The sequence below is a fragment of the Halobellus litoreus genome (genome assembly GCF_024464595.1).
In the GTDB taxonomy this organism is placed as follows: domain Archaea; phylum Halobacteriota; class Halobacteria; order Halobacteriales; family Haloferacaceae; genus Haloquadratum; species Haloquadratum litoreum.
This window is the reverse complement of the sequence record NZ_JANHAW010000001.1, coordinates 225,525-447,385: the sequence shown is the minus strand read 5'-3', so window position 1 is coordinate 447,385 and position 221,861 is coordinate 225,525. Positions and strand designations below refer to the sequence as shown.

Here is a 221,861-nt window from a genome sequence, read left to right as displayed (position 1 = left end):
GGCACCTGCAGGTGCGGCTGCATCGACGTCGCGAGCGACTCGACGAGCATCGACTTCGCCGACGCCAGCCCGGGGAGGTCGAGGTCGGTCCGCCCCCCGTTGGCCTCCCGGATCCGCGAGCCGAGTGCGACGTACCTGGGAACGGGGCGCATATTGGTCGCGAGGAAGACGCCGTCAGTCTCCTCGCCGCGTTCGAGATACCGCACCGTCCCCTCCGAGGGCGGCACGGTCCACATCGCGTCGAGGACGAAGCGCCGATCCGACTCCGCGAGCGTTCGCTGGACCGTCGAGTGGGTCGCGTCGAGTTCGCCGAGTTGCCGGCGAAGCCCGGCGTCACAGACCACGTCGGGGGCGGTGTGGAGTTCGGCGTTGTGGACGCCGAGTTCGCGGCTACAGCCGTCGATGTCGAAGAGGTGGTCTGGCGCGGCCGCGAGGCTCCCGTCCTCGTCGACGACGTAGCCCTCCAGTTCGAGACCGACCGCGAAGTCCGGCGCGTCGAACAGTCCGGCGGCGACGTCCCCCCGCAGTGATTCCGCCTCGCGCTCGACGCGTCGCTCGAACGCCGCACGTCGCTCGGGGTCGAGTGCCGCGCGAACCGCGTCGATCGTCTCGGTCATTGAGGGACTATCGCGGCCGACGGCTACTGATACTGTCGACTCGGCCCGGGGAATTCACCCCTTACCCGTCTCTCCGATCGTGCTCTTCCCCGCTCGTCGTCCGCAGGATGAGCGGGCCGATCGAGAGCGTGCGCTTCGCGACCGTTCCGATCCGCAGGACGAACGACAGGAGGATGGCGAAGGGGGCCAGCGTGACCGCCGTCGCCAGCGCGACGATCCAGACGTAGTGCGCCACGCCGAGCGTCGTCGCCGAAAACGCGGGGAGCACCCCGTGGAAGAGCAGCACGTTCGTCGCGACGAGGAGCGCCGGAACGGCGCTGTACAGCATCGCCCGCGAGAGGTCGACGAGTTCCCACTGGAAGTACAGCGTCTTGACGTGCTCCCGGGCGGGGCCGAACAGCGTCAGTACGGCCACCACGTCGTCGAGCGCCTCCGACACCCCTCGGACCTCGCTCCCGTCTGGGCTCGCGGACTCCCCAGCGCCCTCCTGCTCCGATGGCGGCGCGCTCTCGCCGAGGGACGCCCGCAGTCCGCGGGCCTCGTAGATCTTCCACGAGTAGTTGAAGTTCAGCGCCGCCGACAGCACGTCGAAGGTGCCGAACTCCTCGCCCGAGAGTTCCGATTCGATCGAGGACGCGTGCCGCCGGAGTTCCGCCGCGTACTCCGTTACGCGCCCGGCGTCGTCGCCCTCCATCGCTTCTGCGGCGTCCGAGAGCGCTCGCGCCCGGTCCTCCGCCGCGCCGATCAGTTCGCGGAGGAACGCCGCCGGGGTCGCCGGTGCGACGTCCATCCCGAGTTCGTCTTCGACGTCCCGGCGGAACGACATCGCGCCCTCCATCCGCTCGCGCTGATCGCCGAGCGGGCCGAGCTCTTGGGAGAGCACCAGCGAGTTGATCGAGACGACGAGCGTGACGCCCGTGATCGTCGCCGTCACGAGCGCCTGAAACAGCGTCTCGACCGGGTCGCCGACCTCGACGACGACGCGCGACGGGAGGATCGATGCGACGGCGACGGACCCGGCGACGAAGGCCGCGAGGACGACGGCGGCGACGACCCACCGGTTCGCCTCCAGCAGCATCCAGAGCTTCAGCCGGCTCTCTTCGGCCCGTCTGCGCATCGTGTCGCTCGGATCGTCGCTCCCCGACGCGTTCTCTTCGCTCATATGTCCATCCGGAATTGCCGCACCTGCAACCCGATTCGACGCGGCGACGCTCTGCCGGAGCGTCTTGCGGCCTCTGATGGCGATTTCCCGGTTCCAGCGCCACTCGGAGAGCCGTCACGGGCGAACGACGCCAACGAATCGCCTCAGTTCTCGTCGTCTTTCAGCTCTTCCAGTTCGGCTTCGACCTCGGCGTCGGAAACGTCGACGTCGGCGGCGGACTCGTCTTCGACGTCGGCCGTCGATGCCGACTCCGTCTCGGCGGACTCCTCGGCACCGCCGCCCATCTCGGCCTTCAGCGTCTCCAGTTCGGAGTCGACCTCGGCGCTCGTCCGGCCCGATTCGAGTTCGCGGTCGATGCTGTCCTTGTCGGACATCGCGTCCTCGAACGCGCCGGTGTCGACGAGCTCGTCCATCGCCTCCGAGCGGGCCTCCATCTCGTCGGTGCGCTCCTCCGCGCGCTCGATGGCGCGGGAGACGTCGTTCATCTCGTCGCCGACGCCCGTCATCGCCTCGGAGACGCGCGAGGAGGCCTCGGCGGCCTCGTAGCGCGCCTTCATCGTCTCCTTCTTCGTCCGGAACTCCTCGATCCGGTTCTGGAGTTCGTTCTTCTTCTCGACGAGGTTCTCCTGCGTCGACTGGAGCTCGGCGATCTGTCCCTCCAGCTCCTCGATCTGGTTCATCTTCGCCTGCTTCTTCTCTAAGGCCTGCCGAGCGAGGTCGTCTCGGTCCTGTCGCACGGCCTCTCTGGCCTGGTCGTTGTGCTTCTCGACGTTCTCTTCGAGCCGTCGCTTCTGGATCTCCAGGCGCTTCTTCTGGGTCGTCAGATCGGCGATGCCCTGTTTGACGTCCTGGAGTTCGTCGCGCATCTGCTCGTAGGAGTAATCGAGCGTCTCCGTCGGGTCCTCCGCGCGGTTGAGGAGGGCGTTGAGCTTCGAGCGGACGACGTAGGACGCGCGTGAGAGGATTCCCATACGTCCCACGTTGGGCACGGCGGAGTTAAAACCTCACGTCCCCAACCGACCGAAACCGAATGCCAGAGACGATCCTGCTGCCGGGCGGCCGCGACGCTCGCGGGACACTCGACGTCGCCGCCGAGAACCCGGAACGTCCAGCCGATGCGGCGGGTTCAAACACGGCCTGCGTAGTCGCCTGTCCGCCGCACCCGCGGCACGGCGGCCACCGCGGCGATCAGCGGCTCCGAGCGGTGAGCGAGGAACTGCGCGAGAGGGGAATCGACTGTCTCCGCTTCGACTACGGCCCGTGGGACGGCGGCCGGGGAGAGCGAACGGACGTGCTGAACGCCGTCGCGTGGGCGCGCGATCGGTACGAGAAGGTCGGACTCTTCGGGTTCAGTTTCGGCGGCGCGCTCGCGCTCTCGGCGGCAGCGCACGGTGCGCACGTCGCCGGCGTCGCCGCCCTCGCTCCCCCGGCGTCTCTCGGCTCGGATCGCTCGGATCCCGACGCGCCGGACGCGTCGGGAATCGGCGGGGTCGACGCCGTCGCCGATCTGGAATCGATACCCGCCGAAATTCCGGGGCAGGTCCTCTACGGCACCCGCGACGACGTCGCAGACGTCGGCCCTGTCGTCGCGGCCGCCGAAGCGTGCGGCTTCGAGGTCGTCGAGATCTCGGCGGACCACTTCTTCATCGGGCAGGGCGGGAAAGTCGCGACTGCGGTCGCGGACTTCCTGGCTCCGCTCCTCGCCGAACGGTCGCGATAGCGCCCCGTCTCATACGGATTACGCTCGTCTCTTCCCGCCGAGCGCCGTCAGCGGGGGTGGCGCTCGGCGGTAAACAGTGGGAGTAATCAGTATCAGGCCGACGCTTCGCTGTACCCGGCAGCCAGGGAGACGGCGACGGCGACGACTCCGGCGGCGACGGCGAAGGTCCAGAAGCCCGCCCAAGCGGCCGCACCGAGGCTCGTCGTCGCCGCGTACGTCACCGCGACAGCGGCGAGGCCGCCGCCCACGGGGACGAGAAACGGGAGGTCCGTCCACTGACCGCCCGCGTTGACGTACTCGACGGCGTACCCCCAGAGGTTGCCGACGGTGAAGCGGAGGACGACTACGGCGAAGAGGCCGGAGACGACGGCCGTGACCGCCGCGAACGCCGTCAGGGAGGCGAATTCGTCGAATCCGACGGTACGCCGGATCGAACCGCCCGCTCCGAGCAGGAAGGCGGCGACGTCGAGGAGGTACCACGGGCGGAACCGGTCGCGGGTCGCGGATTGGAGGGACATACTCTGTGGTTCGCCGGACGCGTACAAGAATGTCCGGTGCCGAGGCGACTTTCACTCGGGAGATCAGCACCGTCGTGGTGGGAAATTGCATTCTTTGAGAGCTTTGTAAATATCTAACCCAGAATTTGGTCAACTCCGCTGCATCGAGGTCGTCAGAGTGGGCAGACACTGATGTTAATTATCCGTCAGACGGTCGCTATGGCAAGACACGAGACAGGTCCTCGATCACGGACTGCAGTCGCGTCGGTCTCGGTATTTCGCTACTCACGGGTCGGGACTCGAGACTCTTGGATCCACTTTGCGATTCGGGGCATCTATGCGGCTCGCCAGAGAGGGACGTCCACCGGGACGATCCAGCGGTCGGCGCTCTCGTCGGCGATTCCGCGTGAAAGGTCGAGAAACTCTGGAATCCGAGTGCACGGTGCCCGGTGGTGGGTGTTCCTAATTTTATTACTATTGAACAAAAAGGAGGTCATCACTGTGACTGAGGGCGACAAGAAGCCACCGGCGAAGCAAGATGGGACCGACGTTGACCTCCAAGGACTTGTCGGGGTCGAACCACCGTTCGAGATCCGATTCAGCGACGTCGCAGGGTTGGAAGAGCGAAAACGTCGGCTTCGAGAGTCCGTGATCGATCCGGCGGTCACCGACCGTCACGAAACGGTCGGTGCCAGCGGCGTCCTGATACACGGGCCGTCCGGCGTCGGCAAGACGCATCTCGCCCGGGCACTCATCGGTGAACTGGACTTCGATCAGATTCAGGTTACGCCGACGGATTTGCCGCTCGAATCGCCCGACGAAACGGCACAGATCCTCGCTGATCTGGTACAATTCGTTCGATCTTCTGCACCCTGCGTCCTGTTTCTCGACGAGTTCGATGCAATCGCACCGACTGATAACGAAGACGAGTACGGACGCCCAAGCCAGGTCGGGGCGGCTCTCAAATCGACGCTGGACGCAATCGATGCCGCCGAAGAGAACGCTCTCGTTGTGGCAACGGCGACGCACTTGAGTGACGTCGAACGTACTGTCCGTCGGTCAGGGCGGATTGACATCGTGATGGGGTTAGACAGCCCGGACGAGACGCGTCGCCGGCAACTCCTCACTGAGGAGATTCACTCGGTCACAGACCACCTCGACGTACTCGACGCTGTCGCGCCCGATGTCGATTACGAGCGCTGTGTCGATCTCACGAGTGGGTTTGTGACCGCCGAGATCGTCGCTGCGGTGGAACGCGCTGTCCAAATCTCGATCGCTGACGCGCAATCGGACCGAGCCAGGATCGACCAGACTGCACTCCGGACGGCATTCGAGGAGATCGGGGAGCGCAAAGGTCGTCGTGAGAGTAGCGTGAGAGGGACCTCGACAGGGGGCGAGGATAGCGACTCGTTGACATCACTGACCGACAGCGACACTCATGGAGACGATCCCGAGGTGTCACCGGGTGCCGCCCGTTCGAGTGGCCAAAACGAGGACCCAATGGACGCGCAGAAGGCCACGGACACAGAATCCACCGACATCGAAGGACACATCCCGCATCTCGTGGGAACTCCCTCGGTTCCTGAGGTCTCGTACGACGACGTCGGAGGGCTCGATACGGCAAAACGCCGCCTGCGGGAGGCTGTCGTCTGGCCGAAAAAATACCCAACCCAATTCGAGGCCCTCGACATCGACCCGCCTACGGGAGTGCTCCTCCACGGACCGCCAGGCACCGGGAAAACGATGCTCGCCAAGGCAGTGGCGAACGAGAGCGACCACAGCTTCCTGTCGGTCAAAGGCCCGGAAATATTCGACAAGCACTTCGGTGAATCCGAACGATCGGTGCGCGACCTCTTCGTAAATGCCCGAGCGGTCGCCCCCGCGCTGATCTTCTTCGACGAGTTCGATAGTATCGCTGCGAAACGGGGTGGGTACAGTGCCGGGAGCGACATCACAGACAGCATCGTCAATCAACTGCTGGCGGAACTCGACGGAATGGAACCGCTCGGGGACGTCATCGTCATCGCGGCGACGAACCGGGTCGATATGCTCGATCCAGCCGTGCGGCGCCCCGGCCGATTTAGCATCGAAATCGAGGTTTCAACGCCCGACAAACAGGCCCGGAGAGAGATTTTTCAAACCCACCTCCAAGATCGACGGTTGGCCGACGACGTGGCCCCTGAGTGGTTGGCACGCGTAACTGACGACCGCTACTCCGGTGCGGATATCGCTGCGGTGTGCGACGAAGCTGCGATGACTGCACTCAGAGCCGCCATCGGGGAGGGCCGTGGGACCGAGAACCAACCTGCAGACACCGAGGCACGGACGGACGAGACACCGACGATAACGCGCAGCGATTTCCAGCACGCACTCACCCGGATTGAACCCGCTCGTCGTACCCGCTCGTCTGCCGATCCGTCGTTGCGGTCGTACCGGTGAGAACAGGACACCGCGACGCGAGGGGCGATGCTGCCGAGTAGCTGTTTGACGTCAAGGTCCAAATCGTCCAGGCGTTCGGTGCGGAGCGGAGGTGGTGCTCCAGGAATCGAACCGCGAGGCGAACCGGGCGGAACCGAAGGTTCCGCTGGAAGCCGGCGCGTAGCGCCGGCGGCGAATGCGAGCCTCGCGGGAAGTTTTTTCCACCAGGTTTTTGTCGGGGGGTTCAAGGCGGCGAAGCCGCCGAGGACCCCCGAATAAAACGGTGGATGCTTAATTATACCCTCGCCACCGGTGCCCGCACTCGGTGCACTTGAAGAAGCGCGTCGGCGGTTCGTCGGCTGACCCCGTCTGCTTGATGGTGTACCAGGCCTCTCGATTCCCGCACTCGTCGCAGACGACGTCGGTCGCCGTCGGCTTGCCCTCGAAGTTGGCGTCCTCGGTCGTCTCGATCACGTCGTCGTCGGTCTGTTCCTCGGTGGAGACGAACTGCGCCGCCAGGTCCGCGTCCTGTTCGGCCCGCGCGCCGCAGTCGTCGTTCGTGCAGACCATCGTTCCGTCGCGGGAGACCATCATCGACCCGCAGTCGTCGCAAAATTGCATTGCGTCCCGCTTCGCTCCCCGGACACAAGTGTCTCACTCATCGACCATCGGACACTCGCGGACGCGGAAGTGCTCGCTGTCGACGACTTCGACGATTTCGGTGCCGTCGTGGGTGCACTGCAATTCGGGCGGATCGCCCAGATGCGGGCACTTCTGACAGTAGGACTCCTTCGAGACGACGTGTTCCCGCGGTTCCGGCGAGGTACGTGCAGTCCCTGTCGTCTCCGGTTCGTCGACCGGGTCGGCTCCGACGCTCAGTTCGGGTTCCTGATCGGCATCCTCTCCCAGCGACTCCCAAAGGGTCTCCTCGTCGATCTCCGAGACCGACATCTCCTCGAACGGGTCCGCGTCGCCGGCCGAGACTTCACCGTCGTCCGCGGACACCTCGTCACCCGCCTCGGAAGCCCGCTCCCGACGGCTGTCAGACACCCGCTGGGCCAGTTCCGAAAGCGGGGAGTCCCCATCGCGGTCCGCCGACGGCCGATCGGACGGTTCCGCGTCCTCGGTTCTCTCGGATTGCTCCGTGCCGTCGCTCACTTCTGGCTCACCTCCTCGTCGAACCGGATGTCGCGATCGGACGCGGATTCACCGTCTGTGGCGTCCGCTTCCGACCCGGGTTCCCCACCGCGGGAATCGTTCTCGTTCCCGCCCGACGAGCCAGCCGACGAATCGTGAGTTCGATCGGCGTCGGACGCAGACCGGGTTTCGGTACCGAAGGGGTCCCCGTTCCCGACAGCGCTCCCGCCTCCGGGTCGGCGGTCGTGCGAGGGTTCGCTGTCGTCTACGCCGGGAGAAGCGGTATCGCCGCTGGTCTCGGCCGACTCCAGCGCCGGCCGGTCGCCGACCGTCAGCCGATTCGTGTCGAAGAACCGCCGCTTCGGATCGAGACCGTCGAACGACGAGTCGCAGTGCGGGCAGCGCGGTTCGTCGAGCAGGCCAAGGCGAACGGTCTCGCCGCAGGACTCGCAGGCGGCCGTGGCGACGCCGTGGCGGTTCGCCTCCCGACGCAGATCGGCGGCCGCCTCGCGTCGGTCTGCCGCCTGTTCGAGCGCCGACAGGCGAGATCTGAGCGTGAGCACCGCCGACCCGAGGCGGTCGAGCTTCGAGCCGTGCTCGTCGCTCGTCTCCGCGAGGTATTCGAGGATCTCCTCGTAGTTCTCGAAGCCGGCCGACAGCCGGCGCTCGATCTCCGGGTGGTCGTGCTCGGCCGGCGCTTTGGCGTCCGTCTCGCGTTTGACCTGGATGACGCGCTCTCTGACGTCCGTGATCTTCTCGTCGAGGTCGGCCTCCAGGGCCGCGACGCGGTCGGCGATTTCGTCGAGTTCGCGCTCGATCGCCTCGGTCTCCGAACCGGTCGCTCCGTCGGCCTCGACCGCGGATTCACCGTCGCCTGCGGGATCGATTCGGTCGTGCCGGCCATCGCTCTCGTCGAGTTCGCGGTGTGCTGCGAGCAGCCGTCGAACGACATCCTCGCGCGTGAGGTCGCCCGCAGCGGCTCTGGCTTCCACCCACGACTCGAGCTCGTCCGGTAGGCCGTCGACGCGCTCGGTCCCCATCTACGATACGTTCATCGTAGCGTACATAAATTAATACCGGCGTCGAGGCGGTTCGCGGGGTGCCGACGCGATCAGCGTGAACAGCGGCGCTCGCCTGCTTCAACCGCGATGCCGCGAGGCCCTCACAGCCGCGTTACTCCAGGTACTCCTCTTCGCGCTCGTCGTCGTCGGGGCCACCCGAGTCGGATCGTCGGTTCACGTCGACCTGGTAGTGCTGGAGGATGTCGCGGCCCAGGAGCAGCGGATAGTCCATGTGCGAGCGGTCCTCGACGCTCGCGGTGACGGTATGCTGCGTGCCGCCGATCCCGATGACGAGGTCGACGACCGGCCGGGCCTTTCCGGACTTCACCGAGCCAGAGCGAACGCGCGTCATGCTCTTGATCGGGCCGGCGCCGATCTCGGCGGCCAGCGAGGTATCGATGCTCGTCCGGGTCGCGCCGGTGTCTGACTTTGCCTTCGCCTGCGTCGACCCGCTGGTCCCCGAGACCACGACCTCCTCGATGTAGCCGATCGTCGGCCGATCCCCCACCGGCCCCGAGTTCACGCGGGGCATCCCCGCCGGCCGGGAGTCGTCGAGCGTCGCCGACAGCTCCTCGACGCGCTCGTCGTCGACCTCGCCGCCGCTCTGCTCGATCGCGAGCTTGGCGATGTACGGCGCGGGGCTGCGGCCGGTCGCCTTGTGCAGGCCTCTGAACCCGGCGGTCGGGTTGACTTCGAGGACGAACCAGCCGTCGTCGCCCTCGATGAGGTCGACGCCGACGTAGTCCAGTCCCATCACTTCCGCCGCGTACAGCGCGGTCTCCCTGGCCTCTTTCGGCATATTCTCCGTCGCGTCGACGACGTCGCCGCCGAGCGCGACGTTGGTCCGCCACTCGCCCTCGGGCGCGTAGCGGTACATCGCGCCGATGACTTCCCCGTCGACGACGTACACGCGGAGGTCGCGGTGTTCGTTCTCGTCGCGGTCGATGAGGTCCTGGAGGAACGCCTGCCGGCTCCCGACTTTCGGGTTCACCGGTTCGGTGAGGTCCACTTTCCACGTCCCGCCGCCGTGGGTGCCGATCGCGGACTTGTAGACGCCGACCTCGCCGAAGCGATCGCGGCCCTTGTTCAGCCGCTCGTTCGAGAGCGCGAGCAGCGCGTCGGGCACCTTGATGTTCCAGTTCGCGAGGGTCGCCGCCGTGGCGAACTTGTGGATCGCGGTGAGGACCGACGCGGGCTCGTTCAGCATCGGTCGGATCCGCTCGAACGTCGTCGCCAGGCCCAGGAGTTCCGCCGGCTCTTCGGTGTTCGAGAGCAGCAGTCGGTTCGCGACGATGTCTACCTCGGGTTCGATCGCGACGTCGCCGTCCTCGACGCTGATCGCGGTGTTCTCGCGCCGTAACCAGATTCCCTCGTGACCGAGGTCGTCGACCGCGTTCAGGATCGCCTTCGTCTCCTTGCTGTTGTGTAGTGAAAGGACGCCAACCCGCACCGGATCTCCGTCAGTAGACATACAGCGATGTACTCGCCCACGCGAAGAAAGAGGTGCCGATTCACGGGCTTCTCGAACGGTGTAAACGAATCCCACTGGGTCGAACGCCGCCCCCGGCCGCGTCGGGCGGCCGGGTTGCGAGCGTTTATCCCGCCGGGTGTCCGATGGCGGGTATGAGCACCGACGGGACCTTCACGTACAACGGTGGGAAGGTCGACCCCGGAGAGCGGCAGAACCTCCGGTACGGTATCAGCGAGACGTATCTCGGCGATCCGGTCCGGATTCCGGTCACCATCATCAACGGCGAGCGGTCGGGGCCGACGGTGTTCCTCTCGGCGGCGGCGCACGGCGACGAACTCAACGGCATCGAGGTCGTCCGCGAGGTCGCCTTCGAGTGGGACCTCTCGAACCTCGCCGGGACGCTCGTCTGTCTTCCGGTGATGAACGTGCCCGGGTTCCTGGCCCAGCAGCGGTACCTCCCGATATACGACCGCGACCTGAACCGCTCGTTCCCCGGTCGGGAGGACTCGACGAGCGCAAAGCGGATGGCCGCTCGCATCTTCGACAACTTCGTCGCCCCGTGCGACTTCGGCCTCGACTTCCACACCTCGACGCGCGGCCGGACGAATATGCTCCACGTCCGCGCGGATATGTCCGACGAGGCGGTCGAACGACTGGCCCGAGCCTTCGGCTCCAACGTCATCATCGACAGCGAGGGCAGCGACGGCATCCTCCGGACGGAGGCCACGCGTGTCGGCATCCCGACGGTGACCGTCGAGATGGGCGAAGCACACCGCTTCCAGCGCGGCCTCATCGACGACGCGCTCGACGGCGTCGAGAGCGTCTTCGCGGAGTACGAACTGCTGGACACGTCGGCCGTCCGCTGGCCCGGGTGGCGAACCGTCATCGACGACGCGAACGAGAAGACGTGGATCCGGGCCGACGCCGGCGGCATCGTCGATATGCACCACGAACGCGGCTCGCTCGTCCGGGAGGGCGAGCGGATCTGCACGCTCACGAACCCGTTCAAGGACGACAACGTCGCGGTCCAGGCTCCCTTCACGGGCCTGCTCGTCGGCGTCCTCGAGAACCCGGTCGTCTACCCCGGCAATCCCCTGTGTCACCTCGTCGAACTCGAACCCGACGTCCGTCGGGTCGTCGAGCGCGAACAGACGGCCGCCATCGAACCGAAGACCGAGTAGTGAGCGTCGCAGTCGGGCGACGCTAGCGCGGACCGCAGGGACCGTCGGACTAAAACTCGGAGGCACCTTCTCGGGACCCACCTGACGCCGACCTGGTGAGATACGGAGGCGAACGTGTAGCAGTGAGATACGAAAGACGGACGCCTGGTAGTGATATACGGGAGGCGAACGTCTAGGTCCGTACGATGGAGGGTACGATACGGGAGGCGCGACCGGCGGACGTCCCGATCCTCGAGGTCGTCCGTCGACAGGCTCTGGAGCGCGATCTCGCGGGGGAGTACGATCGGTCCGAGTTCGCCGGGCTGATCGCACGGTCCGACGCACCGCTTTCGGCGTGGATCGACGCCCCCGACTCGGAGTACCTCGTCTCCCTCGTCGAGACCGACGTGACGGTCGTCTGTTACGGGGTGTACGACCGGAGCGACGCGGCGGTTCGCGGACTCTACACGGCACCCGAGTATCGGCGGCTCGGGTGTGCGAGCGCGCTGCTCGATCGGTTCGAATCGACCGCTCGCGGTGACGGCGTCGCGACGATCGAAGCGACCGTCCCGCGGCCCGCCGCGGATTTCTTCGTCTCCCGCGGGTTCGAGACGCGCGGGTCCCGGGAGTGGCGGGGTCTCTCCGGCGTGAAACTGAGCAAACGCATCGAGTAGTCGCTTCGTCGAGAGGCGGCCGCCCTACGGGTCGACGAGCGGCGGATTGTCCGTTCGGATGCTGGGCGGCAGCCTCGAGTCGCCGGTGAGGTACGTGTCGATCGATCGGGCGACGTCGCGTCCCTCGCCGATCGCCCACACGACGAGCGAGGCGCCGACGTTGGCGTCGCCGGCGGCGAAGACGCCGTCGACGGCGGTCATCATCCGGTCGTCCGTACGAAGGGTCCCGTCGTCGGCGAGTTCGAGTCCGAGGTCTCCGAAGGGGGTGACTTCCGGACCCTCGAACCCGACGGCGACGAGCGCGAGGTCCGCGGGGATTTCGAGAGCCGGATCCACGACGTGCTTGTCGATTCGGTTCCCCGCCTCGTCGTGCTCCCAGACGACGCGCTCGGCGTCGAGTCGGTCGACCCGGCCGTCGCCGTCGTCGTCGACGAAGGCGGTGGTGTCGACGCCGAACTCCTCGGTCGCCCCCTCCTCCTGGGCGTACGTCTTCTCGTAGGTCTTCGGCTGTTCGGGCCAGGGGTTGTCCAGCGGGCGGTCCGCGGGGGGTTTCGCGTTGATCCCGATCTGCACGACCTGCTCGGCGCCCTGCCGGTGTGCCGTCGCGACGCAGTCGGCGCCCGTGTCCCCGCCGCCGAGGACGACGACGTTCTTCCCCGCCGCGTCGATCGTCTCACCGGCGACCGACTTCCCCGTCGCGCGGCGGTTCGCCTGCTTCAGATACGGCATCGCGTCGTGAACGCCGCCGAGGTTCCGCCCCTCGACGCCGGGGTCGCGGTGTCGCTGCGCGCCGACGGCGAGACAGGCGGCATCGAATTCGAGCAACCGCTCCGCGGGCACGTCTTCGCCGACCTCGGCGTTCGTTTCGAAGGCGATTCCCTCCGCGTCGAGCTGCTCGACGCGTCGGTCGACCCGCGCCTTCGCGAATTTGAACTCGGGGATGCCGTACGTCATCAGGCCGCCGATCTCGTCGTCGCGCTCGAAGACGGTGACGTGGTGGCCCACACGGTTGAGTTGCTGGGCGGCGGCGAGCCCGGCCGGACCGGACCCCACGATGGCGACCTCGAAGCCGGTGCGCGTCTCGGGCGGGTCGGGTTCGATGAACCCCTCCTCCCACCCCACGTCGGCGATCGCGCGCTCGATCGACTTGATCGCCACCGGGTCGTCGTTGTACGCGAGCACGCAGGCGTCCTCGCAGGGGGCGGGGCAGGTGTAGCCGGTGAACTCCGGGAAGTTGTTGGTGGCGTGAAGCCGTTCGAGCGCTCGCTCCCACTCCTCGCGGTGAACGAGGTCGTTCCAGTCGGGGACGACGTTTCCGATCGGACACCCTCCCATACAGGTGGCGACGCCACAGTCCATACAGCGCTCGCCCTGTGCTGTGAGTGTCTCGGGGTCCCACTCCGGCGACCAGATCTCGTCGTCGTCGTCGCGCCGCTCGTCGGGGTCGCGCTTGCCGATGTCGTCGCGGTCGTGACGCCGGTAGCCGCCCGGGTGCCGCTCGGTCATCAGTCGTCACCCCGCGCCGGCTTCCGCTCTTCGTACACCGGTTCCGGCACGTCCGCCCGTGGATCGCGCCCCTCGGCCAACTGCTCCTCGACGGCCCTCGCGAAGGCGTCGGGCATCACTTTCACGAACGCGTCGACGGCGTCGTCCCAGTCGTCGAGGAGTTCCCTCGCTCGTGCGGAGTCCGTGTAGTGATAGTGGTTCTCGAGGAGGCCTCTGACCATCCGCCTGTCGCGCTCGTCGAGGGATTCGAGGTGAACCATATCGGTGTTGACGCGGCGCTCGAAGTCGCCCGACTCGTCGAGGACGTACGCCTCGCCGCCGGACATCCCCGCCCCGAAGTTCTTTCCGGTGCTCCCGAGGACGACCGCGACGCCCCCGGTCATATACTCGCAGCCGTGATCCCCGACCCCCTCGACGACCGTCTTCGCCCCGGAGTTGCGCACCGCGAAGCGCTCGCCGGCCCGGCCGTTGACGTAGGCTTCGCCGTCGGTCGCGCCGTAGAGCGCGACGTTCCCGACGATGACGTTCTCGTCGGCGTCGTAGCCGGCGTCGGGCGGCGTCTCGACGACGAGTTTGCCGCCGGAGAGCCCCTTCCCGCAGTAGTCGTTGACGTCGCCGGTCAGTTCCATCGTGACGCCGGCGGTGAGAAAGGCCGCGAAGCTCTGCCCGGCCGACCCTTCAAGATCGATCGTGATCGTATCGTCGGGGAGCCCCTCCGCGCCGTATCGCTCGGTGATCTCGTTCGAGAGCAGCGTGCCGAACGTCCGGTCCTCGTTCGTGATCGACGTCTCGATCCGCACCGACTCGCGGTTCCTGATCGCGGGGGCGGCCGCCTCGATGAGTTCGTGGTCCCGCTTCCCGTCGAGGTCGTGGTTCTGCTCTCTCGTCTTCCGTCGGTCGTCCGCCGCATCGGGGAACTGGAGCACTGCTTCGAGGTCGACGTCCTTGGCGCGGGGGTGATCGATCGACTGCTGTTCGAGCAGGTCGACGCGTCCGATCATCTCCTCGATCGACCGGACCCCGAGCTCGGCCATAATTTCGCGCACCTCGCGGGCGACGTGGGTCAGGTAGTTCATCACGTACTCCGGCTTCCCGGGGTACTTCTCCCGGAGGTCTGGGTCCTGCGTGGCGACGCCGACCGAACACGTGTTGCAGTGGCACTTCCGGAGCATGATGCACCCGCAGGTGACAAGCGGCGCCGTGCCGAATCCGTAGGCTTCCGCCCCGAGAAGCGCGGCGACGGCGACGTCGCGACCGGTCTTCAGCCCCCCGTCGACCCGCACCCGGATCCGCGAGCGGAGCCCGTTGTTCAGGAGGACCTGGTTCGTCTCGGCGACGCCGAGTTCCCACGGGAGCCCCGCGGACTTGATCGAGGTCTTCGGCGACGCGCCCGTCCCGCCGGATGCCCCGCTGATCAGCACGGCGTCGGCCTTGGCCTTCGCGACGCCGGCGGAGATGACGCCGATGCCCGCCTCGGACACGAGTTTGACGTGGACGTCCGCGTCGGGGTTCGAGCACTTGAGGTCGTGGACGAGCTGCGCGAGGTCCTCGATGGAGTAGATGTCGTGGTGGGGCGGCGGCGAGATGAGCGGGACGCCCGGCGTCGTGTTCCGGGTCTCCGCGATCTTCCCGGCGACCTTCTCGCCGGGGAGGTGCCCGCCCTCGCCGGGTTTCGAGCCCTGCGCCATCTTGATGCCGAGGTGGTCGGCGTTGGCGAGGTACTCGGCCGTGACGCCGAAGCGCCCGGAGGCCACCTGCTTGTTCGCGCACTCCCGCTCGGTGCCGAAGCGCTCGGCCGGTTCGCCGCCCTCGCCGGAGCAGGCCACCCCGCCGAGCCGGTTCATCGCCACGGCGAGCGTCTCGTGAGCCTCCTTCGAGAGCGAGCCGAACGACATCGACGCGGTGAAGAAGCGCTCGACGACGTCGGAGACGGGTTCGACCTCCTCCAGCGGCACCGACTCCCGTGCGTCCGTATCGAAGTTGAGGAGCCCCCGGAGCGTCTGCAGTTGCTCGTGCTGCTCGTTGATCATCGCCGCGAACTTCCGATAGGCGTCGTAGTCGTCCTGCTGGGCCGCGAACTGGAGTTTGCCGATCGTGTTGGGGTTCCACTGGTGGAACTCGCCGTCCCGTCGCCAGTAGAGTTCGCCGCCCCGATCGAGGCCGGCGTTCCCCGCGACGGTCGCGTCGAACCCGAGGTCGTGCCGTTCGAGCAGGTCACGCTCTATCTCCGCGACGCCGACGCCCTCGGTCCTGGCGACGGTCCCCTCGAAGTACTCTTCGACGAAGTCCGAGTCGAGCCCGACCGCCTCGAATATCTGGGCCCCCTTGTAGGATTCGAGCGTCGAGATGCCGATCTTCGACATCACCTTCTGGATGCCGTCCTCGACGGCGTGACGGTAGGCGGCGAGCGCGTCGTCGACGTCGGCGTCGATCGATCCCTCGCGAACGAGCGACTCGATGCTCGCGTAGGCGAGATACGGGACGACCGCGTCCGCCCCGTACCCGACGAGCGTGCAGAAGTGATGGACCGCGCAGGGCTGGCCGGTCTCGACGACGAGGCCGGCGCGGTGGCGGATCCCCTCGCGAACGAGGTGGTGGTGGACGCCGCCGACCGCCAGCAACGACGGGACAGGAACCCGATCCGGCCCCGTCCGTCGGTCCGAGAGCACGAGCACCTCTGCGCCGTCCGCGATCGCGTCGGCGGCCGCCTCGCGAACGTCCTCGACGGCCGATTCCAGATCGGTCTCCTTCCTGTCGTAGGTGAGGTCGACCGTCGCGGACCGGATCCCGTTGCGGTCGACGGTCCGGATTTTGCCCCCCTGTTCGCGGGTGAGCACCGGCGTCTCCAACGCCAGTTGCCGGCAGTGCTCGGGGGTCTCGTCGAGCAGGTTCCGCTGGCGGCCGACGTGGTGCTCGAGCGACGTGACCACCTCCTCGCGGATGTAGTCGATCGGCGGGTTCGACACCTGTGCGAACAGCTGTTTGAAGTAGGTGAAGAGCGTCTTGTTCCGGCTCGACAGGACCGACAGCGGCGTGTCGTTGCCCATCGCGCCGACCGGGTCTTTCCCCTCTTCGGCCATCGGCTCCACGAGCCGTTCGAGGTGTTCGAGCGTGTACCCGAAGGTCCGCTGGTACGGGAGCAGGTCCTCCTCGGGGCCATCGTAGACTGGCGGGTCGGCGTCGTCCACCTCGCCGAGTTCGACCCGGTTGGCGTCGAGCCACTCGCCGTACCGGTCGTCGGTCAGGTCGTCGAACAGCGCCTCGTCGGAGACGATACCGCGCTCGGGGTCGGCGTAGAACATCTGTCCCGGTTTGAGCCGGTCCTTCTCGACGATATGTGCCGGATCCGTGTCCAGGACGCCGGTCTCGCTGGCCATCACGAGCCTGTCGTCCGCGGTGACGTGGTACCGGCAGGGCCGCAGCCCGTTCCGGTCGAGCACGGCGGCGACGCCCGTCCCGTCGGTACAGACGACGAGCGCCGGGCCGTCCCACGGTTCGTTGATCGTCGAGTGGTAACGGTACCACGCCTCCCGTTCCGACGGGAGCCGGTCGTTCCGCTCCCACGCTTCGGGAATGAGCATCCGGAGCGCGTGGGTCATCTCGCGCCCGCCCTCGGTGAGCAGTTCGAGGACGTTGTCGACGACGGCGGTGTCGCTCTGGTCCGCGTGCGTCACGGGCGTGAGCGTCTCGAGGTCCGACTCGGTCAACGTCCGCTCGATCGTCGACCCGTCGGGGCCTCCGGCCTCGCCCGGCGGCGCGAGCGTCGCCTCCCGGGCACGCATCCAGTTGAGATTCCCGCGGAGCGTGTTGAACTCGCCGTTGTGGACGATGTTCCGGAACGGGTGAGCGAGTTCCCAGGAGCCCAGCGTGTTCGTCGAGAACCGAGCGTGGACGAAGACGAGACTCGACCGGACTCGCTCGTCGCCGAGGTCCGGGTAGTACGTTCGGAGCTGCGCGTTCGTCAACAGCCCCTTGTACACGACTGTTCGTCGATCGAGCGAACAGACGTAGAATCGGTCGGCACCCCGGGGAGCGCGGTCGTCGACGGCGGTTTCGATGGCCCGGCGGAGCACGTAGGTCGACGAATCCAAGTCCGTCGGCGTGGGGTCTCGGTCGTCCGACGGCGCGACGAAGAACTGCACGACCGCCGGCTCGGTCTCCCGGGCCGAGGCGCCGAGATCGGACTCGTCCGTCGGTACGTCGCGCCACGCGAGGACCTCGAACCCCTCGTCGGCCGCCACGTCCGCGACGACGTCGCGGACCTCCGCACGCGCTCGCTCGTCTCTCGGGAAGAACGCCTGGCCGACGGCGTACCCGTCGAATCCCGGCAGATCGTCGACCGTCGCGTCGAAGAAGGCGTGCGGCTTCTGCAGAAGCATTCCGGCACCGTCGCCCGTTTGCTCCTCCGCGCCGCGTGCGCCCCGGTGGTCCAGATTCGTCAACAGCTCGAACCCGTCCTCGACGAGTTCGTGCGTCCGGTCACCGTCCAGGTTCATCAGGACGCCGACGCCACAGTTCGATCGGTGGTCGGTGGGGGCGACTCTCCGACGCTGACGCTTTCCCCCGGTCACCGTCGGGTCCTCCGTCCGTCGGTTGGGCTCCAAAACGGCAAACGACGATACGGATTAGCTTTCGTACGTCGACTCACGGCGGTTTTCACCGTTGGTTGTGGTGAAATCCCGCTCAAAGGTGCTAAATGTTAGCATTTAACGGGATAGTTGACACGTAGTCGGGCTGCGAGCGTCGCTCTCGGACGGCCGCCAGCGCAGACGGGCGGGAGGACGCCGGTCTCGTGCAGTCAGCCAGTCCGCCACGCCTCGGCATCGCGTGACGAAGCGGGGCCCTCTGCCAGAATCGGTCGGCCGGCGTCGCCGACCGTCCGGGAGAGGCGTGCTCCCCGGTCCAGTGCCGAAACCGGTCACTGAAAATACCTTTCGCTGGCATAACGACGCACGCGACGGACTGGGAAGCGAGCGAGCCTCCAGCGCGTGCAGTTCGTCCGAAAGAGCAATTCGACGCCGTCGGACGCTCGGAACCGCCGGCCGCACGGACCGTACACGTAAGTTCTATAGTGGGTCCGGCCTGAATCTCACAGGAGTATGAGTCAGTCTTACAATCGGGGCCTCATCGAGGACTTCGGCCGCTGGCGGGAGTTCTCAGCCGGGATGTGGGCCTGGGTGTTCCACAAGTTTACCGGATGGGTGCTCGTGGGGTATCTCTTCACCCACATCGCCGTCCTCTCGACGGCACTGCAGAGCCCGGACGCGTACACGACGACGATCCAGTCCCTGGAGAGTCTGCTGATCGTGCGCATCCTCGAGGTCGGGTTGCTATCGGTGGCGGTCTTCCACATTCTCAACGGCCTTCGGCTGCTGTTCGTGGACCTCGGCGTCGGACTCGAAGCACAGGACAAGAGCTTCTACGCGTCGCTGCTGCTGACGGGAGCCATCGCCGTCGCGAGCGTCCCGACGTTCCTCGCGGGGGTGTTCGGCTGATGGCCGAGCGCTACTCTTCCTTCGAGGCCGGCGGCCGCCGTTGGCTCTGGCAGCGCATCACGGCCGCGTTCTTGGTGGTCGTGCTCGCGTTCCACTTCTTCCTCCTGCACTTCGTGAACCACGCCGACGAAGTCACTTTCGCGATGTCGCAGGCGCGGATGGAGGAGCTAACGTACTTCTCGCTGATGATCCTCTTTCTGCTGACCGCGACGTTCCACGGCGTCAACGGCGTCTACAACGCCCTCATCAACCAGGGCCTCACCGGGACGCGGAAGACGGCCGTGAAACTGGTCCTCGTCGTCGCCAGCGCCGTCGTGATCGTCCAGGGCGTCAGAACCGCACTCGCGTGGGCCGGAGGCGTCCCACTCTGAGCACTTCCCCACACCAATGAGCACGCAACTGCCAGACCAGACCGAGGATGAATCGTCCGCCGGCGAGGCCGAACCGACGTCCGCCGCCCAAGAGCGCCGGATGGCGAAGAAACGCGAGCGCGCCGCGGAGCGAGACGAACAGCGACAGGCCGAGGAGGCCGAAGCGGCCCTCGCCGACGAGGAGACGTACCACCTGAAGGTGTTCCGGTACGACCCCGAGATCGAGGGGAAAAAGGAGCCACGCTTCGACGACTTCCACGTCCCCTACCACAAGGGGATGACCGTCCTCGACGCCCTGATGTACGCCCGCGACACGTACGATTCGAGCCTCACCTTCCGACACTCCTGCCGGCAGGCGGTCTGCGGCTCGGACGCGATGTTCGTCAACGGGAGCCAGCGGCTCTGCTGTAAGACGCAGCTATCGGACCTCGATGAACCGGTCCGCATCGAGCCGCTCCCCCACGCCGAGGTCGTCAAGGACCTGGTCGTGGATATGGAGCACTTCTACGACCAGATGGAGGCCGTCGAGCCGTACTTCCAGACCAACGACTTACCCGACGGCGAACTCGAAGAACAACGTCAGTCCAGGGAGAACCGCGAGAAGGTGAAGATGTCGACGCGCTGTATCTGGTGCGGCGCGTGTATGTCCTCCTGTAACATCGCCGCGGGCGACAACGAATATCTCGGTCCGGCGGCCATCAACAAGGCGTACCGCTTCACGATGGACGAGCGCGAGGGCGAGGACATGAAACAACAGCGCCTCGAGATCCTCGAACAGGAACACGGCGTCTGGCGGTGTCAGACGCAGTTCTCCTGTACGGACGTCTGTCCGAAGGACATCCCGCTCACGGAGCACATCCAGGAACTGAAGCGCGAGGCGGTCAAGAACAATCTCAAGTTTTGGTAACTCGAAGACACACTATGCACGAACACGACGTCATCGTGGTGGGCGCGGGAGGCGCGGGCCTCCGCGCGGCCATCGCGGCGCAAGAAGAGGGGGCCGACGTGGCCATCGTCTCGAAACTCCACCCGGTGCGGAGCCACACGGGGGCGGCAGAGGGCGGCATCAACGCCGCGCTCCGGGAGGGCGACTCCTGGCAGGACCACGCCTACGACACGATGAAGGGGTCGGACTACCTCGGCGACGCCCCGGCCATCGAGACGCTCGCGCAGGATAGCCCCGAGGAGGTCATTCAGCTCGAACACTGGGGGATGGCCTTCTCCAGGGAGGACGACGGCCGCGTCAGCCAGCGACCGTTCGGCGGGCTCTCGTTCCCGCGGACGACCTACGCGGGCGCGGAAACGGGGCACCAACTCCTGCACACGATGTACGAACAGCTCGTCAAGCGCGGCATCCAGGTCTACGACGAGTGGTACGTCCTCGACCTCGCCGTCAGCGACGAGGAAACGCCCGAAGAGCGGAGTTGTCACGGCGTCGTCGGCTACGACGTCCAATCCGGGAACATCGAGGGCTTCCACGCGCGAGACGGCGTCATCCTCGCGACCGGCGGCCCCGGCCAGGTGTACGACCACACGACCAACGCGGTGGCCAACACCGGCGACGGCGTCGCGATGGCCTACCGCGCCGGCGTCCCGATCGAGGACATGGAATTCATCCAGTTCCACCCGACGACGCTCCCCTCGACGGGCGTGCTGATCACCGAAGGCGTCCGCGGCGAGGGCGGGATCCTCTACAACAGCGAGGGCGAGCGATTCATGTTCGAGTACGGCTACGCGAACAACGACGGCGAACTCGCCTCTCGCGACGTCGTCTCCCGCGCGGAGTTGACGGAAGTCAACGAGGGTCGCGGCATCGAGGACGAGTACGTTCACCTCGATATGCGGCACCTCGGCGAGGAGCGGATCGTGGACCGACTGGAGAACATCATCCACCTCTCGGAGGACTTCGAGGGCGTCGACCCGCTCGAAGAGCCGATGCCGGTCAAGCCCGGCCAACACTACGCGATGGGCGGGGTCGAGACCGACGAGAACGGCGAGACCTGTATCTCGGGGCTCTACGCCGCCGGCGAGTGCGCCTGCGCCTCGGTCCACGGCTCGAACCGCCTCGGCGGCAACGCGCTGCCGGAACTCATCGTCTTCGGCGCTCGGGCGGGCCACCACGCCGCCGGCCGCGACATCGGCGAGGCCCAGATACCGACCGGGAAGCGCGGCGAGTGGGAGGCCGGCGACGTCGAGACGCCGGTGGCACCCGGCGCCGTCGAACCGAGCGTCGAGGCCGACCCCTCCGGGGGAGACGCTGTTGCCGACGGCGGCCCCGACCTCGATCCGGCGGGACTCGTCGAGCGCGCGACCGAACGTGCGACCGAACGCGTCGAAGCGCTGCTGGACAACGAGGACGGCCGCAACCACGCGGAGATCCGCGCCGAGGTCCAGGAGTCGATGACGGAGAACGTCAACGTCTTCCGCGAGACGGAGGGCCTCGAACAGGCGCTCCGGGACATCCGCGAGGCGCGCGAGGCCTACGAGGAAGTCGGCGTCGCCGACCAGTCGCGGACGTTCAACACCGACTTACAGCAGACCATCGAGACGCGGAACGTCATCGACCTCGCGGAGGCGATCACGCTCGGCGCGCTCGCCCGCGAGGAGTTCCGCGGCGCGCACTGGCGCAAGGAGCACCAGGAGCGCGACGACGAGAACTGGCTGAAGCACACGCTGCTGTCGTGGAACGACGGCTCGCCGGAACTGTGGTACAAGCCGGTGCTGCTCGAAGGCGAGAACAAGCGATACGAGCCGAAGATCCGGAGCTACTGAGCTCTGCCGGCGGCGCGGTCCCGCACTCGTTCGTTCGAGCAACCGACGCGTGCTTCGCGGCTCAGAAGCGTCGAGACGGCGGACGAGATGCCCGCGAGCGCGGCGTCCCGGCACGGGAACGGCCGCGTGTCCACTCGTCTACCGTTTGGTAGAAACGCACCGTTACTTGGCGGCGAACCGATCGGACTCGGTGAGTATCGTCGGAGCCAACACGCCGACGCCGACGAGGATCGCCCACGAGACCCACGTTTCGACGCTTCCCAACGAGAGGTACCAGAGGAGCGTTGCGACGACGACGAAGGGGAGGGTGATCTTCGTTCCAGTGGAGACCATACGTCCGCTTCGTCGAGATATGTCAATAAATGCGTTGCTCGGACCTCGAGTGCGAGGGGAGGGATGTTGAACCACGGTCGCAGCGAGGCTGCTCCCTGATTCAAATCCCACGTTTCCATCGAGTCATCGCTGTCGCTCGGACTTCGAGTGCGAGGGGAGGGATGTTGAACCGAAGCCAGACGTGCTCACTCACTGCGTTTGCTGCGCGCGACTGGCAGGGTTCAAATCCTCTGTTCCGCAGGTAGCGCTCGCTGTCGCTCGCGCAATCAAGTGCGAGGGGAGGGATTTGAACCACGGTCGCAGCGAGGCTGCTCCCTGATTCAAATCCCTCGTGACGATCCAACCGCTCGCTTCGCTCGCGGATTTGGATGCGAGGGGAGGGATTTGAACCCACGGACTCCTACGAGAGCGGATCTTGAGTCCGCCGCCTTTTCCAAACTCAGCCACCCTCGCGCAGTCGGGGGTTCGATTTCGCGGAGGTTTAACCCTCCGGTTTTTCGCCACCCTACGCGAACCGCTCGCGGAGCCGTGACGGAACTTCGAGCGCGACGGCGGCGGCGATGGCGGGTGCGAGAACCGCGAGCAGGACGAGCGCGACGCCGCCGCCGACGATCAAAAGCGCGAGGACCCCGAGCAGTAGCACCGGCGCGGCGACGACCACCGCACCGCGTGCGACGACGCCCGCGACGCCGGAGGCGTAGTCTGCGATCGCACCGGGGACCTCACGGAGAGTCGCGTCCTCAGACATACGCGTGTCGACGCGGTCCGAACGCAAAGAACTGTCCCATCGACGCCGGATCTCCAGTCAGCCCGCCCGCCTCACCACTCGATCGGCTCGTGATCGCGCCAGAACCGCCCCGCGGGCGAGTCGGGGCGGAACCGACAGAGCCACGTCGGCGTCTCCGCGCCCTCCTCGACGGGCCGATCAGCGTTTTCGCCGCCCATCTCGGTGCGGACCCAGCCGGGGGACACCGAGTTCGCGAGCAGCCCCTCCTCGCCGTACTCGCCGTGGAGGTACGCCGTGAGGCCGTTGAGTCCGGTCTTCGAGACGCGGTAGGCCGGGGAGCCGCCGGACTGTCCCTCGGCGAGCGCGCCCATCCCCGAGGAGACGTTGACGATGCGGCCGCCCTCCGTCTGCAGCAGCAGCGGGACCGTGTGCTTGCAGACGAGCATCGGGCCGCGGAGGTTCGTCGAGAGCGTGCGATCGATCGTCTCGACCGACTCCGAGACGATGTCGCTGTCGAACTCCGCGATCCCGGCGTTGTTGACGACGATGTCGAGCCGACCCGCAGCCTGAAAGATCTCGTCGGCCGCATCGGAGATCTCGCCCTCCTGCGTCACGTCGACGAGGAGGTGTTCCCACTCGTCGGGAACGTCGTGCGTGATCGACCGCGTGGCCGCGAAGACCGTCGCCCCGAGGTCCGAGAGGTTCTCGGCGATCTGTCGCCCGAGTCCACGGTTGGCTCCGGTGACGAGCGCGACCTGTCCGTCGAGGGAGTCGTACAGCTCCGGCTGCGTTGAGTCCTCGGTCATCACGTCGGGAAACGCGACCCGTGTAAAAGGGGATTCCGTCTCGATCGCGACGCGCTCGACGCCGCGAACGTCGTGCCGACGCTCGTGTCGGGTTCCTCGATACCGACGCGTCGGATCCGCGGTCCTGACGAGTCGGAGCCGCGGCGTTCCGGACCGGTCAGTCCTCGAAGTCCCGCCGCATCGCGATCTCGAACCACGGGCACAGCCGGAGCTGCCGGTACCACTCGGGGTGCTCGTGGAGGTGTTCGTAGTCGGCCCACAGCAGTCCCGCGATCTCCTCCTCGTCGGGGTCCAGCGACGTGTCCTCAAGGGTCACCTTCAGCACCGAACAGACCTCCCACTCCAGGCCGGCGTTCTCGTAGTAGCGCTTGTACTCGAACTTGTCCGTCACCCGGAGGTCGCCGTACTGGTCGGGCGTGATGCCCAGTTCCTCCTCTAAGCGCTGCGCGGTCGCGTCGAGCTGCGACTGTCCGTCGACGGGGTGGGACGCGACCGTCCCGTCCCAGTGGGTGTCCCAGAGCCGCTTGTTCGGCGCGCGCTGTCCGAGCAGGATGTGGCCCTCGCCGTCGAAGACGAGACAGGTGAACGCGCGGTGGCGGACGCCGTCGCCGGTGTGGGCGTCGAGTCGGTTCGCCAGCCCCGTCCGGTTGTCGTCGGAGTCGACGGCGATCACGTCCTGGAGGGCGTTCTCGTGGACGTCGGCGTCGTCGCTCGCGGCCGTCCCGCCGGCCGGCGCGGCGTCGTCGCGCTGATCTGCACTCATACTCACCCACTCGGAGAGGGAGAACAAGGAGTCTTCGATGCGCCGTCGTGATCCCGACGGCCTCCGAGGTTCCCACCGGTTCTACGCGCGCTCTCGGTCTCCCGGGTCCTCACCCTCGGGGCTCTCCTCCCGCTCGAACCACTCGTCGACTGCTCGGCGAACGCGGCGCCGGATCCGTCTGTCGGTGCTCGGCCGGCCGAGGCTCACGGCGTCGGCCCCATAGGCCAGGTACTCGCGGACGCTCTCGCGCCCCCGCACTCCGTTGTTGGCGACGACGAACAGCGACGGGGCGGCCGCGGCGACGTCGTCGACGGCGGACTCAGAGTCCATCGCGTCGACGTGGATCGCGTCCCCGCCGGCGGCTTCGATCGCCGCCGCGGTCGCCCCGAGATCGACGCCGGCGACCTCCGCGCGGACTTTCACGCTCACGTCGGCCCCCGCGTCGCTCGCGGCGGCGACGCACTCGCGGAGACGGCCGGTGTCTCGCAGGAGGGACTCCCCGCAGCCGACCTCGCACATCTCCGACTGTCGACAGTGGGCGTTGATCTCGACGATCGCATTCCGGTCGGCACAGGCCGCTGCGACGTCGGAGACCGGACCGAGCGTCGCGCTCCGGACGTTGACGCCCGGGCGGATCGGCGCCGCCGAAAGCGCGTCGAGTTCGCGTTCGACGAACGCGATCGGATCGGCCGGGAGAAACTCCGTGCGGTCGCGGTCGACCATCGCGCGGGCGGCCGCTCTGGTCGCGTCGTCGAGGGCGACGCCGCCGAGGAACGCCGCGCCCGCGTCGTCGCTCCCGGCGCGGGCCCAGTCGGCGTCCGCCTCGCCGCTGAGGCTCGCGAGCGCGACCCGGGGTTCGAACATCAGTCTGTCCCCCAGCGGGTCCGTCTCACGCGACCGCCACAAGCGTGCGATCCGTGCCTCACGCGACCGCCACAAGCGCGCGTTCTGCGCCTCACGTCACCGCCTCCAACGCTGTCTCGGCCGCGCGGGCGACGCGCTCGGCGTCGTCGGGGCCTTCGATCGCCGTGTCGGTCCGCACGACCGGCCGGTCCAGGTCCGTCCCGTCGGCGTCGTCGAGGACGAACGCGTCGGCGAAGGGGTACGCCGCGGCGACACCCGCCGTCGAGGGGTCGCGACCGACGCCAGCCATCAGTTCCGCGGCGGGTCCGGAGAACACCTCGCGCTCGACGAATGGCGAGACGGCGACGACCGGCGTCGACGCCAGCGCGTCGGCGAACGCCTCCATCGCGAGCATCGGCCCGAGGCTCGTGACAGGGTTCGACGGACCGACGACGACGGGGGAATCGAGCGCGTCGAGCACCGCCGGCGTCGGATTCGCCGTCTCCGCGCCTCGGAACTCGACGTCCAGCACCTCGGGCGCGGCCCGCCGGTGGACCCAGTACTCCTGGAAGTGCATCGGCCCCTCCGGCGTGTGAACGATCGTCGCCACCGGGTCGTCGCTCATCGGCAGCAACTCCACGTCGAGGTCGAACGCGTCGGCGAGCGTCCGAGTGACTTCGGTCAGCGTGCGTCCCTCGTCGAGCAGCGAGGTCCGAGTGACGTGGACCGCTCGGTCCCGGTCGCCGATCTCCATAAACTCCGCGACGCCCGAGAACCGTCGCCAGCGCGCGATGTCGCGGCCGGCGGTCTGCGCGTCGTCGGCGAGATAGCGCGGCCCCGGATCGAGGCCGGCCGCGTCGGCTAACTGATGCAGTTCCTCGTGCGTTGCGGTCGTGTCGCCGTCGATCCCCCACCACGTCTCGGTGTCGAGGATGCCGCCCCCGTGGAACAGCACCGTGTCGAGGTCCGGGCAGACGAGGTGGCCGCCGAGTTCGACGTCGTCGCCGGTGTTCGCGACGACCGTCGTCTCCGCGGGGTCGAACACCCGGTCCGCGCCGTCGAGGAGTTTCGGGGTGCCCGTCCCGCCGGCGAGAAACGTGACCATACCCGGCGTTGGGCGGGCGGCGCTTTCAACGTTCGCTCGCGCGGACGCCCCACGGGAGCGGTTCTGTCCGCGGCACCGGATCGGTCGGTGACACGACGCGGCTCCGTCGAGGTCGCCGCGAGCCCTCGGTTGTCGCCGGAACGACGGCAGAGGGTTTTTGCTCGATCCAGTCCTCGTCTCGCTGTGAACCTCCCGCTTGCGACCCCGTTCCGCGAGACGCCCCGGATGCGGATCACGCGTCGGGGAACCGACGGCGACGACCTGCTCGTGCTTCTCGGGTGGGGGAACAAACCTACTCACGAACACGTCGCGTGGCTGCTCACGCGACTCCTCGACGCCGGGTACCGCGTCCACGCGGTCACGCTCCCGACCAACGGCTGGAACTTCGAGCAGCAGTACGTCGCGCCGCTCGACGAGTACGTGGCCGATCACGACATCGACCTCGCGTTGAGCCACAGCACCGGCGGCCTCCTCGCGGAATTCCTCGCCGATCGGCACGCCATTCGGAACGTCTTCTGCAGCCCCTGGTGGGGCGTTCGGACCGACGGGATCGTCGACCGGGCGATCCTCGCGGCCTTCGAGCGGCTGCCGACCGCGAAGCGGCTCTATACCCCGGATCTCGGCGTCGAGGCGGTCGGGGATCTGAAATCGCCCGCGGAGGCGGCCGCCGGCCCCGAGGGCCTCTCGCCGGCGTTCCTCGCGACGATTCGCGACGCCCAAGCGCGGCTCGGTGCCTTCGACGACGGCGACGTCGTGTTCTACACGCCCGCCGACCGGGTGGTCGATCCCGCGGCCATCGAGCGGCGAGCGCCGCCCGAGAACCGGCGCTCGTACGACGGCGGACACGAGTTCTTCGCCTCGTCGGGACGAGACGCCGTCCTCGACGACGTGCTCGCGGCGCTCGATACGGGACCGGGGGCCGTCTGACGGTCGTCCGTCGTCCCGCCCGTCGTCGGTCGTGGGCCGATTCGACGCGCGGAACCCCTGACCTGCGCTTCGATATAAATCCTACTACCTGACAACTGTTCACACGGACAAATCGCACGACAGCGGCGACCCCACATTCCACCCCGACTGCCAACGTCTAGTAACCTTTAACCGATTTAGACCAGTAGATGAGGCCAAGATGGCGAGCAACAAGATCCTCGGTATCGACCTCGGTACCACGAACAGCGCGTTCGCGGTGATGGAAGGGGGCGACCCGGAGATCATCGTCAACTCCGAGGGCGACCGAACGACGCCCTCCGTGGTGGCGTTCACCGACGACGAGGAGCGACTCGTGGGCAAGCCCGCGAAGAACCAGGCGATCCAGAACCCCGACAACACGATCGGTTCGATCAAGCGGCATATGGGGGAGGAGGACTACAGCGTCGAGATCGACGACGAGGAGTACACGCCCGAGCAGATCTCGGCGATGATCCTCCAGAAGATCAAGCGCGACGCCGAGGAGTACCTCGGTGACGAGGTCGAGAAGGCGGTCATCACCGTCCCCGCGTACTTCAACGACCGCCAGCGCCAGGCGACGAAGGACGCCGGCGAGATCGCCGGCTTCGAGGTCGAGCGCATCGTCAACGAGCCGACGGCGGCGTCGATGGCGTACGGCCTCGACGACGACTCCGACCAGACGATCCTCGTCTACGACCTCGGCGGCGGCACGTTCGACGTGAGCGTGCTGGACCTCGGCGGCGGCGTCTACGAGGTCGTCGCCACGAACGGTGACAACGACCTCGGCGGCGACGACTGGGACGAGGCCATCATCGACTGGCTGGCCGAGCAGTTCAAGAACGACCACAACATCGACCTCCGCGAGGACCGGCAGGCGCTCCAGCGGCTGAAAGACGCCGCCGAGGAGGCGAAGATCGAACTCAGCAGCAGAAAAGAGACGACGATCAACCTTCCCTTCATCACGGCGACCGACACCGGTCCGGTCCACCTCGAAGAGACGCTCTCCCGGGCGAAGTTCGAGTCGCTCACCGAGGATCTGATCGAGCGCACCGTCGGCCCGACCGAGCAGGCGCTCTCTGATGCCGGCTACGACAGGGACGACATCGACGAGGTCATCCTCGTCGGCGGCTCCACCCGGATGCCGCAGGTCCACGAGAAGGTCGAGGAGATGCTCGGGACCGAGCCGAAGAAGAACGTCAACCCCGACGAGGCCGTCGCGCTCGGCGCGGCGATCCAGGGCGGCGTCCTCGGCGGTGAGGTCGACGACATCGTCCTGCTCGACGTGACGCCTCTGAGCCTCGGGATCGAAGTCAAGGGCGGCCTGTTCGAGCGCCTCATCGACAAGAACACGACCATTCCGACCGAAGAGTCGAAGATCTTCACGACCGCCGCGGACAACCAGACCTCTGTGAACGTCCGCGTCTTCCAGGGCGAACGCGAGATCGCCGAGGAGAACGAACTGCTCGGCGAGTTCCAACTGACCGGCATCCCGCCGGCACCGGCCGGAACGCCGCAGATCGAGGTCTCGTTCAACATCGACGAGAACGGCATCGTGAACGTCGAGGCCGAGGACAAGGGCTCAGGAAATGCAGAATCGATCACGATCGAGGGCGGCGCCGGCCTCTCCGACGAGGAGATCGATCGGATGCAGGAGGAGGCCGAAGCGCACGCCGAAGAGGACAAACAGCGCCGCGAGCGCATCGAGGCCCGCAACGAGGCCGAGAGCACGATCCAGCGCGCCGAGACGCTCCTCGAAGAGAACGAGGAGGAGGTCGACGACGACCTCCGGGCCTCGATCGAGGAGAAGATCGAGGACGTTGAGGAGACTCTCGAAGACGACGACGCCACGAAGGAGGACTACGAGGACGTCACCGAGGCGCTCACGACCGAGCTGCAGGAGATCGGGAAACAGATGTACGAGGCCCAGCAGGCCGCCGGCGGTGCGGGCGGCGCGGGCGCGGCGGGTGCCGGTCCCGGCGGTGCGGCCGGCCCCGGCGGCGCAGGTCCCGGCGGAATGGGCGATATGGGCGGTGCCGCCTCCGACGGCGACGAGTACGTCGACGCCGACTTCGAGGACGTCGACGAGGACGACGAGGAGTCGTCCTCCTGAGACGGTCGGCAACAATCGATTTCTGAAGACGGCGGTGAGGGTTCTATTTTGAGCTCGACGACAGCAAGGACGACGAGGAGCAGCGACGCGTCGACCGGCTGGAGAGCCGCCGACGTTCTTTGCCGAAACCGGCAGACGGCGCGGAGTTACTTTTATGTATTCCATCTATTATTTTCGGAGTGGAATATGACGAAGGCACTCAAGTCATCGGGCTTTCTCGGATTGGCCGTGATGATGGCCGTCGGGTTGCATCAGTTCACGATCGTCGCGGGCGGAGATCCGGTCCCGCCGTGGATGATCGGCGGCCACGCACACCTGGGCGTCCTCTCGATCCTCGCTATCGTAATGGGCTTCGCCGTCCCCGCGCTCGGCGTCACGGGGAACCTCAGAACCGCTGTCACCGCCCTGTTCGTCGCCGGTCAGTGGGGCATTCCCGGAATCGTCTGGCTCGGCGAGGGGTTCGGCCTGCTGTTCCTGATGCCGACGGGGTTCCTCTGGGGTATCGCGCTGATCGTCTCGATGCTGATTATGCTGTACGCGACCCTCACCGGCGACGTCGAGGCCGGCGGTAGCGGTCCCGCCGCGATGGCACCGAGCGACGACTGACCGGAGAGGGCGGGCGGCGGCTGGGCCGGGCGGCGTGTGACGGCCACTCACCGGCTCGACCCCCCGTCAACGACGCGCGTCTGACATTTCAAAAACACTTTTTGCGACCGTGTCCGATCGGGGCGTATGCCAATCAGCGAAGACGAGTGGCAGTCCGGAAAGCAGTGGAACGACGTCGAGCGTGCAGTGGCGGAATTCCTCGACGCCGTCGAACCCCGCGCCTACGCCGTTCCTGAGTTGTACGACCTCCTCGTGGACGGCGGCACGGTCGTCCCACCGGAAACGGATACGTGGTGCGACGAAGAGGACGAGAGGGAGGACGTCGACGTCGCGCCGATGGACGTCACCGAGCGACAGGTCCGCGCGGCCGTGACCGACCTGCGCGACGCCGAGTACCTCGAATCGAAGCGGATCCAGACCGACGAGGGCGTCGTCACGCATTATCGGTTGGGCGATCACGCCTTCTTCTGACGCGCGCCCCGATGGACGAACGTACACACGTCCGTGCATAATACGCACGACTAACGGCACCGAAGGTAGCATATGGACGGGTTTTTAGCCCCCGGATTCCGTACCTTCGCGTATGCCTGACGGGCGGGACCCATCGACCCCCACACCCGGACGTGAGACGACGAACGCGGAGTCATCGACCGCCGAACCGCCGAGCCTCACTCCAGCGGCGGGGGCGCCGCCGGGCGCGGACCGCTCCGGGCCGACCGAGAAGTGTGGTGTCGTCGGCGTCGCGCTCGACGACCGCGCCGCGTCGCGCCCGTTGTACTACTCGCTGTACGCGCTCCAGCACCGCGGCCAGGAATCCGCGGGAATCGTCACCCACGACGGCTTCCAGCAACACAGCCACGTCGAGATGGGCCTCGTCGGCGACGCGTTCGACGAGTCCGACCTCGATTCCCTGGCGGGTCAGACCGGGATCGGTCACGTCCGCTATCCCACCTCGGGCGGCGTCAACGCCTCCTGCGCCCAACCCTTCTCCGTCTCGTTCAAGTCGGGATCGCTCGGCCTCTCGCACAACGGCAACCTCGTCAACGCCGACGAGATCCGAGCCGAACTGGCGAACCTCGGCCACGCCTTCACCTCCGACGGCGACACGGAGGTCATCGCCCACGACCTCGCCCGGAACCTGCTCGAAGCCGACCTCGTCCGCGCCGTCAAGCGGACGATGGACCGCATCCACGGCTCTTACGCGCTGACGATCATGCACGACGAGACCGTGCTCGCGGTTCGGGACCCGGAGGGGAATCGACCGCTCTGCATCGGCGAACTGGAAGACGGCTACGTCGTCGCCTCCGAGTCCGCCGCGATCGATACCCTCGACGGCGAACTCGTCCGCGACGTTCGGCCGGGCGAACTCGTCGTCCTCGAACCCGACGGCTCCGGATTCGACTCCTATCAACTCGTCGAGCGCGAGGACACCGCGCACTGCTTCTTCGAGCACGTCTACTTCGCCCGCCCCGACTCCGTCATCGACGACACGCTCGTCTACCAGGCGCGACGAAACCTCGGCCGGAAACTCTGGGCGGAGTCGGGCATCGAGACCGACGTCGTGATGCCCGTCCCCGACTCCGGACGCGCGTTCGCCTCCGGCTACGCCGAGGCGGCCAACGAGACGACGGCGACGGGCGAGGAACGCCCCGCAGACGAGGAGGCCGTCGAGTTCGCCGAGGGCCTGATGAAGAACCGCTACGTCGGCCGGACGTTCATTATGCCGACCCAGGACGAGCGCGAGCGCGCGGTTCGGCTGAAGCTCAATCCGATCAAGAGCACCATCGAGGGGAAGTCGGTCACCATCATCGACGACAGCATCGTCCGGGGGACGACCTCCCGGCAACTCGTCTCGCTGTTGAAAGACGCCGGCGCGGAGGAGGTCCACGTCCGGATCGGCGCGCCGCCGATCGTCGCGCCGTGTTACATGGGGATCGACATGGCCTCCCGCGAAGAACTCATCGCCGCGGACCGGTCGATAGAGGAGATCCGCGAGGAGATCCACGCGGACAGTCTCGGCTACCTCTCTATCGACGCCATCGCCGACGTGCTCGGCGAGTCTCGCCTCGATCTCTGTCTCGGCTGCGTGACCGGCGAGTACCCCTACGACATCGACGGCGAGGACACCGACCGCGACGTACAGCGCCCGGTCATCGGCGACGGCGCGACCGCCAGCGCTGACGACTGATCGTCGACTCTCGGCCCCCGAGGACCGCGTTCACAGACAGAACAAGAACGGGTTGACCAGCGCGACCCGATCGCCCTCGGTCAGTTTCGTGTCGAACCCCGCCAGGTTCTCGTTGAACCGACCGTTGACGAGGATCCGGGCGTACGCCCGGGTCTGCTCGCCGTCCGGGTTCTTTCGGAGGTCGCCCGGGACGTCGTCGGCGTCGATCGGCGCCCACCCGCGGGTCGTCGACTCCGCTTCCGTCTCGGCGATCACGAGGTCGCGGACGTCGTACTCGGCGAAGAAGGCCTCGGCGAACTCCCTGAGCGTGTCGCCCTCGAACGTGAACGAGAGTTCCGGCGTCCCGAGCGCGTCGCGGACGTGCCCCGTCGCGCGGACTTCGACGGTCGTCTGTGTCGTCTCCAGGGCGGACTGCGACTGAGCCATACGGGAACTACGTCGCCCGCGAACAAATCCCTGTGTCCGAATATGTTCGTATCGGGACGTAGTGGCGGCCGATCAGTCCGCGGGGATCAGTACACGACGTACAGCAGCAGGTAGACCACGTCCCCGAGGGCGAAGGAGACGAACCACAGCGCGGCGGCGACCCGCCCGACGCGTCGGTGCGGCGTCTCGTACAGCTCCGCGACCGGACGCGTGAGCGCCAGCAGCAGCACGTAGTATAAGAGCGGGATGCAGACGATCGCGAGGAAGACGTGAATCGCGAGTGTGGGCAGATAGACGAACTGGTAGACGGCGTCGGGGCCGGGGAACGCCGCGGTCCCCTCCAGAGAGATGCGGTAGAGATAGAGGACGAGGAAGGCGACGAACAGCGAGAGGGTCGTGAGCATCATCGCCCGGTGGCGGCGGACGTCGTCCCGACGGATGTACCGGACGCCGAGGGCGATCGTCACGAGGGCCGCCGTGCTCAACACGGCGTTGACGTGAGGGATCGCGTCGAGGAAGGAATCGGGGGCGGCTGGGAGCAGCGACGCGGGGACGACGCCGCCGACGGCCGCGAACACGGCCGCGAGCGAGGCGACGGAGAGCACCGCTGTGAGTTCGGGGACGCGTTCTCGCGCGCGCAGTTCCATACGCGAATGGCCGGACGGAGCGGTAAAAACGGTGCCGACTGCGGATCGGCTCCGCCACCGAAAGGAAACTCATTTAAATTACCCCGGACAACCCCATATTGCGCGACAAGACACAGCGAGCGTGGGTAGCCAAGCCAGGCCAACGGCGCAGCGTTGAGGGCGCTGTCCCATAGGGGTCCGCCGGTTCAAATCCGGTCCCACGCATCGCACGGCGATTCGTCGCCACTCGATGCAGGTGCTCATCCCTTCGGGGACGCAGCACCCACGCACAATCCTTCCGACGCTATCTCCGCGAGCGGCGGCGCTGGCCGTCCCGCGAGTGCCGCCGCCGCTTGGGATACGTTTTAAACCGTCGAGTCGGTACTGAACGCTATGACCAAGTACTCCACCGGCAGCGGCGGGGGCGGTGGCGACGGCGACAGCTGTGAACTCTGCGGTCGCTCGACCGGTAACCTCCGCCGAGCGAACGTCGCGGGCGCGGAACTGCTCGTGTGCGCGGACTGTGCACCGCACGACGACTCCCAGAAGCGAAGCGCCGGCTCCTCTGATTCGGGGTCCGACGGCCACGAGGGGGAGACGCCGCGACGGAAACGAGCGGCCCAGCAACAGGCGCGGATGTACGACCAGACCAGGGGCGACGCCTCCCACTGGGAGGAGGGGACCGACTACGAGGAGGATCGACTACCGTATCTCGTGACCGGGTACGGTGAGCGGGCGGAGTCAGCCCGCCAGGAGGCGGGACTGACGGTCGAGGAGTTGGCGGCGGAACTGGACGTTGCAGAGGCCGACGTCGACGCGGTCGAACAGGGACGGGCGACGCGCGCCGGCGTCGGCGGCTCCGTCGTCCGCGCGCTCGAAGAACGCCTCGACGTCGAACTGGTCGACGAGTAGGACCTCGACCCGGTCGACCCGGAACTGCAACCATTTTTGTCTCCGACGGCCACAGCGGAACGTATGCAGACACGCGCCCCCGCGGAACCGGAAGTCCGGGAGTTCTCGGCCGAGGTCGTCGGTATCGACGATCGGACGGTGACGCTCGACGAAACGTACTTCTACGCCGAGAGCGGCGGTCAGCCGGCCGACCGCGGAACGCTCGGCGACGCGCGCGTCGTCGACGTGCAGACGGGCGAAGAGGGTGTTCGACACGTCCTCGCGTCGGCCCCTGATTTCGACGTCGGCGACACGGTGACCGGCGTCGTCGACGACGACTTCCGAACGTACTGTATGCGTGCGCATACGGCGAGCCACGTGCTCTACGGAGCGGGACGGCGGCTCCTCGACGACCTCGGCTACGGCGGGTTTGACATCTCCGACGAGAAGGTCCGGGTCGACTTCACCACCTCGACGGACATCGACGACGAGACCCTCGTGGAACTGGAGCGGCTGACGAACCGCACGGTGTGGGATTCACGGGACGTCTCCTGGGAGGAGGTTCCGACCGAGGAAGCGACCGCTCGCGAGGACGTCGCGTTCAACACCAAGACCGAAGAGGGCGTGATGAACGACGCCGACACGGTTCGGATCGTCGACATCGAGGGGTGGGACGTCGCCGCCTGCGGCGGCACGCACGTCTCGAACACCCGCGAGATCGGTCCGGTCACGGTCCTCGACCGCTCGAATCCCGGTGAGGGTCTGACGCGCGTCGAGTTCGCTGTCGGCCCGACGGGAATCGATCGGGGAGCCGAACGTCACCGAGCGCTGCGCGAGACGGCGGCCGCGCTGGAGACGAACGTCGACGACCTCGCGGAGACGGCCGCGACGATCCGGAGCGAACGCGACGACCTCGCCGAACGCGTCCGCGAGCTCGAACGCGCCGCCGTCTCGGACGCCATCGGCGGCTTCGAGACGGTCACCAAAGACGGCACGCCGTGGCGGATCGGCGTTCTCGACGGCGTCGACCCGAACGACGCCGGCGAGGCGGCGAAAGACGCCGCCGGCGGTTCGGAGGTCGTCGCCGCCGTGGGCGGCGAGGAACGACCGTACCTCGTCGTCGCTGCGGGGGCTGACAGCGACGTCCACGCCGGTTCGGTGGTCGACGCCGTCACCGACACCTACGGCGGCGGCGGCGGCGGCGGCCCGCCGTTCGCGCAGGGCGGCGGTCTGGATGCCGATCCCGAGGACGTCCTCGATGCCGTGCGCGAGTGGGAATCCGAGGGGTGAAGCTGCCCGCCGAGGAGCGAACGCAAATACTGATGATCGGCTGCGCTATCCGAAGCGCCTTTTCGCGTCGGGAGCGTAGGCACTTCGATGACCGATCGGCCGCCCTTCGAGACGACGCCGCTCGACGAGTTCGACACCGTCGTCTGGGACTTAGACGGGACACTCGTTCGACTCCTCGTCGACTGGGACGTCGTGACCGGAGACGTCGCGACCGTCTTCGAGACGGCAGGCGTCGACGCCGGCGGGATCGACCTCTGGGAGATGCTCGATCTCGCGGACGAGTCGGGCCTGCGCGACGACGTCGAGGCCGTCATCGGCGACTACGAACGGACCGGCGCGGAGCGCTCGGAGCGACTCCCGCACGCGGAGTTCGTCGGTCGGTTCGACGCCGAGGGCGTCTGCTCGCTGAACGCCGAACACGCCTGTCGGATCGCGCTCGACGTCCACGACCTCGCGTCCCACGTCGACGCCGTGGTCGGCCGCGACACCGTCGCGACCAGAAAGCCGGACCCCGCGCCGCTCCTCGAAACGCTCAACCGACTGGGTGCGGATCCGGACGACGCCGTGTTCGTCGGCGACTCGGTTCGAGACGCGGAGGCCGCTCGGCGGGCCGGCGTCGCCTTCCGCTACGTCGAGGCCGAGGAAGCGATCGACGACCGTCCGACTGAGTAGGGGCGAACAGGCGGTACGGGACCGGTCACGAGACGCTGTACTGCACACTCCCAGTATGTCCCGCGGCTGTCGTCAACGCACGGCGTCGGTGGCCCCCCGATCCGATATGAACTCTCGGCGGAGTTTTGTCACGCTGTCGGCCAGTTTTTGTTCGGCCCCAGTCAGACGACTGGCGCGGGCGTTAAGTCGCTTCGAGCCTCACTAGAAACGATGAGTTACCCGGTCAGGTACTACTGTCCGCACTGTGGGGCCGTCGTCGAACTCGAACGCGAGGGGTACCTCTCGGATAAGTCGGTCACGCCGTATCCGCTCGTCGGCTGGGAGTACGCCGAGCCCGACGAGGACTACGAATCGGCCGACGGCGTCCGTCTCGTCTGCGGCGAGGATATCGCTGGCGACAGCGACGGCGACGCGGTCAACTGGACCGGAGAGCGCAGCGACGCCGACGACGTCGTCGATCCGAGCCGCGAGTCGCCCTGCGGCCAGGAGCTGTATCTGTCGTTCGTCAGATTCGTCGACGGCGAGGAAGTCGAACCGGAGCCGGAACGGACGCACACGACGATCGCAGGCGGCGGGCCGTCCGGCCCCCGCGGGACGGACGGGCCGCGGGGGCCCTCGGGACCGAGCGGCTTCAGCCGGTGACGTCCGAGAGAACGACCGGGACGCTTACGGGAGGTCGACGTCGATGCCCGCGACGTCGCCGGCGGACTTGACCGTGTTCCACAGGAGCATCGCCCGGGTCATCGGCCCGACGCCGCCCGGGACGGGCGTGATCGCGCTCGCTTTCTCCTTCGCACTGTCGTAGTCGACGTCGCCGACGAGTTCGGACCCCTCGTCGGTCTCGACGCGGTTGATGCCGACGTCGATCACGACGGTCCCCTCCGAGATCATCTCGCCGGTGATCATCTCGGGGACGCCCGCGGCGGCGATGACGATGTCGGCCGCGCGCGTCTTCTCCGCGAGGTCTTCCGTCCGGGAGTGACAGACCGTAGTCGTCGCGTTGCCGCCCTCGTCCTTCTGGATGAGGAGGTTCGCCATCGGCTTGCCCACGATGTTCGACCGGCCGACGACGACGGCCTCTGCGCCCTCGGTCTCGACGTCGGCGGCGGCGAGGAGCTTCTGAACGCCGTGCGGCGTACACGGTTTGTACCGAGCGTTCCCGGCGACGAGACGGCCGACGTTTTCGGGGTGGAAGCCGTCGACGTCCTTCGCGGGGTCGATGCTGCGCAGGACCTCGCGCTCGTCGACGTGGTCCGGGAGCGGCATCTGCACGAGGATGCCGTGGACCTCGGGGTCGGCGTTCAGCTCGTCGATGGTGTCGAACAGTTCCTCGGCAGGCGTGTCGGGATCGAGTTCGATGTCGCGGGTGGCGATGCCGACCTCTTCGCAGTCTTTGTGTTTCATCGAGACGTACGTCTCGCTGGCGGGGTCGTCGTTCATCAGCACGGTCGCGAGACACGGCGTCGTCCCCGCGTCGGTCAGCGATTCGATACTGTCGAGGAGCCCGTTCCGGATGTCTTCGGCGACGGCGTTGCCGTCGATGATCTCGGTCATACTACGAAGGGTGTGGGTGGCACACTTCAAATGTGCGGGTTTCCCGTGCGTCCTCCGTTCGCGGGTCGTCGGGCCCGGCGGGAGACGGCGTCAGCCGTTACTCGTACAGCGGGTGCTCGTCAGTCAGTTCGTCGACGCGCGCCGCGACATCCTCGATGACGGCCTCGTCGTCGTAGTCGTCGACGATTCTCGTGATCAGGTCTGCGACCTCCCGGCAGGTCGTCTCGGTGAACCCGCGCGTGGTGATCGCGGGCGTGCCCAGCCTGATCCCGCTGGGATCGAACGCCGAGCGGGTCTCGCCCGGAACGGTGTTCGCGTTCATCACGATCCCCGCCGCGTCGAGCGCCGCTTCGACGTCTTTGCCCGTCGTCTCCGGATGCGAGGGCCGGAGATCGACTAGCACGAGGTGGTTGTCGGTCCCGCCCGATACCAGGCTCAGCCCGTTCTCCTGGAGCTGATCGGCCAGCGCTTGGGCGTTCGCGACGGTCTGTTCGGCGTAGGCGTCGAACTCCGCGGAGAGGGCCTCGCCGAAGCCGACGGCCTTGCCCGCGATGTTGTGCATCAACGGGCCGCCCTGCGCGCCGGGGAAGACCGCCTTGTCGATCGCGCCGGCGTACTCCTCGTCGCACATAATGATCCCGCCGCGTCCCGCCCGGATCGTCTTGTGCGTCGAGCCCGTCACGAAGTCCGCCACGCCGACCGGCGAGGAGTGCACGCCGGCGGCGACGAGGCCCGTGATGTGGGCGATGTCCGCCAGGTGGTACGCGTCGACGGCGTCGGCGGTCTCCTGAATGCGCTCCCACTCGACCTCGCGGGGGTATGCGGAGTACCCCGAGACGATGATGTCCGGATCGAACTCGTGAGCGATGTCGGCGAGGCCCTCGTAGTCGACGTAGCCGGTGTCGGCGTCGACCTCGTACTGCTCGACCTCGTAGGTCTGGCCCGCGAAGTTCGCGGGGTGGCCGTGGCTCAGGTGCCCCCCGTGGGTCAGATCCAGCGAGAGGATTTTGTCGCCGGGATCGAGCATCGCGAGATACACGCCCATATTCGCCTGCGAGCCCGAGTGGGGTTGGACGTTCACGTGCTCGGCCCCCCACAGCTCTTTCGCCCGTTCGATGGCCAACTCCTCGACCTCGTCGGCGTACTCACAGCCCGCGTAGTACCGCTCGCCCGGGTAGCCCTCAGCGTACTTGTTCGTCAGCGCGCTTCCCTGCGCTTCGAGGACCGCCTCGCTCGCGTGGTTCTCGCTCGCGATCATCGCCAGCGTGTTCTGCTGCCGCGCTACCTCGCCGGAGAGAGCGTCTGCGACGGCGGGATCGACGTCGCGGACGTGGCTGTCGTCCATACGTGATACGGCGCTCGTCGTCCAATAAGTGTGTCCACTTTCGATCCGACGGGTCGATGCGCTCCCGGAGCGGTCAACGCCACTGGCGAGGGTGCCCCTGCGAGACGCTCATTCGAGGATGTCCCGTGCGACGGCCGCGAGTTGGTCCACGTCCGCTTCGACCAGTCGGTCGTCGCCGAGTCGCAGTCGGAGTCGCGGACGACCGACGTCGATCGGTACTTTTTCGGTCTCGATCAGACCGATGTCTTCCAGTTCGGTCTTCGTCCGCGAGAACGTCGCTTTGCTGGCCACGCCGACGTCCTCCCCCCACTTCGAGATATCGTACAGAAGCACGTCGTGCTTCGCGGCGACGAGCAGGCTGACGGTCACCTCGTCCAGGGTCGTCTCCTTTCCGTCGGCGTCCCGGAGCGATTCGAGGACCGCATCGAAATCGGCTCGAACGTCTGCGCCGAACTCGGATTCGAGCGAGTCGCGAACCGCCGATATAGACGGCGTTCGGAGGGCGAACGGTTCGGACGCCTCGAAGGAGTCGGTGTACGTTTCGTTCGCGCTCCGGACGAACGCCGCGTCGTCGGTGGTCAGGCCGGCGACGTGGTCGCCCGCGGCGACGACGGCGACGACCGACGATTCGGTCACGAGAAGCGTGTTCTCGAATCGGTCGTCGGTCACGCGGAGGTCGAGCACGCCGTCGTCGACGAGGGCGGCCGCGTTACTCGCGACGAGAAAGTCGCTCAGGACGTCCTTCAGGAGCGATTCCTCACTGAGGATCCGGACACGGGGAGATCCGTCGGCGTCGGCGCCGAAGTCGATGAACGCCTCGACGACGTCTCGGCTCGGAGCGATCACGTAGACAGTGTCCGAAACGGGCTGGAGGGCCGAAGCGACGACGTCCTCGACGGTGGTGCCGAGCACGTTCGAACTGGAGGACATACGTTGAATAATTCCCAGGTAGATATTTAATTTTAACGCAGTGTGCGCTGTATATACTTCCGCGGTGTCCCGAGCGACGACCCCGTGGACAGTCGGAGACCCGCCGATTTTTCTCCCTCAGGGCCGACCTGGGACCTGTGACATACGAGATCGAACTCGTCGGAAGCGGTCCGGCGGCGACAGCCGCGACCGCCGCCTTCGACGACGTCGACGCGAGCGTCGTTTCGGACGCCGAGGACCCGGCGTTGGTACTCGCCGTCGTGCCGGCCGGGAGCGAAGCCACGGCCGGTCTCGACCGGTACGAACGAGTGGTGACCGTCGAAATCGGCGGCGTCGGCGGCCACGTCGTCGACGCGCTCGACGCCGCCGTCTCCGTGTTCGGCCCGACCGGTGCCGACTTCGCCGACCTCCGCGCGCGGGTCGCGGCGACGACCGAGTCGGACGGGTCGCCGACGGGAGACCGGAGCGCCGTCAGACTGGCCGGCGCGATCGCCGGCCGGCGCGCGGTCGCGCTGCTCGCGGGGGACGACACTGTCGCCGGGACCGTCGTCGACGTCGTCGGAGCCGGCGTGGCCGGGGAGCACCGGGTCCTCCCGGTTCCCGACCCGGACTCGCGGGATCGGGCGGTGCGGTGGGACCACCGGGAAGTCGCCGTCGACGACTCGCTGGCACGCGCGGAGCGAGCGCTCGACGAGCGCACGGGAATCGTCGCGCAGGTCGGCGAACGCGAGTCGTTCCCGATCCCCTACTACCTCGCCCAGACGGCCGACACCACCGGGTTCAGCGACGTTCGCGCCGCCGAGTTCGCCGCCGGCGTCGACCCCGACTGGGATATCGCCTTTATGAAGGCGCTCGGCGAGGCGCTCGAACGGTACTGCGCCGGCGTCTACCGCCGCTCGGAGTTCACCGTCGCACCGGCTCAAACGCGGTCCTCGCCGGTCGCACCGACGCGGTTCGTCCGTCCGGACGGGTGGGAGGCGGCCGACGCGGAGACGCCGATCCCGTGGGTCGACGGTGTCGACCTCCGAACGGAGGCGGCGGTGTCGCTGCCGGCGGAGTTCGTCCACTACCCGCCGCCGAGAGAGCGGCACAAGCCGGCGATCACGACGGGGCTTGGGCTCGGCAACTCCGGGACGGAGGCGCTGCTCTCGGGGCTCTACGAGGTCGTCGAGCGCGACGCGACGATGCTCGCGTGGTACTCCTCGTTCGAACCGCTGGAACTCGCGGTCTCCGATCCGACCTACGAGGAACTCCGAAAGCGGGCGCGCGCCGAGGACCTGTCGGTAACGGCGCTCTTAGTCACGCAGGACGTCGACGTTCCCGTGGTCGCCGCGGCGGTCCATCGCGAGGGCGAGTGGCCGCGGTTCGCCGTCGGCTCCGGCGCGTCGCTCGATCCGTTCGACGCCGCACGCTCGGCACTCGCGGAGGCGCTGCAGAACTGGATGGAGTTGCGGTCGATGGGCAGCGAGCAGGCCGCCGCCGAGGACGGCGCGATCGGCGAGTACGCGGACTTCCCAGAGGTCGCGCGCGAGTTCGTCGACGCCGACGCCAGCGTGCCGGCCGAGAGCGTCGGCCCCGCGGACGTGCCGACGGGAGCGGCCGAACTCGACGCGGCGATCGATCGGGTCGCCGAGGCCGGCCTCGACGCCTACGCCGCGCGGACGACGACCGCGGACGTCGCTTCGCTCGGGTTCGAGGCCGTTCGCGTGCTGGTTCCCGACGCGCAACCGCTGTTCCAGGGGGACCCGTTCTTCGGGGAGCGAGCGCGGACGGTGCCCGCGGAGTTGGGCTTCGAGGCGGATCTCGACCGGGCGTACCATCCGTTCCCGTGAGAGGGGCATAGTTGGTTCGCGACGGCGAGTGGCTGACAGCCGGCACGAATCGGCCCACGCGGCGGCGTGCCGGACTCCCGCGAGTCGCCGCGTGATCGTTCTCAGGTGATGCGGGTGCTGGCCGCGTTCTGGTACAAAAAGTCTCGGCGATACCGACTTACACGCCGAACGTCGCCCGAAGCATATCGCGCGTCCCGGGCCCGAGTCCGACGGCGAGCACGGCGACGAGGAGCAGCATCGTGTACCGGGGGCTCTCCTCGAAGATCTCCTCTTCGAACACCCAGAGCACGAACGTCGCCGCGAGGAGTTTCACGACGAGGAACGGCCAGGTGTCGCCCGTGACTGCCAGGATCGACGGCGGGAGCACAGAGCCGGTGACGTTGACGACGAACTCGTTGACGGGGTGTTTCGGGATCAGGTTCCGACCGGCGCCGAGCGCGGGCATCCAGTCGAGTCCGACGACGTTGGCGACTCCGTCGACCGCGTGTCCCCAGAGGATGACGAAGCCGATCCACCGAGTGCCTTCGTTCACGGTCGGTGCGAACCGCTCGATCAGCACCCACGAGATCCCCGCAGCCAGCGTGGAGCCGAGGAGAACGACGCCGAGGACCTGCGGGTAGAACTCGACGCCCTCGGCCCCGGTGAGCACGAGCCAGAAGAGATACGCGAGGGTAGCGAACAGCACCGCCCATCCGATCCCGAACAGCAGCCGATCGTACCGCTCGACGATCCCCGCGCGTGCAGCCCAGACGGCGGCGACGACGGCGACGAGGGTCATAGCGAAGACGGTGAAGTAGATGATCGGGCTGATGAACAGGGTGTTGAGGGGGTAACTGATGAGCGCCTCCGCGGCGGGCACGGCGTCGTTCGCGTCCTCGACGACGCGGAGCGCGCCGCCGAAGAACACGAACGGCACGAGCGCGTAGAAGAACTTCCTGTCCGTGCCCAGATCGAGCCGTCGCAGCAGGAACACGACGCCGATGAGCGCGACGAGCAGCGTGACCATATAGCCGACTTCCGAGACGAGCGTGTACCCCGGGTAGGCGACGGGTTCGGCGGCGTTCGCACACGCCCCCGAATCGTAGATGTACTGCACCGTGCTCCCCGGGCGGACCGCACAGACCGCCGAGTTCGCGTCGGCCTGGACGGGGCCCCAGAAGTAGTGCCAGATGAATCCGTCGTAAACGGTCTCCGGGAAGAGCAGCGCTCCGGCGACGAGTGCGACGAGCGCGCCCGCGACCCCGCCGGCCCAGAGCCGCTCCGGCGCGACGCCGACCCGTTCGGCGACTGTTGACATAGCCGAAAGACCGAGACCAGCCCTGTTGAGGATTCCGGTCTCGGGCGCGAGCGCCGCCCGGGTGTGAACCGACGAGCCGTCCGTGCGGGTCGACCGAAATTCAGATCGGAAGCGCCGGCGCTTCCAAGTCAGTCGCGAGGATGACCATCGTCTGCGACCGCGAGAACCCCTCGATCCGGGATATCTCGTCGAACATCAACTCCCGGAGCCCGTCGGTGTCCTCGGCGTAGAGCCGAAGGACGACGTCCCACTCGCCCGTCGTGAGGTGGATCTCCTGGACGCCGTCGATCTCCCGGAGGCGTTCGAGGGCGTCAGTCTCGCGTCCCTGCTCGATCCGGAGACCGACGAGCGCGGACGTGCCGAGCCCGACAGCCCGCGGATCGATCTTCGCGTGGTACCCCTCGATGACGCCGGCGTCTTCCATCCGACCGACCCGGTCGTGGACGGTCGCGCTGGACATGTCGATCTCTCGCGCGATCTCGCTGAACGGCGTCCGCGCGTCGGACTGAAGGATCCGAAGAATCGTCCGGTCCGTCTCGTCGAGTTCCATATCGCTACGTAACGGGCCAACACCTTGCGGTTTGTGCCACCTGTCAGTTCACTCACTCCCCGTCGATGTCGCGAGCGGCCGCCAGCACGGCGTCGTGGACGCGGCCGTTCGACGCGACGAGGCCGACGGAGTCGTGTCGCCAGCGGTCACCCGCGAGGTCGGTGACGGTTCCGCCCGCGGCGCGGATCATCGCGACGCCGGCCACGGTGTCCCAGGGGTACGCGCGGAGGTTCGTCACGACGCCGTCGAGCGATCCGTCGGCGACGGCTGCGAGTTCGGCCTGGGCGCATCCCGCCCGTCGGAGGTCGCCGAATCGGTCCGCGATCGCCTGGCAGGCTCGCCCGTACTCGTCTCTCTCGTCGAAATTCCACCACATCGTCGGCGTGACGACGCACGCTTCGGGATCCGATCTCGTCGAGACGGTCACGCGCTCGCCGTCGCGGTATGTCGTCTCGCCGTCGGTCCAGTACACGTCGCCGAGTGCGGGGAGATTCGTCGCCGCGGCGAGCGGTTCGCCGTCCCGGACCGCGGCGACTGACGTCCCCCACACGCGGGTCCCGCGGACGTAGTTGTTCGTCCCGTCGATCGGATCGATCACCCACGCTGGACCGGCGTCGGGGACGTCCTTCAGCTCCTCGTCCTCCTCGCCGACGACGGCGTCGTCCGGATACCGTTCCCGGATGACGTCGACGACGGCGGTCTGGGCGTCGCGGTCGGCCTGCGTCACGACGTCTGTCTTGCCGTTCTTATGTTCGACGTCGATGTCCGTCCGAAATCGATCGGCGGCGACCGCCGCACCCGCTTCGGCGGCCCGTCGGGCGAGAGCCACTCGGTCTTCGTCCATACGAGAGCCCCGATCCGACGGTCCCTAAACTCCGGGGATCCCGAACGCGCGGATGCCGAGGCCGAACACCGAGTTCACGAGCAGGAGGATGACGAGCGCCGAGAGCCACGCGCCCACGCCGATGATCGCGGCCTTCGTCCACCCGCCGGGGTAGCGCCAGTTGATGACGCCGACCCAGACGACCAGCGCGACGAGCGGCCCGATGAGGGGCACCCACGAGGTGAGCGCCCACCCGACCGCGCCGAGGAACGCGGTCACGACCGCGTGGCCGTAGTCGTCGACGTCGACGACGAATCTGGCACTGAGATAGATGGCGAGTCCGCCGACCAACAGCGCGACGACGAACGAGACGACCGATCCGAGGAATGCGACCACCATACGTCTCCTATCGCCGTCCGGTCGTATAGCTGCTGTGACGACCGCCGAATCCGGGCCGAATGCGGGCCGAACGCAGGTTCACTGAAGTGGTCGAGATGTACGAACGGGGCGTCGCGGGCGACGCGTCCGATAGAATTAACTCAATTTCGAGTCGGAGTACCTTTTAGTATTCGTACCGCGTTTATGTCAGTATGCGCCCGTCCGACGCGGCTCGACAACTCCAGTATGCGGTCGCCTCACAGACAGACACGTACGACTACGAGATCAGCTACTGGGAGGCTCACGCCTACGAAGACGTCTTCGCCGACGTCTCGGAGCGCGGCGACCTTTCGGACGTGATGAGCGTGGTCGACGAACTCGGGACGCGCTTCGTCGACGGCACCCGCCCGTCGCCTGCAGAGGCCCGAGAGATCGCCGACGGCGTCCTCACCGCCGGTGGCCGTCCGCTCACCGACGGCGGCGACGAGAACTGATCGCTGTCTCCTGGGGCGACCGCGGGCCCTTCTATCGCACAATTCTTCCGATTCGGAGTGGCTACGCCGGCCGGAGATGTTCGCAGTCGCCGGCGTGGACGACGCGCTCGTCGTCGCCGTCGGTCCGGACGACGAGACTGCCCGGAAACCGCACGTCGACGGCCTCGCCCTCGACGACGCCCCCGGGCGTGTCGACCCGCACGCGACGCCCGAGCGTCGCGGCGTGTTCGCGCCACGCGTCGAGTATCTCCCCGACCTCGGCGTCCCTCCTCGTGAGACGGTGGAACGCTTCGAGGACGCCCTGCAGGAACGCGCGGCGGTCGACGTCTCCGACTTCCGCGCGGAGACTCGTCGCGTCCGGCGGGAGCGCGTCGGCGTCGATGTTCGCGTTTATTCCGGGGCCGACGACGAGCCAGGAGACGCGGTCGGCCTCGCCCTCCATCTCGGTCAGGATGCCGCAGAGCTTCCGCTCCTCGCCCGCCTCGTCCGCGACGAGCACGTCGTTCGGCCACTTGATCCGCGCGTCGACGCCGACGTCTCGGCTCGCGCGGGCGACGGCGACAGCGGCGGCGAGCGTGTACAGCGGGACGTCCGCGGGTGGCCTGGACGGCCGAAGGAGCAGGCTCACCCAGATCCCGCCCGACGGCGCGGTCCACTCCCTGGCCAGGCGGCCGCGACCCCCGGTCTGTTCGTCGGCGACGACGGCGACGTTCTCGGCGCCGTCGGCGGCGAGCTCGCGGGCGCGGTCGTTCGTGCTCGGGATCCGCTCGTGGTACTCGACGTCGTACGGCGCGTCGAGGCCGAACTCGATCGCCGCCGCGCCGTACTCGGGCACGGAGACGACGCGGTAGCCGGCGTCGCCGCTCTCGACCTCGAATCCCGCCTCGCGGAGCGCTTCGACCTGCTTCCAGACCGCCGCCCGCGACACGCCGAGTCGCTCGGCGAGTTCCGGTCCCGGAACGGGGCCGTCCGCGAGCGCAGCCAGCAGTTCGCGTCGCGTCTCGTTCATCATCCTCGCCTCACATTCATTCGAGAACCACGAGCACGTCGTCCATATCGACGCTGTCGCCTTCCTCGATGAGGACCTGCGTGACGGTGCCGCCCCGTTCTGTGACGACGTCGTTCTCCATCTTCATCGCTTCGAGCACGCAGACGACGTCGCCGGCGGCGACCTCCTCGCCCTCCCCGACGTCGACCGAGAGGATCGTTCCCTGCATCTCCGCGGTGACCTGCTCGCCCTCGCCCTCGACGACGACTTCGCCGTCGTCGCCGCCGGCCGCTTCCTCCGGTCGCGAACGGCTCGGACCGCCGTCCCTTCCGGCGGCCGTCCCGCCGTTTCCGAGGGCGTCGATGTCGGGCACCGGCGGCGCGCCCCGCTCTTCGAGGTTGACCTCGAAGCGCTTGCCGTTCACCTCGACGGTGAACTCCCGCTCGGTCACCTCGGCATCCGCACCGCTCTCGTCGCCCCCCTCGCCATCGTCCTTCGCCGGCGACGCGTCGGCCGCGCCCCACTTCTCGACCGCGCGGTCGATCCGCGTCCGGTCGAGTTCCTCGTCGAGGTACTTCGTGGTGTGTTCGCCCGCGCGGAACGCCTCGTCGGTCAGCATCAGCCGGTGGAAGGGGACGATGGTGGAGAGCCCCTCGATCTCGAATTCCGAGAGCGCTCGCTCCGAGCGGGCGAGACACTCCCTTCTGTCCCCGGCGGCGACGATCAGTTTCGCGATCATCGAGTCGTAGTCGCCGCCGATCTCGTCGCCCTGCCGGACGGCGTCGTCGATGCGGACTCCGATCCCGCCCGGCGGGTCGTAGGTCTCGAGCGTCCCCGTCGCGGGCGCGAACTCGTCGGCCGCGTTCTCGGCGTTGATGCGGTACTCGATCGCGTGGCCGTCGATCTCGATGTCCTCCTGTGCGAAGTCCAGTTCGTCGCCGGCGGCGACTCGGAGTTGCCACTTCACGACGTCGATGCCGGTGACCTCCTCGGTGACGGTGTGTTCGACCTGGATCCGGGTGTTGACCTCCATAAAGTAGAACTCGCCGTCCTCTACTAGAAATTCGACCGTCCCGGCGTTGGTGTAGTCGGCCTCGCGGACGCCGCGGCGGGCCGCCTCGCCGATCCGCTCGCGGAGGTCGGCGTCGAGCGCGGGCGAGGGCGCCTCCTCGATGACCTTCTGGTGGCGACGCTGCAAGGAGCAGTCGCGCTCGCCCAGATGCCGGACGTTCCCGTGTTCGTCCGCCAAGATCTGCACCTCGACGTGCCGCGGCGCTTCGAGGTACTTCTCGACGTACACCGAGGCGTTGTCGAAGTACGCCTTGCCCTCGCGCTGGGCGGTCTCCAACTGCGATTCGACCTCGTCCTCGGACCGGACGACCTTCAGGCCGCGACCGCCGCCGCCGCCCTCGGCCTTGATCGCGACCGGGTACCCGTACTCGGCGGCGATCTGTTTCACCTCGTCGGCCGACTCGACCGGTTCGGTGGTCCCCGGAACCACCGGTACGTCGGCCTCCTGCATCAGCGCGCGGGCCTTGGTCTTCTCGCCGAGGCGCTCCATCGCGTCCGCGGAGGGGCCGACCCACGTGAGTTCGCTCATCTCGACCTTCCGGGCGAACTCCGCGTTCTCCGCCAGGAAGCCGTAGCCCGGGTGGACGGCGTCCGCGCCGGCCTTCCTTCCCGCCTCGATGACGGCCTCGTGATCGAGGTACGAGTCGGCCGCGCGCGCGGGACCGACGTTGTACGCCTCGTCGGCGAACCGGACGTGCCCGGCGTTTTTGTCGGCGTCGCTGTAGATCGCGACCGTTCGGACGCCTAGGTCGCGGCACGCCCGCATCACCCGGAGGGCGATCTCTCCGCGGTTGGCGACGAGAACCTTGTTGAACATTTGCCGATACGTTCTGAAACGCGCCACCTCTATCTGTCGGTTCTGCACGAAGGTGTGTTCGACGATCGTCGATTCACCGAACGGTCCCGCCGGCGACACAACTGACCGTTCGTCCGTCGGGGAGTTCGTTCCGCAAATGAATTTGAACGTTCGTGAAATACGTCGCGAATCCAAACCGCCTTATGTGTGTGTCACCCACGCTCACAGTAATGTCAGTACGTGTCGGCATCCTCGGCGCAACGGGCGCAGTGGGACAGCGATTCATCCAACTCCTCGAAGACCATCCGACCTTCGAACTCGCGGCGCTCACCGCCTCGGAGTCGAGCGCGGGCGAGTCCTACCGGGAGGCGGCGAAGTGGCGCGTCAACACCCCGATTCCGGACGACGTCGCCGAAATGACGGTCAGTGCGACGTCGCCGTCGGCCGTCCCCGACGACGTCGATCTGCTCTTCTCGTCGCTCCCCTCGGGCGTCGCGGCCGAGGTCGAACCCGACTTCCTGGAGGCGGGCTACGTCGTCTCCTCGAACTCCTCGAACGACCGGATGGCCCCGGACGTGCCGCTGACGATCCCGGAGATCAACCCCGGCCACCTCGATCTGATCGAGATCCAGCGCGAGGAGCGCGGCTGGGACGGCGCGCTGGTGAAGAACCCGAACTGCTCGACGATCACGATGGTCCCGACGCTCGCGGCGCTGGACCAGTTCGGCCTCGAAGCCGTCCAGGTCTCGACGCTGCAGGCCGTCTCGGGCGCGGGCTACTCCGGCGTCACCTCGATGGAGATCATCGACAACGCGATTCCGCACATCAACGGCGAGGACGACAAGATGGAGACCGAGTCGCGGAAGCTTCTCGGCGCGTTCGACGGCGCGGAACTCGAACTCCACGGGATGGACGTCTCCGCTTCCTGCAACCGGATTCCGACGCTGGACGGCCACCTCGAGAACGTCTTCGCCGAGACGGCCGAGGACGTCTCGGTCGAGGAGGCGGCCGCCGCGATGCGGGAGCACCCGAGCGCGGACCTCCACTCCTCGCCCGAACAACTCATCCACGTCTTCGAGGACTTCGACCGCCCGCAGCCCCGACTCGACCGCGAGCGCGGCGACGGGATGCAGATCTCCGCCGGCGGCCTCCAGGAGACCACGAACGGCGTCCAGTACAACTGCCTCGCCCACAACACGATCCGCGGTGCGGCCGGCGCGTCGCTGCTCAACGGCGAACTGCTCGTCGAAGAGGGCTGGGTCTAGGAACCCACCTTTTTTCCAGCGGTGGGTTTCCTCGCTCACTGCGTTCGCTGCGGGAACCCACCGCGCAAAAACCTGGAGGGAAAAAGCCGCGAGGCGAGCCGGGCGGGACTACCCCTCGGACGCGACAGCCGCTTGCGACGACCGTGAGCGCCTCACGTTGGTCACGCTACCCGGAGATGTTCCGTTTTCTGGATTAGGCTCTTCTTCGACGCGCTCGCCGGTCCGCGACGGCGGCAGCACCGGGACCCGAACATCTGACCCAGTATCTTTTCGTCAGTGGCGACCGAATCCCGCTAGTGCAATGACATCCTCACTGGCGATCGGCGACGAGGCACCGACGTTCACTGCGACGTACAAGGGCAGCGACCACGAGTCGTTCGACCTCGCCGACCACCTCGGCGACGGTCCCGTCGTGCTCGCGTTCTTCCCCGGTGCGTTCACTCCCCCGTGTTCCAACGAGATGGTGGCGCTGCAGGAGCACCACGACGACTTCGCGGCCGCGGGCGCGACGCTGCTCGGCGTGAGCGCCGACTCGGCGTTCTCGCTCGGTGCGTTCGCCGACGAGTACGACTTGGAGTTCGACCTCGTGAGCGATATGGACGGCGACACCATCGAGGCGTACGGCCTCACGATGGACATCCCCGATCTGGGACTGTACGGCATCGCCAACCGCGCCGTGTTCGTCCTCGACGACGAGGGGATCGTCGCCTACAGTTGGGTCGCCGACGACCCGACGAACGAACCCGATTACGAGGAACTGCTCGCCGAGGTGCGGAAGCTCTGAGCGGCCTCCCGGTCCGCGAGACGACTACAGCTCGAGTTCGGAGGCCGATTCCGCGTCGAATCTGACGCCCCCGGCTCGCCCGCCAGCAGCCTTCCGGCGCGGCCTCGAACTCTTGGACGTGCTCAGTCTGGTAGGGCTCGGACGCCTCGACGTCCTCGTACTACTCGAGGAACCTGCTCGTGTTCTCGTCTCGGACGTCCGTCGCCGCCTGATAGTCGATCGCTCCCGCCTCCTGGTTCGACTGTTCGAGGAGGTCTTCCCCAAGGTCCAGCGCTTCGGAACGCTTCTCGGGGGTGATCGGAAAAGACGCCTGCCGCACGGTCACCGTCCGGGAAGCACCAAGCAAGAGCGAAAAGACCTGGCTAACGTCCGCGGAGGGCCGCTACTCCTTCGCGCCGGGGTTCGTCACCGCGCCGTTCGCGGCCGACCCGAAGTCGGTGCCGTACTTGGCGAGCACGCCGGACGTGTATGCCGGCTCACGCGGCTCCCAGTTCTCCCGCCGCGCTTCGAGCTCCGCGTCGTCGAGGTCGACGGAGAGCTCGCGCTCGGGAATGTCGACGGTGATCTCGTCGCCGTCTTCCACGAGCCCGATCGCGCCGCCGACCGCTGCCTCGGGTGCGACGTGGCCGACCATCGGACCGCGGGTCGCTCCGGAGAAGCGGCCGTCGGTCAGGAGCGCGACGTCGTCCTCGTGGCCCTGTCCGACGACCGCGGCCGTGACGCCGAGCATCTCGCGCATACCCGGGCCGCCCTGCGGCCCCTCGTTCCTGATCACGATGACGTCGCCGGACTCGATGTGACCCTCCTGGACGTACCGCATCGCCTCTTCTTCGCTCTCGAAGACCCGCGCGGGGCCCTGGTGGTGGAACTTGTCGTCGCCCGTCACCTTCAGCACCGCGCCGTCGGGCGCGAGGTTCCCCGTGAGGATCTTGATCGCGCCCTCCTCCTGGTAGGGGTCGTCGACGGTGTAAATGAAGTCGCCGGTGATCTCGTCGTCGCCCGGCAGGTCCAGTTCGTCGAGTTCCTCTTCGATGGTGCGTCCGGTGACGGTCATCGCGTCGCCGTGGAACAGCCCCGCGTCGAGGAGCCGGCGGATCACGATCGGGACGCCGCCCTCCTCGTGGAGGTCGTTCATCGTCTTCGTGCCGCCGGGCTGCAGGTTCGCGATCTTCGGCGTCTTCCTGGAAATCTCGTCGAACTCCTCGATCGAGAGGTCGATCCCCGCCTCGGCGGCGAGCGCGAGCAGGTGGAGCACGGCGTTGGTCGACCCCCCGATCGCGACCTGCAGGGCGATAGCGTTCTCGAAGGACTCCTTCGAGAGGATGTCCGAGGGCCGGATGTCGTTCTCGACGGCGTTGAGGACGGCCTCGCCGGACCGCCGCGCGACGTCGTAGCGCTCGGGGTCCTCGGCGGGCGGATCGGCGGTGCCGAGCGGGGCCATACCGAGCGCTTCGGAGATTGAGGCCATCGTGTTGGCGGTGAACATCCCGCCGCAGGAGCCGGCGCCGGGGCAGGCGTGCCGTTCGAGGTCGTCGAGTTCGTCGGCACTCATCTTGCCCTCCGCGTAGGTGCCGACCCCCTCGAAGACGTTTTGGACGGTCACGTCGCGACCCTCGTGTTGGCCCGGCATAATCGAGCCCCCGTAGAGGAACACGGAGGGGAGGTCCGTCCGGATCGAGGCCATCATCATTCCCGGGAGGTTCTTGTCGCAGCCGGCGACGGTGACGAGCGCGTCCATCCGCTCGCCGAAGGCGACGAGTTCGACGGAGTCGGCGATGACCTCTCGGGAGATCAGCGACGCTTTCATCCCCTCGGTGCCCATCGAGATGGCGTCGGAGATGGTGATCGTCCCGAACTCGATCGGCATCCCCCCGGCCTCCTCGACGCCCTCGATGGCCGCGTCGGCGACGTCGTCGAGGTGGACGTTGCACGGGGTGATGTCGGCGGCGGGGTTCGCGACGCCGACCATCGGCGACCCGAGGTCCTCGTCGTCGAACCCCATCGCGCGGAACATCGCGCGGTGGGGCGCTTTGTCCGGCCCCTCCGTGACGTCCGTGCTGGGGAGGTCCGGGTCCTTGCCGGTCGAGAACGGCTCCTCGTCCGCGCCGTCCTCGCGTTCGGGTGGTTCCTGCTTGCTCATACTCCAACGGTGGTCGCAGCGGCATTAAAAGGCCACGCATACCCGCCTCTCGTCCCGGAGTCGACCCCGACGAGGGTTTACGTACGAAACCGGGGCCAGATGGGTCGTGATCTGAACGTCACTCCGCGTCGAGTCGCGGATGCTCGACACGCCGGCGCGGAGATTGGGGCTACCGCCTCATACTGATTACTCTCACTTTTGCCCCCGAGCGTCACCCCCGCTGACGGCGCTCGGCGGGAAGAGACGAGAGTAATCAGTATCAGCGGGTGTCGACTGTTCGCCAACGAGACGCTTCGGAGCCGTCGCCCTCGCAGCCGCCGTCGACCAGCCACGACGAAGACTTCGCTCGCGACGCCTCACTCCTCCGGCCGCCTCGCCAGGCCGGCGAGGTGCGGGGCTTCCGGAACGATCAGCTCCTCGCTCCCGAGCCGGGCCGCGTTCTCGCTGCCGGGGAGACAGAACACGGGCACCCCCTGGACGACGCCCGCCGTCGCCCGCGTGCCGACCACGCGCGTCCCGATCTCGTCCTCGGAGTAGCGGCGGAACAGCTCGCCGAACCCCGGGAGTTCCTTCTCGAAGAGGGCGCTGACCGCCTCGATAGTGACGTCGTCCGGCGTGACGCCCGTTCCGCCCGTGGTGACGACCGCGTCCACGTCGTCGCGGTCGACGAGCCGATCGACCGTCGACTGGAGCGTGTCGAAGTCGTCTTCGACGACGTCTCTGACGGACACGTCGTGGTCGGCGGATTCGAACGCCGCCGCGATGGCGTCGCCCGCGGGGTCCTCCTCGAGCGTCCGCGACGTGGATACGGTGACGACGGCGGCGCTGAGTGCACTGACGTCGTGCGCGTGGTGGTCGTCGTGACCGTGCGGACCGCTATCGCCGTGACCTCCCGTCTCGTCGTGGTCGTGTCCCGTCGTGTCGTCGTGTTCGCGTGTCCCGTCGTGGTGGTGCTCGTCGCTCATACCAGGCGCTTGTCGCTCCGTCGGCAAAGGTGTCCGCCATTTCGTGCGATGGGTGACACGGTGTCACACAGAAGATCGGAACGGCGACCGAGGACGACCCTCGACGGTCGAGTGAGAACGGAACGGAGGAGAGACCGCCGCAGTCAGTTGTCGCCGGTCTTCGACTGCCACTCGTAGTCGCGGCGCTTGGCCGACTTGCCGAAGCCGCACGAGGAGCAGACCTTCTTTTTCACGTGGTAGGACTTCTCGCCGCAGCGGCGACACTTCACGTGCGTCGTCTTGTTCTTCTTTCCTTGACTGGGGGTTCCTGCGCCCGTCATGTTTGTATCGTCACGACGTTATCGCCGCGTATAATCGTTGTGTCTTCGACCGCTGTGACCTCCAGTTCGCCGACTGCGACGTCCTCGACGTCCATCGGAGGCTCAAGGACGGCGTTCATATGTTGGTCGTAGCCCGCGAGGGTGCCGTAGTATGCGGTGCCGTCCTTCAACGTGACCGTGACGACGTCTTCGAGTGCGGCTTCGAGAACGTCGAGGGGTCGTCCGCTCATACCCCAAGCGCCGCCCGTTTCGGTATTAAATGTGCCGGACATACCGCGTCACCAGACCCGCCGGCGCGTGTCGGTTCCACAGTTTCGGTCGGACCCCGACGGTGGCTCGCGGATATCGGACCGGCGACGGGATCGCCGACCGCAGCGCAGACCCGGATAGTTTTTAGTCCCCGGTCGTGAACCGTCCAGTACCAGAACTCCCGCGGGCAAGTGCTCCGAACCGATCGGAGCACGCGGGACCGACGACCGACGCGCTGTAAGACGCCGGGGCCGATCGGTCCCGAGACGCGTCGCTCTCCGACAGGGCGGCCGTCCTCCACGGCGGGACGTTTGAGTGAGCACCCTCGCCACGACAGACGGGCGACACCAGCCCCTACCAGTGGCTTTCGATGCTCGGATCCAACAATGGAAATCGAAATTGCGACAATCGGCGGATACGAAGAGGTCGGTCGACAGATGACGGCCGTTCGCGCGGGCGACGACGTCGTCATCTTCGACATGGGCCTGAACCTCAGTCAGGTCCTCATCCACGACAACGTGGAGACCGAAAAGATGCACAGTCTCGACTTGATCGATATGGGCGCGATCCCGGACGACCGGGTGATGTCCGACCTCGAGGGCGACGTGCAGGCCATCGTGCCGACGCACGGTCACCTCGACCACATCGGCGCGATCTCGAAGCTCGCACACCGGTACGACGCGCCGGTCGTCTCCGCGCCGTTCACGGTCGAGTTGGCGAAACAGCAGGTCGAGGACGAGACCAAGTTCAGCGGGAGCTTCGACAACGACTTCGTGAAGATGGAGGCCGGCGAGACGATGTCGATCGGCGACTCCGGCAACGTCGAACTCGAATTCGTCCACGTCACCCACTCGATCATCGACGCGATCAACCCGGTGCTGCACACGCCCGAGGGCGCGATCGTCTACGGCCTCGACAAGCGGATGGACCACTCGCCGGTGCTCGAAGACCCGATCGATATGGAGCGCTTCCGCGAGATCGGTCGCGAGGGCAACGGCGTCCTCTGTTACATCGAGGACTGTACGAACGCGGGCCGGAAGGGCCGAACGCCCTCGGAATCGCACGCGCGAAACCACCTCGAAGACACCATCCGCTCGGTCGAGGATTACGACGGCGGGATCGTCGCCACGACCTTCTCCTCGCACGTCTCACGCGTCTCCTCGATCGTCGAGTTCGCGAAGGACATCGGCCGTCAACCCGTCCTGCTGGGCCGCTCGATGGAGAAGTACTCCGGCACCGCGGAGCGACTCGGCTTCGTCGACTTCCCCGACGACGTCGGGATGTACGGTCACCGCAAGTCCGTCGACCGCACGTTCAAGCGGATTATGAAGGAAGGAAAGGAGAACTTCCTCCCCGTCGTCACGGGCCACCAGGGCGAGCCGCGCGCGATGCTCACCCGGATGGGTCGCGGCGAGACCCCCTACGAGATCGAGGACGGCGACAAGGTCATCTTCAGCGCCCGGGTCATCCCGGAGCCCACGAACGAGGGCCAGCGCTACCAGTCAGAGCGGCTCCTGAAGATGCAGGGCGCGCGCATCTACGACGAGGTCCACGTCTCGGGCCACCTGCGCGAGGAGGGCCACTACCAGATGCTGGACGCGCTCCAACCGCAGCACGTCATCCCCGCCCACCAGAACCTCAAGGGCTTCTCGCCGTACGTCGATCTCGCGGAGTCACAGGGCTACGCGCTCGGCCGGGACCTGCACGTCACGCGGAACGGGAATATGATCCAGCTGGTGGAGTGAGATGAGTTCGGACGCGGCGGAGAAGCGGGTGCTCGAAGCCATCGCGGAGCGGCGCGAGCTCGTCAACGAGGCGCTCGACGACGACGTCCCGATGAAGTCGCCCGAGCGGCTCTACGAGGCGACCCGCTACCTGCTGAAGGCCGGCGGCAAGCGGCTCCGTCCGACCGTCGCGCTCCTGACCGCGGAGGCGCTGGCGGACGTCGAACCCCTGTCGGTCGACTACCACGCGTTCCCGGCGCTCGACGGCTCCGAGATCGACGTGATGTCGGCCGCGACGAGCATCGAGGTCATCCAGTCGTTCACGCTGATCCACGACGACATCATGGACGACGACGACCTCCGTCGCGGCGTCCCCGCCGTCCACAAGGAGTACGACACCGAGACCGCGATCCTCGCGGGCGACACCCTGTACGCGAAGGCCTTCGAGCTGCTCTCGGAGACGGGAGCGGACCCCGCGAACGGACTGGAGGCCATCAGACGACTCGCGACGACGTGCACCCAGATCTGCGAGGGACAGGCCCTCGACATCGAGTTCGAAGGGCGCACCGAGGTGCTCCCAGACGAGTACCTCGACATGATCGAACTGAAGACCGCGGTCCTCTACGGGACCGCGGCGGCGACGGCGGCGACCCTGATGGACGCCGACCAGGAGACCGTCGAGGCGCTCTACCGCTACGGGATCGACTCCGGGCGCGCCTTCCAGATCCAGGACGACGTGCTTGATCTGACGGTCCCCTCGGAGAAACTGGGGAAACAGCGCGGCTCGGACCTCGTCGAGAACAAGGAGACGCTCATCACGCTGCACGCGCGTCAGCAGGGCGTCGATGTCAACTCTCTCGTCGGGACCGACGACGTCGACTCCGTCTCCGAGGCGGAGATCGAGTCCGCGGTCGCCGAGCTCGACGCCGTCGGCTCGATTGAGTACGCCGAGGCGAAGGCCGAGGAGCTCACCGCGAACGCGAAGCGCCACCTCGAAGTCCTCCCGGACAACGACGCCCGCGCGCTGCTGGGCGACATCGCGGACTACCTGATCACGCGCGGCTATTAGGACAGTGCGACGGTCCGCCGCGGCCGTCGGATCGCCTCGCGCACCCCTAATCCGACCCCCTTTTTACCGGGGAGGACGCACCGACGCGTAATGGACGACGACTTACGTGAGCGCGTCGAGCGCGAGGCCGAGAAGCACGCGCTGCTCAACGCGGTCAAGTACGAGAGCGACGCCGACGTCGGGGCCGTGATGGGGCCGCTGATGGGCGAGAACCCGGACTTCCGGCCGCACGGAGACGAGATCCCGGGCGTCGTCGGCGGCGTGGTCGCCCGCGTCAACGACCTCTCGACCGAGGAGAAACGCGACCGACTGGCGGACCTCGCGCCGGCGGAGCTCGCCGAGATCGAGGCCGAGGACGAGGAAGACGAGCACGACCTCCCAGATCTCCCCCACGTGGACGACTACGACGAGGTTCGTATGCGCGCCGCGCCGAACCCGAACGGGCCGTGGCACATCGGTCACGCGCGGATGCCCGCGGTCATCGGCACGTACAAGGAGCGCTACGACGGGTCGTTCGTGGTCCGCTTCGACGACACCGACCCCGAGACGAAGCGGCCGGATCTGGCGGCCTACGACGCGATCTTAGCGGACATCGACTACCTCGGCTTCGAACCGGACGAGGTCATCGTCGCCTCGGACCGTCTGGAGACGTACTACGAGCACGCCCGCGAGCTGATCGACGCCGGCGGCGCGTACACCTGCTCGTGCTCGGGCGAGACGTTCTCGGATCTGAAGAACAGCGGCGAGGCGTGTCCGCACCGCGAGAAGGACGCCGAGACCGTCCGCGAGGAGTTCGAGGCGATGGTCGACGGCGCCTACGACTCCGGAGAGATGGTCCTCCGCGTTCGGACGGACATCGAGCACAAGAACCCCGCGCTCCGCGACTGGGTGGCGTTCCGGATGATCGACACGCCTCACCCGCGCGAGGAGGCTTCGGAGTATCGATGCTGGCCGATGCTCGACTTCCAGTCGGGCGTCGACGACCACCTCACGGGCGTTACGCACATCATCCGCGGGATCGACCTGCAGGACTCCGCGAAGCGCCAGCGGTTCGTCTACGACTACTTCGACTGGGAGTACCCCGAGGTGATCCACTGGGGGCACGTCCAGGTCGACGCCTACGACGTGAAGCTCTCGACGTCGACGCTGAAGGAGAAGATCGACGCGGGCGAACTCGACGGCTGGGACGACCCCCGCGCGCCCACTCTCAAGAGCCTCCGACGTCGCGGCATCCGCGGCGAGGCGGTCGTCGACGCGCTGATCGGCCTCGGCACGTCGACCTCGAACGTCGACCTCTCGATGAGTTCGATCTACGCGGCGAACCGCGAACTCGTCGACGACGACGCCGAGCGCTACTTCCTCGTCCGCGACGGCGAGCGCTTCGACGTCGAGGGCGGCCCGGACGCCGGCCATCCGCCGCTACATCCCGACCACGAGGAGCGCGGCGAGCGGACGATCCCCGCCGCCGACGGCGTGCTCCTCGAACCCGACGACGTCCCCGCACCGGGCGAGCGCGTCTGGCTGAAGGGGTACGCGTGCGTCCGGCGGGAGGCGAGCGGGGACGCGGAGGCGGCCGGCGACGGAACGGGTGCCGACGGAGGGTCCCTCGTCGCGACCGACGACGGCATCGAGGTCGTCCGCGACGGCGACGTCGACGTCGTTCACTGGGTGCCCGCCGCGGACAACGTCGACGTGCGGATGCGGACGCCCGACGGCGACGTGGGCGGCGTCGCCGAACCCGACTTCGGGGCGACGAGCGTCGACGACGTGATCCAGTTCGAGCGGATCGGCTTCGCGCGCGTCGACGACCACGGCGCGGCGGAGTCGGTGACCTACTGGACGCATCCCTGACGGGTGCGACCCGACGCCGGCGTCGCGGTCGCGGCTGACGCATTCGATTCTGTCCCCGTCCGATCGCGGAAGCCCGCGTCCGGCGCACCCCGCTCGTCGTCGCGCGAGTCCAGGTGTCCGGCCTACTGAGAGTCGAACCCGTTGACGGGGGTTTCGCTCGTTCAAATCCGGTTCAATCCACGCTAACTCCGATAAAACGGCGCTGAAACCGGGGCGAACCCGGGTTCAACGAGTTACCGCTTTAGGTGCGTTCGACCGCGTGCTCCGGGTGGAGATCGACGATGAACCGAACGACGCTACTCGCCGTCGCGCTCGCTGCGCTCCTCGCAGCGACGGGTGCGGCGGCCGCGACACCGGGAAGCACAGCCACGGCAGACGACGGCGGCGCGGCGGCCGCCGCGGACGCGTCCGAGCGCGCCGGATCCGGCGCAGCGGGACAGGCCGGCCCGCCGGACGAACTGCCGAGCGCGGTCCCAGACTTCGTGTCTGAGATCCACGGCCTCGTCGACGGGTTCCTCGACGGCTCCCTCGACTCGCTCGGGCACGCGGTGAGCGACGTGGCCGGGAACGGCGACGAGAGAACCGACGCCGGCACGAGCGGCGACGAGGGGGACGAAGCCGCCGGAAGCGACGACGAAGCGGATGAAGGCGACGAGAGGAGCGACGGCTGACGTGACGGCGAGTTCCCCCGCCGACACCAGTAGGCCTATGCGGCTCCCGTCCGCAGCAACGACCACACAAGCGCTGTCCCACGCCGGAGGCAGCCGTATCGAACACGTCCACGGATGAACGGAACACCGCTCGTCGTCCTGGCGCTTCTCGTCGCGGTCGTGGCAGGAGCCGTCGTCATCGGCGGGGACGCCCTGCCCGGCGGCGGCGAAGCCAATTCGGAGCCGTTCCCGACCGCGACGTCGGCGCCGGGAGCGGCGACGCAGACCGCCCAGGACGGCGACGCCGCGCAGGCGACTGCCGACGCGACACCGACGGCGACGCCGACGCCGCCCTTCGGGTTCGTCATCGAGAACGTCGAGGAGTGCGGCACCACCTGTCGGAACGTCACTTCGACGCTGACGAACCAACAGGACTCGACCGCCGAGGGCGTCACCGTCTACAGCCGAATCTTCGCCGGACAGGGGACCGACGGCGAGGAGGTCTGGCGCGGCGAGGAGCCCGTCGGCACCCTCGGCCCCGGCGAGTCGTACACGACGACTCGACAGGTCGAACTGTCGTTCCAGGAGGGGCTGGCAGTGCAGAACGAGGACGGCTGGATCACGATCCAGACGACCGTCGAGACCGAGGGGGGGACGGTCACGTTCACCGAGCAGCGGCAGGTGCTCTAACCCGACGAGACCGGATCCACCGCGCCCGCGGAGCCCACGATCCGGAACGTCCTTACCCGCCCGCGCCGAACCGCGCGGTATGACGCTGCAAGTTCGGGAAATCTCCGAGCTCTCGCCCGAGGAACGGGCGGCCTTCTTCGATCGCGACGCCGGAATCCAGGACGTCCGCGCCGACGTCGAGAAGATCGTCGACCGGGTTCGGACCGAGGGCGACGTCGCGGTCCGCGAGTTCTGCCGCGAGTTCGACGGCGTCGAGGTCGGGAACCTCGACGTGACCGACGCCGCCGAGCGCGCCTCCGACGAGATTGACGACGACGTGCGCGAGGCGATCGAGACGGCCGCGGCGAACGTCCGCGAGTTCCACGAGCGGCAGGTCCCGGACGACTGGCGGGACTCGTTCGGGGTCGGCGGCGCTGCGAACGACGACGGCGGCTCCGGCCTGCGAGAACTCGGGCGTCGCTTCCGACCGCTCGAACGCGTCGGCGTCTACGCGCCCGGCGGGACCGCCGCGTACCCCTCCAGCGTATTGATGGGCGTCGTCCCCGCCAAGGTCGCCGGCGTCGAGCACGTCGCGCTCGCGACGCCGCCCGCCGAGGAACTGAACCCGGTCACGCTCGCTGCCGCGCACGTCGCGGGGGCCGACGCGGTCTACAGTGTCGGCGGCGCGCAGGCGATCGGCGCGCTGGCGTACGGGACCGAGACCGTCAATGCCGTCCAGAAGGTGGTCGGTCCCGGCAACAAGTGGGTCACGGCGGCGAAGGCGGCCGTCCGGGGCGACGTCGACATCGACTTCCTGGCCGGCCCCTCCGAGGTTCTGGTGCTCGCGGACGCGACTGCCGACCCCGAGTTGATCGCCGCGGACCTGGTCGCTCAGGCCGAGCACGACCCGAACTCCTCGGTCGTGGCCGTCACCGACGACGACGACCTCGCGAGCGACGTCGCCGCCGCCGTCGAGACACAGGCGAGCAACCGGGAACGGGAAGGCGTCATCAGCGACGCGCTCGAAAACGACGCCTCCGGCGTCCTCCACGCGCGGTCGATGTCGGAGGCGGTCCTGTTCGCCGAGGAGTACGCCGCCGAACACCTCTCGATCCAGTCCGACGACGACGAGGCGCTGCTCGACCGGATCACCAACGCCGGTAGCGTCTTTCTCGGCCCGTACACGCCCGTCGCGGCCGGCGACTACGCCTCCGGGACGAACCACGTCCTCCCGACGTCCGGCGGCGCGAAGCGGTACGGCGGGCTCTCGGTGGACACGTTCCTGCGGTCGACGACCGTCCAGCGTCTCGACCGCGACGGCCTCGGCGCGCTCTCGGAGACCATCACGACGCTCGCGGCGGCGGAGGGGTTAGAGGCCCACGCCGAGAGCGTCCGCGCGCGGTTCGACTCGGCGAGCGCGACGAGTTCGAACTCGGCGGGCGAGACCGAATCGGACGACAGCGACGACGACGCGTGATACCCGTATGACCGACCGAGTGCGACGCCCCCCGACGTTCGCCGACGCCTGCGAGGCCGTCCTCTCTGCCCCGACGGCGGCGCACTCCGAGCACACGACGCTCGCCCCGATCCGCCTGCGCTCGATTCCGGACGGCTGGGTCGAGCGACGGGAGCGGCTCGTCACCGGGCGACTGCCGGCGGACGTCGATCGGGTACTCGAACTCGGCAGCGGCGTCGGCGCGCTCCTCCGACCGCTGGGTGAGCGGTACGAGGCGGTCGGCGTCGACGAGCGCCTCGCGCATCTCCGGTTTTCACAGGCCCGCGGCGCGACCGCCGTCCGCGGAGCGCCGACTCGACCCCCCGTTCGATCCGTCTTCGATGCGGTCTACGCCGTCGAAGAGGCGGTCGGGCGAGCGTCCGCCGTCGATCTCTGCGTGGCGGCCGCTCGCTCGCTCCGTCCCGGCGGAATCGCCGTCGTCGCCGCCCCGACCGATCCGGCCGCCGTGGCCGAACCCGGCATCCAGACCTACCGCGGATCGCGCTACCGCCTCGAACGGGCGGTCGACGTCGCGGGCGAGGAACTCGTCGTCGACTACCGAGTGACCGACCAACAGACGGGAGAGACCGCGGTGGTGACGGACCGTCGAACCGTCGAGACGACGACGGCCGACGGCCTCACGGGCGCGCTCCGGACGGCCGGTTTCGAGGCGGTGCTGGTCTCCGGCGAGAGCGACCTGCCCGGTGTCGTCGTCGGTCGCGGGGTGCGGCCGGTCGAGACGGGCGTTCCGACGGCCGAGTTGGACGGGTGAGGCGGGGCTGATCGGGGCGACCAATCGGGGCGCTACCGCTTCTATTCCGTGCGCCCCTCTCGGTCAGCCGGGTGCCCCGAGATTCGATCGACCCGAAATTTCAAGCGATTCGTGAGCCGATTGATACTATGGTCGAGGACTTCCCGTCGAGACTCCGCGGTCGCGAACCGGTCGCCGGCTGTTGGCTCTCGATCGGACATCCGGCGAGCGCCGAACTCCTCGCCGGAGTCGGATTCGACTTCGCCGTCCTCGATGGCGAACACACGGAGATGACACTCGGGGCGCTGGCGACGGTGCTCCGGGCCGTCGAGGCCGCGGGCACCGACACCGTCCCGATCGTTCGAGTGGCGTCGAACGACCCCATCGAAGTGAAGCGGGTGCTCGATCTGGGTCCCGCGGGCGTGATGGTGCCGGCCGTCGAGACCGCCGCGGAGGCCGAACGGGCCGTCGACGCCTGTACCTACCGCCCCCACGGACGGCGCGGCGTGGCGGGGTACCGCGCCGCCGACTACGGGGCGAACCTCCAGTCGTACGTCGAGTCCGCGAGCGAGGAGATCCTCACGATCGTCCAAGTGGAGTCCGCGGCGGGTGTGGAGAACGTCGCGGACATCGCCGCCGTCGACGGCGTCGACGCCCTGTTTATCGGGCCCGCGGACCTCTCGGCGTCCCTGGGCGCGTTCGGCGAGTACGACAGCGAACCGGTGCGGAGCGCCGTCGATCGGATCGTGAGCGCGGCCGACGCCGAGAACCGTCCGGTCGGGACGCTCGCGACGAGTAGAGACGAGGTCGCCGCGCGGGACGAGTGGGGCGTCGACTTCCTGGCGATGGGGCCCGATCTGGCGTTCCTCGCCGAGAGCGCGAGCGGCTACCTGACCGAGTACCGCGACCGACACGAGTGAACCGCGGGCGGTCGGGTCGTCGCCTCCGAGAGTCCGTCACTCCTCGCGGATGGTCAGGACCGGCACCGACGAGAGTCTGACGACCCGCTCGGTCGTGCTCCCGAGGAGGTAGCGGTCGATGCCGCGGCGACCGTGCGTTCCCATCACGATCACGTCGGCGTCGACCAGGTCGGCGTAGTCCAGAATCGTCTCGACGGGACCGCCGGTCTCGATGGCGTCGACGACGTCTACGCTGGGATCGAGCCGTTCGGTCGCCTCTTCGAGGATTCGCTCGCCCTCGCCTTCGAGCGCGTCGACGACTTCGCCGCCGAGCGTCGTGACGCTGTCGCGGTTGCTGTCGGCGACGTACAGGAGGTGGACCGTGGCGTCGTGCGCCCGAGCGAGCGACACCGCGTGATCCAGGGCCGCGTCGGCCTGCTCGCTGCCGTCGGTCGGAACGAGTATCGTCTCGTACATAGGGGTCGGTTCTGGGGGCGGAGGGATATATCCCGCGACGCGTCTGTCTCGATCATCGAGAGGCCGGGTAGTCGACGACGACTGACAGCCCTCGGCGTTGTCCGTCGGCGAACGTAACCGGTTCCCGTAACCCCGTGCGTCAGGATTAACACCTTGCGAACGTTATCTCTGCGCATATGAGTACCGAGACCGCAGACGGAGGCGGCGACGGCGACACCGCCGTGACCGTCACGCAGGACGCCGCGGCGGAGGCGATTCGGCTCATCGAGTCGGAGGGACTCGACACCGACGAGGCCGGGCTTCGGCTGTTCGTCCAGCAGGGCGGCTGTGCGGGGCTCTCCTACGGAATGCGATTCGACAACGAGCCCGAACCCGACGACGCGATCGTCGAACAGCACGGGCTCCGCGTCTTCGTCGACCCGGCGAGCCAGAACTACGTCGGCGGGTCGACGCTCCGCTACGAGGGCGGTCTCCAGGGGGCGGGATTCCACGTGGAGAACCCCAACGTCGTCAGCGAGTGCGGCTGCGGCGAGTCGTTCCGAACGTGAACTCTTTGTCGGTGAGCCGCGACGTCCCCGTATGGCCGTAGAACTCGACGCCATCGAGACGCCCGACGGCGAGACCGTGTACGTCGACCGATCGGACGCCGAACGCGGCGCGAAGGGACCGTTCTTCGTCGTGTACGCCACCCCCGACGCGACGGACCGATGGGGATTCTTCTGCGCGAACTGCGAGTCGACCGACAACGCGATGGACACGATGGGGCGCATCGAGTGCAACGTCTGCGGCAACATCCGGAAGCCCGACGAGTGGGACGCGGCCCACGAGTGATCGCCCCGCCGTCGGACCGGAGCGTCGAACGCGCTACTCGTTCGTCCGCCGTATCAACTGGAGGCTGACCGCTTCGGACGCAGCAGCCCCCGTCGGAGGTGCCACTTTCGGGGGAGGCACGTCTTTATTCGAGTCCGTGGTACGCTGAGATATGATGGGCCGAGCAGACGGGGGGACCCCCGACGCACTTGCCCCGGACGATGCGTTCACGCTGGTCGGTAACGAGACGAGAATCGGTATCCTCCGCGCACTGTGGGCGGTTTACGATCCCTACGCGGCCGACAACGCCGTCCCGTTCTCCGAACTCGTCGACCGGGTCGGGGCCGAAGACACGGGGAATTTCAACTATCACCTGGGAAAGTTGACGGGGCATTTCGTTCGTCGGACTGACACCGGCTACGAGTTGACCGCTCCCGGATTCAAGATCGTCCGGGCGATTATCGCCGGCGGGGTCACCAGGGATCCGGTAGTGGAGTCGACCCCCGTGGGTGCCACCTGTGATCGGTGCGGGAGTACGGTGGAGATAACCTACGAAGACGGCACGGTATGGGCGCGGTGCAGCACGTGTGACGGATACTGGCCACAGCGGGGTGGCGAGATCTTCGGGTTCAGCCTTCCCCCGGAGGGTCTTCGCGATCGTTCCCCCGAGGAGATTTTCGACGCCACCATCGGCTACTCCATCCGCCGGTTCGAAACGATGATCGACGGGATTTGTCCCGAGTGTGGTGGCTCCGTCGACACGTCGCTCGCAGTCTGCGAAGATCACGACGACGACGGAATCTGTGAGGCCTGCGGATCGCGGTTCCTGGGCATCCTCACGTGCGTTTGCGTTTCCTGCAAGTTCGCCTGGCGGTGTCCCAGTTACGCGTGGGTGAGCAACCATCCGGCGCTCGTCTCCTTCTACTACCGTCACGGTGTCGAACACGTTCCCAGCACCTGGGCCGCGATCAAACGGGGCTTGGGGTGGCGAGAGGAGCGCATCTCGACGGACTCACCTTCCCTCCGACTGACTGTCGAACAGGACGGAGAGCGGCTCCGCTTCGTGATCGATCACGTCGGAGCGGTCACCGAGGTTGACGCGTAACTGTCTCATCGACTACCAACGTGCCAACCGGTCACTCGGCGTGAACGGTACTCCGACCGTGAGTCACACGAAAATTAATACTATACATCTTACAGTAATTGATTGCTGATTACGGTTATGCCGCCGCGCGGCGGACCATCTAGCGTGATGGCAGACGACTACCACTCGGCTGCGGCCAACGGATCGCACGCCCCGCTCGTAACGCGCGTGGCGGGCTCGCTCGCGAGGACTACCGGTGGCGACTCCGAAACGCAGTTCGCCTCGAACGTCCGTCACTCCACCGCCGTCGGTGGTCACGAGACCGCGCCCAGTGGGCCTGTACAGGACCGTCAGGAGTCCCGACTGGGAGAGGGATCCCGATGACCCTGGCGACGATTCCCCGGTACGGCCGATCAAGGGTCGACGTGATGGGTGACCACGCGGTGGTGGTCGGCGCGAGTATAGCCGGGTTGTTGACCGCGCGCGTCCTGGCCGATGCGTTTGCGACCGTCACGGTCATCGATCGCGACCGGATGCCCACGGATCCCGTCGCACGCCCGGGCGTGCCCCAGTCGCTCCATCCGCACGCCCTGCTGGAAGCCGGACGCGCGACCATCGAGGACCTCCTTCCGGGGTGTGCGGAGGACGTGATTTCGGCCGGGGGTGTGCTCACCGATTTCGCGAGCGACGTTCGGTTCTACACCGGGGGCGGGGTCCTCGCGCCGGGGCCGACCCGGCTCGAGACCGTGTCGGTCAGTCGGCCGGTCTTCGAACACGTCGTTCGGCAACGCGTGTCCGACATCGACACCGTCGACATCCGGTCGAACTGCCACTGCGCCGACTATCTGCTCGACAGTTCGGGAACGACCGTCGAAGGCGTCCGAATCCGACAGGACGGGGATAGTCGGGAACTCCGCGCCGACGTCGTCGTGGACGCCACCGGCCGTGCGAGCAGGACTCCAGCGTGGCTCGAGGATCACGGCTATCCGTCGCCGATGGTCGACGAAGTGAAAATCGATATGGCTTACAGCACCACCTTCGTCCAGCGACCGCCAGACGACCGTCGGACCTATCTCGTTCCCCCGTCTTCCCCTCGAACCCGCGGTGGGATGGCCGCGCCCGTCGACGGCGACCGCTGGATCGTGAATCTGCAGGGCGTCCACGGCGAGCAGCCCCCGACCGACCGCGACGAGTTCGTCGAGTACGCGGCGAGCCTCCCGGTGCCGGAACTGAAACAGATTCTCGAAGATCACCCGTGGGCGGCCACCGAGATCGAGTACTACCCGTTCCCCACCAACCGACGGCACCACTACGAGCGTCTCGATCGGTTCCCCGGCGGACTGCTCGTCGTCGGGGACGCGATCGCGAGTTTCAATCCGGTGTACGCGCAGGGGATGTCGGTGGCGGCACTCGAAGCCCTGATGCTCCATCACAGTCTCGCAGACGGTCGCGAAGACCTCGCGTCCCGGTTTTTCGAGCGCACGGCGCCGACCGTCGACGCCGCCTGGAATCTGGCGGTCGGGGCCGATTTCGAGTTCGCCCAGACGGAAGGACCGAAACCTCGCGGCACGGCCTTCTTCAACTGGTATCTGAATCGATTACTCCGCGGTGCACGCGTCGACGGCGTCTTGACGGACGCCTTCGTTCGAGTTCTGATGATGGAACGACCTCCCAGCACGCTGTTGCGGCCGGCCATCCTTCGACGAGTGCTTACCCCTCGGTGGCGTCTCGATCGGTCGGAATCCCCCCGGCTGAACCGCCAGCAGGAGCAGGCCTCCTCGGTGAGCACACGCTGAATGCGGGCGTCTCGGTGCGGTCTGTTCACCGGCAGATTCGCCTCTCGACGCCGTTTTCACTCGATAACTACGCGAGGAACTGCCCGGAGCCGACGCCCGGATCCGACCGTCGAAATCGCGTTCGCGCCCGATCCCACCGTATGGTAACTGGTGGCAAGATTTATGCTACAGGCTGGCGAAGGATTAGGTACATGCCCCCTGTCAGCATGCCTCTCTCGGAGGACGCCCGGACGATTTTCAGTCGGCTGGGCTACAGCATCTCGGGCGACGGATCGGACTTCGTCGCCGAGCGAAAGTGGCGCACGGTCCGCGTCACGGCGCTTTCGGACGGCGAAGATCTGAACGGACGCCGCGCGCTCGCGGACGGTGGCGAGCCGTCGGACACGTATCGATTCCGATGCTTCGTCGCACCCAAATCTGAGACAGGGGACGTACAGAACCGACTCGCGAGTGTCGATCCCGCCTACGAGTGGGCCGTGATCGGCGTCGGCGACGACGGGGAGTACGACGTCCACCTGCCGGACGCCAGCTAAGCGAGAGACGTCGTCTCAAGCGGTCTGGCGACCCGCAGTCACCTGCGTTCGTCGGCAGCAGCCGCGCCGTCCCCGAGGCCCCGGTGGCCCGTCCTGTGACACTCGACGCCGAGCCGCCAGTCCGTCCCGCGGATCTGCGGCGAACGAACCGTTTTGTACCGGGAGCCGCCTACCGAAGGGTATGTCGCACACCGGCCTATCGAACGTCGTCGAGAGCCGCCGGCTCAACGCCGCCCTGGCCGCGACGATCCTCCTCTTTCTGGCGGTCGCGGCGGTCGCCCAGGTGTTCTCAGGCGACCTCGAGTGGGCGGGGTTCACGCTCGCAGTCCTCGCTGTGGCGCTCGTCCCGCCGATCGCCCGGCGGCGCGCCACTGCGATGCTTCCCTGGGAGGTCGTCCTCCTCGCGGCGTTGCCGATCGTGTTGCGGGCGCTCGTCGCCGGCGAGACAGTCGCCGGAATGACGTTCTCGGGACGCATCGTGACCTACGTCGCCGTCGCCGCCGTCGCGCTCCTGATCGCGGTCGAACTCGACGTGTTCACGTCGGTGAAGATGAGCCACCGCTTCGCGGTCGTCTTCGTCGTCGTGACGACGATGGCCGCCGCCGGCATCTGGGCGGTCGTCCGGTGGCTCTCGGACGTCCTCCTCGGCACGCGCTTCCTCTACGACGGCCGCCCGGAGCACGTCATCGAGGAGGCGCTGATGTGGGACTTCGTCGCGGCGACGATCGCCGGCGTCTTCGCGGGCGTCCTCTTCGAGTACTACTTCCGCCGCCGCGCGCGACTCGCCCGTCGGATCCCCGACAGCGAGCCGGCCGGATACCCGGACGTCGAATCGGGTCCCGAACGGGCTTCGGCGGACACCGAGGTGAGCGACCGATGAGGATCCGCGACTTCCTCCACATCTCCGAGCGCCGACAGCGCCAGGCCGCCCGCGGGATGCAGTTGTTCCTGGCTTCGATGCTGCTTGCGGGACTGCTCCTCCGTCACGCCGGCGTGATCGTCAACGCCTCGATCGGGCTCTTCGTGACGTTCCTCCCCGGGATCCTCGAACGCGACGCCGGCATCCCGATGGACGCGGGGCTGACGCTCTGGATCTCCGCGGCGGTGTTCCTGCACGCGGTCGGCACGATCACGATCCCGGGGATCGGCAAACCGTACGCCAACGTCTGGTGGTGGGACCACCTGACCCACGCGCTCTCGGCCAGCCTCGTCGCCGGCGTGGGGTACGCGACGACCCGCGCGGTCGACATCCACTCCGATTCGGTGTCGCTGCCGCCGCGCTTCCAGTTCGTCTTCATTCTGCTGTTCGTGCTGGCGTTCGGCGTCCTCTGGGAGGTGATCGAGTTCGGGATCGGCCTCGCCGCGGAGTACACCGGGAGCCCGGGCGTCCTCACGCAGTACGGTCTCGGGGACTCGATGCTCGACCTCGTCTTCGACACCGTCGGCGCCATAATCGTCGCCATCTACGGCAGCAGTCAACTCGGCGAGGTGGTCGACGCGCTCACGCAGCGACTGGACGAGTCGCGTCCGTGACTGCAGCTCCGGCCCGGGAGCTCCCCCTCCCTGGCCCCGAGACTTATCGTCCTCCGTACTGTATCACCGCCCGACGATGGTGTTCAAAAAGGTAACCCTGATCGGTCGGAGTGGAGCGAGTTTCGACGAAGCGGTCGACGACGCGATCAACCGAGCGGAGGAGACGCTCGACAACGTCCACTGGATCGAGGTGGACGAACTCGGCGTCGAAGTCGCGTCGGTCGAAGACCGGGAGTACCAGGCGGAAGTCACGGTCGCCTTCCAACTCCGAGACGGCGAGTAGGCCGGCCGTCCGACGCCGGCGACGATCGGTCGTCTCACGCGCCTCCCGTCGGTCTCTTAGGCGTGTGAGACGGACCGAGCACGACACCGACGACTTCATTTTTATCGCTCTACCAGAGAGCGTGAATGCCGCGTCTCCTCCACTACTCCGACGTCGAAAACGTCTACGACGATCCGGTTCGGGTCGGTCGCCTCGCGGGGGCGCTCCGGTCGCGAAACGGTGACGACGCCCTCGTCTGCGGAACGGGTGACAACACCTCGCCGGGCGTCCTCGCCCTGATCGAACGCGGTCGGCAGGCGCTCGATCTCTTCCGTGCGGTCGACGCGGACGTCGAGACGTTCGGCAACCACGACTTCGACTTCGGACCCGAAGCGACGCGGTCGATCGTCGCCGCCGCCCCCCAGACGTGGGTGTCGGCGAACGTCCACGAGTCCGGCGGGGAGCGCTTCGCCGCGCCCGACGTGGTCCCGCACGCGGTCAGGGAGGTCGGCGGCGTCCGGATCGGTCTCTTCGGCGTCACCGATCCGGCGACGCCGTCGTTGAATCCGATGGCCGGCGAACTCCGCTTTTCGGACCCCTACGACGCCGCCGAAGCAGCCGTCGACGAACTTCGGACAGCAGGAGTCGACCGCGTCGTCGCGCTCTCACACCTCGGCGGCGGCGACGACGAACTCGCACGGCGCGTCGACGTCGACGTTATCCTCGGCGGTCACGTCCACGCCGAACGCCGCGAGCGGGTGGCGGACACGCTCCTGCTCCGCCCCGGCGCGAACGGCCACGCGATCTTCGAGGTGACCTTCGAGACGGACGGCCCGATCGACGTCGAGCGCCACGAGACCGCCGACGCACCGGTCGCCGACGACGTCGTGTCCGCGCTCCGGGGACGCGTCGACGCCGCTGGCCTCGACGAGACGGTCGCCCGCGTCGACCGGCCGCTCGACAGGAGCGACGCCACCGTGTTCGGCGGCGAGTGCCGGATCGGCAACCTCGTCGCCGACGCGTACCGCTGGTCGCTCGACGCCGACGTGGGGCTGCAGAACAGCGGCGGGATCCGCGACGGACCGCCGCTCTCCGGCGCGGTGTCCGTCGCCGACCTGGTGAGCGTCATCCCTTTCGAGGAGCGCGTCGTCCGGGCGGAACTCACCGGCGCGGAACTGCAACGCGTGTTCCGCGAGTCCGCGGCCGCCGTCGTCGACTTCGGCGAACCGGGATGGTGGCACGGGCACTTCTCGGGCGCGGAGATCCGGTGGGACGACGGGGCGGCGGAATTGCTCGACGCCCGGGTCGGCGGCGACCCCGTCGACCCGGACCGGCGATACACCGTCGCGACCTCCGCGTACGTCCTCCACAGCGACCACGAGTTCCCGACGCTCCAGGAGCGGCACAGGTGCGGGGAAGGCGACATCCAGTTCGAGGTGCTGGCCGAGTACGCGCGGGAGTTCGGGATCGACGCCGCGGTCGAGGGGCGGATCCGACGCGTGTCGGGGGCGGAGACGAGCACCTCGGCGTCGTCGGAGTGACTGTGGCGGCTACCGAGACGGGGACCGTGACGGTCAGGGCCTCTCGGCGTTCGCCGCAGAGTCGCGTCCGGATCGACGGGGCAAGTGGAAACGTTCAGGAACCGTCGCGTCTTCCGTTCCGATAATGACTCGCGTCGTGGTCCCCGTTCGGTACCCGCTGTCGAAGCACTCCCGGGCGACGCTCGCGGAGGCCGTCCGGATCGCGGAGGAACGCGAAGCCGAGTTGACCGTGCTTCACGTCGACCTCTACCAGGAGAGCCGCGACGTGACGCGAGCGGAACTGAAGCGGGCCGTCGAGTCCGAGTTCGGCCCGCTGGAGCGGACGCGCTACGTCGTCCGCAGCGGGTTCCTCGTCGAGGAGACGATCCTAGAGGAGGTCGCCGCGGACGCCGCCGACGTCGTCGTCCTCGGCTCGAAGCAGGCCAGTCGCTGGCGGACGATGCTGCGCCGCTTCCTCGACGACCCCGACATCGAGACGTACCTCCGGGAGAAACTGGACTGCACGGTCGTCACCGCTCGCGCCGAGGAGTGAGCGTCACTCTTCGCCGGGACTCCGTGTCTGGGCTCCGACTTCCTCGCTCTCGATGTCGTCATTGCTAGAGTCTCCCCGGTCGCTCTCGCCGTCGGAACCGGATGACCCGGTACCCATATCCACACCATCGCGGTCCTCGAACGCGGTCTGTCTGGACCCGTCGTCGACTGTCGGACCTCGGCCCGCCCGGCGTCCCACGGTCGCATCGAGCGTGCCGCTGGTCTCGTCGAAGACCAGGTGCCGGTGCGGGTAGGCGAACTCGATGTCGGCGTCGGACCCCCCGAACGCGTCCCAGATTCGACCACGGACCCGCGACTCGATGGAGGGGATCTTGTAGGGCATTTTCGCCCAGTACCGGAGCGTGAGTGCGACGCCGTCGTCGCCGAAGTCGGACTTCAACACCGTCGGCCGGGCGGGGTATCGCGCGCTGCCGATGCGGATGTCCGGCCCGCCCTCGATCACCGCGTCGTCCGCGGCGGCCGCGCGGCACATCGACCGCCGGGCCGCGTCGATGTCCGACTCGTAGGTGACGACCACGTCGAGACTGAGTCGCACGCGCTCGTCCTCCGCGGAGTAGTTCGTCACGAGGTGCTCGCGGATCTCGGAGTTCGGAATGACGAGGAACGTGTTGTCGAGGGTGAACATCTTGGTGTACCGAATCGTGATGTCGTCGACGAACCCGCGTCGCCCGTCGTCCAACTCGATCATATCCCCGATCTCGAAGGGCTGGTCGGCGAGCAGAAACAGGCCGTTGATCGTGCTCCCGACGATCGGTGCGAGCACGATACCGAGGACGGCCGAGAAGACCGTCACCGAGAGGACGATGTCGCCGAACTCGAGGCCGAGCACGCTGGCGGCGATGCCGAGCGTGACGAGGACGACGCCGAGTCGCACGAGTCGGAGCGCCATCTGTGCGACGCTCTGCCGTTGGAACCGCCGCGCGACGGGCCGGCCGACGAGTCGGACGACGTACCGCGAGACGAGGATCCCGACCGCGACGATCAGGGCGGCGAGCACCCACCGCCAGCCCGGGAACAGGAGCCACTCGGGGAGCGCGGCGGCGAGCGTTCGCCCGCCGTCGGGGACGGGCGTCGGCGTGGGCGTGGGTGTCGTCGCCGACTGCATATCTCCGTCCACGAGAGGGCCAGATAAAAAGCGTTCCTCCCCGGCGGTGCGGACCCGGAAACACCGGTCCGTTAACTGTTCAGTTAGGAAACAATAAGGTCACAGTCGACGAATAGGGGGCCAATGAGCGCGTCAGGATCCCAGTCCACTCCCGACTTCACGATCACGCACGAGACCGAGCCGAGCGAAACGCTCCTGGCGGGGTTTTCCTCGTTCGGACTCGCAGGACTCACCGCGGCCGACTACATCGTCGACCGCCTCGGACTCGAGGAGCGCGGGCACCTCTCGGCCGAGGGGCTCCCGACGGTTACCCCGTTCGAGAACGGCCGGCCGAGACACCACACGCGACTGTTCTCGCGCGACGATCTCGACGTGACCGTCCTGGTCGGAGAGCTGTTCGTCCCCGTCGGCGTCGGACGAACGTTCGCCGACGCGGTCCTCGACTGGACCGAATCGAACGGGGTCCGCGAGATCGCGATTCTCTCGGGCGTCCCGATTCCGCACGGCCCGGAGGAGCACCGGACATTCTACGTCGCCACCGACGACTACCGCGAGAAGCGGCTCGCGGAGGGGTCGGTGCCGGCGATGGGGCGCGGATTCCTCGACGGAACCAACGCGGCGCTGATCGAGCGGGGTATCGACTCGCCGCTGGGCGTCTGCACGTTCGTCACGCCCGTCCACGCCCAGGTCCCGGACGTGCAGGCGTCGATCAGGCTCGTCGAAACCGTCGAAGAGATCTACGAGATCGACATCGACGCCGGACCGCTGGAGGCGTTCGCGGCCGAGGTCGAACAGTACTACGCGGAACTCGCAGAGCGGATGCAGGAACGGGACGACGAACTGCCCGAGGATCGAATGTATATGTAGCGCCAGGTCGGTGAACCCGGACGCCCCGGTCGCTGGTCGGAACCGTGGTCGGTAGCTGGAACTCACCACCCGGCGACGTCTCGCCTCGACTTTTTTCCGGACCGCCCGCCCGGCCGAAATAGGCACACGACGCTGGTATGCAGTCTCTCGGGACATTCCGGGGACCCTAAGTTTAAGTCTTGGCATGATTATCGTTATGTTATGCCATTCGGGATCGAGATATTCAGATATGCTCAGCGCGCGGGGCGGGAAGTCATCGTCGGGTTGAGCTGGGACATCCTGCTCGTGTTCGCGTTCATCGGGACGCTCACGTTCCTCGTACACTACGTGCTGCGAGAGCTGTGGAACCCGACGGACCACACGTCGCGAGCGGACGACCCGTCGAAGTCCGAGGTCGAACACTCCCTCGAAGAGCAGGGCGTCGACGAGATCAAGCGCTTCACGCTCGCACAGCGGGCCTCTCACTGGGTGATGGCCATCGCCATCTTCGCGCTGATGCTCTCGGGATTCGTGATAATGAACACGGAGGTGACGCTGCGAGCGATCCCGGGGCTGTCGTGGCTGGACGTCCACATCGTCTCGGCGGTCGTCCTCCTCGGCTACGTCGTCTTCCACCTCGGCCACGTCGCCTACAAGGGGACCTGGTCGAAGATGTGGTTCGGCGTCGCTGACGCCAAGGACCTCTGGCGACGCTTCAAGAACCTCGTGGGGATGACCGACGAGTACCCCCGACAGTTCGAGTATCCCAGCGCACAGAAGTTGCTCCACTGGGGGGTGACCGGCGCGTCCCTCGCCGTGATCGCGACCGGCTTCGTCCTCCTGCGCCGGGTGAGCCTCGAGCCGCTGTGGGCCGCCACGCGGGAGTTCTCGTTCCTCGGGATCTCGTTCGGCCTCGGGACGGCCGACGCGCCGGGGTTGATCGCCTGGAGTTTCGTCTTCCACGACTTCTTCGCCGTCGCGCTCCTGGCGCTCGTGATGGGTCACATCTACTTCGCGCTGCGGCCGAACGAGTGGGCGATCACGAAGAGTATGATCACGGGCCGCGTCACCGTCGAGGAGTACGCCGAGAAGTACTCGCCGAAGTCCTGGCAGATCGGCGGCTCGAAGGCCACGGACGGCGGCGACGTCGATCCCGATGAATCGAAGTGAGGAGCGGGTGATCCCGACCGCCAGCGCTTTTTGACCGACATCCGATCCCATACTATGTCCGACGTTTCCGTTACGCTGTTCTCCGACCCGCTCTCGGTCGCCGCGTATCGCAACCGTCCGACTCAGTCCCGACTGCGCCACGCCTTCGACGACGTCGACCGCCGCTACCGCTGTCTCGTCTCGATCCCGACCCCGATCGGGGGCGAAGACGCCGCAGCCGGCGACCGGGAACGGTTCGAAAATACGGGCGAGATGCCGGTCGACTCGGCCCTGACCGCCGACGGCCTCCCCTCGTCGTGGCCGGCCTGCGAGGCGGTCGCCGCCGCGCGGGAGGCGGGCGGTTCGGCAGCCGCGTTCGATCTCGCCCGCGCGATAGCCGACCGAACGTTCGCGGGCGGTGATCCGCCGGCGACTCCGGAGGATGTGGGGGCCCTCGCAACGTCTTCGGTCGGCGTCGACGCCGAACGCGTCGCCGACGCGGTTGGCGGTCGTCGCGCCACGGCGGCGGTCGGCCGTGACCTCGAACGCGCCCGACGGACCGTCTCGCTGCTCCCAGCGGTCGACGTCCGCGGAACGCCCGGGACGGAGCCGCTGCGGCCCCGAAGCTGTCTCGACGGTCCCGGGACGGGTACCCGCTCGGAGTCAGCGTTCGACACCGATTCGAGCACTGAGGAGGGCACGGACCTCGACGCCGGCGGCGGCGATAGCGATACGGACGGTGGGGGTACCGACAGCCCCGACGACGCGCCGTCACGGACCGAAGCCGCCGTCTTCGCGGCGCCGGTGTACCGAATCGACGGACCCGCCGGAACGACTATCGTCGACGGCGCGGCGGGCTTCCCGGCCCTGCGAGAGGCGATCCGGACCCACGACCCCGACCTCGGCGACACGGGAGAGCGCACGGAGACCCACAGTCGAAACGTGATGCAACAGTACGGAACCGACGCGCTCAACGCCGAGAGCTTCAGCCCCGAAGATCACGGCGAACGCGCCCTGGACGTTCTCGGGACGCTCCGGACGGCGTTCACGCCGGAGATCGCCGCCTGTCTCGACGTGACGGCGGAAACCTGCCGGATCGCGCTCCACCGGCTCAAACGCGAGGGGTCGGTGAAACGGGAGACAACCGGCGCGTGGACCCGGGTTCCCGAAGAATAATGTCCCGAGCTACCAAACCGCTACGCTATGACTGAAACCCCGGCGTCAGACCTGCGTGACGCGATCGAGCGGATCGAGATCGCCTACGAGTACCTCATCTCCTTCGCCGGCGAAGGGATCGATCGCGAGACGGTCAAGGCGGGGACCAGCCAGACCAAAGACTACGTCGCCGACTTCGACTCCGGGCTCGAAGACGGGTACGAGGCCGCGCTGGCGGTTCCGGACCATCACGACGAGTTCGACACCGAAAACTACCGGGCCTTCCTCGACGATATGGCGTCCGAGATCGACGAGGCGCGGACCGTCCTCCAGCTCCTCGGCGAGCAGGAGTCCGTCACCTCGCCGATGGCGGACAACCTCAACGGGATGGCGGTCTTCCAGTCGGTGATGATGAAGTTCTTCTTCCTCGACGAACTGACGGGACACCTCGAACGAGACCCCGCAGAGTGAAATGGCCGAGGACCTCGTGGCCGCCATCACGGCCGCCGGCGAGTCGACGCGGATGGGCGGGTTCCCGAAACCCCTGTTGACCTTCGACGGCCAGCGGTTCGTCGAGCGACTCGTCGACACGTACGCCGGAGTCGGCGTCGAACCGGTGGTCGTGCTCGGGCACGAGGCGTCGGAAGTGCGCGCTCGCGCGGACCTCTCGGCCGCCACCGTCCGAGAGAACCCGGCGTACGAGACCGGAATGCTCTCGTCGGTCCGCGTGGCCGTCGAGCAGGCGAAAGAGCGGGACGCGACCGGCGTCCTGCTGAACCCGGTCGACTGTCCACTGACGCCGCCGTCTGTCGTCGAGACCCTCGCAGCGTCCGTCGCGGGCGGCGGCGACGTTTTCGTCCCCACCACCGACGGCGGGCGCGGACACCCGCCGCTCTTCGCGTCGAGCGCCTTCGACGCCCTGCTGAACGCGCCCGAGGACCGCGGCGCGCGCGCTGTCGTTCGCGCCGACGACACCGACACCCGCGAGGTCCCGGTCGACGACGAGCGGATCTTCGCCGACGTCGACACCCCCTCGGAGTACTGGGACCTGGTGAAGCGGTACGAGCCGATCTGAGTCGGGTGGACCTGTATCGCTGACCGCCAGGCGTGGCGCGACGCTTCGAATCGGGAGACGGCGAAGCGCCTGGGCGCTCTTTCGGTTCTCGCGGCGACATTTTTATCCTCGTACCGCGAGAAACCGCGTACTATGGCAACGAGTGTCACACAGTCAGAATCCCGAGGACTGAGAGCATCACCGGACGTCGTGGGTGCCGCGGTGATCGTCGTGCTGGGGCTCCTCCACCTGTTCGGCCTGCAGATCGGGGGGGTCGTCGGCTTCGTGGTCCTCCTCGTCGGGTGGCCGCTCGTCGGCGGCACCGTCGCGGCCCGGCTCTCACCGGTCGGCGAGGAGCGCGTCGCCGGCGTCGTCGCCGGGGCGCTCGCGGCGATCACGACGACGATCCTCGTGCTCGTGTTGGGCCTGTTCGGGGCCTGGTCCGGGTTCATCACGACGACGTTCGGCGTGACGCTGTGGCCGGTGACGTTCGGGGTGCTGGCCGTCCTGACGATCGCGTGGTCGGTGTTCGGACTCGCGGGCGCGGAACTGTCGGTCCGACTGAGCGGGTGACCGAGCGAACAACAGTCGCTCCGAGCCGAACGCGCGCTCACTCGTCGTCGTCGACTCGACTGCCGCCGGCCGCGAGCGCGCGCTCGACCGTCTCTCGATCCGGACACAGAACCGTCGTCCGGAGCGGCGCTTCCTCGACGAACAACGCCGCCGACTGCAACTCGCTCGGCGGGTCGCCGTCGAAGACGACGCGGTACGCGTCGAGGTCCGTGACGATCCGCCACTCGGTGTCGAGCGCTTCGAGGTCGGCCTCGTTCGGGACCTCGAACCGGTCTGCTGCGTCGTTGTAGTAGCGCGAGAGCGACGGCGGCACCGATCCCTCGCCGGCGTCGAAGACGTAGACCCCGCGCAGCTCGAAGACGTTGAGCGACATCTGATTACGAACTCCTCCCGTTGGGGTTCGATTGGCGTGGAGACCGCATCAGCGTTCCGCGCTCTCGCGGCGGACGAACGTTTCCGCGGCGAACTCCCTCGTCTCGGTCCCGGGGAGCGCCGCAGCGGCGTCGAGGGCGTCGTCGTAGGATCGCCCCGTCAGCGCCGCCAACTCGGTCCCACAGAGCCACCCCTCCGGCGAGAACTCGTCGACGAGCGACTCGATCGACGGCGACGCGTCCGTCTCCGGCGACCCGCCGACCTCGGTCACGAGCCGTCGGAGGTCGTCGATTCCCGCCCGTCCTGACCGGCCCGCTTGCCCTGACGGGCCGCTGACGACGACCGTCGGTAGGACCGGCCGCTCATCGACGATCTCGACGCCGTCGACGGACGAGCACTCCGGCGGCGCGAGGGCCGACGAACGCCCCGGCGAAGCGGGATCGGAGGACTCCGGGCGGAACCTCTCGGCCGCCGTGGGACCGAGAGTTTCGGCTATTACCTCCCGAACGGCGTCGTCGCTGTCGAGGTTGGTCTGCCGGAGGAACGTCGCCTCCCGAGCGGCGCGGAAGAGCCGCGACCGCGCCTCGCTCCCGGGTTCGGTGACGTCTTCGATTCCCTCGCAGGCCGGTCTGGAGCCCTCGGGAGCGTCCTCGAACCAGAGGTACTCGTCGATCGGCATCCCCGTCTCCTCGGCGACCCGAAGGCAGGTCGCCGGCGCGGTTCGGCGCCCCCCCGGGAACTCCGGCCCGGCGTATCGGTCCCAGTCGGGCACCAGGACGACCGGTCGCCGTCGCCAGTCGGCGTCGACGCACTCGTATCTGAGTCGCCGCAGGGCCGGCTGCATCCCCCACCCGATCGGGTTCAGGGGGTCGTCGTAGACGTCGATCTCCACCATCGTCTCCCCACAGGAGAGCGCGGACAAAGAACCCGGTGGCTCCGAGAGCGCCTCGGACGGGCGCGTCGCGAACTGCACCCAGCGTTTATGTCCGCTGCGCCCGCTCTTACGATGGATGGTCGACGCCAAGGCGGTCCTCATCGGCGCGGTGCTGGCGGCCGGGCTCACGTACGGGGGGCTCGTGGGCGTGGAGATACTCGTCACCGGCGAGGTCGACGCGCCGTCGGCGCCGCTGGCCGGCGAGACGACGGTCGAGGGAACGACGTACCACCTCGACCGCCTGGGGCGACCGACGGTCGTCGGCGAGGTCCGCAACGGCCAGTCGCATCCGATCGGGAACGTGACGGTGACGGTGACGTACTACCGCGACGGGGAGGCGGTCGGTGAGGCTGTCGGCGGCGCGCTGGGCGAACCGATCGCCCCCGGTTCGTCGGCACCGTTCGACGTCCACTACGACGCAGAGGGCGACGTCGACGACTACGACGTCTCGGTTGCCGCCGACCGCGCGTCCGCGGGGAGCGCGGACCTGACCGCAGCGGCGTCCGTCACCGACCGCTCGCAGAACCGCGTCGTCGTCTCCGGAACCGTCTCCAACGACGGGAGCGAGGCCCGAGCGTCGGAGGTCGTCGTCGCCTTCTACGACGCGGACGGCAACGTGATCGGTGCGCGGAGGACCAGGCCGAACCGGGCGATACCGCCGGGCGAGTCGGTCCCGTTCAGGATCACGTTCCGCACCGTCGGCGACGTCCCCAGCCTGGCCCAGGAGTTCGACGACTTCGGGGTGCGAGCGGTCCCGGTCGACGACGCCTGATCGTCCTGCCGCTGGCGGGTGTCCGGCTTCCGATCGCGTAGCCGACGGGCGTCGTGGCTGTTTGGCCCCGCGGCTGTCGGGCGTGCTGACCGACGCGGAGAAGGTCGGCCCCGTCCGCTCAGGCGACGCTGTTGAGCGCCCGGTTGACGAGGTTGTCCGCGAGGTTCAGTTTGTACTCGTTGTCCGGTTGCGGCGCGGCGTTCGGCAGGACGTTCTCCGAGGCCGCCTCGATGTTGCTCTCGGAGAGGCGGCTGCCGCGGATCGACCGCTCGGCGGTCCGCAGACGCTTCGGCGTCGGCGCGAACCCGTTGGCGACCAGCCGGATGTCCGAGACCGTGTTGCCGCTCTTCTTGACCGCCGCCGCGATGTTTCCGATCGCGAAGTCCCAGGAGTCCCGGCCCCGAACCTTCTCGAAGTAGAAGTTCGTGCCGCGCCAGTCGCTGGGCACCTCGATGTGCGTGAGGATCTCGTCGTGCGCGAGGTCGTTCATCACCGTGATGTTGTCCTCGGGACCGACGAAGAACTCCGAGAGCGGCTCCCGGCGTTCGCCGCGCGGACCGCTGACGACGACCTCGGCACCGAGCGCGATGAGCGCGACCGCGCCGTCGGAGGGGTGTGCGGTGATACACCGCGAGTAGTCCGTGACCGCGTGATCGCTCGACTCGCCGGTGATCGCGTAGCAGGTGTTCCCGCCCGCGCGGTAGCAGTCGAAGCCGCCGCGGTAGTACCAACAGCGGGAGTCCTGCGTGAGGTTGCCGCCGATCGTCCCCTGGTTTCTGATCTGGGGCGTCGCGATCTCGCCCATCGCGTCCGCGAGCACGGAGAATCCGTCGGTGACCGCGTCGTGGCTCTCGACGTCCGACAGCGTCGCCAGCGCGCCGAGGCGGATGCCGCCGCCGCTCGTCTCGGTGATCTCCTTTAGCTCCTCGATCGGCTTCAGGTCGACGAGGACCTCCGGCGTCCGATCGCGGTTCTTCAGCCAGTTGATCTCGTCGGTGTTACCCGCGATCGTTGCCGCGTCGCTGCCGTGTTCGTCCAGGAGCCGCACGGCATGGTCGACGCTCGTGGCGTCGATGTGCTCGAGCGGCGGGATCATGTCTTGTTGCATGGTTAGATGTCCACCTCCCCGGCGCGGACCTTCTCGAGCACCTTGTCGGGGGTGACGGGGAACTCGTTGAAGGTCGTTCCCAGGGCGTCTTTGACCGCCGCGGCGACCGCCCCGGAGGCAGCGCCGTACGGCGGTTCGCCCACGCCCTTGGCGCCGTAGGGGCCGAACGGATCGGGTTCCCCGACGGCGCCGACGTGGAGGTCGCCGGCGACGTAGTCGTGTATCGACGGCGGCTTGCTCTTGTAGAGGTCCGTGTTCACCGGAATCCCGGTGCCGTCGTCGTGGCGGTACTGCTCGTAGAGCGTGTAGCCGATCCCCTGTATGGCACCGCCTTCGATCTGCGCCTCGAAGCTTTCGGGGTGGACGACGGTCCCCGAATCGTTGTAGTTGGCCATCTCCTCGACGGTGATCTTGCCGGTCTCAAGATCGACCGAGACCTCCGCGATGGCCCCTGCGAAGGAGGTGACGAACCCGTCGAGGTCCTCGCCCGTGCTCTTCCCGAACGCGACGAGCCCCTGCCCGACCGCGTCGCTCGCGGCGGCGATCGTCAACGGGACCAGGCTCTCTTGGTACTGCTGGGGGATCTCCTCGGCCGAGTATTTGCCGCCGGCCTCGACGGCGGCCTGGGCGGCCTCGGCGAACGTGATGGACTGCCCGGACTCCCCGTGGACGACCTCGTGGTTCTCCACGTTGTAGGCGTCCGCCGAGCCGCCGAGTTCGGCGGCCGCCAGCTCCTTGAGGTACTGCACGGCCGTTTCGGCGGCCTTCACGTTGGCCAGTCCCTCGGTGAACGTCGTGTTCGACGAGAACTGCCCCAGCGTGAACGAGGACTTGTCGCTGCTCCCCCAGGAGACCTCGACGTCCTCCCAGTCGGCGTTCATCGTGTCCGCGGCCATCCGCGCGACCGCGGCGAAACTCTCCGTGCCGAGGTTGCCGGCACCCTGACGCACTTCGACGGTGCCGTCGGTGTGGACGACAATGAGGCCGTCGAACCCGATGTACCCCGACTGGTGCGACGCCGACGCCATCCCGACGCCGTACACCTTCGAACCCTCTCTGGTTCCCGAGCGGGATCGCTTCTCCTCGTAATCGATCGCGTCGGCGGCCAGTTCGTAGGCCTCGCCGAGATACGCGCTGGTCATCGGGAGCCGCTCTGCACCCGCGGGATCCCGGTTCTCCGGGGCGTTCTGCAGCACGACGTCCAGCGGGTCCAATCCCGCCTGCTTGGCCGCCTCGTCCATCACCTGCGCGACCGCCAGCGCCGCCTGGTTCTGTCCGGGGCCGCGTTGTGGCCACCGCTTGGGCGTGTTGGTGAACACGCCGATCCCGCGGAACCGAAGCGTCTCGGGCTGCCAGCACTGCGTCAGCGAGTTGAACCCTGAACTGAGCGTCGACAGCGCGTCCGAGGAGTACGCGCCGGCGTCGCCGACCGCGTCGATTTCGAGCGCCGTGATCGTCCCGTCGGAGTCGAGTCCGACTCGCGTTTTCGCGACGAAGGTCGCGCGGCCGTTCCCCCAGTGGAACTCCTCGCGCCGGGTGCCGCGGATCTTGACCGGTCGATTTACCTCTCGGGAGAGGAACGCCGGCACGGCCATCTGCGGGTAGGCGGTCCCCTTCGATCCGAACCCGCCCCCGGCGAAGTTGCAGATGAACGTGACTTCCGTCGGCGGTTTGCCGATCATCCCCGCGACGCCCGTGTGCGTCAGGCTGATACTCTGACTGGACCCCCAGATGGTGACGTGGCCGTCCGCGCCCCACTCGGCGACGGTCGAACGCGGTTCCATCGGGTTCGTGGGTTGCGGTTGGGCCTTGACCGTGTCCTCGTAGACCGTGTCGGCGTTCTCGAACCCTTCCGAGACCTCGCCCCAGTTCCACTCCATCGTGAACTCGCCGGGGTTCTCGGGAAAGTCGCCGCTGAAGTCGGCGTCGCTCCACTTGATCGTGTCCGCCGCGGCCTCGCCGCCGCCCTGGCCCTCGGCGCTCTCGCCGGCGGCTTCGCCCGTGGGGACGTTGCCTTCCGGCCGGGCGTTCGGACTGCCCGGTTTGAGCGTCTCGACGGGGTCGACGACGTGGTCGAGGACCTCCCACTCGACGTCGATAGCTTCGACGGCCGCGGCCGCGGTGTACTCGTCGTTGGCGGCCACCGCGGCGACCGGATACCCGAACGTCAGCGGCTCTTCGGCGAGCGCCGGTTGTCCGATGGCCGAGTCCGGGACGTCTTCGTGGGTGATGACCGCCTGCACGCCCGACATCGACTCCGCTTCGGAAGTGTCGATGCTCCGCGCTCTCGCGTGTGCGTACGGGCTCTTGACGGTCTTCGCGTGCAGAAGGTTGTCGAACTGGTAGTCGTCGGCGTACTTTGCCTCACCGGTCACCTTCGCCCGGCCGTCCGGGACCTCGAAGTCGTTTCCGACGTAGTTGTGGTTTGACACGGGTGATCACATCCGCTCGGCCGCCGAGAGGACGCTGTCGATCTCGTTCTCGTAGTTGCCGCATCGACAGAGGTTGCCCTCCAGGGCGTTTTTGACCTCCTCGCGGGAGGGGTCGCCGTTCTCCTCCAGCAGCGACTTCGCCGACATAATCATCCCGGGCGTGCAGAACGCGCACTGCCCGCCGAGCTCTTCGATGAACGACTCCTGGATCGGGTGGAGTTCGCCCCCCTCCGACAGGCCCTCTATCGTCGTGATCTCCTTGCCGACGGCGTCCTTCGTGAAGTACGTACAACTGTACAGCGGGTCCCCCTCGACCTGTACGGTGCAGGCCCCGCACATCGCCCGGTCACAGCCGAACTTCGTCCCCGTCAGCCCGAGTTTGTACCGGAGCGTCTCGGCGAGTCGCTCCTGGTCTTCGACCCTGACGAAGCGTTCCCGGCCGTTGACCGTCAGCTTCAGTTGGTTCGAGAACCGCTCTCGAACGCCCGGCGAGCCGTCGCCCGCTGCGGACGTTTGCCTGATGTTGTTGAACAGGTACGCGTTCGCCGCAACGAGCGTCCCGCCGATCGTCCCCTTGATGATGTCGCGGCGGGATGGCCCTCCCGAGTCGTCGCCCGCCTCAGGCGCTGACTCGTCCGGTGCATCTGTCGTAGACATACCTTGATTATCTTTCACACACGTTTATATAGATTCGGCCTCCGGAAGGGGTGTCCAGTTGACAAATCAGATAATTGTCATTTCATCCGCTGCCGCCTGAAGCCGGCAGTTTCGACGCGGAGTGGCGTCGGATTCGATTCGGCGAGACGACGGATTCGATGCGGAGGGACCACAGTTCCGAGGCCGACAGACGGCAGCTATCGACCGCTCGATCGGAACATCTCATTGGGACGCTTGCACACCGCCGGCCGCGGCGATACGGCGAAATCCTGCAGGCGTGGTGCCGACGCGATCGGACGCACCTCCGCCAGTCTCAGGACTCGATCGAGCCCGGATGCAGCCCGTGACGGACCCGGTTGAGTTCGCCCAGAATCGAGAGGGCGACGTCGGCGGGGTCGCCGCCGCCCAGTTCGAGGCCGACCGGCGAGTGGAACCGCTCGAAGTCGCCCTCGTCGATGCCGTCCTCGCGGAGGCCGTCGGCGACGCGTTCAGCCTTGGTGTCGGAGGCGACCAGTCCGACGTAGTACGCGCCCCGTTCGAGCGCCTCCCGGGAGGCGATCCGATCGAAGTGCCCGCTTCTGGTGGCGACGACGACGGCGGTGTTGTCCGTGACGCCGATCGATTCGATCCCCGCGTCGTAGTCGTCGGCGTGGACGGCGGCGTCGGGGAAGCGCTCGGGGTCGGCGTACGCCTCCCTGTCGTCGACGACGAACACGTCGTACCCCAACTCGACGGCCATCGCCGCGAGCGACTGCCCGATGTGGCCGCCGCCGGCGACGATCAGCCGTTGCGACCCCGGAATCACGTTGATGAACACGTCCATCTCGCCGCCGCAGACCATCCCGGTGTTGCCCTCGGGGCGCAGTTCCCAGTGCTCGGTGCGGGGACTCCGCTCCTCGATCGCTTCGAGGGCGGTCCGACGCGTCCGTTCCTCCACGGTGCCGCCGCCGACCGTGCCCTCGGTCCGCCCGTCCGCCCGCACGAGCATCGCCGCACCGGGGTCCTGCGGGGCCGACCCGTCGACACCGGTCACGGTCGCGAGCGCGACCGTCTCGCCGGCCTCGGTCAGTTCCTCGACCCGACCGTACAGGCCGGTCGACGCGTCGTCGTCTCCGTGCTCGGCCATTGTGATGCGGTACCGTCCGACGAATCTTATATCTGTCCACCCCGGCCTCGGAGGGAGCCTTGCGGGACGCCCCTCGCTTTCGGTACCGATTCACCGCGTTCCGAAACGGTGTGCTACTCGAAGCATAGTAAACAGTAAGTGTCGGGAGCGAAACCTACCGGTATGGCAGACGAACTTCGAACGACGCTGGAGCGGGTCGGCGAGCGCTTCGATCTCGGCGAGTACGAGATCGAGGCGTACCTGGCCGTCCTCGAACACGGCGAACTCACCGCCTCCGAGATCGCCGACCGAACGGAGATCCCCCAGCCCCGGGTGTACGACACCGTCCGAAGCCTCTCGGACCGGGGCCTCGTCGAACTCCGGGAGTCGCGCCCGATGAAGATCGTCGCGGTCGCCCCCGACGACGCCTTCGGAAACGTTCAGCAGTCGCTCGACGATCTGGTGTCGGAACTGGAAGCGCGGTACACCGCCCCCGCCCGAGACACCGAGGCGGTCTCGCTCGTCAAGTCCCGGTCGACGATCCTTCGGTACGTCGAAGAGATCATCGAGAGCGCCGAGTACGAACTGATACTGTCGCTCACGCCGGACCTCCTCCGTCGGTTCCGCGAGGACCTCGCGGCCGCCATCGACGACGGCGTGAGCATCGACCTGCTGGTGACGCCGCTGTCGCGGGCGCCCGACCCCGACGACTTCGATTACCTGGAGGTCGCGACGGTCGCGCGCGCTCGGCGGGGGATCACCACGCCGATCCTCGCGGTCGCCGACGGCAACTACTCGGTCTACGCGACGCAGGACGCGCTCCGCGACGACCGCGAACGCTACGGCGTCATTTTCAACCGCTCGGCGCTCGGCTTCCTCGTCTCGGGCTTCTTCGGGACGGTGCTGTGGTCGACCGCGGAGACGCTCGCGGCCGACGGCAAGCGGCGGCCGTTCCCCCGGCGCTACGCGTCGATCCGCCGCGCCGTGAAGGACGTCCGCGAACTCGACGGCCCGTTCTACGCCTCGATCACCGGTCGCGACATCGAGACCGGCGACGCCGTCGTCGTCGAGGGGAAGGTCCAGACGGCGACGATCGAAGCCTCCGAGGAGGTCGCCTCACTCAGACTGGAGACCGACGACGGCGTCCTCGACGTGGGCGGCCTGGTGGCCGCGCTCGAAGACGTCGAGGCCCAGGAGATCATCCTGGGGCGCAACGGCGTCCCGGACCGCGAGCAGTTCGCCTGATAGCGACGCGCCGCCGAGGCGCAACGGCTTTACTACTCGCTCCGCAATCCTCGTCGACCGATGGAGGCGCGCACGCGGACCTATCTCGAAGGCCGGTTCGGCGACTACTACCGCCGCAGCGACGTCTCCCTGCCGCCCGCGGCCGAACGGCGCGAGTGGGGACACATCCCCTGGAGCGCCGGCTCGACCAGGATGATCCGCCACCAGTCGCTGCTGGAGGTCGGCGACCTCTCCGATTTCCTCCACCGCACCGCGCCCCGACACGTCTACTTCTCGTCGGCCCGATTCTCAGATCCCGGCGCGAGTTCGATGGACGAGAAGGGCTGGCAGTCGGCGGACCTCGTCTTCGACCTCGACGCCGACCACCTCCCCGGCGTCGACCCCACTGAGACGACGTACGCGGAGATGCTCGCCGCGTGCAAGGAGGAACTCCTGAACCTCCTCTCGTTCGTCGACGACGACTTCGCGTTCGAGGAGACGAGGGTCGTCTTCTCCGGCGGCCGCGGCTACCACGTCCACGTCCGCGACCCCGAGGTGCGGGAACTCGACAGCGAGGCCCGCCGTGAGATCGTCGACTACGTCCGCGCGATCGACCTCGACGTCGACGGGCTGATCGAGACGGCGTCGAACCGCGGCACCACCCGCCGGGTGCTCCGCCGGCGGGGCGGGTGGGGTGCGCGCGTCCACCGCCGACTCGTCGACCTCGCCGAGGCGCTCCGGGAGATGGACGAGGGCGACGCGCTCGACCGGTTACAGGAACTCGACGGGATCGGCGAGGGCCGCGCGACGACGATTCTCGGGCAGATCCGGAACAACTTCGAGGCGATCCGCGAGGGCAACGTCGAGGCCGGCGGCCCCGGGACGCGCATCCTCGTCGACGCCCTCACCGAGGAGGCGGTCGAGGCGGAGACCGCCCCGATCGACGAACCGGTGACGACCGACACGAAGCGGCTCATCCGCCTGCCCGGGAGCCTCCACGGCGGCTCCGGACTGACGGTGACGCCGCTCTCCCGCCGGGAACTCGACGACTTCCGGCCGCTCGAGGACGCGATCCCCGACCGGTTCCGCGGTCGGGAGATCGGCGTCGACGTGACGGACGCGGGGCCGACGACGTTCGACGGCGACACGTTTACTATCCCGGAGGGAGAGCAAACTGTCGAGGAGTGCCTCGGGATCTTCTTGATGACCCGGGGACGCGCCGAGAAGATCAAAGAATGAACTTAGACGAGTTGCGGAGCGTCCGTCGGACCGAGCGGCAGAAGGACAGCCTCCAGCATCTCCGCGACTCGTTCTACGGGGACGTCGCCGACTACATCGCCGCGCGGAAGGCCGAGCGACGGCGCGCGGCCGACGCGGCCGACGACCCCTTCGCGGACCCCGAGGTCGGACAGCTGACCGACGAGATCGAGACCGCCGAGGACGTCGTCGAGGCCATCTACGAGCGCCGGGTCGGGAAAGTCGTCAAGCTCGCGTCCTTCGCGGCCGCGGATATGAGCGCCGACACCAACGGGCTCACCGCCGAGGAGCGCGACCTGTTCGAGAATCTCGTCAGTCGGATCAAGCAGAACCGACAGAGCGTGCTCGACGTCCTCGCGGGCGAGGGCGGAGACGGAACGGGCGGCGAGGCGGCCCCGGAGACGGATCGATCGGAACCGGCGACGGCGGCCGCCGACCGATCGGACCCCCGCTCCGCCGAGTCGACGACGGCGGACCCGTCGGCCGCCTCACCGAACGCGGCGGAGACCGAAGCGTCGACCGACCGGGAACCGATCTCCCCCGACGACGTGCTGACCGAGGCGATGGGCGGGGGCGACGCGCCGCCGGCCGAGACCGCTTCGGCGGTCGCGACCGCCGACCCCGACGGCGGGCAAGCGGCCGGTGGCGGCGGCTCCGACACCGGCGACGTGCCGCCGGATGTACCGCCGGACGCGCCGCCAGACGCGACGGAGACGGAAACGCCGGTCGTCGACGACGGCGGAGAGGCGAGCACGGAGCACAAAGAGCCGCGAACCGACGGCGCTCCGGGCCGCGTCGAGACGGCGCGAGGGCCGTCGGAAGACAGTGCTCAGACCGGCGAGCGGACGCAGACGGAGCGAGTGACGCTGCGGATCACGCAGGACGTCGGGCAGATCCTCGGCGTCGACGAGCGAGAATACGACCTCGAATCCGAGGACGTCGTGACGCTCCCGACGACGAACGCGGGGCCGCTCCTGGACCGGAACGCCGCCGAGCGACTCGACTGAGAGCGGAACGGTACGTTCAAGCGGTTCTTCGTCAACGTAGGGACGATGCTCGATATCGGTGAGACCGCCCCAGACTTCGAGTTGCCAGACCAGGACGGACGGACCGTGTCGCTGTCGTCGTTCCGCGGCGAGTACGTCGTCGTCTACTTTTACCCCCGCGCCGACACGCCCGGTTGTACGACCGAGGCGTGCGGCTTTCGCGACTCCTACGAGGAGTTCGAAGACCGCGGCGTGACCGTCCTCGGGATCAGCGACGACCCCGTCGACGATCTGGAACCCTTCGCGGCGGAGTACGACCTCCCCTTCTCGCTCCTCTCCGACGAGGACGGCTCGGTGTCGACCGCCTACGACTCCTACGGCGAGAAGAATATGTTCGGCAACACCTTCGACGGCGTCTTCCGCAACACGTACGTGGTCGGCCCCGACGGCGATATCGTCCTCGCCTACGAGGGCGTTTCACCCGAGGGGCACGCGTCGGCAATCCTCGACGACCTCGACGGCCTCGACGCGTCGGCCTAACCCCCGCGACGAGCGGCGAGGGAAGGGCCCCGAACGGACCGCGACCACGGGGTGTGAGATGCCTCCCCACCACACCACGTTTCCGGTGAAATCTCTCGGCGTGGTCGTCCGCGCTCCGGAGTGCTAGGGAGCGGTACGTAGCCCTCTTAGTGAGTGCTAAGCGTGGCTGATCGAAAGTGGGTCCAAACGGATGGTGTCTCACCCCGATTCCTCGCTCCCACCCGAGTACGACACGCTGCGCGTCGGCATCGCGTTGTACGACCCGCGAGACGGATCGATACTGGACGCGAACGACCGCCTGGAATCGATCTTCGGGTACGGACGCGTTGAACTCCGAACGCTCGACGTGGATCGCTACACCGCGAACACGTACCGCTTTTCGGCGTCGGACTTCCGCGAGCGACTCGGCGCGGCCTCGTCCGGTGACTCCCAGGCGTTCACCTGGCGGGTGAAACGCGGTGACGGAGAGCTGATCTGGGTCCGCGTCCACCTGTCTCGCCAGCAACTCGACGCAGGGGAGTACGTCCGTGCGGAGATCCGCGACGTCACCGACTACTACGACGCGACCCACCGCGAGGAGTTGTTCTGGCGGATCCTCCGGCACAACCTCCGGAACAAGGCGTCGGTCATCGCCGGCTACGCCGAGGAGATCGCCGACGGCGAGGACACAGACCGGATGCGCGCGGCGGCGGAGATCATAAACGCGGCCGCGATGGACCTCGGCGACACGGCCGAATCCGTCAAAGAGATCCAACAGGCCGTCGCGCCGACGACGGGCGAGCGCCGCGTTCGCAAGGCCACTCGCGCGATTCGCGACGTCGTCGCGGACTGCCGAAGGGACCACCCCGAGGCGACGCTGACGGTCACCGAACGGGAGGCGCTGTGGATCGACGTCGACAGCGCCTTCTCACACGCGCTGACTCACGCCGTGGAGAACGCGATCGTCCACAGTGACGACGCCCGCCCGACCGTGGAACTCCGCGTGGGGCGGTCGCCCAACACCGGGCGCGTCGAAATCGCGGTCGCGGACACCAACCCCCCGATCAGAGACGCCGAACTCGACGCGCTGTTCCGGCCGGAGGCGCGGACGAACACCTTCCACGGATCCGGCGTCGGGCTGTTCGTGATGCGCTGGTGCGTGGAATCACTCGGCGGCGAGATCAGTTTCGAGCGGCGGAGCCCGCGGGGCAACACCGTCCGACTGTATCTGCCGCCGAGGGAGCCGCCGTCCGGGAGCGACGTCTCGGCCCGATCCGACAGTGAATCGCCACCGAAAGGAGACGAGCGGGACGGAGAACGCGAAGAGATCGATCGAAAAACGGGAGGGTCGTGACCCGTGCGAGGACTCGACGTCGCGCGAGTCCGGACGGGGCCTACTGGACTACTGGAACGTCCGGCTGACGTCGGCCTCTGGTTCGCGCTCGACCTCGCTGGTCTGGAAGCGCTGTTCGATCTGCTCGTAGCGCTCGCGCGTCTCGGCGGTGACGCTCGGGGCGACCTCGTCGAGGGCGTCCTCGAAGTGCTCCATCGTCACGCGGACGTTGCCGACCGATTCGGCCACCTCCTCGCGGGAGACGCTGTTGATGAACTCGCGGCTCGCGGCCATCGACGCCTCGCGGCAGACTGCCTCGATGTCGGCCCCGACGTAGCCCTCGGTCTCCGCGGCGAGTTCGTCGAGGTCGACGTCGTCGGCCAGCGGCTTGGCCTCGGTGTGGACCGCGAAGATCGCCCGTCGGCCGTCCTCGTCGGGCACGGGCACGTGGACGTGGCGGTCCAGGCGTCCCGGCCGCAGCAGCGCCGAGTCGATGAGGTCCGGCCGGTTGGTCGTCGCGACGACGACGACGTCTTCGAGGGTCTCCAGCCCGTCGAGTTCGGTCAGTAGCTGGGAGACGACGCGCTCGGAGACGCCCGAGTCGCCGGTGTTGCGGCCGCGCTCGGTCGCGATCGAGTCGATCTCGTCGAAGAAGACCACCGTGGGCGCGTTCTCGCGGGCCTTCTTGAAGATCTCACGGACGCCCTTCTCGGACTCGCCGACGTACTTGTCGAGCAGTTCCGGCCCCTTCACCGAGATGAAGTTCGACTCGGACTCGTTGGCGACGGCCTTCGCCAGCAGCGTCTTCCCGGTCCCGGGCGGCCCGTACATCAGGACGCCCTTCGCGGACTGCATGTCCATCGCGTCGAAGACCTCGGGGTATTCGAGCGGCCACTGGATCGTCTCCCGGAGGCGCTCTTTGGTGTCTTCGAGGCCGCCGACGTGTTCCCAGGTGACGTCGGGGACCTCGACGAACACCTCCCGCAGCGCCGAGGGCTCGATGCCCTTGATGGCCTCCTTGAAGTCCTCGGCGGTCACCGACAGCGACTCCAGCACCTCTGCGTCGATCTCGTCGGATTCGAGGTCCAGCTCCGGGCGGATGCGGCGCAGCGCGTTCATCGCGGCCTCTTTCGCGAGACTCGCGATGTCGGCACCGACGAAGCCGTGCGTGTTGTCGGCGTACTCGTCGAGGTCGACGGCGTCCGAGATGGGCATGTTCCGCGTGTGGACCTGGAGGATCTCCTTCCGGCCCTCGCGGTCCGGCACACCGATCTCGATCTCGCGATCGAAGCGGCCGCCGCGGCGCAGCGCCGGATCGATCGCGTCGACCCGGTTGGTCGCGCCGATGACGACGACCTCGCCGCGCTCGTCGAGACCGTCCATCAGCGAGAGCAACTGCGCGACGACGCGGCGTTCCACGTCGCCGCCGGCCTCGCCGCGCTTGGGCGCGATCGAGTCAATCTCGTCGACGAACACGATCGCCGGGGCGGCCTCCTCGGCCTCCTCGAAGATCTCGCGGAGCTGTTCCTCGGACTCCCCGTAGTACTTCGACATAATCTCCGGGCCGGAGATCGTGTGGAAGGAGGCGTCGATCTCGTTGGCGACGGCCTTCGCGATCAGGGTTTTGCCGGTGCCCGGCGGGCCGTGGAGGAGCACGCCCTTCGGCGGCTCGATACCGAGCCGCTGGAACAGTTCGGGGTGTCGCATCGGCAGTTCGATCATCTCCCGAACCTGCTCGAGTTCCCGGTCGAGTCCGCCGATGTCCTCGTAGGTGACCGACGGCGTGTCGGCCTCCTCGTCCTCGGTCGATTGGATCTCCTCGGCGGGGGTCTGGCTGATCGTCACCTCGGTCGAGTCGGTGACGACGACCGTGCCGCTCGGTTCCGTCGAGGCGACTTTCAGCGGGATCGGCTGATTCGACGAGGACATGAAGCCGAAGCCGAAGGGCACGCGGATGTTCTGCCCCTGCGTGACGGGCTGGCCCGCGAGCTTGTCCCGGAGGTGCGTCCCGATGTTACCGCTGATGCGGAGGTTCTGGGGGAGCGCGACCGAGACGTGCTTCGCGGGCTTGATATCGGCCTTCTCGACCTCGACGCGGTCGTCGATGCCGACGTTCGCCTGCTGGCGGAGTCGGCCGTCGATGCGGACCACGCCCGTGCCGCTGTCCTCGGGGTAGCCGGGCCAGACGCGGGCGATGGCGGTGCCGCCGCTCCCGTCGATCCGGATGTAGTCGCCGCCCTCTAATCCGAGTTCCTCGGCCGCCTGCCGGTCGATGGCCGCGAGTCCGCGGCCCGCGTCCTTCTGCTTGAGTGGTTTGACAGTGAGCTTCATTTTTCCACGGTGATGATCAGCACGCCGTTGTTCGTCGCGACCGACGCGTCGGGGCCGGGAAGCTCGAACTCCGCTTCGGAGATCTCGTCTCCGGTCTCGGCCACGACGATCGCCGTCGTGCCGACGACGTCGACGTCGATGTCTTCGGAGGCGAGACCGACGTCCGCCGCGAGGACCCAGCTGTCGTCGTACTCGTACCGGCGGACGATCCGATCGTCTCCACCGGCTAATTGCTTGATACTCATCGTATTCCTAACCCCAAGTTAGTCGCTAAAGTATTTAAATCTTTCGCGGCTTAATCGCATCACGGCGGCGAATATCAGTCGCGGCCGGTTGAATTGCGGTTCGACGGGTCGGCCACCCGGCGCACCCGTTCGCGGACGAGGACCGCCCCACTGCGCTCGGGGGTTTATATCGACGCCAGCCCAACGGAACCCTATGCAGACGGTCTCACACCACGGGCGGGAGACGGCCTACCGGCGGTTCGACCGCGGGGCCGACGGGCCGACGATACTCGCCGTGCACGGCAGCGGCGGCACCTACCGAGTCTGGAGCGCACAGTCGAAACTGGGGACGGCGTACCCGCTCGTTGCGCTCGACTTAAGCGGCCACGGCGAGAGCGAGGACGTCGCGGCCGAACCCGGCTACGAGACGCTCTCGGCGTACGTCGACGACGTCGTCGCCGTCGCCGAGGCCGTCGATGCCGACGCCCTCTTCGGCCACTCCCTCGGCGGCGCGGTCGTCCTGACGGCGCTCGGCGAGCGGGAACTGGAAGTCGACGGGATGGTCCTGGCCGGCACGGGGCCGCGGCTGCCGGTGCTCGACGACCTACTCCGGTGGGTCTCCGAGGACTTCGAGCGGGTCGTCGAGTTCTTCCACGAACCGGATCACCTCTTTCACGACGCCGACGCCGACACGCGGGAGGTCTCGAAGGCGGCGCTGCGAACGACCGGGCAGACGATTCTCGAACGGGACTTCCGGACGGCCCACGCGTTCGACTCCCGCGGGGAACTCGGTGCCGTCGACGTCCCGACGCTCGCGATAGTCGGCGAGTACGATCGGTTGACGCCGCCGTACTTCCACGAGGAACTTTGTTCGGAACTGCCGGACTGCGAACTGACCGTCCTCGACGACGCCGCCCACCTCGCGATGCTCGAACGCGCCGACGCGTTCAACGACTCCGTGTCGGACTTCCTGGAGCGCCGCGTCCCCGTGTGAGCCCCGGCCGTCGGCCGCTCGGCTCCGTCAGCCCGACCTGTCCAGTCCGAAATCGGCACGTCTTTCCTCGCGCTCTCGAAGACGAACCCGTGGAACCTGTCGAGACCTCCGACCCCGAGGGCGTCGACTACGGGTGGGTGATGCAGACGACGTTCGTCCTCACCATCGTGGTCGGAGCTCCGGTCGTCACCGCGCTCTCGCTCCGCGTCCCGCTGCCCACGTGGGGGGCGCGCGTCGAGTTCGCGATCCGCGTCGGGGCGGTCGTCTGGGTCCTCGTCGCGCTCGCGGTCTTCGCGTACGCGCGGCGGGTCGAGGCCGGCGACGGCGGCTCCGACCCGGACGAGATCGACCGCGGCGAGAACTGAGACTCGTCGACCGTGGCGGCTCCGAGAGCGGTGTCTCGATCCCGCCGATGCCTCCTGAGGTGGCGTATCAGTCTCGCAGACGACTCCGAAAGCCGGCGTGCGACTTCGACGCCTCCGCCCGCCGACGGCGTCCGAGTTGGCCGCGATACCCACCGCCGTCGGAAACTCTTTCACCCGAGTAGCCGACTCTCGACTATGATCGACGAGACGATCGCGGAGATCCGAGAGATGCAGACGCACAGTTCGTCGGTCGTCGCCGTCAAGGCGACGCGGGCGCTCTCGGACCTGCTGGGACGCGATCACGCCACAGTCGAGGAGTTCGAGCGCGACCTCGAACGGAACGCGAGCGCGCTCAAGCGGGCGAACCCCTCGCACGCGTCGCTGTTCAACGCGATGGAGACGGTACTCGTGAACGTCGTCGACCGAAAGGACAGCGTCGAGGAGGCCAAGTCGCTCCTCGACGAGGTGATCGACCGGGTCGTCGAGGACGTTCAGCAGGGGAAGTCGCGGGCGGCCAGGAACGCGGCCCCGACCTTCGAGGACGGCGAGACGTTCCTGATACACGACTTCTCTTCGACCGTGCTGGAGGCGGTCGAGGGGGCGGCCAGCGACGGCACGTACCTCACGGCGTACGTCACGGAGGCCCGCCCCCGGTTTCTGGGGCGAAAGACCGCGCGTCGACTCGCCGGCGTCGACCGCGTCGAACCGCACCTCGTGGTCGACGGCGCGTGCGGGACCTTTCTCCCGGAGTGCGACCGGGTCGTCCTCGGGATGGACTGCATCGTCGACGACACCCTGTACAACCGCGTCGGGACGTTCCCCATTATCGCCACGGCGAACTACCTCGACGTGCCGGTCACGGTCGTCGGGTCGGCGGCGAAGATCGTCGACGACGGGTTCGTCTTCCAGAACGAGTTCCGTCCCCCCGCGGAGATCTCCCTGGAGCCGATCGAGGACGTCGAGATCGAAAACCCCGCCTACGACGCGACGCCCGTCGAACTGATCGACGAAGTGATCACCGACAACGGCGTCGAGAATCTGTAGTCAGCGGACACTCCAACTGAATCTGCGGTTCGTCCCGTCCGGCGGCGATCACTCGCCGACGACCGACCGCCGGAAGAAGTCCGCGAACTTCTCCCGCAGCGACGTCCCGTCGCCCAGACGGAGGTAGTACGCGTCGCCGCCGTCCTCGTAATACCCGGTGATCCGCCGCTGGATCTCGAAGCCGAGGTGTTCGTAGAACGAGAGCGCTTCCTCGTTCGTCGCCCGGGCGTGACACGAGATCGTGTCGTGGTCCTGCAGCGCGGCGGCGACGAGTCGCTTGCCGTACCCCTCGCCGCGTCGTTCCGGAGCGACCGCCAAAAAGAGAATGTAGCCGTCTCGTCGGACCGACGCGAACCCGACGAGTTCGTCGTCCTCGAAGAGCAGGTGATCGCTCGCGCGCCGGTACGCGTCCACGAAGAACGCCCGGCGCTGCTTGAGAACCCCCTCCCGTTTCCGAATTCGCTCTTTGAGGTCCCACGTGCTCTCGACGAACTCGGCGGAACCGGGGGCGTCCACCCGCGTCTCGACGTTGACGCTCACGAGAGAGAATAGAACCACGACCGATATAATTCCTCCGTCGGTTCGCAAATCTGCCGCTCCGCCGGCCCGAACCTCGACGGTGGCCCTGCGAGCGCTTTTCCGTCGTGGACGGACGCAACGATCGTCGCAATCGGACACGTCGAGGGTCTCGTACGACGCGACGAGCGTTTCAGACCGGACAGACACCTCAGAAGAACGCGACGAACAGGAGCACGACGAGGATCGATCCAGTCAGGATGACCTGAACTACCGTCGAGGCGAGGACCCCGACCGTCGCCCACAGTGCGACGCGAAGCCCCGTCTCGGCGTCGGCGTGCTGGGCGAACTCGACGGCGAAGACCGTCGCGGCGATCCCGAGGACGAACCCGACCGGGCCGGCGATCAGGAGGAGGACGAGACCGACGATCACGGCGGCGGCGGTCGTGAGGGCCGAGGCCCCGCCGGCGCGGGCGGCGATGGCCCCGCCGAAGTAGTCGACGAGCATCGTGAGCAGCCCGACGGCGACGAGGACCGCGACGAGGGCCGCCGACGGTTCGGCGTACCCCGTCGACCACCAGTAGGTGAGGACGCCCGCGACGGAGAGCGCGCCGCCGGGGAGGAGCGGCAGCGCGGAGCCCACGACGCCGAGGGCGACGGCGCCGAGCGCGATCCAGGTGACGAGTTCCATACCGGACTGTCGCCGTCGACGGTGATGAACGCTGCTGTCGGTCGCGTCGGGTGTTCGGCGTGCGCTGTCGACCCGAGAGGTCCCCCTGACTCATCCACCGAACCGCTCGCGCTCGGCCTCGAGGACCTCGTTTTCCGCCCCGTAGCGATCCACGAGCGACTCGTACGCCGCCCCCAGCGCCCGGAGGCACTGCCGGGCGGACGCGTACCCCAGTTCGTCGGCAACGATGTCCGCCGGCCGGGCCTGCAGCACCTTCCCGACGAGCAGTCGCTCCTCCCGCGGCGTCAGCGGCGTCCCGGAACCGGCCGCGACGGTGGTGTCGCACGCCCCCTCGTCGGCGTCGCTGTCGCGGTTCTCGCCCCGGCCGCCGATCAGCGCCGCGAGCGCGAGGCGACGGAACGCGCGCGGGGCCGTCGCGTACTGGCCGGGACCGAACGCGACGCCGACGACGACGCGCCACTCGTAGTCGGAGAGATCCAGTGGGACGTCGGCCCGACAGGCCGCCAGCGCGCCGCGGACCACGTCGGGGTCGGCGTCGCGGAGGTGCTCGGCGAGCAGGTCGCCGATGCGGTCGCGGAACCAGCGACCGTGTCGGTCGCAGAGCGCTCGTCCCGCCTCCGAGAGCGGGTCGAACATCAGCGCGGAGTACTCGCCGCTGGACTCGTTCCGCGTCGTCGAGAGGTGGACCGTCTCGTAGCCGTTCGCCCTCCAGAAGGAGAGCAGTTCCGGCGTCGCGCCGTACCCGACGCCGAGGTAGTCGGCGTCGCCGTCGAACTCCGCGCGGATCTCCGCGAGGAGCCTCGAACCCAGCCCCCGCGAGCGAGCGGCGTGGTGCGTGGCGATGCGGACTATGCGGTAGCCCACCGGGACGCCAGCCGCCTCGTCGCGGAGCTGGCTCGTGAACACGTCCGGGAGCATATTGCCGCGGACCCGCGCGCCCTCGTACATCGAGCGCCGGGTCTCGGCGTCGAGCCCGCCCTCGCGGGCGAGCAGTGCGACGCTGACGACGTGGCCCTCGTGTTCCAGCACCCGAACCCGGAGGTTCGGCGCGTCGAGAAGACGAGCCAGGTCGTCCGGCTCCGTCCGGTAGTGCGCGAGCACGAGGAGGCCGAACACCGCCCGGAGCAGGTGTTCGTCGGCGGCGAGTTCGTCGGGGGAAATCGCCCGATAGGTGACCGACGACGGCGACGCGTCCGAGACGAGGGCCGCGACGGGCGGGCGCGCGTCGAGCAGCAGCGCGCGGAACGCCCACGACTCGACCGGGTCGGCGGGCGCGAACCGGATCGGCTCCGAGAGCGTCACTTCGGTCACGTCGTGGTCGCACGCGGCCAACTCTTCTCGGAAGCGCACGGAGAACCCGCGACCGGCCCCCTCGTACCCGTGGACGGTGGTGAAGAAGGCGACCGCCGGCGCGTCGAGGTACGAAGAGAGCAGCCGAACGGGCAGCGCCGCCGCCTCGTCGACGAGCACGACGTCGGGCGACCCCGGGAGATCCGCGGCCGCGGCCGGCGGCGCGTAGCGGACCCGGCCGCCGCCCTTCGCGTGCAACGTATCGCCGCCCGCATCGGTCTGCGTCGCCGTCGCTCGCTCGCCGCCGTCTGAGGCGCCGGTCGCCGATAGCAACTCTTCGGCTCTCGCGAAGAGATCGGACGCGTTCCGTCGGTCCGGCGCGGTGACGAGCACGTCGCGACCCTCGGCGGCGAGCGACCCGGCAGCGAGGCCGGCCGCGCTCGACTTCCCGCGGCCGCGGTCGGCCTCGACGACGACGGCGCGCCGTCGCTCCCCGTCGGTGTCGCCGCTCGCGGTCCGACGGGTCCCGCTCGTTCCCTCGCCGGCGTCACCGATTCCCTCGCTGGCGTCACCGAGCGCTTCCAGCGCGTGCAGCGCGCGCGACTGATCCGCGGTCAGGCAGGCTTCGTACGCCGCGGCGGGAAACCGCCGCGTTCCGGCCGGGGGCGTCCCGGGGGCCGACCGCGTCGACGGGGACTCGTCGGCGTCGCCGCGGCGTTCGACGGTCCCGGCGTCCACGTCGACGATGGCCACTCCCGGGTGATCGCGGAGCGTCCCGACGAGGCGCTCGCGGAACCGCCCCCCGACGTCGTCGACGCTGTGGGGCGGAACGGCCAGCGAGGACTCGAACGACCCCGAGCGGTCGGGCCAGGCGTCCAGCGGGGGAACCAGCAGGACGAACAGCCCGCCGCCGTCGACGGTGCCGACGAGCCGGCCGAGGACGTTCGGTGAGAAGTCCTCGTGCGCGTCGTAGATCACCGCCGTCCGCGTGGTGCCGAGGAGTTCGCTCGCTTGGGTCGGAGCCACGCGGTCGAACCGGAACCCGTCGGTCGCCGAGACGATCGTCGTCTCATCGTCGGGGATTTGGGCTCCCTCGACGGCGTCGAAAGCGGCGTCGATGCCGGCGTCCCGCTCGCCCGCGAGGACGAGCAGGCGTCGGTGGTCCGTCCGCCGGGCCGCCGCGCGGAGGTCCGCTGCGAGGGCGGCGACGTTCATACGCTGGGATCGTCCCGACCGTGTAAGGAAATTGCGTTCGATTCTCCGCGGGGCCGGTGGGTATGGTCGGCCACGAGAGGTGGCGGTTCGGTCGCCGACGACGGTCCGTGGGATAGTCGTCCGTGGGGCAGTGGCAACGACTTTGCCGCGTGTGTCGACGTGCCACGGCACGGCGCCATTGAAAGCGCTTTTATGCGATCCGGAGCAACCGAAGTGTACAGCCTGCCCGGGGTTGATGATACTCCCCGCCGTCAGGGAAACCGGTATTTCCGGCGGGGCAGTCGAGCCCGCGAGCAGGAGAGGTGAACAACCAATGCCAGTCTACGTAGAATTCGACGTCCCAGCCGACCTCGCAGAGGATGCCCTCGAGGCCCTCGAGGTCGCCCGAGACACAGGAACCGTAAAGAAAGGAACCAACGAGACGACCAAGGCCGTCGAGCGCGGCACCGCCGAGCTCGTCTTCGTCGCCGAGGACGTCTCGCCCGAAGAGATCGTGATGCACCTGCCCGAACTCGCCGACGAGAAGGGGATCCCCTACGTCTTCATCGAGACGCAGGACGAGGTCGGCCAGGCCGCCGGCCTCGAGGTCGGCTCGGCCGCCGCCGCCATCGTCGACGCCGGCGATTCGGAGGGTGACGTCGAAGACATCGCCGCGAAGCTCGAGGAACTGCGGTAAGCGACGATGAGCGCAGAAGAGACCGCCAGCGACTCGACGTCCGCGGAGGTCATCGAGATCGTTGGCAAGACAGGGATGCACGGCGAGGCCATGCAGGTCAAGTGCCGCATCCGAGAGGGCTCGAACCAGGGCCGCATCATCACGCGGAACGTCCTGGGCCCCGTCCGCGAGGGCGACATCCTGCAGCTTCGCGAGACGCAGCGGGACGCCGACTCCATCGGAGGTCGATAACCAATGGTCGAAACGCGCACGTGCGATTACACCGGCGAGGAGATCGAACCCGGCACGGGCACGATGCTCGTCAAGAAGGACGGAACGATCCTCCACTTCAAGGACTCGAAGGCCGAGAAGAACTACCGGCTCGGCCGCGAGCCCCGCGATCTAGAGTGGACCGAAGCGGGCCGTAACGAGGGCGGCAACGAATGAGCGACGACGAGCGCACGTTCGTGATGGTCAAGCCCGACGGCGTCCAGCGCGGCCTCATCGGCGAGATCGTCTCCCGGTTCGAGGAGCGCGGGCTGAAACTCGTCGGCGGGAAGTTCATGCAGATCGACGACGAGCTCGCTCACGAACACTACGGCGAGCACGCCGATAAGCCGTTCTTCGACGGCCTCGTCGACTTCATCACTTCCGGCCCGGTCTTCGCGATGGTCTGGGAGGGCGCGGACGCGACCCGACAGGTCCGTTCGATGGTCGGCGAGACCGACCCCGCCGAGTCCGCCCCGGGCACGATCCGCGGCGACTTCGGCCTGGACCTCGGCCGCAACGTCATTCACGCCTCCGATCACGAGGACGAGGGCGCGAACGAGCGAGAGATCGACCTCTTCTTCGACGACGAGGAACTGCTCGACTACGAGCGGATCGACGCTCCCTGGCTGTACGAGTAGGTCGCTCGCCGATTCGTTTTCCCCGTCGCGATCGACGGGGTCTCTCATCCGTTCGATGAGGCCGGGGTGGACACCTCCCGGTCTGCAGAGAGGAGAGAGCGACGCGTAGTCGGGGCCGGACGTAGAGGCCCGGGCACCGAGTATCCGATCGGGGACGACTAACTTTTCGGCGCGGCGACCTCGATCTCGCCGGCGTCCAGTTCGGCCTCGACCTCGCGGGCGGCCTGGACCATATTCGAAATCTTCCGGTAGGCCACCTCGCGCGGAAGCAACTTCACGCCACAGTCCGGCGAGACGGTGAGCCGGTCGGGCGAAACGACCTTCAGCCCTTGCTGGATATTGCGTTTGATCTCCGCGACGGACTCGACTTCGGCGTCGTGGACATCGACGACGCCGAGCGCGAGGTCCGGTTCGAACTCGGTGCCCCGGAACACGTCGATCTGCTCGTAGCCGTCGTTGCAGAGTTCGACGTCGAACTCGTCGATCGGGAAATCGTTGATCTCCGGGTAGATGCGGGAGTAGTCGCCGTAGCAGACGTGCAGACAGACCCGGACCTCCTCGGGGATGCCGTCGACGATGCGCTCCATCGACTCGCCGACGATCGCGTGGTCGTTCGGCGTCGTCGCGAGCGCGGGTTCGTCGATCTGCACGTAGCGCGCGCCGGCGTCGACGAGGCCCCTCACTTCCTCGTTGACCAGGTCCGCGAGGTCGTAGGCGAGCGATTCGGTGTCGTCGTAGGCCTCGTTGAACGACCACCGCGCGAGCGTGTACGGCCCGGTGATCGGGACTTTCACCGGTCTCGACGCGACGCCCGCGGTGAACTCGAACTCGTCCAACAACCACGGTTCGTCGTACTCGACCTCCGAGACGACCGAGGGCTTGTCGAAGTAGTTGTGTCCCCACACCTTCACGGGGCCGTTGAACTCGTAGCCGGGGATCCGGTGGGCGAAGTACTCGACCATCTCCTCGCGGCGCATCTCGCCGTCGACGACCGTGTCGAGACCGGCGCGCTCGTGTTCGTGCGTGATCAGGCGCGCGGCGTCGTCGTAGGCCTCCTTCAGGTCCGTGTCGTCGAACGCCGCGTCGGGATCCTCCGAGAGGTCCTTCGCCCGGTTGAGCCACGTCGGCTTCGGGTAGCTCCCGACGACGGTCGTCAGGAGGAAGTGCTCGGCGTCGTGATCACCCGGCCTGAACTGCGCCCGGTTGTCGGGGTTCCGGACCATCAGGCCGTCACCTCCGTGTCGAGGTCGGCGGCCGTGGCCAACGCGGCGAGTTTCGCGCGGTGCTTGTTGACCGGGAGGTAGAACGTCTCCGTGTTCGTGCTCAGATACACGGTCCCGAAGTCGGTCGCCGGAACCTGGTCGGTGAACCACGCCGCGCGCTCCCGCAGCGTCTCCGCGGACTCGACGAGCGTGTTCTGCCCGTCGGCGACGCCGAGCGCGACGTCCCCGGTGACGCCGTACTCGACGGCGTTGTACACGGTCTGCTCTCTGTCGTCGGCGACGAGGTCCAGGCCGAACGCGGCGACGTCGGCGTCCATCAGGTGCGCGTAGGTCTTCTCGTCGAGCGCGCCGAAGTAGGTGTGGACGACGACGTCGGCGCCGGTCGCGGCGGCCACGGCGTCGATGGCCTCGGGAACGGCCGACGCGAGGTCGTCCCCCGGCGGGTTCGTGACGAGCGACGGCTCTAGCAAAAACAGCGTCTCGTGGGCGGGGAAGGACTCGACTTCGCCGGCCAGGAAGTCCGCGACCGCCGAGAGGAACTGGCCGTCGTCGCCGTAGTGTTCGTCCGTCGCGAGATCGGCCAGCGAGTACGGCCCCGGGAGGACCGCCTGGAGGGGAGCGGCGTCGTCGAACAGGTCCCGAGCGGCCACCAACTCCTCGGCGACGTCGCCGGAGGGAGTCAACTCGCCCACGACCCGGGGATTCCGGTAGAAGTTGTTGTTGTCGTAGTACCGGCTGATCCGACCGGTCTCGACGTTGTCGTGGACGGCGAGCGGATGGGCGATCATATCGTCCCAGCGGAGTTGACCCTCGACGACCCGATCCAGACCCGCGTCGAACTGGTCGTCGACGATCTCCGCGCGGGCCCGTCCGTACGCCGAGACGACCGATTCGGACTCGTCGCCCGAGATGAGATCGACCTTCTGACGGCCCTTCAGTTCCGAGAGTTCCGACTTCGCCCAGCCCGGAAGCGGGAACAGTCCCGGCGTCGTCGCGACGAGTTCAGTCATCGACGGTCGCTACGAAATGCCGCTGCTTAATATTTGCTAAAGTGTATTATTACTGTAGGTGATTCGTCTGTTTCCGCTCGTCACTGGGAAGATCCCCCGGTAGCGGTCAGCGCGAGCACCGAGAGCGACTCGAACGGATACGACTCTTCGACGACGACCTCGTGGTCGAAGCCGCACGCGTCGACTCGGTCGAGAACCGCGTCGTACCCCGTGAGCGAACTCACGAGCAGGAGCCCGACGCCGCCGGGGGCGAGCACCCGACCGACGGCCTCGAGGAACGGGTCGATCAGTTCCTGACCGGACTCCCCGCCCGACAGCGCCCGCTCCATCCAGTCGTCCCACTCGTTTTCCGGGTCCGTGGGGAGATACGGGGGATTGAACGCGACCGTGTCGAACGCGTCGTCGGCGAACGGGGACACGAGGTTCGCGCGCACGACGTCGAAGAGCGATCCCGATCCATCGGGTTCTGTGCGGTCGCCCGTCGAATCGCTGACGCCAGCCTCCTCCGGGCCGCCTTCAACGGCACGCCGCCGCGCCGCCCGACAGGCGTGCGGACTCAGGTCGCTCGCGACGACCGACGACACGTCCGGGACCTCACGGGCCGCCCGTGCGGCGACCCAGCCCGAGCCGGTGCCGACCTCCAACAGCCGCCCCCGGCCACGCTTCTCGATCGCGTCGGCGAGGAGCCCGGAGTCCTCCGCCGGCTGGTACACGTTCGTCTCGACGCCGCGCCGCGCCGCGAGGTCCCGTGCGGTCCGTTCGGTCACGAGTCGCCCCCGTCGCCGCCGTCCGGCGTCGGTTCCACCTGTCGCTGTGCGGGCCGCTCGTCGCCGGCGAGGACGAACCCGCCGTCCTCGGTTCGGCCCATCAGTTCCCGCTGCGGGAACGGGATCTTGATGTCCTCTTCCTCCAGCGCCGCTTTGACCGCGCCGATCACCGCCGTCTTCGAGCGCCACTTCCGCCGGGCGCTCGGGTTGTCGATCCAGTAGCGCACGCCGAGGACGACCGCGGAGTCGTCGAGTCGCTTGAGCACCACCTGCGGCGTCGGGACGTTCATCGGATCGTCGAGCTTCGAGACGGCCCGATTCGCGATCGTCGCGGCCCGCTCGGGATCGGCGTCGTAGTCGACACCGACCTCGACCTCGATGCGGAGCCGCCCCTTCCGGCTCCGGTTGACCAGGCTCTCCGAAGAGACGACGTCGTTGGGGATCATCACGTACTCGCCGTCGAACGTCTGGATGCGCGTGTTGACGATGGTGATATCGGTCACGATCCCCTCGTAGTCGCCCACTTGAATCCAGTCGCCGATCTCGAAGGGTCGAGAGAACATCAGGACGAACCCCGCCAGGAGCGCCCCCAGGGTCTGTCGGGCCGCCATCCCGACGACGATCCCGAGGAACCCCGCGCCGACGAGGAACCCGCCGACGTTGACGTTCCACAGCGAGAGGATGATCGCGAGCGCGAGGAGGTACAGCGTGACCTGCCCGAGCCGAAAGGCGATCTCGCCCTCGTGCTCGCCGATCGACGATCGCGTCTCCGCGAGTTCCTCGGCGAGTTGTCGGACCAGCCCCGTCATCGTGTACGCGCCGATCAGAAACAGCGCCGAGATGCCGATCCTGACGAGCGTCTCGGGACCGTAGTTCTGGCCGAAGACGCCGATCAACTCGTCCGAGAGCCCCCAGACGCCGACGATCGCCACCCCGGCCGTCGCCGCGGCGAGCATCGTCCCCAGCGTGATCAAGAGGTGCCACGCCGTCGACGGCAGGCGCTCGGGAGCGGCTTCGTGGAGTCGGTCGGTCCGGGCCAGGAGCGCCATCGTGGCGACGCCGATAGCGAAGGTGACGGCGATCCGGCCGGTGAACGTCGGGACCAGTTCCGAGAGACGCACCAGTGCGCTTCCGATTCCGCCGAGACCGCCGAACGACGTCTGGAGGGTTCCGAACATAGATTGGTGGAACTCAGCGACCGTGCTCGTCCGCGATTGCGGTCAGCTCCGCGAACGCTTCGGGCGCGAGCGACCCCGCCCGCGCACGTAACAGGTCCTCGTTTACCCCCTCGACCGCGGCGACGACCGCTTCGGGGTCCGACAGTCCCGAGATGTGCGCCGTGTTCCGGATCCCGTTTCGGATCGTCTTGCGACGCTGGGTGAAGAGCGCCTTCACGAAGTCGAAGAAGAACGACTCGTCGTCGACGACGTAGTCCGGCTCCCGCGGCCGGAGCCGGACGATCGCGCTCTCGACCGCCGGCGCGGGGTCGAACGCCGTCGGTGGCACGATTTCGACCACCTCGACGTCGGCGTAGTGTTGCGCCGTGACCGACAGCCGTCCGTACGCGTCGGTGCCCGGTTCGGCCGCCATCCGCTCGCCGAACTCCCGCTGGAACATCAACACGAGCGGACGGTTCTCGGGGAGCAGTCGGAAGGTGATCTCCGAGGAGATACCGTACGGGAGGTTCGAGACGGCGGCGGAAAACTCGGGGAGGTCGACGTCGAGGGCGTCGCCCTCGACCACCCGCAACCGCCCGGCGTCGACCGCCTCCGCGAACTCCTCGCGGAGGAACGCCGCGAGCGGCGGGTCGCGCTCGACGACGGTCACCTCGTCGCCGACGCGGAGCAACCGATCGGTGAGTGCGCCCGTCCCGCCTCCGATTTCGAGGAGGTGGCTGGTGTCGGCGTCCTCGGGGAGGTACGTGGGAATCCGATCGAGCACTCGGTCGTCGACCAGGAAGTGCTGATCCCGATCCGGGTCGCCGCGCACCCCCGCCCGACGGCGCAGGTCGTCGGGATCACGAGGTTCCGGGGCCCCGCCGGGCGTCGTATCAGTCATTGCCGTCCGTTGCGGGTGGGAGAGTGTAAACGTCTCGGGTCGCGATTCCACCGCCGCGCCAGGTCCGGAGGATCGGGACACCGAGACTCCGGCCGCTTACGCCGGCGCTTCCGGTACTAGCGGCGGGTGCTAGGACTCGCGGCCGACGAAGGTCTTGTACTTCAGGTCGTCGTCGCGCAACTCCTCTAAGATCCGCTCGACGAGGACTTCCTTCGGCCGGTGGAGGCCCGAGACGCGATCTTCGACGTCCTCGAAACTCTCGAAGGGGCCGCGCTTGCGCTGATCTAGGATGTTGTTCCGGAGTTTCTTCCCGATCCCGGGCAGCAGGTTCAGCTGGTGGAGCCGGAGGGTGATCGGCTGCGCGTCGTTGTAGAAGTCGACGAAGCGGCGCTCGTTCGCGTCGACGATCTCCTCGATCGCGTACTCGAGCTCGGCGTTCGCGGTGTTCGAGAGGTCGTCGTAGGTCACCTGTTTGAACCCCGAGACGGCGTCGCGCGCCTCCGTCGGGCCGATCACGACGCGGTCACCGATCGAGACGTCCGCGTCGTCCGACAGCGTCACCTCGAAGAGGCGGAAGTCGCGCTCGCCGAGCGCGTACGCGAGCGGTGATTTCCGGTGACGAGGCCGGTCGTCGTCCGCGCGTCCGTGAGGCAGGTGATCCAGGACGACCGCGTAGCGCACGTCCTCGGGGTCGGATTCGCGTTCGCCCGTCCGGTCGGCGTCGTCGCCTGCCGAGTCGGTCGGGCCGTCGGCGTCTCCGCTCTCGGTCGTGGTCATATCGTGACGTACGGCGAGGGTCTATTTAAATAGTTGGCCGTGAGAAGTCGCAACCGAGCGGGGCGGACGCTCGGTTCTAGACGTACTTCGCGACGACGTTCAACACGTCGTCGAGTTCGTCGCCGCTGAGCGCGTAGCGCTCCTGCGCGTACACCGCACGGAGTTCGTCCCGGCTCTGCGGGAGGAGGTCCGCGATCTTGATCGCCGTCGTCGCGTCGACCTTCTCCAGTTCGAGGAGTTCCTCGACGAGGTCTCGGGACTCCTCGGGGTCGAGGTGGGCGAACCGGTTCACGTGTTCGATGGCGCGGGCCAGCTCGTAGCGCAGCTCTCGATCCTCGTCCGCGGCGCGCTCGGCTTCGACGTCCTCCAGGAGGGTCTTGACCTCCGAGACGGTCAAGTACTCCTCGTCTACCTTCTCTTTGAAGATGGTCATCGGCGTCGGAGTTACTCCTGAGCGCGCAGGTGGGCGGGGCGAGCGATGAGCGTCTTCTCTTTGCCGCCGTCGACGATCCGGACCTTGAACGCGCGGCCCTGTTTGCCGACGACCTCGCCGGTGTGGCCGTTGAAACGGGGGTGGAACCGACCTTTGCGAACGCTCGGGTCGATTTTCAGGTGGACCTTCTGGCCCTCGTCGTACTCCGCGATCGCGCGCTGCGGCGGCGACGTCCCGCGCTCGCGCGGCTTGTTCGAGAGCTTTCCTCGCGTACCGTGAAGTGGACCGTTGGAACTCGGCATAGTCGTTGGAGGCAGTACTTCCGACGCGGTTATAAAACGCACGTTCCCGTTCCGTCAGTCGACGGGGGCGACCCGGGACGACGTGTCGGTTCCGATCGTACTCTGTCGCCGCCGCGCCCGGCGCCGCCGCCGCGTCTCGACAAAATCTAAACCACCGGGCGTTGTACGGCCGGGTATGGCACAGCAACACGCTTCCGGCGGCCAGCTCCCCGACGAGATCGATCGCGCCACCGACGGCGGCGGATCGGTGGATCACGATTCCAGTTCCCGGCTCGAAACGTTCGGGCTCGGCGTCTCGGTGAGCATCCTTCTCGGTGCGGTGGTCGGCGTCGCGGCCGCGGCCTCCCTCGACGCCGGCGGGCTGCCGCTCCTGCTCGCGCTCGGGACCGGCTTCATCCTCTCGCCGCTGGTCGGTCTGCTGTTCCTGCAGCGCGAGGAGTAGCGAGCGCGCGAGGGTCGCCGGCGACGCAGTCGGGCGCTTCGGACGAGGAACCGCCTGGACGGCGCACACGGCGATCGCTATCGGGGTTGTATCGATCACCGGCCGCGAGATCGGCCGGTCGAGAAGAACCGTCGGCTACGGCGTCAGATGCGGCCGACGTTTTCGACGGAGACGCTCTCGACGCCGTCGACGTCGTGGAACGCCTCTTCGACAGCCTCGGTGCCGCCCGCGTCGTCGGGGACGATCACGGTCGGCAGCAGCGCGACCAGCCCGAACGCGACGTCGTCGCGCTCGAACCCGTTGATCTTCGCGCCCTCGGGCAGCGACTGTTCGAGCCGCTCTTGGAGGTCGTCGAGGTCGATATCGGGGCTGTTCGGCATGACCTTGATCTTGGCAGCTACCTTTCCCATCGTTCAGGGTCCCATAAACCCGCAGTCGGGGCACTCATAGAGGTTGCTCTGCTTTCGGCACTTCGCACACCGCGAGATCTCGTGGCCACAGTCCGGACAGTTGAACGTCGCCGCGCTCATGCCGGAGATGTTGATGCCACAGGACACGCACTGTCGGGCGTGTCGCTGTTCGGACTGGCTCATACCATAGAGCACCCGGCGGCGACTTTTAACGGTTGTCTTTCCCGGCTCCCCGGTGGACCCGTCGGTCGCGGGGGCGTCCTCCCGTTGCCCGTCCCGACGGCTCAACCCAGCGCGATCGGCCCGAAGAGCACCCCCATCAGGTGAACGCGTCGCGCGCCGACTCGGGGCGGCAGCAGTCCGACGAGCGCGGCGAGACAGAAGACGGCCCCGCCGATCCGGCCCGCGAAGCCGACCGCGAGCGCGAGCAGGAGCCCCAGGACGACGACGAGCAGCGGCCGGCGCGGCAGGCGACGCACGATCGATAGATAGCGCTCGCCGACGATGAGCAGGAGCACGATGCCGAGGCCCGCGGCGAAAACGATCACCAGGAGCATTCCGAGCAATCCCATCGGTGCGATCGCGGACCCGTCGCCCGCCGGCCCCACGAGCGACGAGAGCGCGACGGTCACCCCACTGCGTGGCGCGCCGAGGACCGCGAGCGAGGCGACCGCAAAGACGGCCGTCGCCGTGTCGGCCCCGCTGGTCGCGACGACGTAGGCGCGGTCAGAGCCGCGCCCCGCGGGCCCGCTTCCGCCCGCCCCGCCGAGGGCGAGCACCGCGGCGACGCCCGCGGAGACGCCCGGGAGGTAGCCGACGAGCGCGCCCCCGCCGACGCCGGCCAGCGCGGCCCGGACCGCCTCGATTCGCGACAGTCCGAGCGTCGTCCCATCCTGCGGCGGGATCGCCCCACGGGCGTCGAGCGCGTCGAGCAGGATCGGCGCCCCGAACAGCCCGCCGAAGATCGGGGCCAGCATCGACGCCGCTCCCTCGGGCGTCAGCACGCCCGTCGCGGGCAGATCGAGCGTCAGGAAGCCGAGCGCGGTCGCGACGCCGAGACAGAGGACACCGCCGAGGCGCGCTCGTCGGGTCGGTTCCGCGAGGACCAACAGCGCGGCCACGAGCGCCAGCAGGACCGGCAGCGCGGCGAGGAGCCACTCACGGCCGGCGGCGACGACGCGCGACAGCGGGAGCGCGACCGCGACCGCCCCCGCGAGCGCGACGCCGCTTCCCACCGCCGAGAGCCGGATCGCCTCCCGCCCGCGACCCGCGAGGACGAGTCGGTGACCCGGGAGGGCTCCCGGCGCGGTCGCGGCGTCGGGGACGCCGAGGACGAGTCCGGGCACGATCGAGAGGAACGTGTGCACCACGCCGGCCGCGAGGATCGCCGCGCCGACCGCCACCGGCGGGCCGTCGACGCTCGGCGCGACGCCAACGAGGACGAACGCGACGCTGTTGACGTGGAGCCCCGGGATCAGCCCCGTGAGCGTTCCGAGCGCCACGCCGAGGAGCGCGTACGCGAGTGTGATCGAGGGCGACGCCATCGCGACGCAGTGGTCCCGCTCTGGTACTTGAACGTTCGCGGTGGGACCACACCCGTCCGACAGCGCCGCCGCTGGTCACGAAGCGTCGAAAGAAATCGAATCGAAGGGGCTGCGCGACGTCCGGATGGGACGGTCGGCGTCTTCGTTCTGAGCGTCCGGGCTCAGCCGAAGAGGTTGCCGAGACCCTCGCCGGAGGCCTCTTCGTCCTCGTCCTCGTCGTCGGCTTCCTCGGCCTCGTCGGCCTCCTCGGCCTCCTCGGCTTCCTCTTCCTCGTCGGCCGTTTCGACGGCACCGGAGTCGCCGCCCGCGGCGGGCGCGGGAGCGGCGGCGGCCGTCTCGACGGCCTCGTCGATGTCGACGTCCTCGAGCGCGGCGACGAGCGCCTTCACTCGGGACTCTTCGACGTCCACACCGGCGGCCTCGAGGACCGCGGTGATGTTCTCTTCGTTGATCTCTGCGCCCGATTCGTTCAGGGTGAGAGCTGCGTAAACGTATTCCATTGTCGTGTTCCTCTGTAGTTATCCGAACATCGCGCCGAGGCCCTCGGCACCGTCGTCGTCATCGTCGTCGGTGTCGTCGGCGTCGGCTTCGTCTTCGGTGTCGTCTTCGTCGGCCGATTCCTCTTCGTCGTCCGCGTCGTCCGCCTCGTCAGCGGCCGGCGCGGGCGCCTCGACGCCCCGGAGTTCCTCCGGGAGCGCCTCCTCGTCGTCGATCTGGGCGGCGAGCGCGCGGACCTGCGCGTCGGCCTTCGCGACGAGGTCGGGCAGCACGTCGGGGTCCTCGATGGCGGCGAACAGGCCGAGGGCCTTCGCGTCGCCGGCGGCCTTCGCGAGCAGCGTCGGCGCGGTCTGCGCCGTCGGGTAGCTCGCGTTGACCGAGAGGTTCCGTGCGGCTGCGGCGGCGGACTGGATGTCCGCGCGGTACTCGTCGACGTCGATCGCGAGTTCGTCGGGCTCGAAGCGGACGCCCTCGGAGAAGACGCCCCGCAGGTCGAGGCCGACTTCCTTCGGCTCGATGCCGAGTTCCGAGAGGACGCCTTCGAGTTCCTCGGAGACGGGCTCGCCGGCGTCGAGGACCTTCGAGTCCTCGGTGACTTGGATCGAGCCGTCCATAATGCGGGCTGCCGCGCCCACCTGCTGGAGTTCGCCCACGAACGGGCCGGGGTCGACGCCCGTGTCACCCTCGGGGATGACGATGTCGTTGGGCGCGACTTCGCCGGCGCTGATCGGCGCGGGCGTCTTCGAGGCTTCGAGCTGCTTGTACAGCCCGAAGGGGTTGTCGTTGGTGCCGACGAGGGCGACCTGTCCCGAGACGTACTCGGTCAGGTCTTCGAGGCCGTCGTCGACCTCCTCGAGGGCGCGGACGGTGAGCGTGTTGCGGCTCATCCGCAGTTCCGCGCTCCCGTGGAGTTCCCGCCGCATACTCTGTAGCTGGCGGCTCGGGATGCCGGCGACGTCGACGACGCCGATCGAGTCGTAGCCCTCGAGGAAGTCGACCAGTTCGGCGACCTCCTCGCGCTTCCACTCGGGGATCGTCTCCGTCCGTCTCGCGGCGGCACTCTCGCTCATGCGGGTACCTCCACGGACGGGCCCATCGTCGTCTTCACGTACATCGAATCGATGTTGAGGGGGCCCTTCTCCAGGCTCGCCTCGAGACGACGGACGATGACGTCGACGTTGTCCGCGATCTGGTCGGGGTCCATGTCCTGTGCACCCACGCGGGTGTGGAACGTCCGGCGATCGCGGGAGCGGAGTTGCACCGTGTTCTTCATTCTGTTCACTGTCTCGACGACGTCGTCGTCCGGCTGGAGCGGCGTCGGCATCTTACCGCGCGGACCGAGAACCGTCCCAAGGAAGCGGCCGATGTCCTGCATCAGGCTGGCTTCGGCCACGAAGAAGTCGGTCTCGTCGGCGAGGTCTTTTGCCGCGTCGGTGTCGTCTCCGAGGTCTTCGAGGTCGTCGCCGTCCAGAACCTGGTCGGCGACCTCCTCGGCTCGGAGCGCTGTCTCACCGCTCGCGAAGACGACGATCTGCGTCTCTTGCCCAGTACCGGCGGGCAGGACGACAGACTCGTCGACACGTTTCGAGGGGTCGTTTAGGTCGAGATCGCGCAGATTGACGGCGAGGTCGACCGTCTCGCGGAAGTTCCGCGGCGGTGCCTCGTCGAGCGCGCGAGCGACTGCGTCAACTATCGTATCTGCCATTATTCACCTCCGTAGTACGCAGGATTGCTCCTACGGGTCAGTGAAACAGGCGTCTGCCTGTCTCGTCGGATCGAACGGGTATGGCGGCCTTAAGTCCGTCGAAGCAGTTCCCGCGTACCGCCCGGATTCGGCCCCGAGACGCCGGATTCGTGGGAACCGTCGGCACGGTGGCACCCGGGCCGACCCGCCCGCAATAGTGCCGTCGCTACCAACCGATAGTCCAACGGAGATTCTCATCGAGGCACGTCCGCTGTACCCCGCTATTCGATCGTCAGTCGGACCGCGTGACGGTGACGACCCACTTCCGGACGGTCACCAGATACGCTCCGTACGTAAACGTTACCGAAAACCCCGCGTCTGCACCGCGTCTTCCAGTCACGAGCGCGTCGAGCGCATCGGTATCGACGTAGTCGTAGAGCGGCGGCAGCACGTCCGCGTCCTCGTCGGATGCGCCGATTTGCGGCGTGACGACGGGACGGTCGGAAAACTCGCTCACCGCCGTAACGACCGCCTCGCTGACCGGTTCGCCGGGCTCGCGCTCGTAGTGGTAGGTCTCTTCGGCAGGGGCTTCCAATCCGCTTGATACGCTCATTGGCGTAAATACTCGGTGCCGAGGCAAGTCGGTGACCATTGACTAAGTAACCATTCAAGTAGCCCTGTCAGTTTTATCTTCTGACGAACATATGACGGTATGAGCTTCATCGCGGAGTTCTGCGTCGAGATCCCGCCGCTGGCGCACGCGTCGGAAGCCGTCCCGGAAATGCGGTTCTCCGGCGAAGACATCGTGCTCAAGGGTGACCGTCCGCACAAGTTCGTGTTCACGGCGTACGGGGCCCGTTTCGACGAGTTCGAGGCGGCTCTCGACGCGGACCCGACCGTGAAGGAGTACACCGTGCTCACGAAGTTCGCGGAGACGGCCTACTACGTCGTCACCTACACCGAAGAGACGGACACTCGGGGCACCTATCACGTCGCAGTCGAAGAGGACATCGCGTATCTGAATATGGAACTCCGGAACGGCGAGTACCACGTTCGGGCCCGCGTTCCGCACCGAGCGGCCCTCGGGACGCTCAGGGAGTACTGTCGGGAACAGGGGATTCCGTTCCGCCTGGAACGGATCTTCCACGAGGAATCGTCGCCGTCGGGCGTCGGCCTCACGGACGCCCAGGAAACGGCACTCCGAAGCGCCTACGAGGGAGGGTACTTCGATTCGCCGCGGCAGACGACGCTCGCAGCCATCGGCGACGAGTTGGGCATCTCGCGGCAGGCCGTCGCGGACCGGCTTCGCCGGGGACACAAGCGGTTGATCGAGACGACACTCGTCTGATCGGCGGCCGTCGGGTGCGTACTGCGAGCGAGGTCGGAGTGCCACCGGACGGCATCGACCCGACGGTACATTTTGACTCGCCGACACGTATTTGCTCTCCGGCGGCGATTACTCGGTATGGCACTGAGCGCCAGAAACCGGCTTACAGGAACCGTGACGTCGGTCGAGAAGGACGACATTATGGCGGAGGTCGTCGTCGAACTCGGCGGCGGACAGGAGATCACCTCGACGATCACGCGCGGGTCCGCCGACCGCCTCGATCTGCGTGAAGGCGACGAGGTCGCCGCCGTGATCAAGGCCAGCGAGGTGATGATCGACAGCGAGTGAGCACGGGCCCGGTCGAGTCCAGTCTGCGGTGCGTCACGATAGACGCCGCTGTGCGTACCCTGTCTCGTATCGAACCGGACGACGAGAGAACCGGGGAGAGAACGGCAGTCGCCGGGAGTGACAGAACGCGCGGCGGCCTGCTTACTCCGCGAAGACGTCGTCGTACTCGCCGTCTTCCATCCGCCGTTTGAACTCGCGGGGGTCGTTGCCCTCGATCGTGACGCCGAGGGAGGTGCAGGTGCCGACGACCTCCTTCGCGGCGTTGAACGAGTCGTAGGAGAGCAGGTCCGAGGACTTCTGCTCCGCGATCTTCTTCACCTGTTCGACGGTCAGATCGGCGACGAAGTTCTTCTGGGGTTCGCCCGACCCGGTCTCGAAGCCGGCCTCGTCTTTGACGAGTTCGGCCGTCGGCGGAACGCCGACAGAGATCGAGAAGGAGCCGTCGTCATCGTACTCGACGGTGACGGGGACTTCCATCCCGTCGAATGCGGCGGTCTCGTCGTTGATCTGCTGCACGACGTCCTGCACGTTCACAGGAGTCGGTCCGAGTTCCGGACCGAGCGGCGGACCGGGGTTCGCCTCCCCGCCGGGAACGAGTACTTCGATAGTTCCAGCCATACCTCACAACACCCTGCGGCGACTTTTAACGGTTTTCTTTCGGCCGAACGGCCGTGCGAGGGAGCGGCACGGCGTCTGCGGTCGGAACGCGAGAGGCGATCGCTTGGGATTGACGATCGAAATGGTTCGGCCCCGGGTCGACTATGGCGTCGACCGCCGACCGACTCTCTCGGCCGTCACTCCTCGACGCTTGCTAGTGTCCGCCCCGTCATTCACTGGCCGTCCGCCCCGTCAGTCACCGGTCGTCGGCCACGACGTTCACAGGTCGAGGCCGAACGGTGCGGCGTCGCCGGCGTGGGCCGCGACCGACCCCAGCAGCTCGGCGACGGCGTCGAGGTCGGCCGTGTCGATCACCTCGACGGGGGTGTGCATATACCGGTTCGGGATCCCGAGATTCAGCGCGGGAATGCCGCTGCGGGCGGTGTAGAACGCGTCGGCGTCGGTGCCGGTCCGCGTCCCGGTCGCCTGCAACTGCACGTCGACGTCGGCGTCGGCGGCCGAATCGCGGGCGAGTTCGACCAGCGAAGGGTGGTTCGCGCTGCCGCGGGAGACCACCGGCCCGCTCCCGAGTTCCACCGGGCCGGTGCGTTTGCCCGGGATGTCGGGGTTGTCGGTGGCGTGGGTCACGTCGACGGCGACCGCGGCGTCGGGGTCGAGGTCGAACCCGATCATCTTCGCGCCCTGGACGCCGACCTCCTCCTGCACCGTACTGACGGCGTACACCGTGGCGTCGACGTCGGCTTCGGTCGCCGAGCGGAGCCCCTCGGCGGCCGACCAGATCCCCACGCGGTTGTCCATTCCTCTGGCGGCCAGTCGAGTCCCCTGCAGCGGCCGCACGCGGGTCTCGACGGTCACCGGGTCGCCGACCTCGACGAGGTCTTCGGCCTCCTCGCCGTCCTCGGCACCGACGTCCACGAACTGCTCGTCGATGTCGTCGTAGGACTCGGCCTCCCGGTCGCGCAGGTGGATCGCCGTCTGCCCGACGACGCCCGCGACCGGGGCCTCCGCGTGGACGGTCACGTGTTGGCCCTTCGAGACCGTCCGATCCGCGCCGCCGATCGGGGCGATCCGCAGGAAGCCCTCTTCGGTCACGTCGCGGACGATGAACCCGATCTCGTCGGCGTGGCCGGTGAACGCGATCGAGGCGTCGGAACGCCCCTCGTGGACCGCGACCGCGTTGCCGTAGTCGTCCGTCCAAACCTCGTCGGCGAACTCGCGAACGTAGTCGAGCCACACTCGCTGGCCGACGGCCTCGAACCCCGAGGGGCTGGGCGTCGTCAGCAGATCTGTCAGAAACGTGCGTCTGTCTTCGTCCATACGACCGCTCCGACTGCCCGATACCTGAAAGCACCGAATGATAAATGCTAGACATTCGTCGTCGCGCGTCTCGCCCCGCCGTCCGCAACGGTTATGATTCCTGTCGGCGTACCGAAATTTGAGATGACCGAGTTCACGTTCTTCGAGATTCACCTCCACGACGGCCTCAGTTTCAGCGCGACGAACACCGCCCCCGCGATCGGCGGCTCCGGTGACGAGGCGGCGTCGAGCGAAGCCGATGGCGAGGAGTCATCGGATGGGTCCGGCGGAACCGAGGAGACCGGTACCCCGCTCGGGGAGGATTCGGGACGGCTCCGAATCGGCGCGCTCGTCGCGCTCGTGCTACTCGTCGCGCTCGCGGCCGCGGCGAAGTACCTCCGCGGCGACGACGATCTCGAACTGACGGAACTCGACGACTTCGCCGAGGAGTGACGCGACCGACCCGCGGGCACTGTCGGAGTCGACCCTCGTGACCCCGACTGCCGGACGCTCGCGGGACTGCCGGAGCCGGCGCTGCCCGGATCCCCGAGGGTCGATTTCAGTCGGATAGCTTAAGCGCCGTCCACGGTATGCCTCCCGTATGACCGTCTCAAGCGCCCCCGGCAAGGTGTACCTCTTCGGGGAGCACGCGGTCGTCTACGGCGAACCCGCGGTCCCGTGCGCCATCGAGCGCCGGGCCACCGTCACCGTCGACGCCCGCGAGGACGACCACATCAGGGTCGAAGCCCGGGATCTGAGCCTCGACGGCTTCACCGTCGAGTACGCCGACGACATCGAGGATCGCCCCGACGTCGACGTCCCGGCGGGCCTCGTCGACGCCGGCGTGGGCTACGTCGACGCCGCGGTCGAACAGGCCCGCGACGCCGCCGACGCGCCCGCGGCCGGGTTCGACATCCGCGTCGAGAGCGAGATCCCGCTCGGTGCGGGCCTCGGCTCTTCGGCCGCCGTCGTCGTCGCCGGCATCGACGCCGCGACGCGGGAACTCGGCGTCGAACTCGCTCCCGAAGAACTGGCCGAGCGCGCCTACCGCGCGGAGTACGACGTCCAGGACGGGCAGGCCTCGCGCGCGGACACGTTCTGTTCGGCGATGGGCGGCGCGGTCAGGGTCGAAGGCGACGACTGCCGCCGGATCGACGCGCCGAACCTCCCCTTCGTCGTCGGCTTCGACGGCGGCGCGGGCGACACGGGCGAGCTCGTCGCGGGCGTCCGCTCGCTCCGCGAGGAGTACGGTTTCGCCGCCGACACCGTCGAGAGCATCGGTGACATCGTCATGGAAGGGGAGTCGCTGCTCGCCGCGGCCGACCCGGCGTCCGATCCGGAACCGGAACTCCTGGCCGAACTCGGCCGACTGATGGACTTCGATCACGGCCTGCTCGAAGCCCTCGGCGTCTCCTCGCGCACGCTCGACAATATGGTCTGGGCCGCTCGGGAGGCCGGCGCGCACGGCGCGAAACTCACCGGCGCGGGCGGCGGCGGCTGCATCGTCGCGCTCGACGAGACGCCCGAGACGCGGACGGCGCTCCGGTACACCGCGGAGTGTCGCGACGCGTTCCGCGCGGAACTGGACCGCGAGGGCGTCCGCGCGGAGCGGCCGACGACCGCGGCGACGGACGGATCGACGAACGCGGAGGCGAAGTGACGTGACGACCGTCCTCAAACTCGGCGGGAGCGTCATCACCGACAAGGCAACGCCCGAGACCGTCGACGACGACGCCCTGGACCGCGCGGTCGGCGCGATCGCCGACGCGGACGTCTCGCGACTGCTGCTCGTGCACGGGGCGGGGAGTTTCGGTCACCACTACGCGGAAAAGCACGGCGTCACGCCCACCGACGGGAGCCACGACGCCGTCGGTGTCTGGGAGATCCACGACTCGATGCGACGGCTCAACGACGAGGTCGTCGGGCGGTTGCAGTCGGCGGGCGTCCCGGCGCTACCGGTGCATCCGCTCTCGGCGGGCGCGCGCGCCGCCGATTCGACGTTGTCGCTCGCGTCCGACACCACGGCGACGATGCTCGCCGAGGGCTTCGTCCCCGTGCTGCACGGCGACGTGATCGCCCACGCGGACGCGGGCGCGACGATCATCAGCGGCGACGAGGTCGTCGCCCACCTCGCTCGCGGCCTCGACGCCGACCGCGTCGGGCTCTGTTCCACCGTCGACGGGGTCTACGGCGACGACGGCGACGTCGTGAGCGAGATCACCGACTTCGGAGACGTCGCGGACGCGCTCGGCGGCTCCGATGCGACGGACGTGACCGGGGGAATGGCGGCGAAGGTGCGCGCGCTGCTCGAACTCGGCGCGCCGGCGTCTATCTTCGGTCCCGACGCGCTCTCGGGCTTCCTGGCGGGACGGTCGGTCGGGACAGTCGTCGACGGGCGGTGAGGCTTCCGGCGGACGCGGGATCCCGCGAGGAAACCGATATGTAACCCGCAGGTCAACGGTCCTCTATGAGCGAATCGGACGGGTCGGTCGAGGCCCAGGACACCCGCGAGGTCATTATGGAGGCCACTTTCCGGGCACTGCGCGAACACGGCTACACCGACCTGCGCGTCCGCGACATCGGGGCCGAGATGGAGCTGTCCCGACAGGTGATTCACTACCACTTCGACGGCAAGTACGACCTGCTGTCGTCGTTTCTGGAATACGTCATCGACCAGTACGAGGGAAGCATCGAGGTCGACGAGGAGACGGGGCCACGCGAGGAACTCGATATGCGGATCGATCGCTGTCTGTTCGGGCCGGAACTCGAGGAGTTCTCCCACTGGGACCGGATGCAGGTGTATCACGAACTGTACGCGTCCGCCCAACACGACGAGGCGCACCGCGAACTGTTCACGGAGCACTACGATCGACTCAAACAGGGCATCGTCGACGTCATCGAGCGCGGGATCGAACAGGGGTCGTTCCGGGAGGTCGACGCCGACCTGATGGGACAGCACCTCACCGATACGATACACGTCGCCCGGGAGCGACGCCTCGCGCTCGGACACGACGACGCGCCGGACGAGGCCCGCCGCGCGATCGACGAGTTCGTTCTCGACTCGCTGTATCCCGCCTCCGAGACGTGAAGAACCTACCTCCCGTTCATCTCGTCCGCGTGTGGCCGTGGACTCGAGTTCGAATCCGCGTCGATAGACCCCCGAACAGGCGACTTCGGCTTACAGTTCGGGGACGTCCGACGGCATATCGAAGTCGTGGTAGTACTCGCCTTTCTCCTTCGACAGAACGTCCAGGACGGCGGCCGCGCCGTCGCCGGCGGCGATGACGGCCTGCCACTTCTCGGGCCGCCCCATCGCACCGGTCGCGTAGACGTTCTCGACCGACGTCTCCATATCGAGGGTCACGTCGACGACGTCCTCGTCGGTGAACTCGCAGCCGAGATCGTCCGCGAGGCTCCGATCGCCGCCGGTCGCGAGGACGACGTACGACGCCTCGTAGTCGTCTTCGGCCGTCGAGACGACGAACCCGTCGTCGGCCTCTGCGACGTCCGTCACCGCCTCCTCGACGAGGGTCGCCCCGCGGTCGCGGGTCTGACCGCGCGCGACCGCGAGGAACTCGTCGCCGCTGATGCTCCGGACCGCGGGGTAGTTGAACAGGTGGGCCTTGTGCATCCACGACTCGTCGGTGTCGAAGAGGACGGTTTCGAGGTCGTTCTTCGCGGCGTACAGTGCGGCGCTCAGGCCGGCGGGTCCACCGCCGACGACGGCTACGTCTACCATATCTCCGCGAAGCCACCGCTCGTACATACGCTTTACCATCTGGTAAAACAGACGCTCCCCCGACTACAGCACGAACGGGCCGCGCTGGCGGATCGGTTCGCCGTGCGGTTCCCCCGCGACCGCGACGACTCGGCAGTCCCCGCCGCCGTCGCCGCGGAGTTCGACCGGCTCGTCGTCGGTGACGGGGAGCACGTCGCCCTCGCCGAACGGTTCCGCCGCGTCGAGCGTGGCGGCGTCGCTCTCGCGACCGACCGCGACCGTGCCCGAGCCGGAGACGCCGTAGAGAAATCCCGACCACTCGTCGGGCCGCGTCCACGTCCAGGTGTCCGCGTCCGCGACCTCGACGTCCAGATACGCCATCGGGGTCCGAAGCGTGATCGGCGACCCCTCGCCGACGATGGTGGTCACGGTCGCGCCGTCGACCGTTTCGGTGGGCAGTTCCGTGGCCATCGCGTCCTCGTAGTCCGGTTCGATTTCTTTGTCCTCTCGGGGGAGGTTCACCCAGAGTTGGAGTCCGGTACAGGCCGTTCCGCCCGCCGGGAACTCCGAGTGTCGGATCCCGTTTCCGGCGGTGATCCGCATCGCCTCGCCCGCCTCGGCGGTGTTCGTAACCCCGAGGGAGTCCTCGTGTTCCATCCCGCCGTCGAGCATATACGAGACGATCTCGAAGCCGCGGTGCGGATGCATCGGGAACCCCTGGTCGGGATCGATGTAGAACCGCTCGAACAGGACGAACGGATCGAGGTTCGAGGGATACGCGTTCGTCGGGAACGCGCGGTTCGAGTGCACGCCCGTCCCGTGTCGGACGCGCTGGCCCTGGCGCACGCTTCCGGTTGCGTCTGACTCGTTCTCTGTCATACGCGCCGTTGGTTTACCGTTCGGTAAAGACTGTCGGGACAGGCAGTCGGCCTCGTTCAGGACGACGTTCAAACCCAGCTCACGCCGCTCCGCCGGTACGTCGGTGAGGGCCTGCCGTCGCGCGGTGTTCCCGTCGGAGATTCGACTATTATTTATCAACGTGCTATAAATTCATCTCAACGTGAAACTGCCATCGGGACTCCGGCTGGAAGGGACGCCGTTCGACGGTCGGGAGTTCTCGCGGCTCTGGTTCGTCGCCACCGCGACGTACGGCGTCGGGGACATCGTCACGACGATCGCGCTGATCGGCTTCAGTGAGAAGGTCAGGGAGGCGAATCCGCTGATTCGGGCCGCCGTGGACGCGCTCGGGAACGCGGGACTCGTCGGGCTCAAACTGGCGGTGTTTCTGACGTTCATCCTCGTGAGCGTCGACGCCGCCCAGCGCGAGGACCCGATATTCTACTACCTGCCGCCGATCGTGCTGACAGTGATGGGGACGTTCACGACGGTGTACAACGTGCGGTTGCTGATGGGGTGACTGTCTCTGTGAGTTCCTGACTCACCACCCGCGTGCGAGGATCAATCAGTACGGGTTTTCGGTTGGTTCGTTCACAACGTTCCCATTCCCGCTCCCCTTTCCTGGATTGTCGGGCTTTAGGTAAACACCGCTGATACCGTCGATTTCGACCCCGACGATCGAGCCCGTAAGATCATCGTCGTCGAAATCACCAATTCTCAGGTCTTCGTTCACCGGAACCTTCTCGTAACCGTCACTAGACGATACGTCGCCGTCGTCCTCACAGTACAATTTCGCACTGACGTCGCCGCCGATCCCGCCGCCACCGCCGTTGTTCTCGGTCGTGAGTATCCGGATTTTCCCGCTTCCTCCGTTGAATTTGACTCCCGTGATACTGTCTGTAACATCGCTTCCGGTTGCCGTCTCGTCCTTCTCTTCCGGATCGCAGTGGATCGAGAATGTCCGCGTCTTGTCGACACTCGCACCACCCGCGTCCCCACTGAACGTAAGCGTGAAACTGGTGTCTCCCGGGCTGTCGCATTCCACGGAGATGTAGGCCTTGATTCCGGTCGGGAGGTCTTCGCCGTCCGATTCGCCCTCATCTGCTTCCTCGACGATTTCGACCGGCTCCTCTACTTCGATTTCGTCGATACCATCGCCCTGCTCGTCGATCACCACTGACAGACCGAGCGGAGACGCGAACTGATTCTGGATTCTGACGACATCGGTCTTCTCACCGACAGTAACCCCGTCGGCCGCCGGCAGGCGCTTCAATCCCAGATACGCATTCTCGTCTTCGACGACGTTCACCTCCACGCCGCGGTCGGCTTCGACGCTGCTGAACGCGCCGGTACCGATGCCCAACGCCCCCGAGCTTGCCCCGCCCAGTAGCAGGATGAAGTGTCGTCGTTTCATCTCAATCGTGGGTCCCCGAACCCGTCCCGCACTATCAGATCGTACGTCTCGAACGCATATGGTTATGCCCCGTTGGAACCACCGTATGGCACTCCCTGAAGCCCGTATCGGAGTGCCTGAACCGCCTGTCTGTCGGCGTCGATGCCCCGGTACGTCCGTCGTTTACTGCAGTTCCGGCGGTGCCTCGGGTTCGCCGACCTTCATCTCGGCGGTGTAGTACTTGTGCGTCACCGCCGAGAACGCGAAGGCGACAACGATCGCGAGCGTCCACGCCAGATCGGGCAGCATCGCGAACGGCCACGCGCCGATCCACACGGCCGCGACGAGCGCCGCCGAAACCGCCGAGAGCCCGATGTAGTACTCGCTCCAGGGGACCTCCCGCCCCTCCACCACGTCGAGGTAGAGGTCGACGTCCTCCAGGGCGGGCGTCGGTTCGATCACCCCGCGGTTCTTGTTGAACTCTACCACGCCCGCGCGGTCCATCTTCGGCAGGTGCGACTGCTGGAGCGCCGTGTACACCCGCTTGCGCTCGTCGCCCGTGATCTCCGCCGTGTCGATGCCGTTCTCCCACGCCGCGATCTGCTCGGCCATATCGCCGATTTCGAGTGACTCCTCCTCGTGCTTGAGTAGATGCACCGCGAACCGCCGCCGCTGATTGGAGAGCACGTCGAAGAGCTCGTCCTCCGAGAGCTCTGTCGTCGGTTCACCACCCCCGTCTATCTGTTGTGCCGACGCCATTCGTGTCTGACAAGTATGAGCCAAACAACATAAATCCCGCGATCGTGATACTGCTATGAGAGGTTCTCAACCGTGAAAATCACGAGTTTGGAGGGGTCTGGACGCCCGAAATACGGCATACAGCGGTCTTCTACTCGTCATTTCGCTCACGGCTGAATCCCGATAGGTCAACGACCGATCAGTTCATACCAGTTTAATTATAATTTGCCAGCGGGATTCGACGCGCGGTTCGGTCACTCGAAGGACTCCAGTTTTCGGACGATTTTCGCGTACAGGTCGGGAGCCACGTGCCACCCGCGCTCGATCATCGCGTCGATAGTGTCGCGTCCTTCCTCGGTCGACAGCCCGCCGTCTCTCACGCTCGCGAGGACGAGGTAGGCGGTCCCCCGCGTCTCGATGCCCGCCACCTCGGCTGCGGACCGCCCGGTCGATTCGTCCATCACGGCGACGGCGTCGCGGGCGTCGGCGCACGCGAGGACCGAAACGTCGGCGTCACTCAGTCCGGGGTGACGCCGCAGTCGCGTCGCGACCGCGGACTCGTCGGTGTCGACCGCGACGACGTCGACGAGGCCGTCCTCGACGGCGCGCTTGATCTAGGCTGAGTCAGAAGCAATCGTTGCTACCCCGGCAGCGTGCTGAAAAATTTAGCCGAATAAATAGGATATTTTAGGGGCTACTCTGGGGTTTCCTCTGCTCCGAAGATGTTGTCTCCACTAACCCATTGCGGATCGCTGAAAGCCTCTACAGTGAAGTCCACATCCGGAATCGAAGGAGATCCTTCTCCCAGAACTGTTTCCGAAGCAATGACACGAGCAATGACATCAATAGAATTACCCGCACCAAGCTCTACGTATCCCGCTTTTTCGATGAAATTATATCCAGTTGCACCGGGATGCTTTCGAATACTCTTTTGTCCCGTCGTACTCCCGAAGTCGGGGCCGGTACTCGGAACCGAGTCACGTCCAATCACTCCAAATTCTCCTACAGAAAGATTGTTTGCATCGCCTTTCGGAACCGCTATAAATTGGAAATCGATTCCAGCAGGGACCGTGATATTAGCTTCTGATGCATCGTTTCCACTTGCCGTGGTGGTGAGATCGTTATTCGAAAGCGGATTTTCTACCTGAATATGTAGCGTTTCAGTACTCTGGTTCTTAATCTCGAAAGCCGGACGTGCTTCGGTAACTCCGACATTTACTCCTTCTCCTCCATTTCCCGAATCAGAGGCAAAGTCCAACGATAACGTGCTGTTAGATTGATTAACAAATGGAGAGTCAGTATTCCCAGTAAGACCAACGTACGCATTTTCGTCGCCCGCGACATCCACCTGATATCCGCGATCAGCACGAACACTAGTCACTGCACCCGTTCCGACTGCTGCTGCACTTCCAGTTGCCAATGCACCCAGGCCAATCACGAATTTGCGTCGTTGCATAGTTGATCTACCTCTGTTACCGCGCGACCCGGATCGAGAGACACGTTGTCTCCCGCGCCAACCAGGGTCGCTATACAGTATACAAAGAACGTATCTCATATCGTTATGAGTCGGCAGAATGTTCTCTGGCTGATATTGAACTCGCTCTGGCTTGGCCTACACCCGTTCTGGCCAGGTCTGAAATGGCTCAGTTTCCTACTGAAACCGCGTAGAACACGCCACTGACACATCGTCGATAAGTTCTGGGTTCTCCGAAATCGTCTGTTGGGTGGAAACCGTCATCAGTAGCGACTGCCGGAGCAAACGGGGTCGTACATCGCTCTCACCTTACAAGTGGAGCTTCACTGGCTCCGATGATTTCGCCTACAACGACACCCTTCACCGACTTCAGGCACTGTATTATCAAGAACCCATAGGCAGTATTCTCTGGCGACACCGCAATGCCAACCACCCGCCGCACCGCGATCCTCGCCCTGCTGCTCGTAGCAACAGGATCGCTCGTCTTCACCACTGGTGCGGCGGTGGTAAACGGTCCCGCGGACACCTTCGCCGAAGACCGCCTCGCGGTCCAGCCGGCGGAGGGGCCGAACGGCGACTACGCCTACTTAAATGAAGACGACGAAATCGTCGTCGACATTTCGCCGACGAACCCCAATCTCCCGGCCGACTTCAGGGGCGTCAACCCCGAGACGCTCGCCTCCGCGGAGGGCGTCTTCACGATCACGTACACGGCCGACGAGTACGCGCGGGTCTGGATCGAACACGAGGGCGACGCGATCACGTTCGTCAGCGGCGGCGACTCCATCGAGGGCGAGGCCAACAACGTCACGCTCGCACCGAACCAGACGGTCGCGGTCGGCCTCCGAATCGACACGCGCGGAGAGGTCGCGGGCACCCAACTCGGTTCTGACGACTTCTCGATCCGCGCGGAGGTCGCCGAGCCGGAGGAGGTGTCGGACTCGCCGCCGTCGACGCTCGGTGGCGGCGGGGGTGTGGGCGGCGGCGGGCTGTCGACGACCGTGCGGTCGCCGGACGTCGACGAGCGGCGATTCGTCGCGACCGGCGCTCGATCCGGCGACTCGGTCGCATTCGACGCCGACGGGATGGCGCTCGACGGCGGGAACGTCACGATGGACCGCCTCGAACTGACCGGGCTGCCGGGCGGGAGCGTCGAACTGAACGCCGTCGGCAGCCCCGACGCGTTCGACGAGGCGAGCAGACTCGACGCGTCGACCGACCCGCGGTCGCTGGCGTACCTCTCGCTGGAGTACGACTTCGAGCCCGAGGAGGTCGACGGGATGACGCTGCGGTTCAGCGCCGATCCCGCGTACCTCGACTATGCGGGGATCGACCCCGCGGCGGTGACCCTCTACCGCCAGACCGACGCGGGCGAGTGGGAGCGGCTGCCCACCGAGGTCGTCGACGAAGAGATCGCTCGCGAGCGGGGGCTCCCCGCGGACCGCGTCCACTTCCGGGCGCTGACCGACGACTTCTCCACGTTCGCGGTGGCCGAGGAGGTCCCCCACCTGTCCGTCACCGACGCGTCGCTCGACGCGTCGACCGTCGCGCCGAACGAGGCGGTCACCGTCCGGGCGACCGTCGAGAACGCGGGCGGCGCGAGCGGCGAGCGGACGATCACGCTCACCGCCGACGGGGCCACGGTCGCCACCGAGCGCGTCGCGCTCGACCCGAAGGCCTCGACGATCGTCGACCTCGCCGGACGGTTCGAGACGGGCGGCGAGGTCGCGCTCGCCGTCGACGGCGTGCCCGCGGGTACGCTGGTCGTCGACGCGCCGACGACGGACGCCCCTCCGGAAGCGACGGAGGATGATTCGGGCACGGCGGAGGATCTCTCGGGTGCCGACGGTGCGGGCGCGACCGCCACGCCGGGGTCGGACGGTTCCCCGAGCGCGGCGGATCGCCGCTCCGGAACCGCGGCGGACGTCGAGGGGAACGCCGGTTCCGGCGGCGCGCTGTTAGAACCCAGCGGGATCGACCTCGTCGAACTCGGCGGACTGATGCTGCTCGTCGCGATCGCCGTCGCCTTCGTCGCGCTGGCCCGACGGATGCCGCGGTCGTGAACGCGATCGATCCCCGTCTCGCACGGCCGCTCCGCGGGCGCGGGTTCTCGGAATCGAGAACCGGAGCGACAAGTGTTAGCCGCGGGCGCGAGAAGGCGGACTCGTGACGCGAGTACCGACCGGTGAGGGCGATCCGATCGACGGCGACTCCGAGTCCACTCCCGCCGGCTTCCGGCAGGAGTTGCTCGCCCGCGCCCGAGCGGTCGACCTGCTCGCCCTGGGTGCGGTGCCCGCCGTTCTCGTTGCGGTCTTCGCCCTTCCCGAGGCGACCCGCCTGTCGTTCGCGTTTGCCTACACCGACCCCACGGCGGTGACCGCCTTCACCGCGCATTACGTTCACCTCGGGACCGGCCACCTCGCGGGGAACCTGGCTGGATACGGCCTGCTCGCGAGCGTCGGCTACGCGCTCGCCGTCCTGGGCGGCCGGCGGCGGTTCTTCCTCACGTCGATGGCGACGTTTCTGCTCGCGTTCCCGTTCGTCCTGTCCGCGCTGAATCTGGCCGTGCCGCGGAACGCCGTCGGATTCGGCTTCTCGGGGATCAATATGGCGTTCGCCGGGGTGCTCCCGCTGCTGCTCTGGGCGTACGCTCGCGACCGGTTCTTTCCGACGGCGTCCTTGCGCGCCCTCCCGGCCGTCTTCTTCCTGCTCGTGGGCTGGATCGCGCTCCTGGCGCTGCCGGTTTCCACCGACGGCATCGGCCTCGCGGGACTCGGGATGGCCGCTACCGGGCTGGTCACTGGCGTCGCCTACGCGTGGCGGACGGAAATTCGGCTTCGACACCCGGTTCGTGAACGGGTCCGAGCCGTGACGTCGCAGGCGGGGTACGGTGACCTGTTCGTGATCGGCACGGTCGTACTCGTCGGGTATCCGATCGTCGGCTTCCCCTCCGATCCGACCGGCAGCGGGAGCGTCGTGAACCTCTACGTTCACCTGCTCGGCTTCTGTCTCGCCTTTATCGGGCCCTTCATTCTCCTCGTCGGTGACGTCATCGACGAGTGAGTCCCCCGAATCGCGGGCCGGGATGTCGTGCCCTTCGGTCGCCGCCATCCGCCTTCGTCGAACCACGAATTTATAACGTATCGATGACATTCTCGGAGCGGAGTCGTCAGGTTCGACCCGCACGCTTCCCTGGCCCCTCGCGACGACCCGACACGATATCATATGTCCCTCAAACGCGTGCTCTCCGTGACGCTGCAGGTGGTCGCGGTAGTCGTGGTTCTCTCGTTGATCGTCGGGCAGTTCCTCGGTCAGCCGATACTCCTCAGTTTCGTGGAGACGGGGAGTATGCAACCGACGCTGGACCCCGGCGACGGGTTCGTTGCCATCCCCGCGCCGATCGCGGGCGACGTCGAACCCGGTGACGTCGTGACGTTCGAGGCCCAGGAGATCCAGGGCGGCGGGCTGACGACGCACCGCGTCGTCGAGGAGACCGAGCGCGGCTACATCACCCAGGGGGACAACAACCCGTTCACCGACCAGGACGGCGGCGAACCGGTCGTACAGGACGCCGAGATCGTCGCGAAGGCGCTCAGCGTCGGCGGGAGCGTGGTCGTCATCCCGCACCTGGGCACGGTCGCGATGGGGTTCCAGTCCGTCCTCGAATCCGTCCAGACGTGGCTGGCCGTCACGTTCGGCGTGCGGTCGTTCCAGGGGACGCAGGGGATCGCCTACATCCTCTTCGGGCTCTCGGCGATCGCGTACGGGGTCGACTGGTACCTGGACAAGGGGAGTCGCGACCGGCCCGCACGCGACCGGTCGCGCGACGACGGGACGTCGGTGTTCGCGATCGTCGTCGTTCTCGCGCTCGTGTTGATGGCCACGGCGACCGCCGCGATGGTCGTCCCCGGCGGCACGCAGGAGTACGGGATCGTCAGCGCCGAATTCGAGTCGGAGAATCCGACCGTCATCGAGCGCGGCACGAGCCAGGAGATCGAGTACACCGTTCCCAACGCGGGGCTCGTCCCGGTCTACGTGTACGTCACTCCGTCGAGCCCCGGCGTCGACGTCGATCCCGAACAGGTCACCGTCGGCGGCCGAGACGACGCGACGACAACGGTGACGCTGTCCGCCCCGGAGGAGACCGGCTACTACCGGCTGTTCGTCACCGAACACCGGTACCTCGCGATCCTGCCGTTCAGCGTCGTCGACGAACTCTACGGCGTTCACCCGTGGGCGCCGCTGCTCGCGATCAACGGACTGCTGGGTGGCGGCATCGTCGCCCTAGGGCTGGTCCTCTTCCGCGGTGAGCCCGCGCGGATCCGCTCGCGCGAATCGCGCGCCAAACCCTCGCTACACCGCCGCCTCCTCCGTGAATTCTACAGGTGACCGAATGAGCTCCTCGAGACTATCCAGCGAAACCCGGCTTCGCCTTCGGGCGTTACTGCACGCACAGTTCACCGTGATCGTCGCCGTCTGTCTCCTCGCCACCGCAGTCGGTGCCGGGCTGGTGTACACGACGCACGTCGACCCCGGGACCGAAACGGAGACCCGCACGGTCTCCTCGTTCACCGTCGAAACCGAGTACGTCCACAGCGCGGAGGTGACCGAACCGAACCCCGTGTTCGAGACCGGAACGGTCCTCGAGGGGCGGAACACGTACTTCATGGGGGTCGCTCCGGAACTCGACGTCGGTGTCGAGACGCGGTACACCGCGACCGCCGCCAGCGACGTCGACGTCGGCGTGGAGTCGGTTCTGGTCCTCCGCAACGTCGGCGAGGAGGGGGAAACGGTCTACTGGAGCGAGCGCGAACCCCTCGCGAGCGAGCAGTTCTCGGACGTCGAATCCGGCGAGACGGTGGCCGCGTCTTTCGTGATCAACAGTTCGGAGATCGACGCCACCGCGACGTCGATCGAGGAGGAACTCGGCGCGTCGCCGGGGGAGACCGAGACGGTCGTCGTCTCGAACGTCGCCGTGAACGGGACGTTCGGGGGCGAACCGACCTCGTACACTCGAACGACCGAGATGACCGTCGAACACGGTGAGGGTACCTACTCCGTGTCGGAGCCGGGGCTCCAGTCGGAGACGCCCGAACGGACCACAGAGATCACCGTCGAACGGGACTACGGGCCACTCCGGTCGATCGGCGGCCCGTTCCTGCTGCTCTTGGGCATAGCTGGAACCGCCGCGCTGGTGTACGTCCGCAGCGAGATCGACCTCGCGCTCACTCCCGACGAGGAGGCGTACCTCTCCTATCACGACGATCGCTCGGAGTTCGCAGAGTGGATCACGCAGATCCGACTCCCCGACTCGGTGTTCGAACGCCCGCAGGCTCAGGCGTCCAGCCTCCGGGATCTCGTCGATTTCGCGATCGACAACGACACCGGCGTCGTCGAAGATCCGGAGACGGGAGCCTTCTACGCCGTGGCGGGGGACTTCGTGTACACCTACCACCCGCCGTCGCCCGTGGACTCCGCACCCGACGAGGGAGTCGGCGGCTCGGAGACGAGTGACGCGGACCTCGAAACGGCCGACACCGACGAACTCGAATCGGACCCGGAACCCGACGGACCGTCGGCTGACTCCGGCGAGTCGAACTGAATCGCGGGTCGATCGGCGTGAAAGACCCCGTCGCGTCCGACCAGCCGACTCACGGCACGGGAGCACTATCGAGAGTACGTAGCCGCCGGTAGCTGTTTGTATTGGAAATATAACAGCTTATCGAGCCGGTCCGCGTAGCGAGGTGTATGCCCCCGTCGTATTCACAGACGCGCGTCGTCGTCCGCCGCCCGATGAACGATCACGGTGCCGTAACCGTCGAGGTGTGCGACACGAACGAGACCCGTCACCTCGCCGAGTACGTCTCCGCGGAACTCCGTCGGACGCTCGCGGCGCTCCCCCCGGGAACGACTATTCCGCTTGCGATGTCTCGCATCGGGGTGCGTTCCAACGTCTGGCGCGTGACGGCCGTGCACGACGGCGACCCGGCGCGGGCGGGCGACGAGGTCCCGGGTCGTGCTTCCCGATCCAGTCCCTGAGGAACGGCGGCTCAGTTGCTCCGGTGGCGTCTATAGGGATATATAATTCAAATATAAAGAGACGTGTCCGGTACCCGGGGCACACGTAGTACGGGAATCCACTCGGAGCTATGGCAACGACACCAACATTCGGTTCGGAACTCGAGGGCTTGCACCGACGCATCGACAGCACGCAGTGGGACGAGATCTACGTCGTCGGTGACGTACACGGTTGTCTGAACGCACTGGAACGACTCTTAGAGCGGATCGATCCGTCCGACGACGACCTCGTCGTCTTCGTCGGCGACCTCGTCCGCAAGGGACCCGACAGCGAGGGCGTCGTCGAACTGGTCGCCGAGCGCTCGAACCTCTTGAGCGTTCGCGGGAACAACGAGCAGAAACTCATCGACGGGCGGAAGACGCTCGACTCGCTGTCGGCGGCGGACTACGCGTACCTCGAATCGCTGCCGGTCGCGCTCTCGTGGGACGACGCCCTCGTGGTACACGGCGGGATCGACCACCGAGAGCCCGTCGAAGACCACGGCCTGACCGACGTCCTGAACACCCGCTCGCTCGCTCCCGACGGCGGCTACGATCGCCCTTACTGGTTCGAGACGAGGCGGGAGGGACCTCGCGTGTTCTTCGGTCACACGGTCCTCTCGGAGCCGTTCGTCGCGGATCACGCCGTGGGGCTCGACACGGGATGCGTCTACGGCGGGCGGCTCACTGCCTACGACTACCGGGCGGACGAACTGATCGCGGTAGAGCCGCGCGAGACGCACGTCTCGCGGGACGCCGACAGCATCGTCGATCCCCGACTGGCCGATCCGATCACCAGCGATGCCGTCTGACGGCGAACCGGACATCCCCCCGGACGAACCGGAGGGCGTGGACCTGACCGATACCGACCTGTATCTCAACAGAGAGCTCAGCGAACTGGCGTTCCAGCGCCGCGTTCTCCACGAGGCGCTCGACGACCGGAACCCGTTACTCGAACGGGTCCGGTTCCTGGCGATCTTCACGCGGAACATCGACGAGTTCGTGATGAAGCGCGTCGGCGGGCTCAGACAGCAGATCCAGGCGGGGGTGACGGAGACGACGGCCGACGGGCGGACGCCCCGCGAGCAGTGGCGGGAGATTCACGGGGAACTCGAACCGATGCTGGAGCGACAGGCCGCCTGCTACGACGAGGTGCTGCGCCCGGCCCTCGAGGAGGCGGGGATCGAGATCCTGGAGTACGACGCCCTCGCGCCGAAAGAAAGCCGAGAGATGCGCGAGTACTTCGAGGAGTCGGTGCTACCGACGCTGACGCCGTTGGCGTTCGATCCCGCCCACCCGTTCCCGTTCATCTCGAACCGCTCGCTGTCGCTGGCGGTCCTGACGCGCACTGACGGGGACGAGTTGACTTTCACGCGGATCAAAATCCCGCCGAACCGGCCGCGGTTGGTGCGGGTCGGCGACAGTTCGCGCTACGTCCTCGTCGAGGAGATCATCAGACAGAACCTGGACCTCCTCCTGCCGAACGTCGACATCGTGGACACGGCGCTGTTCAGGCTCACGCGCAACGCCGAGGTCCGCCGGAACGAGGAAGTCGCCGAGGACCTCATCGAGATGATCGAGGAGGTCCTCGAACAGCGGCGGTTCGCCAGCGTCGTCCGGATGGAGATCGAGTCGGCGGCACACCCGCACATCCGCGAGACGCTGCAGACGGAACTCGAACTCGACGGCCGCGAGGTCTACGAGCTCGAAGGGCCGCTGGATTACCGCGAGTTCGCCTCGCTCACGGAACTCGATCGGCCGGAGCTGAAACTGTCGCCGTGGACGCCGCAACCGCATCCGCGCCTGCGAAGCCTCCGGTCGTCGGGACTCGACGGCGACGGTCCGGACGGCGGTGGGGACATCTTCGACGCCATCCGGGAGGGCGACATCCTGCTCCACCATCCGTATCACGACTTCGACGACACCGTCCAGCGGTTCCTCAGCGAGGCGGCGAACGATCCGGACGTCCTCGCGGTCAAGGCCGCCATCTATCGGACCGCGAGCGACTCGCAGGTGATTCAGTCGCTGATCGAGGCGGCCGAGAACGGCAAACAGGTCGCGGTGATGGTCGAACTGAAGGCGCGCTTCGACGAGCAGAACAACCTCGAGTGGGTCCATCGGCTGGAAGAGAACGGTATCCACGTCGCGTACGGAACGCTCGGGCTGAAGACCCACACGAAAACGGCGCTGGTCGTCCGCGAGGAGGGGTCGGGAGTGAACCTCTACTCACACGTCGGGACGGGCAACTACCACTCCGAGACGGCGAAGGGGTACGTCGACCTCGGACTGCTGACTGCCGACCGGGACGTCGGCCAGGACCTTGTCACGCTGTTCAACTCGTTCACCGGGCCGGAACTCGACGAACAGTTCCGAAAACTGCTCGTCGCACCGGTGACGATGCGCCGCGAACTCACCCGGAATATCCGACGGGAGGCGCGGCACGCACGGGCGGGCCGCCCGGCCACAATCGTTGTCAAGGTGAACGGGCTGGAGGATCCGGAACTCGTTCAGGAGCTGTACCGGGCGTCGATGGCGGGCGTCGACGTCGACCTGATCGTCAGGGACATCTGTCGGATCCGGCCGGGACTCGACGGCGTCAGCGAGAACGTCTCGGTCCACTCCGTCGTGGGGCGTTTTCTCGAACACTCTCGGATCTTCTACTTCGAGAACGGGGCGCGAGCGGCGCGCTCCGCCGACTTCGACGACCCGTCGGAGGGCGGTCACCCCGAGTACTACATCGGCAGCGCCGACTGGATGACGCGGAATCTCGACCACCGCGTCGAGGCGGTGACGCCGGTCGAGGATCCCGCCGTCCGGCGGCGGCTGAAGTTCAACCTGGACCTCCTGCTCGCCGACAACCGGAAGCGCTGGGTGATGAATCCGGACGGCAGTTACCAGCAGCGACACCCCACCGACGGGGAACCGGTCATCGAAGCCCAGGCCGTCCTGATGGACGAGGCGCGGAAGGCCGCACGGACCGACGGGGCCCGGTCCGCTCCGGGCGCGAACTACGATTTCGACAGCGAGATTTTCGTAGGCGTCGGCGACGCGGTCGAAGCATCCGAGGACGGGGCGGAAGCCGGCGACCCCGCGAGAGTCGGGTGCCCCGCGGAAGCCGCCGACGCGACGGATCCGGACGACGTCGCTGCCGACGGCGACGTCGCTTCCGACGGCGACGTCGCAGCCGACGGTTCCCACTCGGCCGACCCGCTCGATCGGTTCGATCGGTACTGGTACCGCCCGGACAGCGACACCTACGAGTACGCGGTTCGGACCCCGGAGGGCGGCCGCCGATACCTGAAGACGAAGTCCGGGGCGGTCGCGGCGCTCGAACGCCTCTACGAATAGCCGCGTTCCCGTAACGGACGCAGGTTCGCGCTCGACGGGGTGTCGAACCGGGACGAACGACACAGTTCTTCCCCGGCCACAGCGTCTGCCTTTCTTGCAGGCCGATTCGACGATTTCAGTCGAGTCGAGTTCGATACACTCGGGTCGAAATCGCGCCGTCCGAGAGTCGAGATCAGTCTGCGGACGATTCGTCGGCGGCGGGGTCGATGCTCCCGACGTCCGCTGCGCCGTCGCTCCCCCGCGACTGCACCTTTCCGACCGCGACGGTCAGGACGTAGACGGCGACCGCGACGAGGACGATGACGCCCCCCGCCGTCGCCTCGCCGTAATAGGCGAATCCGATGCCGAGGAGGACGGAGAGTTCGGCCAGGACCACCGAGACCAACAGCGATTCGGTGAAACTCCGGGAGACCTGCGCCGCGCCGGCCACGGGCACGACGAGCATCGCGGCGACGAGAATGACCCCCATAATCTGCATCGCGCCGACGACGACGAGTGCCGTCAGCATCACCATCACGCGATTGTACCACGAGACCCGGATGCCGGAGACCGCCGCGGCGGTCTCGTCGAACGTCACGTAAAGCAACTGATTCCGCGTGAGCGCGACCGTCGCGACGATCACCCCGAAGAGAACGAGGAGCAGCACCGCGTTCTCCGCGGAGACGGTCGCGAGGTTCCCGAACAGGTACTGGTTGACACCGACGGCGAGCCCCCCGGCGTTGACGCTGATGAGCACCGTGCCGAGTGCGAACCCCGTCGAGAGGACGATCGCCATCGAGACGTCGTTGTAGGCGTCGGTCACCTCCGAGATGAGTTCGATGAGCAAGGCCGCGATCATCGCAACCACGACCGCCGTCAGGTACGGCGAGACGCCGAGGTCGAACACGGCGTTGACGAACAACCCGACGGCGACCCCGGCGAACGCGGTGTGGGCCAGCGCGTCGCCGATGAGCGCGAGCTGTCGATGGACGAGGAACGTCCCGATGAGGGGGGCCATCACCCCGATGCAGAGCCCGACCAGAATGGCCCGGTGCATGAACTGGTACTCCAGGAGTTCGAGGCCGGTCCCCCTGGCGAGCCAGAACATAACATCCGACCAGTACGAGAGGAACCAGTAGAGTGGTGCCAAGACGGCATCCACGGCACCCGTCTGCACCACGACGGTGAGAGAACCACTCATACGCCATCACCTACCAGCGTCGCCGCCGTTCCGAACGCGCGGCCGAGGGCGTCGCTCTCCACGAACGCCTCGGTCGACCCGTCGAAGTAGATCTCGCGGTTGAGACAGACGACCCGCTCGGCGTGGTCGGTGACGGCGCTCAGGTCGTGCTCGATGAGGAGGATCGTGATGCCGTCCCGATTGAGTGATTCGAGCAGGTCGTAGAACGCCCCGACCGACTCGACGTCGACCCCGACGGTCGGTTCGTCGAGGACGAGCAAGTCGGCCTCGCTCGCGAGCGCTCGCGCGATGAAGGCGCGCTGGCGCTGGCCGCCGGAGAGGTGTGTCACCCGACGGTTCGCGAACGCGCTCATCCCGACTGTCTCGAGCGCTCGATCGACAATCTCCCAGTCCCGGCCCGAGAGCCGACCGAAGCCGACGTGCGGGAACCGTCCCATCTTCACGACCTCGCGGACGGTAATCGGCATCTCTTTGGAAGCGCTGGCGTGCTGGGCGACGTAGCCGAGACGAGAGCCGTCGTCGAACTCGTGAGACGGCTCCCCGAACAGTCGGGCTGCGCCGTCGTCGGGGCGCAGCAGGCCCAGCATAAGCTTCATCAGCGTCGACTTGCCGGATCCGTTCGGCCCGACGATGGCGACGTACTCGCCGGCGTCGACTCGGAGCGAGATGTCCTCGACGACCGGGGTCGCGGTGTATCCGAAGTCGACGCCGGTTAGTTCGATGATGGGTTCGTCGTCCGGAGTTCTCGCTCGATCCCCGCTCGTGGGACTCATTCGAAGTTCCTCCACTCGTCGCTCCAGCCGTCGTAGCCGGCCTCATCGGGCCGTTTGTTCCCGAGGACGACCTCGAAGGTCGGCATATTGATGTTGTACGCGATCTCCTCGTATCCCCATCCCATTTCGACCCAGTCCGTCCGGACGCCGGCGTAGGGAGTCACCGGGAAGTACGCCTCGACGGCCGTCTCTGCGAGGAGCTGGCGGGCCGGCTTCCGCGTCTCGAAGACGGCGGCACCGATGTATCTGATCTCGTTCTCGTCGATGACGCGCTTCGCCTCGGTGATGTCGGAGGGCTTGACGTCGCCGCTGGCAGCGAGGTTCACGACCAGCGGCCGCATCTCGATGCCGTACTTCACGCCGAGGTACTGGAACGCGTTGTGCGCCGCCAACTGGACGACGTCGCGGTCGGCGGCCTCGAAGATGGACCGATACTCCCGATCGATCCGGTCGAGCACCTCGCTTTTGTAGGTCGCGGCGTTCTCCCGGAACACCGACTCGTGGTCCGGCGCGAGTTCGACGAAGCCCTCGGTGATGTTGTCGACCGACTGCTTCGCGCGGTCGGGATCGAGCCAGAAGTGGGGGTCCTTCCCCCGGCCGTCGCCGACGCCCTCCTCCTCGGGGTCCAGACTGGCAGCGAGATCGACCAACTCGACGCCCTCGCGGACGTTGATGAGTTGCGTCTCGACGTTATCGTCTCTGAGCGTCTGAATCGCTCTGTCGGCCCACGGCTGGAAGTCCTGCCCGACGTGGATGAACGCGTCGGCTTCGATGATGTCCCTGGTGATTCCCGCGTTCGGTTCCCACCCGTGACCGTGGAGCCCAGTCGGGACCAGATTGCGCACCGTGACGGGCGTGCCGTCCGCGACTTTTCGGGCGAAATCGTAGAAGCTGAAGAACGACGCGACCGCGACGGGGCCGTCGTCGGTCCCGTCTGCGGATCGCGTCGGATTCGAGCCGGATCGACTGGCTGCGCCGCCGAGACAGCCGGCGAGCCCGGTCGAAACGAGTCCTGATCCGGCGAGAAGCGCGTCCCTCCGAGAGAGCGTCGGCCTCCTCGTTCGAGTCTGATCGGCCATTGTCGTCCGATGATAGTCGATGCAAACATAATAATACTACTATTCTAAATCTAGATTTAGACTAATCTAATAACTGGGGCGCGGTCCGGATCCTACTCGATCCACAACGCCACTGGGTCCCCCGCACTGACTGCTACCCAGCGATAGCGGCCGTCACAGGGGGGACAACGAATCACTTCAAAAAGACGGCTACCCTGGTGCCGGGAACCGAGTGATCCGACACACGCCGAGCGTGCATCGAAAAGACTCGCACCCGACGCTCAAGGGATCGTATAGCTCAGGTACGCTCCTTCCGTGACCACGCCACCGGGATCCCGCCCGCCCGGGACAGCTTCGCGCTCCTCGATCGATCAGGCCCTGTCGATGGTCACGTCCGTCGGCGTCGGGTTCTCGATGTTGTCACCCACGGGACAGCGCGCTTCTACCTCGTCGGCGACCGCGTCGAGGCGCTCCGGGTCGGCGTCAGACTCGACGGTGATACGCACGTCGATAGCCTGGTAGCCGGCCCTGCCCTCCTCGGTGACACCGAGGAACCTCCGCGGATCGAGGTCGCCCGCGATTTCGATTTCGACGTCGTCGAGGTCGATCCCGTGCTCTTCGGCGACGGTGTGCACCACGACGTTGAGACAGCCGGCCCACGCGCCGATGAGGTATTCGACGGGATTGGGGCCGTCGTTTGTCCCGCCCAACTGGGCGGGTTCGTCGACGACGAATTCGAAGTCGCGCGCTTCGACCACCGTCTTCGTCTCGCTCTCGCTTGCAGCCGATACCGCGAACCGTTCGGTGTGATCTGCTTCGCTCATCGAATCGTAGAACGGGACGCCACTCCATCAAGCGACCGACAGTGGGCAGATACTCCGCCACTCGTGACACTCGGGCTCCTCGTTTTCACGCGCGAGAGCCCCACCGACGCTACGTCTTCCGTCGATGAGTTCCGCTACAGCGGGTCGTACGTAGTGGCAACTATTGTCGGTGGTGACAGCGACGCGCTCGTGTGGCTGTGGTCCGCGTCGATCGCCGACGCCCGTCTGCAACGATCGCGGTCGGAGCCACGCTGTGGCCGATCGCCGGAGTACGTGGCGAATCGAAACGGTTCACTGAGAATCGTCCGCAAAACTGAGACAGCAAAAATTGCTGTCCAGTAGTGAGGACTACCGCTTGGCGGCACTCAGAGTGATACTTTTGATTCCGTACTTCTGACACGCGTTGGCCGCTCGTTCGGAGGTGAACTCGTATTCGGTGTTTTCGTCGATGTCCACGAGATCGAAGCCAGCGCTTTCGACGTGCGACACGTAGCTGTCGACCTGTTCGGCACCGCCGATACAGGCGGCCCAGAGGTCCGCGTCGGTCTTGATGCTCGCCGGCAGCTGCTTTTCGCTGACGATGTCACAGAGGGGCAGCCGTCCGCCCGGTTTGAGTACCCGCTCGGCCTCCTCGAAGACCTGCCCCTTCTCGGCGGAGAGATTGATTACGCCGTTCGAGATGACCGCATCGAAGGAGGCGTCACCGAACGGGAGATCCTCGATATAGCCTTCGCGGAACGTGAGGTTGTGGAAGCCCTTGTCCGCTGCGAGGCCGTTGGCCTTCTCGACCTGCTCTGTGGGCATATCGATACCCGTCCCAGTCTCAGTCGACAGTGCCGCCTCGACCGGCTCTAATCGGTCGATCGGCCCAACCGTCACGTTATCATCATACTTAATCGTTATATTCTCGCGGCGCCTCTAGAGGCGGTGAGATGCCGACCATCAAACAAGAGATTACGATCGACGCGCCCGTCGAAGCGGAGGCGGTCGCGAGTCAAATGTCACCAACCCAGTAACGCACTCACCTCTCGGTGCCAGTAGACACGACCCTGTGTACGAAGTACTGCGTCGCCCGGAACACTACCGAGCGACGCTCTACTAGTAGGCTCGGTGGGACTAAAATCCGGTATCAGTGGCGGTGAAGTAGCCGTTAAGCTGATCTGCGTCTGAGGCGGTCGATCCGTCGAGTCGAGTGGTAGGTTCGGTTGGAAATGTCGGCCGAGAGGAACGGCCCCGGCATTTCGCAGAAGTCTATGCCGAGTCGACATCTCTCCTTTCGGAGAGAATTCTCTCGCCTGCTGCAACCCTGTGCGATTACTCGAAGGTTCGCTTCACGAGCAGCCAATCAACCGCATCAAACAGGCCCCTGAAAATGGGTGAGATAACATCTTTCGCAACTAATAACAGGTTTACTCTTGACCACCGAGCAATGGATTCTATCCTCTGTCCGTCATCACGTGGTGAAAGGCGAGAGGGTTCGGAGATAATGACGACGCGGCGTCGCGCACTCGGGGTCGCTTTGCTCGTCGTTCTGAGTTCGCTCACCGGAATCGGAGCAGGTAGTGGGGCGACCGGAGCAGCCGCCGAGAGCGGCATCGCTATTGAGGGAGGCGGAACGATCCCGGCACTGACGAATGCGTCTGATACGGTACAGCAATCGAATCGCGACCGTTTCTCCGTCTCGATTATCGAGGGAGGGGCGATCACGCAAGGAGCCGAGCGAGATGTCACGATTAGCGTGACGAACCACGGCAACGAGCCGGCCCGGAACGTGGCTGCCAAACTGTTCATCGATGATCCGTTCAGCGCCAGCAACGACACGGCCCGTCTCGATTCGTTGGCCCCTGAGGAGACACGGAATCTGACTTTCACCGTCAACGCGTCAGCGTCTGCCGCCCCGGAGACTTCTCACCCCCTCGAGATGGACTTCAGGTACGACCAAGAAGGGAGCACACACCTTTCGAAGACGTATAGGCTCAACCTGACTGTTCTCCGGCCGGCCGTCATTGGCCGTCTTGTCCGCGACGACGGCACTCCTGTAACGAACGCGTCGGCGGTGCTCGTCGGTCCCGACGGGAACTACACGCGGGAGCCGCTGAACGCGACCGGCGGGTTCGCGTTCACGTCTTGGCGAGAGGAACCCGACCTCCCGAGCAACACCTACGTGCTTGGCGTCGTCCAGACTGGCAGTCCCCGCGACGGCGTCCCAGACGCAGCGGGTCTCGAGAACGTCACCGTGCCAGAAAACCGCTCTATCGGACGCGTTACCGTTCCTAATGCGAATCCCATAACCGTTACCGTGGTCAACACCTCCGGCGCCCCGGTCAGCGATATCGCGGTCAACGTCGGGAGCGATGGGGTGACCCGCCGCGGTGAGACCACCGCGGACGGACGGCTCAAAGTCGGAAACACAACCCAGATCGAGATTGCGGGTCGTCCCACGCTCGAAATCAGCGACACCTACACCGTCGAGAACCGCTCGCGGAGTGGATCGGAGGTCACCCTCGTCCTTCGACAGGCGTCCAGTTCCGGCAGCACTCCCGGATTCGGTGTCGGCGTCGGGGTACTATCGGTTCTCGTAGCGGCACTCCTTGGTCTACGAACACAACTGTATCCGTAGTGTACTAGTCGACCGGCTGGCACACTTCTTCGTCGCGGAGCAGCAGTGTCGTAATTGCTGTGCTTAGCGATGCGTGAGTACATCTGGGTTCTATTCCAGCGACTTCGTGACACCTGAGAGGTCAGATAGCCATCGCTTCGGGGAATTTCGAGGTGTGCGCCCGGAACACTACCGGGCGAGTTTCTACTAGTAGGCCTGGCGAAAGTGAAAACGACATAATGCGAGGGGCTCTGCTGAACATCACCAGCAGATGACACGAAAGGCGTGCTGAATATAGAGCGTATAGTCAGCATTACAGCTCTGTTTGTTTCACGTCGAAACTGCTGAACCAGCCGCTCACCACACATGTGCGAATTGAGTTATCAAGCGACATATGATGGAGTCCGGAGTTGGATAATAACAGTCCTTATCTAAAAGCGCCAACGAAGTAGTATTGTGATGAACGCACAAAACAAATCGGCAAGCCAGCTCGGGTCGATCACTCAAATCCAGTGGATTGCAATCGCGTTAGTCGTCGTCACTGGCGCCCTCCATATATATGCTGGTATCGTCGAAGGGCGGGCACCAGTGGCACTTGCAGGCGTTGGCTACGCCGGTGCTCTTGTGCTGTTTTTGCTTAGCTACCGGCGTCGCCTGCTCTACCTCGTTGGGAGTCCGTATACTGCCGTGCAATTCCCCCTCTGGATCGCGGCCAAGTCAGAATACGGAATGATCGACTACGTTGACAAGGCAGTTCAAGTCGTCTTGATTCTCGTGTTGATCTATCTCTATTTGAACACGCCGTCCGAATCGGTCGGAAACACGGCAACGGAAGCAGACTGAACGAGCGAATTCACGGGCATATCCCGCGCTCAGTTATCTCGAATCACCATAATTTTGACTCGGTTTACGCCGTCGAAGTCACGAAGGCGGTAGGTTAATTCCCGAACGCGTTCACCGGTTCCTTGACAGAACAAGGACTCAAGACACCACTCTCCTTGGTGCGTGTGACTCGTGTTGAGAATCACGTCCTGATAGTCGTGTTGGACACTGTGGAGTTCCTCGATTACCTCGTGATGGCGGTAGTCGAAAGCGACGAGGGCGATAACGTCCTCGCTGAGGTCTTCGAGTCGGGAATGCGACTCGATATACTCTTGCATCGCCTCACGAACCGCTCGTGATCTATTCTCTAGTCCCTCATCTTGCCAGACCTGATCGAACTCTTCGACGACCGCATCCGGGATATTGAAACTCGTTCGCATTGAGTGCTGTTCGGGGTGCTCGTACAAGAGTTCCAAGTATGGTTTCTCTGAGAGTTGACAGCAATGGTAGTTATCGCTCGATGGGTGCCTCCCAGAGTAAGATGCCGGTCGAGCTGACAATGAGGACGACACCGGCCACAGCAAGCGCGAACAATGGGGAGACGACGTCGGAGATGACACCACTCCCAAGCTGGAACGGAACGACAGCGAGTCCGCTAACCATCGCCATGGCACTGAGTACGGTCGCACGTCCCATCGTCTTGATGTGGTCGTTGATATACTGGCCAGCAAACGACCGTGTCACGTCGGAGAGCCCGCGGATCAGCAGGAACGTCGGAAGCGCGAGCACCGGAACAAAATACATTCCCACCAATGCACCGCCGACGACGAAGGGCAGCCACAGAAACCACGTCCGAAGTCCCAGACGGTCACGAATCGCTCCGGTATAGTAGCTTAGACCGGCGCCAAAGAGACTGTAGGCCGCGTAGAACCACCCGAGCAGTGATCTCACCTGTGACTGAGAGACACCGAAGTCGATGACGATTGTCTCGAAGATCGGTTGAAGAAACACGAAAACGAGGTATGTCACTGCTGCGTAGAGGACGTAGTAATACAGCACGAACGCCCGTATGTTGCGCTCTGAGATCGTTCGCCGAATAATCGAGAGTGTGCGACGAAAGCTCAACGCCGTGGTGTCGGTTCGTTCGTAGGTCGCGGGCTCGTCTATCGTCAGGAGAACGAACACGCCGATTGCTGTCACTCCCGAAGCGACGAACCACGGATACGACAGGTCAATGCTGCCAAGATAGCCCCCGATTATTGCTGCCCCAGCGCCGATTGCCAGGGCGACGGATTCGCCGCGTCCCCGGACGTGCGCAAACTGGTCTTCGGAGAGGTCGTCAGTGAGCGTATCGTACAACCAGGCATCCTCGCTTCCCGACCGGAAGTTGTAGCCCATCGACCAGCAGACGTACAGCCCTGCGAGCGCCCAGAACGAACTGGAAAGTCCGATGCCAAGCAGTGTGAGCGAAATGAGTACCGTTCCGGTCAGGAGGCTGTTGCGCCGGCCCACACGGTCACCGATGTAGCCCGTCGGAATCTCACCAAGCAGCGTCGTCAGATTGTATATCGCTTCGAGGACGGCGATTTGCGTGAAATTGAGTCCCTGTGCGAGAAAAAAGAGATACATAATTGGGCGATAAAACTCGACGGCTTTGGTCGATTTGTAGAAATAATACTTCAGCACGCTCGCCGGTGGTAGATCAGAAGAACGCCAGAATCGAACAGCCATACTGAGAATGGATACCGCGCAGAAATGATTGTTGTGTTATGATTCAATCGTGATTTCGTAATAAGACTACAGCAAGTGGGCAGAGTTCGGAGTAAGCGACAGTTGGTCGGCCTTCTGAAGTACCGCAATGTGGATATCCTGGCGATAGGTCTACTGGCATAGAGTACTCCCGGCAGACTTCATTCCAAGCTGGTCGTCATCGGCAGTTTCCACGATACGGCGAGAAAGAGCGGCTACTACGGGTAAATCTCATTCGACGATAGACTCTGGCTGAAGTAATCTGTATTATTTGCAGATAATTCTAATAGTATATTCGAAATATACGCCCGGAACACTAACGGGCGAACATCTACTAGTAGGCTTGGTGGAAGTAGAATCAACGAGCGTTCGGCGACCGAGTGGTCCGAAGGACCCGGTAGGTCGCCGATTCACTCGCGCGAACGGACGTGAGCGCGAGGCCGACGAGCGACTAAGCGCCGAAAGGCGCGCTGGAGCGAGGAGTGCTTTTGGTCGAGCTTTTACCGAGCGAGCGACGCAGTCGCTCGCGCAGCGTAAAAGGTCGATGTACGCCCGGAACACTAACGGCCGGCCTCATCCCTGGCTGCGTGCCGCGTCGGCCGGGAAACCCTCGTGTCGGGCGGTCCGTCTTTCGGGCGCGGACAGTCCGCGGATGTCGCACACCCGGGTTCGCCGCCGATTCATCGCTCCCGTGACGGGAGAACTCGGGCGGGGACTAAGGGTGCGCAGTCGGACTAACGAGACCGACGCCCAAGGCCGTTCCGACTCGCCACCGAGAGCGACTACAGCGTGTACTCGGATTCGGTGAATTGTACGTACTTGCCGTTTCGGAACGAGAACTTCGTGCGCTTGTAACTGGTGACGAGGCGGGCGGCACCGAAGCCCGCCCGGACGTTGCTCGTGTCGAACAGGCCGTACCCGTCGCTGTTCTCCATCAGTTTCCGGGCGGTCGAGAACGCCCAGTCCCAGTCGTCGGGGTCGTAGTCGTGGACGACGTCCGCCATCGCGACGTTTCTGAGCACCTCGTCGCCGATGGCGTCCTTCCAGCGGTCGTTGTACGGCGAGAGGTCACCGGACGCGGCCAGTTCGCCCGCGATCGCGCCCGTCCGAACGGCCGTGTGGTCGCCGCCCTCGTGGAACGCCGACGTCGCGCCCATCGCGCCGCCCACGACGGCGATGCCCGCGGCGGTGGGGGAATCGATCGGCCGCGTCGACGAGATGGCGTACGTCTCGGTCCCGCCGGACTTCCCGCGCTCCTCGACCAGCGGGAAGTCCGCCTCGATGTCGTACTCGTCGCCGTACTCCATCTCCAGCAGCCGTCGAATGTACTCCTTCCCCTGCGGGATCCGTTCGTCGTCGGGGCGGAGAAGCGGGTATGCGTCCCGGTTCTCGACGTCGTCGATGTCCATCCCGATGGGCATCGTCAGCCCGATCCGGGCCACGTTGTCGTCGTTCGGGAAGATCCACGGATAGGCGGTGTGACCGGGCATATGTCCCCACCAGAACTTGATCGCGCCGGCGACCTCCTCGAAGACCTCCTCGGGCAGGCGACGGTGTTCCTGGTAGGCGATGTGGTTCGTCTCCCGCGTCGAGAGGCGTTCGGTGACGTCGAAGGGGAGGTAGTCGTCGAGGACGCCGGACGTGACCTGCCGTTGCGGACCGTCCGCCAGGATCAGGAAGTCGGTACCGACGGTTTCGCCGTCCGCGAGTTCGAGTCGATGCCGCGGTCCGTCCGTCGCCGCCAGGTCCGTCTCGACGCCGCGGACCGACGTGCCGACGCGGTAGGCCGCCCCCGCCTCTTCGGCCCGGTCGCGCAGGAAGTCGTCGAAGCGAGCCCGCTGCATACAGAAGCCGAACTCGTCGTACGACGATTCGATGCCCGTCGAGCGCATCGTTAGCGACTCCGTCGGGCCGATGAACTCCGCCCTGTCCAACTCGCCGAGCACGACGTCCTCGGGCATCTCGTCGGGGTGGATCCCCATAATGTCCACCCAGTAGTCGAGGATTCCCGCGGCGTCCGTCGAATCCGGGCCCAGTCGATCCGGCCGATCAGCCCGCGGGACGCCCTTTTCGAGGACGACCGCCGACGCGCCGGCCGACGCGGCGGCGTGTCCGGCGGACGACCCCGCGGGGCCGCCGCCGACGATGGCTACGTCGAATCGCTCCATATGGCTACAGCGACCCCGACCCGGTATTATACTGTCGCCTGTGGATCGACGTCGACACCCGCAGGCGACACCCGGGTCGCCGACGGGCTCTCGGAGACCGTCCCTGGTCGCCGGCACCCTCCCGAAAACCTATCCGGATCGCGGGAGTGGTAGCTGGCGGTATGCGAGTCCTCTTCATCGACATCGACTCACTCCGGGCGGACCACGTCGGCGGCTACGGCTACGCGGGGCCGACCACCCCGAACATCGACGAACTCCTCGACGACGCCGTCGCGTTCGAGCGCGGGTACGTCGCGAACTCCCCGTGTATGCCGTCGCGGGCGGCCCTGACCTCCGGTCGGTTCGGGATCGCCAACGGCGTCGAGACTCACGGTCAGCAGTCTCAGCGGATCGACCGCCCCGAGAACCGCACCGACTGGGCCGGATCGTGGACCGAGAATCAACCGGGGCGACCCTGGTGGACGCTGCCGGAACTGTTCTTCCAGAACAGAATCCCGACCATCGGCGTCTCGTCGTTCCCGCGGCACCCCGCGCCGTGGTTCTACCACGTCTGGCACACGTTCAGACAGCCCCAGGAGCCCGACGAGGAGATGACCGTCGAGTGGGGCCACGTCTCGTTTCAGACGCCGCGGGCCGAGACGGTCACCGACACCGCGATCGAGGAACTCGAATCCGTCGACGGCGACTCGTTCTTCCTGTACGCCCAGTACTGGGACCCGCACGCGCCGTACAACCGCTCCGAGGACGAGATCGAGCGGTTCCGCGACACCCCGCTGCCGCCGCACCCGACCGAGGAGCAACTCGCGGAACACCGCGAGTGGGACACGCTCCGCGGCGCGTCCCAGGAGGGTATCGAGACGCGCGGTGATCTCAACGAGATGATCTCCGCGTACGACGCCGAGATCCGCTACACTGACCACCACGTCGGCCGACTCATCGAATATCTCAAATCCACCGGCCAGTACGACGAGACGCTGATCATCCTCTCGGGCGATCACGGCGAGGAGTTCGGCGAGCACGGCCTCTACCGCGAGCACTGGAGCACCCACGACGGCACCCAGCGCGTCCCGATGATCGTCAAGCCGCCGGCCGACACGCCGATCGAACAAGGGACTCGCGAGCACCTGATCACGAACGTCGACTTCGCGCCGACAATCGCGGACTACCTCGGCGAGTCGCCGCCGGCGCGTTGGCAGGGCGCGTCGCTGCGCCCGATCGTCGAATCGTCGGACGCGGCGGGGCGCGACGCCATCGTGTTCGATCACGGTCTCTACACCGCCCAGCGAGCGATCCGGACGCCCGACTGGAAGCTCGTCCGGACGTACCACCCCGGGATGTGGGACGGCGTCCTTCCCGAGTATCAGCTCTACGAGATGAACGACGATCCCTGGGAACAGAACGACCTGGCGGCGGACCGTCCGGACCTCGTCGACTCGCTCGAAGAGGAGCTGATCCTCTGGGCGGAGCGCCACCGGACGGGCAGCGTCGACCCCCTCCGGCGCGTCGCCGAGCGCGGGCCGTCCGGATACAACTCGTTCAAAGACGGTTTCGAGGGCGTGTAGCCGGGTGGCGCGACCCGACGGTCTGCTAATCGGGGCATCGGGCCTCGGCTGATACGTGTCTCTCCCCCGGCGTTCTGACCCGACGCGTTCAGATCACGACGAGGTACCGATTCTCCTCAATGTGCTCCACCCCGTCCCGTGCGCCGAGATCGGGAACGGCGTCGGCGTCCGGTGGCGCTCGGTCGTCGTCGGACGACACCGCTCCGAGCAACTCCGAACTGCTGAGCTTTCGCACGCACGGGCGGCAGAGCCGTTTCCCCTGGCGGGTTTCCGGTGCGTTCGAGTCTCCGCACAGCGTACAGCCGTCCGCGCTCCCCTCGCCGACCGCGGCTGAAACACTCATACCGTCCCTGTCGACCCGCCTCTAGGTAACAGTTACCACTCGAATCCTCGCTCGCACGATGAACCCACTGGCGAAGCCGAGTTACCTGTTCGCCGAATCGAGAACGAATCTGCGTCCTCCTCGGCGTGGTTACAGGACCGGCAGTTCCAGAAAACGTTTCACACCGCTCCCCGATGTGGGCGGTGATGCCCTCCCTGACCCGCCGCCGAGCCCTCCTCACGGCCGCATCCGGGATCGCCGCACTCGCCGGGTGCTCCAGCGAGGCTGACCTCCCGATGATCGACCGCCGGAGCGATCGGAACAGGATCGAGGACTACGAAGCGCGCCGCGTCCGCAACGAGGACGGAGCCGTCTTGTTCGCCCAAGGAGCGGAGTTGCCGACGCCCAGCGACGAGGGGCGCGGTCGGTACGCCCGTCACGGTCGAAGCGTCGTCGTCGCCGAGGGGGGTCTCGCCGAACTCACCTTCGGCGACGTGCAAGAGGCCGAGGGACTCCGTTCGTTCGTCACGGAGACGGACTTCGACTCGTCGTCGGTGTACCTCCTCTCGATGCCCGTCGAGGCCTGTTACGAGATCCGCCTCCGATCGGCGACCGTCGAGTGGGACGAGCTGAAACGCGACGACCTCCACCCGCACGCCGACTTCTGCCGAACGCACCGCCCTGCCGACGTCGAATGTAGCGTCGAGGAAACCCACACCGTCGGATTCGCGATTCGGCTGCCCGTCGCCGCCGAGCAGTCCTCGGGGATGGGTCGCGGGATGTCGAGTTCCTGCCGGCCCTCTCCCCGCGGGGAGTACTTTAACGCGACGGTGACGCCCGCTGGCGGGGGTGGCGGCGAATGAGGTCGCGTCGCGACGTGCTCGCCGGACTCGGAGCCGTCGGCGTCTCCGGACTGGCCGGGTGTGCGGCCCTGCCGTTCGGAAACGACCAGTCAGACGACGCGGACGTGTCGCTGTCGACTGACGATATCGGGTCGCTCGCGTGGCCCGAATCCCCGTTCCCGATCGCAGTTCCCACGGACCCGGTGAACGCGCACCGCGAGCGGTCCCGTGAGTTGCTCGCGGCGGTCCCGTCCGAGCCGTCCGTGCCGAACGGGGCCGTCGCCGAGGAGGTCCGATCGAATCGCGAATCTGCCGCGGACCGTCTCGACGACGAACCGGGCGAGTCCTGGCCGACCGAGGAACTCTCGGTATGGCGCGAGCGGCGGAAGGAGGCCGCGTGCGTTCTGGGAACGTACCGCGCCGCGACGGGCGACGGCGACGCGGGGGCGGTCATTGAACGGCGGCAAGGAGTGCGCGACGAGCTCGGGTCGTTCGCCGCCGGCCACGAGTACCGCGCGTCGTCGTCGTTGGAGGCGGTGCTCGCGCACGCACCGATAGAAGGCCTGCTGGGGGACTGTCGCCGACGCGTCCGCCCTGCCCCGGCGTATCCGTCCGATCCGGTCGCCCGTCCGTTCCAAGCCGGGGACGCCGTCGGCCGCGTCGAACTCGCCCGTGCGACGCTCGCCGACGCCCGTCGACTGCGGGACGCGTACCTGAGCGAGCGCTCCGAGACGGCCCCGCAGTGGACAGCGCTGATCGACGCGTCGAGACGCCTCGAATACGCGGCTTCTCGCACACGCTCGGCCGTTAGCGACTTCCTCGACCGCGAGGAACCACCGTTCCGCGCCGACCTCGAGGGAACGGCGGGCCGGTGGTTGTTCAGACGGGCCAGCGGATACGTCGAGGCGAAGACCGAGGAGGCGCGGGAGCATCGAGACGACGGCCAGTTCGCGGCCGCCGTCATCGACGCTGGGCAGATCCTGGCTGGCATCGAAGCGCTCCGAGCGACGATACACGGAATCCGTGACGGCGCATATCAGGGTGAACTGACGGCCGCGTCCGTCTCGGGAACCGCGGACCGGGCGCGGGAAGCGATCACCGCCATCGGGGAGGGCGAACATCCGCGAATGGCCGCACAGATCGTTCGACCGACCCTCGGGACCTTCGAGTACGTCACCGAGCTCATCGAGGACCACTACGCCGACCCCCCACGCGTCGAAGGCGACTTCGCCTGGGTCGAGCTCTACGCGCGCGCCGTTCCCGCCGCGGCCGCGTTCGTCGTCGAACGGCTCGAATAGCTACTCCGTCGGTCTCCGGTTCGGAGCCATCGGGCGACGTGTCCCGATGCTGCTGTTAGTCGATGTCGCACACGCACCGAGGTCGATCTCTGGTTCCGTGTCGGTCAGACTGAACTGGTCCGTCGGACGGGAACCGCGACTTCGTTGGTCCGGAGGAACGGCGGGACCCACGGCCCCTCGTAACGCAGCAGCACCGGTGCACCGACGATTTCAAACGACGTGTCGGCCGCGGCGAGTTGCGAGCGCAACTCCCGCGTCTTCCGTTCGACACGGCTGTCGGTGGCCCACCACGAGAAGCCGATGACGGCGAGCGTGCGACCCGGCTGCTCGACGAGACGCACCGAATCAGCAGTCGGCCGAGGTGCCGAGTCGTAATCGTGCGCTCCCGGCAGGTAGAAGGCCATCCGGACACCTTCGCCAGTTGTCTCTGACTCCACGGGTGCGGTCATCGCTACAGATTCGGAGTCGGCCGGGGCCGTCATCGAGGCTGATTCGCCGGCGTCGCTCTCGACAGGGGCGGTCATCGACACCTCTGTCGCGCTTCTGTTCTCACCGGAGATGTATCTGAATAGACGCCGAAAGGCGGCGTTCTCACTGGGGGCAGTGGTCTCGACGATGACTGTTGGAGGGTACCGACGGATCTCGATGTCGCCGATCCTGGAGACTGTTTCGTACTCGACTCGTGGCGTCGTCCGGTCTTGGCGGTATCTGCGACTGGCGGCCCCGATTCCGAGAAGCGCCACGAGACCGAGGGCGACCGTTTTCCGTTGCACCATAGACGACCTACGCTGTTCACGAAGATGAAAGCACGCCCACCGCTTCCTTCGAGAGTTCCGACGACCTACTACAGACTCGGAGCGTCTTTTAGATCTGCTTGACCAATACTACCGCATCGACAGCGAACCGTCCCTCGGACGAGAACGGTCTCAGAGAAAGAATCATCCCTCCCCGCTGTCAGGCCCGTGTATGCCCACGGATCGGCTCCGCAGCATCGTCCCGATGTTCGGCGGGGGGACACGCTACGTCGACACCCTCGATGCGATTTTGAACTTCGTCCAGGCACACCAGCCGACGACGGACGAACTCGTCGGCTGGCACCGCGGGAGTTTCGCGAACGTCTCCAGCCGCGACTCGATTATGCGGCGCGTCAGCTACCTCCAGCAGGTCGGATTCCTCCGGGAGACCATCGACCACTGGGAACTCGGCGACGCCGGCGTCGAGTACGTCCAGCAGGGCGATACCGCGACGCTGCTCCGGATTATGTGTGACCGAAACGTCGGCCTGCGGAGCCTCCTCTATGCGCTCTCAGCAGGACCGATGACGCTCGCCGAGATCTCCGCGCAGCAGTTGCAGACGCATCCCGAGTTGGGCTGGAACCCCGAGCGGACTGATATGGCCCGCCAGCGGGTGAACTGGCTCCAGAGTATGGGGCTAATCGAGAAGCGAGGCGACGAATACGCGCTGACTGACGCGGGTCGCGCCTTCGTCGACGACGCCGTCTCAGATTGGGCCGATTCGGACTGGACGCCGGAGATCGACGACGCGCTGACGGCCGCGACGTACGAGACGACTGCGTACACCCGCGCCGTCGATCCCGAGTTTCGCGCGACGGTGCTCTCGCAGTACGACCGCACCTGTCCGATTTCAGGCGTCGATCATCCGGGCCTGATCGACGTGGCGCACGTCCTCCCGTGGAGTGACTATCCGGATCACCGTGCTGATCTGGAGAACGTTCTGCCGTTGAGTAAGACCCACCACGCAGCCTTCGATCGGGGGCTATTCACTTTTGATCGGGACTACCGACTGCGGGTGAACCCCGAGTTCGAGACTCAGAGTGATCTTCTCAACGGAACGATCCTCGATCAGGCTAGCGAGCGTGTGCCTCGCGTCGCCGAGCGTATTGATCCCGGATACATCAGCCAGCACAACGCGTCGCTAGAGTGGGTGTAGACTGGTTTGACCGAAGCGTGGGTTTTTGATTTTGACATCGCATCACCACAGTATGAAACGCCGTCAGTACCTCGCCACCGTAGCGAGCCTACTACCTCTCGCGGGCTGTACCGGAGGGCCGGGAGATCCAATAACGATGCTCGTGGTCAATCAAGACGATGGTACTCATACAGTGACGGTCTGGGCTGTCCAGCGGGAGAAACTGGCCGTGGCAAACACAGTTGAGGTAGCGACCGAGGGGACCGCTCAACTCGGTCAGATGCCCTGGAAGAGCGGTCAGTATCGAATCACGGTTCAAATGGACGGCGATGTCGTATTCGCCAGGGAGTTCCGGTCCGAGGAATGGTTCAATCAGCTGGACGTTTTCATCGACAGCGATGGAGCAGTCGAGTTGAACCGAGGGCGTGCAGCGTGAGCCCTCGGTAGATGGCTGTGAGATGTCCGCCGATTCTCCCGAGGGTGTACTGAACGTGACAGTTGGCCGGGGTCACCTTCTTCAGCATCAACTCGAACGACGCCCGCTCATTCCCTGCAGATACGCGCTGGTGGAAGTCGTTGAGGTCGCCGCGCCGTCTTTCCTCGGCGCTGCGAAGAGTTCTCTCACTCTCTGTGGGACGAACCCAATTCGATTCCGTAGGGGGCATCTGGGGCCGCTGGAAACCCATCGTACGGCTCCGTTCCCTCGTGACAGCAATTCCACGCACGCATCTCTGCGACGAATCGAAAGACCTCCTCGTCGATCGGAATGTGCTTTTCTCCGTTGTCGAATGTCGTTATCGGCACGTCGAACTCCGAGTGATCCGTCTCGTGGACCGTCGAACAGGTCTTACACATCGCCTGCCAGCCGCGGCCGACGAGCACACCGTCGTCGAACGTTTTGAGCTCTTTCGAGTTCTGGACGATGTCGCGGAAATGGTAATCCACCATTCATTTTAGGGCGTTGTGTGTTCGGAATCTTATGTCTGTGGTGTCAGCTAGTGGGTGCGCTCTACTCTCCGGTCGGTGACCGAACCGATGAGTGTTGACTGGGTTCGTTCTCAGCGCATTCTGTTTTAGAGGCACTGTTGAAACCCTCACCACCAGATAGGAACTGCGTGCTGAATACAGGAGATGTGTTCAGCACGGCCTCAACAAAGTATCAATGGATGCGGGTTTCAACCGGTCAGTAGAATCTATCTGAACAGGGCCGAGCAACGAGAGAACTGCTGAACGCCCTCAGTTCACCGCCTTCGATAACTCGGCTCCCGCTTTGAACTTCACCTCGTTCGATGCGTTCGCGGCATTCACGAGGTGGAGCACGGGAGCATCCAGCGCAAGGTGCGTGATGAATGGCTCCCCATCTGTTTCTGACGTTCGACCCGGTTTCTTTCGTACGACGGGGTCGTTCCCCTGCTTTCCACCGTCCGTGAGGACGCCCTTCTCCACCAACTCACCCACAGTGCCGGTATCGAGCCGCGCCCCCCGCCAAGCACGCTCACCAGACACCGACCGCTTCACCACGTCACCGAATCCATCCCCATCAGCGTCGGTCGAGTAATCGAAGCAACACTCGATACCAACCACCTGCGTCGGTCCGGCCATCGACAACACCGTCGAAGCTGTCTCGTACAGCGCTGCGTCGTCGATGACCCACCCACCCGAGTAGATGAGCTGTCCGTCACTCTCTCCACGACCAACATAGAACAGTGCCGAGACTGGGTGTGGGCACCCCGGCGGCTGAACCTGCACCTGTGCGACGGTCACATCCTGAATCCGCCCCTGTTGCGTCAGCTGCGTCGGCGGAGACGTTGAGCGAGCCCCCCACGACCGTAAGTTCGCGGGTTCGTATGCCTCACCGTCAGCCGGGCAGACCAGTACCGACGGACCACTCTCTGACGTAGGCCCTGTAGTCATCACCACCAGCGTTCCGTCACTCGCTCGAACCCCTTCAAGCGACCCCCCACTCGTCACTGGCCCTGTGACCTCGGCCACAAAGTGCGGTGAAGATCCACAGACCGCCCCCGGGTAATTCCCCGGGTCTTCATCGTCGCAATCACCCCCTCCGTCGGCAGCCGCATTGATACGCCCGCCCCACGAATGGTCCGTACCTCCCCCGTGGCCCGTGAGGTAATCTATGATTCGCTTCGGCGTCACGCCAGCTCTGAGACTACCGTTTCCACCGGGCACCTCTGCATCAGGCAGACACACCGTGACTCGCTCAGCAACGACCGCGTCCCCGTCGAGATACCGATAGAGTGCAGCCTGTTCGCCTGCGCTGTACGCCCCCGCCGGGTCGAACGTCGCTGGCGGGAGGAGGTAATCCCCAACGAGGATATCATTGTCATCTCCACCTCTGAGGCCAAACGCAGCCCATTCCTCGTTTTCGATGTATCCTTTCGCTCGTGCGAGGTCGGCTTCTCTGTCAGCAACGTTTCCCAGGGCCACGACACAGGACTCACTGGAACACCGCTGCAACGCCGCTCGAAGCTCCGCGAGCGCCGTGTCCATATCACCCATCGCGGCAGATACTTGTTTATCCAGTTTTGGATTTCGACCTGTTCGAGCGCTGCGTTTCGATATCGCTGCCCAGGCCGCCGCAGTCGCCTCTTTCAATCGGCTATCTAACCGAGATACGACTCGGAACGTCTCGTCGTCCTCCTCGAGGTCGTCGTCGACGATTTCTGGCGGCCGAGCGGTAGACCGGTTGCTCCGCGTGTTATTGTAGTTCGCCGGTGCCGCAGCAGTCCCGTCGTCCACGCCATCGGCATCAGCGTCATCGTCGGCCGACCGCGTTGAAGGCTTGTTACTCCGCGACGAGTTGTAGTCTGACGTCATAACAGACGCGGCAGTGACCCATCCCTCCAGTTCAACCTCGCCAGAGACTCCGCCCAGATCGGCGGAAAACGTCGGCGTCAATCGAACGACTCGGGGCACCGTCAGCGCAGCACGGCCTCCACCACCCCCCGCAAACACAGCCGCAGGCGATGCCCCCGTATTCGTTACCGCCGAGGCCACTCTACCCAGACATCCACTGAGCCCACTGAACGCAACGATACCGCTTACCGCGAGGAGCTTTCGTCGACTGATAGGAGCACGTGACGTCCCGGATGCGTGACTGTCTCGTTTTCGTGAATGCATAATCGAAGAGTAAAGGGCATCCGTTATCATAAGCTTTCTTATATTTATGATGTTGCGACAAACCGATCGATGACCGATACGAACTCTGTATTCAGCACGACCGCAACAAACGATCAGCGACTGAGGATTTCACCAGAGCCGATACTCGCTGTCTCTGCACTACGATCGACGACGCGGATTCGCAGGACGGGTCGAGCCGGTAGATTCGGCCCGCGAGACGATACGGGGAAAGTAGTCGAAATACGGGAATAGTTTTGTTTGTACGAGACGACCCGCGTGTGTGACGTCGAAGGCCGACAAGCGAGGCCCGATCTACCTCCCCAAGGAGATCCGGGAGAAACACGGCCGGAAATACCGCATCGTCGAACTCCCCTCGCACGTCGCGTTGTTCCCCGTCGCCGAGGACCCTCTCGCCGCGATCGAGGAGGCGGTCGGCGACGCCCTGGCGGGCAAAGACGTCGACGAGCTCAAAGCCGAAGCGCGCTCGAAAGCGGCCCGCGAGGTCGCCGCCGAACGCGACGAGGAAGAGGCCTGACGCGGGACGTACGTCGAGAGCGATTTTCTGTTTGCCCTCGCGAAGCTCGAGGACTGATTGAAAGAGAACGCGACAGCCGCGCTCGAATCCGAGCGTCGTCGCCCCGACCGCAGTGAGGAACACGAGCGACTGCAGCCGTTCGTCGGCCTGCGAGACTCAGTCTCCAGGTAGTTCAATCAAGACACCAACACCTCCGCTGAACCGCCGTCGAGGGACTCCTCAGAAAGACTGCCATCTGGCTCGGCGATCAGATTCCAACAGTTCTCGTACCATAGGAGTGGTGAGAGGCGCTCAGTTCCGAAATGAAGTCCCCAAAACAAAAATACGCGACTTTGTATGTTTGACGCGTGCCATTCAACCTCGCTGATAGGATCCGAGACGGCCTCGGGTTGTCGAACGGCACCGAGACATCGTTCACGGAGCTAGACCGGCCAGACGATGTGACAGTCGAGCGTGTCACGTCCGATCTCACGAACGCCGTAGCGAGCGGTGACCTCGCAGTCGAGAAGACCAGATTCGACGATGAGTCGGATCTTCTCGGAGCCATCGAACCAATCGTCCGGGATTACTGCAAGTACCACGGCTCGATCAACTCCTTGGCCCAAGTCCAAACGGCATGGGAGTCTGACACACACGACACAGACTCGGATACGACCGACGAGCTGGATATCGACGAGGCTGTCGGGGTGATCGACCAACACACTCCAAAAATCGTGTCGGTACTGGACGGCTTCGGAGAGACTGAGCCGTTGTCCTGGACAACCAACTACGTCAACCAATATCCCTATTTCGGCTGCCTCGTCGAATACGTATTTGCGTATGACGAGCTCGAAGATCAGGGATATCTCGAGTGATCGGGTTTCTGGTTCAAAAGCCACCAGTTCGTTAGGCTCCTCCATCGAGACCGACAGACAATCTACCCCGTCTCCGAGACTCACTCTCCCACCGTCAGTAACCAGTGGTTGCTGTCCAGATTCTCCTACATCTGAATTTGGACTTGGCCGGTGATTCACTTGATTTATCAAACAGAGTATCTGGGTGACAATGTGGGTTGATGAGCAGTCAGAACGACTGTTTACCTGGGAGTGTGCCACTGACACAACCACCGCAGCGGGAACTCCTTCCCACACCTCCCTTTGATAAAACGACCACTCGGTGCTATCTACACACTGAGCGGTAGCTCCTCCGAGTCTCGCATCTTCGTTTTCAGACATTTTCTTCGCCCTCCTCGCTGTCGCACAGTCCGCAGTCGCTCGCTCCGTACGGCAGTCGCCCGCCGATCGCCTCGCAGGGCTCTCAGGCATCAGGCCCACCACCACGGTTTACACGGCGCGTCGTTCAGGTGGATGTTCCCGTAAACCGCACACGTGATGATCTTCCCACTCGGTGCCTCAGCGTCGCTCTCGTCGGATTGTGTCGTTGCTATCGTTCAGATCTCCGGATTCGTGTCGCTGTCTTCCCGCCAGTACTCCACCACGTGCGACGGATTCGACCGCTCGTGCTCCCACCGTCGCGTCCGGCCCGGTTCGGCCAGGATTGTCGCCGACTCCTCGCAGTTGCACCAGTAGCAGGAGATCACGCGCCGGGCGTCGGTGTCGCGCTCGAACGGTGTCTCGTCGCTCGCTTCGCGAAGATCGACGTTCGGTGCCGCCCCGACCACGCGTTGCGATCGACTCATCGGTGTTCACCTCGCTCCGAGAGCCCGAAATCTGCCGGTCCGTGTGCCTCGACAAGATGCCGTGCCAGCGGGTCGTTCAGCGCGTCCCGCCACTCGCGCAGCCACTGCTCGCCGCACGCCGGACAACAGAGGAATTTCAACCGCTGGGCGTCGTTCACCGGGTTCTGCGTCGCAACGTCGACGAGGTAGCCACTCTTCGAGTCTGACACGACTGCATCACGCCACTCCTCAGTGTCTGCTTCGATACCCCCACCGAACTCCGACAGCGCGTTCTGGGTGCTCATCGTGAGCCCTCCAGCAGCGCATCGCGGGCGTTTTTCACTTCCGCCACCGAGTGCTCGCCGTTGCCTCCGTGATCGGCGTGAGCGTCCTTGACGTGTTCTCTGAACGCGCCTTTCACCGTCGCCTCCGGTGCGTCCGGAGTACCCCCGAGTACTTCGTGTGGTTCCTGTGCGGTTTCGCCGGTCGCGACGATCGCCTCCTCGTCGTCTCCCGGCGGCAACCGCGCCGTCGCGAACTCGTCTTGGCCGGTTTTCACCGGTCGATTCGACATCTTCCGCTTCTCTTCGACGTAGAGGCCGATCGTGCGGATGTTGTCTCGGACGTCGTAGCGGTCAGACGCGACGGCGAACTGCTCACCGAGTTCGCCTCACGTTGTGCCGCGAAATCGAGCGCCGTCACGCGGACACACCTCCGTTTCTTACAGCTATATCTGCTGTTATCGGATGATGTTGTGGAAAAATACAATGGGACCGCTGAGAGTCGAACTCAGGTCCTACCGACCCCATCGGCAGAGGATACCACTACCCCACGGTCCCGTTGTGCATTCGATCGGAGGCGAGTGGAACCGTTAAGTCCTTCGTTTCCTCGTGCGGGGGGTGACTCGTTCTCACGGAGGCGGACAGTCGGGCCCGACGCCCGCACAGTCGTCAGACGAGAACGCGTTCGAGCGCGACGGCCTCGCCCGATTCCGCGGTCGGATCGCCGACCAGCCGACCGAGACAGACGGCCGAGTCGTCGGGCGTGAAACAGGCGACGAGGGCGTCTTCGTCGGCGTCGGCGACACCTTCGTCGGCGTCGACGACGCCGGGGGCGTACACCGGTGCGCCCTCGGCGACCTGTTCGGCCGCGGAGAACGCGACGGTGAGTCGCGGCAGGTGTCGTAAGGCCCGCTCCGCGGGCGCGACGACCTCGCGGAGCGGGCCTTCGTCGCCCTCCTCGGCGAAGACGAGCGCGTCCGTGAAGTCCGCCGTCGAGACCAGGTCCCTGTCGTCGAACGGGTCGGTCGCGGTCCGTCGAAGGTCACCCATATGCGCGCCGGTCCCCGCGGCGAGGCCGATGTCGTGACAGAGCTTCCGGATGTACGTCCCGCTCTCACAACGGATTCGCAGGAGGGCCTGTCGCTCGCTGACCTCCAGGAGTTCGAGGTCGTGGATCTCTCGGGTACGGAGCCGACGCGCGACGGCGCTCTTTCGCGGGGGCTTCTGGTAGATTTCGCCCTCGAACTCCGCGAGCACGGCGTCGAGGTCCGCGGGTGCGGGCCCGTGGAGTTCCAAGACCGCGACGTACTCTTTCGTGCCTTCGAGAAAGACCTGTGCGAGACGGGTCGCGTCGCCGAGCAGGATCGGGAGACAGCCAGTCACCTTCGGATCGAGCGTCCCCGCGTGGGCGGCGCGGTCGACGCCCGCCCGGTCCCGCGCCCACGCCGACACCTGGTGGGCCGACGGCCCCGGCGGCTTGTCCAGGTTGACGACGCCGAACGATAGCAGGTCGTCGACCGACCGCTCCTCGGGCGAATCACGGAGTGTCGGCATCCTCAGACACCGCCCCCGGGCGTCGACGTCCGAAGTCTGTGCCGTGTCGACGAGACTCCCACCATCTCAGAAGTCGTAGCTGACGCCCTCGACGGGGTACTTGCCCTCGTCGGCCGCCGGATCGTACGCTTCGACCGCGGCGGTCAGGATGTCCGGGACGTCCGCCTCGCTCCAGCGGGCGGTGTTCAGGACCACGTCGTAAATCGAGAGGTCGGAAATGTCGATGTTGTAGTATTCCTGGTACCGGAGGGCCTCGCTCTCTTCGCGAGCGCGGGTCTCTTCGAGCGCGGTCTCGGCGGACTTGTCCTCGCGCTCGGCGATCCGTTCGGCCCGCACCCCGATCGGCGCGTCCAGCCACAGGCGGAGGTCGGCGGCGTCGCCGGCGAGCCAGCCGGCCAGTCTGGATTCTAAGAGGACGTCGTCGCGTTCGAGGGCGACGTTCCGGAGCCGGCGGTCCAGGTCGCGGTCGATCTGGTCGTCTTCTTCGGCGAGTCTGTTGAATTCGACGGCAGACATCCCGCGCTCGTCGGCGAGTTCGCGGAAGATGTCCCCGCCGCTGACGTGTTCGAGGCCGAACGCGTCCGCGAGCGCATTCACGGTCGTACTTTTGCCGGCCCCGGGCGGGCCAGAGACGGTCAACAACATACTCTCCCTGCGGGAAGGCGAGTAAAAGAGGTTGTCTTTGCGCCCCGTCGGTGAGCGAGAACGGCCCACCGGGTCGTCGTTGGATCTTGAGCCGCGTCCCCGATCAGCTCGTCGTCGGCGAGATGTCGATGTTCAGGCTCTTGCGGATGATCTGCGTGAAGCCCATCGAGCAGAGGAAGTACCAGACGATCCACGCCTGGATGGGCCCGATGACCGAGTCGGTCCACCCGACTTGGCCGCGGAGCGGGAGCACCAGCGGATCCAGCGGGACGTGCGCGGTCGCGTTCTGACCGACGCCGATCGCCCAGTACATCCACAGGAACACCGGAATTGTGAGGAACATAATCCACACCATCGGCCGGAACTGCTCTTTGAACATCCCCAGCTGATCGCCCATCGCGTCCATCTGCTCCTCCTGGATCGCGTCGAGGGCGTCGTCGTCGCCCGCCTCTTTGGCTTCCTTGCGGCGCTCCTGGATGTCCTTCATCCGCTCCTGGTAGGCGGACATCTTGTCCATATTCATCAGGTTCGCCTGAAGCAGCGTCGAGTACAGCCCCGTCGCCAGCGCGAGGATCATCACGACGGCGTAGAAGGGAAGCATCTCACCGAGCGGCCCGAGCGCGACGTCCATCGTGTTCCCGATGAGGTCGCGGAGCGGCTTCCACGAGTAGCCGACGAAGAGGCCGACGGTGACGAGCGCGGCGCCCTTGTCGTAGGTCGACCACGAGGACTCGTCGTCGTCCGGGACCTCGGTGACGCTCTCCGACGTCGACCCGCCGGTCGTACTCGACGCGGGTTCGAGACCCGCCCGCGTCGCCTCGGCGTCGGCCACGCGGAATCCCTCCTCGCCCTCGACGAGTACTTCCTTTTCGATGAGGCGACCCCACTGGCCGGACGTGATGTCGCCTTTCACGTCGAGCCATTTGACCTCGGTCTCGCCGTCGTCGGTCCGGTCGAGGACCGTCTCGACGGCCTCACGCATCCCGTCGTCGGAGACGAGGGTGCGAACCTTCGATTCGATTCGTGGCATCTACTCCCAGATAGCCCCCCATCGGTTATGAACCTTTTACTCTCCGTGCGTGAGGGTATGGCGCCCGGAACGGCGCCGGAAGAACGGTTCGTCCTCTACGATCCGAGACCCCGCGCGTCGGTAGCGTCCCGGTGCTGTACTGGTCCGCGACGGGTTCCGACTCTGCGACGCCTTACTGCTCGACGACGTCCGCGATCGCCTCGAACACTTCGTCCGGCGTGCCTTCGCCGTCGACTTCCACGAGGACGCCCGCCTCGCGATAATGTTCGACGACGGGCGCGGTGTTCTCCTCGTAGACGCGGAGCCGCTCGCGGACGGTCTCCTCGGTGTCGTCGTCGCGCTGGACGAGGTCGGCGCCGCACTCGTCGCAGACGCCCGACTCTTCGGGCGGTTCGAACTCGACGTGGTAACTCGCACCGCAGTCGGGGCAGACGCGACGCCCCGTCAGTCTGTCGACCAGTTCGTCGTTGTCCACGGAGAGGTAGACGACGGCGTCGAGATCGGTCATCTCCGAGAGTTCCTCGGCCTGTTCGAGGTTTCGCGGGTAGCCGTCGAGGACGTAGCCGTCGGCGCTGGAGAGCGCCTCGTCGACGATGGCGTTGACGACCTCGTCGGGGACGAGTTCGCCGGCGTCCATATACTCGCCCGGCGTGTCGTACTCCGTGTCCATCTCGCTGATGTCCATTCCCTTGTTGGCGCGGAGCGCGTCGCCCGTCGTCACGTGGTCGAGGCCGAACTCGTCGGCGAGTCGTTTCGACTGCGTTCCCTTCCCGGCACCCGGCGGGCCCAGAAGCAGGATGTGCTTGCCCATATCGCACCAGTCTGTGTCCGCCCGTATAACGTTGAAGAAACGCGCCCGCCGGTCGGGGCGCCATTGTATGCCGTCCGGAAACGTCCGGTCGACCCCGTCCGGGTGTCGTTCGTCGTCCAGAGCCGTTCGTCGCCCGAAACCGTTCGTCGTCATCGATCCCACCACTGCCTCGTCGACCGGCGGCTTTTCACGGGCGCGGGCAGATACGGAGACTATGACCAGATTCGACGCCGCGGAGCCCCGAGAGCGACAGAAACTGTTCGCGGACGCCATCGCCGCCCACCGGACGCGGGCGAGCGCCTTTCTGACGCTCGAAGCCGAACACGACCCCGACATCGACTGCGAGGACTCGCCCGCGCCGTGGGTGCAGTTCGCCGAGAACACCTTCAACCTCGACGTCGACGACGACGAACTGGATCGACTGAACGACGTCGTCGAGGACTTCCCGGCGTTTCGGATCGATCAGTTGGAAGCTCCCGAAGCGGCCGAGGCGACGAACGTCCGGATCACGGCCCGCTCGGACGCCAATCGGCTGGCCGCGTTCGCCGATCGCGTGTTTCAGGACGTGTACGACCGCGAGGACGACTACCGCGCGTGGGTCGCGGCCGTCTGATCAGCCCGGTAGTCGTCCTCGCGGGGAGACTATGGTAGCCGAGTGACACCGTGTCCGCGCGGTCCCCGACAGTCGCGAGACCCGTTCAGAGCGGACAGGACGTGAATTCGATTGCCGCGTGCTGACGAACCGATATTATTGTACTATTTATTGTGACGAGGTGACAGCGAGCGGTGCGTTTCGCGGATCCGAGTGAGAACCACTATACCCGATGCCGTCATAGAAGCCCTGTATGACTGTCCGGAACGACGACCCGTCGAGATCGAATCTGCCCCCGTCCCGGGGACGGCTGGGATCTCAGCCGGCGTCAACGACGGCGACCAGCCCCGGCGAGGCGAACGGACCGCGCCGACGGCGTCGGATCATCGCCGTCAGTACCTCTCATCGATGAGCGAGGTCGAACCACTATTCGCCCGGCCGCTGCTCCCGGTCGCGAACGAGGAGGACGCCGATCGAACGGCGCGGTTGGCGTTTCCGCACGTCGCCGCGGCGGGCGGGCGCGCGACCGTCGTCCACGTGATCGAAAAGGCCGGCGGCGCGCCCGACAAGGCGCCGCTGGAACAGCGCGAGGAGATCGCCGAGTCGATCTTCGAGCGAGTGCGCTCGTCGGCCGAAGACGCCGGCGTCGACGTCGAGACGGAACTGCACTACGGGACCGACGTCGCCGACACGATCCTCAACGCCGCGGGCGCGGCCGACGCGACGGCGATCGTATTCACTCCCCGCGGCGGCAAGTCGTGGTGGGACTTCTTCAGCGGCGACACCCGCGACGCGCTCACCTCCGAGAGCGAGATACCGGTCGTGGTGTTCCCGACGCACGAGAGCGCTGATTCGTCGACCGTCGGCGACGACTCCGACAACCCGGACGATGAGTCCGACTCCGCAGGCGGTGACCGCGCGTGAGCGGAGCGTGCTCCTCCCCCCTCACGTCTCGTTCACACAGAGGTGACCGCGCGTGAGCGGAGAGGAGGAACTCGCGAAGGACCTCGGTCCCCTCGCCGCGCTCACGATCGGCGTCGGCACGATGATCGGCGCGGGGATCTTCGTCCTCCCCGGCGACGCCATCCTTCGATCCGGATCGTTCGCCTCTATCGCGTTCGTTCTCGGCGGCATCATCGCGATGTTCACGGCGCTGTCGGCCAGCGAACTCGGGACCGCGATGCCGCGGTCGGGTGGGGCGTACTACTACGTCAACCACGCGCTCGGACCCCTGCTCGGCTCTGTTGCCGGGTGGGCGAACTGGCTCGGCCTCGCGTTCGCCAGCGCGTTCTATATGGTCGGGTTCGGCCGGTACATCTCCCGGATCTTCGGGATCAGCGGCACCGTGGGTATCGGTCCAATCGGACTCGATATGGTGACTCTGGCCGCGCTCGTCGGCGGCGCGTTCTTCGTCTTCGTCAACTACGTCGGCGCGAAAGAGACCGGTCGGCTCCAGAACGTCATCGTCCTCCTCCTGATCGCCATCCTGGCCGCGTTCACGCTGCTTGGAACGTTCCAGGCGGACCTGTCGAACCTCCCCGCACCCAGCACGGTCGGTGAGACGCTCGGCACGACCGGGTTCATCTTCGTCTCGTACCTCGGGTTCGTGCAGATCACGAGCGTCGCCGAGGAGATCAAGGACCCCGGAAAGAACCTCCCGCGGGCGGTCATCGGGAGCGTCGTCCTCGTCACGGTGATCTACGCGCTGGTTCTCGTCGTGATGAGCGCGGCCGTCCCGCAGGGCTTCATCGCCGACCTCGTCACGGACATCGCACCGGGAGAGACCCAACCGATCGCGGTCGTGGAAGTCGGCCGCCAGGTACAGGGCGCGCTGATGGGCGGTGCGTTGTTGTTCGGCGGACTCCTCGCGACCGCCTCCAGTGCGAACGCCTCGATCCTCGCGTCCTCGCGGATCAACTTCGCGATGGGCCGGGATCGGATCGTCACGCCCTCGCTCAACGAGATCCACCCCCGGTTCGGGACCCCCTACCGGTCGATCGCCATCACCGGCGGGCTCATTCTGCTGTTCATCTTGGTAGGCGACATCGCGTTGCTTTCGGGGGCCGCCTCGGGACTACACCTCATCATCTACGGGCTGCTCAACATCGCGCTCATCGCGATGCGGTATATCGCTCCTGAAGACTACCAACCGGACTTCACGGTGCCGCTGTTCCCCCTGTTGCCGATCCTCGGAACCGTGCTATCGTTCGCGCTGTTGGCGTACGTCGAACCCAACGCTCGGCTGCTGTCGTTCGGTATCTCCGCTGCGGCCGTCGTCTGGTACCTCGTCTACGCCCGCAGCAGGACCACGAAACAGGGGATCCTCGGGAAGTACATCCTCCACCGCTCCGAGCAGATGCCCGACGCGGCCGTCTCGGCTGCCACCTCGGTTCAGCCTGACGGCGGCGACTACCGCGTCATGGTCCCGCTCGCGAACCCCGAGCACGAGACCGATCTCATCACGCTCGCCAGCGCCGTCGCCAAGCAGCGAAACGGCACGCTCGTCGCCGTGCACATCGAGAAAGTCCCCGATCAGACGGCGCTCGAATCGGCTCGCGAGAAACTGGACCTCTCGGCGTCGCACGACCTCCTCGATCAGGCCCGCGAAGACGCCGAGACGTTCGACGTGCCGATCGAGACGCACACCGTGCTCTCACACCAGAGCTTCGAGGGCATCTTCGACGCCGCGAAGACCTACGACGCCGATCTGACGGTGATGGGCTGGGGTCCCGGCTCCCACGGTTCGCCGGGGCGCGCCGAGAGCGCGATCGACGAACTCGCCGCGTCGCTGCCGTGTGACTTCCTGGTGTTGAAGGACCGCGGCTTCGATCCATCGGAGATCCTGCTGCCGACCGCGGGCGGTCCGGACTCGGAACTCTCGGCGGCCATCGCGAGCGCACTCGGGGGCGAATACGACGCTGAGGTGTCGCTACTCCACGTCTCGGACGACGAGGCGGCGGGCAGAGAGTTCCTCGAGGAGTGGGCGGCCGAGAACGGCCTGCCGGACGCGAATCTGATCGTCGAATCCGGCGACGTCGAGGAAGCGATCGAACGGCACGCCGCCGACGCGTCGATGCTCGTCATCGGCGCGACGGAACGCGGCCTCCTCTCGCGACTCGCCCGCGGGACGCTCGTCCTCGACGTCCTCAACGAGGTCGAGTGTTCGGTGCTACTCGCCGAGAAGAAACGGAAACGGTCGCTGTGGGAGCGGCTGTTCGGCGGGAGACACTGAGTTAAAAAAGACTAAACCGACTACTCAGGCTTCGTTCGCGTCGACGAACTGCTCGGCGCCCTCGTAGAACCAGTATCCGTTCTCGCGCATCGCGCGACCGACCGCCTTGTGAAACGCGACGAAGTCCTCGAACTCCGCGGGTTCGACGTGCTCGAAGATCTCCTCGAGGGCGACGACGCGCTCGTAATCCAGCCGCACGGGGTGGTCGCCGTACTCCGCGACGAACGCGTCGCGGTCGAGCGGGAAGTCCTCCTCCTCGTCGACCTTCTTGGCGATCACCGCGTGGCCGTACTTGCGTCTGCCCTCGGAGCCCTCCTCGCCGTCGGGGTCGTGTGGCCAGTCCATACCCGCGTGTAGTGGAGCCACGGCAAAGCCGTTACGCATCTCTCGGCGAGGGTGTCATAGAAGTCCTCCCACACCAATCAGGAATCGCTCAATTCAGCCAGACGCAGAATCACATAACCTGATAGTCATAGTACTGTTTTTATAGAAAGTTATTCTAGAGTAACATATGGACGGTTTCCGATTCTATCTGCCCCTTATCCTTATTGTGTTAGCAACCTCGGTTGGAGTACTGACCTCAGTCTACGCCGCACATTATCTCAACAAGTATGAGCGAACGAAACAAGCGATGGCATTTACCGTGTTGGCCGCAGCTATAACTATCTGGACATTTTTTGCGCTGCTACAATTAACTGCGACCACCTTCGCTCACTCCTATTGGGCGTACAAAATGCTCCATTTCGGGTCCTTTACCACTGCACCCGCGGTCCTCTTCTACGGACTCTCGATGGGGGACGCACGCAGATGGGTGCATTGGAAGACTGCCTCTGTCGTCGTAGTGTTGTTATCGCCAGTGTTCGTCTTCTTGTTCACCGAACCTGTCCCCGTTCTCTTTGAGGACCCCCATCTTATCTCGTTTGGTGCGTTTTCGGTCATCCAACACGGGAATAGTACGCTCTATGTTTCGTACCTATCCGCGTTTTATATTATTGCGACAGTCGGGCTCTCTTACATCGTCTACCAGACCTGGACAGACCGGAGTCTCGGTTCGAGTCAGACTGCGATTCTTGTCTCCGCAATCTTTGCTCCGATGCTGTTGTCCGTTGCCCAGACGTTCTCACTCCTTCCGTTCGAGACTCCAGGAACGATTTTGACACCTACTTCGTTCTCCGTGGGTATGGCAGGGGTTGGCTACGCAGCGTTCCGCTACGAGATTTTTGACACGAAGGCGTTAGCCCGCTCTCGGACAGTCGAAAATATGAGCGAGGGGTATCTGCTTGTTGACACTGACGGGGAAATCATCGACGCCAATCAGAGTGCTCGTTCTTTGCTTGACGTTGAGACCCCACTTACTGATATGCAGTTTTCGGATCTGGTATCCACAAGGGATGAGCAGGTGCTGAGGGAAGCAGAGACCACACAGTCGTTCGAGACACATATCGAGACGGAAACCGAAACACGGACCCTCGAAATCTCTTCTTCTCATTTCACTACCGAGACTGGACAGACAATCGGGACGTTATTCGTGATACGGGATATTACCACACGTAAAGAGGCACAAAAGCAGTTAGAAGAACAACGCAACAACCTCGATCTCCTGAACCAGGTTCTGCGGCACGATATCCGGAACGATCTGCAGTTAGTGACTGGGTATAGCAATATCCTAACAGACCACGTTGACGAAGAAGGGACTGAGCATCTCAACACGGTACGGGAGAGCGCGAACCACTCAGTTGAACTGACCAAAACAGCACGCGATATGGCCGATGTGATGCTCGCACGCGAGAACTCGCAACAACAGCACCAAGTCAACCTTCGCAACACGCTCACCCGAGAACTCGACAAGATCGAAGCTGAGTATCCGGACGCACACGTGATGGTTGAGGGGGAGCTGCCATCAGTGCAGATCCAGGCCAACCGGATGTTAGACTCGGTGTTCCGGAATCTCCTGTCGAATGCTGTTCAGCATAATGATAAAGACGTTCCCGAAGTATCGGTCTCAGCGACATCCCACGACGACCGAGTTACCGTCCGTATTGCAGATAACGGCCCTGGGGTGCCTGACGGCCAAAAAGAGGAAATATTTGGGAAGGGTGAGAAAGGGCTCGACAGTTCCGGGACAGGTCTTGGTCTCTATCTCGTCCAGCACTTGGTCACTCACTATGGCGGTGAAGTCTGGATCGAAGATAACGATCCTGAAGGCGCTGTTTTTGCTGTCGAATTACCGCTGGCTGAAAACTCATAACAGACTGATTCGCTCGCATATACTCAATACGCAGGCAGACTCTAACGGCTGATTCAGGTACGAGACCGTGAAATGAACGCTGTGACAAGAGTTCCCAGACACCCTACTCTCTCGGCAGGTACTGTTTAGTTAGGAGCGAAGTCGTCGAGGATGGTGCAGAGAAGACCTTGGAAGCCCCCGCGCTCTCGACTCGATGGGCTCGCTGTGGTCCGCTGACTCCGTCCTGCGGTCCTTGCGTCGCCCGTCTTCACCGTCACGTCGCTTCGCTCGTGACGAGCCCCCGGTCGCCCGGCTCGCGGGAGTTCGTGACAATATGCGGTGGGACTGGGATTTGAACCGAAGCCAGACGTGCTCGCTCGTCCCTCACTGCGCGCGACTGGCAGGGCTCAAATCCCAGCGTCTCCGAAATCGCCACTCACGAGTGGCGAGCACACGAGGTGCTCGCGGGAGTTCGTGACAATATGCGGTGGGACTGGGATTTGAACCCAGGAATCCGTGAGGATACCTGCTTTCAAGGCAGGCGCAATAGGCCGCTCTGCCATCCCACCGCGCCCGGTAGTTTCCGACCCGGCATCTAAGACTTGTCGGTCGCTTCCGACGCGACTATCCGATCACTCCCGAACGAGGGTCAGTCCGTCGTCCGACCCGTCGTCCGCCACGACCGTCAGCCCGTAGTCGACGACGAACTCCGCCGTCCGCTCGGGGACGACGCGCCCGGCCTGCCAGCGCGCGCGGATCGTCGAGACGAGCGTCGCGAGGTCCGCGCCCGTCCGGACCGTCGGCTGCATCTCCAGGAACCCGACGTCGCGGTTGGCGTCGTTCGCGCGGTCGACGAGCGTCTCCATCTCGGGCCGCGAAAAGGCACCCTCGAAGTCGATCGGTGCCGTGAACCCGGCGTAGTAGACGCGGCCGTCGGTCGAGGGACCGAGGACGACGTCGTTCGTGCGGAGTTTCATCGCCGCGGAATCGATCGTCGAACGGAGCACGAAGGGCGCGTCGCCACGGAGCACCGCGGCGGACTGGACGCCCTCCTCGTCGAGGAGGTGCGTCACCGTGTTGCCGGCGCGCGCGGAGAACGTGGATCCGACCTGGACCTCGAACCGCGCCGCGCCCGGGTCTTCGAGGGCGTCCGCGGCGATCGATTTGAGCGCCTCCGCCGACGGCTCGTCGGGGTCGACGGCGGCGTCGGGGAGGAGGTCGTCCGGCCGGTAGTTCACGAGCAGGTCGCCCCCGGAACGCTCGACGGCGCGGAGCGTGTCCCGAAGCATCGCCGCCGAGAGCTCGGCGGCTTCCTCTTCGGAGAGGAGACTGGTTTCCGCGAGTCGCGGCGGCGTGAGTCCGGGGCGCGGCGGATCGGCCAAGACGGCGACGACGGTCATACCCGTTCTCGGCCGCCGTCGGTCTTGAACCCGACGTTTCTGACCCCGACGAGTCTCGGTATCGCGGTGGACTGCTCGATCGGATAGGGGTGACGCCGCGCGTCCGACAGCCGCTACCGTCCGCGACGGCCCTTCGTCTGCCGGTAGTCCCGGGAGAAAACGTTCTCCAGCAGGTGGTCGACGAACGCCTCGGTCTGTTCGGGGGTCTGGCGCTCCAGTTCGAGCATCGGCACGAGTTCGAACCCTCTCCCCCTGATAGTCGTCGCGTGCGCCTCGTCGACGTCGACGTCGCCCGGCCGGTTCGTCGTGTAGTCCGTCGCGAGCGCGTCCAGGGTCCGCTGGCCGATTGGAACGATGATCTCGGGGTTGATCATCCGAACCTCGGCGTTGAGGTACGGCTCGCAGGTCCGAATCTCCTCGTCGGTCGGCGGTCGCTCGGGGTGTCGACAGCGCGTGAGGTAGGTGAGAAAGACGTTCTGCAACTCGGGTTCCGCGGCGTCGGGCGGCGAGCGCGCGAAGCCGAGTTCGCCGAGGACTTCCTGGAGGCGTCTTCCCGCTTCGTCGCCGGTGAACGGAACGCCGCTCTCGTCGGCCCCGTCGTGCGGGCGCTCGGCGACGAACAGGAACTCCCCGCCCACGTCGCCGTAGCCGTGGACGACGTTCGATCGGACGTCGCAGAGCCCTTCGCAGTTTCGACACTCCTCGTCCATACTGAAGGGGTTCGCGAGGGAGTCCTGTTCGGCGTCCATACTCACTCCTGCGGCGTGCGGTCGATCGGAGCGCTCCGCTGGGAGGCCGCTCGCCGTCGGACGACGCCGGCCATATCGGCCGCGCGCTCGGTCATCACGCGGAACGCGCCCGCCGTCTCGCCGTCGTCGAGGACGATCGGTTCGCCGCCGTCGCCGCCGTCCCGGACCGACGGGTCGAGCGGGATCGATCCCAGGAAGGGCAGGTCGTTCTCGGCGGCGAACGCCTCGCCGCCGCCCGCGCCGAAGATATCGTGCGTCGACCCGCAGTCGGGACAGCGGAACGAGGCCATGTTCTCGACGATGCCGAGGACGTTCGTGTCGTGCTTGCCGAACATCTCCAGTCCCTTCCGGGCGTCGTCGACGGCGACGTCCTGCGGCGTCGTGACGATCACCGCGCCCGTGAGCGGGAGCGTCTGCAGGACGGTCAACTGGGTGTCACCGGTCCCCGGCGGGAGGTCTAAAACGAGGTAGTCGAGGTCGCCCCACTCGACGTCCTCGACGAGCTGGGTGAGCAGCTGGTGGACCATCGGGCCGCGCCAGATCACCGGATCGTCCTCGCCTACCAGGAAAGCCATCGACATCAGCTTCACCCCGTACTTCTCGGGAGGGATGATCGTCTCCTCGCCCGTCGCCTGCGGGGCTTCGTCGGCACCGACCATCCGCGGGACGTTCGGCCCGTAGACGTCGGCGTCGAACAGGCCGACGCGCGCGCCGAGTTTCGAGAGCCCCGCCGCGAGGTTGACCGCCACGGTCGACTTGCCGACGCCCCCCTTTCCAGAGGCGACCGCGATCACGTTCTCGACGCCAGGAAGGACGTCCTCCTCGGGATCGACCTCGGAGGGGATCCGCGCCGTGAGATCGACGTCGTAATCGGTATCGGAGAGCGCCTCGCGGACGTCACTCGCAATATCGGTTTCGGCGGGCGAAAATGGCGCGCCGAGCGCGAGTGAGATTCGCACGACTTCGGCGTCCTCGTCGACGTCGACGGCGTTGACGAGATCGAGCGAGACGATGTCGTCGCCGAGGTCGGGGTCCGAAACCGAGCGGAGGCGTTCGCGGACGGCTTCGTCGTTCATACACCGAGGTCGGTGGGATCTGCGGATAAGGGTTTTGACCGGTTCCGTCGTCTTTTGCCGGTACATCTCCAGAGAATGTAATTGCAAACGGTTACACACAGCCGGACGACGACGGCGAATTTATCTGCATTGCGACGAACCCTCGGGTAATGCTCGAAGACGACTTCGGGCGCGAGGTGTCCGGCGTTCGCGTCTCTCTGACGGACCGATGCAACTTCGATTGCGTCTACTGTCACAACGAGGGGCTCGGCGACACCCGCGGCCCGATGGACCCCCAAGACGACGAGATGACCGCCGACGAGGTCGTGCGGTTCCTCGAGGTGGTCTCGGAGTTCGGCGTCCGGAAGGTGAAGTTCACCGGCGGCGAGCCGATGCTGCGCGGCGACCTCGAAGAAATCATCGAGCGCACGCCGGACTCGATGGAGGTGTCGATGACGACGAACGGGTCGTTCCTTCCCGGGCGCGCCGAGGACCTCAAAGCGGCGGGACTCGAACGCGTCAACGTCTCTCAGGACGCGATCGACCCCGACGCCTTCGCGGAGATCACCAAATCCGGCGCCTACGAGAAGGTCATCGAGGGCGTCGAAGCCGCCCTCGACGCCGGCCTCGACCCGGTCAAGTTGAATATGGTCGTCTTCGAGCACACTGCCGGGTACGTCGAAGGAATGGTCGACCACGTCGCGGAGAACCCCGGTCTCCAACTGCAACTCATCGAGTATATGCCGGAGCTGACGGGGCGTCCCGAGTGGAACATCGACATCGAACGCGTCCACGACTGGCTCGAGGAGAAGGCAGACCGCGTCGAGACTCGCGAGATGCACAATCGCCGACGCTACTACGTCGGTGAGGAGTCCGGACGCGACGGGAGCGGAGCCTCGGAGGGCGGGATGGTCGAGATCGTCGACCCCGTCGAGAACCCGAACTTCTGCGCGAACTGCCACCGCGTCCGCGTCACCCACGAGGGCTACCTGAAGGGCTGTCTGAACCGCAACGACGACCTGCGGTCGATGGGCGAGATGAGCCGGGAGGAGATCCGCGAGACGTTCCGCGAGACGGTCGCGAACCGGGTCCCCTACTACGGCGAGTATATGATCAAAGAGGACGGCGAGTGGGTCGTCAACGACGACTATATCGACGCCCCGGTCACGCATTCCTGAGGCTCGTCTTCGAACTCCGGATCGATTCGGTCCGCTGTCGACGCCATAGCACGTGACGCGCAGTGCCATCGTCGTGACCGCCGGAGCCGCTAATCGGTTGTGCACGCTAATGGACAATCTAAGCAATATTAAAGCGTCGCCGACCCGTAGGGACGCGTATGAGTGCACCTCACGTCGCCCTGTTCGACGCCTCGGTGGGCGAGACGCCGGCCGAGCGCAACGTCCGCCGCGAACTCGACGCCACGGTGACGGCGTTCAAAGTGAGCGAGGAGGAGTGGCCCGAGTGGCCGCGCGCGGACGGTTCGTGGCCGTACGACGGCGTCGTCATCTCCGGGTCACAGACCTCGGTGTACGACGACGAACCGTGGATGGAGACGCTCGACGAACTCGTCGTCGACCTCCACGAACTCGGCGTGCCGATGCTTGGCATCTGCTGGGGGCATCAGTTCCTCGCCCAGGCCCTCGGCGGTTGCGTCGCCGATATGGGCGAGTACGAACTCGGCTATCGCCGCATCGAACGCTACGACGACTCGCCGCTTTTCGCGTCGATGCCCGGCGAGTTCGTCGCTTTCGAGACGCACTCCGACGAGGTGCTCCGACTGCCGCCGGGCGCGGTCGAACTCGCCGGCAACGAGACCGCGTGTCAGGCGTTCTCCCTCGGACCGACCTTCGGCGTGCAGTTCCACCCCGAGTACGATCTGGAGACGGTCCGATCGGTCGTCGAGGGCAAGCGCGGGGAGGGCGTCGACGACGACCGCGTCGACGCGGTGCTGTCGGCGGCGACGCCGGAGCGACACGCGGAGACCGAGGCCGCGAAGTCGGTGTTCGAGAACTTCCTGGCAGTCGTCGAGCGCGAGCCGATCGCCACGACCGCGGAGTGAACCGGCGGTGACTGCCGGGCTCTCCGAGTCAGCGACGACCGCTCGAACGCTCCGGTGGCGAGGGTCTGACCGACCGATCGCGCTCCGCGGACGTGAACGAGCGCCGAATTTTTGTCCGCGGCGGAGAGACGGAGCGTATGCCCCCCGAGAAGGTCTGCCCGGACTGTGAGGAACCGCTGGAACGAATGGAACTGCAGGGGACTAACGCCCTCGGATCTCTGTCGATCGTGTCTCCCGCTGACGACGACGGGCTCCTGAGCGGAATCCGAGCGGACGAGATTCTCGAGCCGGTCCCGTACGTCTGCCCGGCCTGTCGGCGAACGCTCCTGTACGCGGAGGAGTGAGGAGCGAGTCCGGAAGCGCCCCGGCCTCGTGCTTACGGCGCGTGAATGCGACGGTTCGGGCGTCGATTGCCGCCTATTCGTCGCCGCGGGGGTTCTCGAGGAACGCGTCGATGGCGTCGCCGCCCTGGAAACCGCTGGCCAGGCGACCGACGACCTCGCCCTTCTCGAAGAGCACGAGAGTCGGGGCGCTCGTAATCGAGAACCGGTCGATCAGCGGCGGATCGTCGCGGGGGTTGATCGTCGCGACGGCGAGGTCGTCGTGTGCGCGCGCGACGTTTCCGACGACGGGTTCGATGCTGGCGCACAGCGCACAGCCCTCGGTGTAGAAGTCGACGAGGACGCGGTCGTGCGTCGCGAGGAACTCGTCGAGGTCGGCTTCGCTGTCGAGGTGGACCGGCCGTTCCGGCGTCGAGTCGCCGGCAGCTGCGTCGGTGCTCATACCCACTCCTTCGTCGTCGACCGGGATATACTGTCGGCGCGCTGTCCGGAGCCGCGCACACCCGCCACGGCGTGTCGTGGGAGACGGTCACAGGAATCACCGCCGTGCGGGTCGCTCGCACCCGCAGACCCTATCGTGATGTTTAAGTAGCGACCCCGGCTTGTTCAGCGTGCAATACGCTGTAGGGAGGTCGGCTCCCGAGTCCGCAAGGGCGACAGTACGAGACCGCGCGTTGCGGTAGCCAAGCCTGGCCCAAGGCGCAGGGTTGCTAACTCTGTGGCGTCAATGCCTCCGGGGTTCGAATCCCCGCCGCAACGCTCACCAGACTGCCCAAAAAGTCATGAGTGCAGAAGAACCACAGGACGACGCTCCCGAGGAGGAGGAAGACCTCCGTTACTTCGTCCGGATCGGACAGACCGATCTCGACGGGACGAAGACGGTAGAGCGAAGTCTCAGCGAGATGAAAGGAATCGGCAAGCGCACGGCGCGCATCGTTGCCGACGCCGCGGATGTGGACCGACACGCGACGTTCGGTCTGCTCGACGACGACGAGATCGACTCCGTCGTCGAGGTCGTCGAGAGCTTCGACGAACACATCCCCGAGTGGATGGCCAACCGGCAGAGCGACTTCTTCACCGGAGAGACCACCCACGAGACCGGCTCGGACCTCGAAGAGAAGCGCCGCCACGACATCAACCGCATGAAGATGATCGACTCCTACAGGGGCGTCCGACACAAGCGCGGACAGAAGGTCCGCGGACAGCGGACGAAGTCCACCGGACGTACCGAGGGGACGATCGGCGTCAACGTCGAGGCGATCAAAGAGGAGGCGGCCGCCGAAGAGGCCGCCGCCGAGGAAGGCGACGAAGAGTAACCAATGGCGACCGGAAACAACACCAAGCGGTACGAGACGCCGAATCACCCGTTCCAGGGCGAGCGCATCGTCCAGGAGGGTGACCTGCTCGGCCGCTACGGCCTGAAGAACAAAGAGGAGCTCTGGCGCGCGCAGTCGGAGCTCCGGAACTACCGACGCGAGGCCCGACGCCTCATCGGCGAGGCCCAGGGCGACCTGGAGGCAGCCGAGGCCGCCGGCGAGGAGTTCCTCGACCGGCTCCGCCGCTACGGCGTCCTCTCCGAGGACGACGACATCAGTCGCGTCCTCGGCCTCGACGTCACCGACATTCTCGAACGCCGACTGCAGACCGTCGCGTACCGGAAGGGCCTCGCGAGCACGCCCGAGCAGGCGCGGCAGTTCATCGTCCACGGCCACGTCGTCGTCGACGACGCGCGCGTCACGCGCCCGTCGAAGACCGTCGAAGTGGTCGAGGAAGACGGCATCGCGTTCGACGAGACGAGTCCGCTCGCGGACGAGCTACACCCCGAGCGCGCGGAGGGACAGGAGTAACCCATGAGCGAATCCGAGACAACCCGAGACAAGTGGGGGATCGCCCACGTCCACGCGTCGTTCAACAACACGCTCATCACGGTCACGGATCTGACCGGCGCCGAGACGATCGTCAAGTCGTCCGGCGGCGCCGTGGTGAAGCAGAACCGCGACGAAGCGTCGCCGTACGCGGCGATGCAGATGGCCGAGTCCGTCGCCGAGGAGATCAAGGCGGCGGGCATCGAGGGCCTGCACGTTCGCGTCCGCGGCCCGGGCGGGAACGACAACAAGAGCCCCGGCCCCGGCGCGCAGGCGACGATCCGTGCGCTGGCCCGCGCCGGCCTCGAGATCGGCCGCATCGAGGACGTCACACCGATCCCGCACGACGGGACCCGAGCGCCGAAAAACAGCCGCCTCTGAGACACCAATGACGAACGATTTCGAGGTCGAGTTCATCGAACGCGGCGATCGGAAGGCCCGATTCCTCGTCCGCGGCGCGTCGCCGGCCGTCGCCAACGGCATCCGCCGGGCGATGGTGGCCGACGTGCCGACGTTCAGTATCGACACCGTCCGGTTCGTCGAGAACTCCTCGGTGATGTTCGACGAGATGATCGGGCTCCGACTCGGGCTCGTCCCGCTGACGACGCCGCTCGACGACTTCGAGGTCGGCGACACCGTCACCCTCGCGCTCGACGTGCGGGGGCCGGCGACGGCGTACTCCGGCGACATCGAGTCGTCTGACGCGCTCGTGCAGCCGGCGGACGAGAACGTCCCCATCGTCGAACTGAAAGAGGATCAACACCTCGAGTTCGAGGCCGACGCGGTCCTCGACTCCGGGAAGGCGCACGCCAAACACCAGGGCGGCGTCTCCGTCGGCTACCGACACCTCCAGCGCGTGGAGGTCGTCGGCGACGCCGGCGAGTTCGCCTCGCAGGAACCGAACATCCTGCGCGGCGTGATCGAGGAGGGCGCGGCGGCCCACGCTGCGGACGAGAGCGCCGAAGACGGCGACCTCGTCCCCACCGACGCGTTCGACAACGACCTCACGAACCGGTATCCGGGCAAGGAGGTCGAGATCCACGACGTGCCCGAGGCGTTCGTCTTCCACGTGGAGACGGACGGGTCGTTCACCGTCGAGGAACTAGTGCTTCGCGCCGCCGGAACGCTCGGCGACCGCGCAGCGGAACTCGAAGAGAAAGTCGCAGTATAGTATGATGTCTGTCCCTTCACTCAGTACCCGACACCCGCCCGCCGTCGCGCCGGCGTCGCCGTCGTCTCAGACGACGCCGAGAGCCGGTCGCACCGCGGTCGACGCGGGACGGCGCGGACGCTGTCGGCGTCGCCAGACCGAAAGGAGTTTGAAGGGGCACGCAGTAGAACGGAGTGCGAGCAGGGATAGCCAAGTCTGGCCAACGGCGCAGCGTTCAGGGCGCTGTCCCATAGGGGTCCGCAGGTTCAAATCCTGCTCCCTGCACTTCTCAGCTCGACCAAGTGGGAGAGCTGTGCGTGCGACACGGAGATTTGAACCTCGGGGGGCGCACCGCGTCACCCGGCGGTTCAAATCCTGCTCCCTGCACTTTTCGGATCGACAACCCCGGAGAGCCGTAGATGCCCGCTCTCGCTCCGTTTTCTCTCGTACGGCCGGCACACACCGACCGTATCACTCTCAGGAGATAGATAATGAGTAAGACGAATCCGAGACTCAACAGTCTCATCGCCGAGCTGAAGGCGGTCTCTCGCGAGTCCGGTGCCAACATCTGGCAGGACGTCGCGGACCGTCTGGAGAAGCCGCGGCGCACCCACGCGGAGGTCAACCTCGGGCGTATCGAACGGTACGCCCAAGAGGACGAGACCGTCGTCGTCCCCGGCAAGGTGCTGGGGAGTGGGGCGCTGCAGAAGAACGTTACAGTCGCGGCGGTCGACTTCTCGTCGTCCGCTCGAAAGAAAATCGAACAGGTCGGGGACACGGTGGCGCTCGAACGCGCCATCGAGGAGAACCCCGACGGAAGCAACGTGCGGGTGATCCGATGAGCCTCGCAGAGTTCGACGCCGACGTCGTCGTCGACGCGCGGAACTGCATCGTCGGCCGTGTCGCCAGCGAGGTCGCCCAACGGGCCCTCGCCGGCGAGACGGTCGCCATCGTCAACGCGGAGGACGCCGTCATCACCGGTACCGAAGAGGACGTGATGGCGACCTACGGGAAGCGAGCGGAGGTCGGCTCCGACCGCGGACCGCACTACCCGACGCGTCCGGACGGGATCTTCAAGCGCGCCGTGCGCGGGATGCTCCCGTACAAGAAACAGCGCGGTCGCGAAGCGCTCTCGAACGTCCGCGTCTACGTGGGCAACCCGTTCGACGAGGACGGCGAGGCGCTCGACGACACCACGCTGGATCGGCTCTCGAACATCAAGTTCCTCACGCTCGGAGAGATTTCCGAGAACCTGGGTGCGAAAGTCACATGGTAACGAATACCTCTGGGAAGAAGAAGACGGCCATCGCCCGCGCCACCGTGCGCGACGGCGAGGGTCGCGTCCGAATCGACTCCCAGCCCGTCGAACTCGTCGAGCCGGAGATGGCCCGCCTGAAGATGCTGGAACCGTTCCGCATCGCCGGCGAGGACCTCCGCTCGCAGGTCGACATCGACGTCAGCGTCTCCGGCGGCGGGTTCGCCGGACAGGCCGACGCCGCGCGGACGGCGATCGCCCGCGGGCTGGTGCAGCATCTCAACGACGCCGAGCTCCGTGACGCGTACATGGACTTCGACCGCTCGCTGCTCGTCAACGACGTGCGCCAGTCCGAGCCCAAGAAGTGGGGCGGACCGGGTGCGCGGGCGCGCTACCAGAAGTCCTACCGCTGAGGTGATCCAACTATGATGATACCAGTTCGGTGTTTCACCTGCGGCAACGTCGTCGGTGAACACTGGGACGAATTCAAAGAGCGCGCCCGTGAGGGCGACGAGGACCCGGCGAAGGTCTTAGACGAACTCGGCGTCGAGCGGCACTGCTGCCGACGGATGATGGTTTCGCACAAGGACCTCGTCGACGTCGTCGCCCCCTACCAATGAGCGGACGCACACAGTACAACCGGTACGAGAAGGCCCGCATCCTCGGCGCGCGAGCGCTGCAGGTGTCCTACGGCGCACCGGTCCTCGTCGACACCGACCAGTCGGAACCGATCCTGGTCGCCGCCGAGGAGTACGACGCCGGCGTGCTGCCGTTCACGGTCAAGCGGGAGGACAGTTGAGATGACGCTCATCACGAACGTCTCGCTTCGACGCGTCCTCGACTCCCGCGGCAACCCCACCGTCGAGGCCGACGTCCTGACGGAGTCCGGTGGCTTCGGCCGCGCGGCCGCCCCGAGCGGGGCGAGCACGGGCGAGTACGAAGCGATCGAACTCCCGCCCAGCGAGGCTATCGCCGCCGCGCGGGAGCACGCGCTCCCCCGACTCGTCGGCGAGGTCTACGCCGGCAACCAGCGCGAGGTCGACGCCGCGCTCCGCGCCGCCGACGGCACCGAGAACTTCTCGGAGATCGGCGCGAACAGCGCCGTCGCCGTCTCGATGGCGGCCGCCAAGGCCGGTGCCGACGTCCTCGGTGCGCCGCTGTACCAGCATTTAGGTGGTACGTTCCGCGGCGAGTCGTTCCCGACGCCGCTCGGGAACGTCGTCGGCGGCGGCGAGCACGCCAAGGAGGCGACCCACATCCAGGAGTTCCTCGCCGCGCCGGTCGGCGCGCCGAGCGTCTCCGAGGCCGTCTTCGCGAACGCGGCGGTCCACGCCCGCATCTCCGAGCTCCTCGACGACCGCGGGGTGCCCGCGGCGAAGGGCGACGAGGGCGCGTGGGCCCCGCCGATCTCCGACGCCGAGGCGTTCGAAATCGTCGACGAAGCCGTCGACGACGTCTCCGACGACCTCGGCTTCGAGATCGGATTCGGTCTGGATATGGCCGCCGCCGAGCTCTACGACGCCGACGAGGACGGCTACGTCTACGGTGACGAGGTCAAATCGACCGCCGAACAGGTCGAGTACGTCGCCGAGATGGTCGACGAGTACGACCTCGTCTACGTCGAGGACCCTCTCGACGAGGACGACTACGAGGGCTTCGCGGACCTCACCGAGCGCGTCGGCGAGCAGACGCTCGTCTGCGGCGACGACCTCTTCGTGACGAACGTCGAGCGCCTGCAGGCGGGTATCGACGCCGACGCGGCCAACTCGATCCTCATCAAGCCCAACCAGATCGGCACGCTGTCGGACGCCTTCGACGCGATCGAACTGGCGACCGAGAACGGCTACGAGACGGTCATCTCCCACCGTTCGGGCGAGACCGAGGACACCACGATCGCACACCTCGCTGTGGCGACCGACGCCGGCTTCATCAAGACCGGGACGGTCCAGGGCGAGCGAACCGCCAAACTCAACGAACTCATCCGCATCGCGGACGACGCAGTATGACAGAGAACGACAACGACGCGGTCGAAGTCGTCGACGACGAGTCCGACGTGGCCGAGGAGGCCACGTCGGGCGTCGAGGCGACCGAGGCCGACGCCGAGACGACCGAACCGGTCGCCGAGGCCGCCGAAGACGAGGTCGCCGCCGACGAGGGCGCGGCCGCCGACGAGGCTGCCGAGGCCGAAGCACCCGAGGAATCGGGCCCGACGTTCGACGAGGACGTGATGCCCGACGAGGAGGCCGACCTCCTCATCCCCGTCGAGGACTACCTCTCCGCAGGTGTCCACATCGGGACCCAGCAGAAGACCGAGGACATGGAGCGGTTCATCCACCGCGTCCGCGACGACGGCCTGTACGTGCTGGACGTCAGCCAGACCGACTCGCGGATCCGGACTGCCGCCGATTTCCTCGCGAACTACGACCCCGAACAGATCCTGGTCACGAGTTCGCGCCAGTACGGCCGCTTCCCGGCGACGAAGTTCGCCGACGCGGTCGGCGCGCGCGCCCGGACCGGCCGATTCATCCCGGGGACGCTGACGAACCCCGACTACGCCGGCTACATCGAGCCCGACGTGGTCGTCGTCACCGACCCGATCGGCGACGCGCAGGCGGTCAAGGAGGCCATCACGGTCGGTATCCCCGTCATCGCGATGTGCGACTCCAACAACCAGACCAGCAACGTCGACCTCGTCGTCCCGACGAACAACAAGGGTCGCCGCGCGCTGTCGGTCGTCTACTGGCTGCTCGCCAACGAGACGCTCGACCGCCGCGGCAGCGACACCGTCTACGGCCTCGAGGACTTCGAGGACGAGATCTAGCGGCCTTCGACGTTCGGAGAGACTTTTCGCGTTTCCGTCCTGCGCGCCGTGATTCGACTGCGGAGCGACTGCACTCGCGACCACCCGCCCTCCCGTCGGCCAGAAACGATTATTCGCGTGTGTCCCATACCCGCACTTATGCCGAAACTGCTCGATCAACTCACCGTCGACGAACTCGCGGCGGCCATCGACGCCGGCGAAGATCTCACGGTCGTCGACACGCGCCCGCCCGAGAGCTTCGACGCCTGGCACGTGCCGGACGCGGTGAACGTTCCGTACCACCCGGTCGAGGGCCTGGGTCCGGGCCTCGACTGGGACGACGTCGCCGACATCGTCGAGGGGCAGCGAGTGGCGGTCATCTGCGGGAAGGGGCTCTCCTCGACGTCGTTCGGCTTCGAACTCTCCACGCGCGGCCACGACGTCCAAGTGGTCAAAGGCGGAATGGAGGACTGGAGTAAGCTCTACGACGTCGTCGAGGTCGAAACCGGGGGTGACCTCTATCTCGCGCAGGTCCAGCGGCGCGCGAAAGGCTGTCTCGGGTACATCGTGGGCGACCGCGAGGCGGGAGAGGCGCTCGTCGTCGACCCGACGCGGCAGCACCACGAGTTCGAACTCGTCGCCGCGGACAACGGACTGGTCGTCACGGGCGTTCTGGACACCCACGTCCACGCAGATCACGTCTCCGGCGGGCGCGCGCTGGCCGAGCGGCGCTCGGTCCCGTACTACCTGAGCGCCGACGCCGAGGAACGCGACGTCGCCTACGACTACGACCCGGTCAGCGACGGCGAGACGCTGTCGGTCGGCGACGTCGACGTCGAGATCCTCGCCGCGCCGGGGCACACCACCGAACTCGTGAACCTCCTCGTCGACGGCTCGTACCTCCTATCGGCCGACACCCTGTTCGTCGAGTCGGTCGGCCGGACCGAACTGGAGTTCGGCGAGGAGGGCGCAGAACACGGCGCGAGGCTGCTCTACGAGACCTTACACGGGCGGTACGACTCCCTCTCCGACGACGTGGTCGTCCTGCCCGGTCACGTCTCCGTCGACGCCGACGGGCGCTTCGGCGTCGGGCGACCGGGCGAACTGATCGCGGCGACGCTCGGCGACCTCCGCGCCGAACTGGACCTCTACAGGCTCGACGAGGCGGCGTTCGTCGAGCGTCTGACGGGCGAGGGGAACGAGAAACCGCCGAACTACGAGACGGTCATCGACGTCAACCGCGGGCGGCGCGAACTGCCGGAAGACGAGGCGACCGAGGTGGAGTTGGGGCCGAACAACTGCGCGGCCTAACGGTCTCGCGGGATCCCGCGCCGGAACAAGGGTTTTGCGCTCGGACCTCCACATCCTCGTATGAACCTCTATCGGAGCGTTCGCGCGATCGCGGGGGCGTCCGGCACGGGCGACGGTTCCGCGACCATCGACTGGAGCGCCGTCGCGACCGCCGCGAAGAGCGCTACCGACGCGGGAACGCTGGATCTGACGGCCGCGGACCGCGAGGGATACGCCGCGGACGTCCGCGACGCCCGCGAGCGACTGCGGTCGGTCGGCGGTCTCGACTTCGAGGTCCCCGAGACGGTCGAGGTGCAGAACCGCCACCACTGGATCGACGCCAACGTCGCGACGTTCCGCCGGGTGATGCGCCCCATCGAATCCGAGATCGAGGTGGCCTTCCCGAACGCGACGCGGGTGCTCAACACCGGATCGATGACGTTCGTCCTCTCGTTCCTGGGTTCGCACGTCCTCGGCCAGTACGACCCGCTGCTCTTGGCCGACGGCGACGCGACCGCGTCGGATGGGGCAGCGAACGGGGACGACGGCGCGGGCCACAGCCTCTACTTCGTCCATCCGAACATCGTCGCCGCCGCCGACGCGCTCGAGGTCGACTACCCGCGGTTCCGGCGCTGGATCGCCTTCCACGAGGTCGCCCACGCCGCGGAGTTCGGGGCCGCACCGTGGCTCTCGGAACACCTGGAGTCGCGGATGGAAGACGGCCTGGAGACGCTCACGAAGGGCGGATTCGACCGGGAGGCGTTCCGCGACCTCGACGTCGCGATGACGGCCGTCGAGGGCTACGCCGAGATGCTGATGGACCGCGCCTTCGACGCCGAGTACGCCGATCTGCGGGCGAAACTCGACGAGCGCCGTCGCGGCGGCGGCCCGTTCGCCCGCCTGGCGCGTCGGCTGCTCGGCCTCGGGCTGAAACGCCGACAGTACGAACGCGGGGCGCGCTTCTTCCAGACGGTCGCCGACCGCCGGGGCGTCGCGGCCGCCGCGGCCGTCTGGGAGCGCCCGGAGAACCTCCCGACGAGCGCCGAACTGGACGATCCCGCGCAGTGGCTGGCGCGGGTCGATCCGTGACGCTGGCGGACGTGCCCGAAGCGCGAGCGTCACCGACTCGCGATCAGTAACCGAGCGTCCCGCACCGTCGATCGCCGATTCACCGCAGGCCCGAGTCGGGGTCGGCCGCGAGACGCCCCGCGACCGTCATACTCTTTCTCTCGGGGGCAATACTGAGGGTATGCGCGTCAGAGACTGGCAGGACATCCTCGCGGACGTGACCGACGCCGACGTCGACCCCGACGGGTGGCGGGCGGTCGCCGGCGACAGACGCGGCGGACTCGGGGAGGACCTCTTTCTCGGCCACCCCGACAGCGGCGTGTACGCGCTGAAGACGTACACCAAGAACCCGACCGAACTCCGCGGGGTCGGGAGTCGCGTCGCCCGCCGGATCGACGACGACCTCGAACCGCTGCTGCCGAATCAGGACCGCGACGAGGGCGGGCGCTTCGCGGTCCAGTCTCCCCCCGAAGACGAAGATCACGCGAAGTCGATGGCGACGCGGCTCGAAGAGACCGTGAAAGTCCACTCGGAGGCCCCGACGACGCCGGACGACTTCTTCGAGGACGTGATGGACGCCCTCGACAGCCCCGCGTTCGGGCCGATGGACTACGAGTTCGACGGCCGTCCCGACCGCCTCGACGAACTGAGCGAGGAGTTCGCCGACGCCGACGAGTTGCTCTCGAAGGACCTCGACGACCTGGTCGAGGAGGACGGCGTCGGCCGCGGGTTCCAGTGACCGTCGATCTCCCGCCGCGCTTCGAGGCCGAGACGAATCGGAGTGACGGCGTCGCGACCGGTCGGCCCCACCCGGCCGGCGTCGAGGGGGGCCGCTGAATGGTCGGCCCGAGTCTCACGCCGAGCGAACGCGACGTCGCCAGCCGACGGCTCAAGGCGGGCTTCGTGGCCCTCGTCGGAATCTCCGGGGCGCTCATCGCGATCCAGGCGGGCGGCTCGCTGCTGATCATCACGGCCGGGTTCGTCGTCGGCCTCGCGCTCGGAGTCGTCCTCCTGTGGTTTCTACTGCGATGGTGGGCGGAGTTCCTGCCGTCGCCGCGAAACGACCGCTGAGTGCAGTGACCTCCCGCTCGCACCGCGACGACCGATAGCGTCTTATTTCGCCGACCGCAGGTACGCCACGTGAAACTGCGCGGCCGGATCGTCGACGTCGGCGACGAGCGCGAGGTGGACACGAAGTACGGGTCGCGGTCGCTCGCGGAGGTGACGCTGCGCGGCGACGCGGAGCGGCCGGCATCCGACGGTGACGGCAGGCCCGCAGCCGGCGACGGACAGACGACGCTGGCCGAGGACGAGACCGAGTACGGACAGACGACGCTCGGGGAGCGCAGCGCCGACGACGGCACGGTCCGGCTCACGCTCTGGGGCAAGTGGACGCACACGGTCGAACACGCCGAGGTCGGGATGGAACTGCTCGCGACGGACGTCGAGACGTCCGAGTACCGCGGGGTGACGACCTACGCGACGAGCGGGGACTCTCACGTCGTCGTCGAACCGGGCTTTCTCGTCGACGTGACGGACATCCGCTCGTGGGTGCAGTGTCCGCGGATGTACTACCTGAACAAGCTCTCGGGAATTCCGTTGAACTATCCGGTCGTCAAGGGGACGATCGTCCACGAGGTGTTCGGCGACCTGCTCCGGGACCGCGACCTGGCGGACTCGATCGACGAGCGCGTCCGGGAGGCGGGGCTGGAACTGGGTCTGCTCGGTCGCGACGCCGAGGAGGTACGAGACGAGGTCCGACGGAACGCCGCGGCGATCGAGGGCTGGCTCCAGCAGGGGACGCTCACCGAGGAGGACGCCTGGCGCTCGGAGTACACGCTCATCTCGCCGACGTTCGGGATCAAGGGCCGGGCGGACGCGCTCCGCCGCGGGATGCCGGTCGAGCTCAAGACGGGCAAGAACACCAACCGCGAACCGCGCTTTCAGGACAAGATCCAGGCGGCCGCCTACGCCTTGATCCTCGCCGAGCGGGGCGTCCCCGCCGACACGGGAACGCTCCTGTACACCAAGAACACGGCGCTGGAACGCAACGAGGAGACCGGCGACCTCTCGCCCGCAAAGGAGTTCTCGATCGGCGACGGCCTGCTCGACTTCGTCGTTCGAACGAGAAACGAGATCGCCGCGATGGAGTTCGACTCCTCGGTTCCGACGGGCTACGAGGCGGACGCCCGCTGTGAGTACTGCTTCGAGCAGGACACCTGTATGGTCGTCTCGGGCCGACTCGATCAGGAGTCGAAGGCGGGCCAGATCGGAACGCCCGTGTCCGAGGACGAACGGGAGTACTTCGAACGCTTCTACCGCGCCGTCGAGGCCGAGCGGCGCGCGGTCCACGCCGAGTACCGAAAGCTCTGGGAGCAGTCCCCCGAAGAACGCGCCGCCGACGACCGAGCGCTGATCGACCTCGAACCGATCGACCGACGAGAACTCGACGACGGCCGCTGGGAGATGCGAGCCCGGAAATCGAGCGACGCCGTCTCGAAACTCCGCGAGGGCGACGTGGCGCTGGCGAGCGACGGCGACCCGGTCTCCGGACACGCCGAACTGTGTCGGATCCGCGAGTTGAGCGAGGAGGTCGTCGTCACCGCCGACGAACCCGTCTCCCTGCGTCGGCTCGACGTCTATCCCTCCGAGATCGGCGTCGACCGGATGCTCACGGCGCTGCACGACTTCGTCCTGAAGGGCGACCCGGACCGCAAGGACGTCCTGTTCGGGCGTCGCGATCCCGAGTTCGCCGGCCGCGCGACCGACCCCGGAACGTACGTCGACAACAACGACGCCCAGGACCGCGCGGTTCGGCTGGCGGTCGACGCCGAGGACGTCGCGCTCGTCCACGGACCGCCCGGAACGGGCAAGACGTACACGATCGCACAGATCGTCCGCGCGCTGGTCGACCGCGGCCAGCGCGTGTTGCTCTCGGCGTTCACGAACCGCGCGGTCGACAACGCGCTCGAAGCGGTCCGAGAACAGGGAGTCGACGACGTCGTCCGCGTCGGGACCGAGAACGGCGTCCGCGAGGATATGCTGGACGTGCGACTGGACCGCGGCGGCGACCCGAACGAGCGGGCGGCGGCGCTGCGCGACGCCCCCGTCGTCGCGGCGACGACCGCCACCTGCGGCTCGCGCGTGATGCGCGAGGCGTCGTTCGACGTCGCGCTCGTCGACGAGGCCTCACAGCTCACCGAGCCCGGAACGCTCGCGGCCGTCGAACTCGCCGACAGATTCGTCCTCGTCGGCGACCACGAGCAACTGCCGCCGGTCGTCCAGGCGACGGAACCCCACCCCGGCTCGGGGTCTCCGAGCGGCGAGGAGCCGCGAGCGGAGAACGCGTTGCAGACGTCGCTGTTCGAGCGACTGATCGAGACGCATCCCGACGCCGCGGTGCTCCTGGACCGACAGTACCGAATGAGCCAGCGCATTCAGGCGTTCTCCTCCCGGGAGTTCTACGACGGTGCGCTTCGGCCGGCGAACGGAGCGGTCGCGGCCCAGCGCCTCTCGGACCTCGGCGTCGACGAGGCGGCGCTTCCCTCCCCGCTCGGCGACGCCGTCGCGTTCGTCGACCCCGACGGCGAACGCGTCGGCAACACGAATCCGACGGAGGCCGACCGCGTGGCCGAGATCGTCGAGTCGTACGTCGACGCCGGCGTCGACCCCGACGATATCGGGGTCATCGCACCGTTCCGGGCGCAGGTGGCCGAAATCGGTCGGCGGACCAGCGTGACCGTCGACACCGTCGACCGGTTCCAGGGCTCGGCGAAAGAGGTGATCGTCGTCTCCTTCGTCGCCACCGGGGCGCTCGACGGCCCGATCTTCGAGGACTACCGACGCATCAACGTCGCGCTCACGCGGGCGAAGAAAGCGCTGGCGCTCGTCGGCGACGCCGACGCGCTCTCCTCTGACCCGTTCTACGCGCGGTTGCTCGATTGGGCGCGTCGGTGAGTTACGTGCCGAAATCCCGGCCATCCTCGGCCTCGTCCCCGATCGACTCCAGCACCCGCTCGTGGAACTCCTGTAACACGGCGCTCTCGTCCTCCGCGAGAACGACGTCGCTGGCGAGCAGCGTCGCAAGACCGAACGCCCGCGGCGTCGGTGAGTCGACCCGTTTCGTGACGATCTCGACGTCGCCCGCTCGGACCTCCCGCAGTACCGCTTCGACGGCCGCCAGGTTCAGTTTGTCCTCGACGATCTCGCGGTAGGTCTCCTCCATCACCGCGAACTCCTCGAGGTCCTCGGCGAAGGAGAGCAGCATCTCAGCGGACACCTGCTGTTCGGCCGCGGACTTCTCGTAGCCCTTGTAGCGCTTCAAGATCATCAGCGCGCGCGTCGCGTTGATCCGGAAGTAGCGCTTGCGGAGGTCGGTGCCCTGGAGCGCGCTGCGGAGGTCCGAGCGGACCGCGTCGGGGTCGAGATCGCGAAGGACGCCGCTGACGTCGACCTTCCGGTTCAGCGGCATCGAGAGGGAAAAGCCGTTGTCGGCGACCGCGATCTGGACGTTGGCGTTCGAGCGGTTGGCACAGCGGAGGGCGACCAGGCGGGAGAGGCCGTCGTTGAACCGCCGGCCGTACGTCGAGTGGACGTAGAAGTGCCGGCGGTACGTCTCCCGATCGAGCGTCTCCTCGACGACGATTCGCTCGTCGGTCGCGACGCTGTCCGCGCCGGCGTAGCGACGCTGCTCGTCGAAGAGGCGCGTGACAGCGCGGACCGCGTTCTCGTCGATCGGGAAGCCCCGGAGCCACTCGCGGACCGCGGGGGGGCCGTCGGCGTCGAGGCGTTCGAGCAGATCGGCCTGGAACGCGGCGACCTCGCGACCGAGGTCGTACGACAGCGGCAACCGCTCTGAGAACCACGAGGGAACGGTCGCCTGCTTGCTCGTCCGGTCCACGTACACCTTCGAGCCACGTCGGTAGCGGTAGGCGAACCGATCGCCGCCGAGGACGAACACGTCTCCCTTCTCTAAGGTGTCGAGGTAGTCCTCGTCGAGCGTGCCGACCCACTCCTCGCCCTGCCGGGTGACCACCTCACAGGTGAACGAGTCGGGGATGGTTCCCACGTTCGTCATGTAGATGACGCGGGCGAGACGCCCCCGCTTGCCGAGCAGCGGTTCCCCGACGTCGAAGGACTCGTAGTGGTGCTCGCCGTCGGGCGGGTCGTTGGTGTCGCGCCAGACCTTCGCGTAGACGTTCTTCGATTCGAGACCGTCGTAGTCGGCGGTGAGATACCGGAGCAGTCGCTCCCAGTCGTCGTCGGCGTAGTTCCGGTAGGGGTACGCGCGGCGGAGCGTTCCCAGGACGTCGGCCTCCCGCCTGACGTCGTTGATCGCCATTCCGTAGACGTGCTGGGCGGCGACGTCCTGGGCGTTCTCCGGGACGAACACGCGGTCGACGAACCCCGATTCGGCCTTCTCGACCATCACCGCGCACTCGACGAGTTCGTCGCGGTCGAGTGCGATCACCCGCCCCTCGACCGTCTGTCCGAGGCTGTGGCCCGCGCGGCCGACGCGCTGGAGCAGCGACGCGACCGATTTCGGCGAGCCGACTTGGACGACGAGGTCCAGATGCGGCATATCGATTCCGAGTTCCAGGCTCGTCGAGGTCGTCACGACGTCCAGAGAGCCGTCCTTCAGGCCCTCCTCGACGAGCTGCCGCCGCTCTTTCGAGAGGCTGCCGTGGTGACAGCCCGAGTTTCCCTCGTCGTAGTCGTCGAAGCGCTCGCGGAGGTTTTCGAGGACGCGTTCCGCGCCCGAGCGGGTGTTCGTGAACACGAGCGTGTTCCGGTGAGACTCGACGAGTTCGTGCAGTCGCTCGTAGAACCCCGACTGAATCGCCGAACGAGGCGTGTGGATCAGGTCGTCGGTCGGACACTCCAGCTGGAGGTCGAAATCGCGGACGAACCGCGTGTCGACGATTTCGTGTTCCCGCGGGTCGCCGTCGTCGTCGCGGCCGACGAGGAACTCCGCCATCTCCGAGAGCGGTTCGACTGTCGCCGAACAGCCGATCCGCGTCGGCGACGACTCGGCGAGGGCTTCGAGGCGTTCCAGGGAGACCGACAGGTGCGTGCCGCGCTTGTTGGCCGCGAGGCTGTGGATCTCGTCGACGACGACGTACTCCACGGAGCGAAGCTTCTCTCGGAACTTCGGCGCGTTGAGCAGGATCGCGAGCGTCTCCGGCGTGGTGTTGAGCACGTGCGGCGTCTCCTCGAGCATCCGCTGTCGATCGGCGGAGTCGGTGTCGCCGTGGCGGATGGCCTGGCGGACCTCGACCGCCTCGCCCCGCGCTTCCATCCGCTCGCTGATCCCCGACAGCGGCACGGTGAGGTTGCGGTGGATGTCGTTCGCGAGCGACTTCAGCGGGGAGATGTACAGACAGTACACCGAGTTGTCGAGGCCGTCCTCGAGCTCTCTGCTGCGCCGAAACAGGTCGTTCAGGATCGCGGTGAAAGAGGATAGCGTCTTGCCGGACCCCGTCGGCGCACAGACGAGCGCGTTCTCGCCCTCGTCGACGAGCGGGATCGCCTCGCGCTGCGGCGGCGTAAAGAAGCCGCCGTTCTGGTCGACGTAGCGGCCGAACTGTTCGACCCACCACTCGCGGACGGCCGGTTCGAGGCGGTCGAGGACGTCCTCGTCGGCGATGTCGACGGCGTCGGGATCGAACTCGAACGGGTCGCCGTCGGAGGCGCGGGTCGCGTCCGCCGGTGCGTCCTCGTCGCGACCGGTGGCGACGGAAGCGCCGCTGTCGGCGACCCCCTCAGCGACGTCGACTGGTGCCGCGTCGGCGGCCCCCTCGTCGGCGTCAGCCCCGCCATCGTCGGCGGCAGTCCCATCGTCGGTGTCAGCGCCCCCATCGTCGACGTCGGCTGCTACTGCGTCGGCGGCGACTCGTCGGAGCAGTTCGCGCCCGCTGGGCGGCATCGTCTGGAGGTAGGAGCGAACGGATAAGTGGGTTCTGCCCGCTGTCGCGGATCTCCGTTCGATTCGGGCGGAAGTGAGGGCCGAAACGCGAACCGGCGATCGCGCCGTCGCTGTCTGGACCCCGGTCTCGGTCGTGGCGAACAGCCGGCACCCGCGTCGGCGACCCGCGGCTTCCTCGGAACCGCGCTCACCGAGTCCCGCGTCGACGTGCCGGACGACCGCTGCCCGACGCGGGACGGCTTCTACGTCACAGGGGTGGTGGCCGCCCGTTCGGACATAAACCTACGCCGGACCCCGGTGTGGGCGGCGTTCCTTCCGAACGACTTTCGGCCGCGCCGACGTAGGTGGTCGTATGCGACTGACATTCCTCGGAACGGGCAGCGCGATGCCGCTTCCCGACCGCGTGCAGTCGGGACTGCTCCTCCAGCGGGACGACCGGAGCCTGCTCGTCGACTGCGGCAGCGGCGTCCTCCACCGTCTCGCCGGCACCGAGGTCGGCTACGAGGGGGTCTCGTCGGTGCTCCTGACGCACCACCACCTCGATCACGTCGCGGACCTCCTGCCGCTCCTGAAGGCGCGGTGGCTGGCCGGGGAAGAGTACCTCGAGGTCGTCGGCCCCGTGGGAACGAAGTCCCTGGTCGACGGCCTACTCGACGTTCACGAGTACCTCGACGGCCGGGTCGACCTGAGCGTCCGCGAGGTCGGCGCGACCGAGTTCTCCGTCGCCGGGTTCGACGTCTCCGCGACCGAGACGACCCACTCGATGGACTGTCTGGCGTACCGGTTCGCTGGCGAGGACGGCGGCGACGTCGTCTTCTCGGGCGACGGAGAGGCGTCGGCGGGGCTCGCGAACTTCGCCGACGGCGCGGCGGTTCTCGCACACGACTGTTCGTTCCCCGACGACGTCGACGTCTCGAACCACCCGACGCCGTCGCAGCTCGGCGCGGCGCTGGCCGGACGCGACGTCGGGCGGGTCTACCTGACGCATCTCTACCCCCACACGGAGGGCCGCCACGAGGAGATGCTCGATTCGGTTCGCGCGCACTACGACGGCGACGTTCGGTTCGCGCGCGACGGCCTGCGAGTCGACGTCGAGTGACCGGCCGAACGCAGGTGACAGGGGTGCAGGGGGGATCGCGTGTGACGCGTCGCGAGCGCACGCCGCCGTTCGCTCACTCCGCCGCGCCGAGTCCCGAATCGTCGAGTTCCGAGACGGCGATCAGTAGCCGGCCGTCGTCGAGCGCCGTCACCATCTTCGACTCGGTGAACGTGCTCCCGTCGGACCGCAGGCCGCGGCTGCGGCCGCTCCACTCGCCGCCGCGCCGGACGACCGGCAGGACGTGCGTCCGGATGTGTTCGACCTCCTCCTCGGGGTGCAGTTCCGTCCAGTGTTTGCCCTCGACGTCCTCGGGGTCGTACCCGTAGAACGACGCGTAGGTGTCGTCGGCCTCCTCGAAGCGCTCGTCGGTGCCGACGACGCCGACGCCGTCGAGTTCGGTCTCGGCCTCGGGATCGAACTGCCCGCCTCCCTCGACCGCGTGTTCGACCCGCCGGATCAGCATCGTGTACTGGTCGGTCCCCGTCCCTTTTCGGAGGTAGTCGGTGACCCCGGCGCGGATGATCTCGGCGGCGACGTCGTTGGTCTCCTCGCCGGAGAACAATAGCAACGGAAGTTCGGGATGCGTCTCTCGGACCGCTTCGAGAAAGTCGATCCCGTTCATCTCGGGCATATTGTAGTCGCTGACCACGCAATCGAACTCTGGCCCCCCGGACCGGATCCGATCCAGCGCGTCGGTCGGTGACGTCTCGGTCGTCACGGTGCAGTCAACGTCGTTCGAATCGCGTTCCAGGTACGTCTTTACGAGTCCCCCCAGGTTCGGATCGTCGTCGACGTGCAGGATCGAGAGCGGGTCGTCCCTCATTGACACGAGCGGTTACGACCGAGTAGAAAAGTGTATTTCGCCCAATTATCTGTGCTGATTCTCGTGTGGGGATCGTCCGCCTCTCGGACGGAACGGAGTTCGGGGAGGCCACGATTCCGGACGCGCCGTGCTGGCGTCGTGCACGCTCGCGCGGCAACTGTTTACTCGCTCCGCATAGAAGGAACCGGTATGGAAGATGTCATCTCCGGACTCGAAGGCGAACTCCGGTCGAACGGGGTCAACGTCGAATCGCTCGATTCGAGCGGTGAGGCCGTGGAACTGGTCTATCTCACCGCGTTTCCGGACGTGCACGTGAACCACCAGGAGATGGGACGCGCCCTCCGGACGTTCATCGACGCCGCGGAGCACGACGAGTGGGAGCCGAAGCGAGTGTCGGCGACGGTGCTTCGGCACGAAAACAACGTGCAGGGAACGTGGCACGCCGAGGCCGAGTGGTTCCGGCAGTACCTCGACTACGACATCGACGGCGAAGAGTTCTCCGCACGGGTCATCGACACGCTCTCGGAGGACGGACAGTGACGGTCCGCCGTCCGGAGTCGGGAGAGAGCGATACGGGCGACGACGCGCGCCGAAAGAGCGGCGACGACCCAAGCCGGGACACCGCTCGTCGACGCCGACCTTCCCGATACGACTTTGCCACGGTGCGGATGACGTTCCGCAGCGGCGGCGAGCGCTGCGTAGGTCGCCTCTACCGACCCGACAGACCGTCGGACCCTGCGCTGATCGTCCTCGCCGGCGGACCGATCGGGGCCTCGGGCGTCGGCCTGGACGGGTACGCCGAGCGCCTCGCGTCGGCCGGGTACGCGGTCTTCCACTTCGACGAGCGACACACGGGCGACAGCGACGGCGAACCGCGGGACCTGATCTCGCCGCCGCGACAGCGCGCCGACTGGGAGGCGGCGCTCGCGGGGCTCCGAGGCCGCAGCGACGTCGCCACCGACCGAGTGGTTCTCTGGGGAATCGACCTCGCGGGCGGCACGGTCCTAGACGTCGCCGCCGACGACCCGCGGATCGCGGCTGTCGTCTCGCAGACGCCGGTCCTCTCCGGCCGGGCCTTCCTCCGCGAACGGGGCCTCGGATTCCTCGCCCGCGGCGTCATCGCCGGGGTCCGCGACCGCCTCCAGTCTCCGCTTTTCGGGCCCCACTCGATCGCCGTCGCCGACGACGGCAGCGACGGCGGGCGGGGCCTCTCGCTCGTGTCGACGCCGAGCGCTCACCGCGGCTACCGTGATCTCGCCGGCGACGACTGGGAGGGTCAGATCCCGGCCCGGTCGTTGCTCGCGCTGGCGCGGCACGTCGGCGACGAGGACCGGGATCGGCTCGCCTGTCCTACCCTCTTCGTCGGCGGCACCCGCGACGACGTGGTTCCGATCGAGACGGTCGAAGACCTCAGCGACGAGCTGGCGGACGCGACGCTCGTCAGCCTCCCCGCGGGTCACTTCGACCTCTACGAGGGGACCGGCTTCGAGCAGGCGATCGGTCACGGGCTGGCGTTTCTCGACGCCGTCGTGGGGGAGTGACGGGGGGTCGGTCGGGCCGCGTCGTCGCGGCGACCCTCCACCGGGCGCGCGTCCGGCGCAACCGTCTTTTAGCTCCCGGACGCACCTCCGCCGATGAACGCCACGCGAACCGTCGAACTCGACGGCCACATCATCGACTCGGGAACGATGCAGCGCGCCTTCGGGATCGTGATGGACCTCGGCGGCACCTTCGAGATCGAGACGTTCGACGTCGGTCGGCACAAGGACGAGACCTCCTACTGCCGGATGGAAGTCGGTGCCGACGACGAGGAGACGCTCCGGGAGATCCTCCACGAACTCCACCAGAACGGGGCGAACCTCACCGATCCGGTCGACGCCCGGGTCGAGCCCGCCCCGGCCGATCAGGTCGTCCCGGCGGGCTTTTACTCGACGACGAACCACCCGACAGAGATCAGATACGACGGCGAGTGGATCCCCGTCGAGCACATCGAGATGGACTGTGCCATCGTTGTCGAGCAAAGCTCGACAAGCAACCAGAACTCGGAGGGTTCGGGTGACGTCGTCGAAGCAGGCGACGACGGCGTAGACGCGAGCGACGCCGCCGGCGACGTCCGCGCCAGGACGAAGGTGCTGAACGCGATCCGGGAGGGTGACCTCGTCGTCACCGACGAGGCGGGCATCCGCGTCAAGCCGCCGGACCGCCCCCGGGACGCCTCCGGCCCGTTCGGATTCATGCAGGGCGGCGTCTCCGCGGAGCGGCCCTCAGAGTCGCTCATCGACGACATCGCCGACGCGCTGGTCGCGGCGGACGAACGGGGCGAGTCGGTGCTCGTCGTGGCCGGGCCGGCGGTCATCCACGCCGGCGGCGGCGACGACCTCGCGCGGTTGATCCGGGCGGGCTACGTTGATATGCTCTCGGCCGGTAACGGCTTCGCCACTCACGACATCGAGCGCGGCCTCTACGGCACCTCTCTCGGGATGGATATGGAGACGATGGAACACCCGCGGAAAGGCCACAAACACCACATCTACACGATCAGCGAGGTCATCCGCGCCGGCGGCATCGAACCCGCCGTCGAGAAAGGCCTCGTCACCGAGGGCGTGATGTACGAGTGCGTCGAGAACGACGTCCCGTACGTCCTCGCGGGATCGATCCGCGACGACGGCCCGCTTCCGGACACGATCACCGACGCCGTCGAGGCGCAGGAGGCGATCCGAGAGCAGGCCCGTGAGGCGGACATCGTGTTGATGCTGTCGACGCTGCTTCACTCGGTCGCCGTCGGCAACTGCTTGGCGTCGACGACGAAGGTCGTCTGCGTCGACATCAACCCGGCGACGGTGACGCAACTGCTCGATCGCGGGAGTTCCCAGGCGATCGGAATGGTGACCGACATCGGGACGTTCGTGCCGATGCTCGCCGACGCGGTGATCGAGCGGTGAACGAGACGTCCGAGTAGGGTGACCGCGGTGCCGCCCGTACTCGACCGCCGATCACTCGCGGTCGACTTCGACCAGCGGCACGACCGCGATCGGCCGGTTCGAGTGGAGGAGAATCCGCTGTGCGGTGCTGCCGAAGACCACCTTCGCCGTCGGGTTTCGCTTGCGGATCCCTATCACGATCTCGTCGGCGTCGGCGTCCTCGGCCTGTTCGAGGACGTCCTCGTAGGGGGCGTTGCCGCGGACGAACTGGTGGGTCTCGACCGTGGCCCGCCCGCCGAGTCGCGAGGAGACGACCGTCAGCGCCTCTTCGCCGTCGCGGACGTCCTGGCTGTCCGTCTCGTCGCCCCCGCGGTGCGAGTTGACGGCGTGGATCTCGTCGCTCGACGAGATCCGATCGACGAGGTAATCACAGAGCCGCGCGCTCGTGTCGACGTGGTTCGTCGCGAGTACGTACGTCGTCATACTTCGACCCGCGTGTGCAGACGATAAAAAGCCACCTCACGGCGGCGGAAATCGCGTCGACACGCGGGCCGATTCACTGGTTCGATCCCCCCCGGGAGACGATCCGCCGAACGAATCTGAGCCCCGGAGAGGTCAGTCCACCAACGCTATCATATATATGTCGGTGGTGTGAGTAAACTGACAAGGGATGGACTGGCACAGTCGATCCGGGGAAGATGCCTGCGAGGCGGTGGAGACGACGCCGTCGGGGCTGACCGCCGCGGAGGCCGCCGACCGTCGAGAGAAGGTGGGACCGAACGAGATCACGGCCGACCACGGCCGCGGTCCGCTTCGGATATTCCTCGCGCAGTTTTCGAGCGCGCTCATCTGGGTGTTGATCGGGGCCGCCGTCCTCTCGTTCGCCATCGGCCACCTCGTGGACGCCGTCCTCATCGCGATCATCCTGCTCGCGAACGGCGTCTTCGGGTTCGTCCAGGAGTATCGCGCCGAGCAGAGCCTCGACGCGCTCCGCGAGATGGCGGCCCCCGAGGTCCGCGTCCGACGCGACGGGGAGGAGTCCACCATCGCCGCGACCGAACTCGTTCCGGGCGACGTCGTGCTCCTGACGGGGGGCGACGTCGTCCCCGCCGACGCCCGCCTGCTGGAGGCGCAGAACCTCGAAGTCGACGAGGCGGCGCTGACGGGCGAGAGCGTCCCGGTCCCGAAGGCGTCCGATCCGGTCGACGAGGAGACGCCGCTCGCCGAGCGAGCGAGTATGGTGTACAAGGGAACGAACGTCACCCGGGGGCACGCCGCCGCCGTCGTCGTCGAGACCGGAATGGAGACCGAAATGGGCGAAATCGCGACGGCGCTCGTCGGAGCCGACGACCCGCAGACGCCGCTGCAACGCGATCTGGACCGCCTGGCGCGGCGGCTCGGGATCGGCGTCGTCGCCCTCTCGGCGGTGATCGTCCCGCTGCTCGTCTTCGAGGGGCGCGGCCTCGTGCAGGCGACGTTGACGGCCGTCTCGCTGGCCGTCGCGGCCGTTCCCGAGGGGCTCCCCGCGGTGGTTACGCTGACGCTGGCGCTCGGGGTTCGGCGGATGGCCGACGAGAACGCGCTCGTGCGGACGCTGCCGGCGGTCGAGGCGCTCGGCTCGGTCGACGTCGTCTGCACCGACAAGACGGGGACGCTGACCGAGGGTGAGATGCGCGTGCGATCCGCGTGGGTCTACGACGAGGTGCTCGACGTCGGCGGCGACGCGGGCAACGGGAGTGACGCTGCGGATTCGCGCGACGGTGTCGCCGCCGACATCGACCGCGGGGACGAAACGCTCGGCGCCGACGGTGGGGGTATCGACGGTGACGGCGGCGCGCTCGACCTCGAGGCCGGCGGCGACGAGGGCGCGGCGAGCGAGGACCGACTCGACCTCCTGCTCGAAATTGGGGCCGTCTGCAACGATTCGACCGCGACGGAGGGCGATCCGACCGAGCGTGCCCTCGTCGCGGCCGCGGCCGACCACGGCTTCGACGTCGAGCGGCTCCGCGAGGAACGTCCCCGTCGCGACGAGGCCCCGTTCTCCTCCGAGCGCAAGCGGATGGCGACGATCCACGACGACGTGGTCTTCGTCAAGGGCGCGCCGACGGTCGTCCTCGACCGATCGACGCGCGTGCTCGGCCCTGATGGACCGACCGAACTCGACTCGGAAACCCGAGACCGGATCGCCGCGCAGGTCGAGGAGTTCGCCGGCGACGCGCTTCGGGTGCTCGGGTTCGCGTACAAGGAGCGAAGCGACGACGGCGACCCCGAGGAGAACCTCGTGTTCGTCGGCCTGCAGGGGATGCTCGACCCGGCCCGCGAGGAGGTGCGATCGGCAATCGCGGACACCCATCGCGCGGGGATCGACGTCAAGATGATCACCGGCGACAACGCGCTCACGGCGAGCGCCATCGCCGAGGGGATCGGCATCGATTCGACCGTGCTGACCGGGCAGGAGGTCGAAGCGCTGGACGAGGAGACGCTCCGCGAGCGCGTCGACGAGGTCGACGTGTTCGCTCGGGCGGAGCCGACGCACAAGGTCCGGATCCTGCAGGCGCTCCAGGCGAACGGCCACACGGTCGCGATGACCGGCGACGGCGTCAACGACGCGCCCGCGCTGAAGAACGCCGACATCGGCATCGCGATGGGGATCCGCGGCACCGACGTGGCGAAGCAGGCCAGCGACATCGTGCTGCTCGACGACAACTACGCGACGATCCGCAACGCGATCCAGCGGGGGCGGACCATCTTCGACAACCTCTGGAAGTTCGTCGCGTACCTGCTGAGCGCCAACGCAGCGGAGGTCGCGGTGGTCTTTATCGCGTCGCTGTTCGGCTACCTCGTCCTCCCGGCGGTGCAGTTGCTCTGGATCAACCTCCTCACCGACGGGTTGCCGGCGCTGGCGGTCGGTGCCGATCCGGGCGGCGACGTGATGGACCGCACGCCCCGCGAGCGGGCGGCGGGGATCATCGACACCGAGATGCTCGCGTTCATCGGGGGGGCCGGCCTGACCGCGACGGGACTGTTCCTGGGCCTGTTGTGGTACACCCTCGACGGCGCGGCGTCGGTCACGCCCTACGCGATGACGATGGTGTTCACCGGGTTCGTCGTCTTCGAGTTCGTCAAACTGTACGTCGTCCGGTGGATGCGGGGCACGCCCGCCCTGACGAACCCCTGGCTGGCCGCGGCCGTCGGCACGTCGCTGCTGCTCCAAGTCGCCGTCCTCTACACGCCGCTGAACGTGTACTTCGGGACGGTCCCCCTCGGCCTCGCCGACTGGCGGCTACTGGGACTCGTGTTCCTCGTCGGCGCGCCGATCCTCCTGCTCGTCGGGTGGCTGCTCAAGCGACGTCGGGCGCGGAGCTCGGCGGCACCGACCTGATCGACGCGAAGGCCCCTCCGGCGCGCGTTCACCCCGGCAGGAACAGATTGATCACGGCGACGACGAGTCCGGCGAGCGCCATCCGGAGTGCCGAGACGTACCACCGCTGGCCGGCGATCGTGCTCATATACGCGCCGAACACCGCGAGGACCCCGATGCCCAGCGCGACGCCGACCACGCCCGCCTCGGCCATCGAGAGCACCGTTCCCTCGAAGAGGAAGGGAACGAGCGGGATCACCACGCCGATGAGCGGCCCGAGGCCGCTGGCCGTCGCGTGAACGACCCGCGCACCCCGCCGTTCGCGGTGGACGCGCGTGTCGTCGAGGTCGATCAGCATCGCGCGCTCGATGCGGAGGATCTCCGCGCGCGTCTCGGCGCGTTCGATCTCCCAGACGCTCCAGATCGCCGAGGTCCCCAGCCCGACGGCGGCCCCGAGTCCGATCTTGACCACGGTCAGTCCGTCCGGAATCCCCGACAGCACCGCGCCGACGATGACCCCGATGCTCGTCAGCGTCCCGTCGAACCCGTTCGAGACGAAGTAGCGCCGGGAGATGGCGCGGACGTCCTCGCGTTCGAAGAGGCGCCGGAGCACCGCGATCCTCGAGAGCACTGTGATCACCCGTCCTGCAGCGTTCGTCGCTCCTCGACGACGTGCTCGCCGAAGGCCACCTGGTCGACGGAGTGGATCGTCCCGCCGAGACCGTCGATCGCGGACTCGATGGCCTCGTACTCCAGGCCGGCCCCCTCGGCCGTGATTTTGATGTTCTGGACCTCCTGGTCGAGTTCGATCAGCGACGCCGTGACGCCGTCGACGCTTTCGACCTCGGCGACGCGTTCCGTGAACGTCAACATCGACGGCTCGTGGGGCTTCAGCACGTCCAGCGTGATTCGTCGGAGCGTTGTCATACCGTGCACTAACGCCGTGCGGTTTCTTAATATCGCCGACCGTCGCGGCGGGCGGAGTTCGGTTCTCAGACTCAAGTCGTTCCGCTCCGAACGACGACGTATGGACGCCAAGCGATTCCTCGTCGTCTCAGCCGACGCCGCGTTGATCACCGACCTCGCGTGGCAGATCCATCGTGAGGGACACGACGTGAAGTACTACATCGAAGCCGAGAGCGACAGAGAGATCGGCGACGGCTTCGTGCCGAAAACGGACGACTGGCGGGCCGAGGTCGAGTGGGCCGACGTCGTCGTCTTCGACGACATCTGGGTTGGCGACGACGTCGGTACCGGCGCGTTCGCACGGGAACTCCGCGAGGAAGGAACGGCCGTCGTCGGCGGGACGCCGAACACTGACCGGCTCGAAGAGGACCGCGGCTACGCGATGGACGTGCTCGAAGCGCACGGTGTCGACACGATCGAGCACCACGTCTTCGGGGACTTCGACGCCGGTATCCAACACGTCCGGGAGCATCCCGCACCGTACGTGATCAAACCGCTCGGGGAGGTCCAGAACGTCAAGCGACTGCTCTACGTCGGCACCGAGGACGACGGCAGCGACGTCGTCGACGTCCTTCGCGCCTACAAGAAGGCGTGGGGCCACCGGATGAAGGGGTTCCAGTTGCAGCGGAAGGTCGAGGGCGTGGAGATCGCCATCTGTGGGTTCTTCGACGGTGACCGGTTCATCGACCAAGTCAATTTCAATTTCGAGCACAAGAAGTTGTTCCCCGGAAATATCGGGCCATCGACTGGCGAGATGGGTACGTCGATGTTCTGGGGTGGCCGAAACAAACTGTTCGAGGAGACGTTCGGGAAACTCGAAGACTGGCTCGCCGGGGAGGGCTACGTCGGGAGTATCGACATCAACTGCATCGTCAACGAGACCGGCATCTACCCGTTAGAGTTCACCCCACGATTCGGCTATCCGACGATCGCGCTGCAAGAGGAGTCGTTCGAGTCCCCGACTGGCCGGTTCTTCTACGACCTCGCACACGGGAACGACCCCGAACTGGAGGTCCACAATGGATTTCAGATCGGAGTTCGCGTCGTGCTGCCGCCGTTCCCGTTCGACGACGAGAAGACCTACGACGAGAACTCCCGGAACGCGGCCGTCGTGTTCGGCACCGACAGCCACGACGGAATCCACTTGGAGGACACGAAACGGGTCGACGGACAGTGGCGCGTCGCCGGCGAGAGCGGGATGCCGCTCGTCGTGACAGGCAAAGGCGAGACGATGCAGAACGCCCGCGAACAGGCCTACGAGCGCCTCGACGACATCGTCATTCCGAACCTCTACTACCGCGACGACATCGGCGAACGCTGGATCGGCGGCGACGGCGACCGATTGCAGGCGTGGGGCTACCTCGGACCGCAGTCGTGAGGATCCGGCTGGAGTCAGACTAGCCGTCTCACGTGAGTGCGAATCGAACGAGAGCGTCCGCGAATCCGTTCTACGCGCGGCTTTTCGGTCGGTGCGCGATCCCGTGGGAATGAGTATCCAAAGTCAGATGCGGCAAATTTTCAGGGCAATTTACAGATTTCCGAGACGAACGCCCACGATTTTTGTCTGGGAGCGCAGCGCGAACGCCGCGACAGTCGACGTTTCGAACGGTCGAACGGGATCGCGAAAGACAGTTCGAATTCCTCGTTACGAGCGGTTTGGACGGGTGTTGCGGACGCTTTTCACGAATCGATAACTGCACGAGGGTACTTTTAACATCTGTCGTCGAGACTCACCTGTAGAACAATGTCCTCTCAAGAAGTCAGACTCACGAGCACGATCGCCGGGTTCACGGCGGATGGAAAGCTACACTCCCTGAGCGTCTGGTTCATCCTCGCGCTCAGGCTGATGATCGGGGTAGCGTTCTTCCAGAGCGGCATCGACAAGGTGCTGTCGGGGAGCTTCAGCGCCGCGGGCTACCTGCAGAACGCGCCGCCGGCGAACGGCAGTCCGGTCGCCGGCCTGTTCGTTGCGATGGGGGAGACACCGTGGTTCGTTGACTTCGTCAACATCGCCGTTCCGTGGGGTGAGGTGCTGATCGGACTCGGCGTCATCTTCGGGGCGCTGACGCGACTCGCGGCGTTCTGGGGCGCGTTTATGATGCTCCTGTTCTACCTCGGGAACTGGGAGATTTCGCACGGGTACATCAACGGTGACTTCGCGTATATGCTCGTGTTCCTGTCCGTCGCGGCGTTCGGCGCGGGGCGGATCCTCGGCCTCGACGCCTACATCGAGCAGTACGAAGTCGGCGGCGAACCGCTCATCCAACGGTATCCGTGGATGCGGTACCTCCTCGGCTGACCGGCACTGGCTCCGGATTTTTCGACGTGCGAAGGCGCGTAGATGTTCCTGCGGCTGGGTGATGGTTTCGATCCCGCCGGCTAAGTGACGAATGTACAGCCGGCAGGGCCGCTGCACGCCACGGATGCCGTACGACCGCCGCACGCTCCGGACGTCGGAAGGATCGCCGCGCGAGCGACGCTGGCGACGTCTTCGCCGGGGACTCAGAGACCGGAGTCGATCACGCGATCAGCAGCCACGCCAGCAGCACGACGAGGCCGCCGAGCGAGGTCGAGGCGACGGCGTGGAGACGAAGCCGGTCGAGCAGCGCGTGGGCGTCGCCCGAGACCGAGAGCAGGTCGTGGATCTCGCTCCCGATCTCACAGCGGGGGAGGAAGTCCATCGCGACGTGGAGGAAGACGCCGGCGGCGAAGCCGAAGACGAGCCCTCGGACCGGACCCGCGGCGGGGAGCGCGATCATCGAGGAGGCGATTCCGGCGACGCCGACGCCGGTCGCCGGGAGTAAAAGTACCGAGGGGTCGCGGCCGGCGTTCGCGAGGCGTCGCGCGGCCGCGTAGCCGGCGGGACCCTTATGCGAGACGATGGCCAGCCCCAGCAGCAGGCCGAGTTCGGGCATATTGCCGTAGATAATCCCGATAATCGCGCCCGCGGAGAACGCGTGCGCGGTCAACTCCGCGACGGTTCGATCCATCGGGAGATCCATATGCGAGAGTCGGTGGCCGATCGAGTGCGAGGCGAAGCCGGCGAGCAGCCCGAATGCGACGCCGAACCCGCCCCACTGCGGGTGTTGACCGATGGCCTGCGGCACCAGGAAGACGGCGGCGCTCGTCACCATCGCGCCCGCGGCGAGACCGTACCCCCACACCAGCGCGCCGGCGCTCCGCTCGCCCGTCCGAGCGCCCAGCGGGGCGGCCAGCGCCATCGCGAAGAAGGCGACCCAGGAGATGCCGACGAGCTTCCTCCCGCCGGTCGTCTCCCCGACGAGCGCGAGCGCCGAGAGCCCAGCGAGAACGAGCGTGGCGACCACGCCGACCCGGGATAGCCCGGAAATATGAACTCTGTTTCGTAGATTAATAACCACTATATTACTAATGTGCCGTCATCGTTTAATAAATCTGACGGACCCACCTGCTGGTGGTCTACGCCTGCAGAAAAGGGGCGGCAGGGCGGTGACCGGCCCGCTACCGCGTTTCCCGCATCCAGGTCCGGAGGTCGATCCGTTCGCCGTCGATCGCGTCAGCGTCGGCCTCCGCTGCCGCCCAGACGAACATCGCGGCGACTTCCTCGGGGCTCCGGCCGTCGCCGTCGCTCAGATCGGTGTCGACGAGACCGGGATCGACGACCGCTGCGGTCTGTTCGGCGTCGACGGCGAGTTGCCGGACCAGCGCCTCGGCGGCGGCCTTGGAGACGGCGTACGCTCCCATCCCCGCTTTGGCGTCGACCGCGATCGATCCCGAGGGCACGAGAATCCGCCCCGTCTCGGGCATCCGTCCGACGGTCTCTTTCGCGGCGCTGAACACGCCGCGGAGGTTCGTCTCGACGGTGTCGTCGAACCGGTCGTACGGCTCCTCGTGGATCGGCATCTCTCCCGACTGGCCGTGTTTGACGCCCGCGTTTGCGACGAGAACGTCGATCCCGTCCCGCTCGCCGATCGCCGCGGCGACCTCGACGACCCGTTCGATGTCGGCCTCGGTCCGGACGTCGGCGCGGACGCCCTCGACGGGTCCCTCTCCGTCCGTCACTGTCTCTCCTCTCCCGGCCGGGTCTCCGCCGTCGTTCTCCGCTCTTTCGTCAGCCCCGGGGTGTGCCGCCCGGGCGTTCTCGACGGCGTCCGAAAGCGCCGCTTCGGATCGCGCACAGCCGACGACCGCCGCGCCCTCCGCGGCGAACGCTTCGAGGAGCGCCCGACCGATACCGCGGCTGGCACCCGTGACCAGAACCGTCGCATTCGTGAGGTCCATACCGCACGTTGGGACCGATCGGTGGTAAACGTACTCGCCGGTGGGTCCGACGGCGAGTGACACCGACGCCGCCTCGGCCAGCCGATTTATACCCACGACGCGCCACTGTGTCGATATGGACGCTCTCCCGGACTTTCGCTCCCTCGACGGCGCGGACGTCGTCGTCGTCGGTGGCGGTTTCGGCGGCCTCTCGACTGCGTGCTATCTGGCCGGTGCCGGTGCCGACGTGACGCTTCTCGAAAAGAACGGACAGCTGGGCGGTCGTGCGAGTCGACTGGAGGTCGACGGGTTCCGCTTCGATATGGGCCCCTCGTGGTATCTGATGCCCGACGTCTTCGAGCGATTCTTCGGCCACTTCGGCCGCGAACCCGCGGACTACTACGATCTCACGCGACTGGACCCCCACTACCGCATCTTCTTCAAAGACGGCGACCGCGTGGATATGGTCCCGGACCTCGAACAGAACCGGCGGACGTTCGAGTCCTACGAGCCCGGCGCGGCCGAGCGCTTCGACGACTACCTGGCGAAATCGAAGCAGAACTACGAGGTCGGGATGGAACACTTCGTCTACGAGGACCGCACCTCGATCTCCGATTTCCTCGACTGGAACGTCGCGAAGAACGCCCGCGGCCTCTCGCTGATCGGGTCGATGCAGAGCCACGTCGAGAAGTACTTCGAGCACCCGAAGCTCCAGCAGATAATGCAGTACACGCTGGTTTTCCTCGGCGGCGCGCCGACGAACACGCCCGCGCTCTACAACCTGATGAGTCACGTCGATTTCAATATGGGCGTCTACTACCCCGAGGGCGGCCTCGGGGGCGTCGTCGACGGCATCGCCGAACTCGGCGAGGAACTCGGCGTCGACTTCCGAACGGACGCGCCCGTCAGCGAGATCACGGGTCGCGAGGGGGCGTTCGCCACGCGCACTGCGGCCGGCGAGGAGTTCTACTCGGACTACGTCGTCAGCGACGCCGACTACCGACACACCGAGATGGAGTTGCTCCCGCCCGAGAAGCGCCAGTACGACGAGGACTACTGGGAGTCCAGGACCTACGCGCCCTCGGCGTTCCTCCTCTATCTCGGCGTCGAGGGCGACGTCGATCCGCTCGAACACCACACGCTCGTGCTCCCGACCGATTGGGACGAGCACTTCGAGCGGATCTTCGACGACCCGGCGTGGCCCGAGGACCCGGCGTACTACCTCTGCGTGCCCTCCGAGACCGACGACAGCGTCGCCCCCGAGGGTCACTCGAACCTCTTCGCGCTCGTGCCGATCGCGGCCGGTCTGGAGGACACCCCCGAACTGCGCGCGGAGTTCCGCGACCGCGTCCTCGACGACATCGAGGCGAACACGGGCGTCGAACTCAGGGACCGCATCGTCGTCGAGGAGTCCTTCTGCGTGAACGATTTCGCGGAGCGGTACAACAGCACGAAGGGAACGGCGTTGGGCCTCGCGCACACGCTCAGACAGACCGCGCTGTTCCGCCCGCCGCACCGATCCGAGGCGGTCGAGGGGCTGTACTTCACCGGGTCGTTCACGACGCCCGGGATCGGCGTTCCGATGTGTCTCATCAGCGGCCAACTCACCGTCGAAGCGATGGCCGAACGGGCCGAGTGACGCGTATGGCGCAGGGATATCGAAGGGACGGGCCGGCACACCGACTCCGCTATCTGCTGACGCTGTCGCGACCGCGCTTCTGGCTCTATCTGGCCGGCCCCGTCGCCGTCGGCGTGACGTTCGCGGCGACGACGACGGCGGACCTGTTCACGCCGGTGACGCTCGGCCTGTTCGCGTACTTCCTGCTCCCGGCGAACGTCTTTCTGTACGGCGTCAACGACGTCTTCGACGCCGACGTCGACACCGCGAACCCGAAGAAGGAAGACAAGGAGGCCCGGTGGCAGGGGGACCCGGTCGTCGCCGTCGCCATCGCGGCCGCGACGTTCCTCGGCGCCGGCACGTTCGCGCTGGCCCCGCCCGTGGCGTGGCCGTACCTCGTCGGGTTCTTCCTCCTCGGCTTCCAGTACTCGGCGCCGCCGCTGCGGTTCAAGACCACGCCGTTCCTGGACTCCGTCTCGAACGGGCTGTACATCCTCCCCGGGGCCGTCGGCTACGCCGCCGTCTCGGGGTCGCATCCGCCGCTCGCGGCGCTCGCCGGCGCGTGGCTCTGGACGATGGGGATGCACACGTTCTCGGCGATCCCCGACATCGAACCCGACAGGGCGGCCGGCATCCGCACGACGGCGACGTTCCTCGGCGAGCGGCGGACGTTCCTGTACTGTCTCGCCTGTTGGCTCGCCGCTGCCGTCGTCTTCGCGCTCGTCGATTTCCGGATCGGCCTCCTGCTCGTCGCCTATCCGATGCTCGTGTTCGGGATCCGCCGCTCGGACGTCGACGTCGAGCGCGCCTACTGGTGGTACCCGATTCTCAACACCGCCGTGGGCACGCTCCTGACGCTCGGCGGACTCTGGAGGCTCCTGTATGCGTGATACCGACGACGACGGCGCTGCCGGACTCGGCGCTCTCACCGGTCGGCTTCCGCGAAGCCGCGCCGAGTGGGAACGACGACTCGAACGGCTGGTGCGCGAGAACCGCTTCACTATCTCGGTGTTCTTCCCGCTGAACGGCATCGTCCTGCTGTTGGCCAGCGCCGAGGGCGTGCTCCCCGCGCCGCTGGCGTTCAACGGCCTGTTGATCCTCCTCGGGACGCTCGTGATGCGCTCGCCGCTGGTGGTCGGCGTCCTCCCGATCACCGACCGGCGGGCGGCCGCGGGCGTCGGCGCACTGACGCTGTACGCCTACGGAATCGAGTTCCTGGGCGTCCACACGGGCGTCCCCTACGGCGAGTTCTTCTACGGCGTCGACCTCGGACCGATCGTCGGCGGGGTCCCGCTCGGACTCCCGGTCTTTTTCATCCCGCTGGTGATGAACTCGTATCTCCTCTGTCTGCTCCTCCTGGGCGAACGGGCCGCCCGGGCCGGCGTTCGACTCCTCGCGGTGATCGCGACCGTGCTGACGATGGACGTCGTCCTCGACCCCGGTGCCGTCGCGCTCGGCTTCTGGGTCTACCCCGGCGGCGGCGCGTTCTACGGCGTCCCGCTCTCGAACTACGCCGGGTGGGTGCTCTCCGCGACGGTCGCCGTCGTCGCGCTCGACTGGGGGTACGACCGGCGCGCGCTCCGCGCCCGACTCGACGACTGCGAGTTCCTTCTCGACGACCTCGTCTCCTTCGTCATCCTCTGGGGCGGCGTCAACGCGTGGTTCGGCAACTGGATCCCGGTCGCGTTCGCGGCGCTGTTCGGCGTCGGTCTCCTCCGAACCGATCGGTTCGACGCACCGCTGGCGGGCATTCCGCTGTTCGGCGGTCGAGACGCGCCCTCGAAACGCTAACCCCGGACTACTCGCCCCGGGTAAAACTCCGCAGCCACCCCGAGAGCCGTCGGCCGACTCCCCCGGAAGGCCAGGGCCACCACGTTCGCCCCGTCGCGGGACCGGAGTGTCCCTGGTCTCGGGTCGACTCGTTCTCGTCGGGGTACGGCACGACGCTGACGCGACGGAAGACGGCGACCGGGTCGCGTTCGATCGCCCAGTACAGCCGGGTCTTCGCGAGCAGGAACAGCTTCCGCGACGTCGACAGCGACGGCGTCGTCGAGAGGACGTCGCAGTCGCGCCGCCGGATCTCGCGGTGGTGGTCCGCGTAGAGCACCGCCGCCAGGAGGACGGCGAACTGGCAGTCGTCGGGGAGATGTCGGATCCCCTCGACGCCCTCGCGATAGAGCGCCTCCGCCCGCTCCAGCTCCTCGTGCATCGCCTCGCGGAAGCTGGCGTCGTACTCGAAGTTCAGGATCTGTTCCTCGGAGACGCCGTGTTTCTCCAGCGTCTCCCGGGGGAGGTAGATCCGGTCCCGTTCGACGACGTCCTCGCGGACGTCCCGGAGGAAGTTCGACAGCTGGAACGCCTCGCCGAGCGCCGTCGCGTGGGGGAGGGCCCGCTCGGCCTGCGGCGTCTCCATAATCTCGGTCATCATCCGCCCCACCGCGGCCGCCGAGCCGTCCATATACGCCTCTAAGTCGGCGTACGTCTCGTAGCGATCCGTCTCGATGTCCGAGCGCATCGCGTCGATGAACACCTCCACGTCCGCGTCCGAGATGTCGTACGTCTCCCGGAGTTCCGCGAAGGCGTCGAGGACGGGGTCGTCGGTCTCCTCGCGGCCGAGCGCCTGTCGACGCAGCTCTTCGAGTCGCCGACGCTGTTCTTCCGGCGGGGCGGTCTCCGCCGCGTCGACGACTTCGTCGGCGACGCGGAAGAACGCGTACAACACGTACGTCGGGTGACGCACTCGCTCGGGGAGGACGCGCGTCGCCAGGTGGAAGGTCTTTCCCGTCCGGCGTTGGATCGCCTTGCTCTGTCGGATCTGTTCCTGTTCGACCATCGTCACGTATCACGTGTCAGGGCATCTCGTCGCGGTACCGTCGAACCACACATCTGTCATCTAATGGACGGACCGAACTCATATAACGCTTCGTGCCGATCCGTCTTCGGCGTCGACGAGAACTGACGAAACGGCCAGTAAACTCATATACTGGTTTCTCGGCGGATTCGAGAAAACTGTCGGGTCACCAAAACGTGTCGCTGCAGTCGTAGATCACGCCGTGCTCCGGACAGACGTACTTGCAGTGGCGGTGGGCCATCGACCGCTCGCAGATGGGACACGGCCGGCCGGGCAGCGTCTCGACGCGCTCGGATCCGTTCTCGCCCCCCGCCTCGACGCCCTCGGTTCCCGCCGAAGGCCCCGCCTCTGCGCGGTCGGTCTCGCCCGACGATCCCGCCTCGACGAAGTCGCTCTCGTCCGAAGACTCCGCCTCGTTCGCGTCGCTCACGTCCGACTCGGCGGTCGCTGTCGACAAGAAGGTTCGCGTTTTCGCAGATCGGGTCGTCGGTTACGACGACCGAAATCGGGCGAACGAGACCGCCGTGGGGCGGTGTCCGCCTACGACAGCGTCAGCACTCCGACCAGCCGCAGGACTCGCAGGTCTTGCAGCCCTCGGAGTAGTACAGCGACATACTCCCGCACTCGGGGCACTCGGGGCTCTCGCCCGCCGCGAGCAGGTCGTCGGTCGCGTCGTCGTCGGGCGCACTCGGCTGCTCCGCGTCCGGGCCGACGTCGACGTCGCCCACGTCGACGGCCGCGCCGCCGTCGGTCTCGTGGTCCGCCGGCGTGGCGTCCGCCGACGACTCCTCGGAGAGTTCGGTCAGGTTCTGCTGCTGCGGATAGCCCTTCTCGATCTCGCCGTCGAGGTAGCGTCGCATCGCCGTGCCGATGGCGTCCGGGATGGAGTTGATCTGCTCGCCCTTGTCCCAGGCGACTTTCGGACTGCGGATGCCCTGCAACTCGCTGGCGATCTCGCTCGGGTCGACCCCCGAGCGGAGCGCCGTCGAGATGGTCTTCGCGAGCGCCTCGGTGAAGGAGGCGGTGAACCCGCCCGAGTTGCCGATGTTCGCGAAGAGCTCGAACGGCTGTCCGTGCTCGTCCTCGTTGATGTTGACGTACAGTTTGCCGTAGCCGGTGTCGATGCGCTGGGTCACGCCGTGCAGGACGTCCGGCCGCGGCCGCTTCTTGCCGAGGTCGGTCTCGCCGTCGGCGGCCGAGAGCAGCCGATCGACCTCCTCGTCGAGCGCCGCCCGGACGTTCTCGTTCTCGAGGAAGCCCTCGACGCCGCCGAAGACCTCCTCGATCTGCTCGACGAGCGTCTCGGCGGCCTCGCTCTCGTCGGCGAAGTCGGTGTTCTTCGCGCGCGTCGTGAGGACCTGCTTCGAGCGCGTGCCGTCGCGGTAGACGGTCACGCCCTTGCCGCCGTTGCGGTAGATGTACCGGTACACCTCGTCCATATCCTCCTTCGATGCCGAGTTCGGGAAGTTACAGGTCTTCGAGATGGCGGAGTCGACGCCCTCTTGGGTGGCGCACTGGACCGCGGCGTGCTGCTTGCCCGAGAGGTCGCCGGTGACGACGAACAGCTCCGAGATGGCGTCGGGAACCGTCGACAGCGAGGAGACGCCGTCGAACTCGTTTTCGGCCATCTGCTCTTGGGCCTCTTTCTTCACGGCGTCGACGTCGATGTCGTTGGCCTCCAGGACGCGGAGGAAGTAGTCGTCGAACTCGACGAGCATCTCGTCGCCCTGAACGTCGTCGGAGACGTTCTTGTAGTAGGCGACGTTGTAGATCGGCTCGATCCCGCCCGTCGTGTTGCCGACCATCGACGTCGTACCGGTCGGGGCGACGGTGGTCGTGTTGTGGTTGCGGATCGGGAACCCGTCGTCCCACTCGTCGGCGTCGAGACCGGTGTGGTGCTCGAACCACTCTCGGTACTCGGTCGGGTTCGCGTACTTCGAGTCGTCCCAGTCGTTGAACGCGCCGCGCTCGTCGGCGAGTTCGTGGCTGGTCCACTTCGACTCGTGGTTGATGTGGGTCATCAGCTGGCGGGCGACCTCGTTGCCCGCCTCGGTGCCGTACTGGATGCCGAGCTGGATGTACAGCTGCGCCAGCCCCATCACGCCGAGACCGATCTTCCGCATGTCGCGGACCTTCTGTTCGATCTCCGGCACGGGGAAGTCCGACATCGTGACGACGTTCTCGAGGAAGTGCGTTCCCCGGTCGATGCGGTAATCGAACTCCTCCCAGTCGACGGCCTCCGAGAGGAACGCGTCGACGGCGTCTTCGAACGCGTCGTACTCGTCGCCGTGGGCGTCGTACCAGACGCGCCAGTCGGGGGCGTCGAGGTCGACGAGCGTCGAGAGGTTGATGTGCCCGAGGTTACAGGCCTCGTACTCTTCGAGCGGCTGCTCGCCGCAGGGGTTCGTCGCGAGGATCCGGTGCTCGGGGTGCTCCTCGACGTCGAAGGAGTGCTGCTTGTTGACCCGTTCGAGGTAGATGACGCCGGGTTCGCCGTTCTCGTGGGCGCCGTCGACGATCTGGTCCCACAGCTTCTGGGCGGGGACCGACAGGACTTCGCCGACCTCGACGTGCTCGCCGAGACCGAACATATCGTACAGCTCCTTCGTCTCGGGGGTCGCGACGTGGGGCTCTTCCGTGCGCGGGTTAGTGAAGGTGAACTCCTCGCCCTCGAACAGCGCCTCCATGAAGTCGTCGGTGACGCCGACGGAGATGTTGAAGTTCGAGAGGTGGCCCTCCACGGCGTTTCGGAGGTGCTTGGGAACGCGCCCCTCGTCGTCGATGAGTTCGCGCGCCTCTTCGAGGGCGTCCTTGAAGGAGTTGTGCGTGAAGTCGTCGGGGTCGTTGAGACGCAGCGTGTGCGCCAAGGAGACGTCCTTGTTCTTCGCGTGGAGGAACTGGATGACGTCCGGGTGACTGACCCGCATCACGCCCATCTGCGCGCCGCGGCGCGCGCCGCCCTGTGCGATCGTCTCGCAGAGCTGGTCGTAGGTCCGCATGAACGTGATCGGCCCGGAGGCGATGCCGCCGGTGGAGCCGACCGCGTCGCCGTACGGTCGGAGCCGCCAGAACGCGTAGCCCATCCCGCCGCCGCTCTGGAAGACCTGTGCGGCCTCCTTGGCGGTCTGGTGGATGTCGTCGATGTCGTCCTCGGGGGAGTCGACGAAGCACGCCGAGAGCTGCTGGAGTTCGTCGCCGGCGTTCATCAGCGTCGGCGAGTTCGGCATGAAGGAGAGATCCTCCATCAGCGTCTCGAACTCCTCGCGCTTGGCCTCGACTTCCGAACGGATCTCCCCGGGGAGGTCGGGAACGACGGTGTCGTAGGCGAACTTGTTGACGTTGTACACCGACAGCGACGTCTCCGTCTCGGAGTCGGCGGTGACGCCCGTGCCGAACACTTCCTCGGCGAGTTCGTCTCGACGCGGGTGGTCGGGCTTCAGTTGCTCGGGCGTGACTGTGATGTCGACGTCTCGCTTCTCGGCCTCGAAGACCGCCTCAGCGAGCGCGACGTTCTTCGCGACGCGCGGGAAGAGGTCCTCCTGGGACTCGACGGGGTCGCCGTTGGCGTCCTTGCGGAGGTACCGCGCGGGCAGAATGTTGTGGTACGCGTTCGCGGTGAGGCGCTCCTCGAGGGCGTCGCCGTCGGTCCGCTTGACGGGCAGTTCGAGTTCGCCGGCTCTCACGTTCTTCTCGCTCATCTACTGTTCCTCCCGTCCTGTGCGCACGCACGGGACGTTCTCGGATCGAGTGAGTGACTGATTTGCGATCATTTGTAACGGTGTCTTGTGAGTGTGGCGGGTCGGTTAAGGCTTCGGTATTCGGCGATTCAACCAATAAATATCATAATTAGCACCGTATCCTCGGCCGGGGTCCCCACACGTTCGACGTGGCGTAGCGGGGTACGGACACGAGGAATATGAAGGTACCTAGACCGGAGTGAAAGTGAAGTACGAGACGGCTCGAGTCGCCGCTGTCCGGCGACTATCCAGCGGAACCGAGGGGGGTGTCGAGGACGCGAGTACTCCGTCCGAGCTGCGAACCGTTTAGCGAATGTCCGCGAGATGCCACCGTCGAACCTCCGAGACGGACCGTGAAATAGCCAGAATTCGTATACGTTCGGCCGGACCCGACCCCGTCCGTCGATTTGGGTGCAGCGATCCGGTCCCAATCACCCCACAGACTTATTCCTCCGTCCGGTGAAAGCGTCGGATATGTCGTCTCCACTCGCGTCGACAGCGGCGCTCGTCCCGATGCAACTCGGCGGGCTGCTCGCCCAACCGCTCGGACAGGCACTCGCCGTGATCGTCGCAGTCGCGATCGTCGTCCTCGTCGGACGGATCGCGCTCAAGGTCGCGTGGCGACTGGTTACGATCGCCGCCGTCGTCGTCGGGGCGCTGCTGGTGCTCTCGTTCTTCGGTATCAACGTGCTCTAATCGGAATCGAGGCGGTCGTCAGACCTGCGCCGTCGTCTCCGATTCGGCGGGGCGAACGTACGCCTCGAGGAAGTTCCGGACGACGTCGTGACCGACGCCGGTGAGCACCGATTCCGGGTGGAACTGGACGGCTTCGATCGGGAACTCTCGGTGGCGGACGCCCATCACGAGATCCGTCGACCGGGCGTCGTCCGTCGTCCCGTCGGTTGCCGCTCGGTCAGCCCCTCGCTCGCCGTCCGAAACCGCGTGTGCCGTCGTCGCCGACACCTCGAAGCAGTCGGGGACGCTCGTCGCGACCAGCGAGTGGTAGCGCCCGGCCTGAAAGCCCTGATCGAGACCGGCAAACACGCCGCGGCCGTCGTGGTCGACGGGGTAGGCCTTCCCGTGGATCGGTTCCGGCGCGTGTCCGATCTCGCCGCCGTAAGCGTAGACGGCCGCTTCGAGGCCGAGACAGACGCCGAGCGTGGGAACCGTCTCAGAGAGCGTCGTGAGGACGTCGATGGTGACGCCCACGTCGCGCTCGTTCTTCGGGTGACCCGGACCGGGACTGATGACGATGGCGTCGGGGTCGAGATCGCGGAGTTCGTCGAGATCGGCCGTGTTCTTGCGGACGAGCACTTCCACGCGCTCGCCGTCGATCCGCTGTTCGGAGAAGTACTCCACGAGGTTGTACGTGAACGAGTCGAAGTTGTCGACGACGAGCAGGCGGACCGTCATCGGGAGACCTCCCCGGAGACCGTCTGGTCGTCCGGCGTCGCGTCGTCGTTCGTGTCTGATCCCGCGTCGTCGTCGTCGCTCGCTTCGGACGAGTCGGACTCCTCCTCGATCCGCTCGACCGCCGTGAGCACGCCGTCCATCTTCTGTTCGGTCTCCTCGTACTCGGCGGTCGGATCGCTGTCGGCGACGATTCCCGCACCCGCGCGCACCGTGATGACGTCCTCGTCGCCGCTGCGATCCACCGTCGCCGTCCGGATGACGATCGCGAAGTCGGCGTCGCCGGACCACGAGTAGTAACCGACGCCGCCGCCGTAGACGCCCCTCGGTACCCGTTCGAGTTCGTCGACGATCTCCATCGCGCGGACCTTCGGCGCGCCGGTCAGGGTGCCGGCCGGGAACGTCGCGCGGGTCGCATCGAACGCGTCGGCGGCGCGGCCGTCCGCCCGTCCCAGAGCGTCGCTTCCGGCCATCGTTCCGGTCACGGTCGACTCGATGTGCTGGACGTGGCTGTACTTCAGGACGTTCATGAACTCCTCGACGCGGACGCTACCCGGTTCGGAGACGCGACGCACGTCGTTTCGGGCGAGGTCGACGAGCATCGTGTGCTCGGCGCGCTCCTTCCCGTCGGCGAGCATCTCCCCGGCCAGGCGACGGTCCTCGACGGGGCTCGTCCCGCGCGGGCACGTCCCCGCGATCGGGTTAGACACGACGCGGTCCCCGCGGACGGAGACGAGCGTTTCGGGGCTCGCGCCGACGATGTGGCGGTCGTCGTGCCGGAGGACGTACATATACGGCGAGGGGTTGACGTCCCGAAGCGCCTCGTAGAGGCCCAGGGGGTCGACCTCGCCGCGGAGCTCGCGGACGCGAGAGATGACGCCCTGGTAGATGTCGCCGTCGAGGACGTGTTCTTTCGTTTTCCGCACGGCCGCCTCGTACTCCGCCTGCGGCCCGGCCGACTCGCCGCTCCGGACGAATCCCCCCGTCTCGGGCGGGGTCGCGTCCGCGAGCGTCGACGACACGTCCGCGGCCTCCGCGCGGAGGTCGTCGTAGACCGCGCCCGGATCGTCGTCGGGACCGACTACGGGAGTGAGAACGAGCGAGACGGCGTCCTCGGCGTGATCGAACGAGAGCGTCTTCGTGGTGAGCACGAACTGCGCGTCCGGTGTCTCCGTCTCGGGGCGCTCGACGCCGACCTCCGAGAGCCAGAGGTCGTAGACGGCCTCGTACGCCAGAAACCCGACGAGGCCGCCCCGGAGCTGCTGGCGGTCGTCGTCCGGGAAACCGACCCGCGGCAGCGTCGGGAACGCCGATCGAAGTCGGTCCAGGACGTCGCGGTCGGTGCTGTCACGTGTAGTTTCGCTCTCGTCGGCCGCGGCGACGTACTCCGCTGCCCGCCCCCCCAGCCGCTCGACGTCGACGCCGTCCGGATCGACGGTGACGACCGCGTCCGGGTCGTAGCCCACGAACGAGAACCGGGCGTGGCGGTCCGTCGTGGCGTGCGCCGGAGCGAACGCGCCCGCCGGATCGCTCGACGGCGTCTTCTCAGCGCTCTCGAGGAGGAAGCCGTAATCGCTCCGCCCCGCGAGCGCGGCGTAGGCTGTCAGCGGCGTCACGTCCGGAATTTCGGCGGTCACGTGCGCGACGACCGGCCCGTCCGCCCGTTCCGTGGCCGCCGCGACGTCCGCGACGAACGATTCGCGGGAGCGCGAGAGCTTCGTGGCCGCCGTCGCATCGGCCTCGCCGGTCGTCGCGTCGGTCACGGCGACACCCCCTCGGCCCGGGGCTGTCCGTCCCCGTTCCCGTCTTCGCGCTCCGCTCCCGCGCCGAGCGCGTTCGCGACGAACGCGCGGACGGCGTCGCGGTCCTTCCGTCCGCCGGCCCGCTCGACGCCGCTGGCGACGTCGACGGCGTACGGGTCGACGGCGTCGACCGCTTCGGCGACGTTTTCGGGGCTCAACCCGCCGGCGAGGATCACCGGCGCGTCGAGCGTCGCCGCGACCTCCGCGGTCGCCGCCCAGTCGTGGGTCTCGCCGGTTCCGCCCGCGCCCGACTCGTCCACGGAGTCGACGAGAACGGCGTCGACCGCCGGCGCGACGGTGCGAGCGCGTTCGGGGTCTGCGGCGTCGACGACCGCAACGAGGTCGGCGGCGACGTCTGTGCGGATCGCATCCAGTTCTTCGGGGTCGAAATCGCCGTGGAGCTGGAGCACGTCCGGCTCGACCCGCACGGCCGCGTCGACGGCGTCCGCGACGGTATCGGGCATCGTCACGAGCGTCGTCGTGAGGAAGGGCGGTGCGGCGCCGACGAGGTCTCTCGCCTCGTCGAGCGACACCTCCCTCGGCGTGTCGACCGGGACGTCTGCGATGACGCCCACGGCGTCCGCGCCGGCGGTATCGACGGCTCGCAGGTCTGACTCGTTCGTCACGCCGCAGATCTTCACCCGGACCATCGGATCAGCGCTCCACCGCGGCGTCGATCGGCTCACAGAGGTCCGAAAACGTCGACGCGGCGTCGTCCTCGTCGATCGCGTTCGCGGCGACCTCGACGCCCTCGTCGATGCTGTCGGCGATGCCGGCGACGTAGATCGCCGCGCCAGCGTTCGCGAGGATGATGTCTCGCTTGGCTCCCGTCACCTCACCGGTCACGATGCCGCGGAGGTCCGCCGCGTTCTCCTCGGGCGACCCGCCGGCGACGGCGTCGATCGGCGCGGCGTCGAGTCCGATCTCTTCGGGCGTTATGGCGTACTCCTCGATCCCGTCGCCGTCGACCTCCGCGACGGCGGTCTCGTCGTGCAGTGCGATCTCGTCCATCCCGGAGCCGTGGACGACGAGCGCGCGCTCGACGGACATATGCGAGAGGGCGCGGGCCAGCACCGGAACGAGGGCCTCGTCGTAGACGCCGACGACCTGGGCGTCCGCGCCCGCGGGGTTCGTCAGCGGGCCGAGCACGTTGAAGATCGTCCGCATCCCGAGTTCCTTCCGTGGCCCGATGACCGCCTTCATCGCCGGGTGGAAGACCGGGGCGAGCATGAAGCCGATCCCGTCGCGCTCGATAGCTTCCTCGACGGCGGGCGGTTCGGCCTCGACGTCCGCGCCGGCGACCTCCAGGACGTCGGCGCTCCCCGACGAGGAGGAGACGGAGTAGTTGCCGTGTTTCGCGACCGCCGCGCCCGCGCCCGCGGCGACGATCGCGCTCGTCGTCGAGACGTTGATCGTGTTGTAGTCGTCGCCGCCGGTGCCGCAGGTGTCGACGAGCGGGGCTCGATCCGGCTGGATCGTCCGAGCGGCGTCGCGCATCCCCTGCGCGAAGCCCGCGATTTCCGTTTCGGTCTCGCCCTTCGCTCTCAGCGCCGCCAGCAACGCGCCGATCTGGGCCTCAGTCGCGTCCTCGAAGACGAGACTGGCCGCCTCGCGGGATTCTTCCTGTGTCAGGTCCTCGCCGCCGGTCGCGCGCTCGATGTATTCTTGCAGTGTCATCGTGGTCACCGATGTACGTGTTCGGGTTATAGTGAACAAATCCGTTCATTAGCATAAGGCTGTCGGAGTGTTCGATGTCGACACGGCGCGCGCGAAGGCCACTACACCGAGACAACCCAAGCACAGAATCACGGCCGACTCTCCCCAACGACGACGACGAGAGCACGAAGGCCGGCCGTCCGTCGGAAAATCGGACGACGGCACCGTCCGTTCCCGAAACGAAACCTTCAATTACGTCCCCGGGAAACTGAGTAATGCGCTCAAACAGGGCGCGACCGAACGCAGACCAGGCGGGTTGGTGGTCTAGTCTGGTTATGACACCTCCTTGACATGGAGGAGGCCGGCGATTCAAATTCGCCCCAACCCACTCTTTCATAAGTAGAATCGACACACGTAGAGACCCCTTTATACCAGCGGCTTTCGCAGGGCGTGTATCCGTTGCGCAGTGACTCGAAGTCGTCGCCAGCGGCAGAGAGCGGCGACGTGCAGGCGGTTTGTGACTTTCGCGGCGGCCGATTCGAAGCGGACGATGGGTGTCCTGCACGTAATAAAGGGAGGTGCCGCTCGTGACGCCGCTCGCGTTCGTCCAGAAACGAGACAAGAACTGCGATAGTTGGCGTCGAGCGGACCCGGATGCAGCGCTGATCGAGCGGATCGCCTGGGGCACGTGGCTCGTCACGCTTCCGGATTCCGAGACGACCTACGAGGTCTCGCTGCAGCAGCGCCACAGAGCGCTCACGGGCGACTGTAGCGTCCGAGAGACGGGCGGGCCCGAGCAGCACGATCCTGAGCGGCTAACTGTCCGAGAAACTGGGTGTCGAGAACCACGGAAGGGGTTCGTCGAGTCCGGTTCGGCTCTCTCGATCCGCGGTTTCGAGCTCGTCCTCCAGGGCTTCGGGATCCCAGTGGTGCTCACTCAGGTCGGCCATATCGTCGGCGAAATCGAGCAGCGTGTAGTCGTCGACGAGCCGTTCGAGCGTCTCCACCAGCGTCTCCCCGGGCTGGTTCTCCGATTCGACCCGCGCGTAGAGATCCGCCGGTCGCGTCTCGATCGATGGCCTCACCTCGACGTATCCGGCGTGTCAGCGGTTCGTTCGTCGGATCCGGTCTCAGCGGAAAACTCGAATTCGAGTCGTCCGCCGAGGACGTGCGTCCGGTCGATAAGCCCTGGGTTGACGAGTTCGACGGTACTCTCGACGACGAGTCGACCGTCCGACTCCGGCCATCGGGTGACCGGAAGCTCGATAAATACGGTTTCGTCGGCGATCTCACCGAACCGGTGGACTTCGAGGACCGCAGCCGATCCCTCTCGGAACAGCGACACGGACGGATGGGGTTCGTAGTCGCCCATAAACGGGCCTTGGAGCGAGAGCTGCGGCGGGGTTCCGTCACCGCCCAGCGCCACAAACCGCTGTGTGAGCGACTGCAGTTCGGTGTCCTCGGGGTGCGAGATCGACGTGAAGAAGTGTTCCGGCAAGGGGTCGAACCTGGGGTCGACGCCCACGGTGGCGAGAGCAGTGTCGTCTTCGCGAAATTCGAGGTATTTCCCATCATCACGGGGGTTGTCGTCGGGTTCCACCGTCGGGTCCGTGTGTTCGGTTCGCGATTCGACAGCACTACACCCTGCAGCGGGGATGGAGGCAGCGGTCAGGGCGGACGCGAGGAACGCGCGACGGCGCATGGGTGTCGGTTCGCTGGTACCGGCAAGAGTGTTAAGAAATAGGCGCCCAACTCCGAGCACTCACGTTCGAGTCACGGTCGAGAAACTCAGGACGGGGCCATCGGGTAACTATTTGTGCAGATCAGGTAGTGGATCGTGAATATCCGAGTTTATTATCTGAAAATTCGATAATTTCTCTTATTTCTGAAAGATCATACTAAACTTACCCGGTATAATTAAATTCTTCCTCGAAATACTCCGGATGGGATCGGGTCGCCGGCGCGGACAGCGACACCGGTTCCCGGTAGCTCATCTATGGTCCGAACCCAAATCCTGGTCGTCACACTTCTCCTCGTTGGAGCGGTGGCCGGCCCCGTAGCTGGTGCAGAGGCTGCCAGCGAGGAGAGGGTCTCCGCGACCGTAGACTCTGAACCGATCGGAGTCGAAACGACGCCGGTCGTCAGTGTTGAGGCGAAGCCGGTGGCAGGCGTCGAACCGAAATCAGTCGCTGTTCAGGGAACGACGACGGTACCGACGGACTGGGCACACCCGCACTCCCTTGAGGAGGTGGCGTCCAACCTCCTGACGACGGTCGGGACGATCGAGAGTTCGCCGGTGATGCTCGCGCCGATAGCCGGCGCCAGTCGGTACGGTGAGACGGAGACGCTGGACCACGAGACCAGGGAACGGCTGTTCGAGACAGTCCTCGACAGACCGGGTATTCACCTGGCCGGACTCGCTGATGCGGTCGGCGAGCCGCTTTCGACGGTCCGGTATCACAGCCGCGTGCTCCAGTCTGCGGGATTGATCGAGGCGGAAAAGTACCGGGGCTACAAGCGACAGTTCCCGGTTGCGTTGGACGGACCCGATCGAGCGCTGCAAACGGCACTCGTCTCTGAGGCCAAGCGCTCGGTACTGCTCTCGGTAGCCCGCACAGAGCCGGCGAGCGTCACGAGTTTGGCCCAGGAGCTCGACCGTGCCACGAGCACCGTCTCTCACCACCTCTCGCAGTTGGAGACGGACGGGCTCGTGGTTCGTGAACGGAACGGTGAAACCGTCGAGACGCGGGTGGCCCCGTCGGTCCGCGACGAGTTGGGAGACGGGACCTGACCCTTTCGACGGATCCTCCACAACGGATTTTTTGCGACGGCCAGATGCGACGAGCGTGGAGCAAGTTACCTACCAACGCGACCCGATGGAGGACCTCTTCGGGTTGCTGCGTGACCAACGGCGACGACTCGCCATCTACTACCTGCGCAACCACACAGAGACCGAGTCGATCAACGTCGGAACTCTCGCGACGGCCGTCGCGTCTCTGGAAACCGACGGGCAGCACCCCTGGCGAGCCGGAGAAAGATCCACCGAGAAGGGACGACACCCCGCCGATACGGGTGGGGAAGACGAACGGAACTCGACGGAACGGGTGGAGATCTCGCTGGTCCACACGCACCTGCCGAAACTCCACGAGCGTGGGATCGTCGAGTTCGATCGCGAGAACCGGAGCGTCGAGACCGCACACCCGCCGGACGAGTTCTGGGATGGCGTGCGGGACTGTCAGCGGTTCAGCGCCGAACTCGCCGGCACGAAAGTTGAGCACTGAACGGGTGGCTGTGATGCGCTCTTCGACCACACACCGGAACGAACGACACACGAAATGATCTTGACGAAACTCATCACGAGAGTACGACGGACGATCACCGGAGGCTCCAACGGCTCAGTATCGGATCCTCCGCCATCGGAACAGGACGAACAGACAAGCGAGAAACCGACTCCGTCGCTGTTTAGATGTCCATCCTGCGAATCAGTGTATGTGGCGATCGACAAGAAACAGTGTTCTCACTGCCAGGTAGCGGTCGCGTCGATCTGACTTCAAAATCGCATCGAGCGTGTCCCACCGCCGAATATCGAGACGATGCTGCGGAACCGATCCGTAGGCATACACGGGACTGACAGCGGGACCGTATGCTCTTTCTCTGAAACGGCCGTGTTGAAACCCGCAGCAGGTGATAGGTAGCGACCGTACGGAATACAGCGCGCGTATCGGTCACGAGGCGAGTCATCCCAATCTCCGTCTTTTGATGTTTCCAGACAGGCTAACGGGGGCAACACGGCAAGAATGTCTTGGTTATTTTCTGTCAGATGGGCCGTGACAGACCCACACCTACTACGAAGACATCAAAGACCGCTGTCGGGCGGAAGTTTTCAAGTTCCGAATCTCACATCACCTTCGGATATGAGTTACGATTAAGTATGGGTGGTGATACGTCATTGAATACGAACGTATGGGAGAGACAGTTAAGATCGAACGGTATACGGAAGTGATTATCGAAAGGGAACCTGACTACTATATTGTTGAGTGTCGCCACTGCCGGGGGACGGGACAAAAATATCCCGGCAAGGGGGGTTCAAATAGTGATAGAAAATATGAATGCCCTACCTGTGACGGGGTTGGTTTTAACAAAATAGCCGTAGGAAGTGGCGAGGAATTATATAAATGCCGTCATTGTCGCGGGACCGGTCAAAAATATCCCGGTAAAGGGGACACGAATAGTGATAGAAAATATGAATGCCCTACCTGCAGTGGATTGGGCGTTCTCACTCTTACTGGCCCACGAATTGAGTGCCAGCACTGCCGTGGGACCGGACAAAAGTATCCAAAGAAAAGCGACACGAATAGTGATAGAAAATATGAATGCCCTACCTGCGGTGGAAAGGGTTCAAATCACATCGATAAAATAAACTGAATTAGATTCCGCGTGGTTTACTAATCACCGGGATACTCCTGTTCGGAGCGGTCGTCTATTTCGTCCGAATCAATATGGATTAGCACCGGGCGACCGTGAGGGTACGCTGACTCCGATCTCGTGGCCGACACGACCTCTGTATTCAGCACGCAGTTCCTATCTGGTGGTGAGGGTTTCAACAGTGCCTCTAAAACAGAATGCGCTGAGAACGAACCCAGTCAACACCCATCGGTTCGGTCACCGACCGGAGAGTAGAGCGCACCCACCAGCTGACACCACAGACATAAGATTCCGAACACACAACGCCCTAAAATGAATGGTGGATTACCATTTCCGCGACATCGTCCAGAACTCGAAAGAGCTCAAAACGTTCGACGACGGTGTGCTCGTCGGCCGCGGCTGGCAGGCGATGTGTAAGACCTGTTCGACGGTCCACGAGACGGATCACTCGGAGTTCGACGTGCCGATAACGACATTCGACAACGGAGAAAAGCACATTCCGGTCGACGAGGAGGTCTTTCGATTCGTCGCAGAGATGCGTGCGTGGAATTGCTGTCACGAGGGAACGGAGCCGTACGATGGGTTTCCAGCGGCCCCAGAGACCCCATACGGAATAGAATTGGGATCGTCCCACAGAGAGTGAGAGAACTCTTCGCAGCGCCGAGGAAAGAGGGCGCGGCGACCTCAACGACTTCCACCAGCGCGTATCTGCAGGGAATGAGCGGGCGTCGTTCGAGTTGATGCTGAAGAAGGTGACCCCGGCCAACTGTCACGTTCAGTACACCCTCGGGAGAATCGGCGGACATCTCACAGCCATCTACAGAGGGCTCACAAGCGGAATTCGATTTCTCTGCGTTCGAGACGGCAGTCAAACGAGAGGTCGAGGATCGGGTCATCGAGGCGATCGCCGGGAGCATCGACAGGCATCGCGACGATACCGACAGAAGCCCAGGACTTAGGCCTGAGTTGCTGACGCGCGGTGTGTTCGACGGACTCGTCTCGGGTTCGTCGGACACGCGACCCGGAGTGCACCCTCCGGCGGTGGGTTGCGCGTCTCCCTGTCCGGCGATGGCACGGCGATGCTGGTCGGTATGGGCTTCGACGAGTCGGTCTGGCGTCGTTCGAGAGCCACGGACGGGTGGCGACGGCACCGACGCCGGCGTTCTCGCGCGGCCGAGAACGAGGAGAGGACTTAACCCCGTCATCGCCTAAGACGACCGCGTGCAGTCGCCGTACGACGTACTGGGAATCGACCCCGACGCCGACCGGGACGCGGTGGTTCGGGCGTATCGAAAGCGAGTGAAGGACGCTCACCCCGACCACGGCGGGTCGCTCGTGGAGTTCGAGCGCGTCCGACGCGCCTACGAACACATCACCGAGGGGCGCGACCCCTCCACGTTCGAGACCGACATCGACGACGGCCGCGGCCGTCGGAACGGAACGACGGAGGACGGGCGTTCCGGCTCTGGACGTCGGGACGACGGCCGACGCGGTTCGGAGCGGTCGCGAGGCGAATCCGGAGGGACGGAGGGATCCGACGAAGAGGGCGAGGATCGGAGTCTCGGACCGACCGTCGAGTACCTAGACTACGAGGTGCTCGAAGCCAACGGCTGGGAACTCACCGACGAGGACCTCTTCGAGAAGGCCGAGGCCGCGGACCTCGACGTCGACCGCCACGGGCTACTGGTCGTCGAGGACCGCGAGACGCTGCTGGAAGCGGCCGAGCGATACGGCTTCTCGTGGCCCTACGCGTGCCGCGGCGGCGCGTGTGCGAACTGCGCGGTCGCCGTGGTCGAGGGGGAAATCGAGATGCCGGTGAGCACCATCCTGACCGACGAGATGAAAGAACAGGGCGTCCGCCTCTCGTGTATCGGTCAGCCTGTCACCGACAATCTGAAGATCGTGTTCAACATCGAGCGGCTGCCCGGACTGGCGGAACTCCGGCTCCCGGCCGAGCAGTTCGAGAGCGCGCGAGCGGACGACTGACCGTACATTTGTGTCGGTCCTGCGCCAGGATCCGATGTCGCTGTCACCAACGTCGTGAGAACGGGACGAAGTTTCAAGACAGCAGCCGGCGTACACTCTGCCGGAGGCTACTCCGACTATGGATATTACTGATATTGCCACTCCTGATTTCGTCGAAGTCGACGTCGACAAGCGCCTGGGGAAGATTCGCGCCATCTTCGAGCGGGAGAACCCCCGAGGAATCGTCGTCACGGACGACGGCGAGTACGCCGGCGTCATCGGCGAGAAGCAGCTCGTCCGATCCCGGATGGAGGACGACACGAAGGCCTCCGTCGTGATGAAGTCCGCGCCGCGAGTGGACCGACACGAAGACGTCCGCGAGACCGCCCGGATGCTCGTGGAAGGCGACGTGAAGGTCGCACCCGTCTTCGAGGGCGAGAAACTGTACGGGGTCATCGCCAGCGACGCGATTCTCGAGGCCGTTCTCGACAGCCTCGACGCCATCTCTGTCGAGGACATCCAGACCGAAGACATCGTCAGCGTCGGCGAGAAGTCCCACGTCGGCCAGGCGATCAACAAGCTCCGCGAACATGGCATCTCCCGGTTACCGGTGGTCGACGAGGACAGCGGGAAGCTCACCGGCATCGTCACCACCCACGACCTCGTCGAGTTCGTCGTCCGCGACGACAGCCGGCAGGGCCGCGGCGACCGGCGCGGCGATCTCGACCGGATGCTCGATCTCCCCGTCTACGATCTGATGTCCTCGCCGGTCGTCACCGCGACGCCGTCGGAGACCGTCGAGGAGGCAGTCGAGCGGATGTTCGAGAACGACATCTCCGGTCTCGTCGTGACGCCCACCGAGAGCGACGCCGAGGTGCAGGGCATCGTGACGAAGACCGACGTCCTCCGGGCCCTCACGTTCACCGAGGAGTCGAGTATGGACGTCCAGATCACCAACGTCAGCCTGCTCGAAACGCTCTCGCGGGCGGAGGTCGTCGAGTCGATCACCTCCGTCGTCGACAAGTACCAGCAGATGCAGGTGCTCCACGCGCACGTCCGCTTCCACCAGCACAAGGAGAAGCTCCGCGGGACGCCGCTCATCCAGTGTCAGATCCGGCTGCGGACCAGCCACGGCCAGATCGCCGGGAGCGGCGAGGG

At 66.6% G+C, this 221,861-nt stretch carries 230 protein-coding genes and 7 tRNA genes (2 of these 237 cut by a window edge); 126 read left to right on the top strand and 111 right to left on the bottom strand.

The window, feature by feature from the left end; all coding sequences use genetic code 11:
• The 3 genes from NO360_RS02300 to NO360_RS02290 all read right to left on the bottom strand — a co-directional run.
• Positions 1-617, bottom strand: partial view of a glutamate-cysteine ligase family protein gene (locus NO360_RS02300; protein WP_256305757.1) — the start only. It extends 955 nt beyond the left edge of the window; the window shows 617 of its 1,572 coding nt (coding positions 1-617); its start codon is at positions 615-617; the stop codon falls past the left edge of the window.
• Positions 618-678: 61 nt separating this feature from the next.
• Positions 679-1,779, bottom strand: a complete 1,101-nt coding sequence (locus tag NO360_RS02295; RefSeq protein WP_256305756.1) for a DUF7972 family membrane protein — start codon at positions 1,777-1,779, stop codon at positions 679-681.
• A 143-nt stretch (positions 1,780-1,922) separates the two neighbouring features.
• Entirely contained in the window at positions 1,923-2,750 is an 828-nt protein-coding gene (locus NO360_RS02290; protein WP_256305755.1) for a PspA/IM30 family protein, read from the bottom strand.
• Positions 2,751-2,809: 59 nt separating this feature from the next.
• Here NO360_RS02290 and NO360_RS02285 point away from each other — a divergent pair, with 59 nt between their 5' ends.
• Positions 2,810-3,499 carry an alpha/beta hydrolase gene (locus NO360_RS02285; protein ID WP_256305754.1) on the top strand — a complete coding sequence of 230 codons (690 nt, stop codon included), beginning with the start codon at positions 2,810-2,812 and terminating at the stop codon, positions 3,497-3,499.
• Positions 3,500-3,591: 92 nt separating this feature from the next.
• On the opposite strand, the gene NO360_RS02280 is transcribed toward NO360_RS02285, so the two are convergent.
• On the bottom strand, positions 3,592-4,017 hold the full coding sequence (locus NO360_RS02280) for a hypothetical protein (protein ID WP_256305753.1): 426 nt from the start codon (positions 4,015-4,017) through the stop codon (positions 3,592-3,594).
• Positions 4,018-4,497: 480 nt separating this feature from the next.
• Between NO360_RS02280 and NO360_RS02275 the strand changes: the two genes are divergently transcribed.
• A complete protein-coding gene (locus NO360_RS02275) occupies positions 4,498-6,435 on the top strand; it encodes an AAA family ATPase (protein WP_256305752.1) in 1,938 nt (645 codons plus the stop codon).
• A gap of 270 nt (positions 6,436-6,705) precedes the next feature.
• Here NO360_RS02275 and NO360_RS02270 read toward each other — a convergent pair whose 3' ends face one another.
• The 4 genes from NO360_RS02270 to NO360_RS02255 all read right to left on the bottom strand — a co-directional run bounded on the left by NO360_RS02270 (position 6,706) and on the right by NO360_RS02255 (position 10,083).
• Positions 6,706-7,035, bottom strand: coding sequence for a transcription factor S (locus tag NO360_RS02270; RefSeq protein WP_256305751.1), 330 nt, complete (start codon positions 7,033-7,035; stop codon positions 6,706-6,708).
• Positions 7,036-7,068: 33 nt separating this feature from the next.
• Positions 7,069-7,572, bottom strand: coding sequence for a DUF8135 domain-containing protein (locus tag NO360_RS02265; RefSeq protein ID WP_256305750.1), 504 nt, complete (start codon positions 7,570-7,572; stop codon positions 7,069-7,071).
• Positions 7,569-8,591 carry an ATP synthase subunit B family protein gene (locus NO360_RS02260; RefSeq protein ID WP_256305749.1) on the bottom strand — a complete coding sequence of 341 codons (1,023 nt, stop codon included), beginning with the start codon at positions 8,589-8,591 and terminating at the stop codon, positions 7,569-7,571. Before NO360_RS02260 ends, NO360_RS02265 begins: the two co-directional genes overlap by 4 nt.
• Before the next feature lie 133 nt (positions 8,592-8,724).
• Positions 8,725-10,083: a putative ATP-dependent zinc protease gene (locus tag NO360_RS02255; RefSeq protein WP_256305748.1), complete on the bottom strand. Its 1,359-nt coding sequence runs from the start codon at positions 10,081-10,083 to the stop codon at positions 8,725-8,727.
• Between the two features lie 152 nt (positions 10,084-10,235).
• Between NO360_RS02255 and NO360_RS02250 the strand changes: the two genes are divergently transcribed.
• Together NO360_RS02250 and NO360_RS02245 are read left to right on the top strand one after the other, a co-directional pair.
• Positions 10,236-11,264: a succinylglutamate desuccinylase/aspartoacylase family protein gene (locus NO360_RS02250; RefSeq protein WP_256305747.1), complete on the top strand. Its 1,029-nt coding sequence runs from the start codon at positions 10,236-10,238 to the stop codon at positions 11,262-11,264.
• 185 nt (positions 11,265-11,449) lie between these two features.
• Positions 11,450-11,917 (top strand): GNAT family N-acetyltransferase, encoded by a 468-nt coding sequence (locus NO360_RS02245; RefSeq protein ID WP_256305746.1) that lies wholly within the window; start codon positions 11,450-11,452, stop codon positions 11,915-11,917.
• Between the two features lie 24 nt (positions 11,918-11,941).
• Here the strand turns inward: NO360_RS02245 and NO360_RS02240 are convergent, their stop codons facing one another.
• Positions 11,942-13,423, bottom strand: a complete 1,482-nt coding sequence (locus tag NO360_RS02240) for a glutamate synthase subunit beta (RefSeq protein ID WP_256305745.1) — start codon at positions 13,421-13,423, stop codon at positions 11,942-11,944.
• Positions 13,423-17,994, bottom strand: coding sequence for a glutamate synthase large subunit (gene gltB / locus NO360_RS02235; protein WP_256305744.1), 4,572 nt, complete (start codon positions 17,992-17,994; stop codon positions 13,423-13,425). Before gltB ends, NO360_RS02240 begins: the two co-directional genes overlap by 1 nt.
• 528 nt (positions 17,995-18,522) lie before the next feature.
• Between gltB and sdhC the strand changes: the two genes are divergently transcribed.
• Genes sdhC through NO360_RS02215 form a run of 4 tightly spaced genes read left to right on the top strand, consistent with a single transcriptional unit; the run spans position 18,523 to position 22,061 of the window.
• Positions 18,523-18,918 carry a succinate dehydrogenase, cytochrome b556 subunit gene (gene sdhC, locus NO360_RS02230; protein ID WP_256305743.1) on the top strand — a complete coding sequence of 132 codons (396 nt, stop codon included), beginning with the start codon at positions 18,523-18,525 and terminating at the stop codon, positions 18,916-18,918.
• Positions 18,918-19,289, top strand: coding sequence for a succinate dehydrogenase/fumarate reductase transmembrane subunit (locus NO360_RS02225; RefSeq protein ID WP_256305742.1), 372 nt, complete (start codon positions 18,918-18,920; stop codon positions 19,287-19,289). The genes sdhC and NO360_RS02225 overlap by 1 nt, the downstream gene beginning before the upstream one ends.
• Positions 19,290-19,305: 16 nt before the next feature.
• Positions 19,306-20,196, top strand: a complete 891-nt coding sequence (locus NO360_RS02220) for a succinate dehydrogenase/fumarate reductase iron-sulfur subunit (RefSeq protein ID WP_256305741.1) — start codon at positions 19,306-19,308, stop codon at positions 20,194-20,196.
• A 14-nt stretch (positions 20,197-20,210) separates the two neighbouring features.
• On the top strand, positions 20,211-22,061 hold the full coding sequence (locus NO360_RS02215; protein WP_256305740.1) for an FAD-binding protein: 1,851 nt from the start codon (positions 20,211-20,213) through the stop codon (positions 22,059-22,061).
• Between the two features lie 162 nt (positions 22,062-22,223).
• On the opposite strand, the gene NO360_RS02210 is transcribed toward NO360_RS02215, so the two are convergent.
• The 7 genes from NO360_RS02210 to cofD all read right to left on the bottom strand — a co-directional run bounded on the left by NO360_RS02210 (position 22,224) and on the right by cofD (position 26,638).
• Positions 22,224-22,394, bottom strand: coding sequence for a DUF7987 family protein (locus tag NO360_RS02210; RefSeq protein WP_256305739.1), 171 nt, complete (start codon positions 22,392-22,394; stop codon positions 22,224-22,226).
• Positions 22,395-22,763: 369 nt separating this feature from the next.
• A tRNA-Leu gene (locus NO360_RS02205) sits at positions 22,764-22,847 on the bottom strand.
• 52 nt (positions 22,848-22,899) lie between these two features.
• Positions 22,900-23,142, bottom strand: a complete 243-nt coding sequence (locus tag NO360_RS02200; protein WP_256305738.1) for a hypothetical protein — start codon at positions 23,140-23,142, stop codon at positions 22,900-22,902.
• 71 nt (positions 23,143-23,213) lie between these two features.
• Positions 23,214-23,927: an SDR family NAD(P)-dependent oxidoreductase gene (locus NO360_RS02195; protein ID WP_256305737.1), complete on the bottom strand. Its 714-nt coding sequence runs from the start codon at positions 23,925-23,927 to the stop codon at positions 23,214-23,216.
• Between the two features lie 157 nt (positions 23,928-24,084).
• A complete protein-coding gene (locus tag NO360_RS02190; RefSeq protein WP_256305736.1) occupies positions 24,085-24,690 on the bottom strand; it encodes an NUDIX hydrolase in 606 nt (201 codons plus the stop codon).
• An 81-nt stretch (positions 24,691-24,771) separates the two neighbouring features.
• Positions 24,772-25,554: a tRNA-dihydrouridine synthase gene (locus NO360_RS02185; protein WP_256305735.1), complete on the bottom strand. Its 783-nt coding sequence runs from the start codon at positions 25,552-25,554 to the stop codon at positions 24,772-24,774.
• Between the two features lie 91 nt (positions 25,555-25,645).
• On the bottom strand, positions 25,646-26,638 hold the full coding sequence (cofD, locus tag NO360_RS02180; RefSeq protein ID WP_256305734.1) for a 2-phospho-L-lactate transferase: 993 nt from the start codon (positions 26,636-26,638) through the stop codon (positions 25,646-25,648).
• A 183-nt stretch (positions 26,639-26,821) separates the two neighbouring features.
• Between cofD and NO360_RS02175 the strand changes: the two genes are divergently transcribed.
• The 5 genes from NO360_RS02175 (at position 26,822) to purF (ending at position 32,487) form a co-directional block, all read left to right on the top strand.
• Entirely contained in the window at positions 26,822-27,565 is a 744-nt protein-coding gene (locus NO360_RS02175; RefSeq protein ID WP_256305733.1) for an alpha/beta fold hydrolase, read from the top strand.
• A 199-nt stretch (positions 27,566-27,764) separates the two neighbouring features.
• Complete coding sequence (gene dnaK, locus NO360_RS02170; protein ID WP_256305732.1) at positions 27,765-29,693, top strand: molecular chaperone DnaK; 1,929 nt, start codon at positions 27,765-27,767, stop codon at positions 29,691-29,693.
• Positions 29,694-29,879: 186 nt separating this feature from the next.
• On the top strand, positions 29,880-30,299 hold the full coding sequence (locus NO360_RS02165) for a DUF8059 family membrane protein (protein ID WP_256305731.1): 420 nt from the start codon (positions 29,880-29,882) through the stop codon (positions 30,297-30,299).
• Positions 30,300-30,425: 126 nt separating this feature from the next.
• Positions 30,426-30,770, top strand: a complete 345-nt coding sequence (locus NO360_RS02160) for a hypothetical protein (RefSeq protein ID WP_256305730.1) — start codon at positions 30,426-30,428, stop codon at positions 30,768-30,770.
• Between the two features lie 112 nt (positions 30,771-30,882).
• Positions 30,883-32,487 carry an amidophosphoribosyltransferase gene (gene purF / locus NO360_RS02155; protein ID WP_256305729.1) on the top strand — a complete coding sequence of 535 codons (1,605 nt, stop codon included), beginning with the start codon at positions 30,883-30,885 and terminating at the stop codon, positions 32,485-32,487.
• 30 nt (positions 32,488-32,517) lie between these two features.
• Here purF and NO360_RS02150 read toward each other — a convergent pair whose 3' ends face one another.
• Entirely contained in the window at positions 32,518-32,913 is a 396-nt protein-coding gene (locus NO360_RS02150; protein ID WP_256305728.1) for a MoaD/ThiS family protein, read from the bottom strand.
• Positions 32,914-32,999: 86 nt separating this feature from the next.
• Positions 33,000-33,560, bottom strand: coding sequence for a DUF420 domain-containing protein (locus NO360_RS02145; protein WP_256305727.1), 561 nt, complete (start codon positions 33,558-33,560; stop codon positions 33,000-33,002).
• A gap of 119 nt (positions 33,561-33,679) precedes the next feature.
• Here NO360_RS02145 and NO360_RS02140 point away from each other — a divergent pair.
• The 5 genes from NO360_RS02140 (at position 33,680) to NO360_RS02120 (ending at position 37,034) form a co-directional block, all read left to right on the top strand.
• Positions 33,680-33,764 (top strand) — tRNA-Leu (locus tag NO360_RS02140).
• 168 nt (positions 33,765-33,932) lie between these two features.
• Complete coding sequence (locus NO360_RS02135; RefSeq protein ID WP_256305726.1) at positions 33,933-34,451, top strand: helix-turn-helix domain-containing protein; 519 nt, start codon at positions 33,933-33,935, stop codon at positions 34,449-34,451.
• 63 nt (positions 34,452-34,514) lie between these two features.
• Positions 34,515-35,720 carry an alanyl-tRNA editing protein gene (locus NO360_RS02130; protein WP_256305725.1) on the top strand — a complete coding sequence of 402 codons (1,206 nt, stop codon included), beginning with the start codon at positions 34,515-34,517 and terminating at the stop codon, positions 35,718-35,720.
• 87 nt (positions 35,721-35,807) lie between these two features.
• Positions 35,808-36,392: an HAD family hydrolase gene (locus NO360_RS02125; RefSeq protein ID WP_256305724.1), complete on the top strand. Its 585-nt coding sequence runs from the start codon at positions 35,808-35,810 to the stop codon at positions 36,390-36,392.
• A gap of 210 nt (positions 36,393-36,602) precedes the next feature.
• Positions 36,603-37,034 carry a DUF7969 family protein gene (locus tag NO360_RS02120; RefSeq protein ID WP_256305723.1) on the top strand — a complete coding sequence of 144 codons (432 nt, stop codon included), beginning with the start codon at positions 36,603-36,605 and terminating at the stop codon, positions 37,032-37,034.
• Positions 37,035-37,058: 24 nt separating this feature from the next.
• Here NO360_RS02120 and NO360_RS02115 read toward each other — a convergent pair whose 3' ends face one another.
• The 3 genes from NO360_RS02115 to tbsP form a co-directional block, all read right to left on the bottom strand.
• Positions 37,059-37,946, bottom strand: coding sequence for a bifunctional methylenetetrahydrofolate dehydrogenase/methenyltetrahydrofolate cyclohydrolase (locus tag NO360_RS02115; protein ID WP_256305722.1), 888 nt, complete (start codon positions 37,944-37,946; stop codon positions 37,059-37,061).
• 97 nt (positions 37,947-38,043) lie between these two features.
• Positions 38,044-39,291 (bottom strand): serine hydroxymethyltransferase, encoded by a 1,248-nt coding sequence (gene glyA / locus NO360_RS02110; protein WP_256305721.1) that lies wholly within the window; start codon positions 39,289-39,291, stop codon positions 38,044-38,046.
• A 108-nt stretch (positions 39,292-39,399) separates the two neighbouring features.
• A complete protein-coding gene (tbsP, locus tag NO360_RS02105; protein ID WP_256305720.1) occupies positions 39,400-40,221 on the bottom strand; it encodes a transcriptional regulator TbsP in 822 nt (273 codons plus the stop codon).
• Between the two features lie 137 nt (positions 40,222-40,358).
• Here tbsP and NO360_RS02100 point away from each other — a divergent pair, with 137 nt between their 5' ends.
• Positions 40,359-42,053 carry a YcaO-like family protein gene (locus NO360_RS02100; protein ID WP_256305719.1) on the top strand — a complete coding sequence of 565 codons (1,695 nt, stop codon included), beginning with the start codon at positions 40,359-40,361 and terminating at the stop codon, positions 42,051-42,053.
• A 157-nt stretch (positions 42,054-42,210) separates the two neighbouring features.
• On the opposite strand, the gene NO360_RS02095 is transcribed toward NO360_RS02100, so the two are convergent.
• The 4 genes from NO360_RS02095 to NO360_RS02080 all read right to left on the bottom strand — a co-directional run bounded on the left by NO360_RS02095 (position 42,211) and on the right by NO360_RS02080 (position 45,119).
• Positions 42,211-43,350, bottom strand: coding sequence for a DUF63 family protein (locus NO360_RS02095; protein ID WP_256305718.1), 1,140 nt, complete (start codon positions 43,348-43,350; stop codon positions 42,211-42,213).
• A 100-nt stretch (positions 43,351-43,450) separates the two neighbouring features.
• Positions 43,451-43,900 (bottom strand): Lrp/AsnC family transcriptional regulator, encoded by a 450-nt coding sequence (locus NO360_RS02090; RefSeq protein ID WP_256305717.1) that lies wholly within the window; start codon positions 43,898-43,900, stop codon positions 43,451-43,453.
• Between the two features lie 52 nt (positions 43,901-43,952).
• Entirely contained in the window at positions 43,953-44,744 is a 792-nt protein-coding gene (locus tag NO360_RS02085; RefSeq protein WP_256305716.1) for an inositol monophosphatase family protein, read from the bottom strand.
• Positions 44,745-44,768: 24 nt separating this feature from the next.
• Positions 44,769-45,119 (bottom strand): hypothetical protein, encoded by a 351-nt coding sequence (locus tag NO360_RS02080; RefSeq protein WP_345780180.1) that lies wholly within the window; start codon positions 45,117-45,119, stop codon positions 44,769-44,771.
• 194 nt (positions 45,120-45,313) lie between these two features.
• On the opposite strand from NO360_RS02080, the gene NO360_RS02075 reads away from it, so the two are divergent.
• Positions 45,314-45,595 (top strand): hypothetical protein, encoded by a 282-nt coding sequence (locus NO360_RS02075; RefSeq protein WP_256305714.1) that lies wholly within the window; start codon positions 45,314-45,316, stop codon positions 45,593-45,595.
• A gap of 61 nt (positions 45,596-45,656) precedes the next feature.
• Here the strand turns inward: NO360_RS02075 and NO360_RS02070 are convergent, their stop codons facing one another.
• On the bottom strand, positions 45,657-46,604 hold the full coding sequence (locus tag NO360_RS02070) for a biotin--[acetyl-CoA-carboxylase] ligase (protein ID WP_256305713.1): 948 nt from the start codon (positions 46,602-46,604) through the stop codon (positions 45,657-45,659).
• A 16-nt stretch (positions 46,605-46,620) separates the two neighbouring features.
• Entirely contained in the window at positions 46,621-48,471 is a 1,851-nt protein-coding gene (locus NO360_RS02065; RefSeq protein ID WP_256305712.1) for an acetyl-CoA carboxylase biotin carboxylase subunit, read from the bottom strand.
• Between the two features lie 209 nt (positions 48,472-48,680).
• Between NO360_RS02065 and asd the strand changes: the two genes are divergently transcribed.
• Positions 48,681-49,715, top strand: coding sequence for an aspartate-semialdehyde dehydrogenase (gene asd, locus NO360_RS02060; RefSeq protein WP_256305711.1), 1,035 nt, complete (start codon positions 48,681-48,683; stop codon positions 49,713-49,715).
• 301 nt (positions 49,716-50,016) lie between these two features.
• Complete coding sequence (locus NO360_RS02055; protein ID WP_256305710.1) at positions 50,017-50,499, top strand: redoxin domain-containing protein; 483 nt, start codon at positions 50,017-50,019, stop codon at positions 50,497-50,499.
• Between the two features lie 160 nt (positions 50,500-50,659).
• Here the strand turns inward: NO360_RS02055 and NO360_RS02050 are convergent, their stop codons facing one another.
• The 5 genes from NO360_RS02050 to NO360_RS02030 all read right to left on the bottom strand — a co-directional run bounded on the left by NO360_RS02050 (position 50,660) and on the right by NO360_RS02030 (position 54,154).
• Positions 50,660-50,824, bottom strand: coding sequence for a putative quinol monooxygenase (locus tag NO360_RS02050; protein ID WP_256305709.1), 165 nt, complete (start codon positions 50,822-50,824; stop codon positions 50,660-50,662).
• Between the two features lie 57 nt (positions 50,825-50,881).
• Positions 50,882-52,639, bottom strand: coding sequence for a dihydroxy-acid dehydratase (ilvD, locus tag NO360_RS02045; RefSeq protein WP_256305708.1), 1,758 nt, complete (start codon positions 52,637-52,639; stop codon positions 50,882-50,884).
• Positions 52,640-52,995: 356 nt separating this feature from the next.
• Positions 52,996-53,604: a MogA/MoaB family molybdenum cofactor biosynthesis protein gene (locus tag NO360_RS02040; protein ID WP_256305707.1), complete on the bottom strand. Its 609-nt coding sequence runs from the start codon at positions 53,602-53,604 to the stop codon at positions 52,996-52,998.
• A 143-nt stretch (positions 53,605-53,747) separates the two neighbouring features.
• Positions 53,748-53,924, bottom strand: a complete 177-nt coding sequence (locus NO360_RS02035; RefSeq protein WP_256305706.1) for a 50S ribosomal protein L37e — start codon at positions 53,922-53,924, stop codon at positions 53,748-53,750.
• Entirely contained in the window at positions 53,921-54,154 is a 234-nt protein-coding gene (locus NO360_RS02030; protein ID WP_256305705.1) for an LSM domain-containing protein, read from the bottom strand. The genes NO360_RS02035 and NO360_RS02030 overlap by 4 nt, the downstream gene beginning before the upstream one ends.
• Before the next feature lie 405 nt (positions 54,155-54,559).
• Here NO360_RS02030 and NO360_RS02025 point away from each other — a divergent pair, with 405 nt between their 5' ends.
• From NO360_RS02025 to NO360_RS01990, 8 genes are all read left to right on the top strand, one after another.
• Positions 54,560-55,918 carry a ribonuclease J gene (locus tag NO360_RS02025; RefSeq protein ID WP_256305704.1) on the top strand — a complete coding sequence of 453 codons (1,359 nt, stop codon included), beginning with the start codon at positions 54,560-54,562 and terminating at the stop codon, positions 55,916-55,918.
• Between the two features lies 1 nt (position 55,919).
• The gene (gene idsA3 / locus NO360_RS02020) at positions 55,920-56,966 is read left to right on the top strand and encodes a geranylfarnesyl diphosphate synthase (RefSeq protein ID WP_256305703.1); all 1,047 of its coding nucleotides are present in this window, start codon (positions 55,920-55,922) and stop codon (positions 56,964-56,966) included.
• A 90-nt stretch (positions 56,967-57,056) separates the two neighbouring features.
• Positions 57,057-58,817: a glutamate--tRNA ligase gene (locus NO360_RS02015; RefSeq protein ID WP_256305702.1), complete on the top strand. Its 1,761-nt coding sequence runs from the start codon at positions 57,057-57,059 to the stop codon at positions 58,815-58,817.
• Positions 58,818-59,098: 281 nt separating this feature from the next.
• Complete coding sequence (locus tag NO360_RS02010) at positions 59,099-59,488, top strand: hypothetical protein (RefSeq protein WP_256305701.1); 390 nt, start codon at positions 59,099-59,101, stop codon at positions 59,486-59,488.
• A gap of 114 nt (positions 59,489-59,602) precedes the next feature.
• Positions 59,603-60,157: a hypothetical protein gene (locus NO360_RS02005; RefSeq protein ID WP_256305700.1), complete on the top strand. Its 555-nt coding sequence runs from the start codon at positions 59,603-59,605 to the stop codon at positions 60,155-60,157.
• Between the two features lie 79 nt (positions 60,158-60,236).
• A complete protein-coding gene (hisD, locus tag NO360_RS02000; protein ID WP_256305699.1) occupies positions 60,237-61,613 on the top strand; it encodes a histidinol dehydrogenase in 1,377 nt (458 codons plus the stop codon).
• 7 nt (positions 61,614-61,620) lie between these two features.
• Complete coding sequence (locus tag NO360_RS01995; RefSeq protein WP_256305698.1) at positions 61,621-62,403, top strand: SAM-dependent methyltransferase; 783 nt, start codon at positions 61,621-61,623, stop codon at positions 62,401-62,403.
• A gap of 128 nt (positions 62,404-62,531) precedes the next feature.
• On the top strand, positions 62,532-63,302 hold the full coding sequence (locus tag NO360_RS01990; protein ID WP_103990272.1) for an HpcH/HpaI aldolase family protein: 771 nt from the start codon (positions 62,532-62,534) through the stop codon (positions 63,300-63,302).
• A 36-nt stretch (positions 63,303-63,338) separates the two neighbouring features.
• Here the strand turns inward: NO360_RS01990 and NO360_RS01985 are convergent, their stop codons facing one another.
• The gene (locus NO360_RS01985) at positions 63,339-63,758 is read right to left on the bottom strand and encodes a universal stress protein (protein WP_256305697.1); all 420 of its coding nucleotides are present in this window, start codon (positions 63,756-63,758) and stop codon (positions 63,339-63,341) included.
• Positions 63,759-63,934: 176 nt separating this feature from the next.
• Here NO360_RS01985 and NO360_RS01980 point away from each other — a divergent pair, with 176 nt between their 5' ends.
• The 11 genes from NO360_RS01980 to NO360_RS01930 all read left to right on the top strand — a co-directional run bounded on the left by NO360_RS01980 (position 63,935) and on the right by NO360_RS01930 (position 71,849).
• Positions 63,935-64,306: a HesB/IscA family protein gene (locus NO360_RS01980; RefSeq protein ID WP_256305696.1), complete on the top strand. Its 372-nt coding sequence runs from the start codon at positions 63,935-63,937 to the stop codon at positions 64,304-64,306.
• A 31-nt stretch (positions 64,307-64,337) separates the two neighbouring features.
• Complete coding sequence (locus NO360_RS01975; RefSeq protein ID WP_256305695.1) at positions 64,338-64,589, top strand: DUF5816 domain-containing protein; 252 nt, start codon at positions 64,338-64,340, stop codon at positions 64,587-64,589.
• Between the two features lie 151 nt (positions 64,590-64,740).
• Positions 64,741-65,673, top strand: a complete 933-nt coding sequence (locus NO360_RS01970) for a winged helix-turn-helix domain-containing protein (protein ID WP_256305694.1) — start codon at positions 64,741-64,743, stop codon at positions 65,671-65,673.
• Between the two features lie 147 nt (positions 65,674-65,820).
• Complete coding sequence (locus NO360_RS01965) at positions 65,821-66,036, top strand: hypothetical protein (RefSeq protein WP_256305693.1); 216 nt, start codon at positions 65,821-65,823, stop codon at positions 66,034-66,036.
• Positions 66,033-67,448, top strand: a complete 1,416-nt coding sequence (locus tag NO360_RS01960; protein ID WP_256305692.1) for an FAD-dependent oxidoreductase — start codon at positions 66,033-66,035, stop codon at positions 67,446-67,448. The genes NO360_RS01965 and NO360_RS01960 overlap by 4 nt, the downstream gene beginning before the upstream one ends.
• A 191-nt stretch (positions 67,449-67,639) precedes the next feature.
• A complete protein-coding gene (locus tag NO360_RS01955) occupies positions 67,640-67,981 on the top strand; it encodes a DUF7116 family protein (protein ID WP_256305691.1) in 342 nt (113 codons plus the stop codon).
• 181 nt (positions 67,982-68,162) lie between these two features.
• A complete protein-coding gene (locus NO360_RS01950; protein ID WP_256305690.1) occupies positions 68,163-68,861 on the top strand; it encodes a hypothetical protein in 699 nt (232 codons plus the stop codon).
• Positions 68,858-69,514: a DUF2238 domain-containing protein gene (locus NO360_RS01945; protein ID WP_256305689.1), complete on the top strand. Its 657-nt coding sequence runs from the start codon at positions 68,858-68,860 to the stop codon at positions 69,512-69,514. Before NO360_RS01950 ends, NO360_RS01945 begins: the two co-directional genes overlap by 4 nt.
• A gap of 76 nt (positions 69,515-69,590) precedes the next feature.
• A complete protein-coding gene (locus NO360_RS01940) occupies positions 69,591-69,797 on the top strand; it encodes a dodecin (protein ID WP_256305688.1) in 207 nt (68 codons plus the stop codon).
• A 125-nt stretch (positions 69,798-69,922) separates the two neighbouring features.
• Entirely contained in the window at positions 69,923-71,317 is a 1,395-nt protein-coding gene (locus tag NO360_RS01935) for a bifunctional metallophosphatase/5'-nucleotidase (RefSeq protein WP_256305687.1), read from the top strand.
• Positions 71,318-71,441: 124 nt separating this feature from the next.
• Positions 71,442-71,849 carry a universal stress protein gene (locus NO360_RS01930; protein ID WP_256305686.1) on the top strand — a complete coding sequence of 136 codons (408 nt, stop codon included), beginning with the start codon at positions 71,442-71,444 and terminating at the stop codon, positions 71,847-71,849.
• A gap of 3 nt (positions 71,850-71,852) precedes the next feature.
• On the opposite strand, the gene NO360_RS01925 is transcribed toward NO360_RS01930, so the two are convergent.
• A complete protein-coding gene (locus tag NO360_RS01925; protein WP_256305685.1) occupies positions 71,853-72,974 on the bottom strand; it encodes a mechanosensitive ion channel family protein in 1,122 nt (373 codons plus the stop codon).
• A 123-nt stretch (positions 72,975-73,097) separates the two neighbouring features.
• Between NO360_RS01925 and NO360_RS01920 the strand changes: the two genes are divergently transcribed.
• The 6 genes from NO360_RS01920 to NO360_RS01895 all read left to right on the top strand — a co-directional run bounded on the left by NO360_RS01920 (position 73,098) and on the right by NO360_RS01895 (position 77,751).
• Complete coding sequence (locus NO360_RS01920) at positions 73,098-73,841, top strand: proteasome assembly chaperone family protein (RefSeq protein WP_256305684.1); 744 nt, start codon at positions 73,098-73,100, stop codon at positions 73,839-73,841.
• 201 nt (positions 73,842-74,042) lie between these two features.
• A complete protein-coding gene (locus NO360_RS01915) occupies positions 74,043-74,990 on the top strand; it encodes a cytochrome b/b6 domain-containing protein (RefSeq protein WP_256305683.1) in 948 nt (315 codons plus the stop codon).
• Between the two features lie 54 nt (positions 74,991-75,044).
• The gene (locus NO360_RS01910) at positions 75,045-76,145 is read left to right on the top strand and encodes a hypothetical protein (protein ID WP_256305682.1); all 1,101 of its coding nucleotides are present in this window, start codon (positions 75,045-75,047) and stop codon (positions 76,143-76,145) included.
• Positions 76,146-76,172: 27 nt separating this feature from the next.
• Positions 76,173-76,595, top strand: coding sequence for a hypothetical protein (locus tag NO360_RS01905; RefSeq protein WP_256305681.1), 423 nt, complete (start codon positions 76,173-76,175; stop codon positions 76,593-76,595).
• Between the two features lies 1 nt (position 76,596).
• Positions 76,597-77,199 (top strand): nucleotidyltransferase family protein, encoded by a 603-nt coding sequence (locus NO360_RS01900; RefSeq protein ID WP_256305680.1) that lies wholly within the window; start codon positions 76,597-76,599, stop codon positions 77,197-77,199.
• Positions 77,200-77,331: 132 nt separating this feature from the next.
• Positions 77,332-77,751 carry a hypothetical protein gene (locus tag NO360_RS01895; protein ID WP_256305679.1) on the top strand — a complete coding sequence of 140 codons (420 nt, stop codon included), beginning with the start codon at positions 77,332-77,334 and terminating at the stop codon, positions 77,749-77,751.
• A gap of 37 nt (positions 77,752-77,788) precedes the next feature.
• On the opposite strand, the gene NO360_RS01890 is transcribed toward NO360_RS01895, so the two are convergent.
• Both NO360_RS01890 and NO360_RS01885 read right to left on the bottom strand, forming a co-directional pair.
• Positions 77,789-78,124 (bottom strand): hypothetical protein, encoded by a 336-nt coding sequence (locus NO360_RS01890; protein WP_256305678.1) that lies wholly within the window; start codon positions 78,122-78,124, stop codon positions 77,789-77,791.
• A gap of 48 nt (positions 78,125-78,172) precedes the next feature.
• Positions 78,173-79,096 (bottom strand): thioredoxin domain-containing protein, encoded by a 924-nt coding sequence (locus NO360_RS01885; RefSeq protein WP_256305677.1) that lies wholly within the window; start codon positions 79,094-79,096, stop codon positions 78,173-78,175.
• Between the two features lie 37 nt (positions 79,097-79,133).
• Here NO360_RS01885 and NO360_RS01880 point away from each other — a divergent pair, with 37 nt between their 5' ends.
• Positions 79,134-79,829, top strand: a complete 696-nt coding sequence (locus NO360_RS01880; RefSeq protein WP_256305676.1) for an FxLYD domain-containing protein — start codon at positions 79,134-79,136, stop codon at positions 79,827-79,829.
• Positions 79,830-79,947: 118 nt separating this feature from the next.
• On the opposite strand, the gene NO360_RS01875 is transcribed toward NO360_RS01880, so the two are convergent.
• From NO360_RS01875 to NO360_RS01860, 4 genes are all read right to left on the bottom strand, one after another.
• Positions 79,948-80,937 (bottom strand): FAD binding domain-containing protein, encoded by a 990-nt coding sequence (locus NO360_RS01875; protein WP_256305675.1) that lies wholly within the window; start codon positions 80,935-80,937, stop codon positions 79,948-79,950.
• A 2-nt stretch (positions 80,938-80,939) separates the two neighbouring features.
• The gene (locus NO360_RS01870) at positions 80,940-83,369 is read right to left on the bottom strand and encodes a xanthine dehydrogenase family protein molybdopterin-binding subunit (RefSeq protein WP_256305674.1); all 2,430 of its coding nucleotides are present in this window, start codon (positions 83,367-83,369) and stop codon (positions 80,940-80,942) included.
• A 6-nt stretch (positions 83,370-83,375) separates the two neighbouring features.
• A complete protein-coding gene (locus NO360_RS01865; RefSeq protein ID WP_256305673.1) occupies positions 83,376-84,026 on the bottom strand; it encodes a (2Fe-2S)-binding protein in 651 nt (216 codons plus the stop codon).
• A gap of 313 nt (positions 84,027-84,339) precedes the next feature.
• Positions 84,340-85,152, bottom strand: a complete 813-nt coding sequence (locus tag NO360_RS01860; protein ID WP_256305672.1) for an XdhC family protein — start codon at positions 85,150-85,152, stop codon at positions 84,340-84,342.
• Between the two features lie 162 nt (positions 85,153-85,314).
• On the opposite strand from NO360_RS01860, the gene trmB reads away from it, so the two are divergent.
• The 5 genes from trmB to NO360_RS01835 all read left to right on the top strand — a co-directional run bounded on the left by trmB (position 85,315) and on the right by NO360_RS01835 (position 90,471).
• Positions 85,315-86,376, top strand: coding sequence for an HTH-type sugar sensing transcriptional regulator TrmB (gene trmB, locus NO360_RS01855; RefSeq protein ID WP_256305671.1), 1,062 nt, complete (start codon positions 85,315-85,317; stop codon positions 86,374-86,376).
• A 60-nt stretch (positions 86,377-86,436) separates the two neighbouring features.
• Positions 86,437-87,594, top strand: coding sequence for a DNA primase small subunit PriS (priS, locus tag NO360_RS01850; RefSeq protein WP_256305670.1), 1,158 nt, complete (start codon positions 86,437-86,439; stop codon positions 87,592-87,594).
• Entirely contained in the window at positions 87,591-88,619 is a 1,029-nt protein-coding gene (locus NO360_RS01845) for a DNA replication complex subunit Gins51 (protein ID WP_256305669.1), read from the top strand. The genes priS and NO360_RS01845 overlap by 4 nt, the downstream gene beginning before the upstream one ends.
• A 45-nt stretch (positions 88,620-88,664) precedes the next feature.
• Positions 88,665-89,138 (top strand): thioredoxin-dependent thiol peroxidase, encoded by a 474-nt coding sequence (bcp, locus tag NO360_RS01840; RefSeq protein ID WP_256305668.1) that lies wholly within the window; start codon positions 88,665-88,667, stop codon positions 89,136-89,138.
• 190 nt (positions 89,139-89,328) lie between these two features.
• The gene (locus NO360_RS01835; RefSeq protein WP_256305667.1) at positions 89,329-90,471 is read left to right on the top strand and encodes a PAS domain-containing sensor histidine kinase; all 1,143 of its coding nucleotides are present in this window, start codon (positions 89,329-89,331) and stop codon (positions 90,469-90,471) included.
• 48 nt (positions 90,472-90,519) lie between these two features.
• Here the strand turns inward: NO360_RS01835 and NO360_RS01830 are convergent, their stop codons facing one another.
• Together NO360_RS01830 and NO360_RS01825 are read right to left on the bottom strand one after the other, a co-directional pair.
• Positions 90,520-92,781, bottom strand: a complete 2,262-nt coding sequence (locus NO360_RS01830) for a CDC48 family AAA ATPase (protein WP_256305666.1) — start codon at positions 92,779-92,781, stop codon at positions 90,520-90,522.
• Positions 92,778-93,026 carry an Hsp20/alpha crystallin family protein gene (locus NO360_RS01825; protein WP_256305665.1) on the bottom strand — a complete coding sequence of 83 codons (249 nt, stop codon included), beginning with the start codon at positions 93,024-93,026 and terminating at the stop codon, positions 92,778-92,780. Before NO360_RS01825 ends, NO360_RS01830 begins: the two co-directional genes overlap by 4 nt.
• A gap of 193 nt (positions 93,027-93,219) precedes the next feature.
• Between NO360_RS01825 and NO360_RS01820 the strand changes: the two genes are divergently transcribed.
• From NO360_RS01820 to NO360_RS01810, 3 genes are all read left to right on the top strand, one after another.
• Entirely contained in the window at positions 93,220-93,999 is a 780-nt protein-coding gene (locus NO360_RS01820) for an alpha/beta fold hydrolase (RefSeq protein ID WP_256305664.1), read from the top strand.
• A gap of 89 nt (positions 94,000-94,088) precedes the next feature.
• On the top strand, positions 94,089-94,364 hold the full coding sequence (locus NO360_RS01815) for a DUF5822 domain-containing protein (protein ID WP_256305663.1): 276 nt from the start codon (positions 94,089-94,091) through the stop codon (positions 94,362-94,364).
• 195 nt (positions 94,365-94,559) lie between these two features.
• Positions 94,560-95,408: an eIF2B alpha/beta/delta subunit family protein gene (locus tag NO360_RS01810; protein WP_256305662.1), complete on the top strand. Its 849-nt coding sequence runs from the start codon at positions 94,560-94,562 to the stop codon at positions 95,406-95,408.
• Positions 95,409-95,456: 48 nt separating this feature from the next.
• Here the strand turns inward: NO360_RS01810 and NO360_RS01805 are convergent, their stop codons facing one another.
• The 3 genes from NO360_RS01805 to tmcA form a co-directional block, all read right to left on the bottom strand.
• The gene (locus NO360_RS01805) at positions 95,457-95,948 is read right to left on the bottom strand and encodes a GNAT family N-acetyltransferase (protein ID WP_256305661.1); all 492 of its coding nucleotides are present in this window, start codon (positions 95,946-95,948) and stop codon (positions 95,457-95,459) included.
• 187 nt (positions 95,949-96,135) lie between these two features.
• On the bottom strand, positions 96,136-96,615 hold the full coding sequence (locus tag NO360_RS01800) for a DUF456 family protein (RefSeq protein WP_256305660.1): 480 nt from the start codon (positions 96,613-96,615) through the stop codon (positions 96,136-96,138).
• A 90-nt stretch (positions 96,616-96,705) separates the two neighbouring features.
• Positions 96,706-99,120, bottom strand: a complete 2,415-nt coding sequence (gene tmcA, locus NO360_RS01795) for a tRNA(Met) cytidine acetyltransferase TmcA (protein ID WP_256305659.1) — start codon at positions 99,118-99,120, stop codon at positions 96,706-96,708.
• Positions 99,121-99,433: 313 nt separating this feature from the next.
• Between tmcA and rpl7ae the strand changes: the two genes are divergently transcribed.
• From rpl7ae to ndk, 4 genes are read left to right on the top strand one after another with little or no spacing between them, the layout of a single operon-like run.
• Positions 99,434-99,796, top strand: coding sequence for a 50S ribosomal protein L7Ae (gene rpl7ae / locus NO360_RS01790; protein WP_103990237.1), 363 nt, complete (start codon positions 99,434-99,436; stop codon positions 99,794-99,796).
• A 6-nt stretch (positions 99,797-99,802) separates the two neighbouring features.
• Positions 99,803-100,027, top strand: coding sequence for a 30S ribosomal protein S28e (locus NO360_RS01785; protein ID WP_049986948.1), 225 nt, complete (start codon positions 99,803-99,805; stop codon positions 100,025-100,027).
• Between the two features lie 3 nt (positions 100,028-100,030).
• Positions 100,031-100,222, top strand: a complete 192-nt coding sequence (locus NO360_RS01780) for a 50S ribosomal protein L24e (RefSeq protein WP_256305658.1) — start codon at positions 100,031-100,033, stop codon at positions 100,220-100,222.
• A complete protein-coding gene (gene ndk, locus NO360_RS01775; RefSeq protein ID WP_256305657.1) occupies positions 100,219-100,683 on the top strand; it encodes a nucleoside-diphosphate kinase in 465 nt (154 codons plus the stop codon). Before NO360_RS01780 ends, ndk begins: the two co-directional genes overlap by 4 nt.
• Positions 100,684-100,841: 158 nt before the next feature.
• On the opposite strand, the gene NO360_RS01770 is transcribed toward ndk, so the two are convergent.
• From NO360_RS01770 to NO360_RS01735, 8 genes are all read right to left on the bottom strand, one after another.
• Positions 100,842-101,906, bottom strand: a complete 1,065-nt coding sequence (locus tag NO360_RS01770; protein ID WP_256305656.1) for a methionine synthase — start codon at positions 101,904-101,906, stop codon at positions 100,842-100,844.
• The gene (locus NO360_RS01765; RefSeq protein WP_256305655.1) at positions 101,906-102,916 is read right to left on the bottom strand and encodes a 5-methyltetrahydropteroyltriglutamate--homocysteine methyltransferase; all 1,011 of its coding nucleotides are present in this window, start codon (positions 102,914-102,916) and stop codon (positions 101,906-101,908) included. The genes NO360_RS01770 and NO360_RS01765 overlap by 1 nt, the downstream gene beginning before the upstream one ends.
• A gap of 80 nt (positions 102,917-102,996) precedes the next feature.
• Positions 102,997-103,683: a HemK2/MTQ2 family protein methyltransferase gene (locus NO360_RS01760; protein WP_256305654.1), complete on the bottom strand. Its 687-nt coding sequence runs from the start codon at positions 103,681-103,683 to the stop codon at positions 102,997-102,999.
• Positions 103,680-104,861 carry a mechanosensitive ion channel family protein gene (locus tag NO360_RS01755; RefSeq protein ID WP_256305653.1) on the bottom strand — a complete coding sequence of 394 codons (1,182 nt, stop codon included), beginning with the start codon at positions 104,859-104,861 and terminating at the stop codon, positions 103,680-103,682. Before NO360_RS01755 ends, NO360_RS01760 begins: the two co-directional genes overlap by 4 nt.
• Before the next feature lie 13 nt (positions 104,862-104,874).
• On the bottom strand, positions 104,875-105,741 hold the full coding sequence (locus tag NO360_RS01750; protein ID WP_256305652.1) for a 16S ribosomal RNA methyltransferase A: 867 nt from the start codon (positions 105,739-105,741) through the stop codon (positions 104,875-104,877).
• 129 nt (positions 105,742-105,870) lie between these two features.
• On the bottom strand, positions 105,871-106,518 hold the full coding sequence (locus NO360_RS01745; RefSeq protein WP_256305651.1) for a DUF655 domain-containing protein: 648 nt from the start codon (positions 106,516-106,518) through the stop codon (positions 105,871-105,873).
• Positions 106,519-106,594: 76 nt separating this feature from the next.
• On the bottom strand, positions 106,595-106,951 hold the full coding sequence (locus NO360_RS01740; RefSeq protein ID WP_256305650.1) for an RNA polymerase Rpb4 family protein: 357 nt from the start codon (positions 106,949-106,951) through the stop codon (positions 106,595-106,597).
• Between the two features lie 11 nt (positions 106,952-106,962).
• A complete protein-coding gene (locus NO360_RS01735) occupies positions 106,963-107,253 on the bottom strand; it encodes a 50S ribosomal protein L21e (RefSeq protein WP_256305649.1) in 291 nt (96 codons plus the stop codon).
• Between the two features lie 175 nt (positions 107,254-107,428).
• Here NO360_RS01735 and NO360_RS01730 point away from each other — a divergent pair, with 175 nt between their 5' ends.
• Positions 107,429-107,695, top strand: coding sequence for a glycine zipper domain-containing protein (locus NO360_RS01730; protein WP_256305648.1), 267 nt, complete (start codon positions 107,429-107,431; stop codon positions 107,693-107,695).
• 143 nt (positions 107,696-107,838) lie between these two features.
• Here the strand turns inward: NO360_RS01730 and NO360_RS01725 are convergent, their stop codons facing one another.
• The 7 genes from NO360_RS01725 to NO360_RS01695 form a co-directional block, all read right to left on the bottom strand.
• Positions 107,839-108,105 carry an elongation factor 1-beta gene (locus NO360_RS01725; protein WP_256305647.1) on the bottom strand — a complete coding sequence of 89 codons (267 nt, stop codon included), beginning with the start codon at positions 108,103-108,105 and terminating at the stop codon, positions 107,839-107,841.
• Positions 108,106-108,108: 3 nt separating this feature from the next.
• The gene (locus NO360_RS01720) at positions 108,109-108,288 is read right to left on the bottom strand and encodes an HVO_2753 family zinc finger protein (RefSeq protein ID WP_081927459.1); all 180 of its coding nucleotides are present in this window, start codon (positions 108,286-108,288) and stop codon (positions 108,109-108,111) included.
• A gap of 101 nt (positions 108,289-108,389) precedes the next feature.
• Positions 108,390-109,649 carry a tripartite tricarboxylate transporter permease gene (locus tag NO360_RS01715; RefSeq protein ID WP_256305646.1) on the bottom strand — a complete coding sequence of 420 codons (1,260 nt, stop codon included), beginning with the start codon at positions 109,647-109,649 and terminating at the stop codon, positions 108,390-108,392.
• Positions 109,650-109,810: 161 nt separating this feature from the next.
• Positions 109,811-110,149 (bottom strand): 50S ribosomal protein P1, encoded by a 339-nt coding sequence (gene rpl12p, locus NO360_RS01710; RefSeq protein WP_256305645.1) that lies wholly within the window; start codon positions 110,147-110,149, stop codon positions 109,811-109,813.
• A gap of 18 nt (positions 110,150-110,167) precedes the next feature.
• Positions 110,168-111,217 carry a 50S ribosomal protein L10 gene (locus NO360_RS01705; protein ID WP_256305644.1) on the bottom strand — a complete coding sequence of 350 codons (1,050 nt, stop codon included), beginning with the start codon at positions 111,215-111,217 and terminating at the stop codon, positions 110,168-110,170.
• Positions 111,214-111,852 carry a 50S ribosomal protein L1 gene (locus NO360_RS01700; protein ID WP_256305643.1) on the bottom strand — a complete coding sequence of 213 codons (639 nt, stop codon included), beginning with the start codon at positions 111,850-111,852 and terminating at the stop codon, positions 111,214-111,216. Before NO360_RS01700 ends, NO360_RS01705 begins: the two co-directional genes overlap by 4 nt.
• Positions 111,853-112,123: 271 nt before the next feature.
• Entirely contained in the window at positions 112,124-112,444 is a 321-nt protein-coding gene (locus NO360_RS01695; protein ID WP_256305642.1) for a HalOD1 output domain-containing protein, read from the bottom strand.
• 99 nt (positions 112,445-112,543) lie between these two features.
• Here NO360_RS01695 and NO360_RS01690 point away from each other — a divergent pair, with 99 nt between their 5' ends.
• Both NO360_RS01690 and NO360_RS01685 read left to right on the top strand, forming a co-directional pair.
• The gene (locus tag NO360_RS01690; RefSeq protein WP_256305641.1) at positions 112,544-113,179 is read left to right on the top strand and encodes a helix-turn-helix domain-containing protein; all 636 of its coding nucleotides are present in this window, start codon (positions 112,544-112,546) and stop codon (positions 113,177-113,179) included.
• 117 nt (positions 113,180-113,296) lie between these two features.
• The gene (locus NO360_RS01685; protein WP_256305640.1) at positions 113,297-113,506 is read left to right on the top strand and encodes a TOBE domain-containing protein; all 210 of its coding nucleotides are present in this window, start codon (positions 113,297-113,299) and stop codon (positions 113,504-113,506) included.
• Between the two features lie 141 nt (positions 113,507-113,647).
• On the opposite strand, the gene NO360_RS01680 is transcribed toward NO360_RS01685, so the two are convergent.
• Positions 113,648-114,124, bottom strand: coding sequence for a 50S ribosomal protein L11 (locus NO360_RS01680; protein WP_256305639.1), 477 nt, complete (start codon positions 114,122-114,124; stop codon positions 113,648-113,650).
• Positions 114,125-114,382: 258 nt separating this feature from the next.
• Positions 114,383-115,441 carry a M20/M25/M40 family metallo-hydrolase gene (locus NO360_RS01675; protein ID WP_256305638.1) on the bottom strand — a complete coding sequence of 353 codons (1,059 nt, stop codon included), beginning with the start codon at positions 115,439-115,441 and terminating at the stop codon, positions 114,383-114,385.
• A 123-nt stretch (positions 115,442-115,564) separates the two neighbouring features.
• Here NO360_RS01675 and NO360_RS01670 point away from each other — a divergent pair, with 123 nt between their 5' ends.
• The 4 genes from NO360_RS01670 to NO360_RS01655 all read left to right on the top strand — a co-directional run bounded on the left by NO360_RS01670 (position 115,565) and on the right by NO360_RS01655 (position 118,508).
• Complete coding sequence (locus tag NO360_RS01670) at positions 115,565-115,873, top strand: hypothetical protein (RefSeq protein WP_256305637.1); 309 nt, start codon at positions 115,565-115,567, stop codon at positions 115,871-115,873.
• A gap of 148 nt (positions 115,874-116,021) precedes the next feature.
• Positions 116,022-117,080, top strand: coding sequence for a mevalonate kinase (gene mvk / locus NO360_RS01665; protein WP_256305636.1), 1,059 nt, complete (start codon positions 116,022-116,024; stop codon positions 117,078-117,080).
• A gap of 1 nt (position 117,081) precedes the next feature.
• Positions 117,082-117,822 (top strand): isopentenyl phosphate kinase, encoded by a 741-nt coding sequence (locus NO360_RS01660; RefSeq protein WP_256305635.1) that lies wholly within the window; start codon positions 117,082-117,084, stop codon positions 117,820-117,822.
• A gap of 65 nt (positions 117,823-117,887) precedes the next feature.
• Positions 117,888-118,508, top strand: a complete 621-nt coding sequence (locus NO360_RS01655) for a TetR/AcrR family transcriptional regulator (RefSeq protein ID WP_256305634.1) — start codon at positions 117,888-117,890, stop codon at positions 118,506-118,508.
• Positions 118,509-118,598: 90 nt separating this feature from the next.
• Here NO360_RS01655 and NO360_RS01650 read toward each other — a convergent pair whose 3' ends face one another.
• Positions 118,599-119,198 (bottom strand): NAD(P)/FAD-dependent oxidoreductase, encoded by a 600-nt coding sequence (locus NO360_RS01650; protein ID WP_256305633.1) that lies wholly within the window; start codon positions 119,196-119,198, stop codon positions 118,599-118,601.
• 24 nt (positions 119,199-119,222) lie between these two features.
• Positions 119,223-120,017 (bottom strand): pirin family protein, encoded by a 795-nt coding sequence (locus tag NO360_RS01645; RefSeq protein ID WP_256305632.1) that lies wholly within the window; start codon positions 120,015-120,017, stop codon positions 119,223-119,225.
• 181 nt (positions 120,018-120,198) lie between these two features.
• Here NO360_RS01645 and NO360_RS01640 point away from each other — a divergent pair, with 181 nt between their 5' ends.
• On the top strand, positions 120,199-120,555 hold the full coding sequence (locus tag NO360_RS01640; protein WP_256305631.1) for a DUF5658 family protein: 357 nt from the start codon (positions 120,199-120,201) through the stop codon (positions 120,553-120,555).
• 45 nt (positions 120,556-120,600) lie between these two features.
• On the opposite strand, the gene NO360_RS01635 is transcribed toward NO360_RS01640, so the two are convergent.
• The 4 genes from NO360_RS01635 to NO360_RS01620 all read right to left on the bottom strand — a co-directional run bounded on the left by NO360_RS01635 (position 120,601) and on the right by NO360_RS01620 (position 123,622).
• Positions 120,601-121,449: a hypothetical protein gene (locus NO360_RS01635; RefSeq protein ID WP_256305630.1), complete on the bottom strand. Its 849-nt coding sequence runs from the start codon at positions 121,447-121,449 to the stop codon at positions 120,601-120,603.
• 162 nt (positions 121,450-121,611) lie between these two features.
• Entirely contained in the window at positions 121,612-122,187 is a 576-nt protein-coding gene (locus NO360_RS01630) for a DUF7344 domain-containing protein (RefSeq protein ID WP_256305629.1), read from the bottom strand.
• A gap of 233 nt (positions 122,188-122,420) precedes the next feature.
• Positions 122,421-122,780 (bottom strand): PIN domain-containing protein, encoded by a 360-nt coding sequence (locus tag NO360_RS19165; protein ID WP_465260953.1) that lies wholly within the window; start codon positions 122,778-122,780, stop codon positions 122,421-122,423.
• Positions 122,781-122,860: 80 nt separating this feature from the next.
• A complete protein-coding gene (locus tag NO360_RS01620) occupies positions 122,861-123,622 on the bottom strand; it encodes a hypothetical protein (RefSeq protein WP_256305627.1) in 762 nt (253 codons plus the stop codon).
• Positions 123,623-124,062: 440 nt separating this feature from the next.
• Here NO360_RS01620 and NO360_RS01615 point away from each other — a divergent pair, with 440 nt between their 5' ends.
• The 7 genes from NO360_RS01615 to ppk1 all read left to right on the top strand — a co-directional run bounded on the left by NO360_RS01615 (position 124,063) and on the right by ppk1 (position 133,045).
• Positions 124,063-125,703, top strand: coding sequence for a PGF-pre-PGF domain-containing protein (locus NO360_RS01615; protein ID WP_256305626.1), 1,641 nt, complete (start codon positions 124,063-124,065; stop codon positions 125,701-125,703).
• 136 nt (positions 125,704-125,839) lie between these two features.
• Entirely contained in the window at positions 125,840-126,703 is an 864-nt protein-coding gene (locus NO360_RS01610; protein WP_256307069.1) for a hypothetical protein, read from the top strand.
• A gap of 162 nt (positions 126,704-126,865) precedes the next feature.
• Complete coding sequence (locus NO360_RS01605; RefSeq protein WP_256305625.1) at positions 126,866-128,029, top strand: signal peptidase I; 1,164 nt, start codon at positions 126,866-126,868, stop codon at positions 128,027-128,029.
• A gap of 4 nt (positions 128,030-128,033) precedes the next feature.
• Positions 128,034-129,242 carry a DUF5305 domain-containing protein gene (locus tag NO360_RS01600; protein WP_256305624.1) on the top strand — a complete coding sequence of 403 codons (1,209 nt, stop codon included), beginning with the start codon at positions 128,034-128,036 and terminating at the stop codon, positions 129,240-129,242.
• A gap of 146 nt (positions 129,243-129,388) precedes the next feature.
• Positions 129,389-129,679, top strand: a complete 291-nt coding sequence (locus NO360_RS01595) for a DUF7999 family protein (protein WP_256305623.1) — start codon at positions 129,389-129,391, stop codon at positions 129,677-129,679.
• 110 nt (positions 129,680-129,789) lie between these two features.
• Positions 129,790-130,509: a metallophosphoesterase family protein gene (locus NO360_RS01590; RefSeq protein WP_256305622.1), complete on the top strand. Its 720-nt coding sequence runs from the start codon at positions 129,790-129,792 to the stop codon at positions 130,507-130,509.
• The gene (gene ppk1 / locus NO360_RS01585) at positions 130,499-133,045 is read left to right on the top strand and encodes a polyphosphate kinase 1 (protein ID WP_256305621.1); all 2,547 of its coding nucleotides are present in this window, start codon (positions 130,499-130,501) and stop codon (positions 133,043-133,045) included. Before NO360_RS01590 ends, ppk1 begins: the two co-directional genes overlap by 11 nt.
• A 172-nt stretch (positions 133,046-133,217) precedes the next feature.
• On the opposite strand, the gene NO360_RS01580 is transcribed toward ppk1, so the two are convergent.
• The 5 genes from NO360_RS01580 to NO360_RS01560 all read right to left on the bottom strand — a co-directional run bounded on the left by NO360_RS01580 (position 133,218) and on the right by NO360_RS01560 (position 137,759).
• Positions 133,218-134,225: a metal ABC transporter permease gene (locus NO360_RS01580; protein WP_256305620.1), complete on the bottom strand. Its 1,008-nt coding sequence runs from the start codon at positions 134,223-134,225 to the stop codon at positions 133,218-133,220.
• Positions 134,222-134,998, bottom strand: coding sequence for a metal ABC transporter ATP-binding protein (locus NO360_RS01575; protein ID WP_256305619.1), 777 nt, complete (start codon positions 134,996-134,998; stop codon positions 134,222-134,224). The genes NO360_RS01580 and NO360_RS01575 overlap by 4 nt, the downstream gene beginning before the upstream one ends.
• Complete coding sequence (locus NO360_RS01570; protein WP_256305618.1) at positions 134,995-136,077, bottom strand: metal ABC transporter substrate-binding protein; 1,083 nt, start codon at positions 136,075-136,077, stop codon at positions 134,995-134,997. Before NO360_RS01570 ends, NO360_RS01575 begins: the two co-directional genes overlap by 4 nt.
• 350 nt (positions 136,078-136,427) lie before the next feature.
• Positions 136,428-136,880, bottom strand: coding sequence for an OsmC family protein (locus NO360_RS01565; RefSeq protein WP_256305617.1), 453 nt, complete (start codon positions 136,878-136,880; stop codon positions 136,428-136,430).
• A 348-nt stretch (positions 136,881-137,228) separates the two neighbouring features.
• Positions 137,229-137,759, bottom strand: coding sequence for a methyltransferase domain-containing protein (locus NO360_RS01560; RefSeq protein ID WP_256305616.1), 531 nt, complete (start codon positions 137,757-137,759; stop codon positions 137,229-137,231).
• Between the two features lie 550 nt (positions 137,760-138,309).
• Here NO360_RS01560 and NO360_RS01555 point away from each other — a divergent pair.
• Positions 138,310-139,500, top strand: a complete 1,191-nt coding sequence (locus tag NO360_RS01555) for a COG1361 S-layer family protein (protein ID WP_256305615.1) — start codon at positions 138,310-138,312, stop codon at positions 139,498-139,500.
• 438 nt (positions 139,501-139,938) lie between these two features.
• The gene (locus tag NO360_RS01550) at positions 139,939-140,322 is read left to right on the top strand and encodes a DUF7475 family protein (RefSeq protein WP_256305614.1); all 384 of its coding nucleotides are present in this window, start codon (positions 139,939-139,941) and stop codon (positions 140,320-140,322) included.
• A gap of 29 nt (positions 140,323-140,351) precedes the next feature.
• Here the strand turns inward: NO360_RS01550 and NO360_RS01545 are convergent, their stop codons facing one another.
• The 3 genes from NO360_RS01545 to NO360_RS01535 form a co-directional block, all read right to left on the bottom strand.
• Positions 140,352-140,741, bottom strand: coding sequence for a CopG family ribbon-helix-helix protein (locus tag NO360_RS01545; RefSeq protein WP_256305613.1), 390 nt, complete (start codon positions 140,739-140,741; stop codon positions 140,352-140,354).
• A 70-nt stretch (positions 140,742-140,811) separates the two neighbouring features.
• Positions 140,812-141,930 (bottom strand): MFS transporter, encoded by a 1,119-nt coding sequence (locus NO360_RS01540; RefSeq protein WP_256307068.1) that lies wholly within the window; start codon positions 141,928-141,930, stop codon positions 140,812-140,814.
• 902 nt (positions 141,931-142,832) lie between these two features.
• Positions 142,833-144,218, bottom strand: coding sequence for an NAD(P)/FAD-dependent oxidoreductase (locus NO360_RS01535; RefSeq protein ID WP_256305612.1), 1,386 nt, complete (start codon positions 144,216-144,218; stop codon positions 142,833-142,835).
• A gap of 161 nt (positions 144,219-144,379) precedes the next feature.
• Here NO360_RS01535 and NO360_RS01530 point away from each other — a divergent pair, with 161 nt between their 5' ends.
• Positions 144,380-145,780, top strand: a complete 1,401-nt coding sequence (locus NO360_RS01530) for a sulfatase family protein (RefSeq protein WP_256305611.1) — start codon at positions 144,380-144,382, stop codon at positions 145,778-145,780.
• 88 nt (positions 145,781-145,868) lie between these two features.
• On the opposite strand, the gene NO360_RS01525 is transcribed toward NO360_RS01530, so the two are convergent.
• A complete protein-coding gene (locus tag NO360_RS01525; RefSeq protein WP_256305610.1) occupies positions 145,869-146,123 on the bottom strand; it encodes a hypothetical protein in 255 nt (84 codons plus the stop codon).
• Positions 146,124-146,308: 185 nt separating this feature from the next.
• Here NO360_RS01525 and NO360_RS01520 point away from each other — a divergent pair, with 185 nt between their 5' ends.
• Entirely contained in the window at positions 146,309-146,965 is a 657-nt protein-coding gene (locus NO360_RS01520) for a hypothetical protein (protein ID WP_256305609.1), read from the top strand.
• Positions 146,962-148,242, top strand: a complete 1,281-nt coding sequence (locus NO360_RS01515; protein WP_256305608.1) for a hypothetical protein — start codon at positions 146,962-146,964, stop codon at positions 148,240-148,242. Before NO360_RS01520 ends, NO360_RS01515 begins: the two co-directional genes overlap by 4 nt.
• 104 nt (positions 148,243-148,346) lie before the next feature.
• Here NO360_RS01515 and NO360_RS01510 read toward each other — a convergent pair whose 3' ends face one another.
• Positions 148,347-149,018, bottom strand: a complete 672-nt coding sequence (locus NO360_RS01510) for an SOUL family heme-binding protein (RefSeq protein ID WP_256305607.1) — start codon at positions 149,016-149,018, stop codon at positions 148,347-148,349.
• Between the two features lie 190 nt (positions 149,019-149,208).
• Here NO360_RS01510 and NO360_RS01505 point away from each other — a divergent pair, with 190 nt between their 5' ends.
• Both NO360_RS01505 and NO360_RS01500 read left to right on the top strand, forming a co-directional pair.
• Positions 149,209-150,192, top strand: a complete 984-nt coding sequence (locus tag NO360_RS01505) for an HNH endonuclease (RefSeq protein ID WP_256305606.1) — start codon at positions 149,209-149,211, stop codon at positions 150,190-150,192.
• Between the two features lie 52 nt (positions 150,193-150,244).
• The gene (locus NO360_RS01500; protein WP_256305605.1) at positions 150,245-150,607 is read left to right on the top strand and encodes an Ig-like domain-containing protein; all 363 of its coding nucleotides are present in this window, start codon (positions 150,245-150,247) and stop codon (positions 150,605-150,607) included.
• Between the two features lie 185 nt (positions 150,608-150,792).
• Here the strand turns inward: NO360_RS01500 and NO360_RS01495 are convergent, their stop codons facing one another.
• On the bottom strand, positions 150,793-151,119 hold the full coding sequence (locus tag NO360_RS01495) for a hypothetical protein (protein WP_256305604.1): 327 nt from the start codon (positions 151,117-151,119) through the stop codon (positions 150,793-150,795).
• A 288-nt stretch (positions 151,120-151,407) separates the two neighbouring features.
• Positions 151,408-153,006, bottom strand: coding sequence for a hypothetical protein (locus tag NO360_RS01490; protein WP_256305603.1), 1,599 nt, complete (start codon positions 153,004-153,006; stop codon positions 151,408-151,410).
• A gap of 583 nt (positions 153,007-153,589) precedes the next feature.
• Here NO360_RS01490 and NO360_RS01485 point away from each other — a divergent pair.
• Both NO360_RS01485 and NO360_RS01480 read left to right on the top strand, forming a co-directional pair.
• Positions 153,590-153,844 (top strand): AbrB/MazE/SpoVT family DNA-binding domain-containing protein, encoded by a 255-nt coding sequence (locus NO360_RS01485; RefSeq protein WP_256305602.1) that lies wholly within the window; start codon positions 153,590-153,592, stop codon positions 153,842-153,844.
• A gap of 347 nt (positions 153,845-154,191) precedes the next feature.
• Positions 154,192-154,698: a hypothetical protein gene (locus tag NO360_RS01480; protein WP_256305601.1), complete on the top strand. Its 507-nt coding sequence runs from the start codon at positions 154,192-154,194 to the stop codon at positions 154,696-154,698.
• A 575-nt stretch (positions 154,699-155,273) separates the two neighbouring features.
• On the opposite strand, the gene NO360_RS01475 is transcribed toward NO360_RS01480, so the two are convergent.
• From NO360_RS01475 to NO360_RS01440, 8 genes are all read right to left on the bottom strand, one after another.
• Positions 155,274-155,522: a hypothetical protein gene (locus NO360_RS01475; protein WP_256305600.1), complete on the bottom strand. Its 249-nt coding sequence runs from the start codon at positions 155,520-155,522 to the stop codon at positions 155,274-155,276.
• Positions 155,519-155,806, bottom strand: coding sequence for a hypothetical protein (locus NO360_RS01470; protein ID WP_256305599.1), 288 nt, complete (start codon positions 155,804-155,806; stop codon positions 155,519-155,521). The genes NO360_RS01475 and NO360_RS01470 overlap by 4 nt, the downstream gene beginning before the upstream one ends.
• Positions 155,803-156,075 (bottom strand): hypothetical protein, encoded by a 273-nt coding sequence (locus NO360_RS01465; RefSeq protein ID WP_256305598.1) that lies wholly within the window; start codon positions 156,073-156,075, stop codon positions 155,803-155,805. The genes NO360_RS01470 and NO360_RS01465 overlap by 4 nt, the downstream gene beginning before the upstream one ends.
• A gap of 194 nt (positions 156,076-156,269) precedes the next feature.
• Positions 156,270-156,340 (bottom strand) — tRNA-Pro (locus NO360_RS01460).
• A 111-nt stretch (positions 156,341-156,451) separates the two neighbouring features.
• A complete protein-coding gene (locus NO360_RS01455; protein WP_256305597.1) occupies positions 156,452-157,336 on the bottom strand; it encodes an RNA-guided pseudouridylation complex pseudouridine synthase subunit Cbf5 in 885 nt (294 codons plus the stop codon).
• Between the two features lie 66 nt (positions 157,337-157,402).
• On the bottom strand, positions 157,403-157,981 hold the full coding sequence (gene cmk / locus NO360_RS01450) for a (d)CMP kinase (RefSeq protein WP_256305596.1): 579 nt from the start codon (positions 157,979-157,981) through the stop codon (positions 157,403-157,405).
• Positions 157,982-158,084: 103 nt separating this feature from the next.
• Positions 158,085-159,011 (bottom strand): DUF106 domain-containing protein, encoded by a 927-nt coding sequence (locus NO360_RS01445; protein WP_256305595.1) that lies wholly within the window; start codon positions 159,009-159,011, stop codon positions 158,085-158,087.
• Positions 159,012-159,183: 172 nt separating this feature from the next.
• Positions 159,184-159,822: an adenylate kinase gene (locus NO360_RS01440; RefSeq protein ID WP_256305594.1), complete on the bottom strand. Its 639-nt coding sequence runs from the start codon at positions 159,820-159,822 to the stop codon at positions 159,184-159,186.
• Positions 159,823-160,036: 214 nt separating this feature from the next.
• Here NO360_RS01440 and NO360_RS01435 point away from each other — a divergent pair, with 214 nt between their 5' ends.
• From NO360_RS01435 to NO360_RS01425, 3 genes are all read left to right on the top strand, one after another.
• The gene (locus tag NO360_RS01435) at positions 160,037-160,435 is read left to right on the top strand and encodes a DUF7975 family protein (RefSeq protein WP_256305593.1); all 399 of its coding nucleotides are present in this window, start codon (positions 160,037-160,039) and stop codon (positions 160,433-160,435) included.
• Positions 160,436-160,822: 387 nt separating this feature from the next.
• Positions 160,823-161,338 (top strand): universal stress protein, encoded by a 516-nt coding sequence (locus tag NO360_RS01430; RefSeq protein ID WP_256305592.1) that lies wholly within the window; start codon positions 160,823-160,825, stop codon positions 161,336-161,338.
• Positions 161,339-161,390: 52 nt separating this feature from the next.
• Entirely contained in the window at positions 161,391-163,646 is a 2,256-nt protein-coding gene (locus NO360_RS01425; RefSeq protein WP_256305591.1) for an amino acid permease, read from the top strand.
• A 24-nt stretch (positions 163,647-163,670) separates the two neighbouring features.
• Here the strand turns inward: NO360_RS01425 and NO360_RS01420 are convergent, their stop codons facing one another.
• Positions 163,671-163,991: a DUF5785 family protein gene (locus NO360_RS01420; RefSeq protein ID WP_256305590.1), complete on the bottom strand. Its 321-nt coding sequence runs from the start codon at positions 163,989-163,991 to the stop codon at positions 163,671-163,673.
• A gap of 166 nt (positions 163,992-164,157) precedes the next feature.
• Here NO360_RS01420 and NO360_RS01415 point away from each other — a divergent pair, with 166 nt between their 5' ends.
• Positions 164,158-165,894, top strand: coding sequence for a sensor histidine kinase (locus tag NO360_RS01415; protein WP_256305589.1), 1,737 nt, complete (start codon positions 164,158-164,160; stop codon positions 165,892-165,894).
• A gap of 464 nt (positions 165,895-166,358) precedes the next feature.
• Here NO360_RS01415 and NO360_RS01410 read toward each other — a convergent pair.
• The 4 genes from NO360_RS01410 to NO360_RS01395 form a co-directional block, all read right to left on the bottom strand.
• Positions 166,359-166,442, bottom strand: a tRNA-Ser gene (locus NO360_RS01410).
• A 63-nt stretch (positions 166,443-166,505) separates the two neighbouring features.
• Complete coding sequence (locus NO360_RS01405) at positions 166,506-167,273, bottom strand: DUF2064 domain-containing protein (protein ID WP_256305588.1); 768 nt, start codon at positions 167,271-167,273, stop codon at positions 166,506-166,508.
• Positions 167,274-167,386: 113 nt separating this feature from the next.
• The gene (locus NO360_RS01400) at positions 167,387-168,022 is read right to left on the bottom strand and encodes a uracil-DNA glycosylase (protein WP_256305587.1); all 636 of its coding nucleotides are present in this window, start codon (positions 168,020-168,022) and stop codon (positions 167,387-167,389) included.
• 2 nt (positions 168,023-168,024) lie between these two features.
• Complete coding sequence (locus NO360_RS01395; RefSeq protein ID WP_256305586.1) at positions 168,025-169,098, bottom strand: Mrp/NBP35 family ATP-binding protein; 1,074 nt, start codon at positions 169,096-169,098, stop codon at positions 168,025-168,027.
• Between the two features lie 149 nt (positions 169,099-169,247).
• Between NO360_RS01395 and moaA the strand changes: the two genes are divergently transcribed.
• The 3 genes from moaA to NO360_RS01380 all read left to right on the top strand — a co-directional run bounded on the left by moaA (position 169,248) and on the right by NO360_RS01380 (position 171,480).
• Positions 169,248-170,255 (top strand): GTP 3',8-cyclase MoaA, encoded by a 1,008-nt coding sequence (gene moaA / locus NO360_RS01390; protein WP_256305585.1) that lies wholly within the window; start codon positions 169,248-169,250, stop codon positions 170,253-170,255.
• 158 nt (positions 170,256-170,413) lie between these two features.
• A complete protein-coding gene (locus tag NO360_RS01385; protein ID WP_256305584.1) occupies positions 170,414-171,136 on the top strand; it encodes a type 1 glutamine amidotransferase in 723 nt (240 codons plus the stop codon).
• A 137-nt stretch (positions 171,137-171,273) separates the two neighbouring features.
• Positions 171,274-171,480, top strand: coding sequence for a hypothetical protein (locus NO360_RS01380; protein WP_256305583.1), 207 nt, complete (start codon positions 171,274-171,276; stop codon positions 171,478-171,480).
• Between the two features lie 73 nt (positions 171,481-171,553).
• Here NO360_RS01380 and NO360_RS01375 read toward each other — a convergent pair whose 3' ends face one another.
• The gene (locus NO360_RS01375; protein ID WP_256305582.1) at positions 171,554-171,919 is read right to left on the bottom strand and encodes a thioredoxin family protein; all 366 of its coding nucleotides are present in this window, start codon (positions 171,917-171,919) and stop codon (positions 171,554-171,556) included.
• A gap of 231 nt (positions 171,920-172,150) precedes the next feature.
• On the opposite strand from NO360_RS01375, the gene NO360_RS01370 reads away from it, so the two are divergent.
• The 18 genes from NO360_RS01370 to NO360_RS01285 all read left to right on the top strand — a co-directional run bounded on the left by NO360_RS01370 (position 172,151) and on the right by NO360_RS01285 (position 184,862).
• Positions 172,151-172,236, top strand: a tRNA-Ser gene (locus tag NO360_RS01370).
• 23 nt (positions 172,237-172,259) lie between these two features.
• The gene (locus tag NO360_RS01365) at positions 172,260-172,793 is read left to right on the top strand and encodes a 30S ribosomal protein S13 (protein ID WP_256305581.1); all 534 of its coding nucleotides are present in this window, start codon (positions 172,260-172,262) and stop codon (positions 172,791-172,793) included.
• A gap of 3 nt (positions 172,794-172,796) precedes the next feature.
• Positions 172,797-173,324 (top strand): 30S ribosomal protein S4, encoded by a 528-nt coding sequence (locus NO360_RS01360; protein ID WP_256305580.1) that lies wholly within the window; start codon positions 172,797-172,799, stop codon positions 173,322-173,324.
• 3 nt (positions 173,325-173,327) lie between these two features.
• Positions 173,328-173,723 carry a 30S ribosomal protein S11 gene (locus NO360_RS01355; RefSeq protein WP_103990110.1) on the top strand — a complete coding sequence of 132 codons (396 nt, stop codon included), beginning with the start codon at positions 173,328-173,330 and terminating at the stop codon, positions 173,721-173,723.
• Positions 173,724-173,730: 7 nt separating this feature from the next.
• Positions 173,731-174,513: a DNA-directed RNA polymerase subunit D gene (locus NO360_RS01350; RefSeq protein ID WP_256305579.1), complete on the top strand. Its 783-nt coding sequence runs from the start codon at positions 173,731-173,733 to the stop codon at positions 174,511-174,513.
• A 179-nt stretch (positions 174,514-174,692) separates the two neighbouring features.
• Positions 174,693-174,777 (top strand) — tRNA-Leu (locus NO360_RS01345).
• A gap of 206 nt (positions 174,778-174,983) precedes the next feature.
• Positions 174,984-175,334 carry a 50S ribosomal protein L18e gene (locus NO360_RS01340; RefSeq protein WP_256305578.1) on the top strand — a complete coding sequence of 117 codons (351 nt, stop codon included), beginning with the start codon at positions 174,984-174,986 and terminating at the stop codon, positions 175,332-175,334.
• Positions 175,331-175,768 (top strand): 50S ribosomal protein L13, encoded by a 438-nt coding sequence (locus NO360_RS01335; RefSeq protein WP_256305577.1) that lies wholly within the window; start codon positions 175,331-175,333, stop codon positions 175,766-175,768. Before NO360_RS01340 ends, NO360_RS01335 begins: the two co-directional genes overlap by 4 nt.
• Positions 175,762-176,160 carry a 30S ribosomal protein S9 gene (locus NO360_RS01330; protein WP_121569323.1) on the top strand — a complete coding sequence of 133 codons (399 nt, stop codon included), beginning with the start codon at positions 175,762-175,764 and terminating at the stop codon, positions 176,158-176,160. Before NO360_RS01335 ends, NO360_RS01330 begins: the two co-directional genes overlap by 7 nt.
• Positions 176,161-176,172: 12 nt before the next feature.
• On the top strand, positions 176,173-176,367 hold the full coding sequence (locus tag NO360_RS01325) for a DNA-directed RNA polymerase subunit N (protein ID WP_103990105.1): 195 nt from the start codon (positions 176,173-176,175) through the stop codon (positions 176,365-176,367).
• Positions 176,364-176,546 carry a DNA-directed RNA polymerase subunit K gene (locus NO360_RS01320; protein ID WP_256305576.1) on the top strand — a complete coding sequence of 61 codons (183 nt, stop codon included), beginning with the start codon at positions 176,364-176,366 and terminating at the stop codon, positions 176,544-176,546. The genes NO360_RS01325 and NO360_RS01320 overlap by 4 nt, the downstream gene beginning before the upstream one ends.
• A 1-nt stretch (position 176,547) precedes the next feature.
• Positions 176,548-177,753 carry a phosphopyruvate hydratase gene (gene eno, locus NO360_RS01315; protein WP_256305575.1) on the top strand — a complete coding sequence of 402 codons (1,206 nt, stop codon included), beginning with the start codon at positions 176,548-176,550 and terminating at the stop codon, positions 177,751-177,753.
• Positions 177,750-178,568, top strand: a complete 819-nt coding sequence (gene rpsB, locus NO360_RS01310) for a 30S ribosomal protein S2 (protein ID WP_256305574.1) — start codon at positions 177,750-177,752, stop codon at positions 178,566-178,568. The genes eno and rpsB overlap by 4 nt, the downstream gene beginning before the upstream one ends.
• Before the next feature lie 138 nt (positions 178,569-178,706).
• Complete coding sequence (locus NO360_RS01305) at positions 178,707-179,858, top strand: MBL fold metallo-hydrolase (protein WP_256305573.1); 1,152 nt, start codon at positions 178,707-178,709, stop codon at positions 179,856-179,858.
• Positions 179,859-179,918: 60 nt separating this feature from the next.
• Positions 179,919-180,926 carry a zinc-dependent metalloprotease gene (locus NO360_RS01300; protein WP_256305572.1) on the top strand — a complete coding sequence of 336 codons (1,008 nt, stop codon included), beginning with the start codon at positions 179,919-179,921 and terminating at the stop codon, positions 180,924-180,926.
• Positions 180,927-181,086: 160 nt separating this feature from the next.
• Positions 181,087-181,644 (top strand): hypothetical protein, encoded by a 558-nt coding sequence (locus NO360_RS01295; RefSeq protein WP_256305571.1) that lies wholly within the window; start codon positions 181,087-181,089, stop codon positions 181,642-181,644.
• 98 nt (positions 181,645-181,742) lie between these two features.
• Positions 181,743-181,976, top strand: a complete 234-nt coding sequence (locus NO360_RS01290; RefSeq protein WP_256305570.1) for a hypothetical protein — start codon at positions 181,743-181,745, stop codon at positions 181,974-181,976.
• Between the two features lie 69 nt (positions 181,977-182,045).
• A complete protein-coding gene (locus NO360_RS01285; protein ID WP_390282539.1) occupies positions 182,046-184,862 on the top strand; it encodes an AAA domain-containing protein in 2,817 nt (938 codons plus the stop codon).
• A gap of 1 nt (position 184,863) precedes the next feature.
• Here NO360_RS01285 and NO360_RS01280 read toward each other — a convergent pair whose 3' ends face one another.
• Complete coding sequence (locus NO360_RS01280) at positions 184,864-187,830, bottom strand: ATP-dependent helicase (protein ID WP_256305569.1); 2,967 nt, start codon at positions 187,828-187,830, stop codon at positions 184,864-184,866.
• 352 nt (positions 187,831-188,182) lie between these two features.
• Here NO360_RS01280 and NO360_RS01275 point away from each other — a divergent pair, with 352 nt between their 5' ends.
• Positions 188,183-188,929 carry an MBL fold metallo-hydrolase gene (locus NO360_RS01275; RefSeq protein ID WP_256305568.1) on the top strand — a complete coding sequence of 249 codons (747 nt, stop codon included), beginning with the start codon at positions 188,183-188,185 and terminating at the stop codon, positions 188,927-188,929.
• A 73-nt stretch (positions 188,930-189,002) separates the two neighbouring features.
• On the opposite strand, the gene NO360_RS01270 is transcribed toward NO360_RS01275, so the two are convergent.
• Positions 189,003-189,752 carry a response regulator gene (locus NO360_RS01270; protein ID WP_256305567.1) on the bottom strand — a complete coding sequence of 250 codons (750 nt, stop codon included), beginning with the start codon at positions 189,750-189,752 and terminating at the stop codon, positions 189,003-189,005.
• Positions 189,753-189,941: 189 nt separating this feature from the next.
• Here NO360_RS01270 and NO360_RS01265 point away from each other — a divergent pair, with 189 nt between their 5' ends.
• From NO360_RS01265 to NO360_RS01255, 3 genes are all read left to right on the top strand, one after another.
• Complete coding sequence (locus tag NO360_RS01265; RefSeq protein ID WP_256305566.1) at positions 189,942-190,292, top strand: DUF8159 domain-containing protein; 351 nt, start codon at positions 189,942-189,944, stop codon at positions 190,290-190,292.
• Entirely contained in the window at positions 190,289-191,293 is a 1,005-nt protein-coding gene (locus tag NO360_RS01260) for an alpha/beta hydrolase (protein WP_256305565.1), read from the top strand. Before NO360_RS01265 ends, NO360_RS01260 begins: the two co-directional genes overlap by 4 nt.
• A gap of 93 nt (positions 191,294-191,386) precedes the next feature.
• Positions 191,387-192,694: an ornithine cyclodeaminase family domain gene (locus NO360_RS01255; protein ID WP_256305564.1), complete on the top strand. Its 1,308-nt coding sequence runs from the start codon at positions 191,387-191,389 to the stop codon at positions 192,692-192,694.
• A 51-nt stretch (positions 192,695-192,745) separates the two neighbouring features.
• Here NO360_RS01255 and NO360_RS01250 read toward each other — a convergent pair whose 3' ends face one another.
• A complete protein-coding gene (locus tag NO360_RS01250) occupies positions 192,746-193,156 on the bottom strand; it encodes a universal stress protein (RefSeq protein ID WP_256305563.1) in 411 nt (136 codons plus the stop codon).
• Positions 193,157-193,343: 187 nt separating this feature from the next.
• Here NO360_RS01250 and NO360_RS01245 point away from each other — a divergent pair, with 187 nt between their 5' ends.
• A complete protein-coding gene (locus NO360_RS01245) occupies positions 193,344-196,055 on the top strand; it encodes a cation-translocating P-type ATPase (RefSeq protein WP_256305562.1) in 2,712 nt (903 codons plus the stop codon).
• A 28-nt stretch (positions 196,056-196,083) separates the two neighbouring features.
• Here NO360_RS01245 and NO360_RS01240 read toward each other — a convergent pair whose 3' ends face one another.
• Positions 196,084-196,665: a VIT1/CCC1 transporter family protein gene (locus NO360_RS01240; protein ID WP_256305561.1), complete on the bottom strand. Its 582-nt coding sequence runs from the start codon at positions 196,663-196,665 to the stop codon at positions 196,084-196,086.
• Positions 196,666-196,670: 5 nt separating this feature from the next.
• Positions 196,671-196,961: a DUF211 domain-containing protein gene (locus NO360_RS01235; protein ID WP_256305560.1), complete on the bottom strand. Its 291-nt coding sequence runs from the start codon at positions 196,959-196,961 to the stop codon at positions 196,671-196,673.
• 100 nt (positions 196,962-197,061) lie between these two features.
• On the opposite strand from NO360_RS01235, the gene NO360_RS01230 reads away from it, so the two are divergent.
• Both NO360_RS01230 and NO360_RS01225 read left to right on the top strand, forming a co-directional pair.
• Positions 197,062-198,378 (top strand): phosphoribosylamine--glycine ligase, encoded by a 1,317-nt coding sequence (locus tag NO360_RS01230; RefSeq protein WP_256305559.1) that lies wholly within the window; start codon positions 197,062-197,064, stop codon positions 198,376-198,378.
• Positions 198,379-198,744: 366 nt separating this feature from the next.
• Positions 198,745-199,299, top strand: coding sequence for a DoxX family protein (locus tag NO360_RS01225; protein WP_256305558.1), 555 nt, complete (start codon positions 198,745-198,747; stop codon positions 199,297-199,299).
• A 220-nt stretch (positions 199,300-199,519) separates the two neighbouring features.
• Here NO360_RS01225 and NO360_RS01220 read toward each other — a convergent pair whose 3' ends face one another.
• Entirely contained in the window at positions 199,520-200,350 is an 831-nt protein-coding gene (locus NO360_RS01220; protein ID WP_390282548.1) for a ZIP family metal transporter, read from the bottom strand.
• A 130-nt stretch (positions 200,351-200,480) separates the two neighbouring features.
• Positions 200,481-201,260, bottom strand: a complete 780-nt coding sequence (locus NO360_RS01215) for an SDR family NAD(P)-dependent oxidoreductase (protein WP_256305557.1) — start codon at positions 201,258-201,260, stop codon at positions 200,481-200,483.
• Between the two features lie 115 nt (positions 201,261-201,375).
• Between NO360_RS01215 and NO360_RS01210 the strand changes: the two genes are divergently transcribed.
• The 3 genes from NO360_RS01210 to cruF are packed head-to-tail and all read left to right on the top strand — an operon-like array spanning position 201,376 to position 204,648.
• Positions 201,376-202,878, top strand: coding sequence for a phytoene desaturase family protein (locus tag NO360_RS01210; RefSeq protein WP_256305556.1), 1,503 nt, complete (start codon positions 201,376-201,378; stop codon positions 202,876-202,878).
• A 5-nt stretch (positions 202,879-202,883) separates the two neighbouring features.
• A complete protein-coding gene (locus tag NO360_RS01205; protein ID WP_256305555.1) occupies positions 202,884-203,747 on the top strand; it encodes a prenyltransferase in 864 nt (287 codons plus the stop codon).
• The gene (gene cruF, locus NO360_RS01200) at positions 203,740-204,648 is read left to right on the top strand and encodes a bisanhydrobacterioruberin hydratase (RefSeq protein WP_256305554.1); all 909 of its coding nucleotides are present in this window, start codon (positions 203,740-203,742) and stop codon (positions 204,646-204,648) included. Before NO360_RS01205 ends, cruF begins: the two co-directional genes overlap by 8 nt.
• Before the next feature lie 7 nt (positions 204,649-204,655).
• Here cruF and NO360_RS01195 read toward each other — a convergent pair whose 3' ends face one another.
• The 3 genes from NO360_RS01195 to NO360_RS01185 form a co-directional block, all read right to left on the bottom strand.
• Positions 204,656-205,690: a phytoene/squalene synthase family protein gene (locus NO360_RS01195; RefSeq protein ID WP_256305553.1), complete on the bottom strand. Its 1,035-nt coding sequence runs from the start codon at positions 205,688-205,690 to the stop codon at positions 204,656-204,658.
• A gap of 184 nt (positions 205,691-205,874) precedes the next feature.
• Complete coding sequence (locus NO360_RS18840; protein ID WP_305149101.1) at positions 205,875-205,985, bottom strand: HVO_2523 family zinc finger protein; 111 nt, start codon at positions 205,983-205,985, stop codon at positions 205,875-205,877.
• Positions 205,986-206,259: 274 nt separating this feature from the next.
• Positions 206,260-209,406 carry an adenosylcobalamin-dependent ribonucleoside-diphosphate reductase gene (locus tag NO360_RS01185; protein ID WP_256305552.1) on the bottom strand — a complete coding sequence of 1,049 codons (3,147 nt, stop codon included), beginning with the start codon at positions 209,404-209,406 and terminating at the stop codon, positions 206,260-206,262.
• Positions 209,407-209,919: 513 nt separating this feature from the next.
• Here NO360_RS01185 and NO360_RS01180 point away from each other — a divergent pair.
• Entirely contained in the window at positions 209,920-210,141 is a 222-nt protein-coding gene (locus tag NO360_RS01180) for a DUF8029 family protein (RefSeq protein ID WP_256305551.1), read from the top strand.
• 18 nt (positions 210,142-210,159) lie between these two features.
• On the opposite strand, the gene trpG is transcribed toward NO360_RS01180, so the two are convergent.
• The 4 genes from trpG to trpD are packed head-to-tail and all read right to left on the bottom strand — an operon-like array spanning position 210,160 to position 214,334.
• Positions 210,160-210,858, bottom strand: a complete 699-nt coding sequence (trpG, locus tag NO360_RS01175) for an anthranilate synthase component II (RefSeq protein WP_256305550.1) — start codon at positions 210,856-210,858, stop codon at positions 210,160-210,162.
• Complete coding sequence (gene trpE, locus NO360_RS01170) at positions 210,855-212,618, bottom strand: anthranilate synthase component I (RefSeq protein ID WP_256305549.1); 1,764 nt, start codon at positions 212,616-212,618, stop codon at positions 210,855-210,857. The genes trpG and trpE overlap by 4 nt, the downstream gene beginning before the upstream one ends.
• Complete coding sequence (locus tag NO360_RS01165; protein WP_256305548.1) at positions 212,615-213,307, bottom strand: phosphoribosylanthranilate isomerase; 693 nt, start codon at positions 213,305-213,307, stop codon at positions 212,615-212,617. The genes trpE and NO360_RS01165 overlap by 4 nt, the downstream gene beginning before the upstream one ends.
• Before the next feature lie 4 nt (positions 213,308-213,311).
• Positions 213,312-214,334, bottom strand: a complete 1,023-nt coding sequence (gene trpD, locus NO360_RS01160; protein WP_256305547.1) for an anthranilate phosphoribosyltransferase — start codon at positions 214,332-214,334, stop codon at positions 213,312-213,314.
• Positions 214,335-214,626: 292 nt separating this feature from the next.
• On the opposite strand from trpD, the gene NO360_RS01155 reads away from it, so the two are divergent.
• Positions 214,627-214,701: transfer RNA gene (locus tag NO360_RS01155), tRNA-Val, on the top strand.
• 427 nt (positions 214,702-215,128) lie between these two features.
• Here NO360_RS01155 and NO360_RS01150 read toward each other — a convergent pair.
• Together NO360_RS01150 and NO360_RS01145 are read right to left on the bottom strand one after the other, a co-directional pair.
• A complete protein-coding gene (locus tag NO360_RS01150) occupies positions 215,129-215,398 on the bottom strand; it encodes a hypothetical protein (RefSeq protein ID WP_256305546.1) in 270 nt (89 codons plus the stop codon).
• Positions 215,395-216,015: a DUF8121 family protein gene (locus tag NO360_RS01145; protein WP_256305545.1), complete on the bottom strand. Its 621-nt coding sequence runs from the start codon at positions 216,013-216,015 to the stop codon at positions 215,395-215,397. Before NO360_RS01145 ends, NO360_RS01150 begins: the two co-directional genes overlap by 4 nt.
• 294 nt (positions 216,016-216,309) lie before the next feature.
• On the opposite strand from NO360_RS01145, the gene NO360_RS01140 reads away from it, so the two are divergent.
• The 5 genes from NO360_RS01140 to NO360_RS01120 form a co-directional block, all read left to right on the top strand.
• Complete coding sequence (locus NO360_RS01140) at positions 216,310-217,104, top strand: winged helix-turn-helix transcriptional regulator (protein ID WP_256305544.1); 795 nt, start codon at positions 216,310-216,312, stop codon at positions 217,102-217,104.
• A 55-nt stretch (positions 217,105-217,159) separates the two neighbouring features.
• Entirely contained in the window at positions 217,160-217,594 is a 435-nt protein-coding gene (locus NO360_RS01135) for a DUF7344 domain-containing protein (RefSeq protein WP_256305543.1), read from the top strand.
• 1,460 nt (positions 217,595-219,054) lie between these two features.
• Positions 219,055-219,381: a hypothetical protein gene (locus NO360_RS01130; RefSeq protein WP_256305542.1), complete on the top strand. Its 327-nt coding sequence runs from the start codon at positions 219,055-219,057 to the stop codon at positions 219,379-219,381.
• A 578-nt stretch (positions 219,382-219,959) separates the two neighbouring features.
• On the top strand, positions 219,960-220,724 hold the full coding sequence (fer, locus tag NO360_RS01125; RefSeq protein WP_256305541.1) for a ferredoxin Fer: 765 nt from the start codon (positions 219,960-219,962) through the stop codon (positions 220,722-220,724).
• Between the two features lie 118 nt (positions 220,725-220,842).
• A protein-coding gene (locus tag NO360_RS01120; protein ID WP_256305540.1) for a CBS domain-containing protein crosses the window boundary here: on the top strand, positions 220,843-221,861 show its 5' portion. The gene runs 127 nt beyond the window's last position; 1,019 of the gene's 1,146 nt are visible here — the first part of the coding sequence; its start codon is at positions 220,843-220,845; its stop codon lies beyond the right edge, outside the window.

Excerpts from the sequence above, each read along its gene's own strand:
- NO360_RS02295 (WP_256305756.1), bottom strand. The coding sequence starts at position 1,779 with ATGAGCGAAGAGAACGCGTCGGGGAGCGACGATCCGAGCGACACGATG.
- NO360_RS02290 (WP_256305755.1), bottom strand. The coding sequence starts at position 2,750 with ATGGGAATCCTCTCACGCGCGTCCTACGTCGTCCGCTCGAAGCTCAAC.
- NO360_RS02285 (WP_256305754.1), top strand. The coding sequence starts at position 2,810 with ATGCCAGAGACGATCCTGCTGCCGGGCGGCCGCGACGCTCGCGGGACA.
- NO360_RS02280 (WP_256305753.1), bottom strand. The coding sequence starts at position 4,017 with ATGTCCCTCCAATCCGCGACCCGCGACCGGTTCCGCCCGTGGTACCTC.
- NO360_RS02270 (WP_256305751.1), bottom strand. The coding sequence starts at position 7,035 with ATGCAATTTTGCGACGACTGCGGGTCGATGATGGTCTCCCGCGACGGA.
- NO360_RS02260 (WP_256305749.1), bottom strand. The coding sequence starts at position 8,591 with ATGGGGACCGAGCGCGTCGACGGCCTACCGGACGAGCTCGAGTCGTGG.
- NO360_RS02255 (WP_256305748.1), bottom strand. The coding sequence starts at position 10,083 with ATGTCTACTGACGGAGATCCGGTGCGGGTTGGCGTCCTTTCACTACAC.
- NO360_RS02250 (WP_256305747.1), top strand. The coding sequence starts at position 10,236 with ATGAGCACCGACGGGACCTTCACGTACAACGGTGGGAAGGTCGACCCC.
- NO360_RS02245 (WP_256305746.1), top strand. The coding sequence starts at position 11,450 with ATGGAGGGTACGATACGGGAGGCGCGACCGGCGGACGTCCCGATCCTC.
- NO360_RS02240 (WP_256305745.1), bottom strand. The coding sequence starts at position 13,423 with ATGACCGAGCGGCACCCGGGCGGCTACCGGCGTCACGACCGCGACGAC.
- sdhC (WP_256305743.1), top strand. The coding sequence starts at position 18,523 with ATGAGTCAGTCTTACAATCGGGGCCTCATCGAGGACTTCGGCCGCTGG.
- NO360_RS02225 (WP_256305742.1), top strand. The coding sequence starts at position 18,918 with ATGGCCGAGCGCTACTCTTCCTTCGAGGCCGGCGGCCGCCGTTGGCTC.
- NO360_RS02220 (WP_256305741.1), top strand. The coding sequence starts at position 19,306 with ATGAGCACGCAACTGCCAGACCAGACCGAGGATGAATCGTCCGCCGGC.
- NO360_RS02215 (WP_256305740.1), top strand. The coding sequence starts at position 20,211 with ATGCACGAACACGACGTCATCGTGGTGGGCGCGGGAGGCGCGGGCCTC.
- NO360_RS02210 (WP_256305739.1), bottom strand. The coding sequence starts at position 22,394 with ATGGTCTCCACTGGAACGAAGATCACCCTCCCCTTCGTCGTCGTCGCA.
- NO360_RS02200 (WP_256305738.1), bottom strand. The coding sequence starts at position 23,142 with ATGTCTGAGGACGCGACTCTCCGTGAGGTCCCCGGTGCGATCGCAGAC.
- NO360_RS02195 (WP_256305737.1), bottom strand. The coding sequence starts at position 23,927 with ATGACCGAGGACTCAACGCAGCCGGAGCTGTACGACTCCCTCGACGGA.
- NO360_RS02190 (WP_256305736.1), bottom strand. The coding sequence starts at position 24,690 with ATGAGTGCAGATCAGCGCGACGACGCCGCGCCGGCCGGCGGGACGGCC.
- NO360_RS02185 (WP_256305735.1), bottom strand. The coding sequence starts at position 25,554 with ATGTTCGAACCCCGGGTCGCGCTCGCGAGCCTCAGCGGCGAGGCGGAC.
- cofD (WP_256305734.1), bottom strand. The coding sequence starts at position 26,638 with ATGGTCACGTTTCTCGCCGGCGGGACGGGCACCCCGAAACTCCTCGAC.
- dnaK (WP_256305732.1), top strand. The coding sequence starts at position 27,765 with ATGGCGAGCAACAAGATCCTCGGTATCGACCTCGGTACCACGAACAGC.
- NO360_RS02165 (WP_256305731.1), top strand. The coding sequence starts at position 29,880 with ATGACGAAGGCACTCAAGTCATCGGGCTTTCTCGGATTGGCCGTGATG.
- NO360_RS02160 (WP_256305730.1), top strand. The coding sequence starts at position 30,426 with ATGCCAATCAGCGAAGACGAGTGGCAGTCCGGAAAGCAGTGGAACGAC.
- purF (WP_256305729.1), top strand. The coding sequence starts at position 30,883 with ATGCCTGACGGGCGGGACCCATCGACCCCCACACCCGGACGTGAGACG.
- NO360_RS02150 (WP_256305728.1), bottom strand. The coding sequence starts at position 32,913 with ATGGCTCAGTCGCAGTCCGCCCTGGAGACGACACAGACGACCGTCGAA.
- NO360_RS02145 (WP_256305727.1), bottom strand. The coding sequence starts at position 33,560 with ATGGAACTGCGCGCGCGAGAACGCGTCCCCGAACTCACAGCGGTGCTC.
- NO360_RS02135 (WP_256305726.1), top strand. The coding sequence starts at position 33,933 with ATGACCAAGTACTCCACCGGCAGCGGCGGGGGCGGTGGCGACGGCGAC.
- NO360_RS02130 (WP_256305725.1), top strand. The coding sequence starts at position 34,515 with ATGCAGACACGCGCCCCCGCGGAACCGGAAGTCCGGGAGTTCTCGGCC.
- NO360_RS02125 (WP_256305724.1), top strand. The coding sequence starts at position 35,808 with ATGACCGATCGGCCGCCCTTCGAGACGACGCCGCTCGACGAGTTCGAC.
- NO360_RS02120 (WP_256305723.1), top strand. The coding sequence starts at position 36,603 with ATGAGTTACCCGGTCAGGTACTACTGTCCGCACTGTGGGGCCGTCGTC.
- NO360_RS02115 (WP_256305722.1), bottom strand. The coding sequence starts at position 37,946 with ATGACCGAGATCATCGACGGCAACGCCGTCGCCGAAGACATCCGGAAC.
- glyA (WP_256305721.1), bottom strand. The coding sequence starts at position 39,291 with ATGGACGACAGCCACGTCCGCGACGTCGATCCCGCCGTCGCAGACGCT.
- tbsP (WP_256305720.1), bottom strand. The coding sequence starts at position 40,221 with ATGTCCTCCAGTTCGAACGTGCTCGGCACCACCGTCGAGGACGTCGTC.
- NO360_RS02095 (WP_256305718.1), bottom strand. The coding sequence starts at position 43,350 with ATGTCAACAGTCGCCGAACGGGTCGGCGTCGCGCCGGAGCGGCTCTGG.
- NO360_RS02090 (WP_256305717.1), bottom strand. The coding sequence starts at position 43,900 with ATGGAACTCGACGAGACGGACCGGACGATTCTTCGGATCCTTCAGTCC.
- NO360_RS02085 (WP_256305716.1), bottom strand. The coding sequence starts at position 44,744 with ATGGACGAAGACCGAGTGGCTCTCGCCCGACGGGCCGCCGAAGCGGGT.
- NO360_RS02075 (WP_256305714.1), top strand. The coding sequence starts at position 45,314 with ATGCGCCCGTCCGACGCGGCTCGACAACTCCAGTATGCGGTCGCCTCA.
- NO360_RS02070 (WP_256305713.1), bottom strand. The coding sequence starts at position 46,604 with ATGAACGAGACGCGACGCGAACTGCTGGCTGCGCTCGCGGACGGCCCC.
- NO360_RS02065 (WP_256305712.1), bottom strand. The coding sequence starts at position 48,471 with ATGTTCAACAAGGTTCTCGTCGCCAACCGCGGAGAGATCGCCCTCCGG.
- asd (WP_256305711.1), top strand. The coding sequence starts at position 48,681 with ATGTCAGTACGTGTCGGCATCCTCGGCGCAACGGGCGCAGTGGGACAG.
- NO360_RS02055 (WP_256305710.1), top strand. The coding sequence starts at position 50,017 with ATGACATCCTCACTGGCGATCGGCGACGAGGCACCGACGTTCACTGCG.
- ilvD (WP_256305708.1), bottom strand. The coding sequence starts at position 52,639 with ATGAGCAAGCAGGAACCACCCGAACGCGAGGACGGCGCGGACGAGGAG.
- NO360_RS02040 (WP_256305707.1), bottom strand. The coding sequence starts at position 53,604 with ATGAGCGACGAGCACCACCACGACGGGACACGCGAACACGACGACACG.
- NO360_RS02035 (WP_256305706.1), bottom strand. The coding sequence starts at position 53,924 with ATGACGGGCGCAGGAACCCCCAGTCAAGGAAAGAAGAACAAGACGACG.
- NO360_RS02030 (WP_256305705.1), bottom strand. The coding sequence starts at position 54,154 with ATGAGCGGACGACCCCTCGACGTTCTCGAAGCCGCACTCGAAGACGTC.
- NO360_RS02025 (WP_256305704.1), top strand. The coding sequence starts at position 54,560 with ATGGAAATCGAAATTGCGACAATCGGCGGATACGAAGAGGTCGGTCGA.
- idsA3 (WP_256305703.1), top strand. The coding sequence starts at position 55,920 with ATGAGTTCGGACGCGGCGGAGAAGCGGGTGCTCGAAGCCATCGCGGAG.
- NO360_RS02015 (WP_256305702.1), top strand. The coding sequence starts at position 57,057 with ATGGACGACGACTTACGTGAGCGCGTCGAGCGCGAGGCCGAGAAGCAC.
- NO360_RS02010 (WP_256305701.1), top strand. The coding sequence starts at position 59,099 with ATGAACCGAACGACGCTACTCGCCGTCGCGCTCGCTGCGCTCCTCGCA.
- NO360_RS02005 (WP_256305700.1), top strand. The coding sequence starts at position 59,603 with ATGAACGGAACACCGCTCGTCGTCCTGGCGCTTCTCGTCGCGGTCGTG.
- hisD (WP_256305699.1), top strand. The coding sequence starts at position 60,237 with ATGACGCTGCAAGTTCGGGAAATCTCCGAGCTCTCGCCCGAGGAACGG.
- NO360_RS01995 (WP_256305698.1), top strand. The coding sequence starts at position 61,621 with ATGACCGACCGAGTGCGACGCCCCCCGACGTTCGCCGACGCCTGCGAG.
- NO360_RS01990 (WP_103990272.1), top strand. The coding sequence starts at position 62,532 with ATGGTCGAGGACTTCCCGTCGAGACTCCGCGGTCGCGAACCGGTCGCC.
- NO360_RS01985 (WP_256305697.1), bottom strand. The coding sequence starts at position 63,758 with ATGTACGAGACGATACTCGTTCCGACCGACGGCAGCGAGCAGGCCGAC.
- NO360_RS01980 (WP_256305696.1), top strand. The coding sequence starts at position 63,935 with ATGAGTACCGAGACCGCAGACGGAGGCGGCGACGGCGACACCGCCGTG.
- NO360_RS01975 (WP_256305695.1), top strand. The coding sequence starts at position 64,338 with ATGGCCGTAGAACTCGACGCCATCGAGACGCCCGACGGCGAGACCGTG.
- NO360_RS01970 (WP_256305694.1), top strand. The coding sequence starts at position 64,741 with ATGATGGGCCGAGCAGACGGGGGGACCCCCGACGCACTTGCCCCGGAC.
- NO360_RS01965 (WP_256305693.1), top strand. The coding sequence starts at position 65,821 with ATGGCAGACGACTACCACTCGGCTGCGGCCAACGGATCGCACGCCCCG.
- NO360_RS01960 (WP_256305692.1), top strand. The coding sequence starts at position 66,033 with ATGACCCTGGCGACGATTCCCCGGTACGGCCGATCAAGGGTCGACGTG.
- NO360_RS01955 (WP_256305691.1), top strand. The coding sequence starts at position 67,640 with ATGCCCCCTGTCAGCATGCCTCTCTCGGAGGACGCCCGGACGATTTTC.
- NO360_RS01950 (WP_256305690.1), top strand. The coding sequence starts at position 68,163 with ATGTCGCACACCGGCCTATCGAACGTCGTCGAGAGCCGCCGGCTCAAC.
- NO360_RS01945 (WP_256305689.1), top strand. The coding sequence starts at position 68,858 with ATGAGGATCCGCGACTTCCTCCACATCTCCGAGCGCCGACAGCGCCAG.
- NO360_RS01940 (WP_256305688.1), top strand. The coding sequence starts at position 69,591 with ATGGTGTTCAAAAAGGTAACCCTGATCGGTCGGAGTGGAGCGAGTTTC.
- NO360_RS01935 (WP_256305687.1), top strand. The coding sequence starts at position 69,923 with ATGCCGCGTCTCCTCCACTACTCCGACGTCGAAAACGTCTACGACGAT.
- NO360_RS01930 (WP_256305686.1), top strand. The coding sequence starts at position 71,442 with ATGACTCGCGTCGTGGTCCCCGTTCGGTACCCGCTGTCGAAGCACTCC.
- NO360_RS01925 (WP_256305685.1), bottom strand. The coding sequence starts at position 72,974 with ATGCAGTCGGCGACGACACCCACGCCCACGCCGACGCCCGTCCCCGAC.
- NO360_RS01920 (WP_256305684.1), top strand. The coding sequence starts at position 73,098 with ATGAGCGCGTCAGGATCCCAGTCCACTCCCGACTTCACGATCACGCAC.
- NO360_RS01915 (WP_256305683.1), top strand. The coding sequence starts at position 74,043 with ATGCCATTCGGGATCGAGATATTCAGATATGCTCAGCGCGCGGGGCGG.
- NO360_RS01910 (WP_256305682.1), top strand. The coding sequence starts at position 75,045 with ATGTCCGACGTTTCCGTTACGCTGTTCTCCGACCCGCTCTCGGTCGCC.
- NO360_RS01905 (WP_256305681.1), top strand. The coding sequence starts at position 76,173 with ATGACTGAAACCCCGGCGTCAGACCTGCGTGACGCGATCGAGCGGATC.
- NO360_RS01900 (WP_256305680.1), top strand. The coding sequence starts at position 76,597 with ATGGCCGAGGACCTCGTGGCCGCCATCACGGCCGCCGGCGAGTCGACG.
- NO360_RS01895 (WP_256305679.1), top strand. The coding sequence starts at position 77,332 with ATGGCAACGAGTGTCACACAGTCAGAATCCCGAGGACTGAGAGCATCA.
- NO360_RS01890 (WP_256305678.1), bottom strand. The coding sequence starts at position 78,124 with ATGTCGCTCAACGTCTTCGAGCTGCGCGGGGTCTACGTCTTCGACGCC.
- NO360_RS01880 (WP_256305676.1), top strand. The coding sequence starts at position 79,134 with ATGGTCGACGCCAAGGCGGTCCTCATCGGCGCGGTGCTGGCGGCCGGG.
- NO360_RS01875 (WP_256305675.1), bottom strand. The coding sequence starts at position 80,937 with ATGCAACAAGACATGATCCCGCCGCTCGAGCACATCGACGCCACGAGC.
- NO360_RS01865 (WP_256305673.1), bottom strand. The coding sequence starts at position 84,026 with ATGTCTACGACAGATGCACCGGACGAGTCAGCGCCTGAGGCGGGCGAC.
- NO360_RS01860 (WP_256305672.1), bottom strand. The coding sequence starts at position 85,152 with ATGGCCGAGCACGGAGACGACGACGCGTCGACCGGCCTGTACGGTCGG.
- trmB (WP_256305671.1), top strand. The coding sequence starts at position 85,315 with ATGGCAGACGAACTTCGAACGACGCTGGAGCGGGTCGGCGAGCGCTTC.
- priS (WP_256305670.1), top strand. The coding sequence starts at position 86,437 with ATGGAGGCGCGCACGCGGACCTATCTCGAAGGCCGGTTCGGCGACTAC.
- NO360_RS01845 (WP_256305669.1), top strand. The coding sequence starts at position 87,591 with ATGAACTTAGACGAGTTGCGGAGCGTCCGTCGGACCGAGCGGCAGAAG.
- bcp (WP_256305668.1), top strand. The coding sequence starts at position 88,665 with ATGCTCGATATCGGTGAGACCGCCCCAGACTTCGAGTTGCCAGACCAG.
- NO360_RS01835 (WP_256305667.1), top strand. The coding sequence starts at position 89,329 with ATGGTGTCTCACCCCGATTCCTCGCTCCCACCCGAGTACGACACGCTG.
- NO360_RS01830 (WP_256305666.1), bottom strand. The coding sequence starts at position 92,781 with ATGAAGCTCACTGTCAAACCACTCAAGCAGAAGGACGCGGGCCGCGGA.
- NO360_RS01825 (WP_256305665.1), bottom strand. The coding sequence starts at position 93,026 with ATGAGTATCAAGCAATTAGCCGGTGGAGACGATCGGATCGTCCGCCGG.
- NO360_RS01820 (WP_256305664.1), top strand. The coding sequence starts at position 93,220 with ATGCAGACGGTCTCACACCACGGGCGGGAGACGGCCTACCGGCGGTTC.
- NO360_RS01810 (WP_256305662.1), top strand. The coding sequence starts at position 94,560 with ATGATCGACGAGACGATCGCGGAGATCCGAGAGATGCAGACGCACAGT.
- NO360_RS01800 (WP_256305660.1), bottom strand. The coding sequence starts at position 96,615 with ATGGAACTCGTCACCTGGATCGCGCTCGGCGCCGTCGCCCTCGGCGTC.
- tmcA (WP_256305659.1), bottom strand. The coding sequence starts at position 99,120 with ATGAACGTCGCCGCCCTCGCAGCGGACCTCCGCGCGGCGGCCCGGCGG.
- rpl7ae (WP_103990237.1), top strand. The coding sequence starts at position 99,434 with ATGCCAGTCTACGTAGAATTCGACGTCCCAGCCGACCTCGCAGAGGAT.
- NO360_RS01785 (WP_049986948.1), top strand. The coding sequence starts at position 99,803 with ATGAGCGCAGAAGAGACCGCCAGCGACTCGACGTCCGCGGAGGTCATC.
- NO360_RS01780 (WP_256305658.1), top strand. The coding sequence starts at position 100,031 with ATGGTCGAAACGCGCACGTGCGATTACACCGGCGAGGAGATCGAACCC.
- ndk (WP_256305657.1), top strand. The coding sequence starts at position 100,219 with ATGAGCGACGACGAGCGCACGTTCGTGATGGTCAAGCCCGACGGCGTC.
- NO360_RS01770 (WP_256305656.1), bottom strand. The coding sequence starts at position 101,906 with ATGGTCCGGAACCCCGACAACCGGGCGCAGTTCAGGCCGGGTGATCAC.
- NO360_RS01765 (WP_256305655.1), bottom strand. The coding sequence starts at position 102,916 with ATGACTGAACTCGTCGCGACGACGCCGGGACTGTTCCCGCTTCCGGGC.
- NO360_RS01755 (WP_256305653.1), bottom strand. The coding sequence starts at position 104,861 with ATGTTCGGAACCCTCCAGACGTCGTTCGGCGGTCTCGGCGGAATCGGA.
- NO360_RS01750 (WP_256305652.1), bottom strand. The coding sequence starts at position 105,741 with ATGACTGATACGACGCCCGGCGGGGCCCCGGAACCTCGTGATCCCGAC.
- NO360_RS01745 (WP_256305651.1), bottom strand. The coding sequence starts at position 106,518 with ATGACCACGACCGAGAGCGGAGACGCCGACGGCCCGACCGACTCGGCA.
- NO360_RS01740 (WP_256305650.1), bottom strand. The coding sequence starts at position 106,951 with ATGACCATCTTCAAAGAGAAGGTAGACGAGGAGTACTTGACCGTCTCG.
- NO360_RS01735 (WP_256305649.1), bottom strand. The coding sequence starts at position 107,253 with ATGCCGAGTTCCAACGGTCCACTTCACGGTACGCGAGGAAAGCTCTCG.
- NO360_RS01730 (WP_256305648.1), top strand. The coding sequence starts at position 107,429 with ATGGCACAGCAACACGCTTCCGGCGGCCAGCTCCCCGACGAGATCGAT.
- NO360_RS01725 (WP_256305647.1), bottom strand. The coding sequence starts at position 108,105 with ATGGGAAAGGTAGCTGCCAAGATCAAGGTCATGCCGAACAGCCCCGAT.
- NO360_RS01720 (WP_081927459.1), bottom strand. The coding sequence starts at position 108,288 with ATGAGCCAGTCCGAACAGCGACACGCCCGACAGTGCGTGTCCTGTGGC.
- NO360_RS01715 (WP_256305646.1), bottom strand. The coding sequence starts at position 109,649 with ATGGCGTCGCCCTCGATCACACTCGCGTACGCGCTCCTCGGCGTGGCG.
- rpl12p (WP_256305645.1), bottom strand. The coding sequence starts at position 110,149 with ATGGAATACGTTTACGCAGCTCTCACCCTGAACGAATCGGGCGCAGAG.
- NO360_RS01705 (WP_256305644.1), bottom strand. The coding sequence starts at position 111,217 with ATGAGCGAGAGTGCCGCCGCGAGACGGACGGAGACGATCCCCGAGTGG.
- NO360_RS01700 (WP_256305643.1), bottom strand. The coding sequence starts at position 111,852 with ATGGCAGATACGATAGTTGACGCAGTCGCTCGCGCGCTCGACGAGGCA.
- NO360_RS01695 (WP_256305642.1), bottom strand. The coding sequence starts at position 112,444 with ATGAGCGTATCAAGCGGATTGGAAGCCCCTGCCGAAGAGACCTACCAC.
- NO360_RS01690 (WP_256305641.1), top strand. The coding sequence starts at position 112,544 with ATGAGCTTCATCGCGGAGTTCTGCGTCGAGATCCCGCCGCTGGCGCAC.
- NO360_RS01685 (WP_256305640.1), top strand. The coding sequence starts at position 113,297 with ATGGCACTGAGCGCCAGAAACCGGCTTACAGGAACCGTGACGTCGGTC.
- NO360_RS01680 (WP_256305639.1), bottom strand. The coding sequence starts at position 114,124 with ATGGCTGGAACTATCGAAGTACTCGTTCCCGGCGGGGAGGCGAACCCC.
- NO360_RS01675 (WP_256305638.1), bottom strand. The coding sequence starts at position 115,441 with ATGGACGAAGACAGACGCACGTTTCTGACAGATCTGCTGACGACGCCC.
- NO360_RS01670 (WP_256305637.1), top strand. The coding sequence starts at position 115,565 with ATGACCGAGTTCACGTTCTTCGAGATTCACCTCCACGACGGCCTCAGT.
- mvk (WP_256305636.1), top strand. The coding sequence starts at position 116,022 with ATGACCGTCTCAAGCGCCCCCGGCAAGGTGTACCTCTTCGGGGAGCAC.
- NO360_RS01655 (WP_256305634.1), top strand. The coding sequence starts at position 117,888 with ATGAGCGAATCGGACGGGTCGGTCGAGGCCCAGGACACCCGCGAGGTC.
- NO360_RS01650 (WP_256305633.1), bottom strand. The coding sequence starts at position 119,198 with ATGGTAAAGCGTATGTACGAGCGGTGGCTTCGCGGAGATATGGTAGAC.
- NO360_RS01645 (WP_256305632.1), bottom strand. The coding sequence starts at position 120,017 with ATGACAGAGAACGAGTCAGACGCAACCGGAAGCGTGCGCCAGGGCCAG.
- NO360_RS01635 (WP_256305630.1), bottom strand. The coding sequence starts at position 121,449 with ATGAAACGACGACACTTCATCCTGCTACTGGGCGGGGCAAGCTCGGGG.
- NO360_RS01630 (WP_256305629.1), bottom strand. The coding sequence starts at position 122,187 with ATGGCGTCGGCACAACAGATAGACGGGGGTGGTGAACCGACGACAGAG.
- NO360_RS01620 (WP_256305627.1), bottom strand. The coding sequence starts at position 123,622 with ATGCAACGACGCAAATTCGTGATTGGCCTGGGTGCATTGGCAACTGGA.
- NO360_RS01615 (WP_256305626.1), top strand. The coding sequence starts at position 124,063 with ATGCCAACCACCCGCCGCACCGCGATCCTCGCCCTGCTGCTCGTAGCA.
- NO360_RS01605 (WP_256305625.1), top strand. The coding sequence starts at position 126,866 with ATGTCCCTCAAACGCGTGCTCTCCGTGACGCTGCAGGTGGTCGCGGTA.
- NO360_RS01600 (WP_256305624.1), top strand. The coding sequence starts at position 128,034 with ATGAGCTCCTCGAGACTATCCAGCGAAACCCGGCTTCGCCTTCGGGCG.
- NO360_RS01595 (WP_256305623.1), top strand. The coding sequence starts at position 129,389 with ATGCCCCCGTCGTATTCACAGACGCGCGTCGTCGTCCGCCGCCCGATG.
- NO360_RS01590 (WP_256305622.1), top strand. The coding sequence starts at position 129,790 with ATGGCAACGACACCAACATTCGGTTCGGAACTCGAGGGCTTGCACCGA.
- ppk1 (WP_256305621.1), top strand. The coding sequence starts at position 130,499 with ATGCCGTCTGACGGCGAACCGGACATCCCCCCGGACGAACCGGAGGGC.
- NO360_RS01580 (WP_256305620.1), bottom strand. The coding sequence starts at position 134,225 with ATGAGTGGTTCTCTCACCGTCGTGGTGCAGACGGGTGCCGTGGATGCC.
- NO360_RS01575 (WP_256305619.1), bottom strand. The coding sequence starts at position 134,998 with ATGAGTCCCACGAGCGGGGATCGAGCGAGAACTCCGGACGACGAACCC.
- NO360_RS01570 (WP_256305618.1), bottom strand. The coding sequence starts at position 136,077 with ATGGCCGATCAGACTCGAACGAGGAGGCCGACGCTCTCTCGGAGGGAC.
- NO360_RS01565 (WP_256305617.1), bottom strand. The coding sequence starts at position 136,880 with ATGAGCGAAGCAGATCACACCGAACGGTTCGCGGTATCGGCTGCAAGC.
- NO360_RS01555 (WP_256305615.1), top strand. The coding sequence starts at position 138,310 with ATGGATTCTATCCTCTGTCCGTCATCACGTGGTGAAAGGCGAGAGGGT.
- NO360_RS01550 (WP_256305614.1), top strand. The coding sequence starts at position 139,939 with ATGAACGCACAAAACAAATCGGCAAGCCAGCTCGGGTCGATCACTCAA.
- NO360_RS01545 (WP_256305613.1), bottom strand. The coding sequence starts at position 140,741 with ATGCGAACGAGTTTCAATATCCCGGATGCGGTCGTCGAAGAGTTCGAT.
- NO360_RS01540 (WP_256307068.1), bottom strand. The coding sequence starts at position 141,930 with ATGTATCTCTTTTTTCTCGCACAGGGACTCAATTTCACGCAAATCGCC.
- NO360_RS01535 (WP_256305612.1), bottom strand. The coding sequence starts at position 144,218 with ATGGAGCGATTCGACGTAGCCATCGTCGGCGGCGGCCCCGCGGGGTCG.
- NO360_RS01530 (WP_256305611.1), top strand. The coding sequence starts at position 144,380 with ATGCGAGTCCTCTTCATCGACATCGACTCACTCCGGGCGGACCACGTC.
- NO360_RS01525 (WP_256305610.1), bottom strand. The coding sequence starts at position 146,123 with ATGAGTGTTTCAGCCGCGGTCGGCGAGGGGAGCGCGGACGGCTGTACG.
- NO360_RS01520 (WP_256305609.1), top strand. The coding sequence starts at position 146,309 with ATGCCCTCCCTGACCCGCCGCCGAGCCCTCCTCACGGCCGCATCCGGG.
- NO360_RS01515 (WP_256305608.1), top strand. The coding sequence starts at position 146,962 with ATGAGGTCGCGTCGCGACGTGCTCGCCGGACTCGGAGCCGTCGGCGTC.
- NO360_RS01510 (WP_256305607.1), bottom strand. The coding sequence starts at position 149,018 with ATGGTGCAACGGAAAACGGTCGCCCTCGGTCTCGTGGCGCTTCTCGGA.
- NO360_RS01505 (WP_256305606.1), top strand. The coding sequence starts at position 149,209 with ATGCCCACGGATCGGCTCCGCAGCATCGTCCCGATGTTCGGCGGGGGG.
- NO360_RS01500 (WP_256305605.1), top strand. The coding sequence starts at position 150,245 with ATGAAACGCCGTCAGTACCTCGCCACCGTAGCGAGCCTACTACCTCTC.
- NO360_RS01495 (WP_256305604.1), bottom strand. The coding sequence starts at position 151,119 with ATGGTGGATTACCATTTCCGCGACATCGTCCAGAACTCGAAAGAGCTC.
- NO360_RS01490 (WP_256305603.1), bottom strand. The coding sequence starts at position 153,006 with ATGACGTCAGACTACAACTCGTCGCGGAGTAACAAGCCTTCAACGCGG.
- NO360_RS01475 (WP_256305600.1), bottom strand. The coding sequence starts at position 155,522 with ATGAGTCGATCGCAACGCGTGGTCGGGGCGGCACCGAACGTCGATCTT.
- NO360_RS01470 (WP_256305599.1), bottom strand. The coding sequence starts at position 155,806 with ATGAGCACCCAGAACGCGCTGTCGGAGTTCGGTGGGGGTATCGAAGCA.
- NO360_RS01465 (WP_256305598.1), bottom strand. The coding sequence starts at position 156,075 with ATGTCGAATCGACCGGTGAAAACCGGCCAAGACGAGTTCGCGACGGCG.
- NO360_RS01455 (WP_256305597.1), bottom strand. The coding sequence starts at position 157,336 with ATGCCGACACTCCGTGATTCGCCCGAGGAGCGGTCGGTCGACGACCTG.
- cmk (WP_256305596.1), bottom strand. The coding sequence starts at position 157,981 with ATGTTGTTGACCGTCTCTGGCCCGCCCGGGGCCGGCAAAAGTACGACC.
- NO360_RS01445 (WP_256305595.1), bottom strand. The coding sequence starts at position 159,011 with ATGCCACGAATCGAATCGAAGGTTCGCACCCTCGTCTCCGACGACGGG.
- NO360_RS01440 (WP_256305594.1), bottom strand. The coding sequence starts at position 159,822 with ATGGGCAAGCACATCCTGCTTCTGGGCCCGCCGGGTGCCGGGAAGGGA.
- NO360_RS01435 (WP_256305593.1), top strand. The coding sequence starts at position 160,037 with ATGACCAGATTCGACGCCGCGGAGCCCCGAGAGCGACAGAAACTGTTC.
- NO360_RS01430 (WP_256305592.1), top strand. The coding sequence starts at position 160,823 with ATGAGCGAGGTCGAACCACTATTCGCCCGGCCGCTGCTCCCGGTCGCG.
- NO360_RS01420 (WP_256305590.1), bottom strand. The coding sequence starts at position 163,991 with ATGGACTGGCCACACGACCCCGACGGCGAGGAGGGCTCCGAGGGCAGA.
- NO360_RS01415 (WP_256305589.1), top strand. The coding sequence starts at position 164,158 with ATGGACGGTTTCCGATTCTATCTGCCCCTTATCCTTATTGTGTTAGCA.
- NO360_RS01405 (WP_256305588.1), bottom strand. The coding sequence starts at position 167,273 with ATGACCGTCGTCGCCGTCTTGGCCGATCCGCCGCGCCCCGGACTCACG.
- NO360_RS01400 (WP_256305587.1), bottom strand. The coding sequence starts at position 168,022 with ATGGACGCCGAACAGGACTCCCTCGCGAACCCCTTCAGTATGGACGAG.
- NO360_RS01395 (WP_256305586.1), bottom strand. The coding sequence starts at position 169,098 with ATGAACGACGAAGCCGTCCGCGAACGCCTCCGCTCGGTTTCGGACCCC.
- moaA (WP_256305585.1), top strand. The coding sequence starts at position 169,248 with ATGCTCGAAGACGACTTCGGGCGCGAGGTGTCCGGCGTTCGCGTCTCT.
- NO360_RS01385 (WP_256305584.1), top strand. The coding sequence starts at position 170,414 with ATGAGTGCACCTCACGTCGCCCTGTTCGACGCCTCGGTGGGCGAGACG.
- NO360_RS01380 (WP_256305583.1), top strand. The coding sequence starts at position 171,274 with ATGCCCCCCGAGAAGGTCTGCCCGGACTGTGAGGAACCGCTGGAACGA.
- NO360_RS01375 (WP_256305582.1), bottom strand. The coding sequence starts at position 171,919 with ATGAGCACCGACGCAGCTGCCGGCGACTCGACGCCGGAACGGCCGGTC.
- NO360_RS01365 (WP_256305581.1), top strand. The coding sequence starts at position 172,260 with ATGAGTGCAGAAGAACCACAGGACGACGCTCCCGAGGAGGAGGAAGAC.
- NO360_RS01360 (WP_256305580.1), top strand. The coding sequence starts at position 172,797 with ATGGCGACCGGAAACAACACCAAGCGGTACGAGACGCCGAATCACCCG.
- NO360_RS01355 (WP_103990110.1), top strand. The coding sequence starts at position 173,328 with ATGAGCGAATCCGAGACAACCCGAGACAAGTGGGGGATCGCCCACGTC.
- NO360_RS01350 (WP_256305579.1), top strand. The coding sequence starts at position 173,731 with ATGACGAACGATTTCGAGGTCGAGTTCATCGAACGCGGCGATCGGAAG.
- NO360_RS01340 (WP_256305578.1), top strand. The coding sequence starts at position 174,984 with ATGAGTAAGACGAATCCGAGACTCAACAGTCTCATCGCCGAGCTGAAG.
- NO360_RS01335 (WP_256305577.1), top strand. The coding sequence starts at position 175,331 with ATGAGCCTCGCAGAGTTCGACGCCGACGTCGTCGTCGACGCGCGGAAC.
- NO360_RS01330 (WP_121569323.1), top strand. The coding sequence starts at position 175,762 with ATGGTAACGAATACCTCTGGGAAGAAGAAGACGGCCATCGCCCGCGCC.
- NO360_RS01325 (WP_103990105.1), top strand. The coding sequence starts at position 176,173 with ATGATGATACCAGTTCGGTGTTTCACCTGCGGCAACGTCGTCGGTGAA.
- NO360_RS01320 (WP_256305576.1), top strand. The coding sequence starts at position 176,364 with ATGAGCGGACGCACACAGTACAACCGGTACGAGAAGGCCCGCATCCTC.
- eno (WP_256305575.1), top strand. The coding sequence starts at position 176,548 with ATGACGCTCATCACGAACGTCTCGCTTCGACGCGTCCTCGACTCCCGC.
- rpsB (WP_256305574.1), top strand. The coding sequence starts at position 177,750 with ATGACAGAGAACGACAACGACGCGGTCGAAGTCGTCGACGACGAGTCC.
- NO360_RS01305 (WP_256305573.1), top strand. The coding sequence starts at position 178,707 with ATGCCGAAACTGCTCGATCAACTCACCGTCGACGAACTCGCGGCGGCC.
- NO360_RS01300 (WP_256305572.1), top strand. The coding sequence starts at position 179,919 with ATGAACCTCTATCGGAGCGTTCGCGCGATCGCGGGGGCGTCCGGCACG.
- NO360_RS01295 (WP_256305571.1), top strand. The coding sequence starts at position 181,087 with ATGCGCGTCAGAGACTGGCAGGACATCCTCGCGGACGTGACCGACGCC.
- NO360_RS01290 (WP_256305570.1), top strand. The coding sequence starts at position 181,743 with ATGGTCGGCCCGAGTCTCACGCCGAGCGAACGCGACGTCGCCAGCCGA.
- NO360_RS01280 (WP_256305569.1), bottom strand. The coding sequence starts at position 187,830 with ATGCCGCCCAGCGGGCGCGAACTGCTCCGACGAGTCGCCGCCGACGCA.
- NO360_RS01275 (WP_256305568.1), top strand. The coding sequence starts at position 188,183 with ATGCGACTGACATTCCTCGGAACGGGCAGCGCGATGCCGCTTCCCGAC.
- NO360_RS01270 (WP_256305567.1), bottom strand. The coding sequence starts at position 189,752 with ATGAGGGACGACCCGCTCTCGATCCTGCACGTCGACGACGATCCGAAC.
- NO360_RS01265 (WP_256305566.1), top strand. The coding sequence starts at position 189,942 with ATGGAAGATGTCATCTCCGGACTCGAAGGCGAACTCCGGTCGAACGGG.
- NO360_RS01255 (WP_256305564.1), top strand. The coding sequence starts at position 191,387 with ATGAACGCCACGCGAACCGTCGAACTCGACGGCCACATCATCGACTCG.
- NO360_RS01250 (WP_256305563.1), bottom strand. The coding sequence starts at position 193,156 with ATGACGACGTACGTACTCGCGACGAACCACGTCGACACGAGCGCGCGG.
- NO360_RS01245 (WP_256305562.1), top strand. The coding sequence starts at position 193,344 with ATGGACTGGCACAGTCGATCCGGGGAAGATGCCTGCGAGGCGGTGGAG.
- NO360_RS01235 (WP_256305560.1), bottom strand. The coding sequence starts at position 196,961 with ATGACAACGCTCCGACGAATCACGCTGGACGTGCTGAAGCCCCACGAG.
- NO360_RS01230 (WP_256305559.1), top strand. The coding sequence starts at position 197,062 with ATGGACGCCAAGCGATTCCTCGTCGTCTCAGCCGACGCCGCGTTGATC.
- NO360_RS01225 (WP_256305558.1), top strand. The coding sequence starts at position 198,745 with ATGTCCTCTCAAGAAGTCAGACTCACGAGCACGATCGCCGGGTTCACG.
- NO360_RS01215 (WP_256305557.1), bottom strand. The coding sequence starts at position 201,260 with ATGGACCTCACGAATGCGACGGTTCTGGTCACGGGTGCCAGCCGCGGT.
- NO360_RS01210 (WP_256305556.1), top strand. The coding sequence starts at position 201,376 with ATGGACGCTCTCCCGGACTTTCGCTCCCTCGACGGCGCGGACGTCGTC.
- NO360_RS01205 (WP_256305555.1), top strand. The coding sequence starts at position 202,884 with ATGGCGCAGGGATATCGAAGGGACGGGCCGGCACACCGACTCCGCTAT.
- cruF (WP_256305554.1), top strand. The coding sequence starts at position 203,740 with ATGCGTGATACCGACGACGACGGCGCTGCCGGACTCGGCGCTCTCACC.
- NO360_RS01195 (WP_256305553.1), bottom strand. The coding sequence starts at position 205,690 with ATGGTCGAACAGGAACAGATCCGACAGAGCAAGGCGATCCAACGCCGG.
- NO360_RS01185 (WP_256305552.1), bottom strand. The coding sequence starts at position 209,406 with ATGAGCGAGAAGAACGTGAGAGCCGGCGAACTCGAACTGCCCGTCAAG.
- NO360_RS01180 (WP_256305551.1), top strand. The coding sequence starts at position 209,920 with ATGTCGTCTCCACTCGCGTCGACAGCGGCGCTCGTCCCGATGCAACTC.
- trpG (WP_256305550.1), bottom strand. The coding sequence starts at position 210,858 with ATGACGGTCCGCCTGCTCGTCGTCGACAACTTCGACTCGTTCACGTAC.
- NO360_RS01165 (WP_256305548.1), bottom strand. The coding sequence starts at position 213,307 with ATGGTCCGGGTGAAGATCTGCGGCGTGACGAACGAGTCAGACCTGCGA.
- trpD (WP_256305547.1), bottom strand. The coding sequence starts at position 214,334 with ATGACACTGCAAGAATACATCGAGCGCGCGACCGGCGGCGAGGACCTG.
- NO360_RS01145 (WP_256305545.1), bottom strand. The coding sequence starts at position 216,015 with ATGCGCCGTCGCGCGTTCCTCGCGTCCGCCCTGACCGCTGCCTCCATC.
- NO360_RS01140 (WP_256305544.1), top strand. The coding sequence starts at position 216,310 with ATGGTCCGAACCCAAATCCTGGTCGTCACACTTCTCCTCGTTGGAGCG.
- NO360_RS01130 (WP_256305542.1), top strand. The coding sequence starts at position 219,055 with ATGGTGGATTACCATTTCCGCGACATCGTCCAGAACTCGAAAGAGCTC.